171 protein-coding genes and 1 pseudogene (1 of these 172 cut by a window edge) are annotated in these 205,905 nt (G+C 59.3%); 110 read left to right on the forward strand and 62 right to left on the reverse strand.

All coding sequences use genetic code 11. From position 1 onward, the window contains the following. The 4 genes from ACWKV5_RS15950 to ACWKV5_RS15965 all read left to right on the forward strand — a co-directional run. Positions 1–548, forward strand: partial view of a LysR family transcriptional regulator gene (locus ACWKV5_RS15950; RefSeq protein WP_059182990.1) — the 3' portion only. 370 nt of this gene lie to the left of the window's left edge; 548 of the gene's 918 nt are visible here — the last part of the coding sequence; its start codon lies off the left edge, out of view; the stop codon is at positions 546–548. Between the two features lie 316 nt (positions 549–864). Then, on the forward strand, positions 865–2,118 hold the full coding sequence (gene mexE, locus ACWKV5_RS15955; RefSeq protein ID WP_059182991.1) for a multidrug efflux RND transporter periplasmic adaptor subunit MexE: 1,254 nt from the start codon (positions 865–867) through the stop codon (positions 2,116–2,118). Between the two features lie 15 nt (positions 2,119–2,133). Continuing rightward, positions 2,134–5,328: an efflux RND transporter permease subunit gene (locus tag ACWKV5_RS15960; protein ID WP_483842023.1), complete on the forward strand. Its 3,195-nt coding sequence runs from the start codon at positions 2,134–2,136 to the stop codon at positions 5,326–5,328. Continuing rightward, a complete protein-coding gene (locus ACWKV5_RS15965; protein ID WP_483842024.1) occupies positions 5,325–6,746 on the forward strand; it encodes an efflux transporter outer membrane subunit in 1,422 nt (473 codons plus the stop codon). Before ACWKV5_RS15960 ends, ACWKV5_RS15965 begins: the two co-directional genes overlap by 4 nt. Before the next feature lie 208 nt (positions 6,747–6,954). Here ACWKV5_RS15965 and ACWKV5_RS15970 read toward each other — a convergent pair whose 3' ends face one another. Genes ACWKV5_RS15970 through ACWKV5_RS15980 form a run of 3 tightly spaced genes read right to left on the reverse strand, consistent with a single transcriptional unit; the run spans position 6,955 to position 10,250 of the window. After that, a complete protein-coding gene (locus ACWKV5_RS15970) occupies positions 6,955–7,920 on the reverse strand; it encodes an HlyD family secretion protein (RefSeq protein ID WP_483842025.1) in 966 nt (321 codons plus the stop codon). 4 nt (positions 7,921–7,924) lie between these two features. Then, the gene (locus ACWKV5_RS15975; RefSeq protein WP_007949274.1) at positions 7,925–8,125 is read right to left on the reverse strand and encodes a DUF1656 domain-containing protein; all 201 of its coding nucleotides are present in this window, start codon (positions 8,123–8,125) and stop codon (positions 7,925–7,927) included. Then, positions 8,115–10,250, reverse strand: coding sequence for an FUSC family protein (locus ACWKV5_RS15980; protein WP_483842026.1), 2,136 nt, complete (start codon positions 10,248–10,250; stop codon positions 8,115–8,117). Before ACWKV5_RS15980 ends, ACWKV5_RS15975 begins: the two co-directional genes overlap by 11 nt. 184 nt (positions 10,251–10,434) lie before the next feature. Here ACWKV5_RS15980 and ACWKV5_RS15985 point away from each other — a divergent pair, with 184 nt between their 5' ends. The 3 genes from ACWKV5_RS15985 (at position 10,435) to ACWKV5_RS15995 (ending at position 14,774) form a co-directional block, all read left to right on the forward strand. Beyond that, positions 10,435–11,490, forward strand: coding sequence for a HEAT repeat domain-containing protein (locus ACWKV5_RS15985; RefSeq protein ID WP_483842027.1), 1,056 nt, complete (start codon positions 10,435–10,437; stop codon positions 11,488–11,490). Between the two features lie 114 nt (positions 11,491–11,604). Continuing rightward, entirely contained in the window at positions 11,605–13,107 is a 1,503-nt protein-coding gene (locus tag ACWKV5_RS15990; protein WP_483842028.1) for an ATPase domain-containing protein, read from the forward strand. Between the two features lie 14 nt (positions 13,108–13,121). After that, complete coding sequence (locus tag ACWKV5_RS15995) at positions 13,122–14,774, forward strand: ATP-binding protein (RefSeq protein ID WP_483842179.1); 1,653 nt, start codon at positions 13,122–13,124, stop codon at positions 14,772–14,774. Positions 14,775–14,802: 28 nt separating this feature from the next. Here the strand turns inward: ACWKV5_RS15995 and ACWKV5_RS16000 are convergent, their stop codons facing one another. From ACWKV5_RS16000 to ACWKV5_RS16020, 5 genes are all read right to left on the reverse strand, one after another. Continuing rightward, positions 14,803–15,180, reverse strand: a complete 378-nt coding sequence (locus ACWKV5_RS16000; RefSeq protein ID WP_483842029.1) for a response regulator — start codon at positions 15,178–15,180, stop codon at positions 14,803–14,805. Positions 15,181–15,257: 77 nt separating this feature from the next. After that, positions 15,258–16,439 (reverse strand): hybrid sensor histidine kinase/response regulator, encoded by a 1,182-nt coding sequence (locus ACWKV5_RS16005; protein ID WP_483842030.1) that lies wholly within the window; start codon positions 16,437–16,439, stop codon positions 15,258–15,260. Next, positions 16,433–17,026 (reverse strand): chemotaxis protein CheB, encoded by a 594-nt coding sequence (locus tag ACWKV5_RS16010; protein ID WP_483842031.1) that lies wholly within the window; start codon positions 17,024–17,026, stop codon positions 16,433–16,435. The genes ACWKV5_RS16005 and ACWKV5_RS16010 overlap by 7 nt, the downstream gene beginning before the upstream one ends. Further along, positions 17,023–17,856, reverse strand: a complete 834-nt coding sequence (locus ACWKV5_RS16015; RefSeq protein WP_483842032.1) for a CheR family methyltransferase — start codon at positions 17,854–17,856, stop codon at positions 17,023–17,025. The genes ACWKV5_RS16010 and ACWKV5_RS16015 overlap by 4 nt, the downstream gene beginning before the upstream one ends. Next, positions 17,856–21,347, reverse strand: coding sequence for a response regulator (locus ACWKV5_RS16020; RefSeq protein WP_483842033.1), 3,492 nt, complete (start codon positions 21,345–21,347; stop codon positions 17,856–17,858). Before ACWKV5_RS16020 ends, ACWKV5_RS16015 begins: the two co-directional genes overlap by 1 nt. Before the next feature lie 260 nt (positions 21,348–21,607). On the opposite strand from ACWKV5_RS16020, the gene ACWKV5_RS16025 reads away from it, so the two are divergent. The 17 genes from ACWKV5_RS16025 (at position 21,608) to ACWKV5_RS16105 (ending at position 41,625) form a co-directional block, all read left to right on the forward strand. Then, positions 21,608–21,967: a response regulator gene (locus tag ACWKV5_RS16025; protein WP_483842034.1), complete on the forward strand. Its 360-nt coding sequence runs from the start codon at positions 21,608–21,610 to the stop codon at positions 21,965–21,967. A 62-nt stretch (positions 21,968–22,029) separates the two neighbouring features. Beyond that, positions 22,030–23,325, forward strand: a complete 1,296-nt coding sequence (locus ACWKV5_RS16030; protein WP_483842035.1) for a glycosyltransferase — start codon at positions 22,030–22,032, stop codon at positions 23,323–23,325. 148 nt (positions 23,326–23,473) lie between these two features. Further along, positions 23,474–24,340, forward strand: a complete 867-nt coding sequence (locus ACWKV5_RS16035; protein ID WP_483842036.1) for a phosphatidylinositol-specific phospholipase C domain-containing protein — start codon at positions 23,474–23,476, stop codon at positions 24,338–24,340. A 127-nt stretch (positions 24,341–24,467) separates the two neighbouring features. After that, positions 24,468–25,349 (forward strand): phosphatidylinositol-specific phospholipase C domain-containing protein, encoded by an 882-nt coding sequence (locus tag ACWKV5_RS16040; RefSeq protein ID WP_483842037.1) that lies wholly within the window; start codon positions 24,468–24,470, stop codon positions 25,347–25,349. 79 nt (positions 25,350–25,428) lie between these two features. Beyond that, entirely contained in the window at positions 25,429–26,334 is a 906-nt protein-coding gene (locus tag ACWKV5_RS16045; RefSeq protein WP_483842038.1) for a helix-turn-helix domain-containing protein, read from the forward strand. A 341-nt stretch (positions 26,335–26,675) separates the two neighbouring features. Continuing rightward, complete coding sequence (locus ACWKV5_RS16050) at positions 26,676–27,986, forward strand: ABC transporter substrate-binding protein (RefSeq protein ID WP_483842039.1); 1,311 nt, start codon at positions 26,676–26,678, stop codon at positions 27,984–27,986. A gap of 179 nt (positions 27,987–28,165) precedes the next feature. Continuing rightward, complete coding sequence (locus ACWKV5_RS16055) at positions 28,166–29,092, forward strand: carbohydrate ABC transporter permease (protein ID WP_483842040.1); 927 nt, start codon at positions 28,166–28,168, stop codon at positions 29,090–29,092. Between the two features lie 10 nt (positions 29,093–29,102). After that, on the forward strand, positions 29,103–29,933 hold the full coding sequence (locus ACWKV5_RS16060) for a carbohydrate ABC transporter permease (protein ID WP_123431547.1): 831 nt from the start codon (positions 29,103–29,105) through the stop codon (positions 29,931–29,933). A 33-nt stretch (positions 29,934–29,966) separates the two neighbouring features. Next, positions 29,967–31,070 (forward strand): ABC transporter ATP-binding protein, encoded by a 1,104-nt coding sequence (locus ACWKV5_RS16065; protein ID WP_483842041.1) that lies wholly within the window; start codon positions 29,967–29,969, stop codon positions 31,068–31,070. A 15-nt stretch (positions 31,071–31,085) separates the two neighbouring features. Further along, a complete protein-coding gene (locus ACWKV5_RS16070) occupies positions 31,086–32,558 on the forward strand; it encodes a mannitol dehydrogenase family protein (protein WP_483842042.1) in 1,473 nt (490 codons plus the stop codon). 159 nt (positions 32,559–32,717) lie between these two features. Continuing rightward, complete coding sequence (gene xylB, locus ACWKV5_RS16075) at positions 32,718–34,214, forward strand: xylulokinase (protein WP_483842043.1); 1,497 nt, start codon at positions 32,718–32,720, stop codon at positions 34,212–34,214. Positions 34,215–34,227: 13 nt separating this feature from the next. Then, positions 34,228–35,178: a carbohydrate kinase family protein gene (locus tag ACWKV5_RS16080; protein ID WP_483842044.1), complete on the forward strand. Its 951-nt coding sequence runs from the start codon at positions 34,228–34,230 to the stop codon at positions 35,176–35,178. Between the two features lie 293 nt (positions 35,179–35,471). Continuing rightward, a complete protein-coding gene (gene tssI, locus ACWKV5_RS16085) occupies positions 35,472–38,966 on the forward strand; it encodes a type VI secretion system tip protein TssI/VgrG (protein WP_483842045.1) in 3,495 nt (1,164 codons plus the stop codon). Next, on the forward strand, positions 38,959–39,609 hold the full coding sequence (locus ACWKV5_RS16090; RefSeq protein WP_483842046.1) for a DUF2931 family protein: 651 nt from the start codon (positions 38,959–38,961) through the stop codon (positions 39,607–39,609). The genes tssI and ACWKV5_RS16090 overlap by 8 nt, the downstream gene beginning before the upstream one ends. A gap of 21 nt (positions 39,610–39,630) precedes the next feature. Further along, on the forward strand, positions 39,631–40,284 hold the full coding sequence (locus ACWKV5_RS16095; protein WP_483842047.1) for a DUF2931 family protein: 654 nt from the start codon (positions 39,631–39,633) through the stop codon (positions 40,282–40,284). A gap of 18 nt (positions 40,285–40,302) precedes the next feature. Continuing rightward, positions 40,303–40,956, forward strand: a complete 654-nt coding sequence (locus tag ACWKV5_RS16100) for a DUF2931 family protein (protein WP_483842048.1) — start codon at positions 40,303–40,305, stop codon at positions 40,954–40,956. Between the two features lie 18 nt (positions 40,957–40,974). Continuing rightward, positions 40,975–41,625, forward strand: coding sequence for a DUF2931 family protein (locus ACWKV5_RS16105; protein WP_483842049.1), 651 nt, complete (start codon positions 40,975–40,977; stop codon positions 41,623–41,625). 61 nt (positions 41,626–41,686) lie between these two features. On the opposite strand, the gene ACWKV5_RS16110 is transcribed toward ACWKV5_RS16105, so the two are convergent. Next, positions 41,687–41,983 carry a hypothetical protein gene (locus tag ACWKV5_RS16110; protein WP_483842050.1) on the reverse strand — a complete coding sequence of 99 codons (297 nt, stop codon included), beginning with the start codon at positions 41,981–41,983 and terminating at the stop codon, positions 41,687–41,689. 504 nt (positions 41,984–42,487) lie between these two features. Here ACWKV5_RS16110 and ACWKV5_RS16115 point away from each other — a divergent pair. Further along, positions 42,488–42,748 (forward strand): DUF2790 domain-containing protein, encoded by a 261-nt coding sequence (locus ACWKV5_RS16115; RefSeq protein WP_483842051.1) that lies wholly within the window; start codon positions 42,488–42,490, stop codon positions 42,746–42,748. Between the two features lie 90 nt (positions 42,749–42,838). Next, the gene (locus tag ACWKV5_RS16120; protein WP_483842052.1) at positions 42,839–43,234 is read left to right on the forward strand and encodes a hypothetical protein; all 396 of its coding nucleotides are present in this window, start codon (positions 42,839–42,841) and stop codon (positions 43,232–43,234) included. On the opposite strand, the gene ACWKV5_RS16125 is transcribed toward ACWKV5_RS16120, so the two are convergent. After that, complete coding sequence (locus ACWKV5_RS16125; RefSeq protein ID WP_483842053.1) at positions 43,231–43,491, reverse strand: DUF1652 domain-containing protein; 261 nt, start codon at positions 43,489–43,491, stop codon at positions 43,231–43,233. The genes ACWKV5_RS16120 and ACWKV5_RS16125 overlap by 4 nt on opposite strands. 284 nt (positions 43,492–43,775) lie before the next feature. Here ACWKV5_RS16125 and eco point away from each other — a divergent pair, with 284 nt between their 5' ends. Continuing rightward, complete coding sequence (eco, locus tag ACWKV5_RS16130; protein ID WP_483842054.1) at positions 43,776–44,258, forward strand: serine protease inhibitor ecotin; 483 nt, start codon at positions 43,776–43,778, stop codon at positions 44,256–44,258. Between the two features lie 30 nt (positions 44,259–44,288). Here the strand turns inward: eco and ilvA are convergent. The 3 genes and pseudogenes from ilvA to ACWKV5_RS16145 form a co-directional block, all read right to left on the reverse strand. After that, positions 44,289–45,284 (reverse strand): annotated as a pseudogene (ilvA, locus tag ACWKV5_RS16135) (threonine ammonia-lyase, biosynthetic); the annotation flags it as partial. 366 nt (positions 45,285–45,650) lie between these two features. Further along, positions 45,651–46,574 (reverse strand): magnesium transporter CorA family protein, encoded by a 924-nt coding sequence (locus ACWKV5_RS16140; protein WP_123431533.1) that lies wholly within the window; start codon positions 46,572–46,574, stop codon positions 45,651–45,653. A 7-nt stretch (positions 46,575–46,581) separates the two neighbouring features. Beyond that, positions 46,582–48,156, reverse strand: coding sequence for a RimK family protein (locus tag ACWKV5_RS16145; protein ID WP_483842055.1), 1,575 nt, complete (start codon positions 48,154–48,156; stop codon positions 46,582–46,584). Positions 48,157–48,248: 92 nt separating this feature from the next. Between ACWKV5_RS16145 and rimI the strand changes: the two genes are divergently transcribed. Next, positions 48,249–49,349, forward strand: a complete 1,101-nt coding sequence (gene rimI / locus ACWKV5_RS16150) for a ribosomal protein S18-alanine N-acetyltransferase (RefSeq protein ID WP_483842056.1) — start codon at positions 48,249–48,251, stop codon at positions 49,347–49,349. A gap of 54 nt (positions 49,350–49,403) precedes the next feature. Here the strand turns inward: rimI and ACWKV5_RS16155 are convergent, their stop codons facing one another. Both ACWKV5_RS16155 and ACWKV5_RS16160 read right to left on the reverse strand, forming a co-directional pair. Next, a complete protein-coding gene (locus tag ACWKV5_RS16155; protein WP_483842057.1) occupies positions 49,404–50,555 on the reverse strand; it encodes a PQQ-dependent sugar dehydrogenase in 1,152 nt (383 codons plus the stop codon). A 25-nt stretch (positions 50,556–50,580) separates the two neighbouring features. Further along, a complete protein-coding gene (locus ACWKV5_RS16160) occupies positions 50,581–50,931 on the reverse strand; it encodes a hypothetical protein (RefSeq protein WP_483842058.1) in 351 nt (116 codons plus the stop codon). Between the two features lie 189 nt (positions 50,932–51,120). Between ACWKV5_RS16160 and ku the strand changes: the two genes are divergently transcribed. Next, entirely contained in the window at positions 51,121–51,969 is an 849-nt protein-coding gene (ku, locus tag ACWKV5_RS16165) for a non-homologous end joining protein Ku (protein WP_140668720.1), read from the forward strand. Between the two features lie 120 nt (positions 51,970–52,089). Here ku and lpxO read toward each other — a convergent pair whose 3' ends face one another. Beyond that, complete coding sequence (gene lpxO / locus ACWKV5_RS16170; RefSeq protein WP_483842059.1) at positions 52,090–52,989, reverse strand: lipid A hydroxylase LpxO; 900 nt, start codon at positions 52,987–52,989, stop codon at positions 52,090–52,092. Positions 52,990–53,483: 494 nt separating this feature from the next. Between lpxO and ACWKV5_RS16175 the strand changes: the two genes are divergently transcribed. Both ACWKV5_RS16175 and ACWKV5_RS16180 read left to right on the forward strand, forming a co-directional pair. Further along, entirely contained in the window at positions 53,484–55,073 is a 1,590-nt protein-coding gene (locus ACWKV5_RS16175; RefSeq protein WP_008149954.1) for an ABC-F family ATPase, read from the forward strand. 240 nt (positions 55,074–55,313) lie between these two features. Beyond that, positions 55,314–56,501 carry an MFS transporter gene (locus ACWKV5_RS16180; protein WP_483842060.1) on the forward strand — a complete coding sequence of 396 codons (1,188 nt, stop codon included), beginning with the start codon at positions 55,314–55,316 and terminating at the stop codon, positions 56,499–56,501. Positions 56,502–56,531: 30 nt separating this feature from the next. Here ACWKV5_RS16180 and ACWKV5_RS16185 read toward each other — a convergent pair whose 3' ends face one another. Together ACWKV5_RS16185 and ACWKV5_RS16190 are read right to left on the reverse strand one after the other, a co-directional pair. Continuing rightward, positions 56,532–57,569, reverse strand: a complete 1,038-nt coding sequence (locus tag ACWKV5_RS16185) for an alpha/beta hydrolase family protein (RefSeq protein ID WP_483842061.1) — start codon at positions 57,567–57,569, stop codon at positions 56,532–56,534. Between the two features lie 249 nt (positions 57,570–57,818). Beyond that, positions 57,819–58,430, reverse strand: a complete 612-nt coding sequence (locus ACWKV5_RS16190; RefSeq protein WP_007949372.1) for an FMN-dependent NADH-azoreductase — start codon at positions 58,428–58,430, stop codon at positions 57,819–57,821. Positions 58,431–58,559: 129 nt separating this feature from the next. Between ACWKV5_RS16190 and ACWKV5_RS16195 the strand changes: the two genes are divergently transcribed. After that, a complete protein-coding gene (locus tag ACWKV5_RS16195; RefSeq protein WP_483842062.1) occupies positions 58,560–59,468 on the forward strand; it encodes a LysR substrate-binding domain-containing protein in 909 nt (302 codons plus the stop codon). Then, positions 59,465–59,824: an MmcQ/YjbR family DNA-binding protein gene (locus ACWKV5_RS16200; RefSeq protein WP_483842063.1), complete on the forward strand. Its 360-nt coding sequence runs from the start codon at positions 59,465–59,467 to the stop codon at positions 59,822–59,824. Before ACWKV5_RS16195 ends, ACWKV5_RS16200 begins: the two co-directional genes overlap by 4 nt. On the opposite strand, the gene ACWKV5_RS16205 is transcribed toward ACWKV5_RS16200, so the two are convergent. Continuing rightward, positions 59,821–60,252 carry a DUF1294 domain-containing protein gene (locus ACWKV5_RS16205; protein ID WP_483842064.1) on the reverse strand — a complete coding sequence of 144 codons (432 nt, stop codon included), beginning with the start codon at positions 60,250–60,252 and terminating at the stop codon, positions 59,821–59,823. The genes ACWKV5_RS16200 and ACWKV5_RS16205 overlap by 4 nt on opposite strands. Continuing rightward, complete coding sequence (locus tag ACWKV5_RS16210) at positions 60,249–61,079, reverse strand: undecaprenyl-diphosphate phosphatase (protein ID WP_027923530.1); 831 nt, start codon at positions 61,077–61,079, stop codon at positions 60,249–60,251. The genes ACWKV5_RS16205 and ACWKV5_RS16210 overlap by 4 nt, the downstream gene beginning before the upstream one ends. A gap of 292 nt (positions 61,080–61,371) precedes the next feature. Between ACWKV5_RS16210 and ACWKV5_RS16215 the strand changes: the two genes are divergently transcribed. From ACWKV5_RS16215 to ACWKV5_RS16255, 9 genes are all read left to right on the forward strand, one after another. Then, the gene (locus tag ACWKV5_RS16215) at positions 61,372–63,006 is read left to right on the forward strand and encodes a methyl-accepting chemotaxis protein (RefSeq protein WP_483842065.1); all 1,635 of its coding nucleotides are present in this window, start codon (positions 61,372–61,374) and stop codon (positions 63,004–63,006) included. Positions 63,007–63,254: 248 nt separating this feature from the next. Further along, positions 63,255–63,818, forward strand: coding sequence for a nicotinamide riboside transporter PnuC (gene pnuC / locus ACWKV5_RS16220; RefSeq protein WP_483842066.1), 564 nt, complete (start codon positions 63,255–63,257; stop codon positions 63,816–63,818). Continuing rightward, positions 63,815–64,339 (forward strand): AAA family ATPase, encoded by a 525-nt coding sequence (locus tag ACWKV5_RS16225; protein WP_483842180.1) that lies wholly within the window; start codon positions 63,815–63,817, stop codon positions 64,337–64,339. The genes pnuC and ACWKV5_RS16225 overlap by 4 nt, the downstream gene beginning before the upstream one ends. 356 nt (positions 64,340–64,695) lie before the next feature. After that, entirely contained in the window at positions 64,696–65,151 is a 456-nt protein-coding gene (locus ACWKV5_RS16230) for a hypothetical protein (protein ID WP_483842067.1), read from the forward strand. A gap of 1 nt (position 65,152) precedes the next feature. Beyond that, on the forward strand, positions 65,153–65,731 hold the full coding sequence (locus ACWKV5_RS16235; RefSeq protein WP_483842068.1) for an adhesin: 579 nt from the start codon (positions 65,153–65,155) through the stop codon (positions 65,729–65,731). Between the two features lie 63 nt (positions 65,732–65,794). Continuing rightward, a complete protein-coding gene (locus ACWKV5_RS16240; RefSeq protein ID WP_483842069.1) occupies positions 65,795–66,817 on the forward strand; it encodes a heme utilization protein in 1,023 nt (340 codons plus the stop codon). A gap of 64 nt (positions 66,818–66,881) precedes the next feature. After that, positions 66,882–67,562 (forward strand): C39 family peptidase, encoded by a 681-nt coding sequence (locus tag ACWKV5_RS16245; protein ID WP_483842070.1) that lies wholly within the window; start codon positions 66,882–66,884, stop codon positions 67,560–67,562. Between the two features lie 44 nt (positions 67,563–67,606). Next, a complete protein-coding gene (locus ACWKV5_RS16250) occupies positions 67,607–68,350 on the forward strand; it encodes a hypothetical protein (protein WP_483842071.1) in 744 nt (247 codons plus the stop codon). A gap of 45 nt (positions 68,351–68,395) precedes the next feature. Continuing rightward, a complete protein-coding gene (locus ACWKV5_RS16255; RefSeq protein ID WP_483842072.1) occupies positions 68,396–69,709 on the forward strand; it encodes a hypothetical protein in 1,314 nt (437 codons plus the stop codon). A 67-nt stretch (positions 69,710–69,776) separates the two neighbouring features. On the opposite strand, the gene ACWKV5_RS16260 is transcribed toward ACWKV5_RS16255, so the two are convergent. Next, on the reverse strand, positions 69,777–71,102 hold the full coding sequence (locus ACWKV5_RS16260; protein ID WP_483842073.1) for a sigma-54 dependent transcriptional regulator: 1,326 nt from the start codon (positions 71,100–71,102) through the stop codon (positions 69,777–69,779). Between the two features lie 343 nt (positions 71,103–71,445). Here ACWKV5_RS16260 and ACWKV5_RS16265 point away from each other — a divergent pair, with 343 nt between their 5' ends. From ACWKV5_RS16265 to nhaB, 3 genes are all read left to right on the forward strand, one after another. Next, positions 71,446–71,712 carry a hypothetical protein gene (locus tag ACWKV5_RS16265; RefSeq protein ID WP_483842074.1) on the forward strand — a complete coding sequence of 89 codons (267 nt, stop codon included), beginning with the start codon at positions 71,446–71,448 and terminating at the stop codon, positions 71,710–71,712. 267 nt (positions 71,713–71,979) lie between these two features. After that, on the forward strand, positions 71,980–73,269 hold the full coding sequence (locus ACWKV5_RS16270; RefSeq protein ID WP_483842075.1) for an NHL repeat-containing protein: 1,290 nt from the start codon (positions 71,980–71,982) through the stop codon (positions 73,267–73,269). A 74-nt stretch (positions 73,270–73,343) separates the two neighbouring features. Further along, positions 73,344–74,846, forward strand: a complete 1,503-nt coding sequence (gene nhaB, locus ACWKV5_RS16275; RefSeq protein ID WP_483842076.1) for a sodium/proton antiporter NhaB — start codon at positions 73,344–73,346, stop codon at positions 74,844–74,846. A gap of 108 nt (positions 74,847–74,954) precedes the next feature. Here the strand turns inward: nhaB and ACWKV5_RS16280 are convergent, their stop codons facing one another. The 3 genes from ACWKV5_RS16280 to gnd are packed head-to-tail and all read right to left on the reverse strand — an operon-like array spanning position 74,955 to position 78,282. Next, entirely contained in the window at positions 74,955–75,785 is an 831-nt protein-coding gene (locus ACWKV5_RS16280) for an HAD family hydrolase (protein ID WP_483842077.1), read from the reverse strand. Further along, positions 75,782–77,305 carry a glucose-6-phosphate dehydrogenase gene (gene zwf / locus ACWKV5_RS16285; RefSeq protein WP_483842078.1) on the reverse strand — a complete coding sequence of 508 codons (1,524 nt, stop codon included), beginning with the start codon at positions 77,303–77,305 and terminating at the stop codon, positions 75,782–75,784. Before zwf ends, ACWKV5_RS16280 begins: the two co-directional genes overlap by 4 nt. Next, positions 77,302–78,282: a phosphogluconate dehydrogenase (NAD(+)-dependent, decarboxylating) gene (gene gnd / locus ACWKV5_RS16290; RefSeq protein ID WP_483842079.1), complete on the reverse strand. Its 981-nt coding sequence runs from the start codon at positions 78,280–78,282 to the stop codon at positions 77,302–77,304. The genes zwf and gnd overlap by 4 nt, the downstream gene beginning before the upstream one ends. Before the next feature lie 273 nt (positions 78,283–78,555). Here gnd and ACWKV5_RS16295 point away from each other — a divergent pair, with 273 nt between their 5' ends. The 4 genes from ACWKV5_RS16295 (at position 78,556) to ACWKV5_RS16310 (ending at position 83,375) form a co-directional block, all read left to right on the forward strand. Next, positions 78,556–78,738, forward strand: coding sequence for a DUF6026 family protein (locus ACWKV5_RS16295; RefSeq protein ID WP_081743948.1), 183 nt, complete (start codon positions 78,556–78,558; stop codon positions 78,736–78,738). A gap of 194 nt (positions 78,739–78,932) precedes the next feature. Then, positions 78,933–80,669, forward strand: a complete 1,737-nt coding sequence (cptA, locus tag ACWKV5_RS16300) for a phosphoethanolamine transferase CptA (RefSeq protein WP_483842080.1) — start codon at positions 78,933–78,935, stop codon at positions 80,667–80,669. 168 nt (positions 80,670–80,837) lie between these two features. Further along, positions 80,838–83,072, forward strand: coding sequence for a TonB-dependent siderophore receptor (locus ACWKV5_RS16305; RefSeq protein WP_483842081.1), 2,235 nt, complete (start codon positions 80,838–80,840; stop codon positions 83,070–83,072). 93 nt (positions 83,073–83,165) lie between these two features. Further along, entirely contained in the window at positions 83,166–83,375 is a 210-nt protein-coding gene (locus tag ACWKV5_RS16310) for a hypothetical protein (protein WP_483842082.1), read from the forward strand. 69 nt (positions 83,376–83,444) lie between these two features. Here the strand turns inward: ACWKV5_RS16310 and ACWKV5_RS16315 are convergent, their stop codons facing one another. The 5 genes from ACWKV5_RS16315 to ACWKV5_RS16335 all read right to left on the reverse strand — a co-directional run bounded on the left by ACWKV5_RS16315 (position 83,445) and on the right by ACWKV5_RS16335 (position 86,893). Continuing rightward, positions 83,445–83,936 carry a GNAT family N-acetyltransferase gene (locus ACWKV5_RS16315; RefSeq protein WP_483842181.1) on the reverse strand — a complete coding sequence of 164 codons (492 nt, stop codon included), beginning with the start codon at positions 83,934–83,936 and terminating at the stop codon, positions 83,445–83,447. A gap of 102 nt (positions 83,937–84,038) precedes the next feature. Beyond that, positions 84,039–84,620, reverse strand: a complete 582-nt coding sequence (locus ACWKV5_RS16320) for a DinB family protein (RefSeq protein ID WP_483842083.1) — start codon at positions 84,618–84,620, stop codon at positions 84,039–84,041. Positions 84,621–84,637: 17 nt separating this feature from the next. Next, a complete protein-coding gene (zapE, locus tag ACWKV5_RS16325) occupies positions 84,638–85,756 on the reverse strand; it encodes a cell division protein ZapE (RefSeq protein WP_483842084.1) in 1,119 nt (372 codons plus the stop codon). Between the two features lie 26 nt (positions 85,757–85,782). Continuing rightward, entirely contained in the window at positions 85,783–86,124 is a 342-nt protein-coding gene (locus ACWKV5_RS16330; protein ID WP_483842085.1) for a nuclear transport factor 2 family protein, read from the reverse strand. 52 nt (positions 86,125–86,176) lie between these two features. Beyond that, on the reverse strand, positions 86,177–86,893 hold the full coding sequence (locus tag ACWKV5_RS16335; protein WP_483842086.1) for a helix-turn-helix transcriptional regulator: 717 nt from the start codon (positions 86,891–86,893) through the stop codon (positions 86,177–86,179). A gap of 216 nt (positions 86,894–87,109) precedes the next feature. On the opposite strand from ACWKV5_RS16335, the gene ACWKV5_RS16340 reads away from it, so the two are divergent. Beyond that, positions 87,110–88,162, forward strand: coding sequence for an aldo/keto reductase (locus ACWKV5_RS16340; RefSeq protein ID WP_483842087.1), 1,053 nt, complete (start codon positions 87,110–87,112; stop codon positions 88,160–88,162). 115 nt (positions 88,163–88,277) lie between these two features. On the opposite strand, the gene speB is transcribed toward ACWKV5_RS16340, so the two are convergent. After that, the gene (speB, locus tag ACWKV5_RS16345) at positions 88,278–89,237 is read right to left on the reverse strand and encodes an agmatinase (RefSeq protein ID WP_483842088.1); all 960 of its coding nucleotides are present in this window, start codon (positions 89,235–89,237) and stop codon (positions 88,278–88,280) included. Positions 89,238–89,254: 17 nt separating this feature from the next. Continuing rightward, entirely contained in the window at positions 89,255–90,346 is a 1,092-nt protein-coding gene (locus tag ACWKV5_RS16350; protein WP_483842089.1) for a polyamine ABC transporter substrate-binding protein, read from the reverse strand. A 101-nt stretch (positions 90,347–90,447) separates the two neighbouring features. Between ACWKV5_RS16350 and ACWKV5_RS16355 the strand changes: the two genes are divergently transcribed. From ACWKV5_RS16355 to ACWKV5_RS16365, 3 genes are all read left to right on the forward strand, one after another. After that, positions 90,448–91,341, forward strand: a complete 894-nt coding sequence (locus ACWKV5_RS16355) for a LysR family transcriptional regulator (RefSeq protein ID WP_483842090.1) — start codon at positions 90,448–90,450, stop codon at positions 91,339–91,341. Positions 91,342–91,481: 140 nt separating this feature from the next. Beyond that, the gene (locus ACWKV5_RS16360; protein WP_483842091.1) at positions 91,482–92,957 is read left to right on the forward strand and encodes a nucleobase:cation symporter-2 family protein; all 1,476 of its coding nucleotides are present in this window, start codon (positions 91,482–91,484) and stop codon (positions 92,955–92,957) included. A 55-nt stretch (positions 92,958–93,012) separates the two neighbouring features. Next, positions 93,013–93,501, forward strand: a complete 489-nt coding sequence (locus ACWKV5_RS16365) for an LEA/WHy family protein (RefSeq protein WP_483842092.1) — start codon at positions 93,013–93,015, stop codon at positions 93,499–93,501. An 11-nt stretch (positions 93,502–93,512) separates the two neighbouring features. Here the strand turns inward: ACWKV5_RS16365 and ACWKV5_RS16370 are convergent, their stop codons facing one another. Continuing rightward, a complete protein-coding gene (locus ACWKV5_RS16370) occupies positions 93,513–94,436 on the reverse strand; it encodes a carbon-nitrogen hydrolase family protein (protein ID WP_483842093.1) in 924 nt (307 codons plus the stop codon). Between the two features lie 84 nt (positions 94,437–94,520). Here ACWKV5_RS16370 and ACWKV5_RS16375 point away from each other — a divergent pair, with 84 nt between their 5' ends. Then, positions 94,521–95,429 carry a LysR family transcriptional regulator gene (locus ACWKV5_RS16375; protein WP_483842094.1) on the forward strand — a complete coding sequence of 303 codons (909 nt, stop codon included), beginning with the start codon at positions 94,521–94,523 and terminating at the stop codon, positions 95,427–95,429. 9 nt (positions 95,430–95,438) lie between these two features. On the opposite strand, the gene ACWKV5_RS16380 is transcribed toward ACWKV5_RS16375, so the two are convergent. Then, positions 95,439–95,693: a hypothetical protein gene (locus tag ACWKV5_RS16380; protein WP_109786463.1), complete on the reverse strand. Its 255-nt coding sequence runs from the start codon at positions 95,691–95,693 to the stop codon at positions 95,439–95,441. Between the two features lie 165 nt (positions 95,694–95,858). On the opposite strand from ACWKV5_RS16380, the gene ACWKV5_RS16385 reads away from it, so the two are divergent. Further along, a complete protein-coding gene (locus ACWKV5_RS16385) occupies positions 95,859–96,176 on the forward strand; it encodes an ElaB/YgaM/YqjD family protein (protein WP_483842095.1) in 318 nt (105 codons plus the stop codon). A gap of 74 nt (positions 96,177–96,250) precedes the next feature. Here the strand turns inward: ACWKV5_RS16385 and ACWKV5_RS16390 are convergent, their stop codons facing one another. Then, on the reverse strand, positions 96,251–97,288 hold the full coding sequence (locus ACWKV5_RS16390; RefSeq protein ID WP_483842096.1) for an Ldh family oxidoreductase: 1,038 nt from the start codon (positions 97,286–97,288) through the stop codon (positions 96,251–96,253). A gap of 203 nt (positions 97,289–97,491) precedes the next feature. Here ACWKV5_RS16390 and ACWKV5_RS16395 point away from each other — a divergent pair, with 203 nt between their 5' ends. Both ACWKV5_RS16395 and ACWKV5_RS16400 read left to right on the forward strand, forming a co-directional pair. After that, positions 97,492–102,345 (forward strand): dermonecrotic toxin domain-containing protein, encoded by a 4,854-nt coding sequence (locus ACWKV5_RS16395; protein WP_483842097.1) that lies wholly within the window; start codon positions 97,492–97,494, stop codon positions 102,343–102,345. Between the two features lie 95 nt (positions 102,346–102,440). Beyond that, positions 102,441–103,442, forward strand: coding sequence for a FecR family protein (locus ACWKV5_RS16400; RefSeq protein WP_483842098.1), 1,002 nt, complete (start codon positions 102,441–102,443; stop codon positions 103,440–103,442). A 56-nt stretch (positions 103,443–103,498) separates the two neighbouring features. On the opposite strand, the gene pvdQ is transcribed toward ACWKV5_RS16400, so the two are convergent. Next, positions 103,499–105,844, reverse strand: coding sequence for a bifunctional acylase PvdQ (gene pvdQ, locus ACWKV5_RS16405; RefSeq protein ID WP_483842099.1), 2,346 nt, complete (start codon positions 105,842–105,844; stop codon positions 103,499–103,501). A gap of 226 nt (positions 105,845–106,070) precedes the next feature. On the opposite strand from pvdQ, the gene ACWKV5_RS16410 reads away from it, so the two are divergent. Then, complete coding sequence (locus tag ACWKV5_RS16410; protein ID WP_483842100.1) at positions 106,071–106,469, forward strand: fe2+ zn2+ uptake regulation protein; 399 nt, start codon at positions 106,071–106,073, stop codon at positions 106,467–106,469. Here the strand turns inward: ACWKV5_RS16410 and ACWKV5_RS16415 are convergent. Further along, positions 106,459–106,647: a hypothetical protein gene (locus tag ACWKV5_RS16415; protein ID WP_427634392.1), complete on the reverse strand. Its 189-nt coding sequence runs from the start codon at positions 106,645–106,647 to the stop codon at positions 106,459–106,461. The genes ACWKV5_RS16410 and ACWKV5_RS16415 overlap by 11 nt on opposite strands. A 559-nt stretch (positions 106,648–107,206) precedes the next feature. Here ACWKV5_RS16415 and ACWKV5_RS16420 point away from each other — a divergent pair. The 5 genes from ACWKV5_RS16420 to ACWKV5_RS16440 are packed head-to-tail and all read left to right on the forward strand — an operon-like array spanning position 107,207 to position 114,294. Then, complete coding sequence (locus ACWKV5_RS16420) at positions 107,207–108,448, forward strand: MFS transporter (RefSeq protein WP_483842101.1); 1,242 nt, start codon at positions 107,207–107,209, stop codon at positions 108,446–108,448. Between the two features lie 21 nt (positions 108,449–108,469). Further along, the gene (locus ACWKV5_RS16425; protein WP_483842102.1) at positions 108,470–109,600 is read left to right on the forward strand and encodes a LuxE/PaaK family acyltransferase; all 1,131 of its coding nucleotides are present in this window, start codon (positions 108,470–108,472) and stop codon (positions 109,598–109,600) included. Between the two features lies 1 nt (position 109,601). Beyond that, positions 109,602–112,016, forward strand: coding sequence for an aldehyde dehydrogenase family protein (locus ACWKV5_RS16430; RefSeq protein ID WP_483842103.1), 2,415 nt, complete (start codon positions 109,602–109,604; stop codon positions 112,014–112,016). A 53-nt stretch (positions 112,017–112,069) separates the two neighbouring features. Next, complete coding sequence (locus ACWKV5_RS16435; RefSeq protein ID WP_483842104.1) at positions 112,070–113,359, forward strand: AMP-binding protein; 1,290 nt, start codon at positions 112,070–112,072, stop codon at positions 113,357–113,359. Further along, positions 113,359–114,294 carry a GNAT family N-acetyltransferase gene (locus ACWKV5_RS16440; protein ID WP_483842105.1) on the forward strand — a complete coding sequence of 312 codons (936 nt, stop codon included), beginning with the start codon at positions 113,359–113,361 and terminating at the stop codon, positions 114,292–114,294. Before ACWKV5_RS16435 ends, ACWKV5_RS16440 begins: the two co-directional genes overlap by 1 nt. On the opposite strand, the gene ACWKV5_RS16445 is transcribed toward ACWKV5_RS16440, so the two are convergent. Next, complete coding sequence (locus tag ACWKV5_RS16445) at positions 114,283–115,209, reverse strand: LysR family transcriptional regulator (protein WP_483842106.1); 927 nt, start codon at positions 115,207–115,209, stop codon at positions 114,283–114,285. The genes ACWKV5_RS16440 and ACWKV5_RS16445 overlap by 12 nt on opposite strands. Before the next feature lie 118 nt (positions 115,210–115,327). Here ACWKV5_RS16445 and ACWKV5_RS16450 point away from each other — a divergent pair, with 118 nt between their 5' ends. Beyond that, positions 115,328–116,323, forward strand: coding sequence for an aldo/keto reductase (locus ACWKV5_RS16450; protein ID WP_483842107.1), 996 nt, complete (start codon positions 115,328–115,330; stop codon positions 116,321–116,323). Positions 116,324–116,365: 42 nt separating this feature from the next. Here the strand turns inward: ACWKV5_RS16450 and ACWKV5_RS16455 are convergent, their stop codons facing one another. Continuing rightward, positions 116,366–116,896: a hypothetical protein gene (locus ACWKV5_RS16455; protein ID WP_483842108.1), complete on the reverse strand. Its 531-nt coding sequence runs from the start codon at positions 116,894–116,896 to the stop codon at positions 116,366–116,368. A gap of 383 nt (positions 116,897–117,279) precedes the next feature. Here ACWKV5_RS16455 and ACWKV5_RS16460 point away from each other — a divergent pair, with 383 nt between their 5' ends. The 18 genes from ACWKV5_RS16460 to ACWKV5_RS16545 all read left to right on the forward strand — a co-directional run bounded on the left by ACWKV5_RS16460 (position 117,280) and on the right by ACWKV5_RS16545 (position 140,094). Beyond that, on the forward strand, positions 117,280–119,271 hold the full coding sequence (locus ACWKV5_RS16460) for a methyl-accepting chemotaxis protein (protein ID WP_483842109.1): 1,992 nt from the start codon (positions 117,280–117,282) through the stop codon (positions 119,269–119,271). A gap of 170 nt (positions 119,272–119,441) precedes the next feature. Beyond that, positions 119,442–119,888 (forward strand): DUF411 domain-containing protein, encoded by a 447-nt coding sequence (locus ACWKV5_RS16465; RefSeq protein ID WP_483842110.1) that lies wholly within the window; start codon positions 119,442–119,444, stop codon positions 119,886–119,888. After that, on the forward strand, positions 119,888–120,322 hold the full coding sequence (locus ACWKV5_RS16470) for a YqaA family protein (protein ID WP_483842111.1): 435 nt from the start codon (positions 119,888–119,890) through the stop codon (positions 120,320–120,322). Before ACWKV5_RS16465 ends, ACWKV5_RS16470 begins: the two co-directional genes overlap by 1 nt. An 85-nt stretch (positions 120,323–120,407) precedes the next feature. After that, positions 120,408–121,433, forward strand: a complete 1,026-nt coding sequence (locus ACWKV5_RS16475; RefSeq protein ID WP_483842112.1) for an alpha/beta fold hydrolase — start codon at positions 120,408–120,410, stop codon at positions 121,431–121,433. Positions 121,434–121,446: 13 nt separating this feature from the next. Then, positions 121,447–122,400, forward strand: coding sequence for a D-2-hydroxyacid dehydrogenase family protein (locus ACWKV5_RS16480; protein ID WP_483842113.1), 954 nt, complete (start codon positions 121,447–121,449; stop codon positions 122,398–122,400). A 580-nt stretch (positions 122,401–122,980) separates the two neighbouring features. Next, positions 122,981–124,567, forward strand: a complete 1,587-nt coding sequence (gene glgA, locus ACWKV5_RS16485; RefSeq protein ID WP_483842114.1) for a glycogen synthase GlgA — start codon at positions 122,981–122,983, stop codon at positions 124,565–124,567. A gap of 13 nt (positions 124,568–124,580) precedes the next feature. Next, the gene (gene treZ, locus ACWKV5_RS16490) at positions 124,581–126,377 is read left to right on the forward strand and encodes a malto-oligosyltrehalose trehalohydrolase (RefSeq protein WP_483842115.1); all 1,797 of its coding nucleotides are present in this window, start codon (positions 124,581–124,583) and stop codon (positions 126,375–126,377) included. After that, on the forward strand, positions 126,374–128,452 hold the full coding sequence (malQ, locus tag ACWKV5_RS16495) for a 4-alpha-glucanotransferase (protein WP_483842116.1): 2,079 nt from the start codon (positions 126,374–126,376) through the stop codon (positions 128,450–128,452). Before treZ ends, malQ begins: the two co-directional genes overlap by 4 nt. Then, on the forward strand, positions 128,449–131,226 hold the full coding sequence (locus ACWKV5_RS16500; protein WP_483842117.1) for a malto-oligosyltrehalose synthase: 2,778 nt from the start codon (positions 128,449–128,451) through the stop codon (positions 131,224–131,226). Before malQ ends, ACWKV5_RS16500 begins: the two co-directional genes overlap by 4 nt. 21 nt (positions 131,227–131,247) lie before the next feature. After that, positions 131,248–131,577, forward strand: a complete 330-nt coding sequence (locus ACWKV5_RS16505; RefSeq protein ID WP_483842118.1) for a DUF2934 domain-containing protein — start codon at positions 131,248–131,250, stop codon at positions 131,575–131,577. Between the two features lie 103 nt (positions 131,578–131,680). Beyond that, complete coding sequence (gene glgX, locus ACWKV5_RS16510; protein ID WP_483842119.1) at positions 131,681–133,840, forward strand: glycogen debranching protein GlgX; 2,160 nt, start codon at positions 131,681–131,683, stop codon at positions 133,838–133,840. Position 133,841: 1 nt separating this feature from the next. Beyond that, positions 133,842–134,819 carry an acyl-CoA dehydrogenase gene (locus tag ACWKV5_RS16515; RefSeq protein WP_483842182.1) on the forward strand — a complete coding sequence of 326 codons (978 nt, stop codon included), beginning with the start codon at positions 133,842–133,844 and terminating at the stop codon, positions 134,817–134,819. Further along, a complete protein-coding gene (locus ACWKV5_RS16520) occupies positions 134,816–135,574 on the forward strand; it encodes a PIG-L deacetylase family protein (protein WP_483842120.1) in 759 nt (252 codons plus the stop codon). The genes ACWKV5_RS16515 and ACWKV5_RS16520 overlap by 4 nt, the downstream gene beginning before the upstream one ends. Then, positions 135,571–136,170: an SAM-dependent methyltransferase gene (locus tag ACWKV5_RS16525; protein ID WP_483842121.1), complete on the forward strand. Its 600-nt coding sequence runs from the start codon at positions 135,571–135,573 to the stop codon at positions 136,168–136,170. The genes ACWKV5_RS16520 and ACWKV5_RS16525 overlap by 4 nt, the downstream gene beginning before the upstream one ends. Continuing rightward, a complete protein-coding gene (locus ACWKV5_RS16530; RefSeq protein WP_483842122.1) occupies positions 136,167–136,826 on the forward strand; it encodes a glycosyltransferase family 2 protein in 660 nt (219 codons plus the stop codon). The genes ACWKV5_RS16525 and ACWKV5_RS16530 overlap by 4 nt, the downstream gene beginning before the upstream one ends. Before the next feature lie 127 nt (positions 136,827–136,953). Continuing rightward, a complete protein-coding gene (locus ACWKV5_RS16535) occupies positions 136,954–137,712 on the forward strand; it encodes a PIG-L deacetylase family protein (RefSeq protein WP_483842123.1) in 759 nt (252 codons plus the stop codon). 203 nt (positions 137,713–137,915) lie between these two features. Beyond that, positions 137,916–138,704 (forward strand): endonuclease/exonuclease/phosphatase family protein, encoded by a 789-nt coding sequence (locus ACWKV5_RS16540; protein ID WP_483842124.1) that lies wholly within the window; start codon positions 137,916–137,918, stop codon positions 138,702–138,704. Between the two features lie 316 nt (positions 138,705–139,020). Continuing rightward, positions 139,021–140,094, forward strand: a complete 1,074-nt coding sequence (locus ACWKV5_RS16545; RefSeq protein WP_483842125.1) for an autotransporter domain-containing protein — start codon at positions 139,021–139,023, stop codon at positions 140,092–140,094. A 134-nt stretch (positions 140,095–140,228) separates the two neighbouring features. On the opposite strand, the gene glgB is transcribed toward ACWKV5_RS16545, so the two are convergent. From glgB to ACWKV5_RS16560, 3 genes are all read right to left on the reverse strand, one after another. Further along, a complete protein-coding gene (gene glgB, locus ACWKV5_RS16550) occupies positions 140,229–142,460 on the reverse strand; it encodes a 1,4-alpha-glucan branching protein GlgB (RefSeq protein WP_483842126.1) in 2,232 nt (743 codons plus the stop codon). Between the two features lie 2 nt (positions 142,461–142,462). Further along, positions 142,463–145,804: a maltose alpha-D-glucosyltransferase gene (gene treS / locus ACWKV5_RS16555; protein ID WP_483842127.1), complete on the reverse strand. Its 3,342-nt coding sequence runs from the start codon at positions 145,802–145,804 to the stop codon at positions 142,463–142,465. Positions 145,805–145,961: 157 nt separating this feature from the next. Further along, entirely contained in the window at positions 145,962–147,956 is a 1,995-nt protein-coding gene (locus tag ACWKV5_RS16560) for an alpha-1,4-glucan--maltose-1-phosphate maltosyltransferase (protein WP_483842128.1), read from the reverse strand. Between the two features lie 198 nt (positions 147,957–148,154). Here ACWKV5_RS16560 and ACWKV5_RS16565 point away from each other — a divergent pair, with 198 nt between their 5' ends. After that, positions 148,155–148,319 (forward strand): hypothetical protein, encoded by a 165-nt coding sequence (locus ACWKV5_RS16565; protein WP_483842129.1) that lies wholly within the window; start codon positions 148,155–148,157, stop codon positions 148,317–148,319. 10 nt (positions 148,320–148,329) lie between these two features. On the opposite strand, the gene ACWKV5_RS16570 is transcribed toward ACWKV5_RS16565, so the two are convergent. After that, positions 148,330–148,830, reverse strand: a complete 501-nt coding sequence (locus ACWKV5_RS16570; RefSeq protein ID WP_483842130.1) for an MgtC/SapB family protein — start codon at positions 148,828–148,830, stop codon at positions 148,330–148,332. A 120-nt stretch (positions 148,831–148,950) separates the two neighbouring features. Here ACWKV5_RS16570 and ACWKV5_RS16575 point away from each other — a divergent pair, with 120 nt between their 5' ends. The 3 genes from ACWKV5_RS16575 (at position 148,951) to mapR (ending at position 152,368) form a co-directional block, all read left to right on the forward strand. Continuing rightward, complete coding sequence (locus ACWKV5_RS16575; RefSeq protein WP_483842131.1) at positions 148,951–149,184, forward strand: DUF3203 family protein; 234 nt, start codon at positions 148,951–148,953, stop codon at positions 149,182–149,184. A 194-nt stretch (positions 149,185–149,378) separates the two neighbouring features. Beyond that, positions 149,379–150,809: a cytochrome c oxidase accessory protein CcoG gene (gene ccoG / locus ACWKV5_RS16580; protein WP_483842132.1), complete on the forward strand. Its 1,431-nt coding sequence runs from the start codon at positions 149,379–149,381 to the stop codon at positions 150,807–150,809. A 149-nt stretch (positions 150,810–150,958) separates the two neighbouring features. Then, positions 150,959–152,368 carry a GntR family transcriptional regulator MpaR gene (mapR, locus tag ACWKV5_RS16585; RefSeq protein WP_483842133.1) on the forward strand — a complete coding sequence of 470 codons (1,410 nt, stop codon included), beginning with the start codon at positions 150,959–150,961 and terminating at the stop codon, positions 152,366–152,368. A gap of 132 nt (positions 152,369–152,500) precedes the next feature. Here mapR and ACWKV5_RS16590 read toward each other — a convergent pair whose 3' ends face one another. The 11 genes from ACWKV5_RS16590 to ACWKV5_RS16640 all read right to left on the reverse strand — a co-directional run bounded on the left by ACWKV5_RS16590 (position 152,501) and on the right by ACWKV5_RS16640 (position 170,608). Beyond that, on the reverse strand, positions 152,501–153,247 hold the full coding sequence (locus tag ACWKV5_RS16590) for an SDR family oxidoreductase (protein ID WP_483842134.1): 747 nt from the start codon (positions 153,245–153,247) through the stop codon (positions 152,501–152,503). Positions 153,248–153,364: 117 nt separating this feature from the next. Continuing rightward, positions 153,365–155,446, reverse strand: a complete 2,082-nt coding sequence (locus tag ACWKV5_RS16595) for a putative bifunctional diguanylate cyclase/phosphodiesterase (RefSeq protein WP_483842135.1) — start codon at positions 155,444–155,446, stop codon at positions 153,365–153,367. A 244-nt stretch (positions 155,447–155,690) separates the two neighbouring features. Continuing rightward, complete coding sequence (locus tag ACWKV5_RS16600) at positions 155,691–157,172, reverse strand: efflux transporter outer membrane subunit (protein WP_483842136.1); 1,482 nt, start codon at positions 157,170–157,172, stop codon at positions 155,691–155,693. Beyond that, positions 157,169–160,276 carry an efflux RND transporter permease subunit gene (locus ACWKV5_RS16605; protein ID WP_483842137.1) on the reverse strand — a complete coding sequence of 1,036 codons (3,108 nt, stop codon included), beginning with the start codon at positions 160,274–160,276 and terminating at the stop codon, positions 157,169–157,171. The genes ACWKV5_RS16600 and ACWKV5_RS16605 overlap by 4 nt, the downstream gene beginning before the upstream one ends. Beyond that, positions 160,273–163,377: an MdtB/MuxB family multidrug efflux RND transporter permease subunit gene (locus tag ACWKV5_RS16610; protein WP_483842138.1), complete on the reverse strand. Its 3,105-nt coding sequence runs from the start codon at positions 163,375–163,377 to the stop codon at positions 160,273–160,275. Before ACWKV5_RS16610 ends, ACWKV5_RS16605 begins: the two co-directional genes overlap by 4 nt. Then, positions 163,374–164,690 carry an MdtA/MuxA family multidrug efflux RND transporter periplasmic adaptor subunit gene (locus ACWKV5_RS16615; RefSeq protein WP_483842139.1) on the reverse strand — a complete coding sequence of 439 codons (1,317 nt, stop codon included), beginning with the start codon at positions 164,688–164,690 and terminating at the stop codon, positions 163,374–163,376. Before ACWKV5_RS16615 ends, ACWKV5_RS16610 begins: the two co-directional genes overlap by 4 nt. A gap of 179 nt (positions 164,691–164,869) precedes the next feature. Further along, positions 164,870–165,370 (reverse strand): thiol peroxidase, encoded by a 501-nt coding sequence (tpx, locus tag ACWKV5_RS16620; RefSeq protein WP_008030203.1) that lies wholly within the window; start codon positions 165,368–165,370, stop codon positions 164,870–164,872. A 152-nt stretch (positions 165,371–165,522) separates the two neighbouring features. Continuing rightward, positions 165,523–165,966, reverse strand: coding sequence for an SRPBCC family protein (locus ACWKV5_RS16625; RefSeq protein WP_483842140.1), 444 nt, complete (start codon positions 165,964–165,966; stop codon positions 165,523–165,525). 65 nt (positions 165,967–166,031) lie between these two features. After that, positions 166,032–167,576 (reverse strand): bacteriocin immunity protein, encoded by a 1,545-nt coding sequence (locus ACWKV5_RS16630; protein WP_483842141.1) that lies wholly within the window; start codon positions 167,574–167,576, stop codon positions 166,032–166,034. Between the two features lie 99 nt (positions 167,577–167,675). Next, positions 167,676–167,951 carry a bacteriocin immunity protein gene (locus ACWKV5_RS16635; RefSeq protein WP_483842142.1) on the reverse strand — a complete coding sequence of 92 codons (276 nt, stop codon included), beginning with the start codon at positions 167,949–167,951 and terminating at the stop codon, positions 167,676–167,678. Further along, positions 167,948–170,608, reverse strand: a complete 2,661-nt coding sequence (locus ACWKV5_RS16640) for an S-type pyocin domain-containing protein (RefSeq protein ID WP_483842143.1) — start codon at positions 170,606–170,608, stop codon at positions 167,948–167,950. The genes ACWKV5_RS16635 and ACWKV5_RS16640 overlap by 4 nt, the downstream gene beginning before the upstream one ends. Positions 170,609–170,832: 224 nt before the next feature. Between ACWKV5_RS16640 and ACWKV5_RS16645 the strand changes: the two genes are divergently transcribed. From ACWKV5_RS16645 to ACWKV5_RS16715, 15 genes are all read left to right on the forward strand, one after another. Then, positions 170,833–171,258 (forward strand): YciI family protein, encoded by a 426-nt coding sequence (locus tag ACWKV5_RS16645; RefSeq protein WP_483842144.1) that lies wholly within the window; start codon positions 170,833–170,835, stop codon positions 171,256–171,258. Positions 171,259–171,594: 336 nt separating this feature from the next. Continuing rightward, a complete protein-coding gene (locus ACWKV5_RS16650) occupies positions 171,595–172,377 on the forward strand; it encodes a hypothetical protein (RefSeq protein WP_483842183.1) in 783 nt (260 codons plus the stop codon). A 9-nt stretch (positions 172,378–172,386) separates the two neighbouring features. Then, positions 172,387–173,808: a DUF1254 domain-containing protein gene (locus ACWKV5_RS16655; protein ID WP_483842145.1), complete on the forward strand. Its 1,422-nt coding sequence runs from the start codon at positions 172,387–172,389 to the stop codon at positions 173,806–173,808. A 12-nt stretch (positions 173,809–173,820) separates the two neighbouring features. Then, the gene (locus ACWKV5_RS16660; RefSeq protein WP_483842146.1) at positions 173,821–174,768 is read left to right on the forward strand and encodes a SphA family protein; all 948 of its coding nucleotides are present in this window, start codon (positions 173,821–173,823) and stop codon (positions 174,766–174,768) included. 78 nt (positions 174,769–174,846) lie between these two features. Further along, positions 174,847–175,827, forward strand: a complete 981-nt coding sequence (locus tag ACWKV5_RS16665; protein ID WP_483842147.1) for an AAA family ATPase — start codon at positions 174,847–174,849, stop codon at positions 175,825–175,827. An 8-nt stretch (positions 175,828–175,835) separates the two neighbouring features. Beyond that, the gene (locus tag ACWKV5_RS16670) at positions 175,836–176,765 is read left to right on the forward strand and encodes a DUF58 domain-containing protein (protein WP_483842148.1); all 930 of its coding nucleotides are present in this window, start codon (positions 175,836–175,838) and stop codon (positions 176,763–176,765) included. Beyond that, positions 176,762–177,355, forward strand: coding sequence for a DUF4381 domain-containing protein (locus ACWKV5_RS16675; RefSeq protein WP_483842149.1), 594 nt, complete (start codon positions 176,762–176,764; stop codon positions 177,353–177,355). Before ACWKV5_RS16670 ends, ACWKV5_RS16675 begins: the two co-directional genes overlap by 4 nt. Then, entirely contained in the window at positions 177,342–178,334 is a 993-nt protein-coding gene (locus ACWKV5_RS16680; protein ID WP_483842150.1) for a vWA domain-containing protein, read from the forward strand. The genes ACWKV5_RS16675 and ACWKV5_RS16680 overlap by 14 nt, the downstream gene beginning before the upstream one ends. A 1-nt stretch (position 178,335) precedes the next feature. Beyond that, positions 178,336–179,916 (forward strand): VWA domain-containing protein, encoded by a 1,581-nt coding sequence (locus tag ACWKV5_RS16685; RefSeq protein WP_483842151.1) that lies wholly within the window; start codon positions 178,336–178,338, stop codon positions 179,914–179,916. Beyond that, positions 179,913–181,328: a BatD family protein gene (locus ACWKV5_RS16690; RefSeq protein ID WP_483842152.1), complete on the forward strand. Its 1,416-nt coding sequence runs from the start codon at positions 179,913–179,915 to the stop codon at positions 181,326–181,328. Before ACWKV5_RS16685 ends, ACWKV5_RS16690 begins: the two co-directional genes overlap by 4 nt. Then, positions 181,325–182,347, forward strand: a complete 1,023-nt coding sequence (locus tag ACWKV5_RS16695; RefSeq protein ID WP_483842153.1) for an HAD family hydrolase — start codon at positions 181,325–181,327, stop codon at positions 182,345–182,347. Before ACWKV5_RS16690 ends, ACWKV5_RS16695 begins: the two co-directional genes overlap by 4 nt. A 74-nt stretch (positions 182,348–182,421) precedes the next feature. After that, the gene (locus tag ACWKV5_RS16700; protein ID WP_483842154.1) at positions 182,422–184,011 is read left to right on the forward strand and encodes an arylsulfatase; all 1,590 of its coding nucleotides are present in this window, start codon (positions 182,422–182,424) and stop codon (positions 184,009–184,011) included. Positions 184,012–184,113: 102 nt separating this feature from the next. After that, positions 184,114–186,636, forward strand: coding sequence for a fused MFS/spermidine synthase (locus ACWKV5_RS16705; protein ID WP_483842155.1), 2,523 nt, complete (start codon positions 184,114–184,116; stop codon positions 186,634–186,636). 96 nt (positions 186,637–186,732) lie between these two features. Then, complete coding sequence (locus ACWKV5_RS16710) at positions 186,733–188,355, forward strand: J domain-containing protein (RefSeq protein WP_483842156.1); 1,623 nt, start codon at positions 186,733–186,735, stop codon at positions 188,353–188,355. Further along, positions 188,352–189,347 (forward strand): DUF3829 domain-containing protein, encoded by a 996-nt coding sequence (locus ACWKV5_RS16715; protein ID WP_483842157.1) that lies wholly within the window; start codon positions 188,352–188,354, stop codon positions 189,345–189,347. Before ACWKV5_RS16710 ends, ACWKV5_RS16715 begins: the two co-directional genes overlap by 4 nt. A gap of 121 nt (positions 189,348–189,468) precedes the next feature. Here the strand turns inward: ACWKV5_RS16715 and ACWKV5_RS16720 are convergent, their stop codons facing one another. Continuing rightward, positions 189,469–190,140, reverse strand: a complete 672-nt coding sequence (locus tag ACWKV5_RS16720; protein WP_483842158.1) for a DUF3313 domain-containing protein — start codon at positions 190,138–190,140, stop codon at positions 189,469–189,471. Between the two features lie 215 nt (positions 190,141–190,355). Between ACWKV5_RS16720 and ACWKV5_RS16725 the strand changes: the two genes are divergently transcribed. After that, positions 190,356–192,710 carry a tetratricopeptide repeat protein gene (locus ACWKV5_RS16725; protein ID WP_483842159.1) on the forward strand — a complete coding sequence of 785 codons (2,355 nt, stop codon included), beginning with the start codon at positions 190,356–190,358 and terminating at the stop codon, positions 192,708–192,710. A 162-nt stretch (positions 192,711–192,872) separates the two neighbouring features. Here ACWKV5_RS16725 and ACWKV5_RS16730 read toward each other — a convergent pair whose 3' ends face one another. The 3 genes from ACWKV5_RS16730 to ACWKV5_RS16740 all read right to left on the reverse strand — a co-directional run bounded on the left by ACWKV5_RS16730 (position 192,873) and on the right by ACWKV5_RS16740 (position 196,085). Further along, on the reverse strand, positions 192,873–193,841 hold the full coding sequence (locus ACWKV5_RS16730) for a hypothetical protein (protein ID WP_483842160.1): 969 nt from the start codon (positions 193,839–193,841) through the stop codon (positions 192,873–192,875). Between the two features lie 94 nt (positions 193,842–193,935). Beyond that, positions 193,936–194,415, reverse strand: a complete 480-nt coding sequence (locus tag ACWKV5_RS16735; protein ID WP_483842161.1) for a DUF934 domain-containing protein — start codon at positions 194,413–194,415, stop codon at positions 193,936–193,938. Further along, on the reverse strand, positions 194,412–196,085 hold the full coding sequence (locus ACWKV5_RS16740) for a nitrite/sulfite reductase (RefSeq protein WP_483842162.1): 1,674 nt from the start codon (positions 196,083–196,085) through the stop codon (positions 194,412–194,414). Before ACWKV5_RS16740 ends, ACWKV5_RS16735 begins: the two co-directional genes overlap by 4 nt. 241 nt (positions 196,086–196,326) lie before the next feature. Between ACWKV5_RS16740 and ccoN the strand changes: the two genes are divergently transcribed. Then, positions 196,327–197,754, forward strand: a complete 1,428-nt coding sequence (ccoN, locus tag ACWKV5_RS16745) for a cytochrome-c oxidase, cbb3-type subunit I (protein WP_483842163.1) — start codon at positions 196,327–196,329, stop codon at positions 197,752–197,754. Positions 197,755–197,769: 15 nt separating this feature from the next. Next, on the forward strand, positions 197,770–197,991 hold the full coding sequence (locus tag ACWKV5_RS16750; RefSeq protein WP_483842164.1) for a cbb3-type cytochrome c oxidase subunit 3: 222 nt from the start codon (positions 197,770–197,772) through the stop codon (positions 197,989–197,991). A gap of 118 nt (positions 197,992–198,109) precedes the next feature. Here ACWKV5_RS16750 and ACWKV5_RS16755 read toward each other — a convergent pair whose 3' ends face one another. Both ACWKV5_RS16755 and ACWKV5_RS16760 read right to left on the reverse strand, forming a co-directional pair. Then, a complete protein-coding gene (locus ACWKV5_RS16755; RefSeq protein WP_483842165.1) occupies positions 198,110–198,619 on the reverse strand; it encodes a hypothetical protein in 510 nt (169 codons plus the stop codon). 69 nt (positions 198,620–198,688) lie between these two features. Next, a complete protein-coding gene (locus ACWKV5_RS16760; protein WP_483842166.1) occupies positions 198,689–199,285 on the reverse strand; it encodes a helix-turn-helix domain-containing protein in 597 nt (198 codons plus the stop codon). A 77-nt stretch (positions 199,286–199,362) separates the two neighbouring features. On the opposite strand from ACWKV5_RS16760, the gene ACWKV5_RS16765 reads away from it, so the two are divergent. Then, entirely contained in the window at positions 199,363–200,055 is a 693-nt protein-coding gene (locus ACWKV5_RS16765) for an aspartate/glutamate racemase family protein (protein WP_483842167.1), read from the forward strand. A gap of 1 nt (position 200,056) precedes the next feature. On the opposite strand, the gene ACWKV5_RS16770 is transcribed toward ACWKV5_RS16765, so the two are convergent. The 3 genes from ACWKV5_RS16770 to ACWKV5_RS16780 form a co-directional block, all read right to left on the reverse strand. Further along, the gene (locus tag ACWKV5_RS16770) at positions 200,057–200,578 is read right to left on the reverse strand and encodes a GNAT family N-acetyltransferase (RefSeq protein ID WP_483842168.1); all 522 of its coding nucleotides are present in this window, start codon (positions 200,576–200,578) and stop codon (positions 200,057–200,059) included. Between the two features lie 173 nt (positions 200,579–200,751). Further along, on the reverse strand, positions 200,752–201,672 hold the full coding sequence (locus ACWKV5_RS16775; RefSeq protein WP_483842169.1) for a LysR substrate-binding domain-containing protein: 921 nt from the start codon (positions 201,670–201,672) through the stop codon (positions 200,752–200,754). An 87-nt stretch (positions 201,673–201,759) separates the two neighbouring features. Then, entirely contained in the window at positions 201,760–202,200 is a 441-nt protein-coding gene (locus ACWKV5_RS16780) for a carboxymuconolactone decarboxylase family protein (RefSeq protein WP_027923433.1), read from the reverse strand. Positions 202,201–202,406: 206 nt separating this feature from the next. Here ACWKV5_RS16780 and pdxR point away from each other — a divergent pair, with 206 nt between their 5' ends. From pdxR to ACWKV5_RS16805, 5 genes are all read left to right on the forward strand, one after another. Then, positions 202,407–203,840, forward strand: coding sequence for a MocR-like pyridoxine biosynthesis transcription factor PdxR (pdxR, locus tag ACWKV5_RS16785; protein ID WP_483842170.1), 1,434 nt, complete (start codon positions 202,407–202,409; stop codon positions 203,838–203,840). Between the two features lie 123 nt (positions 203,841–203,963). Continuing rightward, on the forward strand, positions 203,964–204,257 hold the full coding sequence (locus tag ACWKV5_RS16790) for an antibiotic biosynthesis monooxygenase family protein (RefSeq protein WP_483842171.1): 294 nt from the start codon (positions 203,964–203,966) through the stop codon (positions 204,255–204,257). Positions 204,258–204,421: 164 nt separating this feature from the next. Next, positions 204,422–204,835 carry a cupin domain-containing protein gene (locus ACWKV5_RS16795; RefSeq protein ID WP_483842172.1) on the forward strand — a complete coding sequence of 138 codons (414 nt, stop codon included), beginning with the start codon at positions 204,422–204,424 and terminating at the stop codon, positions 204,833–204,835. After that, the gene (locus ACWKV5_RS16800; RefSeq protein ID WP_483842173.1) at positions 204,835–204,993 is read left to right on the forward strand and encodes a hypothetical protein; all 159 of its coding nucleotides are present in this window, start codon (positions 204,835–204,837) and stop codon (positions 204,991–204,993) included. The genes ACWKV5_RS16795 and ACWKV5_RS16800 overlap by 1 nt, the downstream gene beginning before the upstream one ends. 71 nt (positions 204,994–205,064) lie before the next feature. Continuing rightward, the gene (locus tag ACWKV5_RS16805; protein WP_483842174.1) at positions 205,065–205,775 is read left to right on the forward strand and encodes an ATPase; all 711 of its coding nucleotides are present in this window, start codon (positions 205,065–205,067) and stop codon (positions 205,773–205,775) included. The last annotated feature ends 130 nt before the right edge of the window (positions 205,776–205,905 follow it).

The following is a 205,905-nucleotide window of genomic DNA, read 5'->3' on the forward strand; positions in this document are numbered from 1 at the left end:
CCGAATCGCCCGGGATCGTGCTGGTGGTGCGTCGCGCCAACTACATCCTCATGCCGAGCCTGCTGGCGTCGGGCGAGATTTCCATCGGCGTCAGCTACACCGCCGATCTGCCGGCCAACGCCAAGCGCAAAGTGCTGCGCCGCAGCATGCCGAAGCTATTGCGCGCCGACACCGTGCCGGGGCCGTTGAGCCTGGATGATTTCTGTGCCCGGCCGCATGCATTGGTGTCGTTCGCCGGTGACCTGAGCGGCTTTATAGATGACGAACTGGAAAAGCTCGGGCGCAAACGGCATGTCGTGCTGGCGGTGCCACAGTTCAACGGGTTGAGCACGCTCATCAGTGGGACCGACATTGTGGCGACCGTGCCGGACTACACCGCCGAAGCGTTGACCGCGGCTGGCGGAGTCCGGGCTGAAGACCCGCCGCTGCCGGTGCGCAGTTTTGAACTGCACATGGCCTGGCGCGGGTCGCAGGATAATGATCCGGGTGAGCGCTGGTTGCGGTCGCGGATTCAGATGTTCTTTGGGGATCCGGATAGTCTCGCCTGATACTGATACTGAGTTTGAGTTGAGGCTTCTGGCCTCTTCGCGAGCAGGCTCGCTCCCACATTGGAATGCATTTCCCTGTGGGAGCGAGCCTGCTCGCGAAAGCCATCACACAGTTTCAAGTCCGTCCTTTGCATTCCCTGCAACACTGAATTGTCATCAATTCAATTGATCACAGATTAGCCAAAGGTGCATGCTAGAGAGCTCGCCCGAGCCTCATATCATTCCGAATGATAGTTACCTTCGCTTCATTCGATTCGTGAGATACACCCTCGCCGCTCATCATCCGTCCATTCTCAATACATTGGCGGATGCATCCATGGAACAGTCACTCAAACATTTGCGCTTCCCATTGGCCATGTTGGCCGTACTGGTGATGAGCGCCTGCGGCAAGGCGCCGGAGTCTGCCGCGACCATGCCCGCGGCGAAGGTCAGCGTCGCCAAGGTGCTGGAACAACCGATCAACGAGTGGGACGAATTCACCGGGCGCCTTGAAGCGCCGGAAACCGTAGAAATTCGTCCACGGGTCTCTGGTCAGATTGATGACGTGGCCTTCACTGAAGGCGCATTGGTCAAGAAAGGCGACTTGCTGTTCCAGATCGACCCACGCCCGTTCCAGGCTGAGGTTCGCCGCCTCGAAGCCCTGGTTGCCCAGTCCCGCGCCAACGCCACTCGCAGTGAAAACGAAGCCCAGCGTGGCGAACGTCTTCGCACCAGCAACGCGATCTCCGCCGAACTGGCCGATTCGCGCACCAGCGCCGCTCAAGAAGCCCGCGCCGCTGTCGGAGCCCTGCAGGCGCAACTGGACCTGGCCAAACTGAATCTGAGCTTCACCCGTGTTACCGCACCCATCAGTGGTCGTGTCAGCCGTGCGGAAATCACCGCCGGTAACCTGGTGACCGCCGACACCACCCCACTGACCAGCGTCGTGTCCACCGATAAGGTCTACGCTTACTTCGACGCTGACGAACGCGTATTCCTCAAGTACACCCAACTCGCTCGCCAAGGCAAACGCGGCGCCACCACCCCGGTTTACATGGGCCTGTCCAACGAAGACGGCAACCCGCACCAGGGCGTGATGAACTTCGTCGACAACCAGGTCAATCCGAAAACCGGCACCATCCGTGGTCGTGCAGTCTTCGACAACGCCGACGGCAGCTACACCCCGGGCCTTTATGCTCGCCTGAAACTGGTCGGCAGCGGCACCTACTCCGCCGTGCTGATCAACGATGAAGCCGTCGGTACCGATCTGGGTAAAAAATTCGTACTGGTGATGGACGCCGACAACAAGACGGCCTACCGCGCCGTCGAACTGGGACCGAAGATCGAAGGTTTGCGCATCGTGCGCAACGGCCTGAACAAGGATGACACCGTCATCGTCAAGGGTCTGCAACGGGTTCGCCCAGGCTCGCCGGTTACCCCTGAAGTGATCCCGATGGCCAGCGAACAAACCCTCGCGGCCCTGGCTCAACAACGACAAGCGCTGGAAGCCAGCAACCTGCCCCAAGTCGCACCTGCCAAGGTTGCGCCGGGTGAGGTTGTGAAACTGGCTGCTGCGACTCCACGCGGTTAAGGGACAACGACTCCGATGAATTTTTCCCAATTCTTCATTTCACGGCCGATCTTCGCAGCGGTGCTGTCGCTGCTGATCCTGATCGCCGGCGCCATCTCACTGTTCCAGTTGCCAATCAGCGAATACCCGGAAGTCGTGCCGCCGACCGTTGTGGTCCGCGCCAACTTCCCGGGTGCCAACCCTAAAGTCATCGGTGAAACCGTGGCCGCTCCTTTGGAGCAAGCCATCACCGGCGTCGAGAACATGCTGTACATGTCCTCGCAGTCCACCGCTGACGGCAAGATCACCCTGACCATCACCTTCGCACTGGGCACTGACCTGGACAACGCGCAGGTGCAGGTACAGAACCGGGTAACCCGTACCGAGCCGAAACTTCCAGAAGAAGTGACGCGCATCGGTATCACCGTCGACAAGGCTTCGCCCGACCTGACCATGGTTGTGCACTTGACCTCGCCGGACAAACGCTACGACATGCTCTACCTCTCCAACTACGCCCTGCTCAACATCAAGGATGAGCTGGCGCGTCTGGGCGGTGTCGGTGATGTGCAGTTGTTCGGCATGGGCGATTATTCGCTGCGCGTCTGGCTCGATCCGAACAAGACCGCTTCACGCAACCTGACCGCCACCGACGTGGTGAGCGCGATTCGTGAGCAGAACCGTCAAGTGGCAGCCGGTGCACTGGGTGCTCCACCTGCGCCGAACGCCACCGCTTTCCAGCTGTCGGTCAACACTCAAGGTCGTCTGGTTTCTGAAGAAGAGTTCGAGAACATCATCATTCGCTCCGGCGATAACGGTGAAATCACTCGCCTGAAAGACATTGCCCGCGTTGAACTGGGTTCCAGCCAATACGCCCTGCGTTCGTTGCTGAACAACCAACCGGCGGTGGCGATCCCGATCTTCCAGCGCCCTGGTTCCAACGCGATCGAAATCTCCAACGAAGTGCGCGACAAGATGGCCGAGCTGAAGAAGAACTTCCCGGAAGGCATGGACTTCAGCATCGTCTATGACCCGACGATCTTCGTTCGCGGCTCCATCGAAGCCGTTGTTCACACCCTCTTCGAAGCACTGATTCTCGTTGTGTTGGTGGTGATTCTGTTCCTGCAAACCTGGCGCGCCTCGATCATTCCATTGGTAGCCGTGCCGGTGTCGCTGATCGGCACGTTTGCGGTGATGCACTTGTTCGGCTTCTCGCTGAACGCCCTGTCGTTGTTCGGGTTGGTACTGGCGATCGGTATCGTGGTGGACGACGCCATTGTGGTGGTGGAGAACGTTGAGAGGCACATCGAGCTGGGAGAAACGCCCGTAGAAGCCACCAAGAAAGCTATGCGAGAGGTGACCGGGCCGATCATCGCGACGGCGCTGGTGCTGTGTGCGGTATTTATCCCGGCGGCGTTCATTTCCGGACTCACCGGCCAGTTCTACAAACAGTTTGCCCTGACCATTGCCATCTCGACCGTGATCTCGGCGTTCAACTCGCTGACACTGTCCCCTGCCCTGGCCGCTGTGCTGCTCAAGAGCCACGATGCGCCGAAAGATCGCTTTACCAAAGTGCTTGATAAACTATTGGGCGGTTGGCTGTTCCGTCCGTTCAACCGGTTCTTCGAACGCGCCAGCCATGGCTATGTCGGCACCGTAGCCCGGGTTATCCGCAGCAGCGGTATTGCCCTGCTGTTGTACGCAGGCCTGATGGTGCTGACCTTCTTCGGTTTCGCGCACACCCCGACAGGTTTCGTACCCGGCCAGGACAAACAATACCTGGTGGCCTTCGCGCAACTGCCGGACGCTTCGAGCCTGGACCGTACCGAAGACGTGATCAAACGCATGTCCGACCTGGCCCTGAAACAGCCAGGCGTGGAAAGCGCCGTGGCCTTCCCGGGCCTGTCGATCAACGGCTTCACCAACAGTCCTAACGCCGGCATCGTGTTCGTGACCCTGAAGCCGTTCGACGAGCGTAAAGACCCGAGCATGTCGGCCGGTGCAATTGCCGGTGCCTTGAACGGTCAGTACGCCGGGATTCAGGAAGCTTACATGGCGATCTTCCCGCCGCCGCCAGTACAGGGTCTGGGCACCATCGGTGGTTTCCGCCTGCAGATCGAAGACAAGGGCAACCTCGGCTACGACGAGCTGTACAAAGAAACCATTAACATCATCAACAAAAGCCACAATGTGCCGGAACTGGCCGGCCTGTTCACCAGCTACACCGTGAACGTGCCGCAGGTCGATGCCGCCATCGACCGGGAAAAAGCCAAGACTCATGGCGTGGCTGTCAGTGACATCTTCGACACCCTGCAGATCTACCTGGGTTCGCTGTATGCCAACGACTTCAACCGCTTCGGTCGTACCTACCAGGTCAACGTTCAGGCTGAACAACAGTTCCGTCTTGAACCGGACCAGATCGGTCAGCTGAAAGTGCGCAACAACAAAGGCGAGATGATCCCGCTGGCGACCTTCATCAATGTCAGCGACACCTCGGGGCCGGACCGCGTGATGCACTACAACGGCTTCATCACCGCTGAAATCAACGGCGCCGCCGCCCCGGGCTACAGCTCTGGCCAGGCCGAAAAAGCCATCGAGAAACTGCTCAAGGATGAACTTCCGAACGGCATGACCTACGAATGGACCGACCTGACCTACCAGCAGATTCTGTCCGGCAACACCGCGCTGTTCGTGTTCCCGCTCTGCGTGCTGCTGGCGTTCCTGGTACTCGCGGCTCAGTACGAAAGCTGGAGCCTGCCACTGGCGGTGATCCTGATCGTACCGATGACCTTGCTGTCGGCCATTACCGGTGTGATTGCTTCGGGTGGTGACAACAACATCTTCACCCAGATCGGCTTGATCGTACTGGTGGGACTTGCGTGTAAGAACGCGATCCTGATCGTCGAGTTTGCCAAGGACAAACAGCAGGACGAAGGCATGAGCCCGCTCGCTGCGGTGCTGGAAGCTTGCCGACTGCGTCTGCGGCCGATCCTGATGACCTCCTTCGCGTTCATCATGGGTGTCGTGCCTCTGGTGTTCTCCAGCGGTGCCGGTGCCGAAATGCGTCATGCCATGGGTGTGGCGGTGTTCTCCGGGATGCTCGGGGTAACCTTCTTCGGTCTGTTGCTGACGCCGGTGTTCTACGTATTGATTCGCAACTTTGTGGAGCGCGGTGATAAGCGCAAAGCGGCCAAGGCGCTGAATCTTCAAAAGCAACTGGAGTCGCAACAATGAGCTTGAAAGCCTTTCTTCCGAGCCTGCTGGTACTGGCCCTGAGTGCCTGTGCCGTCGGCCCGGACTACAAGACCCCTGCGACTGAACCGGCCCATATCACCACCGCTACCGATGGCGCTGCCGGCCAGAAAAACTTCGACCGTTCGCACTTCGAAGGCATCTGGTGGCAGCAGTTCGAGGACCCGACCCTTAATCAGTTGGTGACTCAATCCCTGCAAGGCAACCGTGATTTGCGCGTGGCCTTCGCCCGCTGGAAAGCGGCTCGGGCGATTCGCGACGACATCAGCAATGACGCCATGCCAACCATCACCAGCCGGGCCAGCAGCGACCTGGGCAAGGGGCAAATCCCAGGCCAGACCACCAAACGGGTCAACAGCGAACGCTATGACCTGGGCCTGGACATGGCGTGGGAAATCGACCTGTTTGGCCGTATCCAGCGCAACCTGGAATCGGCCAACGCCGAACAGCAAGCCATCGAGGCCGACCTGTACCAACTGCAAGTCACCATGATTGCCGAACTGGTGGATTCCTACGGTCAGTTGCGCGGTGCCCAACTGCGCGAAAAAATCGCCCTGGCGAACCTGGAGAACCAACAGGAGTCGCGCAAGATCACCATCAGCCTGCGTGATGCCGGCGTCGGCGATCAGCTGGATGTGGAGCGCGCCGACGCGCGCCTGGCGTCCGTCGAAGCCAGCGTGCCGCAATTGCAGGCCGAACAGGTTCGGCAGAAAAACCGTATCGCCACCCTGCTGGGTGAGCGCCCGGACAAGCTGACGGTCGACTTGAGTCCCAAGAACCTGCCGGCAATCGCCAAAGCGCTGCCAATTGGTGATCCCGGTCAACTGCTGCAACGTCGTCCGGACATCCTCAGCGCCGAGCGCAAACTGGCGTCTGCCACCGCCCGTGTCGGCGTGGCCACGGCTGATTTGTTCCCACAGGTCAGCCTCAGCGGCTTCCTCGGTTTTACGGCAGGACGCGGTTCGCAAATCGGTTCCTCGGCCGCCAATGCCTGGGCACTGGGCCCAAGCATCACCTGGGCCGCGTTTGACCTGGGCAGTGTAAAGGCCCGTATTCGCGGTGCGGATGCGGATGCGGAAGGCGCGCTGGCCAGCTACGAGCAGCAAGTGCTGTTGGCACTGGAAGAGTCGGAAAACGCGTTCAGCGATTACGGCAAGCGTCAGCAACGCTTGATCTCACTGATTCGTCAGAGCGAGTCGAGCCGCGCCGCCGCCGACCTGGCCGAAATTCGCTATCGCGAAGGCGGTACCGACTTCCTCGTCCTGCTGGACGCTCAGCGCGAGCGACTGGCGGCGGAAGACACCCAGGCACAGGCCGAAACCGAGCTGTATAGCGGCATTGTCGCGATTTACAAAGCCCTTGGCGGTGGCTGGCAACCGGAGACAGTCGCCAGCAAGTAAGTTGTTAAAGAGCTCCTTTGGTTGGTCGCAACCAACCAGTTTTTTAGCCCCGCGTCTCATTCGGTCGCGGGGCTTTTTTTCGCCTGCTGATCCTGCAACCCACCACAATTCCCCTGTGGGAGCGAGCCTGCTCGCGAAGACGCCGGCACATTCAACATCAATGTCGCCAGAGACTCTGCTTTCGCGAGCAGGCTCGCTCACACATGGCTTAGTGGGTTGCCTTGTCATTGCGGTTTTCGCGGACGGTTACGGTGGCGGTTGTGCCGGCGCGCAAGAGGTTTTTGCCGGCATAGTCATCATCAATCTTTATCCGTACCGGCACCCGTTGCGCCAGTTTGACCCAGGTGTAGCTGGGGTTGATGTTGGCCAGCAAGCGGCCACCGGGCAGGTTTTCCCGGTCGGCGATTGCGAAAGCGATGCTTTGCACGGTGCCGCCAAAGCTTTCGCCGCTCATCAATTCGATGTCGACCCGGTCGCCTTCTGCGATTCGCGGCAACTTGGTCTCTTCAAAGTAACCGCTGACATAAAACGAATCGCTGTCCACCAGTGCCAACAACGGGCCGCCGGCGGTGGCGTAGTCGCCCTGACGGGTCAGCAGGTTGGTGACAAAACCGGTGACGGGCGATTCGACGCGCGTGCGTTGCAAGTCCAGTTCGGATTGGGTCAATGCCGCGATGGCCAGTTGCACGTTGGCCTCGGCCAATACCAGGATGGCCTGGTTACGCAGCAGATCGGCCTGAGCCACAGACACCTCCGTGCTGGCTTTTTCCCATTCCTCGCCAGAGACGGCCGAGCGTTCTTTCAGCGTGCGCCGGCGTTGTTCCTCGCTCTGCCGCTGTTTGAGCAACGCTTCGCTGGCCACAATCGACGCCTGCGACTGCCCGAGTGAAGCTTTCGCCACTTCCACCGAGCGTTTGGAACGATCCACTGCCAGGGTGTAGCGGGCCGGGTCGATTTCCAGCAGCAACTGGCCTTTCTCAACATGCTGGTTGTCTTGTACACCCAGTTTGACGATGCGCCCCGAGACATCGGCAGACAGCGTCACCACGTCAGCGCGAACCCGCGCATCCCGGGTCCATGGGGCCCGGGTGTAATGCTCCCAGGCAAACCAGCCAAGAATGAACGCCAGCAACACAACGACCAGTGTGGCGAGTCGGGGAAGGTATTTCTTCAAGGCATCAAGCTCCCATTACCAGAATCAGCGTCGCGCACACGCAGGCATACAATGCGCCCTCGAATAAAGCTTCATGCCAGACGAAACGCAGCACGCCGAGGCGGCGCAACCCCCAGTCCAGTGCCAGAAAAATCGGCAGCGCCAACAACAGAGCCTGGGCGATGGGCGGCAAGTACACGCCACCCAGTTCAAAATCAATGGGCAAGGGCCGGCACTCCTGTTGCGACGACGGGTTGAAAGTACTCGTGATATCGCCGCACGAACGACTCCACGATCAGCAGCGCCACGCGCATTCGGAACACCGACCACAGGTGTTCGTGAACCATCAGGTGCAAATCGTCCAGTTCGTCGCCCAGGACGCGCAATTCCCCCAGCAGCCGATCGGCGTCTGTCCCGGGCCGCCCGGCCACCCATCTTGCGCAATCGCGGACCGCAGCCAACAACCGTTGCTGTTGCTCCGAGCTCAACAAGGTATTGCCCTGCCCCTGTTGCCTGAGCTGGTTCAATGCAACGCCCAGGGCCATGCACCCGAGGCTGACCTGAAATAATTCGCCGGACTGCTTGTCGCTGGTCGCCGGCAGTAACCCCAGCATCATGGTCAGTCGATCGACCATGCGGCTTTCGAAGGCAAATTGCTGTTCATCGGTGGCCGGCGTCTTCATCAAGGCGTAGACCTGCTCAGCGTTTTCCTTGAACAGCCGGCGAATCCGCAGAACGGGCCGGAACGGGAAGATCAAGGCGAAGACGCTCAATGCCAGGACCGTTGCGCTGATATAGCCACCGGCAAATTCGAACCACTGAGACGCGGTGTTCTGCCCGATACCCACGTTCTGTGGCCCCAACAGTAGAAAGGTCGACAACCCAAGACCGATGCCTGTCCCGGTGGTCGCAGGTGCGGAGAGACCTACCGCGACCGCATACAGCAACGGCGCCAACAGCAACGCCATAAGCTCGAAATCGCTGATCATGGGCACCAGCATGAATTGATAAAGCGCCGACACAATCAACGCCAGGAATAGCCCCCTTGCATAGCTTTGCGCCGCCAGCAGCGGTCTGGGGAACGTTGCCATCAGCGAACAAAGAATCCCGACCAGCACCATCCCGGCTCGCGCTCCGTCCCAGCCGGTCTCGACCCAGATCAGCCCGGCGACCAGCAACGCAGTGAAAGCCCGGATGGCGTTCATCCCCGCCAGGGTGAAATCCAGATGCAGCGGATTCTCCTGCCCCCGGTAGACGCAGCTGGCCTGGCGTTCCTCCTGAATGGCGTCGCTCAGTTCCAGAATCTGTTCCAGTTGCTGTAACAACCGCGCCTGCTCCCAGCGCAGGGCCCACGCCAGCGAGCGCAATGTGGCCGGCATTGTTTCGGTCAGTTGTTCTGCCTTGTAAGCCTGATCATCAAATCGTTGTTGCAACGCCGAAAAATGATGACGAGCATCGGCCGACAGCGAGCGACCCTTTTCGGCCAGTTCATCCAAAAACGTAAGTTCTTCGGCGCGTAAATGTTGTATTTCCAGAGGTAGATCACCCTTCCAGCGCTCGGCCAGCAACTCACGCTGGTGGCGCAGCGCCGTCAGCCGGGACGTCAGCAACACCAGTTGGTTGCCCAGCAGTTGCACCAGGTCATCGGCGCTACGTAATCGGGGGGCATCGTAATAAAGATGCCGGCGCAATCCTTCAAGGACGCTGATTTCGCCTAACAGCTGCATTTGTCGGCGATGAAAATCGGCCTCGCTCTCTTCGGTTCGAATGACCGCCGCGGCGTGAGTCGCCAGCAACTTGATGACCTGATCGATCTTGGCGAAGTAGCTCCGGGCCACGGTCTCGGGGCGTGCGGTCAGCAGGCTGACGACGCAGACACATGCCACTGCCAGCAGCGTCTCGGTCAAGCGCGTCACCGCCAGCAGGAAGGTGCCGTCCTGATCAGGCACGGCCAATAGTGCAATCACCACCGCCGTGTATCCGCTGAGCACAAACGCCTGGGAACTGGTGTAGCGCAACAGGGTGCCACCGGCGGTGCACAGTGCCAGCCACAGCGCCAGGGTGATGATGAAAGGCAACGGCGCCTGGGGGAAGATCGCCATGATCACGACCGCCGCGACAGCGCCCAGGGTGGTGCCGATGACTTGGCCGAGACTGCGGGCCAGTGCCATGCCGCCCAACGGCTGGCTGACGATGACCACCGCCATGATCGACCACTTGGGTTGATCGAGGTCGAACAGGAAGGCCAGGTACAGGGTCAGCAACCCGGCCACAATGGTTCTCAAGGCAAACAGCAGCACACCGGGCCCGGGGTTCAGGATTGCCTTGAAGTATTGAAGCAGCGGTTGCATGGGAGCACTCTTCGATTCACCTTCAGCAAGCGTAGTCACTGCTTCAAGGCCTCGACAGGTTTCAATGTCGACGGAGCCCGTAGGCAAAATCGTCGACATCGAGCCACCTCAGGATTTGACTCACAGCCCCACCTGACCGAAGCTGACGACCTTTGCAAAAGCTTGCCAGCTCCCGGATTCCTGCATGCCCCAGTCCCGCCGCTACTTGCTCATCAGTCTCTGTGTGCTGTTTGCCCTCGTTATTGCCTGGTTGCTCCTGCGCAGCACAACGCCTGAGGTGCCCGAAGCGATCAAACGCGGTTACAGCGAAGCGTTGACCCAGGCACGCTCCGGTCAGCCGGGGGCCGCACGGGTGCTGTACCAGCAATTGGCTCGCCCTGATCTGTCGCCCAAGCGGCGCATCTGGCTGCATGCCGAACTCCCCAACTACCCTAGCCCGCTGGCGCTGAAACTGGCGGACGCGGACCTGCAACATCCTGATGAAAACGTACGAATCGCTGCGATCAAAAGCATCAGCGGCCTGGTGGCCTCCGGGCAACGCAGCCTGTTGATCGGCCCGTTGCTCGACGACAGCGTAGAAAGCGTGCGATTTGCAGCGGTCAATGCACTGCTGGGACTGTCGCCGGATGACCTGGGCCTGTATTTCGCGCCGCTGGAGCAAGCCATTGACGCCTGGGAGCTGGCCCTGAAAAGTCAGCCGCCGAGCGCGCAAAACCAATACCAACTGGCGCGCCTGCACCTGCACAACGCTGAATTGAAAGAGGCGCAGGCGGCGCTGGAGCGCACATTGCAACTGGACCCCAACAATCTGCCGGCGCTGGTGATGCAGATCGATGTGCTCGACCGGCAAGGTCAAAGCGATGCCGCCCGCCAATTGCTGGCGAAACAGCTGAAAGCGCAACCCGACTCGGCCTACCTGCAACATGCCCTGGGGCTCTGGTTGCTGCACCACGGGCAAAGTGAGTTTGCGGTGCTCGGGCTTTCCAAAGCCGTGGAGCTGGAGCCCGACAACAAGGATTATCGCTACGACCTGGCGACCACCCTGCACCTTGAACAGGAGCTGGAAGCCGCACAGAAACAGCTGCAAGAGATCGTCCAGCGCCACCCGTCCGACCGCAAGGCGCGCGTGCTGCTGATCAATTACTGGAAAGAAAGCGGACAGTTGCAGAACGTGCAGATCCTGTTGGCGCAACTGGAACAGCTCAACCCGGATGACCCCGCGTTGCAGCAAGGGCTTTAATCACCACGAAATTTCGTTGAACCGTCGGCACGGCCAAGGGTCAAGAGAAAAGGCAGTCCAAACAGGCACCTCAAGCCTGCTGTCTCGCTTCCCCTGGTCATGAGAGGGTTTTTCTTGTCTACATCAACCGAGCTGTTCAGTGCAAAAGCCGCCACCGGCATCGAAGGTCTGGATGACATCCTGGCCGGAGGCTTGTCTCGTGGACATGTATTTTTGCTGGAGGGCGAACCCGGTACCGGCAAAACCACCGTTGCTTTGCATTTCCTGTTGGCCGGCGCTCGAGCCGGCGAACGCTCGTTGTACATCACCTTGTCAGAAACCGAGCGTGAGCTGCGTCAAGGCGCGCTGTCCCACGGCTGGGAGCTGGATGAGAACATCCACATCTTCGAGCTGACCCCGCCAGAGAGCCTGCTCAACGCCGAACACCAGCAAAGCCTGCTGTACTCCTCGGACCTGGAACTGGGTGAAGCTACCAAACAGATTTTCGAAGTGGTCGAGCGGGTCAAACCGACGCGCGTGGTGCTCGACAGCCTGTCCGAAATCCGCCTGTTGGCCCAGAGCTCACTGCGTTATCGGCGGCAGATCCTGGCGATCAAACACTACTTTGTGCGTTACGACGCCACTGTGCTGTTGCTGGATGACCTGACCACCGAATCCCTCGATAAAACCGTACACAGCGTCGCGCACGGCGTAATTCGCCTCGAAGAACTCACACCGAACTATGGCGCCGAACGCCGACGCATCCGCGTGGTGAAATACCGCGGCCAGAAGTATCGCGGCGGCTTTCACGACTTCACCATCATGGGCGACGGCGTGCATGTATTCCCGCGTCTGGTTGCAGCCGAACACCGCGGTGGCTATATCCGCCAACAGTTGACCAGCGGCATCAGGGAAATGGACGCTCTGCTCGGCGGCGGTATCGAGACCGGTTCCAGCACGCTGATCCTGGGGCCGGCCGGTACTGGTAAATCGCTGATCTCGATGATCTTCGCCGCTGCCGCCGTGGCCCGTGGCGAAAAAGCCGCGCTGTTCATTTTCGATGAAGAGCTGGGGCTGCTGTTCGAACGCATGAAAAACATGGGCATCGACCTGCAGGCCCTGCAAGACACCGGCAACCTGCTGATCGAGCAAGTCGACGCAGCCGAACTGTCCCCCGGCGAGTTCTCCCACCGGGTGCGTCGCTGTGTCGATGAGCGTCAAATCAAGACCGTGGTGATCGACAGCATCAATGGCTATCAGGCCGCGATGCCCGAGGAAAACGCGCTGGTGCTGCACATGCACGAATTGCTGCTGTACCTCAATCGCCGAGGCGCCGCGACGTTCATGACGGTCGCCCAACACGGACTGGTCGGTGACATGCAAGCGCCGGTCGACATCACGTACCTGGCCGACACGGTGATTTTGTTGCGCTACTTCGAAGCCCTGGGCAAGGTTCGCCGGGCGATCTCGATCATCAAGAAACGCACCGGCAGCCATGAATCAACCATTCGCGAATACCGCATCGGCAGCCGGGGCATGACCATCGGTGAACCTTTGGATGCGTTCCAGGGTGTATTACGCGGCGTGCCGACCTATCTCGGCGCCAGCCAGCCACTGCTCCAGGACGATGTCCGGTGAGTATTGTCGAGGCGATGTCCGAGCGCGCGATCATCCTCGCGCCCTTGGGACGCGACAGCCAGATTGCGCTGATGATGCTCAACGAGGCGGGATTCGAGGGCATTGTCACCCGGGATCTGGTGGCACTGTGCGGCGAGTTGGTCAAAGGTGCCGGTCTGCTGCTGATTTCTTCGGAAGCCCTGATGGGCTGTGATCTTGACCCTCTACGGGGTCTGATCGAACAGCAACCCGCCTGGTCCGACCTGCCGATCGTCTTGCTGACCCACCACGGCGGCCCGGAGCAAAACCCGGCATCGCGACTGGGTCCGCAATTAGGCAACGTCACTTTCCTTGAGCGCCCTTTCCATCCGGTAACCTTGATCAGCCTCGTCACCACCGCATTGCGCGGCCGTCGACGACAGTACGAAGCCAGGGACCGATTGATCGATCTGAGCCAAAGTGAACTGCGCCTGCAAAACACCCTGGAAACCCTCGAACAACAAGTCGAGGAACGCACCGCACAGTTGCGCCACAACGAAGAAGCCCTCAGACAATCCCAGAAGATGGAAGCGGTCGGCCAGCTTACCGGCGGCATTGCCCACGACTTCAATAACATGCTGACCGGCATCATCGGCAGCCTTGAGTTGCTGCGCCGGCGCCTCGCAAGAGGACGCACCGAGGACCTCGACGGCTTGATCGACCTTGGCGTGACCTCGGCCAACCGCGCCGCCGGCCTGACTCATCGGCTGCTGGCGTTTTCGCGCCGTCAGTCACTCGATTCCAAACCGGTGGAAATGAACACCCTCGTGGTGTCCATGGGCGAACTGCTGCAACGCAGCATCAATGAAAGTATTCATCTGGACATGCAGTTGAGCGATGACTTGTGGGTGGCCGAGGCCGACCCCAATCAACTCGAAAGCGCCCTGCTCAACCTCGTGCTCAACGCCCGCGATGCCATGCCCGAAGGCGGCACGCTGGTGGTCAACACGTCCAATCAAAAAATCGACTCGGGGTTCGTTGCGGCCCAAGGCAATCTACTGCCCGGTGATTACGTGGTGCTGCGCGTTACCGACACCGGCTGCGGAATGCCGGAAAGCACCATCAGCCGCGCCTTTGACCCGTTCTTTACGACGAAGCCGATTGGTCAGGGCACCGGGTTGGGGTTGTCGATGATTTACGGGTTCAGCAAGCAGTCCCACGGTCACATCACGATCGACAGCGAAGTGGGTCAAGGGACGTCGGTGAGTGTGTATTTGCCGCGTTACAGTGGCGACCTGGCCGAGGAAAACCTGATCGACATCCAGCAGGCGCCTTACGCGCAGGACGGTGAAACCGTGTTGATCGTCGAAGACGACCCGGCGGTTCGCGTGCTGGTCAGTGCCGTATTGAGTGAGCTGGGTTACGCCTTCGTCGAGGCCGGAGACGCTGACAGCGCGGTGCCGATTCTCGACTCTGCACAGCGGATTGATTTATTGATCAGCGATGTCGGGCTGCCGGGAATGAACGGCCGGCAACTGGCGGAAATCGGTCGGCAGTATCGGCCTGACCTGAAAGTGCTGTTCATCACCGGTTATGCCGAACACGCGGCTGTGCGCGGAGGGTTTCTGGACCCCGGCATGCAGATGATCACCAAGCCCTTCACCTTTGACCTGCTGACGGCCAAGGTGCGGGAGATGATCAGTATCTGATGCGCCCCGAGGGCCTATGGCGAAGAGCTCAGGACAGCATTTGCTGCATGAGTTCTTGCAGTTCATCCAGGTCGAACGGTTTGTCCAGAATCGGCGCTTTTTTGGTGATAGGGCTGTCCGTCTCGCGGACTTCCTGCGCATAGCCGCTGATAAAAATCACTTTGAGTTCCGGTCGCAGTTTCACTGCGGGCTCGGCGATCTGCACGCCGGAAATCCCGCCGGGCAGGCGAAAGTCGGTGATCATCATGTCCAGGTGCGGCTTGCTCGCCAGAATTTCAAAGGCCTGCTCGCCGTTTTCGGCTTGCAGCACCCGGTAACCTTCACCCGACAAGTAAGCGGACAACACCATCAGAATCGAGGGGTCATCCTCGACAATGAGTACTACATCTTGCGCATCTTCACTCATGGGAAGCCTTTGTTCGGTCAATAGCTGCTGATACGACCGTGGGGTCGCTCAGAGGTTGCGTTTATCTGGCTCATTTCCTAAAGCGGCAGACAAACGCGAAATAGAGCGCCTTCGTTGATTTTGCTCTCGACGGCGATGGAACCGCCATGGGCGGCGATAATTTGCTCGGAAATAAACAGCCCAAGGCCCAGCCCCGCGATCACGGTCTTGGCGGAAACACGCTCGAACTGTTGAAAAATACGCTTCTGGTTTTCTTCACTGATGCCGATCCCTTGATCCTGCACCTCGACCCGCGCCTGACCGTCCTGTACGTAAACCCGCACATCAATCTGGCTTTTGCCACCATAACGCAAGGCGTTGGTGAGCAGATTTGAAATCACTTGCTCGATGCGAAATTCATCCCAGTTGCCGACCACTGGCTGCTCGGCAGTAAAGCGCGTGGAACACTCGGCGGCCTCGACTTGTGGCTTGAAGTTATCCAGCAGGTTGCTGACCAGTTGCACCAGGTCAAATCGGCTCGGACGGATCGACAGCTTGCCGGTGCGAATGCGCGACACATCGAGCATGTCTTCGATCAGGCGGATCAGGCTTTTGATCTGCCGCTCGTCACGGTCGACCATGGCGTGCATCTTGTCCAGGGTGAACGCCGAGGCGTTATCCCGGGCCAGGTGCATCTTGCGCAACTGGGTTTCGAGGATCAGGCCATTAAGCGGCGTGCGCACTTCATGGGCGACAATCGACATGAAGTCATCGCGCATGCGCACCGCTTGCTCCAGCTCCAGTTGAGTGCTCTGCAATTGCTTGAGCAACGCTTCCTGCTCGCGGCGGCTCTGCTCCAGCGCTTCAACCTGCTGCTTCATCGCTTTGCTCTGGCGATACAGGTCGACGAACACATTGACCTTGCTCTTCACCGCATGAATGTCCAACGGCTTGTGCAGGAAGTCCACCGCGCCGCTTTCGTAGCCTTTGAACGCGTAGTTCAACTCCCGGCCGGCAGCGCTGACGAACACAATCGGGATGTTTTTGGTTTTTTCCGTGCCGCGCATCAATTCGGCCAGCTCGAAGCCGTTCATGCCGGGCATCTGTACGTCGAGAATCGCCATGGCGAATTCGTGCTGCAGCAGCAACGACAAGGCTTCATCGGCGGACAAGGCTTTGTAGACCATGCGGTCTTCACGCTTGATCAGCGCTTCGAGCGCCAGCAGGTTCTCCGGCAGATCGTCGACGATCAGCAGTTTGGCTTGGATGTTACTTAGCATGCTATTCGTTCCAGCTCGACAAGCAGACGGCCGATGCCGCAGATAGGGAGAATATGGTCTGGCTCATGAATATCCAGCGCCGCCTGGGGCATGGTCGCGACCTGCGCCTCATTCGGGTCCTGCACGATGGTCATTCCACCGCGACCTTTAACGTGAGACAGACCTCGGGCGCCGTCACGATTGGCCCCGGTCAGCAATACGGCGGCCAGGGATGAACCGTAGGTATCGGCAGCGGACTCGAACAGGTAATCGATGGCGGGTCGCGAATGGTGGACGCGATCTTCCAGGCTCAACGAGAAGCTGCGGTCATGCTCCACCGACAAGTGATAACCGGGGGTGGCGAAATACAAAGTGCCGGCTTCAATCCGGGTTTTATCGCTCGCTTCCCGAACAGGCATCGAGACCCGGCGTGCAAACACTTCGGCCAACAGGCTGCGACGCTCGTCGGGCAGGTGCAACACGACAATGATCGGCAGCGCGAAGCCTTCGCGCAGAGGGCTGAGAAGCGTGAGCAACGCCTCTACGCCGCCGGCCGAAGCGCCGATCACGATGGCTTCAATTGAAGGAACAGCTGCAGCGTCGTTCATGATTTACGGTAGATCCGTTCTTGTTTGACCAGTGGCTCGAACTGGTTGCCAAAGGCCGAAAAATCCGGTGTTTCCTTACTGCCGAGCACCAGGAATCCGCGATGGCACAGGGACTCATGAAACAATCCAAACGCACGATCCTGAAGTTTTTTATTGAAATAGATCAAAACGTTACGACACGAAATTAATTGAGTCTCTGAGAAGACGCTATCCGTCGCCAGACTGTGGTCGGCGAAGGTCACGTTCTCGCAAAGGCTCTTGTCGAAAATGGCGTAGCCATAGGCCGCTGTGTAGTAATCGGCGAAAGAGCACTGGCCACCTGCCTGCTGGTAATTAGCAGTGTAGGCGCGGACATTCTCCATGGAGAAAATCCCTTGCCTGGCCTTGTCCAGCGAGCGCGGGTTGATGTCGGTGGCATAAATGATGGTGCGGTCCAGCAAGCCTTCTTCGCGCAGCAGAATCGCCATCGAATAGACCTCCTCACCGGTACTGCACCCGGCAATCCAGATCTTGATCGATGGATAGGTCTTGAGCAGCGGCACCACTTCGTTGCGGATCGCGAGGAAGTGCGAAGGGTCGCGGAACATCTCGCTGACCGGGATCGTCAGCAGTTGCAGCAACTGCATGAATGCCGTCGGGTCGTGCAGCACCTTTTCCTGCAAGGCCGAGATGGTATTGCACTCGAATTGAACCAGCGCATGATTCACCCGGCGCTTGATCGAAGCGCCGGAGTAGTCGCGAAAGTCGTAGCTGTACTTGAGGTAAATCGCCTCGATCAACAAGCGCAATTCGATGTCGCTGTTTCGCTCCACGGAATAAATGCCTTCCACTAAATGCGTTCCATCTTCGGTAACCACACACGAATCAGCGAGAACAGGCGGTCCAGGTCGATGGGCTTGGCCAGGTAATCATTGGAGCCGGCCTGCAGGCAGCGCTCCTGATCGTCCTTCATGGCCTTGGCCGTCACCGCAATGATCGGCAGCTTGCGCCAGCGCGGGTCCTTGCGGATCTCGATAGTGGCTTCGAAGCCATCCATCTCCGGCATCATCACGTCCATCAACACCAGATCGATGTCCTCGACTTCATTCAACCTTTCAATCGCTTCACGACCGTTTCGGCCGATGACCACGACTGCGCCCTTTTGCTCCAGTGCACTGGTGAGGGCGAAGATGTTGCGTACATCGTCGTCCACCAGCAGCACCTTGCGACCCTCAAAGACCTTGTCGCGGCTGCGCGCGGTCTTGAGCATCCTCTGCCGGTCATGGGACAACTTCGATTCGACTTTGTGCAGAAAAAGTGTGACCTCATCCAGCAAACGCTCAGGCGAGCGCGCGCCTTTGATAATGATCGAGCGCGAATACTTGCGCAGTTCGGTCTCTTCATCGCGGGTCAGGTTGCGCCCGGTGTAGACAATCACCGGCGGGAACGAGCAGATGTCTTCGGTGGACATGCGCTTGAGCAAGTCATTGCCGAGCATGTCCGGCAGTTTCAGGTCGATGATCATGCAATCGAAAATCGTCGTGCGCAGCAGGTCCAACGCGTCCTGAGCCAGACCTACCGCGGTGATTTCGATGTCCTCGTCGCCAATCAGCCGGGCAATGCTGTCGCGCTGCAGATCGTCGTCTTCCACCAGCAGCACGCGCTTGACCTTCTGGGTCAGCTTGGCTTCGAGGCGGGCGAACACATCCTTGAGTTCTTCGCGAGTCGTCGGCTTGACCGCGTAACCGATGGCGCCCATGTGCATGGCTGCCTCGACCCGGTCTTCAACGGAAATCACGTGAACCGGGATGTGTCGGGTTTCGGCGTGCTCTTTCAAGCGCTGCAACACGGTCAGCCCGGAGTGATCCGGAAGGCGCATATCCAGCAGAATGGCGTCGGGAATGAATTCCTTGGCCAGGTCATAGCCTTCGTCGGCCCCGTGGGCGACCAGGCACTGATAGCCCAGCTCATGCGCGAGGTCGAAAAGAATGTTCGCAAAATTCGGCTCATCCTCAACGATCAGAATGCAGCGCGTCTTGAACGGCGCCTGACCGCGGTCGTCGTTGAAACGAGGAATATCAACCGGGGCAACCAGTGGCGCCAACGCTGCCGGTGCCGCGCGGTGGCTGATTGCGACGGGTGACGCCTTCATCGGCTCGACAGGCTCGTCGCCCGGTTCGACGTATTGCTGAGGCAACACCAGCGTGAACACACTGCCCTGCCCCGGCTCACTGCTGACGCTGATCGAACCACCGAGCAACGCGGCCAGGTCCCGGGAAATCGACAAGCCCAGGCCGGTGCCGCCGTAACGGCGATTGGTGGTGCCGTCAGCCTGGCGGAACGCTTCGAAAATGCCTTCCTGCTGGTCTTCGGCGATGCCGATGCCCGAGTCGCGGATGATGAAGGCCACGCCATCATTCGGTTGCCCTGCCACGGTGAAGCTGACCGAGCCCTTCTCGGTGAATTTCACCGCGTTCGACAGCAGATTCTTGATCACCTGCTCCAGACGCTGGCGGTCGGTGAAAAGTATCTTCGGCGCACCGGGTTGCAACTCAAGGTGAAAGTCGAGGTGCTTGTCCGCCGCCATCGGCTCGAACATCCCGCGCAAGCCGTCGACCAGACGTTCGACGCTGACGTTCTCCGGACGCATCTCCAGCTTGCCGGCCTCGACCTTGGAAATGTCGAGGATGTCGTTGATCAGGTTGAGCAAGTCATTACCGGCGGAATAAATCGACTCGGCGAATTTCACCTGCTCGGCGCTGAGGTTTTCCTGAGGGTTTTCGGCGAGCAATTTGGCCAGGATCAACGAGCTGTTCAGCGGCGTGCGCAGTTCGTGAGACATGTTGGCGAGGAACTCGGATTTGTACTTGCTGGAGCGCTGCAGCTCCAGGGCACGGTCCTCAAGCTGCACCTGAGCCAGGTTCAGCTCGGTGTTCTTCTGATCCATGGCATCGCGCTGGTCTGCGAGGATCTGCGCCTGCTCGGCGAGTTGCTCGTTGGTCTGCTCGAGTTCCACCTGCTGGGTTTCCAGGTGCGCCTGGGACTCCTTGAGAATCCGTGACTGTTCTTCGAGTTCTTCGTTGGCGGTCTTGAGTTCTTCTTGCTGAACTTGCAGCTCTTCATTGAGCTGCTGGGTTTCGCCGAGCACTTCCTGCAAACGTTGGCGATAGCGCGCAGCTTCGATGGAGGTGCCGATGTTGCCGGCAATCAACTCAAGCAACTCGATGTCACGATCATTCAGCGGGCGCAGGAAGCCCAGTTCGATCACCCCGTTGACCCGGTCGTCGTCACTGGTTGGCACTACGAGCACGCTGTGCGGCAGGCCTTCGCCGAGGCCGGAACTGACCTTGAAGTAATCACTCGGAACGTGATCCAGACGAATCAGGCGAGCCTGGCTCGCGACCTGGCCGACAATGCCTTCATCGCTGTAAATCTGCTGATCGCGCTCCTCCTGCTCACGGGAGAAACCATAAGAAGCAATGCGCTTGAGGCCGCCGTGGTCTTCTCGAACATAAATGGCGGCGACGGCGGTGCCCAGGTACTGCGCGCAGAACTGCAGAATGTTGCGCCCCAGGAGATTGAGGCTCAACTGCCCCAACACTTGTTCGGCGAGTTCTGTCTGGCCATTACGCAGCCACGCCTGCTGCTCCAGGCGCCGGGCGCTGGCTTGTTGCGCCGCAAGGTTGGCGCTGTAGTTTTGCGAAAGGTTGAGCAGATCGCGACGGCCAATGTAAGCCAGCAAGGCACTGATGCCGGCGACGAACAGCAGGTACAGGGCGATGCTCCAGATCGTGGTACGGCGCACGTCATCGTTGCGCGTGGCGCGCAACTGTTGCTCCATGTCGATCACGTCTTCGAACTGCTTGCGAATTTCATCCGTCAGCCGCTTGCCACGCCCGGCCTTGACCGCGCCACGGTAATCGCCGCTGCTACGCTGCAAATCGATCATCGATTGCGCATAAGTCGCCCACTCGGTCTGCAACGCCTGCAGGCGACGCAAACGATCGGTCTGCGTCGGGTTGTCCGCAGTGAGTTCGAGTAAGGTACTGATCGCGACCGCTACTCTCGGCTTGGCTGTTTCGTAAGGTTCAAGAAAGTGGTCGTCGCCGGTCAGCAGGTAACCGCGCATGCCGGTTTCCAGATCGATGGTCAGCTTGGCCGCTTCATTGGCGTTATTGATCACCCGGTCGGTGTGCTCGACCCACTGGATTACCGACAACAGATAAGTGATCAGCGAAACAAAAAATACTGCGCTGATGACACCGACGCCCAATGGAAGGCTGACGTTGCGGCTCAGGAGTTTGCGGAATCGTTGCTCATCAACCGAAGACGCAGTGGTCATGTGGAGGCCTTGTCGAACTGTTCGAAATGATGGAGTTTGCCCCAAACAGGGCGTGTTGATCCAATTTTCTGCCACGTATCAGGGTAAATCCCCGCATTTAGCTGCGCGAGCGCGAAGGGAGCGGTTATCCTTGCGGTCTTGTACAGCTATTCTTTTTTGCACAACGCTGGGAACTTGTCGGGATCCGCCACTTACTCATGCAAGAGCCCGGTGATTTCTATCGACCGGCACCCTGAATCCAATCTTTGTGAGTAACCACTATGTCCACCGAGGCCTCCATCATTTTAGTAGTCGAAGACGATGCCATCGTGCGCATGCTGATCGTTGACGTGCTGGAGGAGCTGGAGTTCAAAGTTCTTGAGGCGGATGGCAGCGAACAGGCACTGGAATTTCTCAACGATGAAGATCAATACATCGATTTGATGATGACCGATGTCGGTCTGCCCGTGATGGACGGCCGGGAACTGGCCATCCAGGCGCGGATGCTGCGCCCTGAACTACCGATCCTGTTCGCCAGCGGTTATGCCGAAAGCATTGATGTACCTGCCGGCATGCACGTGATCGGCAAACCGTTCTCGATTGATCAGCTGCGGGACAAGGTCAAGGGCATGCTCGCCTGACTTCTTCGTACTACTTCTCAGTACTGCCCCTCTCCATTACCCGCACCAAGGAATACCCGTTAATGAGTCAGCCCCGCGCAACCAAAGTTCTGGTTATTGGTTACGTTTGGCCCGAGCCCCGCTCTTCAGCGGCCAGCGGGCATGTCATGCAAATCCTCGATACGTTCTTGCAGCAAGGTTGGGACATCACGTTCAGCAGCCCGGCCGGCACCGGTGAACACCGGGCGGACCTGACGTCGCTGGGTATCCGTGAAGTCGCCATCGAGTTGAACAACAGCAGCTTCGATGAATTCATCACTGAGTTGGTGCCGGATATCGTGCTGTTTGATCAATTCATGATCGAGGAACAATTCGGCTGGCGCGTCGAAAAACACTGCCCCGACGCGTTGCGCGTGCTCGAAACCTCGGATTTACAAAGTCTGCGTCATGCCCGGCATCAACGACTGAAAGACCGACTGAAAGACCGTGACGACGCCAATGACTTCCGCGAGTTGTTTGCCCCTGCATTGCGTGAAGAGTTCGAGTTGATGGCCGATACAGACCTGGCCAAACGCGAGATTGCCGCGCTGTATCGTTGCGACCTGAACCTGATGATCTCCGAAGTGGAAATCGAGTTGCTGGTCGAGCAGTTCAAACTACCGCGCAACTTGCTGCACTGGTGTCCGCTGATGGTCGATCCGCCCAGTGCTGCGCCAACGCCGTTTGCAGACCGGGCGCATTTTTTGAGTATCGGCAACTTTCGCCATGCGCCGAACTGGGATGCGGTGCTCTGGATGAAAACCACGCTCTGGCCATTGATTCGCGAGCAACTGCCCGCTGCACAATTGCACATCTATGGCGCTTACACGCCACCCAAGGCCACCGCGCTTCATAACCCGGCGCAGGGCTTTCATGTGATGAACTGGGCTGAAGATGCCTTGCAAGTCATGTCCGCCGCGCGGATTTGCCTGGCGCCGCTGCGGTTCGGTGCAGGGATCAAAGGCAAGATCGTTGACGCCATGCTGTGCGGCACGCCCACGGTCACGACGCCCATCGGAGCTGAAGCGATGCATGGCGAACATCTATGGCCCGGCGCAGTGACCCAAACAGCTCAGGCGTTCGCCGACAGCGCGGTTCGACTGTACAAGGATGAGGCACTTTGGACAGACGCCCAATCCCTGGGGCAGACGTTGTTGGCCGATCGTTATCGACAGTCGGAACATGGTCCGGCGCTGATCGAAAAGTTGTTGTATTGCCAAAAAAATCTGACGCAACTTAGAAGGGCTAACTTCACAGGCAGCATGTTGCGTCACCACCACCATAAAAGCACGCAGTATATGGCTCAATGGATTGAAGCGAAGAACCGCAACCCAGTGTAGAGCTTTCTCGACAATAAACATTTTGCACAACCGGGCGTATTGACCACGCCAGACAGGCTCTCTATAAATACGCAGCCGAACATCAACTCGATTAGTTTATGTTCGGCACACCTCATTCAACTCACCAACTAATGCAAGGATGCATTGAATGGACAGTATTGCTCAAAACAGCTACGCACTTAATAACTGGATGTCCGCTACGCCGGCGATTGATACATTGTCGATGAGTCAATTAACGTTGCCAGGCAGCCATAATGCGGGCAGCGACTGGAAAGCCTCATGGCCACTGATTCCGGGGGCGCACTGGCTGGCCTGCCAACACGATTCGTTCCATACCCAGTTGAAACACGGCGCTCGAGCGCTCGACATCCGTTTGATGTACGACGCCGACGCACCGGGCCTGGGGAAATTCCGCATTCATCACAATGGCTACCGCAACGACCGTACCCTGGGGCACCTTGTCACTGACGTGAGGAGTTTTCTTGTAGAGAACCCCAACGAATTCGTCATCCTCGACTTTCATGAGTTACAGGGCGATGAGTTTGATTTCGTTTACTTCAACAACATGGTGGTGCACTTTCTCGGCGCGCGCATCATCCCTACCCAAAACCGGTCCATGAGCCTGGCCCAGCTGAAAAAGATCAGTCCGCTACAGCGAATCCTGGTCGCGGCCCCTTGGCACAGAGCGCTGGATAAAAACGTGTTTTTTGAACAGATAGAACATAAATGGTCTGGCAACGGCATTACCAATACCGCCGAGCTGGAAAAGCACATTATTGATGTACTGAAATACCCACCGGGAACTTGGGCGCCTTGGTCGCTTTCCGCTACCAGTTATACAGCGCTCGGCGGCCCGGTCGATATTCACGAAAAACTTGATGCCTGGTTTGACCCAACGAAAAGCAACTGGGCGCAGCAGTGCAGCATTATTAATGTCGACTTCATTGACGAGTCCCGACTGGTTTCTTATTGCCGAATGGTCAATCTGACAAAAGCCAGTCAGCGAAAACCTTAGTTTCGATGCCATTAAATGGCTATTTTTGTGCAGGTGTTTCCGTGACTGGCAATACTGCCAGTCACTTCTACGCTGGGTCATGAAAGTCACCCCACGGATGGGGCGAATCAACGACAAGGAAACAGTCATGACCCGTAACACAACAGTCACGCTCGACAAGCAGAAATGGATGAGCACCGTGCTCGATATAGGTCGGTTGAAGCTGACCGATATTGTGTGGCCTGGCACGCACAACGCCGGGATGGACAAACAGGCGCCCAACTACGAGGTGGTAATCGGCAACTGGACAACCTGCCAGAACGACTCATTTGCCTGGCAACTGGCCAACGGCGCACGGGCATTCGATATCCGGCTCGGTTATACCGCTGGCCCTGAAGTACCGGTTTACTACTTTCATCACAACGGCTTTCAGTCCCACCGCATTCTGGATGAACTGATCGACGCGGTGACGACATTCCTCACTCAGAATCCGGAGGAGTTCATCATCTTCGACTTCCATCAATTGGGAGATGCGTCCAGGCCTTTCGATTACCAACAATTCAACGATGTGTTGATGCGACGCCTGGGGTCGCGCCTGATCCGCTCTACCGATGCATACAGCACTGTGGAACAGCTCAAGCGCGCCAGCTCCCAGCGCCGCATCGTCTTGGCGGCACAGGCGAAACCCGGACTGGACAGTGACTATTTCTGGCCGCAGATTCCTCATAAGTGGAACGGCCGCGCATTCACTGATACCGACGACCTGAAATCACACATCGAGACCACTCTCGCGGGAGCACCTTACGAGACCTTTCTGTGGTCGTTGCCAGCGACCTGCTATTCGTTGCTGGGAGGCCCGCAACACATCAAAGACCAGATCAACGACTGGTTCCACACCACCCGCGATTGGGTGACCCGATGCAGCATCATCAGCACCGATTTCTTTAATGAGTCGGATATCGTCCGCTATTGCTGGAGTGCCACCAGCATGAAGGCGGTTTACGGACACCGGTTGCATGAGCGGGCCTAAGTGAAAGTCGTTGCAGGCTGGCATCGCGGGTGCCAAAAGGGGCATGATCCGGCAGCGATAACAATAAAAGCGTCCTGACATGACCCGAACAGCCCGCGTGACAGACCCCTCCTATGAACTGATGGATGACCACAACGGGTTGTCCATCATTTACCGCCAGCACGGGTTCCCCTGCCCTTTGGTGCGCTGGCATTTTCATAAGGAATACGAACTGCACCTGATTGTCGCCAGCTCCGGCAAAGTGTTCATTGGCGACTACATCGGCAACTTCTATCCGGAGACGCTGTTCCTGACTGGCCCCAACCTGCCGCACAACTGGATCAGCCAGGTCGAGGAAGACGAAGTGGTGCCCAAGCGCGACATGCTGGTCAACTTCACCGACGAGCTGTTCGAAAGCGGCCATCAAGTGTTTGCCGAGCTCAAGACTCTTGCGCCACTGCTGGAGCGCGCGCAGTACGGCATCGAGTTCCGCTGCAAGCGCACGATCCGCCAGGCCATGACGCTGATGCAACGGATCGCCGACACCAAAGGCGTGACCCGCCTTGGGCATTTTTTCATTTTGCTGGAGCTGCTGGCGGCCTCCGACGATTTTCAATTGCTGTCAGGTGCAACGACGCCGCAACTGGCCGACGAGCACAATATCGATCGCACCAACCGCGCCGTGGACTACATCTTCGCCCACTACGCCCGGGAGCTGCCGCTCGAGGAAGTCGCCGAGCATCTGGGCATGAAGCCGACTTACTTCAGTCGCGTCTTCAAGCAGGCCACCGGGCGCTGCTTCATCGAGTTCGTCAATCGTCTGCGCATCAGCAAATCCTGTGAGTTGCTGGCCGACGGCAACAAACCGGTGACCGACGTGTGCTTCGAGTCGGGTTTCAACAATATTTCCAACTTCAACCGGCGTTTTCAGCAGCTCAAGGGCATGACGCCGTCGCACTACCGGCGGCTGGCGGTGCAGCGCCTTACTGAGCAAAATCTCGGCTAACCCACAAGATTCCTTGTGGGAGCGAGCCTGCTCGCGAAAGCGCTGCATCAGTCACTATTGATGTCGATTGGCACGACGCCTTCGCGAGCAGGCTCGCTCCCACAGGGCTGAATTGCGGTCTTAAACCTGTACGTATCCGATACCTCTCCCTCGCTGAAAAGCCCTTCCCTACGTCTACCGCTTTAAAGTCCAGTGCAAAATAGTATCGATCCAAGTGCGATGGATGATTTGTCACATCATCAATAGAGGGCTGTAATCAGTGCACATTCTTCCGGCCACGGAAGACACAAAAACAATAACTGTCCTTCTGTAACCCTTGGGTCGCAGAAAAGGAGTGCACGATGCAACCTTCTGTAAAAGCTCTGCTAGCCCTCACCTGCATGACCCTCAGCAGCGTCAGCCTCGGCGCTCAAACGCTGACCATCGCCACCGTCAACAATAGCGACATGATCCGTATGCAAAAGCTCTCGAAAACCTTCGAGGCCGAGCACCCGGACATCAAGCTCAATTGGGTGGTACTGGAAGAAAACGTCCTGCGCCAACGCCTGACCACTGACATCGCGACCCAGGGCGGACAGTTCGACGTGTTGACTATCGGCATGTACGAAGCCGCACTCTGGGGTGCCAAGGGCTGGCTGGAGCCGATGAAGGATTTGCCGGCGTCATATGCCCTCGATGACGTTTTCCCATCGGTGCGTGAAGGCCTTTCGGTCAAGGGGTCTCTGTACGCCCTGCCGTTCTACGCCGAAAGCTCGATCACCTATTACCGCACCGACCTGTTCAAGGAGGCGGGGCTGACCATGCCCGAGCGCCCGACCTGGACCCAGATCGGCGAATTCGCCAGCAAACTCACCAACAAGGATAAAGAACAGTACGGTATCTGCCTGCGCGGCAAGGCCGGCTGGGGCGAGAACATGGCACTGATCACCACCGTCGCCAACGCCTATGGCGCGCGCTGGTTTGATGAAAAGTGGCAGCCGGAATTCACCGGTCCTGAGTGGAAAAACGCCCTGAACTTCTACGTTGATACCATGAAGCAATCCGGTCCTCCGGGTGCTTCCAGCAACGGTTTCAACGAAAACCTGGCGCTGTTCAACAGCGGCAAATGCGCGATCTGGGTCGATGCCAGCGTCGCCGGCTCTTTCGTCACCGACAAAACACAAAGCAAGGTGGCCGACCACGTTGGCTTCACCTACGCCCCGCACGAAACCACCGACAAAGGTTCGGCGTGGCTCTATTCCTGGGCGCTGGCGATTCCGACCAGCTCCAAGGCCAAAGACGCCGCCAAAACGTTCAGTGCCTGGGCCACGTCCAAGGAATACGGCGCGCTGGTCGCGGAAAAAGACGGCATCGCCAACGTGCCACCCGGCACTCGCGCCTCCACCTACAGCGAGGCCTACATGAATGCCGCGCCGTTCGCCAAGGTCACGCTGGAGTCGCTCAAAGCGGCGGACCCAAGCAAGCCGACGCTCAAGCCTGTGCCTTACATCGGCATTCAGTTGGTGACCATTCCTGAGTTCCAGGGCATTGGCACCCAGGTGGGCAAGTCTTTCTCGGCGGCGTTGATAGGTCAGACCACCGTCGATCAAGCGCTGACTGCGGCTCAGCAAACCACCGAACGTGAGATGAAGCGCGCCGGTTATCCGAAGTAACTCTCGCATCCGATTCAGGGAGGGCTTTTGTGGCGAGGGAGCTTGCTCCCGCTGGGTCGCGAAGCGGCCCCAATAGCTTTGCGACTGCTGCGCAGCCGAGCGGGAGCAAGCTCCCTCGCCACACAAGCCCGCTCCCACATTTCGATCTTCGTCTGTCTGTTCCTAATCGGTTTAATGCCATGAATATTTCAACTGCCAAAGCTCACATGGACATTCCCCAACCGGTGCGTAAAAGCCGGTTGGCCAACCCCGGCTGGTTTCTGGTCAGTCCTTCGGTGGCACTGTTGCTGCTGTGGATGATCGTGCCGCTGGGCATGACCGTCTACTTCTCGACGATTCGCTACAACCTGCTCAATCCAGGTGAAAACGAGTTCATCGGGCTGGAGAACTTCACTTACTTCCTGACGGACTCCGGTTTCCTGCCCGGCGCCACCAACACCTTATTGCTGGTGGGCAGCGTGCTGCTGATCAGCGTGGTGTTCGGCGTGCTGATCAGTGCGCTGCTTGAAGCCAGTGAATTCATGGGGCGCGGCATCGTACGGGTGATGTTGATCTCGCCGTTCTTCATCATGCCCACCGTCGGTGCGTTGATCTGGAAGAACCTGATTTTCCATCCGGTGTCGGGGATTCTCGCCTACGTCTGGAAACTGTTCGGCGCGCAACCGGTGGACTGGCTGGCGCACTACCCGCTGCTGTCGATCATCATCATTGTGTCCTGGCAATGGCTGCCCTTCGCGATCCTGATCCTGATGACCGCCATGCAGTCCCTCGACCAGGAACAGAAAGAAGCCGCACGCCTCGACGGCGCCGGGCCGGTCGCCATCTTCTGGCACCTGACCTTGCCGCACCTGGCGCGGCCGATTGCGGTGGTGGTGATGATCGAAACCATCTTCCTGCTCTCGGTGTTCGCCGAAATCTTCACCACCACCAACGGCGGCCCCGGCTACGCCTCGACCAACCTCGCCTACCTGATCTACAACCAGGCGCTGGTGCAGTTCGACGTCGGCATGGCATCCGCCGGCGGCTTGATCGCGGTGGTGATTGCCAACATCGCGGCCATCGTGCTGGTGCGCATGATCGGCAAAAACCTGACAGACAAAGCCTGAGGCCTGCGCCATGACCCTTCAACAATCCCGTCGCCTGCAAAGCTTGCTGCTCGGCACGCTGGCCTGGGCCATCGCCATCCTGATTTTCTTCCCGATCTTCTGGATGGTGCTGACCAGTTTCAAAACCGAAATCGACGCCTTCGCCACACCGCCGCAGTTCATCTTCACGCCGACGCTGGAGAACTACCTGCACATCAACGAACGCAGCGATTACTTCAGCTTCGCCTGGAACTCGGTGGTGATTTCTTTCAGCGCCACGGCGTTGTGTCTGCTGATCGCCGTGCCGGCGGCCTACTCGATGGCGTTCTACGAAACCCAACGCACCAAGGGCACGCTGCTCTGGATGCTCTCCACCAAAATGCTGCCGCCGGTGGGCGTGTTGATGCCGATCTACCTGCTGGCCAAGACCTTCGGCCTGCTCGACACGCGCATCGCGCTGATCGTGATCTACACGCTGATCAACCTGCCGATTGTGGTCTGGATGATTTACACCTACTTCAAGGACATCCCCAAAGACATCCTCGAAGCCGCGCGCCTCGACGGTGCCACGCTGTGGCAGGAAATGGTCCGGGTGCTGTTGCCGATCGCCAAGGGTGGCCTGGCATCTACCGTTTTGCTGTCGCTGATCCTGTGCTGGAACGAGGCGTTCTGGTCCTTGAACCTGACCTCGTCCAAAGCCGCGCCGCTGACCGCGTTGATTGCCTCCTACTCAAGCCCTGAAGGCTTGTTCTGGGCCAAGTTGTCGGCAGTCTCGACGCTGGCCTGCGCGCCGATCCTGATCTTCGGCTGGATCAGCCAGAAACAATTGGTCCGCGGCCTGTCGTTCGGCGCCGTGAAATAGCCCTCAAAGAATAAGCACAAAAGGAGCGCCACCATGGCCAACCTGAAAATCAAGAATCTGCAAAAAGGCTTCGAAGGCTTTTCCATCATTAAAGGCATCGACCTGGAAGTGAACGACAAGGAATTCGTGGTGTTCGTCGGCCCGTCGGGTTGCGGCAAATCCACCCTGCTGCGCCTGATCGCCGGCCTGGAAGAAGTCAGCGGCGGCACCATTGAGCTCGATGGCCGCGACATCACCGAAGTCAGCCCGGCCAAGCGCGACCTGGCGATGGTGTTCCAGACCTACGCCCTGTACCCGCACATGACCGTGAAAAAGAACATGTCGTTTGCCCTCGATCTGGCGGGCGTGCCGAAAGCGGAAGTCGAGAAGAAAGTCGGCGAAGCGGCGCGCATCCTTGAGCTGGGGCCGATGCTGGAACGCAAACCGAAACAGCTGTCTGGCGGCCAGCGTCAGCGCGTGGCCATCGGCCGGGCGATTGTGCGCAACCCGAAAATCTTCCTGTTTGACGAGCCGCTGTCCAACCTCGACGCCGCCCTGCGGGTGCAGATGCGCCTGGAACTGCTGCGACTGCACAAAGAACTGCAAGCGACGATGATTTACGTGACCCACGATCAGGTCGAAGCCATGACCATGGCCGACAAAGTGGTGGTGCTCAATGGCGGCAAAATCGAACAGGTCGGCTCGCCGCTGGACCTGTATCACCAACCGGCCAACCTGTTTGTCGCGGGCTTCCTGGGCACGCCGAAAATGGGCTTCCTCAAGGGCAACGTCACCCGCATCGACAGCCAAAACTGCGAAGTACAGCTCGACGCCGGTGCTCGCATTACCCTGCCGCTGACCGGTGCCAACCTCAGCGTCGGTGGCGCGGTGACCTTGGGCATTCGTCCCGAGCATTTGGAACTGGCACAACCCGGCGACTGCACGCTGCAAGTCACCGCCGACGTCAGCGAACGCCTGGGCAGCGACACCTTCTGCCACGTTGTGACCTCCTCCGGCGAGGCCCTGACCATGCGCGTTCGTGGCGACCTCGCCAGCCGTTACGGCGAGTCCCTGAGCCTGCACCTGGACGCGGAGCACTGCCATTTATTCGATGCCGATGGTGTGGCGTTGACCCGTCCGTTGCGCGTTGCGGCCTGATATCGAGACTATGTGATGAAACTCAATAAACAGAATCTCCACCACCTCAAGCCCGAGGTGATCCTGCCCGCCTATGCCCTGAACGACACGCGCCAAGGCATCGCGCACATTGGCGTCGGTGGTTTTCACCGTGCCCATCAGGCGTATTACACCGACGCGCTGATGAACACCGGCGAAGGCCTGGATTGGGCGATTTGCGGGGTCGGCCTGCGCGCCGAAGACCGCCGCGCCCGGGACGATCTTAAAGAGCAGGACTACCTGTTCACGCTGTTCGAACTCGGCGATACCGATGACACCGAAGTCCGGGTCATCGGTGCGATTCGCGACATGCTGTTGGCAGAAGACGGCGCGGCCGCGCTGATCGACAAACTCGCCGGTCCCGAGATCCGCATCGTTTCGCTGACCATCACCGAAGGCGGTTACTGCATCGATGACAGCAACGGCGAGTTCATGGCGCACTTGCCGCAAATCCAGCACGACCTGGCGCACCCGGAGGAGCCGAAAACCGTGTTCGGTTTCCTCTGCGCCGCGCTGGCCAAACGGCGCGCTGCCGGTACCCCGGCGTTCACCTTGATGTCCTGCGATAACCTGCCGCACAACGGCGCGGTGACCCGCAAAGCACTATTGGCCTTCGCCGCGTTGCGCGATGCCGATCTGTGCGACTGGATCGACCGCAACGTGAGCTTCCCCAACGCCATGGTCGACCGCATCACGCCGATGACCAGCACCGAACATCGCCTGCAACTGGCCGACAAACATGCGGTTGACGATGCCTGGCCCGTGGTGTGCGAACCGTTTGTGCAATGGGTGCTGGAAGACAAATTCGTCAACGGTCGCCCGGCCTGGGAAAAGGTCGGCGTGCAGTTCACCGACGACGTCACGCCTTATGAAGAGATGAAGATCAAACTGCTCAATGGCAGCCATCTGGCGCTAACGTATCTTGGTTTCTTGAAGGGGTATCGCTTCGTTCACGAAACCATGAACGACCCGCTGTTCGTGCGCTACATGCGGGCTTACATGGACCTGGACGTCACGCCACAACTGTCGCCGGTGCCGGGGATTGACCTGACCGATTACAAAGACACGCTGGTTGAACGCTTCTCCAATCAGGCGATTGCCGATCAATTGGAGCGGGTGTGTTCGGATGGCTCGTCGAAATTTCCCAAGTTCACCATTCCGACGATCAACCGCTTGATTGCCGATGGTCGCGAGACCAAGCGTGCGGCGTTGGTGGTCGCGGCGTGGGCGCTGTATTTGAAGGGCGTGGATGAGAACGGTGACACCTATTCGATTCCGGACCCACGGGCGGCGTTTTGTCAGGGGCTGGTGGTGGATGATGTGTTGATTACCCAGCGGTTGCTGGCGGTCGAAGAGATTTTTGGCACCGCTATCCCGCATTCGGCCGAGTTTGTGGCGGCGTTTGAGTGGTGCTGCAACAGCTTGCGGGAGGTTGGGGTGACGCGGACGTTGGAGCGGGTGCTGGCTTAAATACTGCGGTGAACTGACCGCCGTCTTCGCGAGCAAGCCCGCTCCCACATTAGATTCTCAGTGGACACAGAGTTTGTGTTCGACAACGATCGAATGTGGGAGCGGGCTTGCTCGCGAATGGCCTTCACCGAGATCGACCTGACACACCAAGGACCTGACATGGCAAACCAACACCTATTCCTGGGCATCGACTGCGGCACCCAAGGCACCAAAGCCATCGTCCTCGACGCAGTCAGCGGCCAAGTGCTGGGCCAGGGCGCCGCCGCCCACACCCTGATCAGCGGCGCCAATGGCCGCCGCGAACAAGACACACATCAGTGGCTGGAAGCCTTCACCCTCGCCACCCGCAACGCCCTGCTCGCCGCCAACGTCGACGGCCAACACATCCTCGGCATCGGCGTCTCCGGCCAGCAACACGGCTTGGTTCTGCTCGACGATCAGGGCCAGGTCCTGCGCCCCGCCAAACTCTGGTGCGACACCGAATCAACACCCGAAAACGACCGCCTGCTGGCGCATCTCGGCGGTGAAAAGGGCTCGCTTGAACGCCTCGGTGTGGTCATCGCACCCGGCTACACCGTGTCAAAACTACTCTGGACCAAAGAACAGCACCCCGAGGTCTTTTCCCGAATCACCCGCATCCTGCTGCCCCACGACTACCTGAATTACTGGCTCACCGGTCGCAGTTGCAGCGAGTACGGCGACGCCTCCGGCACCGGTTATTTCAACGTGCGCACTCGCCAGTGGGACTTGCAACTGCTACGCGACATCGACCCCAGCGGACGCCTGCAGGCCGCCTTGCCGGAGTTGATCGACGCCCATCAAGCCGTCGGCACGATCCTGCCAAGCATCGCCGAACGTTTGGGCATCAACCCGCAAGCGCTGGTTTCAAGCGGCGGCGGCGACAACATGATGGGCGCGATCGGCACCGGCAACATCAAGCCTGGCGCGATCACCATGAGCCTCGGTTCGTCGGGCACGGTGTACGCCTATGCCGATCAACCGAAAGTCAGCGCGGATGCTTCGGTCGCGACTTTTTGCTCCTCCAGCGGTGGCTGGCTGCCGCTGATCTGCACCATGAACCTGACCAATGCGACGGGGGTCATTCGCGAGTTGTTCGACCTGGACATCCAGCAGTTCAACGATTTAGTCGCGCACGCCCCCATCGGTGCCGATGGCGTTTGCATGCTGCCGTTCCTCAACGGTGAACGCGTGCCCGCCCTGCCCCATGCCTCTGGCAGCTTGCTGGGACTGACGATGACTAACCTCTCGCAGGCCAACCTGTGCCGCGCGGTGGTGGAAGGCACGACCTTCGGTTTGCGTTATGGGCTGGACCTCCTGCGCCAGAATGGCTTACAAAGCCGCAGCATCTGCCTTATCGGCGGCGGCTCCAAGAGTTCGGTATGGCGACAGATCGTCGCCGACATCATGAATACGCCCGTGATCTGCACCGAACAAAGCGAAGCCGCCGCCCTCGGCGCGGCGATTCAGGCGGCGTGGTGCAGGTCTTGGGCAAACGGACAGGAAGACAGTCTGGCGGACTTGTGCGAGCGTTGCGTCAAACTCGACCTGGCCAGTGAAACCCTGCCGATCGCAGAGAACGTAGCGGCCTGTCAACAGGCCTACGAACGCTATCAACAGCATGTCGCAACCCTTTAAAGAGTGAACAATTATGTATCTGGTGTGTGGCGAAGCGCTGTTCGATTTCTTCAGCGAAGAAGATGCCAGCGGCCTGGCTTCAAAAGTGAATTTCAAGGCGATTGCCGGCGGCTCGCCGTTCAACGTCGCGGTCGGTTTGCGCCGCTTGGGCGTGGACTCGGCGCTGTTTGCCGGACTCTCCACCGACTACCTCGGCCGGCGTTTGCAGCAAGTGTTAAAGGACGAAGGCGTGCGCCCGGACTTCCTCGTGGACTCCGCCGCCCCAACGACATTGGCGATGGTTGCGGTGGGCGCCAACGGCTCGCCGCATTACAGCTTTCGCGGTGAAGGCTGCGCGGATCGTCAGCTGAAACCGGAACACCTGCCGGAATTGGGGCCTGAAGTGCGCGGTTTGCACGTCGGTTCGTTCTCGTTGGTGGTGCAACCGATTGCCGACACGTTGCTGGCGCTGGTGCAACGCGAAAGCGGTAAACGACTGATCAGCCTCGACCCGAATGTGCGGCTCAATCCTGAGCCGAATATCGACCTGTGGCGTTCGCGGATCGCGACGCTGGTCGAATATGCGGACTTGATCAAAGTCAGCGATGAAGATTTGAGCCTGTTGTATCCCGAGCAGGATCCGCAGCGCGTGATTGAAGGCTGGCTGCAGCATCGCTGTCAGTTGGTGTTCCTGACCCGGGGTGGCGAAGGTGCGACGGTGTTCAGCCGGGTTCATGGTTCGTGGTCGGTGCCGGCCAGTTCGGTGAAGATTGCCGACACGGTGGGGGCTGGCGATACGTTTCAGGCGGCGTTGATTACCTGGTTGACCGAGCAGCAGTTGGATTCAGTGGAAGGTGTGCAATCGCTCGGCCGTGAACAGATTGACGGGATGTTGAAGTTTGCGGTGCAGGCGGCGGCGTTGACGTGCAGCAAGACCGGGCCGGATTTGCCGTATCGGCATCAGTTGGATCTTCGCTCAAGCTGATGGCCCCTTCGCGAGCAGGCTCGCTCCCACACGGGTTTTGTGTCGTTCACAAATCCAGTGTGGGAGCGAGCCTGCTCGCGAAGGCGATATTACTCACACCGCCAATTCCAGCTATTGAGCACTTCCAAGAGCGGCACATTAAGTAGTACCCCTGTACTCACTGGCTCAAACCGTGCCACTAAGGGTTTTCCCGATCCCTCAAGCCCCCCGCACCTACGCCATTTGCGCCTTGAACGAGGCCGTTTAATCCTGCACCATCCGCCCCAGCTTATCCAAAGGACGGAATTCAAGGCATGCTGGACGCTAACGCAACCCATATTTCCCTCACGCTGGAAGGCGTTTCCGCCGACCTGCAAGTCCTCAGTTTCGTCGGCCGTGAAGCCCTCAACCAGCCGTTCTGTTTCGACATAGAACTGGTCAGCGCCCGCCCCGACCTGAAACTCGAAGAGATCCTGCACAAACCGGGCTGCCTGACCTTCGGCGCAACCGGCAAAGGCATCATCCACGGTCTGGTCTATCGCATCGAGCAAGGCGACTCGGGTAAAAAACTGACCCGCTACAGCATCAGCCTGTGCCCGCAACTGGCCTACCTGCGCCACAACCACGACCAGCAAATCTTCCAGCAGTTAAGCGTGCCGAAGATCATCGCGCAGGTCCTGGAAGCGCGCGGCATCCTCGCTGACGCCTACAGTTTCCAGCTCGGTGCGGTTTACCCGGACCGCGACTATTGCGTGCAGTACGACGAATCCGACCTGCATTTCATCCAGCGCCTGTGCGAAGAAGAAGGCATTCACTTCCACTTCCAGCACAGCGCCAGCGGCCACAAGCTGGTGTTCGGCGATGATCAGACCGTTTTCCGCAAACTCGCGCCCGTGGCCTACCAGCAAGACTCCGGCATGGCCGCCGAGAACCCGGTGATCAAGCGCTTCAACCTGCGTCTGGAAACCCGCACCAGCCGCGTCAGCCGCCGCGACTACGACTTCGAGAAGCCACGCATCCTGCCCGAAGGCGCCGCCAAGAGCGGAGTCGCCCCGGACCTCGAAGACTACGATTACCCCGGCCTCTTCCTGACTCGCGAACGCGGCAAACAACTGGCAACCCGTGCGCTGGAACGCCATCGCAGCGACTACAAACTCGCCGAAGGCAAAGGTGATGAACCGACCTTGGTCAGCGGCCACTTCATGACCCTGAGCGAACACCCGCGCGCCGAGTGGAACGACCTCTGGCTGCTGCTGGAAGTGGTTCACGAAGGCAAACAGCCGCAAGTGCTCGGCGAGAACATCACCAGCGACGTCACCCACAACAAAGACGATTTCCACCAGGGCTACCGCAACCGCTTCCTCGCCACGCCGTGGGACGCGCACTACCGCCCTGCCCTCGAACACCCGAAACCACAAGTCCTCGGCAGCCAGACCGCCATCGTCACCGGCCCGCCGGGCGAAGAAATCCATTGCGACCAGTACGGTCGCGTCAAAGTGCAATTCTTCTGGGACCGCGACGGCCAGGCCAACGACAAAACCAGCTGCTGGCTGCGCGTCGCCACTGGCTGGGCCGGCAGTGCCTACGGCGGCATCGCCATCCCGCGCGTCGGCATGGAAGTCCTCGTCACCTTCCTCGAAGGCGACCCCGACCAGCCACTGGTCACCGGCTGCCTGTACCACAAGGAAAACGTCGTCCCCTACGACCTGCCGGCGAACAAAACCCGCAGCACCTTCAAGACCCTCAGCTCACCGGGCGGCAAGGGCTACAACGAATTTCGCATCGAAGACAAAAAAGGCGCCGAACAGATCTACCTCCACGCCCAGCGCGACTGGGATGAAAACATCGAACACGACCAGAAAATCCGCATCGGCAATGAGCGGCACGACACGGTCGAGGCCAATGCCTTCAGCGAGTTCAAGGTTGAAGAACACCGCATTACCCATCTGGACCGCAAAACTGAAGCGCGGGCCGATGATCACCTGACGGTGGCGACGACCCAGCATGTGAAGGTCGGCACTGCGCAGTTTGTCGAGGCGGGTGAAGAGATTCACTACAACGCTGGCGACAAGGTGGTCGTTGAAGGCGGGATGGAACTGACGGCCAAGGCTGGCGGGAGTTTCGTCAAGGTGGATGCCGGGGGCGTGACGATAAGTGGGGCTGAGGTGAAGACCAATTCGGGTGGGGCGCCGGGTTCGGGGAGTGGGATTAAGATTCTTCCGCCGATTATTCCGGGTGCAGCAGCGGCTGCCGCAGCAGGGAAAATGCTGAGTGCTCCGCCGGTTGGCAAGTTTAATGCGGTGGCTGATTCGGAGCCTAAGGCAGCACGTCCGGCTGAGGAGGAAGAGCTGGAGGAAGAGGAAGAAGAGGTTGAGCTGGAAGATATTACGTTGCGGATTGGGATGTTCTTTGATGGTACGGGGAATAACCGCAGTAATAGTGAACGAGTGTTTGGCTGCTTTGCGCCGGATGTGAATCTGGAGGAGTCGGCTGAGGATATTCGTCAGTTCTGCGCGGCACATGGTTATGACGGCAAAGGGAGTTCGCCGGATAACAGTTACGGCAATGACACCAGTAATGTGGCAAAGCTGTACGACCTTTACAAAGATGATCAAGACAAAGCTCTACCAATTGACGCAAAAACAGCGAATTTAGCGATATATGTGGAGGGTATTGGTACCAGTAGCACCGGAGAGGATTCCCTCTACTCACAGGGCACCGGATTGGGCTCTCAGGGAGTCAGGGCTCGTGTTGAAGAAACACCTGCACTTCTTCTTGAGGCTATCCAAGCGTTTCAAGACAGCAACCCAGACAAACGTGTTGAACGGATAGAGTTTGATATTTTCGGATTCAGTCGCGGTGCAGCCGCCGCACGGGACTTTGCCAATGAAGTCCTTAAGGGTGAAAAAAGTATCCTCGCCAAAGCACTGCCTGCTGGCTCCCCAGTATTAGCCGATGGCTTTAAATGGCATGCCAAAAAAGATATAGCGATAGATTTTATAGGCATCTACGACACCGTAGCGGCAGTTGCCAACCCGTTATTGCTGGACTTCAATGGCCATAACGCCGACAACCCCGGCATTAATATTGTTTTGACTCCAGATGCAGCTAAAAAAATTGTCCATCTAGTTGCCCGAAATGAGCGGCGTTATAACTTCTCTCTGAACAGTGCGGGCGCGGCAGATATTGTCTTACCCGGCGTGCATTCCGACCTCGGCGGTGGGTATCTGCCGAAAGCGACAGAACGAGTATTGGTGAGTAAACCATGGAGCAGCAGTGTCGGAGAAAGAACCGCTTTTACAGAAACCAATAGCTATAAGCTTGCGCAGCAAGACTTGAGAAGGCTTCAGGATCAACTGGCCCAATATAACCTTCCTCTGGAAGTGCGGACGTGGGAAGTGCCGTATCGCACCACCGGCAAAGAAACCCCAACCAATATGAAACACGTTTATGCGGCGGTGAGTAGCCAGCGTGAAGTCCGCAGTGATTTGTCGTTGATATATTTGCGGATTATGCGAAAGCTGGCAGTAGAAAATGGCGTTCCTTTTGTCGAAATTGATGAGCAAGAAAAGAGACTGGCTCTGCCCGCTGAATTAATCCCGATTTCCGAAAAATTAATGGCTTACGCTTTGGGAAAGAATCCGACAACAGGCCTGAATCCCCAAGAAGAAGAACTTCTTTTTCAGCGGTATGTTCATCTGTCGGATAATTGGAATGCCGCCAAGAACCTGAACAACAGTGATCTAGACGTGGTCTTTATCAACCGCCCCAACGATGGTCCTGTGCGCACGGTGCACCCTAATGAATAATTTTTTACGCCTCGTCGCTATCACGCTGTTACTGAGTGGCTGCACATCTGCCCATAGTGGGCCATTACCTTATGACGCGTGGCGACTGGGCTTTTCCGCACCTAACTATATGGAGGTCTGGATCGAAACAGCTGATGTGATAGATATGCAGGGCAACGTCTATAGACGTGCCATGAGTGGCATCGCGGCCATGCAGACACCCCCCAATAATTCTGGAAATCCTAAAGGTTGGCCCGCAAGGCCCGGCTGGGGTAAAGGTAAGTACGTAAAGGGGGCAGATCTGCCGAAAAAAATCTATGTCCGCTGGCAATCACTGGTTGAGCCCCAAACATACAAAATGGCGATCGACATTCCCGAGTCAACCCGAGCGATCATGCAAAAAGGTGAAAAGACGTTCTGTGCTGCCGATGGAAAATGGATTACGGGTTATCGCAAGGCAATTGTGATCGGTCTGGCCCCTGGCGGCATCGCCAAAGTCTGGGTACTCGGCCCCTGCTTGACACCAATTGAAGTGACCAGAGTACAGGCCGAAGTTGATCCACGTGGACCATATGAAGGGGAATCAGGGGGGAAACACCGCCCTCTATCAGCGGTATCACAAGCTTATGTTGAAAAATTTGGTGTTCCATTTGGTTCTTGGTAGCAATAGATCCAGAGCGGTCCAATGAATAGCTATTTGAGAACTACAATTTGCGCATTTTTGCTCATTGGTTGCACATACGCCAACAGCCAGTCAATGCCTTACAAATCCTGGCGCCTGGGCTTTTCAGCGCCGAATTACATGGAAGTGTGGATTGAATCGGCTGACGTAGTCGATATCAAAGAGCAGGTTTACCCGCGAGCGATGAGTGGCACTGCTGCCATACAGACGCCTCCTAACAACACAGGCGACCCTAGAGGGTGGCCCGAAAAGCCAGGAATCGGCAAAGGTAAGAATGTAACTGGGGCGGACTTGCCGAAAAAGATTTACGTACGCTGGCAGTCTCTTGTCGAACCGCAAATTTACCAAATGGTGATCGACGTCCCCGAGACGACAAGGGCGATAATGCGCAAGGAAGAAAAAGCTTTTTGCGCATTTGATGGTAAGTGGATTACAGACTACCGCAACGCGTTGGTTATCAATTTGGCGCCAGGCGGGATAGCCAAAATGTGGGTGATGGGGTCGTGCCTGCCAGCGATAGAAGTGATCAAGGTAAAAGCCGTTATTGATCCACGCGGCCCATATGAAGGAAAGTCTGGCGGCAAGTACGACAAGCTGTCCGACCAATCCAAAGCCTACGTAGAAAAATTTGGTGTGCCCTATGATTCTTGGAAGTGACAGAGCCGTGACACTCTAATGATTAGTTATTTACGACCTACCTTCTGCGCGTTATTGCTCAGTGGCTGCGCATTCGCCAATGGCGAGTCAATGCCTTACAAAGCTTGGCGTTTGGGTTTTTCAGCGCCTAACTATATGGAAGTATGGATCGAAACAGCTGATGTGATTGATGTAAAAGGCCAAGTATACAGACGTGCCATGAGTGGCATAGCTGCGATACAGAGTCCTCCCAATAACACGGGCGACCCTAGAGGCTGGCCGGAAAAGCCGGGGCCGGGCAAAGGTAAGAGTGTAACTGGAGCAAACTTACCCAAAAAAATCTACGTCCGATGGCAATCATTGGTTGAACCTCAAACTTATAAAATGGTTATCGAGATATCCGAGTCGACCAGGGAACTTATGCGCAAGGGTGAAAAAGCCTTTTGTGCTGCTGATGGAAAATGGATAACAGGCTACCGCGAGGTATTGGTAATAAATCTGGCACCCGGAGGGATGGCTAAAGTGTGGGTAATGGGGTCGTGCCTGCCAGCGATAGAAGTGGCTAAGGTAAAAGCCGAAATTGACCCAAGAGGACCTTATGAAGGTAAGTCTGGCGGCAAGTACGACAAGCTATCCGACCAGTCCAAAGCGTACATCGAAAAGTTTGGTGTGCCCTATGATTCTTGGAAGTGACAGAGCCAAAGCAGCCTGATGGGTAATTTCTCGCGAACTACGATTTGCGCATTTCTGCTCAGTGGTTGCACATACGCCAACAGCGAGCCAATGCCTTACAAATCCTGGTACTTGGGGTTCTCGGCCCCCGCATACATGGAAGTTTGGATCGAAACCGCCGACGTGGTCGATATTCAGGATCACGTATACCCACGTGCGATGAGTGGAGTCGCCTCCATGCTAAAGCCTCCCAACAATTCTGGCGATCCGCGAGGTTGGCCGAAAAGAGCTAGCATCGGCAGCGGTAAGCATGTGACAGGGGCCGACTTGCCCAAGCAGATTTATGTCCGCTGGCAGTCGCAGGTCGAACCGCAAACCTACCTGATGGTGGTTAAAATCCCTGAGGCTACTCGGGAGATTATGCTTAAGGGTGAAAAGGTTTTCTGCGCTGCCGATGGGAAATGGATCACTGGCTATCGTCAGTCAATCGGTATAAGGCTGGTCCCCGGAGGTATTGCCAAAGTCTGGGTTGGCGGTCCATGCATGACGCCGATCGAGGTGACCACGGTAAAAGCCGTGATTGATCCGCGTGGCCCATACGAAGGTAAGTCTGGAGGTCATTACCGCCCCCTTTCCGCCGTTTCCAAAGCGTACGTCGAAAAGTTTGGTGTGCCGTATGGCTCTTGGTAATTCATGACGCAATACAAAAATCCAGCGCCTAGCAGCGCTGGATTTTTTTAAAGATCAGTCGTCAGACCGGCGCCTTCCACCCCATCATCCGCTGCTGCGCAACCGCTAACAGGTCAAACCCGTCCTGGGTCAGCAAGTAGAGCGCGTGAGTAATGTGCGGAATATCTTGAACATCGCTGTGTTTGAAACATAGGCAATGAAGCGTTTCAAGTAGCTGGGTAGAGGCTCGTACGCGCTGTAACCCGGCTTCGAATATGTCTTGGGGGTTGGCTTCGGTGTCGATCAGCAAAGGACTTGAATCGGTAACGCCGCTGTTGAGTGAGCGATAGCGATCTGGAAACGGTTTGAACGTTGGCATTGTGATTACTCGATGGTTAATAAGTAACGCCAGCACCGTGACCAAACGATGGGAGGCGGCTGTGTACAGGCTTGGTCAACCGATACCATCAAATCGGTTCGCCCGAAGGCGTCCAGCACACAGCCGCCATTGCAACACACTACGAGGACTTGGATGTCCGCAGCGCGAATGATGGCACACATATGTGTGATGGCATCAGGTGACCAAACCCGATCGCTGATTTTGCAGCGAGCCCAAACAGTAATCGCTCCCCCCATCAGGCGAAAGTCGATAAGGCGTCTAGCTCTGTAGGACCAGGCCGAAGACTCCGTACCCTTTTTCCTAACGAAACATCCGTCAGACACCGCCCTTCGCGACAGGCGGCGTTCAGGTGGGTTAACCATCGCTTAACGCCGCGGTCCAAAACTCTACTGGACCGCACGCCCTCAGACTCCTCTGATGCCCAGTGCGGCAGGTTTGACGTTGATCGTCGAACTGACTTCCGTCTGCACTGGAGATCGTCACATGAACACTCGCATGCTGCTCCTTGCCTCCGCCCTCGCCTGCACCGCGTTTGCCGGGCTTGCCCAGGCCAATGACACGTCCAAAGCCACGCCCTATCACTACGGCATGCCGCTCAATATCGGCAAAGTCGTGGCGCTGACAGAGCCGACGACCAATGAATGCAAAGTGATTACCGCCGACATGAAGTACATCGATACGTCCGGCAAGCCTGAAGAAATCAGCTACCAGAAGCTTTCTGACGTCTGCAGTTATCAAAACTGACGGAAAAGTCTGATTCGAAACCAAGCGGTTTTACTGTGAGGGTTCTGGCGTTATGCTTTAGCGCCTCCCTCACTGCCGCAAGGATTCGCTATGCAGTTGTCGTTTCGTACGTTATCGATGTTCACCGCCGCCCTGTGTCTGGTATTGGCGCTGGTCTGGGGTTTGATGCCCGACTGGCTGCTGGCGATTTGGGGCATCGAATATTCCTCGGCGACAGGCGTTGTTTCGCGGCGCATCGCGGTGGTGTTCGCGGCGTTGGGGTTGATCTTTTATTGGGTTCGAAACGAACCACCCTCCGTCATCCGCAGCGCATTAAGCAGCGGTTTTATGGTTGGTTGTTTCGGTCTGGCGGCACTGGGTTTCGGCGAATGGCTCAACGGCCATACCGGGCCGGGCATTTTGCTGGCGGTATTGGTGGAGCTGGCGCTAGGCCTGGGATTTCTTCAGACCCGGCGCCTGTCGGTGGAATTCGAAACAGCAGGTTAAAGCGCCCTCGCCCGATGCGGAGAAAAGAGCTCAGAATGTTTTCTGGTGCGCAGACCGGCGATCAATTCGTTGATTTCCCGACAGCCATTCAGCCCTTTGGCATCAATCCCGGTCACGTGCAGATCCAGCAGATCGGTCTTGTCGTCCGCGTACACTTTTATCGTCATCAATAAATCCGGGGACAGCGAGCATTGGCAACGCTTGGGCAAAAAGCTGTTTTCGATGATGTTGCGAAGTTCCAAGGCAGAAAGAAACATGGCGACCCCTCCTTTGTGAGACAGCCAATTAACAATCAACGCTGGCTCATGTGCAGTCCCGGCCAGATTAAGAACAACTGAAGCATAAAACATGCCTTGAATTTCGCCGTGCAGTTCATCGGCAAATCAATGATTTAGCCGCAAGACTTAATGAAACTACCGTGCAATTTGCATGAAGGACCCTGGAAGGCGTTGCAAATTACCGTCTGACAGCACCGGGTTTGCATTGGGGCCTGAGCGCAGTAAGAATGGCGCCACGAATTGAATACACGCAAGGAGGCATCATGGGTTCTTTGACCTTTACCACGACTGTCGGACTAATGGTTACCGGGCTGTCGACCATCGCTCACGCCGCAACACTCGAAACCATCGCCCCCTTCCCCAAGCCTGAAAGCGGTTTTACCCGCCAGGTCATTCATCTTGCCCCGCAAACGAAAGAAGACGACTTCCAGGTCGAAATCCTCGCCGGCAAAACCCTGACCGTGGACTGCAATCGCCAACGTCTAGGGGGGATGCTTGAGGAAAAAAACCTCGAGGGTTGGGGCTACCCGTTCTACCGACTGGATAAAGTCATTGGCCCGATGAGTACGCTGATGGCCTGTCCGGATGGCAAGAGCAAAAAAGACTTCGTACCGGTGGTCGGCGACGGCTTCTTGCTGCGTTACAACAGCAAGCTGCCGATCGTGCTTTACGTGCCTAAAGACATCGAAGTCCGCTATCGGATCTGGTCTGCATCGAGCAAGGTCGAGAAAGCCGTTCAGGAATAACAGCTTCCTGCCTCACGCCGGGACGCCGCTGATAGCGGCGCGCTCGGCCACGTGGCGCAGACTGTCAAAGTTGATATTGGCCCCTGAATCGATCGCCACAAACGTCTGACCAGAGGCACCGGTTTGCGCGACGTACTTCTTGATTCCGGCCACGGCCAGCGCCCCCGAGGGCTCGGTGATCGAGCGGGTATCGTCATAGATGTTCTTGATCGCAGCACACAGTTCGTCATTACTGACCGTCAACACCTCATCGACGCAAAACCGGCAGACTTCGAAGCCATAAGCGCCGATCTGCGCCACCGCCACGCCATCGGCGAACGTGCCAACGCTCGGCAGGACAACCCGTTCGTGCGCCTGTAGCGCTGCCGCCAGACACGCTGAATGTTCCGACTCGACGCCGATGATGCGCACTTCAGGTCGCAGGTATTTCACGTACGCGGCGATGCCGGCGATCAAACCTCCACCGCCCACCGGCACAAAGATCGCATCGAGCGGGCCTTGATGCTGACGCAGGATCTCCATCGCCACAGTGCCCTGCCCGGCAATCACGTCCGGGTCGTCGAAGGGCGACACAAAGGTGCGACCGGTTTGTTCAGCCAGGTTCAACGCATAGTCGAGGGCGAACGGAAAACTCTCACCGTGCAGCACCGCCTCCGCCCCGCGACTTCGAACCCCGAGCACTTTCAGTTCCGGCGTGGTCAGCGGCATGACGATGGTCGCGACAATGCCCAAGGTTTTCGCTGCCAACGCCACGCCTTGGGCATGATTGCCCGCTGACGCCGTGATCACGCCGCGGGCCTTTTGCTCATCAGTAAGTTGCACCAACTTGTTATAGGCACCGCGAATCTTGAAGGAAAAGGTCGGTTGCAAGTCCTCGCGCTTGAGCAGCACCTGATTGCCCAACGCCTCGGAAAGCGCCGGTGCCGCTTGCAACGGCGTGCGCACCGCCAGTTCATATACGGGCGCGGCGAGGATCTTTTTTACGTAATGCTCAAGCAAGGTCTGCTGGGCGAGCGTGCTGGTCATGGTCGTCTCCTGGCTGTGTTCGGGGCCCTGGAGTCAGAAAGTAAAAACCCGCCTCTAGGGCGGGTTGGGTGCTGCAGTCGTGAGCTAGCCCGCCAGATAAGGAATGGCGGTAATAATGCTTGGCTGGCAGCGCAATACGGTGGAAGTCATGGCTGGAAATTAGCCGTGGACGGATGGCAAGTCAATGGTCAATTTTCGTTGGCTTCAGTTGGGGGCTGATGAACCTTATGGTCTGTGGTTTGCCGGACCGTAAGTTGAGTTCTTGAGATTGCCTTCGCGAGCAGGCTCGCACACAGTGGATCTCCATTGGCCACAAAACTTGTGGGAGCGAGCCTGCTCGCGAAGGGGCCGGACCTGCCACCCCATTCATTTCGCCAACCGCCTGAGCCCCAACACCATCACCCCCGCCCCCAGCATCATCGCGCTCAGAAACAACGGATACGACACCCACCACGGCGTGCCGGCGGTCATCATGCTGAACTCGGACATGCCGCCAATGCTGGCAATCAGGTTCAAGGGCAGGAACACCACGTTGATCAGCGTCAGTTTGCGTAGCAGGTTGTTCATGCTGTTGTTCATCAGGTTGCCCCGGGCGTCGATCAGCCCGGAGAACACCGTGGAGTAGATTTCCGCCTGTTTGTAACACTGGTTGTTTTCGATGATCAGGTCGTCGATCAGGCTGATCGCTTCGGCGCTGAAGTGTTCCTTGGCCGCATGATTGCGCAGCCGCGTCAGGACCGCACCGTTGCTGTGAATCGCGTTGATGTAATAGATCAGGCTCTCGCTGAGGTTGAACATCTGGATCAGGTGCTGGTTCTGCATCGAGGCGTTGAATTTTTGCTGCAACTCCCGGGCAACCAGTTTGATCACCTTCAGGTGACCCAAATAGTGATGGATGTTGTTGAACAGCAGGTCGAGCAAGACATCCAGCGGCGTGTTCAACCGCTGCCGGGTGCCGAGCCCGTGCAGCGGGGAATCGTCGGTGGCGATCACCAACAACCGGTGCTCGCAAAACAACAAGCCACAGGACGACACCTCAAACGCCAGGCTGTCGGCGCCGGAATAGTTTTCCGGGCGTTTCCAGATCAGGAACAGATTGTCGGGATGAAACTCGATGCGCGACACCTCGTCCGGGTCCAGCGCCGACGCTAACGCGTGCTCATCGAGCTTGAAGTGGCTGTGCAACAGATCGCGCTCGGCGGCATCGGGGTTACTGAACAGCATCACTTCGGCGTCCAGCCGTTCGACTGATTGCAGGGCGCCGTGGGTCAGTTGAAAGCTCTTGATCATCGAGCGATCACCAGGCCTGGCCGCGACGCTTGAGCTCCAGCCGGCGCACGAACTCTTCCAGCACCAACGAATACAAATCGTCCTGCAGGTAGGCGTCTTCGATGCCGGCGTCCATGTTCGGGTTGTCGTTGACCTCGATCACCACCACCTTGTCGCCGGACTGTTTGAGGTCGACGCCATACAGCCCATCGCCAATCAGGTTCGCGGTTTTTACCGCCAGTTCCACCACGGCGCGCGGGGCCTCGTGGACCGCCAGCGTGCGGCATTCGCCGTTGATGTCCTGCCCCTTGGCCTTGTGGTTGTAGATTTGCCAGTGCCCCTTGGACATGAAGTATTGGCAGGCAAAGATCGGTTTGCGATTCAGTACGCCGATGCGCCAGTCGTACTCGGTGTAGAAGAATTCCTGCGCCAGCAACAGCACCGAGTGTTCGAACAGTTCGGCGGTGGCTTCCAGCAGCGCCTGTTGGCTTTCAACCTTGATCACGCCACGAGAGAAACAACCGTCGGGGATCTTCAGCACCAATGGAAAGCCCAAGCGCTCGCCGACCCGTTCAAAATCTTCGGGTCGCTCCTTGTAGAGAATTTCCGTGGCCGGCATGCCGAGTTGATGACTCTTGAGCAGATCGGTCAGGTAGACCTTGTTGGTACAGCGCAGGATCGACGCCGGATCGTCCATCACCACCAGCCCTTCACTCTCGGCTTTCTTGGCAAAACGGTAGGTATGGTTATCGACGCTGGTGGTCTCGCGGATCAGCAAGCCGTCGTATTCGGCAATGCGCGCGTAGTCCTTGCGCTCGATCAGTTCCACATCGATGCCCAAGGTCTTGCCGACGCGGATGAAATTATCCAGCGCCTTGGGGTTGGACGGTGGCAATGTTTCTTGGGGATCGTGGAGGATGGCCAGGTCATAACGTGCCAGACGCCGTGAACGCGGCATGCGCCAGATCTTGCGACTGAAACTGTCCAGCGAGTGGGCAAATTGATCTTCCTGGTCTTCTCGCAACTTGTGCAACGCGCCGGACTTTATGCCTTCAATGTGCCAACCGTTAGTTCGCCGAAACTCAACTAACAAGATCGGGCATGGAAAGACTTCAAATAACTGTCGCGCCAAATCCTGCAATGGTTCGATATTGGTTTTGCCGAAATACAGAGTCAGGGTAAAGCCTTCAGTGTCGCTGTAAAGATGGTGCGTGAGGGCTTTTTCCAGAGGCTTTTCCAGATCATCCAGCGACAGCCCATACAAAGATTTTTTGGTCAGTTCACTGATGGTGCGCACCGACGGAATGACCTTGTGCCCCCGCGCTTCCGCCAGCAACGAGCAGTAATAACCGTGCCCCAGGTACTTGTAGCTGCGGCACAGGTTGATCACCTGGACCCGTTTGCCTTGCCCGTTGTCGTGGGCCTTTTCGAGGTATTCCTGGGCGGTGACGATGTCTTCACTGGGAAAATAGGAGGCCCAGTCTTCCTTGCGTTCGACGATGATAATCAACTGGCTTGAAGTGCTGACTGCTTCATTTAAAAAAGTTGCCGCCGGCGAAGTTTGCTCGGATACTTCGCGCCAATGACCTTGTACCGCTGACATAGTGATTGATCCGTTGGAGAACAAGACCTTTCCTATTAAGCACGAACTTTTTCGAAAGTCCCGTTTCGTTACGCAACTTTTACGGCGGTCATATGAATCTTGTCTTTCGCTTGGCGGTAGTTGAAGACTTATCTGCGTTGTTGGCACTTGAACAGCAATGTTTCACCACGGACCGGCTCACCAGTCGCAGCTTTCAATGGATGATCACACGGGCTCACGGACAGTTGCTGGTGGCTTCGCGCGACGAGCAGTTGGTCGGGTACGCGGTGGTGTTGTTTCATCGGGGCACGTCGCTGGCCCGTCTCTATTCGATTGCGATTGCCGCCCAAGCGCGTGGCAGCGGACTGGGCAAGCAGTTGCTGCAACGTATCGAGGCCTGTGCGCTGGAACACGACTGTGCCTACGTGCGGCTGGAAGTGCGCACGGACAATCCGGCGGCGATTGCGCTTTACGAGCGCAACGGTTACCGGCGTTTCGCGCTGATTCATGACTATTACCAAGACCACGCCGATGCGTTGCGCCTGGAGAAACGCATTCTCCAGCACCGTGATTCAAGAAACATCAAAGTGCCGTACTACCCGCAGACCACCGATTTCACCTGCGGCCCGGCCTGCCTGCTGATGGCCATGGGCGCGCTGCAGAATGACCGCAAGCTGGAACGCCGCGAAGAGCTGCAACTCTGGCGCGAGGCGACGACCGTGTTCATGACCTCTGGTCACGGCGGTTGCAGCCCGCAAGGCCTGGCGTTGGCCGCATGGAATCGCGGATTTGGCGTGCGTCTGCAACTGAGCATGACGGGGCCGTTGTTTCTCGACGGGGTGCGTGATGAGCATAAAAAAGACGTCATGCGCCTGGTGCACGAAGAATTCACTGCGCAGTTGCAGGCCACCGATGTCGAGCAGGTCATCGGCGGCCCGCTGGACTTGCCACGCTTGCTCAATGACGGCGGCCAGCCGCTGGTGTTGATCAGCAGCTATCGACTGACCCGCTCCAAATCACCGCATTGGGTCATTGTCACCGATTGCGATGAGGAGTTTGTTTACCTGCATGATCCGGATGTCGACCACAGTCAGCATCGCCAGCCCATGGACTGCCAGCATCTGCCGGTGAGCCACGGGGAGTTCGAGAAAATGAGCAGTTTTGGCCGGGGCAAATTGCGGGCGGCGGTGATTCTCTCCCAGCGAGATAACTAAGCCGCGCTACCGACACTGTGGCGAGAGGGTTTGCCCCCTCGCCACAAGTAAGGGTTACTTCAGGCCAACCTTGTACAACGCGCCGTCGTCTTCATCGGTCAATACATACAAATACCCATCCGGGCCTTGCCGCACATCGCGAATTCGCGCCTTGAGCTCACCCAGCAAGCGCTCTTCGTGAACCACTTTGTCGCCATCGAACTGCAAGCGAATCAACTCCTGGCTCACCAGCGCACCGATAAACACATTGTGCTGCCAAGGCTTGAAGCGATCCCCGTCGTAGAACGCCATCCCGCTCAGACCGGGGGATTTTTCCCAGACATGGTGCGGCGCCACGGTGCCTTCTGCGGTCTTGCCCTTGGCTTCCGGGATCGGATTGCCCGAATAGTTGATGCCGTGGGTTGCCAGCGGCCAGCCGTAATTCTTGCCGCGTTCGATGATGTTCAACTCGTCGCCGCCTTGTGGCCCGTGTTCGTTCTCCCACAGAACACCCGTCCATGGATTGAGCGCCGCGCCTTGCGGGTTGCGCTGGCCATAGGACCAGATTTCCGGGCGTACGCCGGATTGACCGACAAAGGGGTTGTCGTCCGGCACCTTGCCGTCCGGGTAGATCCGCACGACTTTGCCTTGCAGCTTGTCGAGGTCCTGGGCGGTGGGCCGGACATTGTTTTCGCCGAGGGTGATGAACAGATAGCCGTCACGATCGAACACCAGACGCGAACCGAAATGGTTGCCGACAGAGAGCTTCGGCTCCTGGCGGAAGATCACTTTGAAGTCCTTGAGGGTTTTCAGGTCTTCGGACAATTGCCCTCGACCGACCGCCGTGCCGGCCTTGTCACCCGCGCCACCGCCTTCGGCATACGACAGATAAACCGTGCGGTCCTGCCGGAAGTCGGGGGACAGCACTACATCCAGCAAGCCGCCCTGCCCCTTGGCCCAGACCTTCGGCACCCCATCGATCGGGCCAGAGAGTTTGCCGTCGACGCTGACGACGCGCAGGTTGCCGGGCCGTTCGGTAACCAGCATGCCCTTGCGATCCGGCAGGAACGCGACCGACCAGGGATGTTCTAGTCCCTTGGTGATCGTGGTGACTTCGAGGGTGCCCTGCTCGCTTTCCAGTTCCTGAGTCGATGCTGCGAAGACGGGCGCGGCAGCGGTGATCAATGCGCTGGCACACAGGGTGGCCAGGAGGGTTTTACGCAACATGCACGATTCCTTTTGTCGTTCCGACTCAACGGTTGCTGGTGCCTGCATCTCGCTGAGGGGGATTGGGAATGAATTTAGGTGGGCTGGCAGGGGCCGGTTGGCTTTGCGGATAGCGGTTGCCGATGCCGCCGTTGTCCAGCGTCGGTGGGCGCGGCACCGGCATGGTGTTGGGCCCGCGAATGGCCGGGGCGCTGGATTGTGAACCTTGCATGCTGTTCGGATTGGCGCGGCGAATCGGGCTGTTGTAAGGATTGCTCGAAACCCCGGTCGGGCTTTGGGCCAGCAGCAATGATGAGGGCGGCGAAGCCTGGGCCATGCCGCTCAGCAAACCACTCAGCGCCAGCACGGTGCAGCAGCCGAGTACATATCTGTTCATGGGGCGAGCCTCTCGACGTGGATAGGGTCTTCGATAGCACGCTACGCCCGAGGTTCGGATTTGTTAACTAAAACCTCCTTCACAAGATGTAACACGAGACGACCACCCCGCCCGCCCGGGGCCCACAACCAGCTGAAACTTTTGCCTCAGGCCACGGGTCACCTGAACATCACTCGGGAGAAGACGACCATGGCACGGGCAATCTGGAAAGGCGCTATCAGTTTCGGGCTGGTGCATATCCCTGTGGCGCTGGTCTCGGCGACGTCTTCCCAAGGGGTGGATTTCGACTGGCTCGACAGCCGCAGCATGGAGCCGGTCGGGTATAAACGTGTGAACAAGGTCACCGGCAAGGAAGTCACCAAGGAGCACATCGTCAAAGGCGTGCAGTACGAAAAGGGTCGGTACGTGGTCCTCAGTGAAGAGGAAATCAAGTCGGCGCACCCGCTGTCCACGCAAACCATCGACATCTTTTCCTTCGTCGACAGTGAACAGATTCCGCTGCAAAACATCGACACGCCCTACTACCTCGCCCCGGATAAACGCGGCGGCAAGGTGTACGCGTTGTTACGCGAAACGTTGAGCAAAACCAATAAAGTCGCGCTTGCCCATGTGGTGTTGCACACACGCCAGCACTTGGCGGCGTTGATGCCGCTGGAGTCGGCGATGGTGCTGGTGATGTTGCGTTGGCCGGCGGAAGTGCGCAGCCTCGATACCCTTGAACTGGGCAGCGAAGTGACCAAACCCGAACTGGCCAAGGGTGAGCTTGATATGGCCAAGCGGCTGGTACAGGACATGAGTGCCGACTGGAAACCTGAAGACTACCGCGACAGTTTCGAAGACAAGATCATGGCGCTGGTGGAGAAAAAGGCCAATGAGGGCAAGATCGAGGATGTCGAGACCGCGACGGGTGAAGAGGAACGCAAAACGGCGGATGTGATTGATTTGACTGAGTTGCTTAAGCGTAGTTTGGGAAGTAAAGGTGCCGGGAAGGCCAAGCCGGCGGCGCAGAAAAAAGCCACGAAGACTTCGCGGGGCTGATTGAGGGTTTTGCGGTGGATGCCAGGGCCTCTTCGCGAGCAGGCTCGCTCCCACAGGTGATCGCGGTTAACTGTGGGAGCGAGCCTGCTCGCGAAGGCTCAATCCGCCACAACATATCATTCAGATCAACACAAACACCGCCAGCAACCCGCCGAAAATCGCCCACTTCTGAGCATAGTAGAGCTTGCGATTACGCTTCTTCAGCGCTTTAGCCCGCAAACGAATCTTGTAGACCTTGGTGAACAAACGGTTAATCCCCCCCGTCCTGTCACCTTCGTCATTCGGCGCACCGGCCGCCGACATCACGTAACGGCTGAACCACCCATTAAACGCCGCCGCCCAGCGGTACTTCATCGGACGCTCGACGTCACAGAACAGAATGATCCGGTTCTGTTGCGTGGTGTTCTCGGCGTAGTGAATGAACGTTTCGTCGAACATCACCGCTTCGCCGTCATGCCAGTGGTAGTTCTCGCCGTCGACATTGATGTAGCAACCGGCATCATTCGGCGTTTCCAGACCCAAGTGATAACGGTAGGAACCAGCATAAGGATCACGGTGACGAACCAATTTCGAGCCCGGCGGCAACTCGGCGAACATCGCGGCCTTGATCGAGCCGATGCCCTGGACCAGTTCTGTAGTACGCGGGCAGAGTTTCATTGCCGAAGGATGGCTGTCGCCGTACCACTTCAGGTAAAAGCGCTTCCACCCGGTCTTGAAGAACGAGTTGAAACCGACATCGTTGTATTGATCCGAGCGCTTGATCTCCCCAGCCTTCAGCAGGTTCTGGCCTTCAGCACGGATTTCTTGCCAATGCGCCTGCAACGGGCTCAGATCAGGGAAATCCGCAGGATTGAGATAAGGCTTGTTCGGGTTTTTCGAGAACAGATAAAGGAAGCAATTGAGCGGCGCCAGAAATGAAGAGTGATCACTCAACTGGCGGCCCAGCTTGTGGCGCACGCGACCGCGCAGGTGGACGAACGCAATGGAGGCTATGTAAACAAGGGCAATGGTCAGTTTCACAGAAATCGTCACACGTCATAAGTGAACAAACTGCCTTCCCGGCCAACCCATTGGCCAAGGGTCTTGAGCAGCGTCTGAAAACGAAACAGCGAACCCGATAGCGCATCCTTGAGCCTGTGCCGGTGGTCGGCATCGGGTGGAAAATCGCATTTTAGCCACTCTCTGTAACAAATAGTTAGCTTACAAATGTGAAAATCTGTCCGCTGGTACTGTCAATGCGCCCGAGCGGCCTCAACGCCCTATCGTTTAGAGAGCCAGACCAGTACAATCGCCGCCAAACATTACGCGCCCCCCTTGGTTGATGACGGGAATGAACCCCGTCTCAGCGCACTTCGACTCGGGCCAAGCGCTCCATATGCTGCTGTCCACTTATTGCCAGATGGACCTTCCGCTTCTGACCGGGATGCATTTCCCGTGGTTTGAATACCGGAAACGGGTACTGAATCGGTACTGCCGCAACCCTAGCTACTCTGAATGCTTCGCAGGAAAAACCTTTGATCTCTACAGCTAACATCACGATGCAGTTCGGCGCCAAGCCGCTATTCGAAAACGTTTCGGTCAAATTCGCCGCGGGCAACCGCTACGGCCTGATCGGCGCCAACGGTTGCGGCAAGTCGACTTTCATGAAAATCCTCGGCGACGACCTCGAGCCGTCCGGCGGCCAGGTCATGCTCGAGCCGAACGTGCGTCTGGGTAAATTGCGCCAGGACCAGTTCGCCTACGAAGAATTCACCGTGATCGATACCGTGATCATGGGTCACGAAGAGCTGTGGAAGGTCAAGGCCGAGCGCGATCGCATCTACTCGCTGCCGGAAATGACCGAAGAAGACGGCATGGCCGTGGCCGAGCTGGAAACCGAGTTCGCCGAAATGGACGGCTACACTGCCGAATCCCGTGCCGGCGAGCTGTTGCTGGGCCTGGGTATCGGCATCGAGCAACACTTTGGCCCGATGAGCGAAGTTTCCCCAGGTTGGAAACTGCGCGTATTGCTGGCTCAGGCGCTGTTCTCCGATCCTGAAGTGCTGTTGCTCGACGAACCAACCAACCACCTGGACATCAACACCATTCGCTGGCTGGAAAACATTCTGACCCAGCGCTCCAGCCTGATGATCATCATCTCTCACGACCGTCACTTCCTGAACAGCGTGTGCACCCACATGGCTGACCTGGATTACGGCGAACTGCGTCTGTTCCCGGGCAACTACGACGAGTACATGACCGTGGCGACCCAGTCCCGCGAGCAGCTGCTGTCGGACAACGCCAAGAAGAAGGCGCAGATCTCGGAACTGCAATCGTTCGTCAGCCGCTTCTCGGCCAACGCCTCGAAAGCCAAGCAGGCCACGTCTCGCGCCAAGGCGATCGACAAGATCCAGCTGGCCGAGGTCAAGCCTTCGAGCCGTGTGAGCCCGTTCATCCGTTTCGAACAAACCAAGAAGCTGCACCGTCAGGCGGTCATCGTCGAGCGCATGGCCAAAGGCTTCGACGGCAAGACCCTGTTCAAGGACTTCAGCTTCCAGGTTGAAGCTGGCGAGCGCGTGGCGATCATCGGCCCGAACGGTATCGGTAAAACCACCCTGCTGCGCACCCTGGTCAACGAACTGACCCCGGATGCCGGTACTGTGAAGTGGACCGACGCTGCTGAACTGGGCTACTACGCCCAGGACCACGCGCACGACTTCGAAGACGACTGCAACCTGTTCGACTGGATGGGCCAGTGGACTCAGGGCGGCGAGCAAATCGTTCGCGGCACCCTCGGTCGCATGCTGTTCTCCAACGACGAGATCCTCAAGTCGGTCAAGGTCATCTCCGGTGGTGAGCAAGGTCGCATGCTGTTCGGCAAGCTGATCCTGCAAAAGCCGAACGTGCTGATCATGGACGAACCGACCAACCACTTGGACATGGAATCCATCGAGGCGCTGAACCTGGCGCTGGAGAACTACCCGGGCACGCTGATCTTCGTCAGCCACGACCGTGAGTTTGTATCGTCGTTGGCGACCCGCATCATCGAGTTGAGCCCTAGTGGCGTGATCGACTTCAGCGGTACTTATGACGATTACCTGCGTAGCCAGGGTGTAGTGTTCTAAATATTGGTTTCAAGCTGCAACTGAAAGCCCTGTCCTTGTGACGGGGCTTTTTGCATTTCAGGTTCGAGGATTTTGGTGGTGCTGAGACCTTCGCGAGCAGGCTCGCTCCCACAGTTGACCGCATTCCCCTGTGCTCGCGAAGGGGCCATCAGACACAACGAATATAGTTAGCCTGCTTCCTTTTATTCGCCGCCCACGCCATGATGCAGCTCTCCCACCGCCGCCCGCGAACGAGCCCACATGTCTGCGCAGCAACAACCCCCGCAAAGCTCCCTGGCGATCACCCTGCAGATCGTCTCCATCGTTTTTTATACCTTTATTGCCTTCCTCTGCATCGGCCTGCCGATAGCGGTGTTGCCGGGTTATGTCCATGAGCAACTGGGTTTCAGCGCGATCATCGCGGGGCTGACCATTGGCTCGCAGTACCTGGCCACCCTGCTCAGCCGGCCGATGGCCGGGCGCATGTCGGACAGCATTGGCACCAAGCGGGCGATTGTCTATGGGTTGTCGGGGATTGTGCTGAGCGGCGTATTGACGCTGATTTCGACGTTGCTGCAGAGCATGCCGCTGGTGAGTCTGTTGATCCTGATCGCCGGTCGCTTGCTGCTCGGGATCGCCCAAGGCTTGATCGGCGTCGGCACCATCAGTTGGTGCATGGGCCAGATCGGGGCGGAGCACACCGCCCGCTCCATCTCCTGGAACGGCATCGCCTCTTACGGTGCAATCGCCATAGGCGCGCCGTTGGGGGTGGTGATGGTCGCCGAGTATGGTTTCGCCAGTTTGGGGATCGCGCTGTCGCTGTTGGCGCTTGCCGCGCTGCTGCTGATCCGCAACAAACCGTCGGTGCCGGTGATTCGTGGCGAGCGGCTGCCCTTTTGGGCGGTGTTCGGGCGCATCGCACCGTTTGGGGCGAGCCTGAGTCTGGCGTCCATCGGTTATGGCACGCTGACCACCTTTATTACCCTGTATTACGTCAGCCGTGGTTGGGCCGGTGCCGCGTATTGCCTCACCGTGTTCGGTGTCTGCTTTATTTTGGCGCGGCTGTTGTTCATCTCCAGCATCAGCCGTTTCGGCGGATTCACCTCGGCCATTGCCTGCATGAGCATTGAAACCGTGGGCCTGGTGCTGCTGTGGCTGGCACCTTCGACGGGTTATGCGCTGATCGGCGCGGGCCTGACCGGTTTTGGCTTGTCGCTGGTCTATCCGGCGCTGGGGGTTGAAGCGATCAAACAGGTGCCCAACTCCAGCCGCGGCGCGGGTTTGAGTGCTTATGCGGTGTTTTTTGATCTGGCACTGGCCATCGCCGGGCCATTGATGGGCGCGGTGGCGTTGAACCTGGGGTATACGTGGATTTTCTTTAGCGCGGCGTTGTTGTCGGTGACCGGATTGGCATTGACACTGCTACTCAAGCGCCGCGCAATGGCCTGACACGCCACTCCTACAGTGGGATCCGGCGAGTCACTGATCCGCGGTTTGCAGGCCTGCGCGGGTTGCGATGCCCAGGGTGCGAGAGAAGAAACGCCCGGCCTCGGAAATCATGTCGCGATGGATGCCTTCGCGGTCGACACCGTCGGCGTCGGTACACAACGCCGGCATGGCTGCGATCTGCTCTTCGTTGCACGGCGCCATGAACACGAAGTGCCCTGCCCCCGCCAGCAATTTGAAATCCGGGGCAATCGGCAATTTACGTGCGAGTGCAGCCGCGTTCTTGTCGAAGGCCACCAGTTTGTCGCCGTCGCCGCTGTACAGCAGCACCGGCACATGCACATCGGCCAAGGTGTGACGGCCGAACTTCAAACTCAACGGCGCCATCAACAGCAACGCGCGTACACGCGGGTCAGCCACGGGTTGCAGGTCGTCACGATCCACAATCAATTCACCCTTGGTGTTGCAGGCATCGCGGTCGTCCGGGCGCTCCTCGCAATACCGACGCAGACGATCCAGGTCAGGCGTGGCGCCGGACAGGATCAACGCCGTCTCACCGCCCGCCGAGTAGCCAATCACCCCGACCTGATTGGCGTTGACGAACGGCGCGAGCATGCGATCGCCGAGGGTGGCGGTAATGGCTTCGGAAATCTGGATGGGACGGCCGTAAAGGTTGCTCAACGTACCGAGGCGGCTGTGGTCTTTGGAGTTGTCGCCGGGATGGATCACCGCCACCACCACAAAACCTTTGCGCGCCAGCGAGGTGGCGAGGTCATGCAGGGCCAGCGGGGTTCCGGTGTTGCCATGGGACAGCATCAGCATCGGGAAACGGCCGATAGCCACCGGGATGTCTTCACCGGCCTCGACCGTGTAACCCTCGATTTTACTGGTGTGTTCGCGGTCACTGGAGGGATAGAACGCGATGGCGTGCATCGGTTGCAGATCGAGCGGGTCGAGAAAACTCATCTCATGGAAGCCGACGCTCCAGTGAGGATGCGGCGCAGGGGCGGCGTGCACTGAATTCAGGCTGCTGAGCAGGCAAAACAGTAACGTTGCACAAAGACGCACCATAAGGATGCCCCACCAGTTGTTACTTGACCGGAAAGCCCGTTCTCCTCGGATGATCGAGGCAGCGGCCTTGTACCAGCAATCGCGGCCACCAAGGTCGTTGCAGAACGGGAGCGTTAACCCCCTGTTGCATAACCTGGGCCACAACCTGAAACGGCCAGAAACAAAAAACTCCGTATCTGGCACTTGCGTGACCAGAATACAGAGTTTTTTGGGGTGTTGCCTGAGCAGTTTTGCGTTTTTACGCAAGCCTTACGCGGCGGCGAACAATTGCTCGCTGATTTGCGCTTGAGCGTCGCTCATGGCTTTAGTGCGCACTTCATCACCGTAGGCCAGGCCATGGGCACGGACGAACTCGATGTCGGTGATGCCGATGAAGCCGAACAGCACTTTCAAGTACTCTTCGTGAGCCACACCTGTGGCTTGACCGGCGTGCAGGCCACCGGAAGTCGAAACGATCACGACTTTCTTGCCACCGCACAGGCCTTCAGGGCCGGCTTCGGTGTAACGGAAGGTCTGACCGGCAACGGCGATGCGATCGATCCAGGCCTTGAGTTGGGTCGGGATGGTGAAGTTGTACATCGGTGCGGCAATCACCACGGCATCGGCGGCGAGGAATTCAGCCAGGGTAGTGGCGCTCAGCTCGGCTTCGTGCTGTTGGGCGGCGTTGCGCAGTTCAGCGGTAGTGCCAGCAGCAACCAGCGTCGTGGCGGAGAAATGGCTGATGGCGTCGGCGGCCAGGTCGCGGTAAGTGACCACGGCGTTCGGCTCTGCGGTTTGCCAGGCTTTGACGACTTCGCTGCTCAGCAGACGGGAAGCCGAGTTGTCACCAAGAATGCTCGAATCGATATGCAACAGTTTCATGTGGGATCTCCAGGTGAGGACCGCCACGGGGCGATCTGATGGAGTGAATCCTACAGACGAAACCAATGGCTGATTAGACCGCAACAATGCGATAGTTCGTCCCACTGATAGAACAATCGGACTGCCGTCATGCAAGACCTCAATGATCTCTACTATTTCGCCAAGGTGGTGGAAGCTGGCGGTTTTGCGGCCGCCGGGCGTTTGCTCGGGATTCCCAAGTCGCGCCTGTCACGGCGTATCGCCGAGCTGGAAGAGCGCCTCGGTGCACGTCTGCTGCAACGCACCACCCGCCAACTCAAGCTGACCGCCGTCGGCGAGCGCTACCTGCGGCACTGTCAGGCGATGCTATTGGAAGCGGAAATGGCCGATGAAGCGGTGGCCAGCATGTCCAGCGAACCGCGTGGGCGCTTGCGGGTGTCCTGCCCCGTCGGCCTCGCGCACGAGATGTTGCCCACGGTCATCGCCCGATTTCTTGAAAAATACCCGCAGGTGCAACTGGAAGTGATGCTGCTCAACCGCCGGGTCGACCTGGTGACTGAAGGCGTTGATGTCGCCTTGCGCGTGCGTGAGCTGGGCGACGAAGATCCGCTACTGGTGACCCGACGCCTGCGCCAGGCACAAATGGCCATGGTCGCCACCCCGGCGTTTTTGCACGGGCGTGAAATCAATCACCCCGAAGACCTGAAAACCTTGCCCGTGCTCGGCGCCCTTGAAGCCGATCGCATGGTGCATATCCGCCTGCTGGATCAACAGGGCAAAAGTGTCGATCTCAGCATGGAGGCGCGGCTGGGCATTGATGACTTCATCGTGCGCAAGGCCTGCACTCTGGCCGGCCAGGGTTTTACCCTGTTGCCAATGATGTATTGCGAGCCGGAGCTGGAAGACGGCTCGCTGGTGCAACTGCTGCCCGAGTGGTCATTGCCTGGCGGCTGGTTGCAAGCGGTCTACCCTCACCGGCGCGGGGTGATGCCAGCGGTTCGCGCTTGGCTCGACCATTTGATCGAAACATTCAATGCGTGTGGGGACCGATTGATATGAAGGCTGGACGTATGAGCGAAGAGGATGTCGCGCAGTTCTGTCTCGCGCTGCCGGGTGCGCGGGAAGACTATAAATGGGGCGGTGTGCGGGTGTTTTCGATTGCCGGGAATAAAATGTTCGCGCTGCAGAACCTGCGCGGCGACTCCCTTGCCTTCAAGGTCGACAAGGACCTGTTCCTGGGACATTGCGACCGGCCGGGCATCCACCCGGCTCCCTATCTGGCGAGAGCCCAGTGGATCATCATGCAAACGCCCTACCCGCTGGGCGCCGTAGAACTACAAGCCTTGTTGCAACGATCCCACCAACTGGTGGTGAGCAAGCTGCCCAAGCGCACCCAGGTGGGACTGCTGCTTTAAAACAAGGCCAGCAGGTTCGCGCCGAGAAACATCTGGTCGATCCAGAACACCTGGTGCAGCAACACAATCAGCCAGAACAGCAGCTGATAGGAGACTTTGCGGGTCTTGTGCCGAAACACTTGCTGGGCCAACAAGGCGCCAGGCCAGCCACCGGCCAGTTCGACCGCGTGCAAGACATTTTCCGGCGTGCGCCAGGCGTCGGCGCGGGCCTTGCGCTTGTCGCTCCAGTACAGGAAAAACGCCAGCACACTGACGATCCCGTACGCCGCCAGCGGAATCAGTGACACCCCGCGCAGCCAGAGCGACACCGACCCAAACAGCGGCAGCGCACACAGCGCGGCAAAAACCAGCAGTTTCAACCGTGGATGCTGGATGCGCTCTCCCCCGGACCTGCGACCGGGGTCGTGGCGCCTGCCGGCGTCACTCATGGCTTGGCCGCAGACCAGTCAACCCAGCCGAACTGCCAGGTGGCCAGAATGACCAGGCCGAACACGATCCGATACCAGGCAAACGCCGCGTAGCTGTGGCTGGCAATGAACTTGAGCAGGCCGCGAACCGCGATCATCGCGAAGATGAAGGCCGTCACGAAACCGATCGCGAACACCGGAAAATCCGCCGGCACGAACAGGTGGCGGTATTTGAAACCCGAATACACCGCCGCCGCGACCATGGTCGGCATCGCCAGGAAGAACGAGAACTCGGTAGCGGTCTTGCGCGACAGGCCAAACAGCAACCCGCCAATGATGGTCGACCCGGAACGCGATGTTCCTGGAATCATGGCCAGGCACTGGGCGAAACCGACTTTCAGCGCGTCTTGCCAGGTAATCTCGTCGACAGTTTCGGCATGCACCTGATGTTGGCGTTTCTCGGCCCACAACATAATCACACCGCCCACCACCAACGCCGTCGCAACGGTAATCGGGTTGAACAGGTAATGGTGAATCAGGTCGGAGAAAATCACCCCCAGCACCACCGCCGGCATGAAGGCGATCAGCAGGTTGGCGGTGAAACGACGCGCGCTCGGTTGCGTCGGCAAACCGGTAACCACATCGAGAATCTTGCGACGAAACTCCCACACCACCGCCAGGATTGCACCCAACTGGATAATGATATTGAACGCGATTGCCCGCTCCCCACCGAAGTTGAGCAAGTCGGCGACGATGATCTGGTGCCCGGTACTGGAAATCGGCAGAAACTCCGTCAGCCCTTCTACTACCCCAAGTATCAATGCCTGAAAGGCGGTCCAAAGATCCATCAATCCCCCAAGAAGCAATGCCCCCAGGCATGCCCCGTCAGTTTTGTTTAAACGTTCATTGCGCTGAGCGTAGTTGAAGTTCCGCGCGCACAGGATCCAGACGAAACCGTAAAAATTCCGTGAAAATCGAGCGTGATTCAGGTTTTTCCGCGCGGGGCCGAAATCCTATCAGACAAGCCTCTAAAACGCTGCCGCGGAATAGGACTTGGGTCGCATATGCCCGACCGGCAAAGCGTGGTTGGATGCTGGCAATGGTTTATGACAATAAAAAGAAAATCGGAGTAACAGCGTTATGAACAGCTTGCGCAGTGTGTCGATCAGCCGACGCTTGTGGCTCATCTTGATCGTGTCGGTGGTGATGTTGCTGACGTTGGGCGTGTTGATGCTCAAGCAGATTCACGACGACCTTTATCAGGCCAAGGCGCAGAAAACCCAGCACGTCGTACAGACCGCCAGCGGTATTCTGAATTACTACCATGACCTGGAAACGGCCGGCACCCTCACCCGCGATGCCGCGCAGAAGCAGGCACTGACCGCGGTCCGTGGACTGCGCTATGACCAGAACGACTATTTCTGGATCAACGATCTGACGCCGGTGATGATCATGCACCCGGCCAACCCCAAGCTGGACGGCCAGAACTTGTCGGCCATCCGCGACCCGGACGGCTTTGCGGTGTTTAACGAAATGGTTGCCGTGGCCAAGGCCAAGGGCGCCGGCATGGTCAACTACCGCTGGCCGAAACCGGGCGCCAGTGCCCCGGTCGAAAAGACTTCTTACGTCAAACTCTTCGAGCCTTGGGGCTGGGTGATCGGCTCGGGCGTGTACATCGATGACATGCAGGCCGAATTCAATGGCCAGGTGTGGAAGGCCACTTTCGTCGGCGTGGTGATTGCGCTGGTGATGGCGCTGTTGGTCATCCTGATTGCGCGCAGTATTGTGCGCCCGCTCCAGGACACCGTGAACGCCATGGCCAACATCGCCAGCGGTGAAAGTGACCTGACCCGCAGCCTCGATACCCACGGTCAGGACGAAGTGGCGCAACTGGCTCGGCACTTCAACGCGTTTACCACCAAGCTGCGCCTGGTGGTCACCGAGCTGCAGGTGTCCGCCAGCGCGTTGGGTCAGTCGTCCAGTGAATTGGGCAATGACGCCGCCCAGGCCCAACAACGCAGCCAGCAACAGTCCCAACAGATGGAACTGGTGGCCACGGCCATTAATGAAGTGACCTATGGCGTGCAGGATGTGGCCAAGAACGCCGAGCATGCTGCCAGCGAAATGCGCGATGCCGAATCCCAGGCGCAGCAAGGCCAGATCAACATCGACGGCAGCTTGCAACAGATAGACAAACTGTCCGGCACCATCGATCAAGCCGTAGAGGTGATACGCACCCTGGCAACGGAAAGCACGCAGATCGGCAGCGTCCTGGAGGTGATCCGCTCCATCGCCGAGCAAACCAACCTGCTCGCCCTCAACGCCGCCATTGAAGCCGCCCGGGCGGGTGAACAGGGTCGAGGATTCGCGGTGGTGGCCGATGAGGTGCGCCTGCTGGCCCAGCGCACGCAGAAGTCCACAGCAGAGATCCAGTCGATGATCGAACGCCTGCAAAGCCATTCGGAAGCCGCGGTCAAGGTCATCGGCGACAGCAGTCGCGCGTCACAACTGACCATCGAACAGGCCGGCCTGGCCGGTGCGAGCCTGAATGCAATTGGCCAGGCGTTACGCAACCTCAACGGATTGAACGCGTCGATCGCCAGCGCGACATTGCAGCAGGCCCATGTGGTGGAAGACATCAATCAGAACGTGACCCAGGCTGCGGGCTTGTCCCACAGCACTGCACTGGCGGCGCAGCAATCGAGTGTGGCCAGTGTTCGACTCAAAGACCTGAGCGAGCAGCTGAACGGCTTGCTCAAGCAATTTCGCGTTTAACAGCACACACGATAAACCCTGTGGCGAGGGAGCTTGCTCCCGCTCGACTGCGCAGCAGTCGCAAAAATCAGCTGACTGAGTTTCTCCTGTAGAAATCCGGTTGCAGTATTCGGGGCTGCTACGCAGCCCAGCGGGAGCAAGCTCCCTCGCCACAGTTGTGTTTCTGATTTCAGTCCCGTGTCGCTATCGCCCTTTCCTGCTGTCTAGGTACAATCTCGCCCCCACTTCGCTTTCCCCAAGGAACCTCCATGTCCGGGCTTGAACTGTTTGCCGCCGCCCTCGGTGTGATTGCCGTCTGGTTGACGGTCAAACAGAACCCCTGGTGCTGGCCAATCGGCCTGGTCATGGTGCTGCTGTATAGCTGGATCTTTTTTGAGGTAAAGCTGTATTCGGACATGCTCCTGCAAGTGATCTACGCCGCGCTGCAACTCTATGGCTGGTGGCAATGGACCCGCGCAGGCGAAGCGAATACCGGCCGGCAGGTCAGCCGTCTCGACAGCAGGTCAGTGGCGCTGGGCCTGGCGGTCGGCGCGCTGGGCAGTGTGCTGTTGGGCGCGGCCATGGCGCACTGGACCGATGCCGCCCAGCCGTGGCTCGACGCCGCGCTCACGGGGTTCAGCCTGGTTGCGCAGATGTGGATGGCGCAAAAACGCGTGCAATGCTGGCCGCTGTGGATCGCCGTTGATGTGATTTTTGTCGGGCTGTTCATTTACAAAGGCATGTACCTCACCTCTGCTCTCTATGCACTGTTCCTGCTGCTGGCCGTGCAAGGCTGGCGTGAATGGCGTGCCGATCCGGCATTGCGCGCATGAAGGTGCTGGTGCTCACGGGCCCCGAATCCAGTGGCAAGAGCTGGCTAGCGGCCGAGTTGCAGGGGCATTTCGGCGGTGTGCGGGTCGATGAGTACGTGCGTTGGTTCATCGAACAAAACCCTCGCGACACGTGCCTGGGTGATATTACCGAGATCGCCCGAGGCCAGTTGCAATGGGAAGATGAAGCCCGCGCCCGGCGGCCCCGTCTGTTGATTCTCGACACTCACTTGCTGAGCAATATCCTCTGGAGCCAGACCTTGTTTGGCGACTGCCCTGAATGGCTTGAACCGGCATTATTGGCTCGCGATTACGACTTGCACCTGCTGTTGTCACCGGAGCATGTCGACTGGACGGATGATGGCCAGCGCTGTCAGCCCGAATTGAGTGAACGCCTGGCATTTTTCCAGGCGACCCACACCTGGCTTGAACAGCACCGCCAACCGTTTCAGGTATTGCAGGGAAGCTGGGAAAACCGCCGGGGGCAGGCCTTTGAAGCGGTCACCCGCCTGCTGGTTTCCTGAGCCGGTTTTGGGTCGATTTCCCCAGTGATTCCCCCTGTTTTGGGGCAACAGTGTCCATCCGTGAAACACTCATCTACCCGCAAACAGGCCGTTTCAGCGCCCTTCATCATCTTGTCATGGCTCTTGTTAAGCGCTTGAAACACATCAGCGCAAACCCTTGATCTAGAGCTTTGCGTCGCGATTGTTCAGCAAAACCTTGCCGGGGCTGTCTCAGTGATGAAACAGCTGACGTATCGTCCACTTCTCACAAAAGGCTAACCTTTTGAATTAAAACAATAATTCAAAAGCGGCACAGCTTTCGCTCTCTCCTTCCCAACGCTGACTAGGGCCAGCCCACAAAAGAAGGAATTGCTGCCGTGGGGACTTTCAATAAAGGCATGACCTGCCTACTGCTGATCGGATGTGCCGCCACTTCGGTACTCAGCCTTAGTGCGAAGGCTGATGGCAATGGCGTCATCGTTCTTACACGCGACGTCCAGCCCATCCCTATCGGCCGCACCGGCGGCAAAGACCCCTACCCGACCACCGTCAATGCCAACCCATCGGCGCGCATCGTCTCGACCATGAGCAACACCGAGTTGACTGACGGTGATTTCGCCAACATTGCCAGCGGCTCGACCATCACCGGCAACATCAACCCGAACACCAACGGTGGCAGCATGCCAGGCCTCAACGTCGTGACCAATCCAAACGGCATGCCAGGCATGAGCGCCGGCCACGGCGGTGGCAGTGGTGCCGCGATTTCCGGAACCATCAATCGGGCCATGAGTTCCGGCATGGCTCCACTGACCAGAATGGCCGGAGGTCAATGACATGAATCGCAGCCTGATCTTTCTCGCGGTGTTCGCCAGTGCCAGCGCCATGGCTGACTCCGGTGTTTCAACCGTGAACAACGCCAACATCCAGGATGCCGGCGTCCAGTACAAAGGCAACTTGAACGTCAACCAGGCGGCTGGCGATCAGCAACAACAAACCAACGTTCGCGCCATCGCTATCGGCACCAATGCTTCGGCGACCACCAGCGTCCAGCAAAAAATCAATACCCCCGCCAATCCGTCAATGAACGCGACGGCCACCATCGGCGGCACCTCTTTCAGTAATGGCAACGGTGTACTGGGCGTGAACCAGAGCGCCGGGGCCAACAACCAGATGGCCAACGCTGCACGGATCAGCATCAGTGCTGGGCCGCAGAGCGTCGACGATAGCGCCCTTTCTCAACAGAACGTGGCGTTGCTTCCAAACTCAGGAGCAACTGGGTCCCAAACCGGCAGTCGCCAGGTCGTTACCAGCGACCAGGCCTTCACCGGCAGCCGAGGGATTATCCAGGTGAACCAGAGTGCCGGGGTGGGGAACCGAATGGCTAACACCCTGAGCATCCGGGTCGCTGACTGACCCAAACGCAGTGCGATTAGAAAGTACCAACACTTAACCAACTAATAAGCACGGAGAAACACCATGAAACCTACAATGGCTTTAAAACCACTGGTTTTCGCTCTGGCAGCAGTGATGGCAATCGCAGCACAAGCAGGCGGTCGTGATGATGATCACGGTCATGGCAATGGTCACGGCAATGGGCATGGCAGTCATCAGCCAAAAGGCCCAACCCTGGATCAAATTCTTTCAATTACTGCCGGCGCCGGCGCTACTGTGCTGGATGAACAGGACAGCAGTGGCAATACCGTGCTGAACCAAGGCACCAAAAATGGTGCTGCGATCGACAACTCGCTCAATGGTTCCAACGGCAACATGGGCGCCAACGTGGCAGCCGGCGACGGCAACCAACAAGACAACGCCGCGGCACTGGCTACTGCTGACGAAAGCTTCATTTTCGGTTCCGCAGTGGCAGCTTCCAGCGCCACACAAAACAACACCAACAACACCGTTGCCAACTACTCTAATACCAACACTGCTACGCTCACCAACGCAGGCAACAATGGTTCCGGCAACATTGGGATGAACGTGACCGCTGGCAACTTCAACCAACAGAAAAACAACCTGGCGATTGCTGTGTCGGGTGGCCGTGTAGCCGCAGCCGCTGCATCAGCTGACCAAAGCTCCAGTGGTCTGCAAGTGGCCAACAACGGCACTCAGACCTACAAAACCGACACCCTCAGAGGCACCTTCACTGCTGCTGGCGCATTTGTAGCAGCGGGTAAAGCGGTGTCTACACCTGCTGACGATGATCATGGCCACGGTGGCTATGGCAACGACAACAAAGGTGGCGGTCATGGCGGCGGCCATGATGATGGCAAAGTCAATTCCGACTTCGTCGCAGTGGGCGTCTTCGGTCTGGCTGGTGTAACCACTCAGCAATACCTGACTCCAGATGGCTGGAAAAACCCTGTAACCAACACTGCTGTAATGCAAAACTCGATGAACAACTTCTCCGGCAACGGCGGAGCCAACGTATCGTCTGGTGTAGGCAACCAACAAAGCAACTCGCTGTCCATCGCCGCAGGTTGCAAAGCCTGCCTGTAATCGCGATCGAAATGAAAGCCCCGGCAACGGGGCTTTTCCACAGTCCGCAAAGGCGTCATCGATCATGCGCAAGACTGCCCTTTTCGCCCTCCTCTGCCTGTCTGGCCTGACTCAGGCCGCTCAGATGCCGGTTGCCGCCCTGCCTGGCGGCGTGCTGGTCTATAAGCATGTGCAGAGTCTGCGTGAGCGCAAGTTTTCCGACATCGTCGAACAGAAAACCGACTTCAGTTGCGGTGCAGCCGCACTGGCGACGGTGTTACGCCAGGCTTATTGGCTCGACGTCGATGAGGAGCACATCATCAAAGGCATGCTGGTCAACGCTGACCAGAACCTTGTTCGTACTCAAGGTTTCTCCATGCTGGACATGAAGCGCTACATAGAAAGCATCGGCATGCGCGCCAGGGGCTACAAGATCCCACCTGAAAAGCTGGATGCTGTGACGATTCCGGTGGTGGTACTGATGGAAATTCGCGGCTACAAGCATTTCGTGGTGTTGCAGCGTGCGGACAAGCAATGGGTCTATATCGGCGACCCGGTACTTGGACACAAACGCTACTCCCATGATGACTTTGTCAAAGGTTGGAACGGCATCGTCTTCGCTATCGTAGGTCCCGGTTACGACAAAACCAATGCATTGCGCAGTCCACCGGTACCGCTGACGGCCAAGAACAAACTGGATACCTTCAACCCTGTCAGAGACGCTGAATTGATGGATTTTGGTTTCATACAGAGCGACTTCTTTTAATCGCCAAAAGATGATATTGGGGCAGGATGCTCCGGGAGCAGCAGATGAAAACTTCATACTGGCTGGCCGTTGCCTGTCTGGCAGCGAGCGCATCAGGCTATGCCAATGGATTCAAACCCATCGAAATCAAGGATCAGGAACTCGCCCAGTTGCGCGGCCGTTATGTAATGCCGGGCCGGATTATCAGCTTCGGCGTGGTTATGAGCAGTACCTGGCGCAATGCCAGCGGTGACGTCATCGGGGCGGCTTCGTCCATGCAAATCCAGGCAGCAACGATCAAACCCGAATTCTATGTATCAACCATCAAGATCGACGGCAATGGCACTACGCCTGACCAAGGCGCCGGCAGTGTGATTGGTGGAGCAGGCCTGGCGACCAGCCAGGGCGTTACCCAAAGCGTTCGAGCGGCCGGGGACGGCAACACCGCCTACAACAACGTCGCGATCGACGTGAAAGAAGCCAACCAGGCTCCGGCGCTTGTACCGGGTCAGGGACAAGCCCTGATGGCCGGGCAAACCATCACCGGCTCCAATGCCGCCGGCAGCGTCGCCGTGTCAGCCACCGGGGGTGGCATACAAATGGCTATTCAGGCCAACGGCAACCAAGGCACGGCACTGCAACAAGTCGCCCAGGGCGGATTGCTGCAGAACACCCGATTGCTGGGCAACAGCAACATGGTCAATAACCTCACCCAACTCAACGTGGTGCTCAATAATAATGGCCCGAGTGCTGGCGCATTGGACTGTAACCTGACCCAACTTAACGCCCTGCGCACCTTAGGATATTGAACTACGCTGACTCTCGATCATTGGGCTTTAAGGGACGGCTTATTCATGTATCGATCAGTATCACTGCGTGCAGTAGTTTGTTTGAGCACTCTATTTCCGGCGGCGATGTTGCAAGCAGCACCCAACGCCGATGTAGAGGCCCTGAAACAGGAACTTCTGGAGCTAAAGCAACGATACGAAGTACAACAAAAAGCCTTGGCGGTACTCGAACAACGGGTCCGCCAGGTAGAGGACCAACCCGCAGCTCCCCCACCAAAAAGACTGGCCAAGTCGCCAGCCGACATGAAGGGGAACGCGGGAACCGCGGTAGCCACAGGGACTGGCGCCGCAGCAGCATCGGGGGGAGCCGCAGGGGGCAGCGGCAGTTCTTACGGCCAATCGCTGGCTGACGACTCACAACCGGCACAAAGCGTTTCCAACCTGTACGACGAAGCCAGCGGGTTCTTCGGCGGCGGCAAATTCAGCGTCGAAACCGGGATCACTTACTCCCGATACGACACCCGCCAGCTGATCCTCAACGGCTTTCTCGCACTGGATTCGATCTTCCTTGGCAACATCAACCTCGATCGGATCAAGGCTGATACCTGGACGCTCGACCTCACCGGTCGCTACAACTTCAACAACCGCTGGCAGTTCGACCTGAACGTGCCGGTGATTTACCGCGAGTCGACTTATCAGTCGGGTGGTGGCAATCAGGGCGCGGCCAACGTCACGACAGAGGAAACCGTCACCCGAGACCCGACCATTGGCGACGTCAACTTCGGGATTGCCTACAAATTCCTCGACGAATCGGTGAACACCCCGGATGCCGTGGTCACCTTGCGGGTCAAGGCACCTACGGGCAAGGATCCGTTCGGGATCAAACTGCGTCAGACCGATGCCAACTCCAACCTGTTCGTGCCTGACACCCTGCCGACCGGTAACGGCGTATGGTCCGTCACCCCAGGTATCTCGCTGGTCAAAACCTTTGACCCGGCGGTACTGTTCGGCAGCTTGTCCTACACCCACAACTTCGAAGAATCCTTCGACGACATCAGCGCAACGGTCAACCAGAAAACCCCAGGCAAGGTGGAGATCGGCGACAGCTTCCAGATCGGCGCAGGTATTGCGTTTGCGTTGAACGAAAAGATGAGTATGTCGTTCTCGGTGTCTGACCTGGTGCAACGCAGAAGCAAGCTGAAACAGGATGGCGGAGACTGGGAATCCGTGGTCGCCAGCGATGCAAACGCCGGTTACTTCAACATCGGCATGACCATTGCGGCCACCGACAACCTGACGATCGTTCCCAACTTGTCCATCGGTATGACGGACGATGCCCCGGACTTCCAGTTCAGCCTGAAATTCCCTTACTACTTCTAACTCCTGACGAGGAATGGAAAAGGCCCGCTGCGATGCAAGTCGCAGCGGGCCTTTTCGTTACACCGCCCTAGCGGATCTGGTGCTTGTGCAGCAATCGATAAAACGTCGGGCGTGAAACCCCCAGCACTCTGGCGGCGACACTGAGGTTGTCGCTGTGCCGATTCAGTACGTCGCACAGCGCCTGGCGTTCGGCGCGCGTCTTGTAGTCCTCCAGCGTGCCCATGGGCGTGGCGAAGGCTTGCTGGCTGATCAGCCCAAGGTCCCGCGCTTCGATTTGCCGCCCTTCGGCCAACACCAGACCACGCCGTACCCGGTTGGCCAACTCGCGAACATTGCCCGGCCAGTCATGCTTGCCCATGGCAATCAGCGCGTCCTCACTGAAACTGCGTGGACGGCGCCCGGTTTCGTGGCTATAGAAGTGGGAAAAGTGGTTGGCCAGCATCGACAGATCGCCGTGGCGTTCACGCAGCGGGGCGGTCACCACCTGAAGGACGTTCAGGCGGTAGTACAAATCTTCGCGAAAGCGTTTCTTTTCGATGGCGGCCTCAAGGTCGACGTGTGTTGCCGCCAGCACCCGCACGTCCACCGGAATCGGCTGACTGCCGCCTACGCGTTCAATGTGTTTTTCCTGTAGGAAGCGCAACAGATTGGCTTGCAGTTCCAGCGGTAAATCGCCGATTTCATCAAGGAACAACGTGCCGCCATTGGCTGCCTCGATCCGCCCGACCTTGCGTTGATGAGCGCCGGTGAACGCGCCCTTCTCATGGCCAAACAACTCGGACTGGATCAGGTGTTCAGGGATCGCGCCGCAATTGATCGCCACAAAAGGTTTGTTGTGGCGCTGGGATTGTCGGTGCAGGGTGCGGGCGACCAGCTCTTTACCGGTGCCGCTTTCGCCGCGGATCAAGACCGGGGATTCGGTGGGCGCCAGTTTGCTCAACAACTTGCGCAGTTCGCGAATCGGCTTGCTGTCGCCCAGTAGTTCGTGTTCGGGCTGGTCGATGTGGATCGTGCCTTGCCCACGCAGGCGCGCCATGCCGAACGCCCGCCCCAGCGTGACCTGAACCCGGGAGACGTCAAAAGGCAAAGTGTGAAAGTCGAAAAACCATTCGCAAACGAAGTCCCCGACATTCTGCAAGCGCAGGACTTCCTGATTGAGTACGGCAATCCACTCGGTGCCGCTGCGGCTGATCAGCTCTTTGACGGCTTCCGGGCGTTCCAGGTGGAAAGGTTGCAATCGCAACAGGCCAACGTCGCAGGTTCTATCGGCGGCGTTTTCCAGAGAACAGCTATCAACATCCCAACCCACAGAGCGTAAACCCGGTAACAGGCGATGGCAGTCGTCACAGGGATCTACTACTAACAGACGTCGTAACGCGGGCGCTTCGATCATGACTGTTCCTTGGCGCCAAATTATAGGAAATATTAGTAAAAACAGTCATTTGGCGGACCTGGCTGTAACATTAGCAAGAATTTGACACAGCCTTGTATCGATTGACTATAGAGCAGCCACTTAATAAGTTATAAGCGCGACTTGGTTAGTTACCTAACGAGTTGAACCTTTCATTCAGCTTTCAAAAGAAGTCCCTGCTATTGAGTATATGAAAGAAAGTTGAAATTTCTTTTGTTTGTGTGTGACCTGACCCCCTATTGGGGGCATCAGTACAAGTAACCAGCCGAACGGTAAGCCCAACCGACGGCACGTGACTTGATTGGGCATACAGAGAGAAGACCCCATGACCGCCCCGCTCCGTTTCAACGAAGCTCTTTTGATTGCCGACAGCGCGTTCCAACCTTTCGAATGCGTCGCCTGGGCTCAACAAGACGGCAATGGTGAGCTCTGCATCACCGTCATCGACCGCACCAATACCCATATCGGCCGGACCCAAATCCCAAGCAGCGCCTACTCCGACCCCGCACAACTCGAACACCTGTTGCAGCAGGCCCGAGCCGAGTTGAGCCAGGAAGGTTATAAACTGCAATCGTGGTCCATGCCGCATTAAGGGTGTTTGCGGATTACTTCAAGGTAATCCGCCCCCCTCTTTGCCTGGCTGTTTGCGACATTAACAGCGCATTCGATACTCCAACTTCCCCGCCTCGTATTACTTGGCTGCCTTGTCAGTGGTTCGAAAAGACACTGTTCTGGCACACAGTGACCCTCCGCCTGTTAGTTATGACAGTTGTGCGATCGCTCATTCAGGGATTGAATGTTTCGCAGGCAGTTGCCCTCCCGCACCCGGGTTTCGGTCAGCTCGCAAGGAGATGCGCGCATGCCACACCAGACTGCTTTTGCCCAACCCGAATCGCGGCACATCGCTGGCGACCTCGATAAACGTTTTGCCGCCAATGGTAAAACCCAAGTGTATTTCGCGGGCAGCACGTCAAGCATCGCCAACAGCGTGGAAATAGACTCGAATGGTCGTGTGCTGGTAGCGGCCACCGTCGGCATGCGCGATGGCAATTGCTTTGGCCTGGCCCGGTTGCTGGAAGACGGCTCGGCAGACCTCGCATTCGGCCTTAACGGCAGCGTTATCGGGCAGTTCCAGCGCGGTCACGAGGCCATGGCGGGCAAAGTCCACGTGCTCGCCAACGGACACCTGCTGGTGGCCGGCCTGCACTATGAAAACGCTCACCGAACGCTGCCAGCGCTGGCGTTGTTCGATTCGCAAGGTCACCCGGTCGAACATTTCGGTGACAACGGGCGGTGCGTCGTCCGCCTGCCAGGAAACCTGTCCCTGGGCATGCGCGACCTCTGGCTGCCTCCGGGTGTTCCGGGGGCCGAAGCCTGCGACGTCCAGGTCCAGGCAGACGGCCGGATCCTGCTGCTGGCCAACCACCATTTTGAATTGGCTGATCACGTCGGCCTGCTGATACGCCTGACCCGCCAGGGAGAACTGGACACGTCCTTCAACGGCCGAGGTTTTGTCATCGTCCGGCATTTACTGATGAACTCCTGGCTCAGCTGCCTGATGGTGCAACACGACGGCCGGATCATGGTGGGGGGTTCGATCAATTTCCCTGAAGAAGCCCTGCTCGCCCGTTACCACCCCGATGGCCGCCTGGATGACACGTTCGCCGTGGATGGTTTCATGACGTTCAGGGCCGAGGAGCGCGGCGCTCAGGTCAGCCAGATCATCGAACAGGACAATGGCGACTTGCAGTGTTTTGGCAGCAGCCGCAACCCGATGCATTGCCTCGCTTTCAAAGTACACAGCAACGGCCGCCCGGACGCCCATTGCAACAGCGGCCAGCCTCAACTATTGAAAATCGGCCGCAGCGGTTGCCAATGGACAGCCGCCCGGCGTCTGGGTGACGGTCGTGTGATGGCGGTTGGCGCGACGATTGGCGGCGTCGAAGCCGATTTCCTGTTGGCCCGCTATTTACCCGGCGGTCAGCTGGACCCGGGGTTTGCCGAAGGCAGCTGCTGGGTTCGTACGCGTCTGGGCCGCAGCCTGGACACGGCCACGTCGGTGGCCGCTCAGGCAGACGGAAGAATCGTCGTCGGCGGTTATTCACTGGATGGCAACTATAAGGCCGTTGTCGTGCGATACCTCGGTTAGGCCTGCATTCCCCGCACTTGATATTCCCATCCTGTTACGGCAAGTTGCGCGCTTCTTAATACAAGGAGTAGCCGATGTCCGGTTCAATGGCCCAGGCGTTCGCGCATAACTTTCTCGGCCACTCACCTCGCTGGTACAAGGCGAGCATTCTCGGTTTCCTGATTCTCAACGCACTGGTGCTGTGGACCGTAGGTCCGGTCGTGGCCGGTTGGTTGCTGGTGCTGGAGTTCATCTTCACCCTGGCCATGGCGCTCAAGTGTTATCCGCTGATGCCCGGCGGGCTGCTGCTGATTGAAGCCCTGCTGCTGAAAATGACCACGCCGCAGGCACTGTATGACGAACTGGTGCACAACTTTCCGGTGATCCTGCTGCTGATGTTCATGGTGGCCGGCATCTATTTCATGAAAGACCTGCTGCTGTTCCTGTTTTCGCGCTTGCTGCTCGGGGTTCGCTCCAAGGCGCTGTTGGCGTTGATGTTCTGCTTCCTCTCGGCGTTCCTGTCGGCATTCCTCGATGCCTTGACCGTGACCGCGGTGATCATCAGTGCGGCCGTGGGGTTTTATTCGGTGTACCACCGCGTTGCCTCGGGCAATGATCCACGCCAGGACAGCGAGTTCAGCGATGACCAGCACTTGCCGCAACTCCACCATGAAGACCTCGAGCAGTTCCGCGCCTTCCTGCGCAGCCTGTTGATGCACGGCGCCGTGGGCACGGCATTGGGCGGTGTGTGCACGCTGGTGGGTGAGCCGCAGAACCTGCTGATCGGCCATGAAATGGGCTGGCACTTCGCCGAATTCTTTTTGAAAGTTGCCCCGGTTTCGCTGCCAGTGCTGGTCGCTGGCCTGGTGACCTGCGTGCTGCTGGAGAAATTGCGCTGGTTCGGGTACGGCACCCTTTTGCCGGATAACGTGCGCGCCGTGCTGGCCAACTATGCCGACGAAGACAACGCCGAACGCACCGCACGCCAGCGCGCCGCCCTGTTGGTGCAAGGTGCTGCCGCGTTGATCCTGATTGCAGGGCTGGCGTTTCACATTGCGGAAGTCGGCCTGATCGGGCTGATGGTGATCATCTTGATCACCGCGTTCACCGGCATCACTGACGAGCACCGGATCGGCAATGCGTTCAAGGACGCCATGCCGTTCACCGCTTTGCTGGTGGTGTTTTTTGCGGTGGTGGCGGTGATTCATGATCAGCAACTGTTCACCCCGCTGATCCAATGGGTCCTGGCGCTGCCGGCCGAGCAGCAACCGGGCATGTTGTATATCGCCAACGGCTTGCTGTCGGCCATCAGCGACAACGTGTTTGTCGCGACCATTTACATCACCGAAGTGAAACGGGCGTTCGTTGCCGGTCATATGTCCCGCGAGCACTTCGAGACGCTGGCCATTGCGATCAACACCGGGACGAACCTGCCCAGCGTGGCGACACCCAACGGCCAGGCTGCGTTTCTGTTTCTGCTGACCTCGGCGATTGCACCGCTGATTCGGCTGTCGTATGGGCGGATGGTGTGGATGGCGTTGCCGTATACGGTGGTGATGGGTGTGCTTGGGTGGTACGCCGTGAGTTTCTGGCTGTAACCCGGATCAAAGGTGGGAGCGAGCCTGCTCGCGAAAGCGGTGTGTCATTCAGAATTAATATTGACTGACACGGCCCCTTCGCGAGCAGGCTCGCTCCCACAGAGGGATCTAGGTGGGTTGGCGAGGGAGGATGTAGCGCTCGATCGCCTGGGCCGCGCCATCTTCGGTGTTTGGCCCGGTCACCAGGTCGGCCTGACGCTTTACGGCCTCTTCCGCCTGCCCCATGGCAATCGACAGCCCGGCGCGATGAAACATCGCCGGGTCATTGCCGCCATCGCCCAACGCGGCGGTCTGCTCCAGCGCAACCCCGAGGTACTCGGCCAGTGTCGCCAACGCCGCGCCCTTGTTCGCCTGCATCGCTGTCACGTCCAGGTACACCGGCTGTGAACGCGAGACTTGGGCCTGGCCTTCGACCTTGGGCAGCAATTGCGCTTCCAGCTCGATCAGCAACCCGGTGTTATTGCTGGCCGCGACGATCTTGTCGATGCGTTCCAGGTACGGTTCGAAACTCTCCACCACCACCGGCGGATACCCCAGGCCATGCTGCTCCCGGGGAACCATCGGACCCTCGGCGTCCTTCAACAGCCAGTCGCCCCCGCTGAACACCCAGACTTCAATGTCCGGCAGATCGGCGAACTGCGTCAGAGTGGTGAGCGCAGCAGTCGCTGGCAAGTAATGAGCCACCAGCAAACTGCCGTCCGGGTTGACGATCGTGCCGCCATTGAACGCCGCCGTCGGCACATCGACGCCTAACGCTTCGATCTGCTGCAACATCGCTTTGGGCGGGCGCCCCGTGGCCAGGCTGAACAACACGCCCGCCTCGCGCAACGAACGGACCGCGGCAACGGTGCGCTGGCTGAGGGTGTGATCAGGCAGCAGCAACGTGCCGTCCATGTCACTGAGCAGAAAACGGATGGGTTGTTGCGTTGCGCCGGTCATCCGAGGCCGTGCCAGACGCGACCGTCACGGGTCAGCAGTTCATCAGCATCGACCGGGCCGTCCTCGCCTGCCGCGTAAGGCTGAACCGTTGCGTCCTGCTGCCAGGCGTCGAGGAACGGCTGGACGGCGCGCCAGCCGTTCTCGATGTTGTCGGCGCGCTGGAACAGCGTCTGGTCGCCGGTCAGGCAGTCATAGATCAGCGTTTCGTAGCCGGTGGACGGCTGCATTTCAAAGAAATCCTTGTAGGCAAAACCCAGCTCGATATTGGCCATCTTCAACGCCGGGCCGGGCCGTTTGGCCAACAGGTCGAACCACATGCCTTCGTTGGGCTGGATCTGGATCCGCAGGTAGGTCGGTTGCAACTCGTCGACCTCGGTGTCGCGGAACTGCGCATACGGCGCCGGTTTGAAGCAGATCACAATCTCGGTATCGCGCACGCTCATGCGTTTGCCGGTGCGCAAGTAAAACGGCACGCCGACCCAACGCCAGTTGTCGATCATGACTTTGAGCGCCACGTAGGTTTCGGTCGTGCTGTCGGGTGCCACGTTGTTTTCCTGGCGATAACCGGGCAGCGGGTTGCCGTCGACTTCGCCGGCGGCATATTGCCCGCGGACCGAGTTGGCCCGAGCCTCTTCGGTGGACCAGGGGCGAATGGCCCCCACTACCTTGGCCTTCTCGCCACGCACCGCATCGGCGCCAAACGCGGCCGGCGGCTCCATTGCCACCATCGCCAGCAACTGGAACAGGTGATTGGGCACCATGTCCCGCAGGGCGCCGGTGTGTTCATAAAAACTGCCACGGGTTTCGACGCCGACGGTTTCGGCGGCGGTAATCTGCACGTGGTCGATGTAATGGTTGTTCCAGAAGGCTTCGAACAGACTGTTGGAAAACCGGCTGATCAAAATGTTTTGCACGGTCTCCTTGCCCAGGTAGTGATCGATCCGGTAGATCTGGTTTTCCGTCATCACCTTGAGCAAACACGCATTCAAGGCTTCGGCGGTTTGCAGGTCGGAGCCGAACGGTTTCTCGATGACCACCCTTCGGAACGATTCAGGCGTTTCTTGCAGCAAACCCGCCGCGCCGAGCCGACGCACCACTTCGCTGAAGAAACGTGGCGCGGTCGCCAGGTAGAAGACCGCGTTGCCCGTGCCGCTGTCGGCGATTTTTGCCGCCAGCGCTTGATAAGTGCTGTCGTCCAGGAAGTCGCCCTGGACGTAGCTGATGCCTTGGGCCAGTTTGGCCCACACCTGCGGATCAAGGGCTTGATCGCCCTTGCCGACCTTGGCGGCCACTTCGGTTCGAATGAAGTCTTCGAGCTTGCGGGCAAAGGCATCGTCAGTGATGGCGTTGTGGTCAACGCCGATGATCCGCAATCCATCCCCCAGCAGACCGTCGCGACTCAGGTTGTACAGCGCCGGCATCAGCAGGCGCTTGACCAGGTCACCGTGGGCACCGAACAGGAACAGCGTGGTCGGTGGTGCGGGTTCTGCCTTGGATTTATTGCGGATCAGACGGGTCATTTTTTCGAAGTCTCCACGTGGCCGCCGAAGCCGAAGCGCTGGGCAGAGAGAATCTTGTCGCCAAAGGTGCCTTGACCGCGCGAACGGTAGCGCGAGAACAGCGAGTTCGACAGTACCGGTACCGGCACCGATTGCTCCATGGCGGCTTCGATGGTCCAGCGACCTTCACCGCTGTCAGCCACCGAGCCGGAATAGCCGTCGAGTTTCGGATCACTGGCCAGTGCGTCGGCGGTCAGGTCGAGCAGCCAGGACGAGACCACGCTGCCACGACGCCAGACTTCGGCGATATCAGCAACGTTCAGGTCAAAGCGCTGGTCTTCCGGCAGGTTAGTGCTGGCCTTGGTCTTGAGGATGTCGAAACCTTCGGCGAAGGCCTGCATCATTCCGTATTCGATGCCGTTGTGAATCATCTTCACAAAATGCCCCGAACCTGCAGGGCCGGCGTGGATGTAGCCACGTTCGGCGCGATCGTCATCGGACTTGCGGTCCTTGGTGCGCGGGATGTCACCCATGCCTGGTGCCAGGCTGGCGAACAGCGGGTCAAGGCGTTGAACCTCTTCGGCATCGCCGCCAATCATCATGCAATAGCCGCGCTCCAGGCCCCACACGCCGCCGGAGGTGCCGACGTCGATGTAGTGCAGGCCTTTTTCCGACAAGGTCTTGGCCCGGCGAATGTCGTCCTTATAGAAGGTGTTGCCGCCGTCGATGATGGTATCGCCGGCTTCGAGCAAGGTGCTCAGGGTCTCGATGGTGTCTTCGGTCGGTGCGCCGGCCGGCAGCATGACCCAGACCGCTCGCGGTTTGGCCAGGCCGGCGACCAGGGCCGGCAAGTCTGCGACGCCCGTGGCGCCCTCGGCAGACAGGGTATCGATGAAGGCGGTATTGCGGTCGTAAACGACAGTGGTATGCCCATTGAGCATCAGGCGCCGCGCAATATTGCCGCCCATGCGGCCCAGTCCAATGATCCCGAGTTGCATGTGCTGATGCTCCCTACTACAAATAATGTGTGTCAAAGGTTATAGCCCAACGTGAGTCATGGGGTTTAGTCCAGAGCGTTGGCACATAGTTTCCGGGCATTGTGCCCGATCCTGATTGATAACGTCGGTAATCGCGCCGAAGACACAACGACCGTGAAAAATAAAAAAGTTCCCTTGTGAGGCAAAAGAAATCAAAATCAGCGCCGATAGTAGATCAGCACCCGCTTGCAAGGGGCGGATCTACAGTTGAGTCAACCATTTGCGAGGTGAGCAATGGGCACAGTACACGCAGCACGGCCAGCACAGACCCTTTACGTTACGATTCGTCGGGATGAATTGCGTCAATTGAAAGAAGAGCGCGACCTCTTGAAGCAGGAACTCGCGCAACTGCGCCAACTGACTCAAGGCACTCAATCGCCCTCCTTGCCCGTTACCCAACGCGCACCTCACGCCTGATCTTTCAGGTGAATCGGAGACAGCCTGGCGCTGTTTCCGACCTCGTTTTGCCCCCGCGATCTCCGACGTTTCACAAATTTTTCACAAATACTGACTGATAATTCCGTTCATTATGGCCGCCCGGTTCTCGTGTGGTTTCCGTTCGTCGGCAAGGGATGGCACGACGGTCGAAGTGATTTTGGCTGGAGCGTTGAATGGCATTGCTTAAACGCAGCACTACGTCTGCGAAAGGTTTCGATTGGGCAGGATTTCTCTGGTTATTCCTGTTCTTCTGGTATTTCTCCGGCATTACCCAATTACTCATTCAACTGACGGGCACCTCGGGTTTTACCGGGTTCCGCCAGGCGTTTGTGATGAGCGCCATCTGGCTTGCGCCGATGCTGTTGTTCCCTAAACAGACGCGCGTGATGGCGGCGGTGATCGGCGTCGTGCTGTGGGCCTGCTCGATGGCCAGCCTGGGTTACTTCTTTATCTACCAGCAGGAGTTTTCCCAGAGCGTCATCTTCATCATGTTCGAGTCGAACATCTCTGAAGCTGGCGAGTACATGACCCAGTATTTCGCCTGGTGGATGGTCGCGGCGTTCCTCGCCCACACGCTGTTCGCCTATTTCCTGTGGACTCGCTTGCGCCCGGTCGTATTGCCGCGCTGGCAGGCGCTGGTCGCCGCGACCGCCATTGTCGTCGCCGTGGTCGGTTACCCGCTGGTCAAACAGACCGCGCGCACCGGCAGTTTCGCTGAAGGTTTCGAGAAATTCGAAACCCGCATCGAGCCTGCCGTGCCTTGGCAGATGGCCGTGGCTTATCACCGCTATCTGGAAACCCTGGCGGGCATGCAGGACATGCTGCACAGCGCGAGCAAGATTCCACCGCTGAAAAACCTGACGGACACCATGGCCAACCAGCCGGCGACCCTGGTGCTGGTGATCGGCGAGTCCACCAACCGTCAGCGCATGAGCCTCTACGGCTACCCGCGTGAAACCACGCCGGAACTGGACAAGCTCAAGGATCAACTGACGGTCTTCGACAACGTCATCACCCCGCGCCCTTACACCATCGAGGCGTTGCAACAGGTGCTGACCTTCGCGGACGAAGAAAACCCGGACCTTTACCTGTCCACGCCGTCGCTGGTCAGCATGATGAAACAGGCGGGCTACAAGACGTTCTGGATCACCAACCAGCAGACCATGACCAAGCGCAACACCATGCTGACGACCTTCTCCGAACAGGCCGACGAGCAGGTGTACCTGAACAACAACCGTAACCAGAACGCCGCCCAGTACGATGGCGACGTGATCGAGCCGTTCAACAAGGCACTGGCCGATGCCGCGCCGCGCAAGTTGATCGTTGTGCATTTGCTCGGCACACACATGAGCTACCAGTACCGCTACCCGCCGACATTCGACAAGTTCACTGACCGTAAAGGCGTGCCGGACGGCGTGCGCGACGACCAGGTGCCGACGTACAACAGCTATGACAACGCAGTCCTGTACAACGACTTCGTGGTATCGAGCCTGATCAAGGACTACGCCAAGTCCGATCCGAACGGCTTCCTGCTGTACCTCTCCGACCACGGCGAAGACGTGTTCGACTCCGTCGGCCACACCACCCTCGGCCGTAACGAGAACAAGCCGACCGCGCCGATGTACACCATCCCGTTCATGGCCTGGGCTTCGCCAAAATGGCGTGAAAACCATGACTGGAGCTTCGCCGCGGACCTGAGCCGGCCTTACAGCAGCTCGCAGCTGATTCACACCTGGGCTGACCTCGCCGGTTTGAGCTTTGATGAACTGGACCGCAGCAAGAGTCTGGTCAGCCCAAGCTTCAAGCCGCGCCCATTGCTGATCGGCAACCCTTATGAGCGCCAGGTGCGCCCACTGATCGACTTCAGCCTGATGAAGCCGAAAGTTGATCCGAAAGTCGTTCAACAGTAGATCCATTCAGGGGCCGATTCCGGCCCCTTTTGTTGTGCCCTGCGCAAGACATCTCCTCTCGGAAACATCTTAAAACGAGATTAATTCTCGTTTGTCGCTAAATCCCCTCTCCTCTCTTCGTCTTTGAACAAACGGAAATTTTCCATTGACGACAAGGAGTCGGCTGCGATGTTCGCGCCTATCACCCGTTCCATGACTTTGACCTTCGGCCTGTGCAGTGCCGCACTCAGCCCCGATGTGCTAGCCGAGACTGATCCCGACAAACAGCCCGCCACCCTTGAACTGGCCGCCACCAGCGTGTCCGCCGACAGCCTGGGCAGCACCACCGAAAACACCGAGTCCTACACCACCGGCGCCATGAGCACTGCGACGCGCCTGAACCTGTCGATCAAGGACACCCCGCAATCGGTGTCCGTGGTCACCCGCCAGCAAATGAACGATTTCAAACTCGACACGCTGTCCGAAGCCATGAGCCAGACCACCGGCATCGTGGTCCAGCACAACGATTCGGATCGGGTCAGCTATTCGTCCCGTGGTTATCCGATCACAAATTTCCAGATCGACGGGATGCTCAATACCTTCAGCTACATGAAGTCGGATTCGGACACCATCATCTACGATCGCATCGAAGTGGTTCGCGGCGCGACCGGCCTGACCACGGGTGCCGGTGATCCGTCGGCGACGATCAACATGGTGCGCAAACGACCGACCGCGCAATGGGAAGCGCAGAGCGGGGTCAGCGCTGGCAGCTATGACGATTACTACAGTTACGTGGACGTCGGCGGACCGCTGGCCTTCGATGGCCGCTTGCGCGGGCGCGGCGTGCTGGCGTATCGCGACAGCCATTCCTACCGCGACAAGTACCAACTGCAACGGGAAGTCGGCTACGGCATTCTTGAAGCCGACCTGACCGACGACACCCTGCTGGCAGTGGGTTACGACTATCAGGACAAACAGGTACAAGGCACCTCCTGGGGCACAGTCCCGTACTGGAACGCAGACGGCAGCAAGGCCAATCTGGGCCGCTCCACCAACATGGCCACGCCGTGGAGTTCCTGGCCACTGAAGGACAAGACAGCGTTCGCCACGCTGGAGCAGCAACTCGGCGCGGGATGGCACTTCAAGGCGGCCTACACCCATCGCGAGAGTGACACCGACGGTAAGATTTACTATGCCGGCGGCGGTTTCCCCGAGGCGGATCGCAGCGGCATGGTCGCCAACGTCAGCCACATGATCGGCACGCAAAAGATGGACGTGTATGACTTCAACGTGGCCGGTCCGTATTCGTTGTTCGGGCGCGAGCACGAAATGATGATTGGCTATGGCGAGTCGCAACGCAGCGAGGAAAATCCTTACACGGTGGATGGCGCACGGCCGTCGGATTACGAGAATGTCCCCGACTGGAAATACATGGGCGGCATTCCGAAATTCCCCGACACCGTCACCAGCTTGCAAGGTGCTGATGAAAGCACCCGACAAAAGGCCGGTTACCTGGCCACGCGCCTGCCCCTGGCCGACGACCTGCACGCAGTACTGGGCAGTCGCTATGGCACGTGGGAAATCTCGAAAAAGTCCAACAGTTACGACAACAACCTGCAACTGACCGGCGTCGAAACCACCCGCCAGCAGCACAACGACATGTGGACGCCCTACGCCGGCCTCCTCTACGACATCACGCCCGAGTACACCGCCTACGTCAGCTACACCGACATCTTCAAGCCACAAGACGCCCGCGACAGTAACCGCAAGTACCTCGAACCGGTGGTGGGCAGCAACTATGAACTGGGGCTCAAGGGCAGCCTGCTGGAAGAACGCCTCAATCTCGCCACGGCACTGTTCTGGAGCAAGCAAGACAACGTTGCCGAACTTGATGACTCGGTGCCGCCGGACCCGGTCACCGGTGAGGAGTTTTTCAAATCGGGCGGCAAAGGCAACAAGGTCCAGGGCTTTGAAGCCGAAGTCTCCGGCGAGGTCATGGCAGGCTGGAACATGACGGCCGGTTACACCTACACCCACTCGGTCAATGGTGAAAAGCAACGCACCAACACGCCGCAACCGCTGAACATGCTGCGGCTGTCCACAGCGTACCGCCTGCCCGGCGAGTGGCAGGCCCTGACCGTCGGTGGCGCGGTGAACTGGCAAAGCGACGTCTACCGCGCGGCCAGGCGCCCGGTCGGACGTGGCACCGATGGCGAGGTGATCACCGCCAGCGCGAACATCCGCCAGGAGGCCTACAGCGTGGTGAAGTTGATGTCGCGGTATGAATTCGACCGGCACCTCTCGGCATCGCTGAACGTCGATAACCTGTTCGACACCAAGTATTACGACAACGTCGGGTTCTATAACGGCGTGTTTTGGGGCGACCCGCGTACCGTTACATTGAGCCTGGACTGGAAGCTCTAGCGTGCTCATTCCCATTTGACGGAATCGGCAGATAATGTCCCTGCGACATTGCTTCATGGACGAAAGGCCCTGAACCCGTAATGGGAGGCACCCATGAAATATACGACCCTGATCGTTGCTGGCCTGATGATGTTCGGCTCAGTCTCTGCCTTTGCAGAATACGGCTCCGAACGCATGCGGTATTACTACGAGACGTTGCATCTCGCCCAGCAAAAGGCAAATGGCTTCGAGATCAAAAATATTGAACTGCGTGTTCCAAGCGATCAAACCGCACAAGTGACCCAAAACTACAAACCGAAGTAATCGAAGCCAGCCGGGCGTCCTGATGGACGCCCTTTTTTATGCCTGATCCACAGCGCGCAAGTGCCCCGGTTAAAGGTTCTTGGTCCAGAACAGCATGCGGCCATAGGCCGGGTCGAACATGCCGGCGGCAAACCCGAACTTGCCATAAGACGCCTGTGCGACCGCATTGCCCTCGAGGACTTCCAGGGTGATCTTGCAGCAACCGCGCTGACGGGCAATGTCTTCAACCTTTTGCAGCATCTTCTGGCTCAGCCCCATACCGCGAAACTGTGGCACCACGCAAACATCGTGCACGTTGACCAGTGGTCGGCAGGCAAAGGTCGAGAAACCTTCGAAGCAATTGACCAGACCCGCCGGCGCGCCATCGACAAACGCCAACACACTGAACGCGTGGGGACGCTTGGCCAGCTCTCCCGGCAATTGCTGCAGAATATCTTCGGGCAATGCCTGCCCGCCGCCCATCGGGTCCTGGGCATAGGCATTGAGCACCACGCCAATTGCCTCGGCGTGCACCGGGTTGGTGTAGCTGGCCTGAAGCACCAGAAAATCTGCGGATTCCATTTCCATCGTTGCTATCCCGTCGAGTTGTCCCGGCGCGTCACTCGCGCCGCAAAGTCGAAGGACATTAGCCTGAGTCGCCATCGCCGACAACCTGATCCTGCCTCAAACACCCCAGATCAGCGTCTCGGTCCAGCCCAACTCGGCAAAATCTGCCGCGCGCAAACCCGACTCGCCAGAGCAGAAAAACTCATCCAGCTGCGGCGGTGCGACCGAGGTGCCGCTGAGCATGGCATGGACCTGGCCGCGGTGATGAAGCTGGTGTTCGAACAAATGGGACAGCAGACGCAAACGGCTGTCATGTTGTGGCGTGTCCCGGGCGATGGTGACAATTCGCCCAAGGTCGGCATCGCGCAATTGCTCGCAGTAGGCGATCAACCGATTGTCCACCAGCGATTGCTCGCGCTTGAGGTCTGCGCCGACGCTGAACGGCTCGTCATCCTTGAAAAAAACGTAGCAATCGGGGTGCGGATCATCACCGCGCAACTCGCGCTCCAGTGCGTCCACGTAGAACCAGTCGCAGGTCAGGATGTGATTGAGGGTGGCAACGAGGCTGGGGAAGAAACTGACTCGCGGGGCCGCCAGCTCGGCTGGGGTCAACTGGTTCCAGGCCTTGGCGAGCCGGTAATTGGCCCAGGCGTTTTGATAAGCCATGGTCAGCAAATGGTGAGACAGAGGCTGATTCATGTTCGCGGCTCCCTAAATCAGGCTTCAGCAAAGCGTTGCAGCTGCATTTCCTTCAAACGGCTTAACGTGCGGCGGAACGGGAATTCCAGATAACCCTCGGTGTACAAGGCCTCCATCGGCACCTGCGCTTCGAGGTACAGCGGCACTTTGCGGTCGTAACACTCGTCCACCAGCGCGATGAAACGCCGTACGCCATCGTCGTGTACCGACAGTTGCGGCAGCTCGCGGTCTCCCGCTACGACGTGCTCGGCGGCGTCTTCGGTGCCTCGAGCGATGCGCCCTTCGCGTTTTTGCGCGCTGAGGTTCGGCACCTCACTCAACAGAATAGCGCTGTAGGTGTCGCACAGGGCCATGAAGTCCATGGCCGAAAAAGGTTGCTCGCACAGGTCGGCATAACGGCACCACAGCACGCCGGCGCTGGCCTGCAGGACATTGACGTGACGGTAGCCGACGGTCACCGGGTCGCTGGACACGGACTGGCCCACGGTCAGGGCCTTGAACACGTCGCCCAGTGCATCGGGATGCGCGGCATCGCTCACCCAATAGCGCTGCAACGCGGTACCCGGATGCAGGCGATGGTCTTCGCCACCCTCCACCGCGATCACCTGCATGTGCCGCTTGATCGCCTCGATCGCGGGCATGAAGCGGTCGCGATTGAAGCCCTCGGCGTAGAGCTGATCCGGTGGCAGGTTGGAAGTACACACCACCACCACGCCTTGCTCGAACATCACCTGAAACAAGCGCCCGAGAATGATTGCGTCACCGATATCGTTGACGAACAACTCGTCGAAACACAGGACGCGCACTTCCTCACTCAACTCCCGAGCCAACGCCTTCAAGGGGTCGGCGGTGCCGGTCAGTTGAAACGAGCGCTGGTGCACCCAGCCCATGAAGTGGTGGAAATGCTGACGCCGGGCCGGCACGCGCAGGGTTTGATAGAACTGATCCATCAACCAGGTCTTGCCCCGCCCGACCGGTCCCCACAGGTAAACGCCGGTGACCGGCGTTCGCCCTTCATGCAAGGCCTCGTGGCATTTTTGCAGCGCCCACACGGCGTGCTCCTGAGCTTCGTCCTGGACGAAGCCCTTGGTTTCAATGGCGTGTTGCCAGGCGCTTAACGGAGAGTCGAGATTCATGCGCGGGAGTATGCCATGCCCTCGGCTCAGAGCGAGATGTCCAGGCGGGCGATCTTGCCTTGTTCGTTGAGGCGGAACATGTAGCGCAGTTCCAGCGGGCTGCCGGGAAAGGTGCCGGAGATCAGGTTGTGCACCAGCACCTTGCCGGTGCGCTGTTGAACATCCAGCACCTCGACCCGGGGCTGATAGCGCTGTGCGGTGTCTTCCATCCATTGGGCGATTGCGCGGGTGCCAATCTGGTGCTGGCCTTCATCGAACACATTGGCATCCTCGGCGAAAAAACTGGCGACCCTGGAGGTGTCGCGAGCATTGGCAGCGGCAATGTAGGCGGCAATGGCGGGGGCCAGTGAAGAGGCGGGACTGGACATGGTTGCGGCTCCTTGTTTATTGATTCTGCAACCATGCTATGACAAGCCTGTGTCAATTCTTGTCAGGAGTGAAACGCCCCGCTTCATCCAGTTGCATCTGTTTGCGCCAGACCCGTAACAAGTCGCTGCGCCGCCCCGGATAACGCTCACCCTGCTCATTGGCGGCCAAAATCCGGTCGGTGCGGAAAGTGCGATAGGCACTGCGCAATTCGCACCAGGCGACAACTATCCGCACCTCGTTGAGAAAGCCCAGCGCCAATGGCCAGATCAGCCGCTGGCTGGGCACCTTGTTGGCGTCTGCGTAGTCTATGCTCAACCTGGACTGGTCGCGGATGGCTTGGCGAATCACGCTCAAAGGCACCACATTTTCCGGATAACCATAACCGGGCGGCCCCGGCAGCACTGTCGGGTTGCGCAACGCGTCCTGGGCTTCAGGGGCCAACACGGCGGCAATCTTGGCCAAAGCGTTGGTTGCCGCTTTGCTCAACACTTCGTCGCCGCGCTGATCGACGTAGCGCAACCCCAAGACGATGGCTTCGGTCTCGTCGGCATTGAGCATCAAGGGCGGCAGAAACAGACCGCTGCGCAGCACATAACCAACCCCCGCTTCACCGAAGATCGGTGCGCCGAGCGCGGTCAGTTCGGCGATGTCGCGGTACAGCGTGCGCTCGGAAATCTCCAGTTCAGTGGCAAGCGTTGCGGCCGTCACCGGACGACTCTTGCCCCGCAGCACTTGCAACAATGTGAGTAAACGAGTGGTACGCGACACGATGGGCCGGTCCTGTCTGAAAAAGTTGTCGGAGCTTAGTTGTCGGAGCTTAGCAGAGGCCCCTGTCAGAAAGTGGCAGCAGCGAAGGGTCCGGTGGTCGCCTGTTTTGCCACTTCAGAAAAAGCGGATTGACGGCATAGATTATCGGCATCATATTTAATACATGTTGCTAGACATCTATATTCAATTTCGGCGTCTTTTCTCAGGAGTCACTCCATGCATTACAAAGTGTTCGGCCGCAAAACCGGCTTGCGGGTTTCGGAACTGGCGCTGGGCGCCGGCAATTTCGGCACGGGTTGGGGACATGGCGCCGAGCGTGACGAAGCCAAGCGTATTTTCGATGGCTACCTGGAGGCCGGTGGTAATTTCATCGACACCGCCAACGGTTATCAGGCCGGTCAGTCGGAAGTCATGCTCAGCGAATTTATCGCGACAGAGCGCGATCGCCTGGTCATCGCCACCAAGTACACCTTGGGGACGACGCCGTCCGCGAGCATTTCTCACACCGGTAACAACCGCAAAAACATGGTTCGCGCCGTGGAAGAAAGCCTGACCCGGCTCAAGACCGATCACCTTGACCTGTTCTGGGCGCACATGAGCGATGGCGTGACGCCAATGGAAGAAATCCTGCGCGGCTTCGATGATCTGGTGCGCGCCGGCAAGATCCATTACGCGGGGCTGTCGAACTTCCCCGCGTGGCGTATCGCCCGTGCCGACCTGTTGGCCGAGGTGCGTGGTTTTTCGCCGATTGCAGCGCTTCAAGTGGAATACAGCCTGGCTGAACGCACTGCCGAACGTGAACAACTGCCGATGGCCGAAGCCTTGGGCCTGGCCGCGACATTATGGTCGCCATTGGGTGGCGGCTTTCTCACTGGCAAGTACCGCTCCAACGATGGCGACAATCGCGCGTCCAAACTCGGCATGTTGATTCATGCGGAAAAAGGCGCCCGGGAAACCGCCATTCTTGACACGTTGCTCGCCGTTGCAGCCGAACTGGAGGCGAGCGCGACGCACGTAGCCATTGCCTGGTTGCGGGCAAAAGCCCAGCGCTCGACCACCGCGCTGATTCCGATTCTGGGCTCGCGCACCCGTGAGCAACTGGATGCGACGCTGGGGGCACTGAACGTGCAACTGAGCGCGGATCAATTGTCGCGACTCGATGGCGCCAGCGATGTGGGCAAAGGCGTGCCGCACGAAACGCTTGCTGGCTCTTTCTCACGGTTTAGCGGTGACCAGACCCTCGACCAGCCGATCATTCCCGTCGCCTGACACCTATCAAAACTGTGGGAGCGAGCCTGCTCGCGAAGGCGGACTGACATTCAACATCAATATTGAATGTGATGGCCTCTTCGCGAGCAGGCTCGCTCCTACAGGTTTACGGTGTTTACCGATCGACCTTGTGGCGGGCGGCATAGAGGCACAGCATTTCCATGGCCAAGGTCGCCGCCGCCAGTGAGGTGATGTCCGCGTGGTCATAGGCCGGCGCGACTTCCACCACGTCCATGCCCACCAGATTGATCCCGCGCAACCCACCCAGAATCTCCAGCGCCTGCACGGTGCTCAAGCCCCCGCAAACCGGTGTCCCGGTGCCGGGTGCAAAAGCCGGGTCGAGGCAATCGATGTCGAACGTCAGGTAAACCGGGTTATCCCCTACCCTCGCCCGGATCGCTTCGACAATCGCCTCGCAACCCTGGCGATGCACCTGCCGCGCATCCAGCACCTGGAAACCCTGGTGATCGTCATTGGTGGTGCGCAAACCGATTTGCACCGAACGCGACGGATCCACCAGCCCTTCCTTCGCCGCGTGCCAGAACATGGTGCCGTGGTCGACCCGCTTGCCCCCTTCGTCCGGCCAGGTGTCGCTGTGGGCGTCAAAATGGATCAGCGACAACGCTCCATGTTTACGCGCATGAGCCTTGAGCAGCGGATAGGTAATAAAGTGGTCGCCGCCGAAGGTCAGCATCGCGCTGCCGCTGTTCAGGATGTGCTCGGCATGGGCTTCGATGCTTTCCGGAATCGTGTGCGGCGAACCGTAATCGAAGTCGCAATCGCCATAGTCGATTACGGCCAAATGATCGAACGGATCAAACGTCCACGGCCAGTGGCGTTCCCAGGCAATGCCGGTGGACGCGGCGCGAATCCCCCGTGGCCCGAAACGTGCGCCGGGACGGTTGCTGGTGGCGGTGTCGAACGGCACACCGCTGACCGCGACATCAACACCGCGCAAGTCGCGGCTGTAGCGACGGCGCATGAAACTGGTGATACCGGCGTAGGTACTTTCGGCGGCAGTCCCGTAGAGGCTGTCGCGGGTCATGGCCTGATCGTTTTGCATCGGGACGTCCATGGTGATCTCCTTTTTAATTATTGGCGGCTACGGAAGGTGGTCCACAGGCGCGTGCGCGAACGCAGGTCCTTGAGGCTCATGCTTTGGTCGGCGTACAGGCGTGCGCGCATGTCGGGCAGTGGAAAGATGTCCGGGTCGGTGCGCACGGCTTCATCCACCAGCGGGGTTGCCGCCTGGTTGGCCGTTGCGAAAAACAACGTGTTGGTCAGCGCCGCTACGGATTCGGGACGCAACATGAACTCGATGAAGGCCCGGGCTTCTTCGGGGTGCGGCGCGTCCTTGGGGATCGCCAGGTTGTCCTGCCAGACCAGCGTGCCTTCCTTGGGAATCCGGTAGGCAACCTCAAACGGCTTGTTGGCCTTGCGCGCCTGATCAGCGGCCATGCTCGCGTCACCGTTGTAGGTCAGCGCCAGGCACACGCTGCCATTGGCCAGATCGTTGATCTGCCGGCCGGTGGCGACGTACAGCACATTCGGCTGCAACTGATGCAACATGGCCTCGGCGGCTGTCAGATCAGCCTTGTCGGTGCTGTAGGGATCTTTACCCAGATAGTGCAGCGCCAGGCCAATCACTTCCTGCGGCGAATCGAGAATCGCGATGCCGCAGTCTTTCAGTTTGCTGGCGTATTCCGGTTTGAACAGCAGGTCGAGGCTGTTGAGCGGCACATTCGGCAGACGTTTCTGCACCGCTTCGACGTTCATCCCCAAACCCAGCGTGCCCCAGGTATACGGCACGCCATAGCGATTGCCTGGATCGACGGCAGCCAGTTTTTCCAACAGGTCCGGATCGAGATTGGCGTAACCCTTGAGTCCCTCGTGGGAAATTTCCTTCAGCGCACCCGCCGCGAGACCACGGGCGAGCACGCTGGACGACGGCACCACCACGTCATATCCGCTGCCGCCCGTCAGCAGTTTGGTTTCCAGCACTTCCGAAGAGTCGAACGTGTCGTAGCGCACGTGAATCCCGGTTTCCTTTTCGAACGCCTGCAAGGTTTCGGGCGCCACGTAGTCGGCCCAACTGTAGAGGTTGACGGTCTTTTCCTGCGCCTGAGCCGAAACCGCCATGGCGAGGAACAACGCGGGGAAACACAGCTTGAACATGGGAGCCATGACGAACACCTGACCAGAGGAAGTGGTTGCAGGTTGCGCGCTCGGTTACATTGACGAAATATCAAGTTTATTAACCTGACTTTATGGCGGAGTAATGTTTGATGCTCGGGCAACTTCACGACCTCGACCTGCAACTGCTGCGCCTGTTTGTTCGCGTGGTCGAGTGCGGCGGCTTCAGCGCGGCCCAGGGTGAGTTGGGCCTGAGCCAGTCCAGCATCAGCCAGCAAATGGCCAAGCTGGAAACCCGGCTCGGTTATCGCCTGTGCAGTCGCGGCAAGGGCGGATTCAAGATCACGCCCAAGGGCGAGCAGCTGTTGACCGCGACGCGCGGACTGTTTGAGTCCATCGAAGCATTTCGACATCAATCCAACGGTGTGGCGGGCAGATTGATTGGCGAAGTACGCCTTGGTTTGTCCGAAGCCCTTGATCAATCGGTGCTGCAACAGGTGGCGGACGCGATCCGGCGTTTTCGCGAACGGGACGAGTCAGTGCGCATCGAACTCATCAGTGCCATGCCCGGTGAAATGGAACGCTTGCTGCTGCAACAACGGCTGGACCTGGCCATCGGGTATTTCTCCCAGGTGCAAAACGCGTTTGACTATCGTGAGCTGTTCACTGAAACCCAGCACCTGTATTGCGCCCCCGGTCACCCATTGTTCACCGACGACACGCCGAACGACGAAGCGCTGCAAGCCTGCGACCGGGTCGATCACCCTTACCGTTTCCTGCGCAGTGACGAGCCGTTCCAGGGCAAATTATGTTCGGCGCGCTCGGAGCAGGTCGAGGGCACCCTCGCCTTCATTCTGTCTGGCAAGCATGTCGGCTACTTGCCCAATCACTTTGCCCGCAGCTGGGAAGACAAAGGCTTGTTACGTGCCGTGCGTGAGGGCGAGATGAGTTTTGAGGTGGCGTTTCATTTGGCGCGGCATCGCGCTCAGGTGCCGGGGGATGCGCAGAAAGCGTTTGAAGAGGATCTGCTCGCGGCATTCGCCTGAAGTCAAATGTGGCGAGGGGGCTTGCCCCCTCGCCACAGGTCTGTATACATGACCGCTGTATCGTTTGCCCTGGCTGCCCACTGCTGGCATCCTGCGCCTCCATTTTCTGACCCGGCCCGCCGTTTGGCTTGCAACCCACCATGACCGCCTCTGAAAAAGCCCCCGTTTTGCGCAACAACGACCTGATTTACGGCCTCAACGACCGCCCTCACCTGACCGCCACCGTCTTCGCCGCCCTGCAGCATGTATTGGCGAGTTTTGTCGGCATCATCACCCCGACCCTGATCATGGGCGGCGCCCTCGGCCTGCAAAGCGAAATACCGTACCTGATCAGCATGGCGTTGTTCGTTTCCGGCCTGGGCACCTTTGTTCAAGCCCGGCGCTTTGGCCCGGTCGGCTCTGGTTTGCTGTGTCTGCAAGGCACCAGTTTTTCGTTCATCAGTGTGATTCTCAGCGCCGGGTTCATGGTCAAGGCTCGGGGTGGCGGCACCGATGAAATCCTCTCGACGATCTTTGGCGTGTGCTTTTTTGCGGCGTTTATTGAAGTCGCGTTGAGCCAGTTCATCGGCAAACTGCGGATGCTGATCACCCCGGTGGTCACCGGCACGATCATCACGTTAATGGGCTTGTCGCTGATCAAAGTCGCCATGACCGACATCGCCGGCGGCTTCGGTGCGGCGGACCTCGGCGCGGCCAGTCATCTGGCGCTGGCGGCGTTGGTGCTCGGCACGATTGTGCTGCTGAACCGGGTCGACGTGCCCTTTCTGCGTCTCGGGGCCATCGTCATCGGCCTGACCCTGGGTTATGTCGTGGCCTGGCTGATGGGCGACGTCAATTTCGCCAGCCTGCCCGAAGTCCCGCTGATGAGCGTGCCGGTCCCGTTCAAGTACGGTTTCAACTTCGACTGGGTCGCGTTTGTGCCGATCGCGGTGATTTTCCTCGTGTCGCCACTGGAAGCGGCTGGCGACCTGACCGCCAACTCGATGATTTCCCGGCAACCGGTCAAAGGCCCGATCTACATTCGCCGAATCAAATCCGGCCTGCTCGCCGACGGCCTCAACTCCGCCATGGCGGCCGTGTTCAACAGCATGCCGATGGTCACGTTTGCGCAGAACAACGGCGTGATCCAGCTCACCGGCGTGGCCAGTCGCTACGTGGCGTTCTTCATCGCCGGTCTGCTGGTGCTGCTGGGGTTGTTCCCGATGATCGGCGCGGTGCTGCAACTGATGCCAAAACCGGTGCTTGGCGGCGCCGAACTGGTGATGTTCGGCACCGTGGCGGTGGCCGGGATCAAGATCCTCGCCGAAGCCGGCCTGCATCGACGCAACATGCTGATCGTGGCGATTTCCCTCGGCCTGGGCCTGGGCGTCGCGGCGGTGCCTGAGGTGTTGCGCGAATTGCCGCTGGCGCTGCACAACATTTTCGAATCGCCGATTACCGTCGGGGCGTTGTGCGCTATCGTGCTGAACATCTTCCTGCCGGAGGAGTTCATGGCGCTGGAAGAAGACGATTTCGATCCGGAAGCCTCGATCCTGCAGGTCATGGAAAACCCCGATGTGCCGGCCAAGGCTGAACCCGCAACGCCTGGGGCTGTCGCACAGTTGAACCGTCCGTAAGGCTTAAAGGCTGAGCCTTGAGCGGTTCAGCCCTTTTCTTTTCGAGAGTCTTTTCATGCGCAGCGTCCACGCCGTCCTGCTTTCTGTACTTTTACTGTCGTTGAGCGCCTGCGCCCTGTTTCCGAATCGTGATCCGTTGAACATCAATGTGGTCGGCATCGAGCCGCTGCAAAGCCAGGGCATGGAAATTCGTTTTGCGGTGAAAATCCGCGTGCAGAACCCAAATGACAGCTCCATCGACTACAACGGCGTGGCGCTGGACCTGGAGGTCAATGGACAGCCGCTGGCTTCAGGGGTGAGCGATCAGTCGGGATCGATTGCGCGCTTCTCTGAAACAGTGCTGACGGTGCCGGTCAGCGTTTCGGCATTTTCGGTACTGCGCCAAACCCTTGGCCTGAGCCAGACGCAATCGCTGAATGATTTGCCGTATGTGCTGCGCGGCAAACTGGCTGGCGGGTTGTTTGGCACGATGCGTTTCACCGATACCGGCAAACTCAGCCTGCCGGGAGCGATCGCAGTCCCTAGGCAGCCCCCGCAATCATAATCACCACAGGGTTATGTGTTGAAGCGGACGCCGGGTTTGGCGCGTTCATCCACCGTCAGCTCAAACACATCCGGCCGCGCATAGTGCCCGACCACGTCGTAGTCATACCGCGCACGAATCAAATCGTCCGTGTCGATTTCCGCCGTAAGCAGCCCCACGCCATCGCGCAACGGCCCGGCCAGAATGTCACCCATCGGCCCGACAATCACACTGCCCCCCGCAATCAACGGCCGCTCCGCCGGCCAATTGGCAATCTCCACACCCAAGGCCTGCGGTGAGTCCTGGACCTGGCAGGCGCTGACCACAAAGCAGCGTCCTTCGTGGGCGATGTGACGCATGCTGACCTGCCACATCTCGCGCTCGTCCACGGTCGGCGCACACCAAACTTCAATGCCCTTGGCGTACATCGCCGTGCGCAACAGCGGCATCATGTTTTCCCAGCAAATCACCGCGCCGATCCGCCCGACCTGGCTGTCGATCACCGGCAACGTCGAGCCATCGCCCTTGCCCCAGATCAACCGCTCGGTGCCGGTGGGCATCAGCTTGCGGTGCTTGGCGATCAAACCGGCCTGCGGGTCGAAAACAAGCGCCGTGCAATGCAGCGTACTGCCAGCGCGCTCGATGACGCCGATCACCAGGTTGGCCCCGGTACGCGCCGACAACCCGGCCAGGGCTTGCGTCTCGGCGCCTGGCACATCGATGGCATTGGCGAAATATCGGGCAAACGCTTCACGCCCCTCCGGCAGGCGATAACCCAGTTGCGTGCCAAACCCTTCGCCCTTGGGGTAACCGCCGAGTAACGCTTCGGGCATCACTACTAATTGGGCGCCGGATTCGGTTATGGCGTTTTCCCAGGACAGAATCTGTTCCAGGGTGTCGGCCTTGCCACCGGGCAAGGCGCCGATTTGCAGCGCGGCAACGATTGACTTGGGCATCGCGGTGACTCCATTGGCATCAGGTATTGCTCATTCTCCGGCGCCACGGGATCATGAATAAAGCCCGATTCACTGCTGAATGATATGAACACTATGAATATCGCCACCGTCGACCTCAACCTGCTCAAAGTCTTCGAAGCCCTGCATGAAGAGTCCAGCGCCAGCCGTGCGGCCCTGCGCCTGGGTGTAACGCAATCGGCGGTCAGTGCCGCGTTGCGCAGGCTGCGCGAAGTGTATGGCGATCAGCTGTTCGTGCGCACCGGCCGTGGACTGGCACCGACGCTGAAGGCCAATCAATTGAAAACGGTGGTCAGCGATGCACTGAACAAATGCCGCCAGAGCCTGGCGATGGTCGATCCGGCGGCTCATCAGTACGACGGCCGCTCAGTGTCGGTGGGCATGTCGGACGATTTCGAGATCGCCTACGGCCGGCAATTGATCGAAGAAATTGCGCGGACTGCACCGAAGTTGCGGCTGATCTTCCGGCAAACCCACAGCCAGATCGTCGCCCACGCCTTGATGGAGCGCAGCATTGATCTGGCGATTACCGCCGGCGGATTTGCCGAGCGTTTGCTCAGCCGTCAGGTGTTGGGAGAAGGCGGATACCTGTGCCTGGTGGATCGCGCCAGCCTGGCCGAAGGCCAACAAACCATCAGCCTTGAAGCGTTCGTCGCTCGCGAGCACATTTTGGTGTCTTCAGGCGGATTTATCGGCATCACCGATGAAGGATTGGCGGCGTTGGGGCTGAGTCGTCGGGTGTGTGCGTCGACTACCCACTTTGCCGCGCTGCCGTATCTGCTCAAGGGCAGTCAGGCGGTGGCGACCATTCCGGCGCATGCCGCGCAAAGCATCGCGACGCTCAGTGGACTGGCGTTGCTGCCCTGCCCTCTGGACTTGCCGCGATACCCGATCGAATTGGGCTGGCGTACCAGCACCCAACTCGACCCGGTGGTGTTGAAAGTGCGCGAGGCGATTGTTGCGTGTTTCGCCTGAAGGCCGGTCTTACTTGTTGGCCGCCATGAGGCGATTGACTTCACTGCGCACCATGTTGGCGTATTCCGGCGGCGACATCGCGTCGAGTTCGGCGCGGACCCATTCAGCCCACTTGCCTTTGCGCTTGGCGCGCTCGCCGAACAATCGCGCGGCCTCACCCTTGGATTTGCCCAGGTTGCTTTGCCAGAGGTCGAACAGACGGGATTTTTCATCTTCCAGCGCCGCGCGCTCGGCGAGGGGTTTGTCGGCCAGATTGAAGCTCATGGGAATTTCCTGCTGCGTAAAATAGGCGACATCTTACACTGTAGGACGAAATGTCCGACTCAGGAATTTTCTGCCCGGCAGGGTCGACGGGAAAATCCACTGCAACTTTTTCACCCGCGCCAGACTCCATTGTTCACTGCCTACTTACCTGCAAGGAGTACCTCAATGGCTCGGAAAACCGCTGCACAAGTCGCCGAAGACCAAATCAAGGATCTGGCATTCAGCGAGCTGACCACGCTGATTGAAGAATCGGAAAAACTGCTGAACAGCAGCGCCGCCCTGGTCGGCGAGGAAGCAGAAACCCTGCGTGAGCAAATCGCCTTGAAACTCCAGCAGGCACGGGACTCGGTCAACAGCGTGCGTGACCGGACAAAACCCGCCGTCGAAGCCACCGAAACCTACATCGGCGGTCATCCATGGCAAACCGTGGCCATCTCTGCCGGTTTCGGTCTGGTGGTCGGGTTGTTGCTGGGTCGGCGTTAAGCCTCCCCCGCTTCGCACAGCAAAAAGGCGAGCCATTTGGCTCGCCTTTTTCATGCCTGCTACAAGGTGGCTGATTACTGCGCGAGAGCCCGCAAGTTCGCCAGAGTCTCGGCGTCCAGCGCAATGCCTTGAGTAGCGGACTTGGCCCGTTGCGAATGGCGCCGATCACCCGGCAAACGCTTGAGCCCCACGCCGTGCATCTGCCGCACCAGCTCCTGACTGCGCTCGGCAAAGTTTTGCCCGGCGGCCTTGCTTGGGTCGATGACGATCAACAGTTGACCGGTCCATGGGGTTTTCGCGCCCGGATGGTTCGACCAGTCAAACTCAAAGGAAAAGTTGCCGCCGGTCAGCGCCGCCGCCAACAGTTCCACCATCATCGACAAGGCGGAACCCTTGTGCCCGCCAAACGGCAGCAGTGCACCGCCTTCGAGAATCGCTTTCGGGTCCTGCGTCGGCTGGCCAAGGCTGTCCACGCCCATGCCTGCCGGCAAGCGTTCGCCCTTGCGAGCCGCGATCTGCACATCGCCATGGGCAATGGCGCTGGTAGCCAGGTCAAAGACAATCGGCTCGCCATCCGCGCGCGGGGCGGCGAACGCGATCGGGTTGGTGCCGAACAACGGACGATCAGCGCCGTGCGGCACCACGCAGGTCATGCTGTTGACCACGCTCAGCGCCACCAGCCCTTCGTAGGCAAAGGGCTCGACGTCCGGCCACAAAGCGGCGAAATGGTGCGAGTTGCGAATCGCCAGCACCGCGATGCCGGCGCTGCGCGCCTTTTCCACCAACAGGGAACGTGCGGCCGCCAGGGCGGGCTGGGCGAAACCATTGCCAGCGTCGACCCGGACGAACCCTGAGGCCACGTCTTCGACCACCGGCACAGCCTGGCCATTGACCCAGCCGCTGTTCAGCGTCGAGACATAACCGGGAACGCGGAACACGCCATGGCTGTGAGCGCCGTCGCGCTCGGCGCCGGCACAGTTGAGGGCCAGGGTTCTGGCGACGTCGGCAGAGGTGCCATGACGCAGGAAAATCTGTTCGAGCAATTGAACGAGCGCGTCGAAATCGAGCGTTTGGGTGTTCGAACTGACGGCCATTTCGGGCGATGCGGTCATCTGAAGCTCCAGTTTTATTATTGAGTACGGGCAACAGGGTGAAACAAGGTTGCAGGGCAACCCAAAAGAGTCGCCGATTAAGCGCTGCTCTACCGGCGTCCTGTCAAGCCTGAGCCACCCGATCGGCTCAAGCAATATGTACCGCACGCCAGCCTTCTGATGACCGTACCGTTTTTCCTCCACCCCATACATCGAGGAAAACCATGACCGATCCCTCAACGCCCTATTTTTTCGACGAGGCAGAACGCGCCTCCAATCTGCGGCAGCCCGGTGCCCGGGAAAAAGCCCTGAGCTTTACCCTTGCCGACCTGAAATGGTTAAAGAACGTGTATCTGGCGACCGAAGTCGCCCGCACCGCGCAAAAAGAACCGATGTACGTTTACCTGCTGCTACTGAACAGTCCAGGCACGCCGGATATTCCATTGGCCGGCGCGTTTGCCATGAGCCGCCCGGACGATGGCGAGGTCACGCTTTACACACCATGGAAAGGCTTGATCAAGTTTGCTGACATGGACGATCTCAAAAGCAAACTCAAGGAATGGCTGGCGTCGGACACGGGCAAACAGGAGTTGTTGCGCTTTCTCTCTATCGAACAACGCAACGCGCTATCCGCCACCGCGACACCTGACCTGTCCACAACAGAAATCGCCGGTGCAGTGTTCCAGGATCAGCAAACCCGGCTTGAACACAATCAGGCGCTGAATATCAGCACGATGATGGGCGAACTGCTCAAGATGCCGACGTTGCAATCAATGCTGGATGACTCGCTGAAAAACGCATTGCACAAGCCGTTTCCCGGTTTGGACCAGCGCCTGACTCGACTGAAGAGTTTTGTCAGGACGGCGTCCCCCTTCAACGAAGGTGAATACCATCACACAATTGCCGAGCGCTCACTCAGTGATGCCCTCCTCCACTTTTACCTGGCCAACGAGTGGCCCGTGGGCGACTCCAGAGTGTTCGCCCACCCAGGGCACGGTGTGAGCAGCGACGCCGATAACCTCGCCTGGGAAAGCGCGGTAAAAGAGATCGCCCAAAGCTTCACACCGCACTTGCACAGCCAGCTCGACGTGTTCTGGAACACGGATATGAGTATTGGACGGTCACGCCGGGCGTTTTTCAGCGAGGGCTTGCGCGATACGTTTCACCTCAAGCTTCTACTTCAGCGCCAGGACGGCACGTTAACGACGCAGGAATACCTGCAACTGAAGAAAGTCAGCAGCGCCTCAACCGACGCTTCGTTGCGCGTCGAAAAAGTGCGGGTCACCGCCCCCTTCAAGCACTACGCGGAACTGGCGTCGGCGCTGATAATTGGCGCCGCCGATACGCTGGGTTTTTTGTACACCCCGTCTCGCGGCATCGAAGCCACCGACACGCTGTCCGCAGTGAAGACAATCGTGCTGCAAATGCTCAAAAGCGAAGGGCATGAGGACACGTTGCTCAACTTCATGTCGCTGGAGGAACGCAGTACCTTTCTGGCCTTGGCGCCCGATGAGTGCTTGATTGAAGGCCGCTCCGTCACCGGGCCGGTATTTGAAGAAGTCATTGCCAGCATCCTCGGCAAGCAACGGGACAACCTCAGTCATGCCTTGAGCCGTTACCGTGAAAGCGAAGGCACGTTGTCCCCTCATGCCTTGATTGATAACGCGCTGGATGTCCGTGGTCTGCTTGACGACCGGCTGCTGGCTTGCGATGCCGCCGGCCGCTGGAGTACTCGGGTTGACCTGCGCTGGAGTGCGCAACCGGTGACCGTACGTGCCGATTCGGCCAAGGAAGGTCTGCTGCGCCTTGATTCGGTTAAACAGGCGCTCGATCAACTCCTGGACACACACCCGGCCATTCCCCCAGGGCTGCGCACCCTTGCCCAGGCACAAAGCCTGGTCAGTTCATCGGTGGCGAACCTGCAATCGAGTTTCACCCACACCCTGTCAACGGCATTGCGCACAGAACTGAAGCTGCGCACGGTCACACGGACCCTGGGGGCGACGGAACAGGCCATCATCAAAACCGTGCTCGACAGCCCGATTCACTTGCAACGAGCCGCGCTGAACGGTTTCTTGCCGGGCGTATTTTCCCTGGCGCTGCAGCCAAGCGGACTTACAGACCCGTTACAACTGGCCAGTTGTTTTGTAGTGACTGAACGAGGAGGCCTGGACCCGAAGCATTCGGGCAAGACCATCTTGTGGACGCCGGCCTTGGGATTTGAGGCCTTCGAGTCACTGTCACGATTACGCGCCGCGCTGGATCATCGCCTGAAGGACCACACGTTGCGTTTAACACTGCTGGAGAACCTCGGCCGTAGCGAGCGATTACCCGACAGAAGTTACACGTTGGCGGCGCTGCAACAGATCCACGGGCATTTTCTCGATCACCTTCAAAAGCCCTATGTCCAGCTCGACCAGACATGCATCACTCGCGCATTGGCCACGCCACTCCCCACCGCGCCACTGGCCGACCTGCTGAACCTGGTGGCGTTACGGCAGCCGCTGACAGGATTACGCCGAGCGACGGACATTGCCTTGTCCCTGACGACTCAACAAAAACTTCCGACATGGTTGGCCAACGCCTCGATTAAAGACCTGGTGCTGCACGGGGAACTGCTGCAGCAATACCTCGATAACGTCAAAGACGACGAGGACTACCTGACGGGCCTGCGGTCTCTGCACCGGACGGCTCACGTGGAACTGGGAAAACAACTCAAGGCAGGCACCTTCGACATCGACCCGGACAAGGTGCTGATCCTGCTCAGCGCGCGCCCAACGGCACCGCCCAGTGTGCAAACCCTCACCGATTTCGCATTGACGCCTTTCAAGGCGCTGGACCAGGCCCGATTCACACTGGAATCGCTTGATAGCACCGTGATTCCCGATGAGATGGACGAACGCTACATCAAAGACCTGATACGAAACCTGAAAACAGGCGAGCAACAGCAAAAAATACTGAGTGAGGCCCTTGCCGATACCCCGGCCAATACAGCCCGCCGCAAACGCTTCTACCGACAATTGCCCTGGCAACTGATGCATTACGCCCACACCGAAAAATTGCAGGAACGCCTGAGCGAAACCGGGTTTGATCTGGTCCGGCAAATCATGGACATGCCGGACGCCATCGCTCGCGCGGCAGTCGACGGTGCCCACGCCCTCATTCGCCCGCTTGAGTTCCTGGGAATCAAACCGGCACAGGCCATCAAGGTTGTGGGGGTTTACCTGATCGGCTCGGCCACGGATAGCACGGCGCCCCAAGTCCTGGTCGCGCCACACAGCCCGCATCACGGGGTCAAGGAATATGCAAGCGAAGCGCAACTGCTGGCAGAGTTGAAAACGCGAGGGCCGCTGCTCGACTGGATTCTCACCCACCTGCCGCAGCCCGACCGGACTCTGCTGGAGCAGCGGATGGCCATCCCTCTCAACCGCGGCACACGAGCTACATCTGCGTCGTCCGGGAATCACGCCAGCGAGGTGACACTGGCGTCCAATCCGATCAGGGGGCACCTGTTCAGCCAGCTGTTCAATGACAACGCGGCGCTGTTGGGTCGATTGCTCGGTTGTCAGTCCGACGACAAAAGACACACGGAATGGGCGACCATCAAGCACGTGCTGGGCGAAGATCTGCACCAGGCCCTGTCGTTTTTCATGGGAAAACTCACCTACCCCATAACGGTTTGGCGCAGTTATCGTGACATCAAGCAATCCGCTGAAGACCTGCAGACGCATAAGTGGGGAGCGGCGATAGGGGCATTCATCAGCGGCATTGCTCAACTGGCAACGTTACGGCAATCGCTGGGGAATCAGACTCCAGTGCCTTCAACGCCCCTGGCGCCTGTGCCGGCAGCACCCGCCCGCCGATTCAACTGGCATGACGTCGACATCACCGCTGCCGAACGCACGCAGGTTAGCCGCCATGAAGGCGTCGATGTCGATCTGGGTTCACTGACACCAGACTCGTCGCTTGGGCTCTATACCCATCCAAAAACCCGAAAACTGTACGCCCCCATCGAAGGAAAAGTGTATCCCGTTGCCAGGCATGGCACTCGCTGGCGCATTGCAGCCCCCCAAAACCGTGGTCCGGTTCTGCGCCAGAACCTGGCGAAACAATGGAGCCTGGACCGGGAAATTCAACCGCCCCACTTCAGCCTCTTAAACCGGTTGGATACCGCTATGGCGGTATGGGGAGGCATGAACATCGACGCCAGTGGAATGCCACGGATCCGACAACTTTTTCCGCACAAGGCCCGTCAGATCGACGAAGCGCTGGACCAGGCAACCACCTATGCCTGGAACAGTTTCCGAAACCTGCAATTGCTCAAGACTTCCGACGGCACACAAACCCCGGTGCATCGGCTCGTTGCCGACTTTATGGGCGTATCGCAAGTACTGCCCACGCATGTGGAGCTGCTTGAAAAAGTCGTGACTGCGATTTTATCGGCCTTGCTGGACCCAACTCTCAGAAAACCTGATTCCAATCGTTTTGTGATCGGCAGGTTGATTGCAGGCGCGGAGCATACATTCGCCTTCATCGTTCCCAGCGATGCCAAGAAAAAAATCCACCTTGCCGAAAAGTTCTTCGCATCCACCTTCGACCACTACCGCCAGTACCTTAGCGATGCGCAATTCCCTATAGGCGCCCATAGCCGAGCGATGACGATTATTCATGAGCTTGGACACATCGCGTGTAACGCCGAAGACATTTCCTACCTCGACCCCGGCCGCCCATTCACTGATCTGTTCAACACGTCAAACCCGGTGGCCAATGTCCTCAAAAACGAGTTGTCGACGATACAAAGCACCGCACTTTCGCTACAGACGCCCTATACCCAACTATTCATGGCGTTGGACCCTGATACCGGCGAATGGCAGGAATTGGGCCATTCCATTCATGAGGACACTGAACGAGTGAAAGATCGTGTTTTGGAGTTGACTGGCGCAGAAAACCTGAGCGGGGCCCGCCACACCTTCAAGAAAGACCCGCTGATCAGGCTGAAAGTACAGCTGGGTAACGCCGACAGCATCGCTTGGCTCATTGGTCATCTGGGACGACAACTCCACGTCAGCACGCCCTGAACTGAAAAAAACGCGGATTTGATGGTTAATTGCCATGACGACTGTTCTCGCAGACTTGCTCGCAAGGTTAGAATGCCGGAAATCAGGATGAGTCAATGACCGACAACTCTCTATCGCCAGACGACTATGACGCGATCACCGATGCCGCCGCGCATTGGTGCATGCGCTTGCATGCCGTCGACTGCACGGCTGAAGAACGGGTAGCGTTCGAACGATGGCATGACGCCAATCCGCTGCATGCATTCGAATATGAGGCCATGCTGGAGATCTGGGAGGTTGCCGGGGATCTGCCGCGTCCTGAAGCCGTCAAGCACGGTCCGCGCCTCAAATCCGCTACGCCTTGGCGCAGTGTCGGTATTGCCGCCGCGGTGTGCGCCCTGGCGTTGCCGTTGGCGGCGTACAGTGGATGGAGCATGGGTTGGTTGCCCAACTCATACCAACACTTTGAAGCCAGTGATACGGTCCGTCAGGTCACCCTGAGCGACGGCAGCCAGGTTGAACTGAATCTTGGCAGTGAGCTGACGTTCGGCAACTATAAGGATCAGCGGCGGGTGACGCTGAAAAAAGGCGAAGCTTTCTTCAGCGTCAGCCATGACACGACTCACCCTTTTGTCGTCAAGGCCGCCAGTGGCAGGATCCGCGTCACCGGGACCCGATTCAACGTCTGGATGTATGAGGACCAGGTCCGCGTGAACCTGATTGAAGGGTCGGTGCTGGTCACCAGCAACGACGACCTCCCCGGCGATGGTCTACGTCTCGGTCCGGCCATGCAGGCGCGCTTTAAACAGGGCGACTACGCGCCACAAATCAGTCAGACCTACACCAACGATAATTCGCTGGCCTGGCGCAGTGGCAAACTGGTGCTTGATAACCTGGCACTCACCGATGCCCTGCCGTTGATCAATCGTTACCTGAGCAAACCGGTGATGGTGGCCGATCACAGCACCGGCCAGATCCGTCTCGGTGGTATCTACAACATCAAGGAACTCAACAACCTGGTGGCGTCCTTGCCCAAAGTGCTGCCGGTTTACCTGACCCGCAACAAGGACGGCAATCCGGTCCTCAACTCCATTCCGCTACAAACCCCGAAAAGCTGAAGGCCGCGACCCTTGTGGGGTGCGGCCTTCGTTTGTTGCTCCAGGTACCTTTGCTGTTATTGCGCAGCCACTGTGCCGGCTTTTCCATCCTGCTCGCGAATCGTCTGCGCCTGGTAGTGCGGGTCTGACGTGATCTGCTGCTCGGTAAACGGCAGCACACTCAACTGCTTCTTCGAAAACGCCAGCGTCTGGTCCCGCGCATACTTCGAGCCCGGATCGCTGGACAACGAGAACGCCAGCAAACCCTGAGCGTGCGGCCCCTTGTCATCGAAAGTCACTACCTGCAGGTAGCTCGTGCCGCTGACCACTTCAAGTTTGCCGTCTGTTCTCGGCACGCTTTGAATGGCGTTGTAGATGCCCAAGGAGCCGGGGCCGCCATGGATCGGCGTTTGCTGGCCGCCGCTGCTGACCACCTGAACATCACCCCAACGTGCGTCGGACTTCAATCCCTGGGCTTTCACCTGTTCAACCGAAGCGAGCATGGCCTCGCGAAGCGCCTTGGCGACATCCGCCCGGTCAATGGCCAGGCCTCGCGGAGTGTCTTGCGGACTTTCGGGATGAAATGCCACACGCCAGATATCGGGATTTTGCTGCAAGGGTTCCATGACATTCTGGAAGTGGACAAAACCCAGCCCGCTGTCCAGATTCGCACGGCGGTCCCACGCCTTTAGGCTGGCACACAACGGCTTCAGTGCCGCAGCATCGTCACCCAGGTCACCGGCACAGAATTGCAGTAGATCCGGCATCACCTGCGCGGCCAGGTACACCTGATCGTCCATCACCATCCGTTGCAAATCCGCCGCCGTCAAAGGTCCGGCCTTGTTCAGCGTGGCCAATCGATCCAGTGCAAAGCGCGAACGCAAGCCCAACGGCTGGCCTTCCTGGCTGATCAGCGGCGAGAACCCGGTGAGCGGTTGCGCCGGGTTGGCCATCCAGGCTGAATCATTGGAGTGCTGCACAAAATCCTTGCGCGACAACTGCGGCAGTTTGGCGGATGCATAAATGCCTTTTTGCGCCGCTTGCGGGTCAATGTCCCAGGCGCAGGCACTGTTGGAGCCGTCGAGCATGATCATTTGCAACCCGGCCCGTGGATCGCTGCACTTGGCCAGTTTCTCGGCGCTCACGTTTGGCACCACCGACAAGTTCATGTACAGCGTTAGCCCCTGGTCATCCACGGCCAGGGTGTTGACCCACGGGATGCCTTGAAGGGTGTGCACCGAGGCTTGCAAATCCTTGAGACTGGTTGCCTGGTTCATCGCATACCACTGCTGCAAGACCCGGTCGTTATCCAGGTTGGCGTCGCGCAGGCTGTACGCGTACTCAGCGTCCCAATCGAGTTTTCCGGGCCATTGCACGACCGGGCCAAACTCCGAGCTGTACACCACGTGCTCGACCTGTGTGGTCTGACCATCAGGTTGCTTCACCTTCACCGTCAGGGTTTGTTTGTGCAGTGGTTTGGACTTGCCGTCCAGCAGGTAGCGGGTCGGATCCTTCGGATCAAGCTGCAATCGATACAGCGTGAAATGTTTGGACGAATCCACGGTGTGGGTCCAGGCCAGGTGCTGGTTGAATCCGATATTGATCATCGGTAATCCCGGCAGCGCAGCGCCCATCACATCCAGTTTGCCGGGAATCGTCAGGTGCATCTGATAGAAGCGCATTCCGCCAACCCATGGGAAATGCGGATTGGCCAGCAACATCCCGCGACCGTTGAACGAGCGTTCGCTACCGACGGCCACGGCATTACTGCCGCGATCCAAAGCAAACCGCTGCATTCTCGAGTCAGCCACCTGGAATGACCGCGGCTCAGCAGGGACCTGCGCGACGGCTTTGGGCGGTGTAGCGCCGGCCAGCGCTTCGGCGAACTGCCCTATTCCGCCTTCGACCAACAGTCGACGGGTCAGCTTGACCAGATCCTGGGCGGTAATCTCTCGTACCCACGCCCCCTGACACTGCGTCGGCAAACCCTGAGCACGGTGTTCTGCCAGCGAACGGTTGTAGCCGCTGACATATCCATCAATGAGTTGCTGCACTTCGGGCGTTTGCGCCTGCCAGAAACCGGCGACGGCTTCAGGAGTATTCAACCAGGTGAAAAACAGGTCGCTGACCAGATTCTCGCGCTCTTCGACGGTCAGCTGTTGCGGACCGAAGTAGCGTGAACGCTCACCATTGACGGTGACAATTTCGTTGGCCAGCAAACACAGATTGTCCTGAGCGTAGGCGTACCCGATGCCATAACCGAGCCCCCGCTCATTGTCGGCACGAATGTGCGGCACGCCGAAACTGGTGCGGCGAATGTCAGCGCTCGCCTGTTCTGGCTGACTGCGGGCGTTTGCCGCAAGACTCAGCGTCACTAACAAACCCGCAAGGCTTAGCCTGGTTAACTGCCTGGAAATAATCACACTCGCTCCTGATCGAAAAGACAAACACCCCGCCTTTCTCAAGAACGAAACAAAAAACAAAAATTTAGGCTCGCAAAGCCATTCCAAATGGCCTTCTCACATGCTGCTCACATGCTGCCGACAAATTTTCTACATTTGGGCCTTCATTATTTGTCGTGCTCGTTCGTCTAAATGACTGAAGAGCCCCCTTCACATTTTCTGGCCGGCTCGGAAAAGGAGTTTTTGCATGTACAACTCGCAACTGCCAATGGACGGTAGCAATGCACCAACGGGCCCTGCCATGGGCTCCGGTGTTTTCGAGCGCGGCGAGCGCAATGGCAATGAGCGCATCCGATTGCTGCTCAAGAGCTTTGGCCTGCGCACCAGCCTGATTCGCCTCAAAGTCATTGATGCCTTGCTGGTCGCCGCCGAAAGCGAACGCAGCCTCGGCGTGCGCGGCGTGCACAGCCACTTGCTGGACCTGGATATTCCGTTGTCCTTTCTCAGCGTGCGGGAAGTGTTGAAACGCTTGTGCAGCGAAGGCGTGATCACGCTCAATCCGGACAAAAGCTACAGCCTGCATCCGCACGCCGTAGCCATGCTCCATCGCGATTCATCCGTTCAGGATGCGTCGCTCAAGGCTTGACCTTGCGACGCATCACGCCGTTGATCACCACCACGATCACCGCCACGCCAATAGCGATGTACTGAAACAGCTTCTCGCTGATGACACCTTCGTTTTGCAGATACGAAAGGCCGAACATGATCCCCAGCACGACCAGGGAGATCAGAATCGAGTATTTCAAACGTTGCGATTGAGTCATTGCGAGTTCCTGAACCTGAAAATGTATCCGCTTTGTATCCGAACGCATGCCAATCCCCTACCTTTCTGCGGGGATGGCGCGCTGAAAACGGGGTCTCATGTTACAGCCGATGAAGAGATTTGGCTTCATAGCGGCGTTAACCATGAGGATTTCGAAATGTTTCGTCGAATCACACAGCTGATTCCCCTGATCGCAATTTTGGCCTTGAGTGGCTGCATTATTTTCCCCCACGGCGGTTGGCATGGGGACCACCACTACGACCGTGGCGGGCCCGGCTATTACGAGCATCGATAACTTTTTATGGGCACGAGCTCTATACATTATTTACTTTAGCTCGTAGGAAAAATCTCATAACCCCTTAACTAATGCCCGCCCTGTTGCGGGCATTTTCGCACACGCTTATTCACTCCTCCCACCCTTCAATACACGCCGAAACATCATGCAAGACACTGAAACTTAAAGTCTCAATCGTTCATTAGGGCTTCCCCTGCCCGATGAATATTCTTATCGCGAAACAACAAAGCCCGTCATTCAACTTGCAACGAAAAACAGGAAACCCATGGACAGGCCTTTGATAAACATAAGCCCGTATCATTTACTTGGCTTTTGCTTCGCAATAACACTATTCGAACTACTGACCTACATGGCCAGCGACATGATCATGCCCGCCATGTTGACCGTCACTCATGACTTGAATGCCAGCGCGCAACATATCCCTTTCGCTTTCAACCTGTATCTGGCGGGGGGCGTTCTTTTGCAATGGCTTATCGGGCCACTGTCCGATCACTTCGGCCGCCGCAAAATGTTACTCATCGGTTGCGCACTATTTGCCCTCGCCTGCGCTGCTGCATTCAGTGCGCAAAGCATTTATGCGTTCAATGGATTACGCCTGATACAGGGCATGGGATTGGGGTTTGTAATCGCCGTCAGCTACCCGGAATTGCAAGAAATATTCTGCGAAGCGGACGCAGTAAAAATCATGGCACTGCTGGGAAATGTCGCCCTGCTTTCTCCCCTGCTCGGCCCGCTGTTGGGCAGCCTGTTGCTGGAGTGGCTGACCTGGAGGGAACTGTTTTTATTGCTGGGCATGAGCGGCTTGCTGGTCTGGCTGGCACTTTACGTGTACATGCCGGAAACCGTGGGCACGTTGCGCCACGACGGCCAACGCCTGATGGCCGTACCGTTTGAATGGGGCGGCACTGTACGCCGTTATGCCGCACTGCTCGGTAATCCGCGATTACTCAGTGCCACTGTCGCGCTGGGCATCATGAGTTTGCCCTTGATTGCCTGGATCGGGCTGTCGCCGCTGTTGCTGATGCATAATCTGGGGCTGTCGTCGCTTATGTACGGCCTGTGGCAAATCCCGGTGTTTGCTGCAGTCATTCTTGGCAATCTGATACTCAATCGATTGATCGCCAAGACCGAGATTCCCCAACTGATTCGATACGCACTGTGGCCGCTGTGCGGCGGGCTCGTCGCATTGGTCATCCTCAGTGCCTACGGCGTCTCGACGCCCTTGCTGATCAGCTGCCTTGGGCTTTACGCCGTCGGCCTTGGCATGAGCAATGCCGCACTCTACCGCCTCGCGTTGTTTACAAGCGACGACAGCAAAGGACTGGTCTCGGCCATGATCGGCATGATCTCGATCGTTGTCATGGGGGCCGGCGGCTCAATTCTCGCGGCAGTCGGCGCCGGTAATAGCCATGAATCCTTTGCCCTGATGGCGGGCATCGCAGGGCTCCTATGCCTGTTGCCCTTGCGGTTTTTTCTACGCCGCAACGCTGTCGCACTTCCCGTCTGATCCCCAAGCACAGGTTTACTGATGATCCAGTTACCCCATACCGATGCGCTTTGCGCATTAACGAAACCCTATTGCCTGGATTCAGTGCCAGACGGTCTGTTTGATCGGGCGATGAGCGAAATCAGCCTGTTGCATTGCCAACACACGCCGGGCTATGAGCGCTGGCTCAAGGCGAATGGCATTGATACCAAGGCGTTGGAGTCGATGAATGACTGGTCAAGACTGCCGCCGATTTTTGCCAACTACTTCAAGCGCCATTTATTGCTGGGTTCTTTGGGAGAGGACGCGCTCGAGCTGACTTCATCAGGCACCAGCGGCCAAAAAAGTCGCATGCGTTATGACACGCGCAGCATGGCCGCCGCCCAAGGCATGGTGAACCACATTTTCCGGCACTACGGCTGGGACACTCCAGGCAGTCCCTGCAACTACTTGCTGCTGAGCTATGAACCCGAAGCAGCCATTACCCTTGGGACTGCTTTCACCGATCAGTTCTTGTGCAGCTATGCGCCGGTCAATCGAGTGGTTTACGGATTGCGCCTGACTGGCAATGGGCACGCGTTCGACCCGTTCGGGGTTGTCCGCGCATTGCGGGAATTTGCCGAAGAAGGCTTGCCCGTACGCATTCTCGGATTTCCGGCGTTCCTTTCCCAAACGCTGCAACACATGGAAGACACCGGCCTGGCGGACCTCAAACTGCCGGCCGAGTCATTGGTGATTCTCGGGGGCGGCTGGAAAACCCAGGCGGCGCAGGAAATTCCTCTGTCCCGGTTGTATCAACGGATCAACCGCCAACTGGGTATCGACCTGACTCGCTGTCGGGATGGTTACGGCGCCGTAGAGCACGCCGTGCCTTACGTCCAATGTGCTCACCAGCATTTTCATGTGCCGGTTTATTCGAAGGTTTTCGTGCGCAATCCCGCCGACTTCAGCGTCCAGCCCTATGGCAAACGCGGCTTGCTGGAATTCGTGTCGCCGTACATTTCTTCAAGTCCGGCGCATGCCGTGGTGATGGGCGATCTGGCGACACTGCACCCCGGCGCAAACTGCGGGTGCGGCCTGGCAACCGACTGGTTTGAACTGCATGGACGCGCCGGAACCACCGCCAGCCGAAGCTGTGCAATGGCCGCGTCCGAACTGATTGGAGAGGCATGACATGTACTTGATCAATGGCCAACTGCGTGACGTTGTCACCCTTGAGGCAACCCTTGAGCGGCTGCACCAGCAACTGCCGCGGCTGCTTGATTCGCCGATCGACAGCGATACCGTGATCGAAACCGCCACTCGTTTTGCCCTGCAATTGCAGGCACGCACAGTTGATTTACCCCTCGACGACGAGCAACGCCAAGGGCTGATCGACTTCTGCCAGCGCAGTGCCCTCAGCACAAAACTTGAGCGTGAACTGGGCGTGCAACCGCGCTCGCTGAGGCGTATCGATTACCAACAAGCAAGCTTTGAAAGCTGGCATCCGCTGGGGCTGGTGGTGCATGTGACGCCGGGCAACGCGCCGTTGCTGGCGTTCTGCGCCATCGTCGAGAGCCTGCTGGCCGGCAATATCAACTGGCTCCGCCCCAGCTCCAGCGATGATGGATTGACCGCCCGGTTACTGGCGGCGCTGGTGCGGTGTGACACCAGCGACAGGATGGCGGATTACGTGGCGGTGCTGCCGGTCAGCACGGCACAGATCCCTCAACTCTGTACCCACGCCGACGGCGTGTCGGCCTGGGGTGGCGAGGCGTCCCTCAAAGCCATTCGCCAGCACCTCCGCGCCGGGTGTCGCTGGATCGATTGGGGGCACAGAATCAGTTTCGCTTACTTGTCGCCAGACGCGGCCACTGCATCAGCGCTGGATATCCTGGTGGATGAGGTATGCAGCCTGGATCAACAGGCCTGTTCCAGCCCGCAATGGCTGTTGGTCGACAGTGACGATCCGGTGGTTTTGCTGGGGCTGGGGCAGCAACTGGTTGAAGCGTTCGAACGCCGCGCTCCGCAGTGGCCGGCCCTGGTGCCAACTGACCAGGAAGCCTCGGAAATCACCACACGCTGCGCCATGGCACGACTGGATCTGTGCTTTGCAAACAAGACCGGCCAGGTCTGGAACGGCTCAGGTTGGCGGATCATCTGGGAGCATGATCAAACACTGGCCCCATCGCCCCTGTTCCGCACGCTGATGCTTAAACCCGTGCCGCACCACGTGATCGCCGAGACGCTGCTGCCGTGGCGTAACGTGCTGCAGAGTTGCGCGCTGATCTGCTCGCCCGCACAAACGCCACAGCTGGTACGTACGTTGGTCAACGCGGGGGTCACGCGCATTGCGCCCTGCGGGTCCATTCATGACGGTTACGCCGGCGAGCCGCATGACGGTGTCTACGCGTTGTCGCGCCTGAGTCGCCGCCTCTCGGTGAGCTTGCCACCCGAAACAGCGACTGGCCGGGCAACACTCGACACGCCACCACCAGCCCCCCCTTTAAACCAAACGCCGATCATGGATAAAAGCGCGTTCACGGCCCAGCCCATCAGTACTGCGGCTCAGCTGTATTTTCGTTCGGGGGGCAGCAGTGGCACACCGGCTTTGGCCGGGTACAGCTATCGCGACTTCGAGCGGCAAATGCGCGCGGCCGCCGACGGTATGTTTGCCGCCGGCCTCGACCCGACAACGGACCGGGTGATGAACCTGTTTTACGGCGGCGGCTTGTACGGCGGGTTTTCCAGTTTTACCAAGGTCCTTGAGCAGATGGAGGTGACCCATTTCCCGATGGGGGCACCGCCCAATGACGACTTCAGCGAAATAGCGCAAATGATCGCGGACCACCGCATTACCGTGCTGATCGGCATGCCGAGCACCTTGCACCGCCTGTTTTTCAACGAACAGGAACGCCTTCGCACATACGGCGGCATCAACAAAGTGTTTCTCGGCGGTGAACACCCGGCAGAGGCCAGCCTGCGCCTGATAGAAAGCTGTGGGGTGTTGCAGATTCGCTCGGCGATTTATGGCTCGGTCGATGCCGGCCCGTTGGGGCATGCCTGCGCAGTGACGGCCAATGGGGTGTTTCATTTGATGTGCGACACCCAGCATCTGGAAATCGTGGAGCTCGAACAGGACGTACCGGTTCAGGCCGATGAAGTCGGACGATTATTGTTTACATCCCGAGCGCGGCAAGGCCAGGACGTGCGTCGGTATGACGTAGGCGATACCGGTCGCTGGGTGCCCGAGCCCTGCCCCTGCGGGCTTGAATCACCGCGGTTCGAATTGCTTCAGCGCCACGGCAAGCTGTTGCGGGTAGGCACAGAGTTCATTTCGCCATCAGCGCTGCAGGACAGTGTCGGCAAACCGATTCAAATTCAGCTGGACCATGCACCAAACGGAATGGAACGGCTGCGGGTTCTAGTTGATTCAGACAGTGGCAACGTTCGCCAGTCGTTATTGACCGATGAAGCCTTGTCGAACGCGGTGAACAATTGTTTTTTAACAATAGAAGTTCACGAATGTGCAGAATCGGATTTCACAAGAAATAAACACAGCGGCAAAACACCCTTGGTTATTGATAACCGAATACAAATAGATCGCTGATTAGCAACACCCTGTCTTTTAACCGTAGACACGCCTGATCAAAAGAGAACCCCGTGAATTCCACTTATTCGCTTGAACAACTCGTGCCTTTCATAAGGCAACACTCGAACTTCTACCGCAAACACCTGCAACACTTGCCCGCGCGAGAAGTCGCCTTGAATGAACTGCCATTCATAAATGTGGAGGAATACTGGGCAGACAGTCACGACTTGAATCATTGGCCGGTGCTGACGGGAAGAGTCGACGACGGCTTGGTGTTTAAAACCGGCGGTTCGACCAGCCACGGCAAACTTAGTGTCTATACCTCCAATGAATGGCAGACATTGGTAAACACCTTCGCACAGAGTATTTCCTCTCAGCTGAAGGACGGCGACCGGGTCGCCAATCTGTTTTTTTCCGGTGACCTTTACGCCAGCTTCGTGTTCTTCCACGACTCACTGGCGCACGTCACACACTCCATATGCGAGTTTCCCTTCACGGGCAACGTCGACATGGACGTACTGGCCGATGCCGTTGATCAGCATCGGATCAACGTACTGGCCGGCGTACCAGCCCAGTTTTTGCAATTTGCCGCCTACCTGAATCGGCATCAACGGGTGCTATGCGGGGTCGATACGTTGCTGTACGGCGGCGAAAGCCTGTTCCCCGCGCAAATCGCCATTCTCAAGACTGTGCTCCCCAATGCGCGCATCGCCTCCGCCGGCTACGCCAGCGTCGATGCCGGCCTGATCGGGGCCAGTAGCCGTGACTGTGCCTTGGGAGAGCATCGGACGTTTGAACCCCACACACTGCTGGAAATTGTCGATGAGCTCACCGGCGAAGTCATAGAAGAGTGTGACCGTACCGGTTTGCTGGTGGTCACCAATCTCACGCGTCGGCTCATGCCGCTGTTGCGTTATCCCGTGGGTGACCGTGCTTGCTGGCGTGAGCCAAGCGCCACGCCGATGCGAAAATTCGCGCTCAAGGGGCGCAGTGCCCACAGTCAACGGGTTCGGGTAGGGACATTGTCGTTGCTGATCGATGAAATCCTGTTGATCGTGCAGCGCGTCGCTGGCAGCGATCAATGGCAGCTGGTAATCGAGCAAGAGGGTGTCAAAGACCTCGTAACGGTGAAGTGGGTGCCCGCCACCCCGTCCACCGATACTGCCCTCATTGGCAGCGCACTGCATGAAGCGTTGGCCGCCCACTATCCCGGCATCGGGCAACTGAACAATCAGGGGTTGCTGGAATTGCGCGTGGTGCCCTGCGCGATCACCGATTTGAACCTGCACCCGCGCTCTGGCAAACAGATGCGCGTCCTGGACCAGCGCATGTATGACTCGCCGTCAACGGAGCGTACGTGATGTCGACACTTCTTTATCGTCGTTTCCAGCCGGATGATGCGCCCGCTGTCAGCCAGTTGTTTCGCCAGATCTACGCAGAGGATTACCCTCGCCCGGACGTCTATCTGCCGAGCATGATCAGTCAGCACAATGCCGACGGGCGATGGTTCTCGATGCTGGCGGTCGATGGCGAACGTGTTCTGGGGCACGCCGCGTTATGCCGCGACTCGCTGCCGGACACCCCTGAGCTGGCCCTGAGCGTGGTCCACCCCGCTGCACGAGGGCAACGTATCGCGACTCACTTGGGTCGGGAATTGCTGTTGCAGTCGGATGCGCAACGGGACAAAAACGTCGTGATCAAACAAGTCACGCACCATCTCCACACGCAACGCATGGCCCACAGCCTTGGCTTTCACAGCACGGGTTTGCTTCCCGACTACGCGCCGTCCCCGCTTACCAGGCCACTGGCGGAAACCATGGTGATCGGTTGTTATCTTGCGTTGGGGCACACACGCCCGTTGCCCGACATTCAATGGCCTGACAGTTGCCGCGGGCTCATGCAACGCTTGTGTAATGTGTTCGGGACTTATCGGGCCACGACGTCGCCAGCACCGATGCCGTTGCAAATCAGGCAACACCACCAGCGCTACATCGTCGTCATTCAGCGTTTGAACGACGCATTGCTGGACCAGCTCCGGCGGCTGCCCGGCCATTGGCTCATTTCAGCCAAAATCGAGCTGTCACGCCACTTTGCCGAGGACCTGCACCGTTTGACGAATCTGGGTTTCACCTTCAGCGGATTGATGCCCGTCCTTCACAGCAACGGTTGGTTTGCGCTGTTTCACCGAGGGGCGCAGCCGCGTCACCTCGCCCTGCATTGCCCGGACATGCAACAGTTACACGATAATTTGCAGCGTGACGTCAGCGCGCTGGACAACACCTGTTCAGCCGCTTGACCCCTTCCTGTAAATGTTGAGACCCGGCTGCGCGCAAAGCTCCACCAGCCAGTCGACAAACACCCTCACCCGCCGGGACAACTGGCGGTGAGGCGGATACAGTGCCGTCAGCGGCATCACCGGTGGCGGCACGTCCGCGAGCACTTCACACAAACGTCCTTCCTCGAGCTGGCGGGCAACGTGGTAATACGGGGTCTGAATCAGTCCATATCCCGCCTCACAGGCAGCGAGGTAACCGTCGGCACTGTTGACCGCCACCTGTTTGGGCAAATCCATGAGTTGAACGTCGTCATCAACCTGGAATTCCAGCCCAAAACGCTTCCCGGTCGTGCCAGAGAAATACTCAACCATCCGGTGCCCTTCAAGGTCTGCCAGACACTGAGGGCTCCCATGACGTTGCAAGTAGTCAGGGCTGGCGCAGGTGACCTGATCCAGCATGACCAGCGGCCGCGCCACCAAGGACTCATCCAGCGCGGAGCCGCCGCGCAACACGCAGTCGACGCCTTCGCGGATCAGATCGACGGGACGGTCATTCAGACCGAGCTCCAGTTCGATCAAGGGATAACGACGGGTGAACGCCGGCAACGCCGGGATCACGATCAAGCGCCCGATCCCTGCCGGCATGTCCACCCGCAGCAACCCTTTGGGGTTGTGTCGAGCGGCGGAAAACACCGCTTCAGTCTCCTCCAGGTCCGCCAACAGCCGCACACAACGCGGGTAATAGGCCGCGCCGTCGAGTGTCAGGCTGATCTGTCGCGTGGTGCGTTGCAGCAGTTGCACCCCGAGATGCGCTTCAAGCTGCTTGATCAAAACAGTGACCGACGCGCGGGGCAATTGCAGGCTGTCTGCCGCTTTGGCGAACCCGCCCAGCTCGACGATTCGGGTAAACACGCGCATGGCGTTAAAACGGTCCATTGTTCTGGCGGCCCTGATGACTATTTAGAAAATACGAACAGTGATAGCAGTTTTAGCCGGTTTATCTTGTTTCTGTCGAGGTCGACACTGTGCACTCACACCACAGGGAGTTGATTTCATGCAAACACGTCAATTGGGCAAAAACGGCCCTCAGGTTTCCGCCATCGGCCTGGGCTGCATGGGCATGACCGATTTCTACACCACTGGCGTAGACACCCGCGAGGCCATTGCTACCCTGCATCGCGCACTCGAACTCGGGATCAACCTGCTCGACACCGCCGATATGTACGGCCCGCACACCAACGAAGAGTTGATCGGCAAAGCCATTGCCGGCAAACGCGACCAGGTGTTTCTGGCGAGCAAGTTCGGCATTGTCCGTGACCCGTCCAACCCCACCGCACGGGGTGTCAATGGCCGACCGGACTACATTCGCGCCTCCATCGACGGCACACTCAAGCGTCTCGGCGTTGAAACCCTGGATTTGTATTACCAGCACCGGATCGATCCGCAGGTAGCCATCGAAGAAACCGTCGGCGCCATGGCCGAGCTGGTGAAGACCGGCAAGGTGCGTTACCTGGGCTTGAGCGAGGCGTCGGTCGCCACTCTGGAACGAGCGCACAAGGTCCACCCCATCAGCGCGCTGCAAAGTGAGTATTCGTTGTGGAGCCGCGATCAAGAGGCAAACGGCTGCCTGGCCGCGTGTCAGCGACTGGGCGTGGCGTTTGTGCCTTACAGCCCGCTGGGACGTGGCTTTCTAACGGGAGCACTGAAAAGCCCGGACGACTTTGCGGCGGATGATTACCGTCGTTTCAGCCCGCGTTTTCAAGGGGAGAACTTTGCGAAGAATCTGCTGCTGGTGCAGCAAGTACAGGCACTGGCCGCAGAAAAAGACGTGTCGGCAGGTCAGTTGGCGTTGGCCTGGGTGCTGGCGCAAGGTGACTACCTGATCCCGATCCCTGGAACCAAACAGCGCAAATACCTGGAAGAAAACGTCGCGGCGCTGGAGGTGAAACTCAGCGCAGATGAATTGAAAGCGCTGGAAGCGATATTCCCCGCCAATGCCACCGCAGGCATGCGTTACCCCGAGGAAGTCATGAAGTTGCTCGACCGCTAGCAACGGTGCCCGGCCCGCTCAACTGAGCGGGCCGGCAACCTTTCACGCCTTGGAGTTGACACCCTTGTCCGTCGGGACCGTAGTGCCATTGCCCTTGCCGTAAGTGGCCAGGTTTTGCAGGACGTAGATGGCTGTCTTGTATTCCGGGATCAGGCCAATCGCATATTTATCGCCCTTGATGCTGTTGTTCTGGATGGTGTCCAGTTGTGTGGCAAAGTACTCCAGCGCATTGAACTTCGCATCCGGGTCATTCTGTACCCCGAACCGGTCGAACTTGTCCCCGGCGTTCATCAGCGTCATCGACGTAATATCGGAAATCAGACCTTTGCCGCGTAAAAACGCACTGAGATTTCCCAGTTGTTTGGACGATACATTTTCCGGGTCGAAGCCTTTAACGTTCCTGAATATTTTCTGCTCATCCATTCTCGCCGCGTTCAGCGCGTTTGGATTCGAGCCCACCAGCGCAAGCATTTGCTTGACCCTGGCGCTGTGCGTCACGGGCTTGCCGCCGCCTGTGTCCTGCACCAGCAGACCGGCCTTCGGCGTCCACCCTCCTGCATAGCCGATAGTCATGACTGAGCTTCCGACTGCGTGACCATATTCAGTTCCTTCTTGAGCGGGTTTAGAGCGGGCGAGTATCGGCTCTGGCAACTGGCCACTCCAACAACTATTTTCGGCTTTTTACAATTTACGTACATTTCAGATACAAACTAGCAAGTGCCCGCCTTTATTGGTCTAGACAAACTTTTCCGGATTGGTCTAGACAACTAACAGGGTTCTTCGTACATCTCGGTTAGTTTATTTGTATCCGTTTCGATACCTGACGCCTTTCCCACTGATGCCCGTTCTTGGACGATCGTGCCTAAAGCTATCCCTGCGCAAGCCGATAGCCCGATGAAGCACCGATGCCCCCTCCAAACCTAATAATAAAAGTGCTGCACACAAGGACCGGCCCCATGCCCACATTCCGTTCGATCCAGGCTCGCTACACGCTGTTTCTGGTCCTGTTTATCCTGTTGCTGTTCGTGCTGACGGTGGTCGGCATCAGCCAGCTGGTCGCGCCTAAGCTGCGCCATACCGAAGAACAGGTGGCCCTCAACCGCATCGCCGACGTCGCCCGGCAAATCCAGGGTGAACTGAACAAGGTTCAGGCCCAGCAACGCAGCATTACCCAAACCATTCCGTTGCTCGACAGCGCCGGCATCGACACGGTGTTGCCTGGCCTGGTGGATCAGTACGGTGAATTGAAAGTCTTCGGCGGCGGGATCTGGCCGTTGCCCGGCCAACGTGAAGCCGGGCGCAACAAATTCAGCACCTTCTGGCACCGCGACGCCTCGGGCAAACTGGCAGTCAACACGTTCTGGAACAGCGACGCTGCGCCGAACTACTACGACCAGGCCTGGTACAAGGGCGGCATGCAAACGCCACGTGGCCAATGTGCCTGGGCGGCGGCTTATAAAGATGACGCCAGTGCCGAGCCTCGCACCAACTGCGCCATGGCTATTCAGAAAAATGGCGTGGCGTACGGCGTGTCAACCATCGACGTGACGCTGGGCTTCTTCAATGACTTGATCGCGCAAAAGGAAAAGGACCTTGGCGCCGAGATGTTGATCGTCGAAGCCGACGGCAAGATCATCAGCAACAGTTCGCGCATCAGCGGGCCCATCGTCCTGAAAAACATCAGTGAACTGGCGAGCAACTCACCGTTCGCCAGCCAGGTGAAAGCCGGCCTGCAAAACCGTGACCAGTCGCAGCGCGTCGAATTCGACAACAACGGCGAAGACAGCACGTTCTTCATGCGCCCCATCGAAGGCTCGCCGTGGTTCCTCGCCACCGCCCTGCCGAGCAAACTGATCACCGCCCAGCGCGACGACGTGCTCAGCACTCTGAGCCTGCTGCAAATTCCGATGGTGATCCTGCTGGCAATGCTGCAGATCTACGCGATCCGCCAACTGGTCCAGCGCCTGAAAATCCTCAAGACCAATATCGACGCGCTGTCGACCGGCGACGCCGACCTGACCAAACGCATCATCATTCGTGCCGAAGACGAACTGGGCGCCATCGGCCACTCGGTCAACGCGTTTCTTGTCTACTTGCAAAACATGATCGGTGAAGTGACCCAGGCCACCGGCGCCATGGCCTCGATCCTGGACAACCTGCAACGCACCTCGGCCCACACCAGTCAGATCCTGGTGCGCCACGCCTCGGAAACCGATCAGACCGTCACCGCCATTACCGAGATGAGTTCGACCGCTGAAAGTGTCGCGCAAAATGCCGCCGAGACAGCGGCCTTCACCAAGCGCGCCAACGAGAACGCCGACCGTTCGCGGGTGGTGGTGGGCGAAGCGTCGAGCAGCGTGGTTGCGTTGATCGAGGAAGTGGCGAGCGCCACCCACAAAGTCGAAAGCATGCAGCAGGACGCCCAACGCATCACCGAGATTCTCGGGGTGATTGGCGCCATCGCCGGGCAAACCAACTTGCTTGCATTGAACGCAGCCATCGAAGCGGCCCGGGCCGGTGAACAAGGCCGAGGCTTTGCGGTGGTCGCCGATGAAGTCCGCGCCCTCGCCGGCCGCACTCAGGCCAGCACCTCGGAAATCAATGAAATGCTCACGCGCCTGACCCAAGGCGTCAGTTCCTCGGTCGCGGCAATGGAAAACACCCAGGCCAGTTGCCAGTCCGCCGCCGACGCGACAGCACGGGTCAACTCCGGCCTGGATGAAATGGCCGGTTCCGTCAGCCACATCAACGGCCTGAGCACTCAAATCGCAACCGCCGCCTCGCAGCAAAGTGCGGTGACCGAAGAGATCAACCGCAGCATGGTGCAGATCCGCCACATGGTGGATGAACTGGTGAAAAGCGGTCAGGCCAGCGAACTGAATACCCGGCAACTGGTGGACGCCAATGCGCGCGTCAGTTCGATCATGGGGCGGTTCAAGGTTCGTTGAGAACCTGAACCCTGGGGCAAAACCTGTGGGAGCGAGCAAGCTCGCTCCCACAGGGTTCTGCGTAGGCTGCGTTGTGTTTGCATCACTTGGAAACAATCTCGTCGCTCATCCGTGGCTAAACTGGTCAAAATGCCTCTTTTTTTGACCGTCACCCGAGTCGAGACTTTCCCATGCGAACCCCTCTGCGTCTGGCCGCCCTGAGCGTGCTTTTTATTTCCTCCCTCGCTCACGCCGCCGACCTGATCCCCATCGAAGTGCACCGCGACGCCAATTGCGGCTGCTGCAAAAAATGGATCAGCCACCTCGAAGCCAACGGTTTCAAGGTTGAAGACCACGTCGAATCCAACATGAGCGAATTCAAGCAACAGCACGGTGTGCCACCGCGTCTGGCGTCGTGCCATACCGCGCTGATCAATGGCAAGTTCGTCGAAGGCCATGTACCGGCAGACCAGGTGCTGGCACTGAGCAAGCGTGACGACCTGCTGGGCGTTGCCGCTCCCGGCATGCCCATGGGCTCGCCCGGGATGGAAATGGATGGCATGAGCGATGCCTATCAAGTGATCGGCCTGAAAAAGGACGGCAGTGATGTCGTGGTGGCGGACTACCCCGCCCATTGATGTCCGGCGCTTACCTCGGGCTGTTTCTCGCCGCGTTCGGTGCCGCGACGTTGCTGCCGCTGCAGTCTGAAGCGGTGCTGGTGGGGTTGTTGCTCAGCGACAAATACTGGCTTTGGTCGCTGCTGGCCGTCGCAACGCTGGGCAACGTACTCGGTTCGCTGGTGAACTGGTGGTTGGGACGCGGTATCGAACGGTTTCGCGACCGACGCTGGTTTCCGGTCAGCCCTCGTCATCTGGCAAACGCCCGAGAGCACTATCAGCGCTACGGCCATTGGTCTTTGCTGCTGAGCTGGGTGCCGATCATCGGTGACCCGCTGACGCTGGTGGCCGGCGTCATGCGTGAACCCTTGGGGCGATTCCTGCTGATTGTGACCCTGGCCAAGGCCGCCCGTTATGGCGTACTGGCCCTGGCCACGCTGGGCTGGATGGGTTGAACGATCGTGCGCGGCGATTGCCTGTGTTTAATGTCGCCCTAATCCGGCCGATCCAGCATCGGCGGGTTTTCTTTGGAGTTCACCCATGCCCCTCGCCCTCTCCCGCTGGCTGCCCAGCCTGTTGCTGACCGCCGCACTGCCCCTTGTCGCCCACGCCGACGGGCCGGAATATGGCCCTGAATTGCAGGGCTTCGATTACCCCTACACCGTCAAGCATTTCGCCTTTGAGTCCCAGGGCAAATCCTTGCAAATGGGTTACATGGACGTCGCCGCCCATGGCAAGGCCAATGGCCGCAGCGTGGTGCTGATGCATGGCAAGAACTTCTGCGGAGCGACCTGGGACAGTTCGATCAAGGTCCTCAGCGAGGCAGGCTACCGGGTCATCGCCCCGGACCAGATCGGTTTCTGCACCTCGAGCAAACCCGACAATTATCAGTACAGCTTCCAGCAACTGGCGACCAACACCCAGCAACTGCTCAAGGCCCTCGGCATTCAGAAGGCCAGCGTCCTCGGTCACTCCACCGGCGGCATGCTCGCCACCCGCTATGCGCTGCAATACCCCGAACAGGTCGAGCAACTGGCGCTGGTCAATCCCATTGGCCTGGAAGACTGGAAAGCCCTCGGCGTGCCCTACCGCACCGTCGATCAATGGTACGCGCGCGAGCTCAAACTCAACGCCGACGGCATCCGCACCTATGAGCGCAACACCTATTACGGTGGCCGCTGGAAGCCGGAGTTCGATCGTTGGGTCGACATGCTCGCCGGCCTGAACAAAGGCCCGGGGCATACGCAAGTCGCGTGGAACTCGGCGCTGATCTACGACATGATCTTCACTCAACCGGTGTATTACGAATTCAAAGACCTGAAGATGCCGACGCTGTTGTTGATCGGCACCTCCGACACCACGGCCATCGGCAGTGACATCGCCACGCCCGAGGTCAAGGCGAAGCTCGGTCACTACGACGTGCTCGGCAAGGACGTGGCAAAACTGATTCCACAGTCGACCCTGGTTGAATTCCCCGGCATGGGCCACGCGCCGCAGATGGAAGAACCGGCGCAATTCCACAAGGCCTTGCTCGACTGGCTGAACAAAACCAACCCCGTTCATTGATGAGGTAAGGCTGATGGCGGTGCAGATTGCGGTGATCGATGACTGGCAGGACGTCGCGCGCGACGTGGTGGACTGGTCGGTGCTGGACAGCGTTGGCGAGGTGAGTTTTGTCCACGACTACCCGGCCGACAATGAAACCCTGGCCGAGCGTCTGGGGGCCTTCGAGGTGATTTGCGTGATGCGCGAACGCACCCGGTTCGATGAGGACCTGCTGCGTCGGTTGCCCAGACTCAAACTGCTGGTGACCGGCGGCATGCGCAATGCGGCGCTGGATTTGAAAGCGGCGGCTGCGTTGGGGATTCAGGTTTGCGGCACCGACAGCTACAAACACGCCGCGCCGGAACTGACCTGGGCGCTGATCATGGCCGCCACCCGCAACCTCGTCGCCGAAGCCAACGCCTTGCGCGCAGGTCTTTGGCAGCAAGGTCTGGGTGGCGACCTGCACGGCAAGACCCTGGCCATCCTCGGGCTTGGCAGCATCGGCAAGCGCGTCGCTCAATTCGGGCAAGTGTTCGGCATGCGGGTGATTGCCTGGAGCGAGAACCTGACACCTGAAGCGTCTGCTGAAGTCGGCGTGACCTATGTCAGCAAGCAGGAATTATTTGAACAGGCCGACGTGCTGTCGGTGCATCTGGTGCTCAGCGACCGCAGCCGTGGCTTGGTCGACGCCCAGGCGCTGGACTGGATGAAACCCACGGCACTGCTGGTCAATACCGCCCGTGGACCGATTGTGGATGAGGCGGCGCTGATCAAGGCGTTGCAGAAAAATCGCCTGGCCGGGGCGGCACTGGATGTGTTTGAAGTGGAGCCGTTGCCTGAACATCATCCGTTCCGGACGCTGGAAAATGTGCTGGCGACGCCGCATGTCGGCTATGTGAGTCGGCAAAACTATCAGATGTTCTTTTCGCAGATGATCGAAGATGTTCAAGCGTGGGCGGCGGGTAACCCGACCCGGGTTTTCACTTAAGACCGAGTTATCGTTCTTCGCGAGCAGGCTCGCTCCCACATTGGTCCTGAGTACACCGGAGATCTAATGTGGGAGCGAGCCTGCTCGCGAAGGGGCCATCAAATACACCACATCAACCTGAACCAAACGCACCGCAACAGTGCAACCACACCTCCCCACCCGCCCATTTTCGTGACTTGCCAGTCCCGTTTTGACCCACCCCCAAAAATAAACCTGCACTTCGTCGGTGCGTTTCCCCCTGCGCGCGCGGTTCTTTTACCCTCTTGAAACTGATTGTCGAACAATTTCACCAGATGACCCGCCCCGCTCTAGGATCTGGCCTAGACTCATTTTCGCGAGGTAAAACCGGTCGGTCATCTGGCTGTAAAAAACTCGAAACTTTCAGTCCTGGCCATGGGTCAGGTTAAAGGTAGGGCCAACGCGACTGGTGCATTCCTTGCAACGGCCCCTCCAACCCATCTGCTTCACCGCATTGGGCAGCATTTGCCACGATGCGTGCGCGTTTGCGTCCGGCCACAGGAATTGGCCACCACCGTTTGTGCCAGACCTAAGCATTAGATCAACACCACGGGAGATTCATATGATAAGTGCGGCTTTAGATATTCAGGGAGAACGTGCTCATCAGCAGGTCGGCGAATCGAGCGCCGTCAATGCACCGAGCGCGCAATCCATCAGCGTCCCGGGAACCAAGACGCTGGCACCGGCTGCCAGTCAGAATCCGAATAGAAAGAAAGTGTTGTTCGTGACCTCCGAAATTGCCGACCTGGTCAAGACCGGCGGCCTGGGCGACGTCTCCGCCGCCCTGCCACGGGCCATGTCGCACCTGCACGATGTGCGGGTGCTGATTCCCGGATACCCGCAAGTGCTGCACAGCGAGAACCCGATCCACATCATTGGTGAACTGGGTGGGCACGCCGCACTGCCGCCCTGCAAAATCGGGCGCATGGACATGCCCGACGGTCTGGTCATTTACGTGTTGATCTGCCCTGAACTCTACGAGCGCGAAGGTTCGCCCTACGGCGCCAACAATGGCCGCGACTGGCCAGACAACCACATTCGTTTCGCCCGCCTGGGCCTCGCCGCCGCCGATATCGCCGCCAATCTCGCGCAAATTCACTGGTGCCCGGATCTGGTGCACGCCCATGACTGGCCTGCTGGCCTGGCGCCGGCGTACATGCACTGGCGTGGGCAGCGCACCCCGACGTTGTTCACCATCCATAACCTGGCCTATCAAGGCGTGACCAGCCTCGGCTCCTGCCCTGAATTGGGGATTCCCGCGCACGCCCTGCAACAGGAAGGCATGGAGTTCTACGGCAAGATGTCGTTCCTCAAGGCCGGCATGGCCTATTCGAGCCACATCACCACGGTCAGCGCCACCTACGCCCAGGAAATCACTACGCCGGCCTTCGGCTGTGGTCTGGACGGTTTTCTCGCCGCCAAGACCCAGCAAGGCCTGCTTAGCGGCATCCCCAACGGTATTGATGAAAGCTGGGACGCCGCGACTGATACACACCTGTTCCGCCCGTTCAGCATTGGCGACTGGGACGGCAAGGCAGTGAATGCCGCGCACGTACGCGAATTGTTCGGCCTGGCCGATTCCGAAGGTCCGCTGTTTGCCGTGGTTTCGCGCCTGGTTTATCAGAAAGGCCTGGACCTGACCGAAGCAGTCTCCGAGTACATCGTCAAATCCGGCGGCCAGATTGCAATCATCGGCCGTGGCGAACCGGAAGAAGAACAAGCCATGCGTGAACTGGCCCTGCGCTTCCCGGGGCAGATCGGCGTGCGCATCGGCTTCAACGAAACCGACGCCCGCCGCATGTTCGCCGGCAGCGATTTCCTGCTGATGCCTTCGCGCTACGAACCCTGCGGCCTGAGCCAGATGTACGCCCAGCGCTTCGGCTCGTTGCCAGTCGCCCGCAACACCGGCGGTCTGGCCGACACCATTGAAAACGGCGTGACCGGTTTCCTCTTCGATGAATCCACCGTCGAGAGTTATCAGGAAGCCCTGAGCCGTGCGTTCAAGGTGTTCGCCTTCCCCGATCTGTTGCATGCCATGCGGTGCCGGGCCATGGCCGCGCCGTTCAACTGGTGCAAGGCGGTGGAACCGTACGCCGAACTCTACGAACAACTTGTGGCCAAGGCCTTGGGTAAATCAGGCCGACAGTAAGAGGTTTTCAACGATGCCGTTACGGACCCTTGAGACCTGGCCCCACGGCGCAATCATGCTGGACGCAGAGCACACGCGTTTTGCGTTGTGGGCGCCGGATGCGTTTTACGTCAGTGTCGAACTGGAAAATGGACAATCCTTGCCGCTGTTGCCCCAGGCTAACGGCTGGTTCGTGATCAAGACTCGCTGCCCCGCGGGCACCCGCTACCGTTTCAACATCGATGGCGAGCTGGAGGTCCCGGACCCGGCCTCCCGCGCGCAGGCCGGCGACATCGGCAGCCACAGCGTGGTGGTCGATCCGCTGGCTTATCGATGGCAACACAACACCTGGCAGGGCCGGCCATGGAACGAGGCGATCATCTACGAGCTGCACGTCGGTGTGCTCGGCGGTTTCAGTGCTGTCGAACAACACTTGTCGCGCCTGGTCGAGCTGGGCATCACTGCGATTGAGCTGATGCCGCTTGCGCAATTCCCCGGTGAGCGCAATTGGGGCTACGACGGCGTCTTGCCTTACGCGCCCCAGGCGTCCTATGGCTCGCCGGAACAACTCAAACACCTGATCGACACCGCCCACGGCCTCGGCCTGGCGGTGATTCTCGACGTGGTCTACAACCACTTCGGCCCGGACGGCAATTACCTGCACCACTACGCCAAGGGTTTTTTCCGCGAAGACAAGCACACCCCTTGGGGCGCGGCCATTGATTTCCGTCAGCGTGAAGTGCGGGACTTCTTCATCGACAACGCGTTGATGTGGTTGCTGGAGTATCGCTTCGACGGCTTGCGCCTGGACGCGGTGCACGCCATTGAAAGCCCGGACTTCCTTGAAGAGCTGGCGCAGCGCGTTCGCCAGCAAACCGAACCCTCGCGCCATGTGTGGCTGATGGTGGAAAACGAACACAACGAGGCGAGCCTGCTGGAAAAAGGTTTCGATGCGCAGTGGAACGATGACGGCCACAACGCCCTGCATGTGCTGCTGACCGGTGAAACCGACGCCTACTACGCCGATTACGCCGAGCAGCCCACCGAACAACTGGCCCGCTGCCTGAGCCAGGGCTTTGTGTTTCAGGGCCATCTCAACCGTCATGGCACGCCGCGAGGTGAACCCAGTGGTCACTTGCCGCCGACCGCCTTCGTGCTGTTCCTGCAAAACCATGACCAGATCGGCAACCGGGCGTTAGGTGAACGGCTGCACCAACTGACTCCCTCCGATGCGCTCTACGCGGCCACCGCACTGCTGCTGTTGTCGCCGATGATCCCGCTGATGTTCATGGGTGACGAATTCGCCGCGCAGGCGCCGTTTCTGTTTTTCACCAGCCACCACGGTGAACTCGCAGAACTGGTGCGCGAGGGTCGCCGCAACGAGTTTGCGGCGTTCAGCGCCTTTGCCGACCCGCACAAACGTGCACAGATTCCAGATCCGAATGCGTCCAAGACCTTCGAAGCGTCGCAACCCAAACTGGGGGCCAGCGCACTGCCGACCATTCACGATCTGTATCGCCGCCTGTTACAGCTGCGCCATCAGCACCTCATCCCTCGCCTGCCCGGCACCCAGGCATTGGGCGCCGACGTGCTCGGCCACGCTGCAGTGACGGCGCGCTGGCGGCTGGGCGATGGCAGCGAGCTGCGCATTGACCTGAACCTCAGCGACACGCCAGTGGTCCACACCCCACAGGCCGACACAATTTTGCTGTTCGAACACCCGCCCCACTCGGCCGGCCTGTTGCACGAGGGCAAACTCGCCCCGTATTGCGCGCTAGTCAGTCTCACGGCCGCAGCCCCTTTGCTACCCCCGGATGGAGAGCGCCTATGAGCGATGCGCAACTTGAAATACTGGCCAGCCGCGCAGGCCTGGCCGTCGACTGGATCGACGCCAATGGCCGCCCGCAAAAAGTCGGTCCGTCGGTGCTGCGCGCCGTGCTCACCGGCCTCGGCCACCCGGCCGGCAGTGCCCAGGAAATCGACGCGAGCCTGCTGGAACTGCAAGCCGTCCAGCAGACTCACCGCCTGCCACCGCTGTTGACGATCGATGTCGGTGCCGGCCTCGATCTGGCGCGTTACTTTGAGCCCGAAACCCCGTGCGACATTCACCTCGAAGACGGCTCGAAGATGTACCTGAAGCTCGATGCACACGCCGTGCTCCCGGGGCTGATTCCGGTCGGCTACCAGCACGTCAGCATCGACGGACAATCCTTCACCCTGGCGGTGGCGCCCGAGCGCTGCTACAGCGTTGGCGACGCGGTCGACAATCCGATCCCGCGCGCCTGGGGCCTGAGCGTGCAGCTGTACTCCCTGCGACGTGCCGGCGATGGCGGTTTCGGCGATACCCAGGCGCTGGAAGACCTCGCACGCGTGGCAGGTGAACGCGGCGCCGAGGCGTTGGCGATCAGTCCGCTGCACGCCATGTTCGGCAGCGACACGCAGCGCTACAGCCCTTACTCGCCCTCCAGCCGATTGTTTCTCAACAGCCTGTACGCCGCACCCGGTGCGATCCTCGGCGAGCGGGCGATGCGCGCGGCGATTGACGCCACCGGGCTGACCGCCGAACTGCAAGCGCTTGAAGAACGCCCGCTGATTGACTGGCCCGTGGCTGCCCGAGCCAAACACCGCATCTTGAAAGCGCTGTACGAGGGTTTTGTCCACGGTGAACATCCCTTGCACGAAGACTTCAGCAGCTTCCGCCATGCTTCGGGAGAAGCGCTGGAAAATCATTGCCGCTTCGAAGCCCTGCAAGAGACCCGCGCCGCCAAAGGCGAGAGCCTCGACTGGCGCGAGTGGCCCGAGCAATGGCGCGACCCGCGCAGCGCCGCCCTGGCAGAATTCGCTGAAGAGAACGCTGCACGTATCGGTTTCTTCGCCTTCTGCCAATGGCTGATCACCCGTTGCCTGGAGCGCGCGCAAACCGCCGCCCGCAGTGCCGGGATGAGCATCGGCCTGATCGCCGACCTCGCCGTGGGCGCTGACGGCGGTGGCAGTCAGGCCTGGAGCCGCCAGGATGAATTACTTGCCTCGCTGACGGTGGGTGCGCCGCCAGACATCCTCAACCGGACCGGCCAAGGCTGGGGCATCTCTGCGTTTTCGCCCGAAGGCCTGGTGCGCAACGGCTTCCGTGCGTTTATCGAAATGCTCCGGGCCAATTTCGCCCACGCCGGCGGTTTGCGCATCGACCACATCATGGGCCTGCAACGCTTGTGGGTGATTCCCAACGGCGCGCTTCCCCGCGATGGCGCCTACCTGTACTACCCGGTCGACGATCTGCTGCGCTTGCTAACCCTCGAATCTCACCGTCATCAGGCGATTGTGTTGGGCGAAGACCTCGGCACCGTGCCGGATGGCCTGCGGGAAAAACTCAGCGCACGCTCGATCCTCGGCATGCGTGTGCTGCTGTTCGAACAGGACAACGCCCACTTCAAACCGATCCTCGACTGGCCGGACAACGCGCTGGCGACCACCAGCACCCATGACCTGCCGACACTCAATGGCTGGTGGCACGGCCGCGACATCGACTGGAACGCCCGGCTCGGCCTGACCGACGCCAGCGGCGAGATCGAGTGGCGCCAACACCGCGAGCGCGAACGCGAAGGCCTGCGACGGGTGTTGAGCCAGGACCCGCAGAACTTTCGCGAGGAGTCCCACGAAACTGATCAAGTGCTCGACGCCAGCGTGCGTTTCCTCGGGCATACCCGCGCGCCATTGGTGCTGCTGCCGCTCGAAGATGCCTTGGGCATCGAACAGCAAGCCAACCTGCCCGGCACCATCGACACCCATCCCAACTGGTCACGACGCTTGCCCGGCGACAGCGAAGCCCTGCTCGATGACCCGGACGCGGCCCGACGCCTCGAACTGCTCGCCTGCGCGCGGCTTCAGGCGGGCGAGCGTGACCAATGACGGCATCGAATATCCAACCGCTGCGGGCGACCCTGCGGCTGCAATTTCATAAAGGTTTCACCCTCGATCAAGCGGTGCCGCTGGTGCCGTATTTCGCGCAATTAGGCATCAGCCACGTCTATGCCTCGCCGCTGCTGGCCGCCCGCGCCGGTTCGATGCATGGCTATGACGTGGTGGACCCGACCACCGTCAATCCCGAACTGGGTGGCGAAGCCGCGCTGCGACGTCTGGTCAGCGCCCTGCGCGAACAGCGGATGGGGCTGATCCTCGACATCGTCTCCAACCACATGGCCGTCGGTGGCGCGGATAACCCGTGGTGGCTGGACTTGCTGGAATGGGGGCGCCTAAGCCCGTTCGGTGAATTTTTCGACATCCAATGGCATTCGCCAGACCCGTTGATGGAAGGTCAGTTGTTGCTGCCGTTCCTCGGCAGCGACTACGGCATCGCCTTGCAGGACGGCACCCTGCCCCTGCGCTTCGATGCGCAGTACGGCAGCTTTTATGTGCAGCATTACGACCACCGTTTCCCGATCTGCCCGATGAACTACGGCGAGCTGCTACCCACCGAGGTCGAACCGCTGAAGTCGCTGGCGGAGCGCTTCACCACCTTGAGTTACCAGACCGACGCGCACCGCCTCGCGGTGCCGCTGAAAGCCGAACTGCGTGAACTCGCCAGCGATCCGGTGCTGCTCAAGTCCATCGAACAGCACCTCAGCGCTTACGACTCGCTGACACCCGAAGGCTTCCAGCGCCTGCATAACCTGCTCGAGCGCCAGAGTTATCGTCTGGCCAGTTGGCGCACCGCAGCGGATGACATCAACTGGCGGCGTTTTTTCGATATCAATGAACTGGGTGGTTTGCGCGTCGAACGGCCCGCCGTGTTCGAAGCCACTCACGCGAAAATCTTCGAATTGGTAGCTGAAGGGCTGGTGGACGGTCTGCGCATCGACCACATCGACGGCCTCGCTGATCCCCGTGGCTACTGCCGCAAACTGCGACGCCGGGTCGATAGCCTGTCACCGGGGCGGCACTTGCCGATCTACGTCGAGAAGATCCTCGGCGAAGGCGAAACCCTGCACCGCGACTGGTCGGTGGACGGCACCACCGGTTATGAATTCATGAACCAGTTGTCGCTGTTGCAGCATGATCCGCAAGGCGCACACACCCTGGGCGAGCTCTGGCAGCGTTTCAGCGAACGGCCGGCCGACTTCCAGCAGGAAGCGCAACTGGCGCGGCAGCAGATCCTCAACGGCTCGCTGGCCGGTGATTTCGAAAGCGTTGCCCAGGCCTTGCTGCAAGTGGCCCGCGACGACCTGATGACCCGCGACCTGACCCTCGGTGCGATCCGCCGGGCGTTGCAGGAATTGATCGTGCACTTCCCGGTATACCGGACCTATATCAGTCCTCGTGGCCGCTCCGCTGAAGACGACGTTTTTTTCCAGCAGGCCATGAACGGTGCGCGGCAAACCTTGAGCGAAGCCGATTGGCCGGTGCTCGATTGCCTGGCCGGCTGGCTTGGCGGCGAGCCGTGGCGCAAGCGCCCGGTAGGTCGTCAGCGCAAGATCCTCAAGCATGCTTGCGTACGCTTTCAGCAACTGACGTCACCGGCCGCCGCCAAAGCCGTCGAAGACACCGCGTTCTATCGTTCAGCCGTGTTGCTCTCGCGCAATGACGTGGGCTTCAGTACCGAACAGTTCAGCGCCCCGGTGTCGGACTTCCATGCGGTCTGCGCCCAGCGTCTGGCCGAGTTCCCGGACAACCTGCTGGCCACGGCCACCCACGACCACAAACGCGGCGAAGACACTCGCGCACGCCTCGCGGTGTTGAGCGAACGCAGCGCCTGGTACGCCGAGCAAGTCCCGCTCTGGCGCACGCTTGCCCGACCATTGCGCGACGACGACCACATGCCGTCGGCGGGCGATGAGTTGATCCTGTATCAGGCGATCCTCGGCAGCTGGCCGTTGACCCTGCACATTGACAATCAACCGGCGCAGGCGGACTACGCCAAACGCCTCTGGCAGTGGCAACAAAAAGCCCTGCGCGAAGCCAAATTGCAAAGTAGCTGGAGCGCGCCGAACGAACCGTACGAACAGGCGATGCAAGCGTTTATCGAGCGGCTGTTTCTGGCCCCCGAAGGTGAGCTGTTGCGCGCAGCCCTCGGTAAAGCGGCGCAGGCCATTGCGCCTTCCGGCGCTATCAACGGCTTGGCGCAAACCTTGCTGCGAATGACCGTGCCGGGGGTGCCGGACCTCTATCAGGGCAACGACTTCTGGGATTTCAGCCTGGTCGATCCGGACAACCGCCGGCCGGTGGATTACGCCAGTCGTGAACGAGCCCTTCAAGCGACACCGCAGGTGCCCGAGCTGTTGTCGAACTGGCGTGACGGGCGCATCAAGCAGACGCTGATTGCCGAGGTGCTGAAACTGCGCGCCGAGCATGCCGAGCTGTTTTCCCGAGGGCGCTATCAGGCCCTTGAAGTGGTCGGCAGTCAGGCGCATCGGGTGCTGGCATTTGCCCGCGTGCTGGAAGGAAAACGCGCCATCGTGATCGTCCCTATTCGCTGCGCCGAACTGCTGAAAAACAGTGCCCAACCACAGATTGATGCGCCGCTGTGGGGCGATACACGGGTGAAATTACCGTTCGCCTCCTCCGATGAAAATCTGAAGGGACTTTTTTCCAGCGTCGCAGTCACAAAAAACAGGGAGCTGAACATCAGCGCCGCGCTGGGGGTTGTCCCGGTCAATCTCTTTATCCAACTCTTTACCCAAGCTTGAGTTCAGTTCAGGAGCATTGCGATGAGTACCGACGATAAACGCGTTCGCGAATTTGCCTATCAGATCTGGGAATCTGAAGGGAAACCCGAGGGTCAGGAAGCCCGCCACTGGGAGATGGCGCACAAGCTGGCCGAAGCGGAAGCCCTGGCGCCGAAAAAATCACCGAAAGCCACTGGCAGCAAAACCGCTGCCAAGCCTGGGGCAGCCAAGACCAATGGCGCACTGGACGGCAAAGCCAGCGACGCCAAATCGAAGGCCAAGGTCAAACCCGTAGCGGCGAAAGTGATCCCGCCGGGTGAGAAAGCCGTCGAGAGGAAGCCTCGCGTGGCGAAGAAACCACCGATCACCTGACGCGCCAACCGAATTGTGCTGATCGAAAACGTGGCGAGTTCGCTCGCCACTGAGGGCGCCTTCGCCCTCGAAAAACACCCGATTCTTTCTTGCAGGAGCATTTATGACCACGCCAAAAAAATCCGCGCCAGAACCTCACGCCGAGGCATCGCGAATCCGAGAAGGCTTGCCCTTCCCGCTGGGCGCAACCTGGGATGGTCTGGGGGTCAACTTTGCCTTGTTTTCCGCCAATGCCACTCGAGTCGAACTGTGCATCTTCGACGACGCCGGCGAAGTGGAACTGGAACGGATCGAACTGCCCGAATACACCGACGAGATCTACCACGGCTACTTGCCTGACGCCCATCCGGGGCTGATCTACGGTTATCGCGTCTACGGCCCCTACGACCCGGCCAACGGTCACCGTTTCAACCCGAACAAATTGCTGATCGACCCTTACGCCAAACAATTGGTCGGCCAGTTGAAATGGTCCGAAGCGCTGTTCGGCTACACCATCGGCCACCCCGACGCCGACCTCAGTTTCGATGAACGCGACAGCGCGCCTTTCGTGCCCAAATGCAAAGTCATCGACCCGGCGCACACCTGGGGCCACGACCATCGCGTCAGCGTGCCGTGGGACAAAACCATCATTTACGAAACCCACGTGCGCGGCATCAGCATGCGTCACCCTTCCGTCCCCGAGAACGTGCGCGGCACCTTCGCCGGGTTGATGGTCGATGACGTGCTGGAACACATCCGCAAACTCGGGGTGTCGTCGGTTGAGTTGCTGCCGATCCACGCGTTCGTCAATGACCAGCACTTGCTGCACAAGGGCATGACCAATTATTGGGGCTACAACAGCATCGCCTTTTTTGCCCCGGACCCGCGTTATCTGGCCAGCGGCAAGATTGCCGAGTTCAAGGAAATGGTTGCGCACCTGCACGAAGCCAACCTGGAAGTGATCCTCGACGTGGTCTATAACCACACCGCCGAGGGCAACGAACAGGGGCCGACCCTGTCCATGCGCGGCATCGACAACGCCTCGTACTACCGCTTGATGCCCGACGACAAACGCTTCTACATCAACGATTCCGGGACCGGCAACACCCTGGACCTTAGCCATCCGTGCGTCCTGCAAATGGTCACTGACTCCTTGCGCTACTGGGCGACGGAAATGCACGTCGACGGTTTCCGCTTTGACCTGGCGACCATTCTCGGCCGCTACCACGACGGTTTCGATGAGCGTCACAGCTTCCTCGTGGCCTGCCGGCAGGACCCGGTGCTGCGCCAGGTGAAGATGATTGCCGAGCCATGGGATTGCGGTCCCGGTGGTTATCAGGTCGGCAACTTCCCGCCGGGTTGGGTGGAATGGAACGACAAGTTCCGCGACACCGTGCGCGCGTTCTGGAAAGGTGACGACGGCCAACTCGCCGATTTCGCCAGCCGCATGACCGCCTCCGGTGAGATGTTCAACCAGCGCGGCCGGCGTCCTTATGCCTCGTTGAATTTCATCACCGCCCACGACGGTTTCACCCTCAACGACCTGGTGTCGTACAACGACAAGCACAACGAAGCCAACGACGAGAACAATCAGGACGGCAGCAATAACAACCTGTCGTGGAACCACGGCGTCGAAGGCCCCACCGACGATCCCGAGATCAACGAATTGCGCCAGCGGCAAATGCGCAACTTCTTTGCCACGCTGTTGCTGTCCCAAGGCACGCCGATGCTGGTGGCCGGCGACGAATTCGCCCGCACTCAAGAAGGCAACAACAACGCCTATTGCCAGGACAGCGAGATCGGCTGGGTCAACTGGGACTTCAGTGAGGACGGCAAGGCCCTGCTCAAGTTCGTCAAACGCCTGATCAAGTTGCGCCTGGCGTACCCGATCCTGCGTCGCGGACGCTTCCTGGTGGGCAATTACAACGAAGACATCGGGGTCAAGGACGTGACCTGGCTCGCGCCGGACGGCAGTGAAATGTCCCAGGAGCAATGGAATGAGGCCCACGGTCGTTGCCTCGGTATCTTGCTCGATGGCCGCGCCCAAGAAACCGGGATCCGCCGTAAGGGTGCCGACGCGACGTTGTTGCTGGTGGTAAACGCGCACCACGACATCGTCAATTTCACCTTGCCGGAAGTGCCGGACGGCGGGTTCTGGACTTGCATGATCGACACCAATCAACCGTCGATTCGCGGGCAGGAACGCTTTGAAATCGGCCACGAATATTCGGTGACCGGCCGTTCGCTGCTGCTGTTCGAATTGCAGCATGAGGAAGAAGAGTGAAATGGACCTTCAGGCGTTTCTGGCTCGCCAACCCGCGGATTACGCTGACACTCAGGCGTTAGGTCGTTGCCTGCGGGCGCTGGTGGAAGCGGGTTTGGATCAGCTGCCCCTGCCGGGCAGTGGCCGGACGCTGGAGCGTTTTCAGCGATTGGCCGAGGTCGGCGGGCATGATCTGGGGTTGTGCAAACTGTACGAAGGCCACACCGATGCACTGGCAATCATCGCGCAACTCGGTGGCGAGCCCACACCCGGCAGCACCTGGGGCATGTGGGCCGCCGAGCCGCCGAATGCGCGGGTGCGGGTCAGTCAGCAAGGTTTGAAGGGGCGCAAAGCCTGGTGCTCGGGTGCAGCGGTATTGAGCCATGCCTTGCTTACCGCGTGGGATGAAAACGACTGTCAGCAATTGGTCGCGGTGGCACTGGATCAACCCCGCGTCAGCGTGACGGATCAAGGCTGGCAAGCCGTCGGCATGGGCGCCACCGGCAGCGTCGAAGTGCTGTTCGATAATGCTGAAGCTCGCCTCATTGGCCAACCCGGCGACTACTTGCAACGGCCGGGTTTCTGGCAAGGCGGAATCGGCATTGCCGCCTGTTGGTACGGCGCCGCACACAGCCTCGCCGAACGCCTGCGCACTCACTGCGCGCAACGCGAAGAACCCCATGCCCTCGCCCACCTCGGCGCGGTCGACAGCGCTCTTTTCGCCGCCGCACAGGTGTTGCGCGCCAGCGCAATGAGCATCGATGCCTCGCCGCTGGAAAACGCCGAATTGCTCGCTCGCCGTGCCCGGGCGGTGGTCGAACAGGCCGCTGAACTAGTGATCCTCCACGTCGGCCACGCCCTCGGCGCCGGGCCTTATTGCAAGGACCGGCAGTTCGCCCGGCTGATCGCCGACCTGCCGGTATTCCTGCGTCAAAGTCATGCCGAGCGGGACCTCGCCGCGCTCGGTAAACAAGCTATTGAAGGGACATGGACGTTATGAAAACCAACCCCATCGTCGGCCAGGGCACGCCCCTGCACCTGTGGCAAACCTCCCGCCATCTGGCGCAACTGCCGGTGATCGACATCCTCAGCCTGGTACCCGAAGGCGCCCGCGCGGTGATCATCGCGCCGCACCCGGATGACGAAGTGCTGGGCTGCGGTGGTTTCCTGCAGGTGCTTGCGGCGGCGGGTCGGGCGCTGCAATTGATTTCAGTCACCGATGGCAGCGCCAGTCATCCCGGTTCGACACGCTGGCCGGTGGAGCGTCTGAGCGCCGTGCGCCCGCAAGAATCGGCTGAAGCGTTGCGCCGCCTCGGTTTGCCGCTGCACCAGTTGAAATGGCTTCGCGGCGGTTTCAGTGACAGCCAGGTTGCCGCGCGCGAATCCGAGTTGAGCGCGTTCATCGAACAGCATCTGCGCCCCAACGACGTGGTGTTCACCACGTGGCGCGAAGACGGCCATTGCGATCATGAAGCCGTCGGGCGAGCCAGTGCCACTGCCGCCAGCCGCGTCGGTGCAACCCTGCATGAACTGCCCGTGTGGACCTGGCACTGGGCAACGCCGGAAGACGCGTTCGTGCCGTGGCACCGGGCACGCAAAATTCTCCTGACGCCGCCGCTGATCGCACGCAAGCGCCATGCGATTCACGCTTTCGCCAGCCAGTTGGAAGGAGACCCGCACATCGGCTTGCCGCCCGTGTTGGCGCCCTATGTGCTGGACCGCCTGTTGCAGCCGTTCGAGGTGGTGTTTCTATGAGTGTCGACGATCGTTATTTCGACGGTTTGTTTGCCGGTAACGATGATCCGTGGGCGTTTCGTCAACGCTGGTACGAGCAGCGCAAACGCGCCATCACCCTCGCCGCCCTGCCGCGCCCGCATTACCGCGCGATCTTTGAGCCCGGCTGCGCCAATGGTGAACTGAGCTTTGAACTGGCCAGCCGTTGCGATCGCCTGCTGTGCTGCGACACCGCCGCCGCAGCCGTTGTGTTGGCGCGCACCCGCCTCGGCCCGTTTGATCATGCCGAAGTGCGCCACTCACGCTTGCCTGCGGATTGGCCGGAAGAAAAATTCGACCTGATCGTGCTCAGTGAAATCGGTTACTACCTCGATGCCGAAGACTTGAAACGCCTGATCCAACGGGCCGAACAGTCACTCACCGCCGACGGCCAACTGCTGGCCTGTCACTGGCGCCCGCCCATCGACGGCTGCCCCTTGAACGCGCGCCAAGTGCATGACTTGCTTCACGAACACCTTCCGCTGGCGCGTCTGGTGTTGCATCAGGAAGCGGATTTCCTGCTGGAGCTATGGAGCCGCGAACCGCGCTCCGTGGCCTCACTTGAGGGCTTGCGATGATTGGCATTCTGATCCCCGCGCATAACGAAGAAGACTTGCTCGCCGACTGCCTGCAAGCCGCCCTGTGCGCCGCGCAACATGAGTTGCTGCGCGGTGAAAGCGTCGCAGTGCTGGTGGTGCTCGACAGTTGCACCGACCGATCTGGGGAGATTGTCCAGCGCTACCCGGTCCACAGCCTGAGCATCGAGGCCCGCAACGTCGGCCAGGCACGCGCAGTCGGGGCAAGTTTTCTGCTGGCATTGGGGGTGCGCTGGATCTCCTGCTCCGACGCCGACAGTCGTGTCGCGCAGGACTGGCTGGTGGCGCAGTTGTCGCTGGATGCGGACGCGGTGTGCGGCACGGTCACGGTCGATGCGTGGCACGAATCATTCGATGAGTCGGCGCAGATTCGCTATCACCAGCATTACCAGGCACGCGACGGCCACCGGCACATTCACGGCGCCAACCTGGGCATCAGTGCCGACGCCTATCGGCGCGCCGGCGGATTCGAACCGCTGACCTGTCATGAAGACGTGCAACTGGTGCGACAACTGGAGCGCTGCGGCGCAAAAATTGCCTGGAGTCATCGCCCGCAAGTGCTCACCAGCGCCCGTCTGGACAGTCGCGCGCGGGGTGGTTTCGGCGACTACTTACACGATCTGGCACAGATCGATTAAAAAAAAACCGGCTTAGTCGGAACCGTTGCGCGACGAATAGGATTACTTGAGCAATACTCAGCACGCGACAATCCAGGGTACGGAGAAGTCGCACATTGCTATCAAACAGAACAAGGACGTAGCCCCGATGAAATCCGTCTCCATCATCGACAGCAGCCAGCCAGCACAAATCTGGAACAGCGCGCTGCAACTGGACAACATCCCCGTCATCAACACCCAGACCCTGGTTCCCCCCGGCGCACGCGCCGTGGTGATCGCGCCGCATCCCGGCGATGAAGTGGTCACCTGTGGCGGCCTGCTGCAGTTGCTCTCGACCCTCGGTCATCCCCTGCAATTGATTTCGGTCACCGATGGCAGTGCCACTCAACCCGGTTCGCAGCAATGGTCCGAGAAACGCCTGAGCGTGTTTCGCGGCCAGGAAAGCGTCGAAGCGTTGCGCCGGCTCGGCTTGCCGATGCACAGCCTGAAATGGATTCGGGGTGGCTTCACTGATTTCGTCCTCGCTGAACACGAGACGCAACTGACCCGGTTCATCGCCCGCTACCTGCGTCCCGGTGACGTGGTGTTCAGCACCTGGCGCGAAGACGGTACACCCGACCACGACGCCGTCGGCCGTGCCAGCGCCGCGGCGGCGAGCATGGTCGGTGCGACATTCCATGAACTGCCAATATGGGCCTGGCACTGGCCGGCTCGCGATCAGGCGCTGATGCCTTGGCACCGGGCCCGCAAAGTCCGCCTCGACACCTGGACCGTCGCGCGCAAAAGCCACGCCACCCACGCCTACGCCAGCCAGCTCGACGGCGAACCGGCCTTGGGCATTGCACCGCTGCTTCCCCGGGTGATCCTGGACCGCATGCGCTTGCCCTATGAAATCGTCTTCATCTGAATCCAACACAATCCAATGTGGGAGCGAGCCTGCTCGCGAAAGCGGTGTGTCAGTCGACAAGTATTTTGACTGACACACCGCTTTCGCGAGCAGGCTCGCTCCCACAGTTGTTCGGTGGTGAACACACTTTCGCTGATTGCCACTGAACTGCCTGCCGCCGCATCAGTCGCATGCATAAGCAGCCAACATTCAGAGGAGCCAACGTGACCAGCGATTCCGAGCAGCGGGCCACCCTCAAGCCGTCCCCGGCGATTCATCGCCTGAGGGTGCTCACGGTCAATACTCACAAGGGCTTCACCGCCCTCAACCGGCGTTTCATCCTCCCGGAGTTGCGCGAGGCGGTGCGCAGTACGTCGGCGGATCTTGTGTTCCTGCAAGAAGTGGTCGGCGAACACGATCGGCACTCTTCCCGTTATTACAACTGGCCGCAGACCTCCCAATACGAATTCCTCGCCGACAGCATGTGGAGCGATTTCGCCTATGGCCGCAATGCGGTTTACCCCGACGGCCACCACGGCAATGCCCTGCTGTCGAAATACCCGATCCGCGAATTTCGCAACCTTGATGTATCGATCACCGGCCCCGAAAGGCGCGGGTTATTGCACTGCGTGTTGGAGGTGCCGGGGCACGCTGAAGTGCATGCGATTTGCGTACACCTGAGCCTGCTGGAAAGTCATCGTCAGTTGCAATTGCAGCTCCTCTGCCAACTGCTCGAATCCCTGCCCGACGATGCCCCGGTGATCATTGCCGGTGATTTCAACGACTGGCAGCTGCAAGGCAATGCCGCCCTCGCCCGTCGCGACTACCTGCACGAAGCGTTCGAACGCCATAACGGGCGACCGGCGAAAACCTATCCCGCGCGTTTTCCGTTGCTGCGCCTGGACCGGATTTACCTGCGTAACGCCAGCAGCCATGAACCGCGAATCCTCGGCAATAAACCCTGGACGCACCTGTCGGATCACCTGCCGCTGGCGGTGGAGGTACACCTCTAGCAACCGAGTAGAAGCTCTGATTCGCAGTTTTTTTGACGTTTTATCGAACAAACAAGCGCTTAGATCTGCGCCGTAAATCAGTCACTTGCAGCACCTAAAATACCCATACCATTTATCGGCCATTTTCTTGACGCGCTGTCAACGGTCTTCTTAGCTACACCTTACTACCCCCGAAGTACCATCAGGGGGCAACCCCCTCAGACACCCGCCAATCCGGGCGCCCAGCGGCTTGCCCTCAATCCATTCGGCCGCCCCTCATTCGGGGTAGGAGAGACGCCACAGCGAGATACCGCATGCGATTGCAAGGTAGACCCCCATGAAGACTTCATTCACCCAACAAGAGATAAAAGTCACTTTTTGCACTGTCTCGAGCTCTATCCTGCTGTGCTCGACCCTCGAAACCCAGGCGGCACCCGCGGAGGAAGAAACCCTTCCATGGTATCGCCAGGATGTACCGGTTCTCACCTTGCCAACCTCGCACCTCACCTCGTTCTATCCCGGCGTCTTCGGCTCCGCGTCCGATAGTCGAAGTTCACGTCTGACCATCGAAGACGAAGCCCCCTCGACCTGGGATCAGGTCTACGGCAAGCCATCGCGGCAGGCGCAGACCGACTTTCTGTCACAGGGTTCTTCGATCCCGGGCAGCACTGAATTCAAAGGGCCGGCGATCCTCACCCTGCAGAGCGGCAGTGGCCATACCCAGCAGGTCGGACTGATCGGCGGCACCACCCGGTTACAAGGCAACAGCAACGGCTTGTTGACCAGTCCAGCCCTGGCCGACCCCGACAACGACACCCTCAACCTTCAAGGCCAGAGCCTCGGTGCATATTGGAGCTTGACGGGCCCACAAGGCTGGCACGTGGATTTGACCGCCAGCGGCGGCCGGGTCAACGGCTTCAGCCGAAATGACCAGGGCGCACGGCAGGCAACGGAAGGCAGTGCGATGACGTTGTCGGTGGAAGGCGGCTTTCCGATTGGCCTGAGCGAGAACTGGGTAGTCGAACCCCAAGCGCAGTTGATCAATCAACGCATCACACTGGATACGCCGTATGCCGGCTCAGGGAACGCGTCATCCAGCGACCTGACGTCCTGGAGCGGCCGGGTCGGTGCGCGATTGAAAGGTAGTTACGACATCAATGGCCTGGGCGTCGAACCCTACGTGCGGACCAACTTGTGGCACACCGTGTACACCGGCAATACCGTGACCCTCGACCAGGTCGACAAGATCAGCAGCAGCCGCAATTCATCGACGGTTGAGGTGGGGTTGGGGTTGGTGGCGAGGGTTACGCCGGCGGTGAGTTTGTACGTCAGTGCGGATTACAGCAGTGACGTGGATGACAATGATTTGAACGGGTTGATCGGGAGTCTGGGGGTGCGGATGCGGTGGTGAGCGACAGGCATCAAGAGAGGCTTTGTCAGCGCTGACGCCTTCGCGAGCAGGCTCGCTCCCACAGTGGTTTTGCATACGACACAAATCCAGTGTGGGAGCGAGCCTGCTCGCGAAGGGAGCGACTCGGTGTCAGATCAGCCCTCAGGCCGCAAGATCAACACCGCCAGCGGCGGCAAATTCAACACCAGCGACAATGCCTGCCCATGGCTCGGCTCCTCTTCGGTAAACACCCCGCCACTGTTGCCATAGTTGGAACCGGCATACATCGCCGCATCACTGTTGATCACCTCGGTCCAGCGCCCGGCAAACGGTACGCCGACGCGATAACCCTCACGCGGCACCGGGGTAAAGTTGGCCACCACCAGCACCGGTCGGCCCTCCTTGCTCCAGCGCAGCCACGCGTAGACGCTGTTGATCGCATCGTCGCCGATCAGCCACTGGAAGCCTTGCGGCGCATCGTCCTGCTCATGCAGCGCCGGCTCTTCGCGGTACAGCCGATTGAGGTCGCCGACCAGTTTCTGCACCCCTTTGTGTTCGGGGTATTGCAGCAAATACCAGTCGAGTTGCTGATCGTGGTTCCACTCGCGCCACTGGCCGAATTCGCAGCCCATGAACAACAGCTTCTTGCCCGGGTGCGTCCACATGAAGCTCAAGTAGGCGCGTAGGTTGGCAAACTTCTGCCAGCGGTCGCCGGGCATTTTGTCGATCAGCGAATGCTTGCCGTGAACCACTTCATCGTGGGATATCGGCAAGATGAAACGCTCGGACCAGGCATACACCAGGCCAAAACTAAGTTCGTTATGGTGATGGGCGCGGTACACCGGGTCCTGCTGGATGTAATGCAGCGAATCGTGCATCCAGCCCATGTTCCATTTATAGGCAAAGCCCAGGCCGCCCTGTTGCGTGCTTTGGCTGACACCCGGCCACGCGGTGGATTCTTCGGCGATGACCAGCGCACCCGGCGCTTCCAGCGCGACCACGTCGTTGAGGTGGCGCAAGAAGTCGATGGCTTCGAGGTTTTCCCGACCGCCATGGCGGTTCGGCACCCATTCGCCAGCCTTGCGCGAATAGTCGCGATAAAGCATCGAGGCGACCGCATCGACACGCAGGCCATCGACGTGAAAATGCTTGAGCCAGTGCAGCCCGGAAGCCAGCATGTAACCGTGCACTTCGGTGCGGCCGAGGTTGTAGATCAGCGTGTCCCAGTCCTGATGAAAACCTTCCTGCGGGTTGCCGTATTCATACAACGCTGTGCCGTCGAATTGCGCCAGGCCGTGGGTATCGGTCGGAAAATGCGCCGGTACCCAATCGAGAATCACGCCGATTTCCGCCTGGTGGCAGGCGTTGACGAAAGCGGCAAAGTCATCCGGAGAACCGTAACGGGCGCTGGGGGCGAATTGCGACAGCAGTTGATAACCCCACGAGCCGCCGAATGGATGCTCCATGATCGGCATCAGCTCGATATGGGTGAACCCCAAGTCCTTCACATAAGGAATCAGCCGCTCACCCAACTCGTGCCAGGTGTACTGGCGGGCGACTTCGCCCAGATCGTCGAGCTCACACTGCCAGGAGCCGGCATGCAGTTCGTAGATCGACAGCGGCGCCGTCGCTCGCTGACGCTCAGCACGCGACTCCATCCACGCCTGATCCTGCCAGTCGATGTTCAGCGGCGAGGCGACTTTCGAGGCCGTGTCTGGCGGCAAGGTAGTGGCCAGTGCCATCGGGTCAGCCTTGAGCGGCAATATGCCGTGGCTGCCGAGGATTTCGTATTTGTACGCCTCACCCGCTCGCAGGCGCGGGATGAACAACTCCCAGACCCCGGTCGGATGGCGCAGACGCATGGGATGGCGGCGACCGTCCCAGTTGTTGAAATCACCCACCACCGACACGCGCTTGGCGTTGGGCGCCCACACGGCGAAACGCACGCCGTCGACACCGTCAACCGTCTGCAACTGCGCGCCGAGGCAACTGCTCAGGTCGCGGTGATTGCCTTCGGCGAACAGGTACAAATCCATCTCGCCGAGCAATGGGCCGAAGCTGTAGGGGTCTTCACTGACTTGCTCGCCGCCGGCCCAACGGGTGCGCAGCAGGTACGCCTGGGCCCGATCGAAATGCCCGACAAACAGCCCCGGTGTCTGGGTGGCCTCAAGGTTGCCGAGTTCTTCCCCGGAGTCCCTGGCCAACACTTGCACGCTCAAGGCGTCCGGCAGATAGGCACGAATGAATTGCCCACCGGCGCCATCGCCATGGGGGCCGAGAATTGCAAAGGGGTCGTGATGTTCGGCGCGTACCAGCGCGTCGATGTCCCGCGATCTGGGCAGTAATGCCTCTTTAGCGTGACCCTGTTCCTTGTTCGAGAAACTCATGACTACTCTCCACCAAGATCGGAAAAGGGTTTAAGCCCACTCAATAATCCATACAAGCCGTGCAACGGCACCGGCAGCCAAGTGGGTCGATTTTCGGCCTCATACGCCACTTCATAGGCCGCCTTCTCCAGACCGAACAACGCCAGCGCGGCGTCCTCGCCTTCCGGATCTTGCCACGCATGAGCAAGACTAGCTGCCGCCAGCCGATAAGCGTCGACAAATGCCTGTTTCGCTTCAATCAGGTAACGCTCGGCGACCCGTTGGCGCGCCCCCTGAGCTTCGGCCGTGTTGTCGACGTTGTGCACATTGATCGTCATCGCAGCGGCGTAATCGAACGAACGCAACACACCGCTGACGTCTTTGTACGGACTGTGCTTGCCGCGTCGCTCACGCAACGGCCGCGCCGGCTCACCCTCGAAGTCGATCAGGTAGGCATCGCCCTTGATCACCAGCACCTGACCCAGGTGCAAGTCGCCGTGGACGCGGATGCGCAAGCCACCGACGGCTTTCTTGCCCAGTTCCTGAACATGGCTGAGGATGGCTTTTTTCTCGTCCAGTAAACGACTGACCAAAGCCTGATCCGCCGGGTTCAGTTGATTTTGATGCTGCTTGAGCAACTTGAGCGCGTGTTCCAGCTGCGCCGCCACGTCCTTGGCCGAGGCCAGCGCCTCTTTCGAAGTAGTCACCTGCGGCGCGAAGTCCTTGTCTTTGGTCGGGGCCGCCAGGACCTGGTGCATTTCTCCCAGGCGCTGGCCGAGCATGCCGGCGAAATCCTTCAGCTCACCGAGGGCGTTGTAGTGCTGTTCCTGCTCGGAGATCGCGTCAGCCAACTCATCACGCAGCGCGCGTTCAAGGTTGTTTTGGGTCCATTCCCAGGCATCGCCCTGATTGCTCAGATAACCCTGGGCGATCATCAACAAGGTGTCCTCGCCGTGTTCGTCGCGGCGCACCACCGAGCCCAGCAGTGGCGAGATGTTCTGGAACCCGGCATTGGTCAGGTACGCGCTCATTTCCAGTTCCGGGTGCACGCCCGAGGCGAGTTTGCGGATCAGTTTGAGCACCAGGCTGTTGCCGATCACCACCGAACTGTTGGATTGCTCGGCCGAGAGATAGCGTATGGGCGACTCTTGCGTCAGCCCGAGTTTCGCCAGTTCCGCGGTCGGTTCAAAGCGGATGTCACCCTCGCTCGACGACAACACCGTGTCGTTCTGCATGCCATGCAACACGGCATGGATAAAGGGTTCGAGGCTGAAGGCGTCGGTAATCAAACCCACCTGACGCCCACGTCGCACCCGCGACAATGCCAGCTGTTGAGGCAGTGCGGCGCCGACCTGATCTTCGGGAATAAAACCGAATGGCAACTGGTAGCGGTGGGTCTGGCCGGCGCTGGAGACTTCGATTTCGCTCAGCAGCACCGGGTGCAACGGATCGCCGAAGCGCACGCCATAGGCCAGGTTGACCTGTTCGATGGCTGCGTCCTTGCCGGCAAACCAGCGGCGGTTCTGTAGCCAGCTCGGCAGAATGCCTTGCTCCAGCGTGCCGCGCGACGGCGTTTCGAGCAGTTCTTCCATGCGTTTCTTCAACACCAGCGTGGTGAAGTCCGGCAGGCTTTGCGCCGGTTCCACGTGCCAGCTCGGCATCTGGTTTTCCGCCGCGAGCCCGAACCAATAGAAACCGTACGGCGCCAGGGTCAGGAGGAAATTCAATTGGCCAATCGGCGGGAACGCGTTACCGCCGAGCATCTCCACTGGCACCATGCCGACGTACGCCGACAGGTCGAGTTCCGCCGCCTGGGCACTGCGCGAGACGTTGGCCACGCAGAGGATGATTTCGTGCTTGCCATCCTCGCCGGTGAATTCACGGGTGTAGGCCAGAATCCGCCGGTTGCTCGGCGAAAGCATTTTCAGCGTACCGCGCCCGAAAGCCTTGGACTGTTTGCGCACGGCGAGCATGCGTCGGGTCCAGTTGAGCAGCGAATGCGGATCGCCGGCCTGGGTTTCGACGTTGACCGACAGGTAGCCGTATTGCGGGTCCATGATCGGTGGCAACACCAGGCTCGCCGGGTCGGCGCGGGAGAACCCGCCGTTACGGTCAATCGACCACTGCATCGGAGTGCGCACGCCATCGCGGTCGCCGAGGTAGATGTTGTCGCCCATGCCGATTTCATCGCCGTAATACAGGGTCGGCGTGCCGGGCATCGACAGCAGCAGGCTGTTAAGCAGCTCCACGCGACGACGATCTCGCTCTACCAATGGCGCCAGACGACGGCGGATGCCCAGATTGATCCGCGCCCGACGGTCGGCTGCGTAGTAATTCCACAGGTAGTCGCGCTCCTTGTCGGTGACCATTTCCAGGGTCAGCTCATCGTGGTTGCGCAGGAAAATCGCCCACTGACAGTTGGCCGGGATCTCCGGGGTCTGGCGCAGGATGTCGGTAATCGGGAAGCGATCTTCCTGAGCCAGCGCCATGTACATGCGCGGCATCAACGGAAAATGAAAGGCCATGTGGCATTCGTCGCCATTCAAACCTTGGGCGTCGGTGTCGCCGAAGTACAGTTGCGTGTCCTCCGGCCATTGATTGGCCTCGGCCAGCAGCATGCGGTCCGGGTAGTTGGCATCGATCTCGGCGCGGATCTGCTTGAGGACGTCGTGGGTCTCGGGGAGGTTTTCGTTGTTGGTGCCGTCCCGTTCGATCAGGTACGGAATGGCGTCCAGGCGCAGGCCGTCGATGCCCATGTCGAGCCAATAGCGCATTACCGAGAGCACGGCTTTCATGACTTGCGGGTTATCGAAATTCAGGTCCGGCTGGTGGGAGTAGAAACGGTGCCAGAAGTATTGGCCGGCGACCGGGTCCCAGGTCCAGTTGGATTTCTCGGTGTCGAGAAAGATGATGCGGGTGCCGTCGTACTTGTGGTCGTCATCGGACCAGACGTAGAAGTCCCGCGCCGCCGAGCCGGGTTTGGCCTTGCGGGCGCGCTGGAACCAGGCGTGCTGATCCGAGGTGTGGTTGATGACCAGTTCGGTAATCACCCGCAAGCCACGTTCATGGGCTTCGGAGATGAAACGCTTGGCATCGGCCATCGTGCCGTAGTCGGCGTGGACACCCCGGTACTCGGCGATGTCGTAGCCATCATCGCGGCGTGGCGAGGGGTAGAACGGCAACAGCCAGATGGTGTTGACGCCCAGGTCGGCGATGTAGTCGAGTTTGGCGATCAGGCCGGGAAAGTCGCCGATCCCGTCGTTGTTGGAGTCGAAAAATGATTTGACGTGAACCTGGTAGATCACCGCGTCCTTGTACCAGAGCGGGTCCTTGATGAAGGTGGCTGCCTTGGGTTTCTTCGCCATTTGAAACTCCTGTTGAAATCGAAAAAGCCGCTGAGCCCAAACACAATGATTACCTGTGGGAGCGAGCCTGCTCGCGAAGAGGCCGGTACATCCGATCCATCTTTGGCGATTGGCTCACCACTTTCGCGAGCAGGCTCGCTCCCACAGGTTCTGCGTGTTAGGTAGTTATTCGCCAGATGCCGAACGGCTGATACGCCGGGTCGATGCGCATGAACTGGTACTTGCCATACCAGGTCCAGCGATGCCCGTTCATCAAGTCTTCGCCCTGGGTGATGGCGTCGTCGGGCAAACCCATTTCCCACAGCGGCAATTCAAAATTGGCTTCCTGAACGTTATGCGGATCGAGACTCACCGCCACCAGAATGAAATTGCTGCGGTCCGCACTGCGCTTGCCGAAATACAGAATGTTGTCGTTCCACGCGTTGTAGACCTTCAGGCCAAGGTGCGTATGCAGCGCCGGGTTCTGCCGGCGGATGCGGTTGAGCTGCGCGATCTCGGCAATGATGTTGCCCGGCGCATTGAAGTCCCGTGGACGAATCTCGTACTTCTCGGAGTCGAGGTATTCCTCTTTGCCCGGGATCGGTGCTGATTCACACAACTCGAAACCCGAATACATGCCCCACAGCCCAGAGCCCATGGTCGCCAGCGCCGCACGGATCAAAAAACCGGCGCGCCCGGACTCATGCAGGAAGGCCGGATTGATGTCCGGTGTATTGACGAAGAAGTTCGGCCGGTAACATTCACGCCACGGCGATTCGTTCAGCTCGGTGAAGTACGTCGCCAGCTCATGCTTGGTGTTGCGCCAGGTGAAATAGGTGTAGCTCTGCGAATAACCGACCTTGCCCAGCCGCGCCATCATTGCCGGCGTGGTAAAGGCTTCCGCGAGGAAGATCACTTCGGGGTACAACGCGCGCACATCGGCGATCAGCCATTGCCAGAATGGCAGCGGTTTGGTGTGCGGGTTGTCGACGCGAAAGATCTTCACGCCCTCCTCGACCCAGCCGACCACGATGTCGCGCAGTTCGACCCACAGGCTTGGAATCGCCTCGGTCGCATAGAAGTCGACGTTGACGATGTCCTGGTATTTTTTCGGCGGGTTCTCGGCGTATTTGATCGTGCCGTCCGGCCGCCAGTTGAACCAGCCCGGGTGCTGCTGCAGCCATGGGTGGTCCTGGGAACACTGAATCGCAAAGTCGAGGGCGATTTCCAGTCCGTAGTCCGCCGCCGTGGCGACCAGTCGGCGGAAGTCCTCGCGGGTGCCCAGCTCTGAATGAATCGCCTCGTGCCCGCCCTCTTCGCTGCCAATCGCATAGGGGCTGCCGGGGTCGTCGGGACCGGCCGTCAGGGAATTGTTCGGGCCTTTGCGGAAACTGCGGCCGATCGGGTGGATCGGCGGAAAGTACAGAACGTCGAAGCCCATGTCCTGAATCATCGGCAGCCGCGAGTGCACATCATTGAAGGTGCCGTGACGGGCCGGATCGTCGGTGATCGAGCGCGGAAACAACTCATACCAACTGGCGAACTGCGCCAGCTCCCGTTCGACATCCAGCGGGTACTCGGGGCTGAGGCTTACATAGGCACGATGATCGGCCTGGGCCATCAGCTCGGCGCTACGCTGGTGCAGAAACAGCGCCACCTGCTCGTTTTCGAGCAGACCGGACAATTCGTGGTGCATCGCCGCCAGTTGTTCGCTCAACACGCCCTCGCTGCGCTCGGCCGCCTTCAGCACCTGAGTACGGCCTTCCTGCAACTCCAGGCTGACCGGGACTCGCGCCGCGTGTTTCTTCTCCAGCTCGTAGCAGAAGCTGGCGAACTGATCGATCCAGGCTTCGATGCAGAACAGATAGCGGCCCTGACGCTCGATGCGGAACTGGCCTTGCCAGCCGTTATTGCCCAGGTCCGCCATGACTGCGCTTTGCCAGACTTCGTCGCCTTCGGCACGCCAGCGCACTCGCACGGCCAGCTTGTCGTGACCGTCGGCAAACACTTTGCTGGTCACCACCACGTCCTGGCCGACCACGGCCTTGACGGCGAACTGTCCGCCATCAAGGCTCGGCTGGGTATTTTCAATGGCGATTCGCGGCAGTAATAAAGCCTGCGACAGCGGCATATGCGGGTTGTAGTTCAGCTCTGTCGGTTTTTCAGCAGTCATCGAGCATCTCTCCTTTACGCCCCATGGACGCTCTTGTAGCGGGTGTTCCCTGATTTGATTCACTTAGGTTGGGAGCCACCGTCGGCGATAAAAGTTCAGAGGGAATTGCCCTGGCGTTTTGCGGGGAATCAATTCCCGCGTCAGGAGGTCAATCCACTTAAGCACGACTTACGCCATGTGCCACTGGAGGCTTGAACAATGAGTATTCCAATCCCTGCCGAAACGCCTGACCCGAACATCGACAGCCCGGTCATTCCACCGACTGAGCCGCAACCCGTGCCTGAGCAGGACCCGCCCGGCACTCAACCGCCACCTCGGGAAGAACCACCGAGCACCATGCCGCCGGTGATTGTGCGGCCCTGATCATGACAATTTACGGGGTGCGGTCGTTGTCGATCAGGCGCACGATCCGCGGCATCACGCTGAAAATCGCCAACGCCAGCAACGTACTGAACACCGCCGTCGCCTCGCGCCCCAGGCCGGCCGACACGCCGATGGCGGCGGTCATCCACAACCCGGCGGCGGTGGTCAGGCCTTTGACCTGGGCTTCGTCGCCCTCGGTGTTTTTCAGGATAGTCCCGGCGCCGAGAAACCCGATCCCGGCAATGACGCCCTGCACCACCCGGCTCATCGCATCGGCCTGAGCGCCGGACATCTGCGGTACCAGCACAAACAGCGCCGCTCCCAGCGCCACCAGCATGTGGGTTCGCACCCCGGCGGCCTTGCCCTTGTGCTCACGCTCGAAACCGAGAATCCCGCCCAGTAACGCCGCTATCAGCAGGCGCACGGTAATTCGCGTCAATTGCGATGCATCACCGATGTCGGCGAACTCCGCTTGCAGCGTCACCCAAACTTCATGCCACCAGGCGTTCATGCTGTGATCCTTGTGCGGTTGTCAGAGGATGGACCGCGCCGACCATTAATCGGTTGCACCGAACGATGGCCGGCGAATGCGCCCTAACGGTTAAGTACCCGCAGAAAAAAGGACACCACCATGACCGTGCGCATCGAAAACGAGACTTGCTTCTTCACCACCGAAAACGGCGAGGAAATTCGCCTGTGCCCCGACGTCACCATTGTCACCGACTCGGAAAAATCCATGTCAGCAGTGGACCTTGCCGGCCAGCGTATCTACATCACCGAAGCAGAAGCCGATGCATTGACCGTAGCAGGCGCGGTGGATGGTCGCCGGCATTTGAAGGCCACGGACAGTGATTCGGTAATTTGATGACGCCGATCAACAACCGCGGCGCAGGCTTGAGATAGGCGGCTGCGTCGCGCCGGGGCTGGTGCTTCAAGTTGTCGCACATAGCGGATTAGCGCTCATCTGATCCGCTTTTTATTGCAATACCTGAGTCTGTTATGCAAACAGATCGACGCTCATAGTGCGCTGGCCTGATGGAGGCTGATGAGCGACAGACCATGAGCGATAGAATCCCCGTCCGATTAGTTGAAAGCACCGCTGCGGTACAGACTTTTGAGCCTTCGCGTCCAAAGATGAAGGCCAAGTCCAGCGACAACCTGATCCACACCCGAAGCTTCACAGGCCTGTTCCGCACCTTGCGTTTGAGCGGAGCGGGATTTCTGTTTTTGCTGTTCTTCGGCACGGTGTGGCTGAATTGGGGCGACCGCCAGGCGGTGCTCTGGGACCTTTCCGAAAGTAAATTCCACATCTTCGGCGCGACCTTCTGGCCGCAGGACTTCATCCTGCTGTCGGCGCTGTTGATCATCGCCGCGTTCGGTCTGTTTGCGATCACCGTGTTCGCAGGCAGAGTCTGGTGCGGTTACACCTGCCCGCAGAGCTCCTGGACCTGGATCTTCATGTGGTGCGAGAAAATCACCGAAGGCGAACGCAACCAGCGCATCAAGCTGCAAGCCGCGCCGTGGGGCTTGAACAAACTGCTGCGCCGCTCCACCAAGCACACGCTGTGGCTGGCGATCAGCCTGCTCACCGGGCTGACCTTCGTCGGCTATTTCACCCCGATCCGGCCATTGGCCGAAGAGCTGCTGACCTGGCAAATGGGCGGTGTCAGCCTGTTCTGGGTGCTGTTCTTCACCGGCTCCACGTACATCAACGCCGGCTGGCTGCGTGAAGCGGTGTGCATGCACATGTGCCCGTATGCGCGGTTCCAGAGCGTGATGTTCGACAAAGACACCCTGACCATTTCCTATGATGCGGCCCGTGGTGAGAACCGTGGCCCGCGCAAGCGTGAAGTGCAACCGGCCGAGGTCGGTCTGGGTGATTGCATCGACTGTCAGCTGTGCGTGCAGGTCTGCCCGACCGGCATAGACATCCGTGACGGCTTGCAGATGGAGTGCATCGGCTGCGCCGCGTGCATCGACGCCTGCGACTCGATCATGGACAAAATGGGCTATGCCCGTGGGCTGATCAGCTACACCTCGGAGCATGAGTTGCAGGGGGGCAAGACGCACCTGCTGCGGCCACGGCTGATTGGTTACACAGCGGTGCTGTTGGTGATGATCGGCGCCCTCGCCCTCGCGCTGGTGGAGCGGCCGATGGTGTCGCTGGACGTGAGCAAGGACCGTGGGTTGTTCCGTGAAAACAGTCAGGGGCAGATCGAAAACATCTACAGCCTCAAGGTCATTAATAAAACCCAGCTGCGCCAGGACTATCGTTTGAGTCTGGTGGAGGGCGACGGCTTCCAGTTGCAAGGCAAGACGCAACTGAGCCTGGCGCCGGGCGAGATTGTCGATGTGCCGGTATCGGTGGCGATGACCACGGAACGGCCGAGCAGCAGTTCGCAGACGATCATCTTCAAGATTGAAGACAGCGATGAGCCGGGCATTTATAGCGAAGCGAAAAGCCGGTTTGTTGCGCCGATGAACCGTTGATCCCTTAGACTGCGGTGCCCTGTGGCGAGGGAGCTTGCTCCCGCTCGGCTGCGCAGCAGTCATAAAATTTTGGGGGCGCTGCGCACCCCAGCGGGAGCAAGCTCCCTCGCCACAACAGCTGATTGAACTCATTCGATTGCGGGATGCTGATGAAACGCTACGAAAAATTCGCCGACGACATCGCTGAACTGATCCGCTCCGGTGTCCTCGGCCCCGGCCAGCGCGTGCCGTCGGTGCGCTACGCCAGCCAGACCTACGGGGTGAGCCCGTCCACGGTGTTCCAGGCCTACTACTTGCTCGAACGCCGCGGCCTGATCCGCGCCCGCCCGCGCTCCGGCTACTTCGTCAACGTCCACGCACCGAGCCCGTTTTCGGAGCCGGTGATCAGCAGCCAGGTCAACGAGTCCACCGAAGTCGACGTCAGCGAACTGGTGTTCTCGGTGCTCGACTCGATCAAGGACCCAAACACCGTCCCGTTCGGTTCAGCCTTCCCCAGCCCGACCCTGTTCCCGCTGCAGCGCCTGTCGCGCTCGCTGGCCAGTGCCTCCCGAGAGATGGACCCGCGCATGGTCGTCACCGACATGTCGCCGGGCAACCCGCAATTGCGTCGGCAAATCGCCCTGCGCTACATGGTTGGCGGGCTGATGCTGCCGATGGAAGAGCTGCTGATCACCAACGGCGCCCTCGAAGCCTTGAACCTGTGCCTGCAAGCGGTCACGGAACCCGGCGACCTGGTGGCCATTGAAGCGCCCGCGTTCTACGCCTGCCTGCAAATACTCGAACGGCTGAAACTCAAGGCTGTGGAAATCCCGGTGCATCCGCGCGATGGCATTGACCTGGGAGTGCTCGCCCAGACGCTGGAACGCCATCCGATCAAGGTCTGCTGGTGCATGACCAGTTTCCAGAACCCGATGGGCGCGACCATGCCCGAGGCGAAAAAGCAGGAACTGGTGGAGTTGCTGCGCCGCCATCAGGTGCCGTTGATCGAGGACGATGTCTACGCCGAGCTGTATTACGGACAACAGGCGCCAAAACCGGCCAAGGCGTTTGATACCGAAGGGTTGGTGATGCACTGCGGCTCGTTCGCCAAAAGCCTGGCCCCCGGCTATCGCATCGGTTGGGTGGCGGCCGGGCGTTATGCGCAGAAGATCGAACGCTTAAAACTCATGACCTCACTTTGCGCGTCGATGCCGGCACAAGCGGCCATCGCCGATTACCTGCAACACGGTGGTTACGACCGGCATTTGCGTAAATTGCGTTATGCACTGGAAGAACAGCAAAGCGCCATGCTTGCCGCCATCGCCCGCTACTTCCCGGCCCAGACCCGCGTCAGTCAGCCGGCTGGCGGCTATTTTCTGTGGCTGGAATTGCCGGCGCAGATGGATTCTTTGAAGTTGTTCCAGATGGCGTTGGCGCAAGGCATCAGCATCGCACCGGGGCCGATCTTTTCGCCGACGCAACGGTTTCGCAATTGCATTCGGCTGAATTATGGCAGCCCGTGGACCGAGGATTCGGAGAAGGCGATGGAGACGTTGGGGCGGATTGTGCGGTCGTTCTGAGCGATTGTTGTTGTCTGGACTGCCGCCTTCGCGAGCAGGCTCGCTCCCACGGTGGATCTTCAGTGTCCACAAAACCTGTGGGAGCGAGCCTGCTCGCGAAGAGGCCAGTACAGGCAATACAAATGCTATGAATTAACGCCCGCCACCAAGATCAACAAAAGTCCCGGTCGCATAAGAAGCCTTGTCCGACAGCAACCACACAATCGCCTCCGCCACTTCATCCGGCCTGCCACCCCGAGCCATCGGAATCGCCGACTCAAGCTTGCTGACCCGGTCCGGATCGCCGCTCAGTGCATGGAAATCAGTGAAGATAAACCCCGGCCGCACGGCGTTGACGCGAATGCCCTCACCCGCCACTTCCTTGGACAAACCAATGGTGAAGCTGTCCAGCGCACCTTTTGATGCGGCGTAATCCACGTACTCGTTGGGCGAGCCCAAACGCGAGGCCACCGACGACACGTTGACGATGCTGCCGCCCTGCCCGCCGTGTTTGGGCGACATGCGCAAAATCGCGTGCTTGGCGCAGAGGATCGGCGCCAGCACGTTGGTCTTGAGAATCTTGAGAATGCGGAACTCGGACATTTCGTCGACCCGGGACTTGTGCCCGACGGTCCCGGCGTTGTTCACCAGTGCCGTGACCCGGCCCAGTTCGGTGTCCACGCGGTGGAACATGGAGATCACTTCATCTTCGATGCTGACATCGGCGCGCACCGCAATGGCTTGGGCGCCCAGTGCGCGGACTTGCTCCAGCACACTTTGCGCGGCGGACTCGTCAGACTGGTAGTTGATACAGATCCGATAGCCCTGTTTGGCAGCCAGCAAGGCGGTGGCGGCACCAATGCCGCGGCCGCCACCGGTGATGACGATGACTTTGTCCATGTAAGCGTTCTCCCAATCCTACGTAAGCAGTCGGGGTCAAGAATAACCGCCCTTGCCGGCTTTTGCATGGGCTCACATCAACAGATACCACCCATCTGTTGCACACCTGTGAAGATCTCAGGCGGTGGTGAGTTGTTCTGCGCGCAGGATGTCGACCATGAAACGATCGGCCGGCAACGGGTGTCCGAGCAGATATCCCTGCAATGAATCACATCCCAGTTTGGTCAGGAAGTCTTGCTGCACGCCGGTTTCAACCCCTTCAGCGACGATTCGCAAGCCCAGCGCCTGACCGAGCGCGACGATGGCCGAGACAATGGCGGCGTCGTCGCTGTCGTGCTCCAGATCACGGACGAAACCGCGGTCGATCTTCAACTCATTGGCCGGCAGGCGCTTGAGGTACATCAGGCTCGAATAACCCGTCCCGAAGTCATCAATGGACAGGTCGACGCCCATGGCCGAGAGTTCCTGCAACACCGTCATGCTCGCATCGGCATCGCTCATGGCGGTGGTTTCGGTGATTTCCAGGGTCAGGCTATTGGCCGGCAGCCGATGGGTACTCAGGGCCTTGGCCACGCTCTGAACCAGGCCGGCGTGGCAGAACTGCAACGCCGACAGGTTCACCGCGATCCGCCAGTCGGTGTAGCCCAGCACATACCATTCGCGCATCTGGCGGCAGGCTTCGTTGAGCACCCACTCGCCGATCGGAATGATCAGCCCGGTTTTTTCCGCCAGATCGATAAACGTGTCCGGCAGGATCATGCCCCGCGTCGGATGCTCCCAACGCAGCAGTGCTTCGGCGCCCACCGGCCGGCCATTGATCGCGTCGAACTTGGGCTGGTAATAGAGGCTGAACTGTTTCTGTTCCAGCGCATTGCGCAGATCCTGCAGCAATTGCAGCTGCTTGCGCGCGTTGCTGTTCATCGAGGCGTCGAAGAAGCTGTAGCCGTTTTTCCCGGCACCCTTGGCGTGATACATCGCGGCGTCAGCGTTCATCAGCAGGTCTTGGGCGGTCTGTCCATTGCCTGGGTACAGCGCGATGCCGACGCTGGCGGAAATCTGCAAGTCATGTTCGGCCACCCGGAACGTACGAGCAATCAAACCGACCTGGCGCGCCGCCAGGCTCAGCGCATCATCCGGCTCGGCGAGTCGCACCAGCAGCACAAATTCATCACCACCGATGCGGGCCAATGTGTCCTGGCTGCGCAAATCTTCCCGCAGGCGCAGGCCGACTTCACGCAGCAACTGATCGCCCATGTGGTGGCCAAAGGCATCATTGACCGGTTTGAAACCGTCCAGATCGATGAACATCAGCGCAAAACAACCGCCCTGCTCCTTGACCTTGGACATCGCCTGTTCGATGCGATCGGCCAGCAATACGCGATTGGGCAAACCGGTCAGGGGGTCGTGCAAGGCCAGTTGCGTCAGTTCGCGGTTGGCTTCGGTCAGCGAGCGTGCGAGGTCAGCGGTGCGTGCTTCCAGACGTGCATCCAGCACCGACGTCAGCAAGGCAATGCTCAGCACCGCCAGCGTGGTAATCAGCACCAGATTGTCCAGGCCCTTGCCGTTCAAGCCGCTGACGGCCGCCCCACAGAAACTGCCGTCCGGGAAACGCGCTGCCGCCATGCCGGTGTAGTGCATGCCAACAATCGCGATGCCCATGATGATCGCCGCACCACCGCGGATCAGGCCGACATAGGGTGTGTGCTGACGCAGACGGAAGGCGATCCAGAGTGCCGCGCCTGAAGCGCCCACGGCGATCAGCAGCGAGGTGCCAAACAGAGTCGGGTCGTAATCGATGCCCGGCTGCATGCGCATGGCGGCCATGCCGGTGTAGTGCATCGCACTGATCCCGGCACCCATCACCAGCGCGCCAAACGCCAGTTGCCAGGCCGGCAACTTCGGCTGACTGACAAGCCACAGGGCAAATCCGCAAGAGAGGACGGCGGTCAGCAGCGACAGGAAGGTGATCGTGAGGTCGTAACCCAGGTCAATCGGCAAATTAAACGCGAGCATCCCGATGAAGTGCATCGACCACACGCCAATACCCATGGCAAAAGCACCGCCCGCCGTCCACAAATGCACCGCCCGGCCTTTGGCCGTGGCAATTCGCCCGGTCAGGTCGAGCGCGGTATAGGACGCGAGAATCGCCACACAGAGCGAAATGATAACCAGGGTGGGTGAATAGCTACCGATCAGCATGAGACATCTCGCGAGCGCCCGCCGTAGAGCATTCTTACTCGGGGGGCAAATGCGGGCGATTGTACTGATTGCGTAAAAGAACGCACTGACAAAATAAGCAAATGGCCATCAACCCGATGAAACGCTTGTTTGATGCCAAATGGGATCGGTACGCCGTGACACTAAACCTGTGGCGAGGGAGCTTGCTCCCACGCCACAGGTAACCCGACCAGCCGTACCAACCCCTTCACCACAAAGAATGGTGTTATTGGTTTTCGCTGACCTGCAACGCCCCGTCCCAACCGCCGCCCAGCGCAGCGATCAATTGCACACTGGCAATCAACCGGCTCTGCAAAAGATCCAGCACGCTGCGTTCGTTGTTCAACGCCGTAGCTTGAACCACCACCACATCCAGATAAGCAATCAAACCGGCCTTGTACTGATTCTGGGTCAGGCGCAACGAGATACGCGCTGCCTCCAGTGCTTCCTGGCGCACGCCGGCTTCTTGCTCCAGCACCTTGAGCTGTACCAGGTAGTTTTCCACTTCGCGGAAGCCATCGAGCACGGTCTGGCGGTACTTGGCCACGGTCTCGTCGTAAGCCGCTTCGCTGCGATCGACTTCTGCCGAGCGCTGGCCACCGTCAAACAAGGTCATCGCCAGTTGCGGGCCGACCGACCAGAAACGGTTGGGCACGCTGATCCAGTTGGAATAGGTGCTGCTGCTATACCCGCCGTTCAGGCTCAGGGTGAAATCCGGGTAGTACGCGGCCTTGGCCACGCCGATGTTGGCGTTGGCTGCCATCACCGAGCGCTCGGCGGAGGCAATGTCCGGACGCCGTTCCAGCAATTGCGAAGGCAGGCCCACCGGCACTTCAGGCAAGGTCGGGATGGCGGTGGTTTCTGCCAGGCTGAATTCGGCCGGAGGCAGCCCGATCAACACGGCAATGGCGTTCTCGAACTGGGCACGCTGCCAGATCAGGTCAACCATGTCGGCCTGGGTGCTTTTGAGTTGAGTTTGCGCCTGCGCCACCGCGTCCCGCCCGGAAACACCGGCGCGGTATTGGTTTTCAGTCATGGTCAGTGAACGCTGATAGGCCTCGACCGTCGCTTCCAGCAAGCGCTTCTGTTCGTCGATCACCCGCAATTGCAGGTAGTTCTGCACCAACTCGGACTGCTGGCTCAGGCGCATCGCGGCCAGGTCGGCAAAACTTGCCTGGGCATTGGCGGTATCGGCTTCAAGGCCCCGGCGCAGCTTGCCCCACACGTCCGCTTCCCAACTGACGCCGGCCTGGGCCGTGTACGTGTCACGAATGCCGCTTGAAGAACTGGTCAGGCTCGAATTGCTGCTGCCGGTGCCCTGGCTCGAGCGGTTTTTGCCGACGGTCAAATCCACTGTCGGAAAAAACGCCCCGCGCGCACTGCGCACCAAGGCCTGGGCCTGGCGGTATTGGGCCTCGGACTGGGCCACCGTCTGGTTGGAGCGGTTGAGTTGCTCGATCAGACCGTTGAGCTGCCGATCGCCATACAACTCCCACCAGGCGCCACGCGCCAGAGAGTCGCTTGGACTGGCCTGACGCCAGCCTGCCGCTTCCTTGTACTGCACCGGCGCAGCCGCTGGCGGGCGCTGATAGTCCGGGCCGACAGCACAAGCGCTGAGCATCGCCACGCACAGCGCCAGGCTCAGCAGGCGCGAGCCTCGGGCGGCGGCCAGCGGGGCGGCCAGATTGATAAGCGAACGGTCAGTCATAGCGGAGTTTCCAGAGCAGCATCGGTACGCACCCCACGCCATTTATTGAAGCGATGGCGCAGTTTGTCGAGATAGAGGTAAACCACCGGGGTGGTGTAAAGGGTCAACACCTGGCTGAAGATCAGCCCGCCGATGATGGTCAGGCCCAGTGGCTGGCGCATTTCCGCGCCTTCGGCCCGGCTCAGCAGCAACGGCACGGCACCGAGGATCGCCGCCAGCGTGGTCATCAGGATCGGGCGCAAACGTTGCAGACAGGCACTGCGAATCGACTCCAACGGTGCCAGGCCTTGATGGCGCTCGAGTTGCAGCGCGAGGTCGATCATCAGAATGGCGTTTTTCTTCACCACGCCGATCAGCAGAAACAGTCCCAACAACGAGATCAGGCTGAACTCGCCGCCCAGTGCATAGATCGAGAGCAACGCGCCGACCCCGGCTGACGGCAAGGTCGACAGAATGGTCAGCGGATGGATGTAGCTTTCATACAGCACACCCAACACCAGATAAACCGCCACCAGCGCGCCGAGAATCATCCACGGCTGGCTCTTTTGGGTGGCGGCGAACGCATCGGCGGTGCCGGCCATTTTCGCGATCACGTCTTCAGGCAAACCGACCTTGGCAATCGCCCGTTCGATGGCAGCGGTGCCCTGCTCCACCGTCACGCCCTCAGCCATGTCGAACGACAGGCTTTCGGAGGCGAACTGGCCTTCGTGGCTGACCCGATCGTCTTCCAGGCTGTTTTCGTAGTGAGCGATGGTCGACAACGGAATCCGCGCGCCATCGGCGGTGATCACCTGCACTTGCTTGAGCGTCACCGGGTCCTGGGCGTATTTCGGATCGACTTCCATCACCACCTGATACTGGTTGAGGCTGTCGTAGATCGTCGATATCTGCCGCTGGCTGTAGGCGTTGTTCAGTACGGCCGTGACCATGCTCATGTCGACACCCAGGCGCTTGGCCTGATCGCGATCGACAATCAGCGTGACCTGCCGCGCACCACGACCCTCCCGAGCGTCAATTGCCGTCAACTCAGGCAACGCCTTAAGCGCAGTGACGACTTTCGGGTACCACTCGCGTAATGCGCCCAGATCCCCGCTTTGCAGGATGTAGGAGTACTGCGACGAGGTCTGTTCGCGGCCACCACCAAATTGCAGGTCCTGGTCCGCCATCAGCATCAACTGTGCGCCGGGGACCTTGGGCATTTCCTTGCGCAGGCGCTCGATGACTTTCTGCGCGGAAATGCTGCGTTCCTTGATCGGTTTGAGTCGCACGATCATGACAGCGTTGTTGGTGCCGTTCGTGCCGCCGATGAACCCCGCGACGCTTTCCACCGCGTCGTCCTTGAGCACGGCACGCCGGAAGGTTTCCATCTTCGGCTGCATCACATTGAACGAAAGGCCGTCGTCACCGCGCACGAAACCAATCAGCTGGCCGGTGTCTTGCTGCGGAAGAAACGTTTTAGGAACAACCACATACAGCGCAATGTTAATGCCGATTGTCACTAATAAACTGAGCAAAGTCAGTCGACGGTGACGCAATACCCAGTCGAGGCTGGTCGCGTATTTGCCGACCATCCATTCGTTGGCGCGCTGGCTCCAGCGCTGTAAACGGTTTTCCTGACCCGGCGTGTGCGGCTTCAGCCAACGGGCACAGAGCATCGGCGTCAGGGTCAGCGAGACCACCAGCGACACCACGATGGACGCGGCCAGGGTGATGGAAAACTCGCGGAACAGGCTTTCGATGATCCCGCCCATGAACAGGATCGAAAGGAACACCGCCACCAGCGAGACGTTCATCGACAGCAAGGTAAACCCGACTTCCTGTGCACCGAGGTACGCGGCCTTCATCGGCGGCACGCCTTCGTCGATGTGCCGGGAGATGTTCTCCAGCACCACGATGGCATCGTCGACCACTAGCCCGGTGGCGAGGATCAGCGCCATCAGCGACAGGTTGTTCAGCGAGAATCCGTAGAGGTACATCACCGCAAACGTGCCGACCAGCGACACCGGCACCGCCAGCGTCGGGATCAGCGAGGCCCGGAAGTTACCGAGGAACAGGAACACCACCAGAATCACCAGCGTGACGGCAATCAGCAGGGTCATTTCCGCTTCATGCAGGGTCGCCTTGATCACCGGTGACCGGTCCATCGCCAGGTTCAGCTTGACGCTGGCCGGCAGCACAGCCTGCAACGCCGGCAGCTGCGCCTTGATTTCATTGACCGTCTCGATGATGTTGGCACCGGCCTGACGGTTGATCACCAGAAGCACCGCCGCGTCGTCGTTGAAGAAACCGCTGTTGTAGCGGTCCTCGACGCCATCGCTGACCTTAGCCACATCCTTGAGGCGCAGGGCTGCGCCGCCGTTGTAGTGGATGATCAGCGACTCGTAATCCTTGGCTTTTTCCAGTTGATCGTTGGCCTGGACCTGCCACAACCGCTCGCCATCTTCGACCGAGCCCTTGGGCCGGCGCACGTTGGCATTAGCAATGGTGTTGCGCACATCGTCGAGGGCCACGCCGTACTGGTTGAGGGCTTGCGGTTCGAGCTCGATACGCACCGCCGGCAACGAACTGCCGCCGATCTGCACTTCGCCCACGCCCTGCACCTGCGACAGGCTCTGGGACAGGATGGTCGAGGCCAAATCGTAAAGCTGACCCTTTTCCAGCACATCCGACGTCAGCGACAGCACCATGATCGGCGCTTGGGACGGGTTGACCTTCTTGTAGGTCGGCATGCTGCGCATCCCGCTCGGCAGCAGGTTGCGCGAGGCGTTGATCGCCGCTTGCACTTCCCGCGCTGCGCCGTTGATGTCGCGGTCGAGGTCAAACTGCAGGATCACCCGGGTCGAGCCCTGGCTGGAACGACTGCTCATGGTGTTGACCCCGGCGATGGCGCCGAAGGATCGCTCCAGCGGCGTGGCCACGGTCGAGGCCATGACCTCGGGGCTCGCGCCGGGCAGGCTGGCCTGCACCACGATCACCGGGAAATCCATCTGCGGCAACGGCGATACCGGCAACAGGCCGAAACTTACGCCGCCCAGGAGCATGATCGCCAGGCTCAGCAACATCGTTGCGACCGGGCGCTTGATGAACGGTCCGGACAGGTTCATGGCTGTTCTACCGCTTCCACGGCGTCAGACTTGTGGCCCCAGCGCCGGCCGAGTCGGTCGAAGTACAAATAGATGACAGGCGTGGTGAACAAGGTCAGCACCTGGCTCACCAGCAACCCGCCGACCATCACCAGCCCCAGTGGCTGACGCAATTCCGCGCCGGAACCGGTGGCCAGCATCAGCGGCACCGCACCAAACAACGCCGCCAGCGTGGTCATCAGAATCGGCCGGAAGCGCAGCAACGCGGCTTGATAGATCGCGGTTTCCGGGTCCATGCCCTGATTGCGTTCTGCGTCGAGGGCGAAGTCGATCATCATGATCGCGTTCTTTTTCACGATACCGATCAGCAAAATGATGCCGATGATCGCGATCATGCCGAGATCGTTGCCACTCAGGATCAACGCCAACAAGGCGCCTACTGCTGCAGACGGCAAGGTCGAGAGAATGGTGATCGGGTGGATATAGCTCTCGTACAGCACGCCGAGCACGATGTACATGGTCACCACCGCCGCCAGAATCAGCAGCAAGGTACTCGACAACGACGCCTGGAACGCCTCGGCCGCACCCTGGAACTGGGTCTGCACGCCAATTGGCATGCCGATGTCTTTCTGCACCTGATCGATGATCTCGACCGCATGCCCCAGCGCCACACCCGGCGCCAGGTTGAACGACATCATCACCGCCGGGAACTGGCCGATGTGAGTAATGGCCAGTTGCGCCTGGCGCTCTTCGATGTGCGCCAGGCTGGACAGGCGAACCTGCCCGCCGTCGGTGGTTTTCACGTGAATCTGGTTCAGCGCATCCGGACCGATTTTCTCCCCGGATTGCGATTGCAGCACCACGCGGTACTGGCTGGCCTGGGTGTAGATGGTCGAAATCTGCCGCTGACCGAAGGCATCGTAAAGCGCATCGGTAATGTTCGACACTGACACCCCGACCCGGGAAGCGGCATCGCGGTCGATCACCAGATAGACCTGCAAACCCTTGTCCTGCAAGTCGCTGGCAACGTCGGTCAGTTCTGGACGATGGGACAATGCATCGACCAGGCGGCCGCTCCACAAGGTGAGCAATTCCGAGTCCGGTGACGACATGCTGAATTGGTATTGCGTGCGGCTGACACGGTCTTCGATGGTCAGGTCCTGCACCGGCTGCATGAATAGACGAATGCCGACCAGTTTGTCCAGTTCCGGTTGCAGGCGAGCAATGACCTCGGTCGCGCTGAGGTCACGGTTGCTGTGGGACTTGAGGTTGATCAGCAGGCGACCACTGTTGAGTGTGGAGTTGTCACCGTCGACACCGATGTAGGACGACAGGCTTTCCACCGCCGGGTCGGCGAGGATTACCTTGGCCAGCTCTTGCTGGCGTTCGCTCATCGCGGCGAAGGAAATCGACTGCGGCGCCTCGGAAATGCCCTGGATCACCCCGGTGTCCTGCACCGGGAAGAAGCCCTTGGGCACCACCATGTAGAGGAACACGGTCAACGCCAGCGTGCCGATGGCCACCAGCAAGGTCAGCGGCTGGTGCTTGAGCACCCACTGCAATTTGCGCCCGTAGGCCGCGATCATCCAGTCGATTGTCGCGCCGCTAGCCCGGTAGAAACGCCCCTGCTCTTCTTCCTTCGGTTCACGCTTGAGCAACCGCGCGCACATCATCGGCGTCAGGGTCAGGGACACCACAAGCGAAATCAGGATCGCTACCGCCAGCGTAATCGCAAACTCACGGAACAAACGTCCGACCACGTCGGCCATGAACAGCAGCGGGATCAATACCGCGATCAGCGACAGGGTCAGGGAAATCAGGGTGAAACCGATCTGCTTCGCGCCCTTGAGCGCGGCATTCAGGGGGCTGTCCCCTTCTTCGATAAACCTGGAAATGTTCTCCAGCATCACGATCGCATCGTCCACCACAAAACCGGTGGCGATGGTCAGGGCCATCAGGGTCAGGTTATTCACCGAAAACCCGGCGAGGTACATCACGCCGAACGTACCAATCAACGACAACGGCACGGCAATCGATGGAATGATCGTCGCACTGGCACGGCGCAGAAACAGGAATGTCACCATCACCACCAAGGCAATGGCGATCAGCAACTCGTGCTGCACATCCTTGACCGAGGCGCGGATGGTCTGGGTGCGGTCGGTCAGTACCGTGACGTCGAGGCCAGCCGGCAGATTGTCGGTAATGCTCGGGAGCAAGGCCTTGATACGGTCGACCACCTCGATCACGTTGGCACCCGGCTGGCGCTGGATGTTCAGCAGCACTGCCTGGTTTTCATTGGCCCATGCCGCCAGGCGTTCGTTTTCCGCGCCGTCGACGATTTCTGCCACGTCCTTGAGCCGCAACGGCGCGCCGTTGGCATAGGCCAGGATCAGGTTGGCGTAGTCCTTGGGCGACGTCAGTTGATCGTTGGCATCCAGCATCGACACCCGGGTCGGGCCGTCGAAGTTGCCCTTGGGCTGGTTGACGTTGGAAGCACCGATCAGCGTGCGCACGTCCGAGAGGTTCAGACCGTTCGCCGCCAGGGCCTCGGGGTTGACCTTGATCCGCACCGCCTGGCGCTGGCCACCGGCAATACTGACCATGCCGACACCGCTGATCTGGGCGATTTTCTGCGCCATGCGCGTGTCGACCAGGTCATTGAGCTTGGGCAACAACATGGTTTTGGAGGTAATGGCCAGGGTCAGCACCGGGGTGTCCGCCGGGTTGACCTTGTTGTACACCGGCGGTGCAGGCAGGTCCTTGGGCAGCAAATTGGTCGCCGCGTTGATCGCGGCTTGTACCTGCTGTTCGGCGACGTCCATGTTGATGTCGAGGCTGAACCGCAAGGTCAGCACCGACGCGCCGCCCGAACTGGTCGACGCCATCTGGGTCAGGCCGGGCATTTGCCCGAACTGGCGCTCCAGTGGCGCGGTAACCGCGCTGGTCATGACATCCGGGCTGGCGCCGGGATAGAGCGTCATCACGCGGATCGTCGGGTAATCGACCTGGGGCAACGCTGACACCGGCAGCAACCGGTAGGCGATCAAACCGGCCAATACAATGGCCAGCATGCTCAGGGTCGTGGCGACCGGACGGAGGATGAACAGCCGCGAGATGTTCATGCGCCGCCCTTTTTCGCCTTGTCGGCAGCGGCCGGCTCAGTGGCGTTCGCCGCCGACTTGCCTTGCAGGTGCCCGGTCGGGGTAGTCGGTACGTCGTCGGGGTTATTGACCACTTCGACTTCGCTGCCTTCCTTCAAGCGGTCGGTGCCCTCCAGTACCACACGATCGCCGGGCGCCAGGCCTTCGGTGATCACCGTATTCGTGCCATCGCTGGCGCCGACTTTCAACTGACGGATAGTGACCTTCTTGTCGCCGTCCAGCGCATAGGCGAAGGTGCCGTTGGTGCCGAACTGAATCGCAGCCGACGGTGCGAGCACCACACCCTTGAGGGTGTCGGCCAGCAAGTGGACGTTGACGAACTGATTAGGGAACAGGGTTTGATCGCGGTTCTCGTAGCGCGCCTTGAATTTCAGGGTGCCGGTGGTGGTGTCGATCTGGTTGTCCAGGCTCTGCAAGACGCCGGTGGCCTGCAGTTTGGTGTCGCTACGGTCCCAGGCTTCGGCGGGCAGTTTGGCGCCAGTGCGATAGCGGGCCAATACCACATCAAGGTTGTTTTCCGGCAAGGTGAAGGCGACGCTGATCGGTTGGGTCTGGGTGATGATCGCCAGCGCCGTGGTGTCGTTGGCGGCGACCAGGTTGCCGACGTCGAGCTGACGCAAACCGACACGCCCGGTAATCGGCGCGCGGATCCTGGTGAATTCGAGATTGAGCTTGGCGTCGTTGACCGCAGCCTGATTGGTCTTGACGGTGCCCAGGTACTGACCGACCAAAGCTTCTGCGGTGTCCAGGGTTTGCTTGGCGATACTGTCTTCCTTGAACAGCCCGCGATAACGCTCGACATCGACCTGAGCGTTTTTCAGTTGTGCCTGGTTCTGCAGCAACGTGCCTTCGGCCTGGAGCAAGGCATTCTGGTACGGACGTGGGTCGATTTCAGCCAGCAAATCGCCAGCCTTGACCATTTGCCCTTCCTCGAACGCCACCTTGGTCAACTCGCCGCCCACACGGCTGCGCACGTTGATGGTGTTCAGCGCGGTAACGGTGCCCAACGCCTTGTAGTACAGCGGGAAGTCACCCTTGACCGCAGGCGCCACGCGCACAGGCACCGGACCGGTTGCCCCGCCGAAACCCGGGCGCATTCCCCCCGACCTGCCGGTATGACCGGCCACGGCTTTCTGCCCTGCGCCCTCCTTGTGAGCAGCACCGGTGGGCCAGAATTTCCAGCACACGCCAGCGATGACCAACAGGACAAGCAGGCCGAACAGCCAGCGACGAGGACTACGGGAAGCGGAGGATTGCATTGAATGATCAACCATTGGGCGCGTGGGCTTGTTTTACATGAGGCTGAACGATAAGCACTGGCGGGTATTAAGCAAAGCGGCTTTACCGGCAATTTACCTTCGGCTTACGTAACAGGATGTTTGGGCAAGACACTGAATCACAAATGAAAACGGCCTGGACAGGGCCAGGCCGTTAACAATTGTAATGACGTCGCTTATTTCAGAACGGCGAGTGCTGCTTCGTAGTTCGGTTCTTCAGCGATTTCCTTGACCAGTTCGCTGTGCAGCACGTTGTCGTTTTCATCCAGAACCACGACCGCACGGGCGGTCAGGCCTTTGAGCGGGCCGTCAGCGATGGCAACACCGTAGTTCTCGATGAACTCGGCACCGCGCAGGGTCGACAGGTTTTGCACGTTCTCCAGGCCTTCGGCGCCGCAGAAGCGTGCCTGGGCGAACGGCAGGTCAGCGGAGATGCACAGCACAACAGTGTTGGCGACATCATTGGCCTGGGCGTTGAACTTGCGAACCGAAGTAGCGCAGGTCGGGGTGTCGACGCTTGGGAAAATGTTCAGCACTTTGCGCTTGCCGGCGAAGCTCGCCAGGGTCACGTCGGACAGATTGCCGGCAACCAGGGAAAAGGCTGGCGCCTTGGAACCGGCTTGTGGCAGTTGGCCGTTGACTTGAACCGGGTTGCCTTTAAGAGTGACTTGAGCCATGAACGGAGTCCTTCTGAACGTTGATGTGGAGAATTTTGAAGAGGCCGAAGTTAACCACGAAATGGTCCGACGACCTATGCCCAGATACAAATTGTGAAGTGTTGCCCACTGAATTGGATACAACGCTCACAAGCAATACAAGAACCGTCACATCAAGCCAGCAACCGCAACATGTTGCGATGCCGGGCTGCGAAGATTCGGCGCATGTAGCCATTGACCAGCAACCACTCCAAGACTGCGCCGCCAATCGCCGCATAAGTGACACGGTCGGAGTACAGAGTACCGCCCTCCCCAGCCGTCACTCGATGCTCATGACGAAAGGCAGCCAGTGGTCCCTCGACCATTTCATCGATGAAATGATGGTCACCCACTTCACGGATCATCACGGTCCAGTTCGTTGGAATGGCATTGAACATCCAGTGTCGAAAACGGAACTGGCGCCCGGCTTCGATGCGCAGGTTACTCAAGTCGATATCACTCAGCAGCGTGACTCGCTCCGGGAAGATCTTCGGGAAATTGAGGCCTTCCAGACAGAAGTCGAGTACAAACTCCGGCGTGCGGTTGGGGATCAGGGTGGTCAATTCCAAAACTGGCATAGAGGGCAACATTCCTTTGTCGGGCCGAATGGCAGATTAGTAGCAGGTCGTGAACGAAAGTCGTGTCAGGGCGTGATTTCTGCAATCGCTATCTCGGGATACTCACGTTTATCCCTGAACATGACGTAGAGCGGGTCCAGCCCTGAATTGCTCGGGAAAACTACGACATAGTCATCGAACTGAACCGTTTCAATATCGTCGATCACATCGAGTACTGGCACAGGTGCCGACAAGAGGAATCCCAACTTGCTCTCGGGGGCAGGTACCAAGCCGGCGGGGGTATCTGATACGCCCGGCGAAACCCATCTAACGGCCACCGGTACTGCTGCGTCTGTGGAGAAGCAAAAGGCATTCAGACGATCATCCCAAATAGCCTCGCGTACCGGCACTTTCGTTCCATTGGTCGGCCTCAGGGCTATCTGTAATAGCGTCTGTATCTGTTTTAATCCGCGAGACAGGGTGCCGGGTGGAACGGAGTCACTACCGCTGTTCATTCTGAAGCGCATGTCGATCCCGGCTTGAGACTTCGCCAGACCTTGCCAGTCCTGTCCTTCCATAGGGTGAAGTTCGGCCAAGGGTACACTCAACCCATACATCTCGGTTTCGGCACGACTGACAAACTCAAATCGCAGGATCGCTGCATATTCACCTGTATGAGTCTCGGCTTCATTCGTGAGCTGCCACGTGAACTCCGCCATCGCCGAACGTATGGATTTTTGCAGAGCCACCCAATGGGTTTCCAGAGGCTGCGACAAGGCACCGTTAAGCAAAATGCTGGGGCGCACCTTGGCAAAGGCGAGGCAGGCAACAAGCAGACCGGGCGCTTGGGTCGGGCCAACCCCCTCTTTATGGCGCTGACGGACAAGTTGAGCCTGTGCAAGGACCAGCAATGCTTCAGCCTGAACTTGCAAGCGCAGCAGACGCTGGTTGATCGCGATCAAATGCCCTGCGTACCGCTCATGGGTGGCGCTGATCTGTTGCGCGATACTTTGCCACTGTGCCTGCTCTGAGCGAGCATCAGTCATATCGCGCAGGGCGGCGTTCTTGGTGAACTCGACGCTCGATTTCCAGTATCCATACTGGTGCGCAGCCTTACGCGCCTCGTACTCGGCCACCTCCAGCGCTCGGAGACTCGCCTCGCGCTCGATGGTTTTCACTTCATCGACCTGCTGGTCATGCAGGTGCTTGATTCGTTGTTCAAGTAGGCCGAGAGCGGTTTCGATCACTTGTTCGGATGCCGCCAGTTCCGTGACGATTCTTTGAACGCCAGCCAGGCTGAGGAGCGCTCGTTGCTGCGCCATCTGCGCGGGATTCAGCGGGACGTACGGCATGGGCGCGCTCACGAGTGCACTCTGCCCCTTGAACGCAGGGACGCCATGTTGTTGCCACCATTCCTTGACGTGACCGACGACCCCTTCGGGGGAATTCGGGTTGTACTCATCTTTTGAGTAAAACAGCAGGTCAGCACCCTCAGGATGACCAACGATACGGTCAAAGTGATTGATCAGTTGATCATGACCTCGCTTGCGCATATCAACGGCCCAAATCCTGTTTACCAAGGTTTGAAATTCCGGTTCGGTGTAATCCTTGAGTGCTGCTTTAAGTTCCATCCTTGGTTTTCCTTGTGTCTATGACACTTAACAACTGTCGGGCAATGGCATCTGCTCATGGATTATGAGCAGATGATTTCTACGCATTCAGGGATTGCTTCACTCTGGTTTAAAGCCGGGTTTGTTGTTGAGTGCGCGCCATTCTTTGACTTCTTTCAAGATGGCTTCGGGGCTGTCTTCCCGGCCTTCTTTTGGGTAGAAGATGACGTCTGAGCGGTCTGGGTGTTCGGTGATAACCTCAAAATGTACCAACAAACTATCCAGATAAGCCTCTAACGCGTCTCCCTCCAAATCATCCGGAAAATGATAGAACCCTTTTAAAAAGGTCAAAAACTCCGCTTCCGTATAGTCTTCCAATTTCTGTTTAAAGATCATTCCGACTTCCCCCCCCTGTGCAATTGAATGTGCCGCTTGGGCGTCATCACCAAAAGGTTATCCATCCCATACACTTCTCCGCCGTTTGCAATCTCAACTTCGTGATGAAGCTCAAACGTTTTGCGACCTCCAACCTGATCAGCGTCCAATGGATAGGGAGAAAGGCCTGCTCGCATTCTGGCTAAGTTGTGAGTACCAAACTGTTTGCTCAATACCATATCCGCCGCAACAACCCTCCAAAATGCCCGCCGGAACCCATGAAAATTACTGAATGCCTTTCCTCGCAACTGATCAGCAATATGGGAAGGAATAGGCGCACCCACTCCCCTCGCATCATCCCCAAGCCAGACCGCTGAGGCATCAGCCCCCAAACCTGTTGCAACCCCCGGATCATCCCGCCGATCAAGAAACAGAACATCCGACGAAGGCAGTTCCATATCCGCCGGATACCCAGGGATATTGGCACCGATCAGCCCTTCGTCAACAGCCGGAAACGTCTCGTTTTGGGGTAGGACCGGGATGGTTGGAGTGCCGGGATAAACCACCGGAACAGTCGGTATGAAGGGTGAAGTTGTAGGACCGAGGCTTTCGGCGCCTGGCGGCACGAGCGGTGTCCATGTGCCAACACCTACAGGTCGAATTGGCCAGGGTAGAACCGCAGGCGTGATACCCAGCCGCCCTTGGGTGCTTTGCGGCGTGGTAATGCTGATTGTGTCTAGGTTGAAGGGGTTTTCACCAAGCTCAACGAGCTCCTGGTATCGCAGTTCGAATTCACGCCGTTCACCGACCCAGGTGCTTTTCGGCGCGTAGGGCGCGAAGCCTTGTTCGATACGCTTTTTATTCACCTCATCAAATTCTGCGACCAGCGCCGGCGACTCGCCAACCGTTCGCCACAGCGCTTCATCAAAAGCCCCGAACGTGTTGAATTCACGGCCTCGGAACTGGTCGCCTATCTGTACCGGAATAGCCGCCCCGTTCGCCCGGCTAGTGGTTTTCCACCAGTCAGCACCGGCCGGCTCGCCGATACCGGTGACGACACCAGACCCCATGACGGGTAAGCCGAATGTGAAGTAAGTCGGCGCAAGGCCCGGCACGCAGACAATGCAATCCTGAATGCGTAAATCGACACCTTCCGGGATGCCCTGAACCTGCGGCGTAATCACCGCCAACCCGGCATGATGGGTCGTAGCAGCCAGAGCGGGCACGTCCGGCGTAAATTGCAGGTACCTGATGGGTGACCCGGGGATTTCTGCGCTATAGATTCCCGTCAGCGGATCGAGTACTGCATTGACGACCGGCACATGGGCGTCAATCTCGCCTCCTGTGCTCACGGCAATGATCGCGGTGCCCTCCAGCACCGTTTCTGCCTTGAACCGATAGGCTACTTCAACCGACCCGCCCGCCTCTGCGATCGATTGCAACGCACGATTGTCAGAAAGACCCAGCGCTTGCGCCGGCACACCAACCGAATGAAACAGGCGCCTGCGTTGCTCGGGAGTCAATTCGCCATTACCCAACGTCGGCGAGTAGACCATCGCGGTGATAAACACCGGGCCTGTCCTGACTGCAATGCGGGCAAAGTCGACAAGGTGCCTGCCTGCAACCCTGAATGCGGCTTCAATCCCCGCCGCTACGTCTGGAGCAACGAGCACACCTGCTCGGGTCAAAAACATTCCACCAGCGGCGGTTGCCGCCGCAGGCACAGTCAGCGTGTTGGCCAGCCTGCCCCGTTCAACCCGCCGGTCTTCATCGGACCGTTGCTTGAACCGCACTCGCGCGTCACGCTGCTCGGCGTACTGCCGATTTCGCTCCCACAGGGCTTCCCGTTCACGCCAGACAACGGTCTGCTCGGCATGATGTCTGGCCAACGCATGGGATTTGTCCGTAAGCGTGTTTATTTGCGCTGACAGAAGCCGGGCTTCGTGGGCTGCGTTGTAGGTGTTTTCCCAGATTTGGTGCCCTTCATTCAGGGCTGGGCCAAACTCCCCCAGTCGTGCCAGGTAATCGCTGGAAGTGCGTGTGGTTGGATCGTGTCCATCGAAGGAACGGGCAATTGCATTCTTTGCATTGAGTTCTGCAGTCTTACGGGCGATGAGCCCGTCGATTTGGCTTTTTTCCCTGGTAATGGTGTAAAGCTGCCATCGCTCGCTTTGGTCGATGTCGGGTGGTCGCCGCGCACCAGAGATTTCATGCTCAAGGACTTGCGCGAGTTGTGCAGCCTTGGCCGAAAAGCTGCGGTCAACGTCGACTCTGATGGCGTCATGGCGCTGCGCCAAAGCACCAAGAAACTGATTCAGGGCATGGATGCGCGCCTGTTCTTGAGCCTGCGCTGCGGCGGCCTGTGCCTGTGCCGCCTCTGCTTGAGCTTGAGCTTGAGCTTGAGCTTGAGCTTGGGCTTGGGCTTGGGCTTGGGCTTGGGCTTGAGCTTGAGCTTGGGCTTGGCCGTCAGCATCAACGCGCTCTTTTTCCTGCGCCTGACGATGAGCTTCCAGGGCTCGCTTACGCGCCTTACGCTTTTTCTTGCTGGTGCTACCGAACCCGCCTGAAACCCCGCCGCCACCAAATCCCCCACCGGAGCCTCCACCACTTGACGCTGGTGGCCCCGACCTGATGACGACACTCCCTGACGATCCATCGTTATGTATTTGCTGTGCCATACAGTCACTCCTTGTCTGTAGGGCACAGCTTGTCGATGGCACCGTGGTTGGGTGCGGTACATAGTTATGGCGCTGGATTTATTTCGAATGCGATCTCAGCTGTCGGCAGCTCCCGGGATGCGGCTGCGTGAAGATGGGTGGTGTTTTTTTTTGCGACGCTGTCGATTCAGGATTCGGTCATTCGACTAGACAGTGAATCCCCCACCTCCACCGGAGATAACACCATGCGATTCATGATCATCATCAAAGCCAGCCAGGATTCCGAAGACGGGGTGATGCCCACCGAAGAACTGCTGACCGCCATGGGCAACTACAACGAAGAACTGGTCAAAGCCGGCATCATGCTAGAAGGCGAAGGCCTGCACCCCAGCAGCAAAGGTGCGCGTGTACGTTTTTCGGGTGAGAAACGCACCGTCATCGACGGCCCGTTCGCCGAAACCAAGGAGCTGATCGCTGGCTACTGGATCTGGCAGGTGAAGTCGAAACAGGAAGCCATCGACTGGGTCAAGCGATGCCCGAACCCGATGCCGGGCACCGACGCCGAGATCGAGATTCGCCAGATATTCGAGGCCGAGGATTTTGGTGCCGAGTTCACCCCGGAGCTGCGCGAGCAGGAAGAGCGGATTCGTGCGGAGGCGAAAAAACGCTGAGCATCACTCACTGTAGGAGCGAGCCTGCTCGCGATAGCGGTTTGCCTGACACACCGCCATTGCGAGCAAGCTCGCTCCCACAGGATTACCGGCTCGACCAAGGAACAGGTTTGCCAGATAACCCCATGATTCGTATTAACTTTTTAGTACAACAAAATCAGCAGATTTTGCACACAATCCGAAGGAAAAAATTCCTTGGATTGGCTAAGTTGTGGTTAGCTGCTAGCTTCTGAACTTTCCTACAGGCTTGATCGGAAAGGGATTACGCAGCAACGGCCGGAAAGTGCCGAGTAGACCTATGAGCCACCAGGGAACCGGGGAATCATGTTAGCCACTATGGAAAAAAACGCTGTGTTGCTGATGGCGGCATGGTTTGCGCCTGTCGTTTGTGCGTTCGCCGATAACGCCGACGTGGCTAACAAAAGTAACAACCCGTTGAGTCTGGCCCCTGGCGCCAACCTTCAGGATTACTACACCCCCAAGCTCTACGACACCGACGTCCACACCAACGATGCCTTGCTGCGCGGCACCTTGCCGATGGCACCGAATGACTTTATCGGCGTGCCGCAACTGCTGCGCGCCACTCTGCCGATCAGCACCCGCCCCGACCCGCACAGCGGCTACAGCACCGGCATCGGCGACCTGAACCTGTTCGACATCTTCATCCTCAAGACCGACGGCGTGCAGCTGGGCATCGGCCCGCAAATCACCGCGCCAACCGCTGAACAGGACGAATTGGGCACTGGCAAGTGGCAGGCAGGCCTGGCGGCCGTGGCCATTGACTCATCACCTCGTGGCCTGCTGGGCGCTCTGGTGCAGTACCAGAGTTCTTTCGCCGGCGACCACGACCGCGCCCATGTCGAAACCGCAACCATGCAGCCCTTTCTCATGCACAACCTGGAAAAGGGCTGGTACCTGCGTTCGACCGGCACCTGGACGTTCGACCTGAAAAACAACACCCATTACATCCCGATCGGTTTCGGTGGCGGCAAGGTGTGGAAATCCGGGACTAATATTCTTAACGCATTCATCGAGCCGCAGTGGACAGTTGAACGCAAAGGCGACGGCGTGCCGCAGTTCACTCTGTTCGCCGGGATCAACGTTACATTCGGTAAATAAGGACTACTTATGCACGTTGCAGTTCGCGCGGCCGGTTTCAGCCTGATGACCATGTTCGTCAGCTGCGGCGTTGGCGCCCAGGATAGCTTCACTGCCACGCCTGAAGAAGCCCGAGGCATTGCCAAGGAAGCCTACCTGTACGGCTTCCCGGTGGTGGAGATGTACAAGACCCTCTACACCCAGGCCATCGACAAGAAGAGCCCGAACTTCAAGGCACCGCTGAACCAGATTGGCAACACTGCCAAGGCATTCACCGCCAAAGACACCGCCTTCGTCACGCCCAACGCCGACACGCCCTATTCGTTTGTCTGGATGGACCTGCGCGCCGAACCCATAGTGCTGACCCTGCCGCCTATCGAGGAACACCGTTATTACTCGGTGCAATTGATTGACGCGTACACGCAGAACTTTGCCTACCTGGGCACCCGCAGCACCGGCAACAACGGCGGCCATTTCATGATCGCCGGGCCGAACTGGCAAGGTCAGCAACCGGTGGAAATGGACCGGTTGGTGCGCAGCGAAAGCAACATCGCCTACGCGCTGTATCGCACACAGTTGTTCGATGAAAAGGACCTGGCCAAGGTCAAGCAGATCCAGAAAGGCTACAAGGTCGAAACCCTGAGCCACTACGTCAAACAGAAGGCACCGGCGGCAGCAGCAAAGATTGACTGGCCAAAACCGCTGCCGACCATGAGCGACACCCCGGACCTGTTCCGATATCTGAACTTCATGCTGTCGTTCGCCCCGGCGCAGGACGCGGAAAAAGACCTGCTCGCGCGCTTTGCCAAGATCGGCATTCAAGCCGGCAAGCCATTCAATCTGCATGACCTCAGCGCTGAACAACGCCAGGCGCTGGAAGACGGCATCAGCGACGCCAAAGCCGAGTTCGCCCAGTTCAAGAAGGACAAGGTCGACACTCACCAGGTCACCAGCGGCGACTTCTTTGGCACGCGTGATCACCTTAACGGCAACTACCTGTACCGCTACGCTGGCGCCAACATGGGGATCTTCGGCAACTCGGCCGAAGAAGCGGATTACATCGGCTACTTCGTCGACAAGGACGGCCAGCCGGTCGATGCCTCGAAGCACGATTACACCCTGCACTTCGACAAAGGCGCCCTGCCCCCGGCCGATGCCTTCTGGTCGCTGACGATGTACGACGGCAAGAACAAGTTGCTGGTGGCCAACCCGTTGAATCGCTACCTGATCAACTCACGGATGCTGCCCGATCTCACGCTCGACGCCGACGGCGGCCTGACCCTGTACGTGCAGAACAAAGCCCCGGCCAAAGCATTGCAAAACAACTGGCTGCCAGCGCCGAAAGGCCCGTTCTACGGAATCTTGCGCTTGTACCTGCCAAAACCGGAAGTCACCAGCGGTCAGTGGCAAATGCCGCTGCTGACGCCGGTCAATTCACAACAAAAACAGTAAGCGGAGTCAGTCATGGTCAGGCCTTTTGTAGTACGTCCTTTACTGGCGCTGTGCGTCATTGGCGCAAGCCCGTTGACGCTGGCAGCCGAGGGCGGTGTCGGGCGGCCGATTACCGGGCAACAGGTATTTTCCAACGCCGGGATCGTCCCGCCGGAGGCCGGCTGGGTGATGTCCCTGACCAGCATCTGGTACGACGGCGACTTGAAGGGCAAAGCGCAAGTACCGATCGCCGGCGCCCTGAGTACCGGGCTGGACATGAAAGTGTCCTACACCATGGCCAACTTCACGCATATCTGGGACACCGGCAAAGGGCGCTGGAACTACGCCTCGGCCATCGGCGTGCCAGTGCAATACACCGACGTCACCGCCAGTGTCACCGGCCCCCGTGGCAGAACCCTGGGCAACGAGGACACCGGGACCCAGTTCGCCGACATGCTTGTGACGCCGATTGCGGCGGGTTACCACATCGACGAGGTCAACCACCTCTCGTTCTCGCTGCCGATCTATGTGCCGACCGGTGCCTACAACGATGACCGCCTGGCTAACCCTGGCCAGAACAATTACACCTTCATGCCCACCGTCGCCTTCACCCACCTGGACGGCAAGGGTGGCGAGTTCACACTGTCCAGCGCGCTGGAGTTCTACACCGAGAATGACGCCACCGATTACCGCAACGGCAACATCTTCACCCTCGATGCACTGTGGACCCACGGTTTCGGCAACGGCTGGAATGCCGGTATCGCCGCAGGCTACATCCAGCAGGTGACTGATGACTCGGGAAGTGGCGCTACCAGCGGCTTTCGCGGCCGCTCGGTCGGTGCTGGCCCGGCCGTTGGCTGGGCTGGCAAGTTCAACGATGCCCAGGCCAGCGTCAGCGCCCGTTGGGTACCGGAGTTCGATACCAAAAACCGGCCAGAAGGCAATGGCATCAGCGTCAACCTGACATTAGCGTTTTTCTAAGGAGTGACCAGGGATGGCCACCGATTCCAGACTCATTCCCGTCATTCCAACATTCATGTTCCGAATCAAGGACCCGTCATGACTGCACTCAACGACCTCAACGCCCTGCAAGCCAGCATCGCCGAAAGCGTCCTGGGCCAGGATCAGGTGATCCGGCAGATTCTGCTCGGGCTGCTGGCCAACGGGCATTTGCTGCTGGAGAGCTTGCCGGGACTGGCCAAGACCCGCACGGTCAAGGCGCTGGCCAAACACCTGGACGCGAAGATGAGTCGCATCCAGTTCACCCCTGACCTGCTGCCGTCGGACATCACCGGCGCCGAGGTCTTGCACCAGGTCGACGGCAAGAACGAGATCCAGTTCCAGCCCGGCCCGTTGTTCGGCAACCTGATCCTGGCGGACGAAATCAACCGTGCCCCGGCCAAGGTCCAGGCGGCGTTGCTGGAAGCCATGGAAGAGCGGCAAATTACCGTGGCCGGCAACAGCCATGTACTGCCGGAACTGTTCATCGTGGTCGCCACGCAGAACCCGATTGAACAAGAAGGCACCTATCCCCTGCCCGAAGCGCAGATGGACCGGTTCCTGATGAAAGTCCTGCTCGACTACCCGAGTGCAGAAAACGAGAGCCAGGTGTTGCGCCTGCTGCGTGAGGAAGAATTTGCGCTGGGTGCCAAAACGGCACAGGTCCAGGGCTTCTCACTGTCTCAGGAAGTGATCTTCGCCGCGCGCCGTAAAGTCAGCGCGGTTCACGTGTCCCCGGCCATCGACCGCTACCTGATCGACCTGATCAATGCCACTCGCCACCCGGCCGATTACGACGCCGATCTGGGCCGCTGGATCGCCATCGGCGCCAGCCCTCGCGGCGGCATCGGTCTGGACCGTTGCGCCCGCGCCGATGCCTGGTTGCAGGGGCAGGATTTCGTTTCGCCGGACAACGTGCGCGCCGTGGTCCATCCGGTGCTGCGTCATCGTTTGCAACTGAGTTACGACGCGGTGGCTGACGGCGTGACGGCGGATCAGGTGCTTGATCGTCTGCTCGACAAGGTTGCGATTCCGGCCTGAGGTAGAACATGAAAAGCACCGACGGCCTGGTCTATGTCTCGCTCGCGCAACTGATGGCGCTGGAGTTCAAGGCCCGTGACTTGAGTTTTCTGGCGCGGCAACCGCAAGGCAGCATCCTCGCCGGCAACCATGCTTCGCGGCTGCGCGGGCGTGGGCTGAATTTCGACGAATTGCGCCGCTACCAACCGGGGGACGACTTGCGTCACCTCGACTGGCGCGCTTCGCTGCGCACCGGCAAACCGGTGGTGCGCACCTTTACCGAAGAGCGCGATCGCCCGGCACTGATTCTGGTGGACCAGCGCATGTCGATGTTCTTCGGCTCGCAGCGCAGTTTCAAATCGGCCATTGCCGCTGAACTGGGCGCACTGGCGGCGTGGATCACGTTTAACGCCGGTGATCGGGTTGGCGGGCTGGTGTTCAACGATTCACGCATCGACAGCATTGCTCCGCTGCGCAGCCGCAAACGGATCGAAGCGTTGTGCAGCCGGATTGCCGAGCAGAACCAGCAACTGAACGCCGCCAACCCCGACGCGGAAGGCGAAGACCAACTGGACAAGGTGTTACAGCATTGCCTGGCGGTGGCCGGGCATGACCATTTGATCTGCATCGTCAGCGACTTTGCCGGCGCCGGCGAACGTACCTTGCAATTGATGCGGCAATTGGCGACGCACAACGATGTCATCGCCATGCAGGTGTATGACCCTTTGGCGCTGAACCTGCCGAAAAACGGGCGCTTGCTAGTCACTCAAGGCCAGTTGCAGGTGGAACTGGCGGTCGAGCAGCGCAGCGTGCATCAGCCGCTGGGGGATTTCCTCAGTGGGCGGCTCAAGGATGTCGCGACATTGCTGCGTCGCAGCCAGGTGCCGTTGATGATGTTCAGCACCGCGACCGACGCGCAGGAACAACTGCGGGCAGAACTCGGCAGGGGGCGGCGATGAACCCGAACATTCCGAGCATCGATCAACTCAAGGAAATTGCCCTGCCGGCGCCGGTCAGCTATGCGCCGCAGACGTGGGGTTGGTGGGTGTTGCTGGGGGTGCTGGTGGTGGCTGTTGTATTGGTCAGTGCGCGGCGGTATTGGCAGTGGCGACGGGATCGATATCGGCGGGAGGCGTTGGTGCGATTGGCTGAGTTGCAGGCCAGCGACAATCAGCTCAAAGCATTGCGCGAACTCCCCGAACTGCTCAAACGTGTCGCCCTCTCGATGCCCTCCCCTTGGAATAAAAAACCTGTGGGAGCGAGCCTGCTCGCGAAGGCGGCCGATCAGTCGATACCCATGGTGACTGTGAAGACCCCTTCGCGAGCAGGCTCGCTCCCACAGGGGACAGTTGGTGCGCTTGGAGGGGAGGACTGGCAGGCCTTTTTGGTGCAGCACAGTGCATCGCCGCTACCCGCCGACTTCAGCCAGCAACTGGCGCAGTTGGCGTATGCCCCTGATTCAACCCTGCTCGCATTGCCAACCGAGCAACGCGAGTACCTGTTCAACACCTGCAAACTCTGGGTGGAGCATCATCATGTGGCAGCTTGATTACCCCTGGTTGCTGATCCTGCTGCCATTACCGTGGTTCGGCTATCGCTTCCTGCCCGATTACCGCGAGGCCCGCAGCGCCGTGCGCGTGCCGTTTTTCGGTGCCATGAGCCGCGCGATCGGTCAGGCACCGAGTCAGGCCGGCACACGCAATAACCGCTGGCAGCTCGCCTTGAACCTGATGGTCTGGGCGCTGGTGCTGCTGGCCGCCGCGCGTCCGGTGTTCGTCGAAAAACCCATCGAACGCCAGCAACCGGTGCGCGACCTGATGCTCGCCATCGACATCTCCCAGTCGATGGAAACCACCGATTTCACCGACGCCAATGGCCAGAAAATCAATCGTCTGGCGGCCGTCAAAGAAGTCGTGCATGGCTTTATCGACAAGCGTAAGGATGATCGCCTGGGGCTGATCGTGTTCGGCAGCGGCGCCTATCCGCAGGCGCCATTGACCCTGGACCACGCCAGCCTGTCGCTGTTGCTCGACGACACCGGCATCGGCATGGCCGGCCCCAACACCGCCATTGGCGATGCGATCGGCCTGAGTCTGAAACTGCTCGACCAAGCCCACGAACAAGAGAAAGTGCTGATCCTGCTGACCGACGGCAATGACACCAGCAGCGCCATCACCCCGGACCACGCCGCAGAAATGGCCGCCGCCAAAGGCGTAGTGATCCACACCATCGGCATCGGCGACCCGACGGCCGAAGGCGAAGCCAAGGTCAACCTGCAAGGTTTGCAACAGATCGCCAAGGCCACCGGTGGCCAGTTCTTCCGCGCCGAGGACCGAACCGCGCTGGATCGGGTCTACAGCACCCTCGACAAGCTGACCCCGCACCAGGTGAAAACCCTCAGCCATCAGCCGAAAAAGGACCTGTTCTGGTGGCCGCTCGGCGCCGCCATCGGGCTGCTGGCGTTGTATCACCTGGGCGCCCTGCTCCGCCCCCACCTGACACTCGCGCGTCAGCGGCAGGAGGCTTGAAATGGAGATCAACCTCAACGACTTCCATTTCCTGCGTCCGCTCTGGCTGTTGCTCGTGCCATTCGCCGCCTTGCTGCCGCTGCTCTGGCGCCGCAGCCGCGACTGGCAACGACGCTTGCGCAGCAACATTGCCGAGCACTTGCTGCCGCACCTGCTGATCACCCCGCAGGATCAACAACGCTTGCGACCGGTGCATCTGGTCTGCGCCGTGTTGATGCTGGGCGCTGTCGCGGCCGCCGGCCCGACCTGGGAGCAGGATCGCCCGGACTTCCTGGAAAACCGTGCGCCGCTGATCATCGCCCTCGACCTGTCGCCGTCCATGGACGCCAGCGACGTACCGCCGAGTCGACTGGAAGCGGCCAAGCACAAACTGCACGACCTGATCCACCGTCGCGCCGGTGCGCGCAACGCGCTGATCGCCTACGCCGGCAGCGCGCACCTGGTGTTGCCGCCCACCGATGATCCGGCTTTGCTGGAGACGTTCATTCAGGCCCTGAGCACCGACCTGATTGCCAAGCACGGCAAAAACGTCGGTGCAGTGATAGAGCAAGCCAAACGCCTGCTCGCCGCCGAGAAAACCCCGGGCACGCTGCTGCTGATCACCGACGGCGCCGACACTTCGCAACTCGCCGGGCTCGACAAGCAACTCGACGGCAGCGCGCTGCAAGTGCTGATCCTCGCCGTCGGCAGCGAGGATGGCGGCATCATTCATGACGCCAGCGGCCAGCCGCGCACCGACAGCAACGGTCGCCCGGTGCTCGGCAGTTTTGATCAGGCGGCGCTCAAGCAACTGGCATCCGCCGTGGACGCGCCGCTGGGCAGCCTGACGCTGAACAATGACGATCTCGACTGGGTGGAACTGCACGCCGAGCAGCACTTCCAGAGTGCCAGCGACGAACAGCGCGAACTGCACTGGAAAGACGCCGGTTACTGGCTGTGCTGGCCGTTGCTGCTACTCGCGTTTTTCAGCGTGCGCAAAGGCTGGAGTCTGAACTGGATGGCCGGTGTATTGCTGACACTGGGCGTTGGTTTCCAGCCGACCAGTGCCGAGGCCAACGCCCTGACCGACGCCTTCTTCACCCCTGATCAGCAAGGCCGCTGGGCCTTTGAGCACGAGCACTTCCCACAGGCCGCTGCGCGCTTCGTCGATCCATACTGGAAAGGCATCGCCGCCTATAACGCGGCGGACTTCGATCTGGCACTGGCCAGCTTCGCCCGACTGGAAACACCGCAGGCGTATTTCTACCTGGGCAACATTTACGTGCGCCGCTTCAAATTTGATCAGGCGATTGCCGCGTACACCCAGGCGCTGAAGTTGCAGCCGCAATTCCCCGAGGCCACGGCCAATCTGGCCTTGGCGATTGCGTTGCAGAAGGACACCGAAAGTGCCGAGCAGAACGCACCCGAGGTCAAGCCGGACGAAATCAAGATGGACAAGGCACCGGGCAAGGGCCAGAGCAAACCGGTGCAAACCGAACAGGCGGCTTCGGATGAGCAGTGGTTGCAGAACTTGAGCACTTCGCCGGCGAAGTTCCTGAAGCAGAAATTCAGTTTGCAGGACCAAGCGGGGGCCAGACCATGAACCGAGTCGTGGCCTTCGCGAGCAGGCTCGCTCCCACAGGGGATCTTCAGCGCACACGAATCAACTGTCGGAGCGAGCCTGCTCGCGAAGGCGTCCGAACAGTCACTACCAAACTCACAGGCCTGTTCCTCTGCCTGCTCACCACCGCCACCCTGGCCGCCGAACCCGACCTCCGCGTGCAGACCCACCTGCAACCCAATGACTCAGTCATGGTGGGCGGCATTCTGGAGCTGCAACTCGACGTCCTCACCGACAGCTGGTTTACCGACGCGCCAACCCTGCCTGACCTCAAGCTGCCGGGCGCACTGGTCCTGCCGCCCGACGGCCACGCCGAGCACATCAATCAGACACTCGACGGCAAATCGTTCAACGGCATGCGCTACACCTACCGGATCACCCCGAATCTGGCCCAGGGTTTCGACATCCCGCCGCTGACCGTGCAGGCCACGCCAGGCCAGGCCAGTGCCCCGTTGAGCGCGCAAAGCCAGCCACTGCACTTCACCGCTGCGCAACCGCCGGGGTTCAAGCCCGGTGAGCTAGTGTTGGTAGCGCAAGGCTTGCGTCTCACACAGAAAGTCATCCACTCGGCGACGCCGCTGAAAGTGGGCGACAGCATCACCCGTCAGTTGACCTTGCAGGCCGACAACGCCATGGCCATGTCCCTGCCAGCACCAGCGCTCGGCGATATCAGTGGCTTGAGCCGTTACCCGAAAAACCCGCAAATCAGCAATCTGGACGACGGCCGAGGCAACTTCAACGGCGGCCAGCGCATTGACACTGTGACGTACCGCATCGACACCGAAGGCCGTTACAACCTGCCTGCCATCGACCTGACCTGGTGGGACGCCAGCAGCCAGAAAACCCGCACCGCGCAAGTCCCGGCGGTGAGCTTCGAGGCTGCGGCCAACAGCGCTTATAAACCGGTGTTCTCAATCACCGAAGACCTGAAAAAACTCGGCCAGCAAAGTAGCGTGCACCTTTCCGGACACTGGCTGGCGATCCTGGCGTTGCTGTTGGTGGCGATTTTGGCCGGATGGTTCGCCCGTCCCTTCGTGTATCGCGCGTGCCTCGCCGCCAAAGCCCGGCGTCAGGCACGGCACGCGGCATGGCTGGAATCTGCCGACTACGCCTGGCGGCAGATTCCGCGGCAAATCGATGGCAAACCGGCTCAGTTGAGTGCGTTGTACCTGTGGCTCAAGCGCAGCCACCTGGGCCTGAAATTGAGCACGCTCAGCCCTCGACTGCAAGACCTGCTGCGCGCCTGCTACGGCCCTGCGCCAACCGAAGATCAGGCATTGCGGCAACTCAAGGATTCGTTGTCTACGCTGCATAGTCAGGCCCGACAACAGCAGGCCTTGCCCGCCTCGGCATTACGGCCGTTAAACCCTGTTCACCAAAAGGATTTCCCATGACGAACCCGGTATCGATCTGCCATCGCTTCGGGCTGACCCTGCTCTTCGCGCTGGCCCTGCCGTTGCTTGCGCAAGCCGCCGAACCACTGCCCTCGTGGAACGACGGCCCGTCGAAGAAACACATCATCGAGTTCGTCCAGGCCGTCACCGACCAATCCAGCAAAGACTTCGTCAAACCCGAAGACCGCATCGCCGTGTTCGACAATGACGGCACCTTGTGGAGCGAGCAGCCAATGTACTTCGAGTTGCTGTTTGCCCTCGAAGAGGTCAAGCGCACCGCACCGCAACACCCGGAATGGAAAACCACCCAGCCGTTCAAGGCCGTACTGGAAAACGATCACAAGGCGCTGGCCGCCTCCGGCATGGGCGGCATCCTGAAAATCTTCGGCGCGACCCACACCGGGATGACCACCGAAGCCTTCGATGACTACGCCAAGACCTGGCTGAGCCAGGCCAAGCACCCGAAAACCGGCAAGCTGTACACCGAGATGGTGTTCCAGCCGATGCTGGAAATGCTCGACTACTTGCGCGAACAGAACTTCAAAACCTACATCGTCTCTGGCGGTGACACGGCCTTCATGCGCGCCTTTGCCGAGAAGGTCTACGGCATCCCGCCGGAGCAGGTGATCGGCACCACATTTGTCACAGCCTTCCAGTACAAGGACGGCAAGACCTCGATCCTGCGCACCCCGAAACTGGCCCACAACGACGACGGCCCGGGCAAACCGGAAAGTATCGACGCGGTCATCGGCAAGCGGCCGATCCTCGCCTTCGGCAACTCCGACGGCGATTTGCAGATGCTGCAATGGACCGCCGCAGGGCCGGGCAAACGATTCATGGGGCTGGTGCATCACACCGATGCCAAACGCGAATGGGCCTACGACCGCAAGTCCGACATCGGACGGCTGGACAAGGCCCTCGACGAAGCAAAAACACGTGACTGGACGGTCGTGGACATGGCCGCCGAATGGCGCCGAATCTATCCCTACGACGCCGCCACTCCCGAGCAAGTGAAGTAAAAAAAGCGTAACGCAGGACCGCAATAAACGTTTGTCGCATTAGGCGACGCAAGTGAGTAAAAGGAGCAGGTCAGATGACTCGCATACACAAATGGCTACCGAAGCTCGCCCTCGTGGCGGCCTCGGTCATGGCGATTTCGGCAACCGCCGGGGCCGCTGAAAAACCCAACATTCTGGTGATCTTCGGCGATGACATCGGCCAGACCAACATCAGTGCCTATTCGATGGGCGTGGTCGGGTACAAGACGCCGAACATCGACCGGATTGCCAAAGAAGGCATGATGTTCACCGACTACTATGCGGAGAACAGCTGCACGGCCGGACGCTCGTCGTTTATCACTGGCCAGACGCCGCTGCGTACCGGGCTGTCGAAAGTCGGCGCGCCAGGTGCCTCGGTCGGTCTGCAAAAGCGCGATATCACCATCGCCCAGGCACTTAAGTCCCAGGGTTATGCGACCGGCCAGTTCGGCAAGAACCACTTGGGCGACAAGGATGAATACCTGCCGACCAACCACGGTTTCGACGAGTTCTTCGGCAACCTGTACCACCTCAACGCCGAAGAAGAGCCTGAGCGTCCGTACTGGCCCAAAGACGACCCTGAGTTCGTCAAGGCCAACTCCCCGCGCGGCGTGATCCACAGCTTCGCTGACGGCAAGATCGAAGACACCGGCGCCTTGACCACCAAGCGCATGGAAACCATCGACGACGAAACCACCGCCGCCGCTCAGGCATTCATCGAGAAACAGGCCAAGGCGGACAAACCGTTCTTTGTCTGGATGAACACCACCCGCATGCACTTGTTCACCCACGTACGCGAATCGATGAAGGGCCAGAGCGGCATGCCCGGCAACGAATATGCGGACGGCATGCTGGAACACGACGGCGACGTCGGCAAACTGCTGAAGACCCTCGACGACCTGAAAATCGCCGACAACACCATCGTCGTCTACACCACCGACAACGGCCCGAACCAGTTCTCTTGGCCGGACGCGGCGACCACGCCGTTCCGTAACGAGAAGAACTCCAACTGGGAAGGTGCTTACCGCGTACCGGCGATGATTCGCTGGCCGGGCAAGGTCAAGGCCGGTGAAGTGTCCAACGAGATGTTCTCGGGCATGGACTGGTTCCCGACCCTGCTGGCGGCGGCTGGCGATACCGGTGTGAAAGACAAGCTGCTGAAGGGCTGGGCACCGGTTTCCGGTGGCGCCAACTTCAAAGTGCACCTGGACGGCTACAACCAACTGCCTTACCTGACGGGTCAACAGCCTAAAGGCGAGCGCAAGGAGTTCTACTACTTCAACGACGACGGCGTGCTGGTGTCGATGCGGTGGGATAACTGGAAAGCCGTGTTCTGCGAGCAACGCGCACCAGGCGGTTTCAAGGTCTGGAGCGAACCATTCGTGTGCCTGCGCGTACCGAAAATCTTCAACCTGCGCATGGACCCGTATGAACGCGCCGACATCGTTTCCGATCAGTATTACGACTGGACCACCAAAAACGTTTACCTGGTCGCACAAGCGGTGACCAAGTCTGCGCAATTCCTGCAGACCTTCATCGAGTACCCGCCAAGCCAGAAACCGGCCAGCTTCAGTGTTGACCAGATCCGTGCTGCGGTAGATGCGAAGATCGCTGAAAAAATGAAAGCTGCACAGCCTGCACAGTAAGATCGCGTGACCGCCGCTCGCCTTCACCGGCGAGCGGACTTATTTTCAGCATGAGGCCAGCAAGGTCACAGGCTTTATTGAATCGGAACAAGGCAACCCGCAATGTCCTCACGTGTCGCCAGCAAGTCGTCGACCCTACCTGCCCCGCACACCGTCGCGTCCCCGGCCCTGTTGATTCCCGCCCTGCTGCTGTTCGTCTCCGGCGCCGCCGCGCTGGTGTACCAGGTGCTGTGGATCAAGCAGTTGTCGCTGGTGGTGGGCGTCGAGGTGTATGCGATCACCACGGGCATCAGCGCGTTTTTTGCCGGGCTGGCCCTGGGTGGATTGCTGTTCGGCCGCTGGGCTGATCGCTTGCAGCAACCGGTTCTGCTGTACGCGGGGCTGGAAGTATTGGTGGCGGTGCTGGGCGTCGGTGCGACCTTTGCGATGAGCATGGCGGCCAGTCCATTCGCCTGGCTGGAACAGCATATCGGACTCGCCGCATGGGTCTTGCCGTTTGCGCTGGTGGGCATTCCTGCGCTGTTAATGGGGGGCACGCTGCCGGTACTGGTTCGCTCTTTGGCCAGTGACCCGCAATACCTGGGCAAGGCTGGCGGCCAACTTTATGCCGCCAACACCGCCGGCGCGATTGCCGGGACCCTCCTCGCGGCCTTCGTGCTGATCGCCACCCTCGGCGTGCGCGGCAGTGCCTTGGCCGCCGCAATGCTGAACCTGTTGGCCGCCGCTGGTGCGCTGTGGTTTCAACGCCATCGCCCGGCGCCGCTAGAGGCCCCGGTCAAACACCACGTGGCCAAAGCGCCGGATCGCCTGGCGCTGTGGCTGTATTCCATCGCGGGTGGTGTGGCGCTGGGCTACGAAGTGGTCTGGTCGCAATCCATCGTGCAATTCATGAGCACCCGCACCTATGCGTTTGCCGTAGTGCTGGCGACCTACCTCACCGGCTTGTTCCTCGGCAGCGCCCTGCTGGCTCGTCGGGTTGATCGCATTCGTGATCCCTGGGGCGTGTTTGGCTTGCTGATTGCCGGCGCCGGCCTGATCGCGTTGCTGGAAGTGGCCTTTCTCGGGCGCTGGCTGGTGTATGTGCAATCCCAGGCCGAAATCGCCGTGTTGGCCATGGGCGCCAGCGAGTTGATGGGCATGAGCGCACGGTTCGCCGTGGCGGCGCTGAGCATCGTGTTCGTTCCGACCGTGTTGCTGGGCGCGGCGTTTCCGCTGGCGCTGCGCCTGAGCGTGGGCCATGACCACGTCGGCAAGGATGTCGGGGCCGTTGTTGCGTTCAACACGCTGGGCGGGATTGTCGGCGTGATGCTCTGCGGGTTCCTGCTGATCCCGCTGCTGGGACTGGTGCACACCCTGGGTCTGCTGGCGATTGTCGCTGCCGGGATCGGTTATTTCGCGGTACGTAAAGGGCATCACGTCAAGAAAGGCCGGCGTCAGGCTGTGGTCGCCCTCGGCCTGTTGTCGGTGGTCGTGGCGGTGTTCACACCGGTCGACAAACTCGCCAGCCTGCTGCCCGGTGCCCGCAACGGTACGTTGGCGTTTTACGAAGAAGGCCGCGGTGGCACGGTGGCCGTGGTCACACAGGGCAAGGGGCCGAAGACCTTCCAACGCCTGTATATCCAGGGCGTGTCCAACACCGGCGATGCCATGCCATCGCTGCGTTACATGCGGATTCAGGCGCTGTTGCCACTGCTGATCCACAACGGCGAACCGCGCTCGGCGCTGGTGATCGGTTTTGGCACCGGCATCACCGCTGGCGCCCTGACCCGCTATCCGGGGCTGGAACATCGCGTGGTCGCCGAGTTGTTGCCGTCGGTGGTCAAAGCCGCACCGTTGTTCAAAGGCAACTTCAATGCCGCCGCCGACCCGACGGTGGATGTGCGCTTGCGCGACGGCCGCCAGGAACTGCTGCGCAGCCCGCAGAATTACGACTTGATCACCCTCGAACCGCCACCACCCTCCGCCGCCGGCGTGGTGAATCTGTATTCGCGGGATTTCTACCAACTGGCCGCCAGCCGTCTGGAGAAGAAAGGCCTGGTCGCGCAATGGCTGCCGTTGCCGACCCAGAACATTGATGATTCGCGCTCGCTGGTGCGCAGCTTCCTCGACGTTTTCCCCTACGCCACGCTGTGGACCAGCGAGTTCCACGAGATGCTGCTGGTGGGCTCTCTGGAACCTGTCGAACTGGACGCGGCGAAGATCAGCCAACGGTTCCAGCAGGAATCCGTGCGCAGCACGATGCAAGATGTGGGCGTCGGTTCAGCCGCGGCATTGCTTGCCACGTGGGTGACCGACCGCGCCGGGCTGGAACGGTTTGCCGCCGATGCGCTGCCGGTGACCGATGATCAGCCACGGATCGAATACGCTCCGTGGGTACGCGCCAAGGAAATCAGCCGCGTGCTGCCGGCCCTGCTGGATTTGCGTCAGCCGATACCGTTATTGAATGCCGACGATGGCTTCATCGAACGCATGAACGCCCATCAGCAGCGCCTGATGCAGTTCTATCGGGCGAGTCTGCACGCGTATGACGGTGATCGGGATGCCTGGGCCAGGGATATTCGTGAAGTGATGATGGGTGATGGGGGTAATCCGTATTACCGCTGGTTTGTCGGCGACGGCACGTAAGCCCCGAAGACATTTCGACGCGAAACAGGTAGGGTGCGCAGAATCATATAGCCATCACTGTATCGCGTCGCGGGATTTCATGGAGCTGCACCCCCAATGAGTTGCTGGACCGTCCTGGGCCTGTCGGCCGACGCCGACACGCGCACCATCAAACGCCAATACGCCGCCCTGCTCAAACAGACGCGCCCGGATGAAGACCCCGAGGGATTTCAGCGCCTGCGCGAGGCTTATGAACACGCGCTGAATGCCAAGGAATGGGAACAGTTCAGTGAGCAGGACCCGCGTGAAGAAGCGTCGTGGGACCTGACCGATCTGTCCGGGACACAAATCGACGTGCTGCAACAGGTCACGCGTTCGCTCAACGGCGTCAGCCTCGGTGAGTTGCAGCAACGCCATGCCCTGGCCCTCCAACACGGCGCGCTGGATGTCATGGAAGACGAGGTGCTGCGTCATTGCGTCGAGCATCCCGACACATCCAAAGCCCTGTTGGAATGGGCGATCGAGACGTTCCACTGGTTCAGCGCCTGGCAACGTCTGGAACTCGACGAGGAGCAGATCGAGCAGCTGTTGGCGCAGCAGCGTCAAGGCATCACGCATTATTTGCGCGAGGCACTTGAACGAGAAGACGCCGAAGTTTTTTTGCAAACCTATGCTCAGTGTTTCAGCCATCAATGGCTCAAGGGCGAGCACCATCGCCAGTGGTTTAACGACCTGCTGAGCCAGTTATTGCTGGACAGCCGTTTCTGGTCATCGACGATTTTTGAAGCGGTTTCAACCGGGCAAGGCTGGCATGCCGGGCCCGCCAGCCCCTGTCCGAAAGCCGAATGGCAGCGCCTGATGGACCGTCACGAAGCGCCGATCTTCCTCGCAACGCAAAAAAACCTGGCCACACAACCGACCGCCACCCCCGAGCATCGCGCCGCTCACCTGCTGCTGGCGCCGGGCAGTTTCAGTCAACGCCGGGCGTTCGCCCGACGCCTGCGCGAAGAGGATTGGGCGCAGTGCCGTCAGCTGAGCTCAGCGTTGTACGCCAACCTCCCAAAAATCTGCGAAGCCATGCCCGGCGGCACGCCGTTCTTCTGGCGCGAATGGGAACACACCGTCGACAGCTGGCCGATCTACCTGGGCATCGTTCTCGCGTGCTTGATCGGTAGCTTTGTTCTATACGCCCCCGATGGCGAACGCCTCGGAAGCTTGATCGGCGTCGCGGTGTTCTGGTCAGTCATTTTTTCAGCCGGCGGCTGGGTACTGCACTGGCTGATGCATCAGTTGGCGCATCGTGTGTGGTTGCTGGATGATCGACTCAGTGCGTACCTGTTGCCCGGGTTTAACCCGCCACCGTTTGGCGTACTGCGTGACCTGTTGCCTTGCACCGTAATGGCTGCGGGCATTGGCAAGGTATATGGCCTGATCGGCAGTGGCGTTTACGTCGCCACGCTGGTGGGTGTGGGTCTGATGCGCCGGTACGATGGCACACTGCGCGTCTCTTGGCAGCCCTCCAGTCCCTGGATCAAACGCAGCCTTGCAGGTGCAGGTATTTTGTTGCTGGTGACGTTGTTGGGTGTGTTCAAAGTGATTTCCAGTCAAGGCACGGTCAATCGCAATCAGGGCCTGCAACCATGGACAGAACGCTTGTGCAGCCGCATGCCGGCCAGTGCCAGCGAATGCGCCGCACCGGCCACGATGGAACAGTGGTACGGCAAGGAGGCCGAACGATGACTCGGGAATGGTTGTTCCCTGTGGGGATATTCTGGGGCGTGATTACCCTGGGGATGATCGGGTCCGGAAAGCCCCTGACCCTGTTCGACCTGTGGCTGGACAAGCATGATGCGCCCGTCACTGCGCAAGCCAATGCCTTGAGCCCGATCATCAACTGCATCAATCGGATCGACGTGCAATGGCACCTCGCGTACGAGCGTTACACGTCACCGCCGCAACTCGGGGAACCCGTTCAGAACTGGATGGCCAACCAACGTGATTTCGACGATGGCGTTGCCACTACCGTGAACGAGGCACAAAGGGATGTCTGTTCGCCGAAAATCAGCGAGAGACTCTCGATCCTCGGCTACGAAACGTCGCTGGTGACGCTGACAGACGACTACGTGCAGGCGCTGGAACGCGTGACGCCTCTCACGCTGAAAATCCGTTTTTACCAGCAACCGGTTTTCTCACAGCCCACCTATGAATTACCGCCCGAATTCGCCGTGCAGTTTCAGCCCAGGGCTGACGCCTACCTTTTGGCCTCCGCGGTGTTGAGACACCGCGTCGAAACGCTGGACCTTGAACAGCGACGCGAGCAGCTGAAATTGATCGAAGCGCGCCATGGCAAAGACATTCATTGGTACCTGCTGGATTACATGATTCAGGCCAAGGACACACTGAACGTGGTCACTGAGGGGGTCAAAAACCGCAATCTTTCCCCACAGGCGCTGGCCTTGACCACCGCAGAGCTGCAACGGGCCTGGGATTACCGCCAGCAATTCGACCATGCAGAGTTACCCGAAACGAGAAAACGCAACGAAGTACCGCGCTACCTCTGGGGCCACATCACCGGGCCTGCCCAGAAGTACCTCGATGCCTTGAATACCTTGCACAAAGACTGGCAGGACAAGGCAGAACCTCTGCGATTGAGCGATGACTTTCATGCTGTGACCCGTGGGTATGATTCGCTGGTCAGCCATTACAACCGGATGGCGCGTGTGGATTACTGAGGAATGTGGCGGCTGTCAGGCCGCCTTCGCGAGCAGGCTCGCTCCCACACTGGAGCTGTGGACACCAAAAACCCCCTGTAGGAGTGAGCCTGCTCGCGAAGAGGCCATCAGCCACAGCACATTATTTGGATTTGATCTTCAAATACGACTGATTCAAATCCGACGCCCAGCCATCCATCACGCCTTTGACATCGTCCGCCTTCATCACCTGCGCATCGTTTTCCAGCGGCTTGCCGGTGCCCTTGCGCACGACCTGGGCGATGACTTTATTGCTGCCGCCATCAAGGAACGCTGCTTCGGTGGCGAGATCGGTTTCCTGATCACGAATACCGCTGGCGGTGCTCACGGCTGCGGCAACCAACGCAATCGGGATCACTTCGTAAGGTTTCAAACCTTCGGTCTTGCTGCTGACCGCAGTAATGGCGGCACGCACCACGATCACACCCGGCCCAGGGCCGGCGGCCAATGGCAGCGACTTGGCCATTTCACGCTTCAGCGCCTGGTCGTAATAACCGGTGATCCCGCTCAGCGTGGCCTGGGGGATTTTTACCGTAGGCTGGGGTGCCGGATAGAGCTGGGTCGGTTCGATATAGACGCTGGTGAACTTGCTGATATCCAGCGCAGGATCGACCCAGCGCATCACCGTCGCGCCGGACGGCGACTTGGCTTCCTGGAGCTGGCTGTAATCCTTGAGGAACCCGGAATACTGCTCCGGCTCGACGACCTTGCTCGCACACCCTGTCACCGCGATTGTGGCGATGCACAACGTGCTCATCATTAACGCAAGCTTCATGCTTGAACTCCTGTTTTTAAGGGCGACCACCCTAGTGCAAAGGCGGTTGGAGTCATAGGCATTTCGCGATAAAAAACTCAAAAAAAACACACATTTCATCTAACGCTGCGAACTCTCTCGCAACGGTCATTTGACAGACGCCCGGCATCCAGCAAAGCTGCACCCAGCTTGATCGCGCGCCTCAAGGCAAACGCACCTGGACTACGGAAGTCGCAATGCCGAAACATAAAAATAAAGCAACAAACCCCAACCCTGATTCGCCACCGAACCTGATTAATCGCTACCTCTTTCCCGTGACCATCGGTGCACTGCTGTTGGCGGTCATCGGCATCGGCTGGTTTCTGCTCAGCAGCACGCCGGCACCGCTGAAACCCGCTGCCGTCGCTGGCCCTGTCGCGCAACCGGCCAAACCGCAACCGGTCGCGCTGGCCCCGGCGAAGATGGTCGATGAGCAACAATGCCAGGGCTGCCACAGCGAACAGGTCAAGGACTGGAAAGGCTCCCATCACCAATTGGCGATGCAGGCAGCCAATGCCGAGACGATGCTGGGCGACTTCAATAACGTCACCTTCAAAGCGGAAAACGAGACCACTGTTTTTTCGCGCAAGGACGACGGCTTCTGGGTCAACACGCCAGGTATCGATGGCAAGAACGCCGATTTCAAAGTGGCCTATACCTTCGGCATCGCGCCGTTGCAGCAGTACTTGATCGAGGTTGGCGAAGGTCGCTTGCAACCCTTGGGCGTGGCCTGGGATACCGAAAAGCACCGCTGGTTCCACCTCTATCCGGGCCAGGGGGTGAATTTCAAGAACCCGCTGCACTGGAGCAAACCGAGCCAGAACGCCAACTTCATGTGCGTCGAATGCCATACCACCGGCTTCAAACGCAATTTCGATGCGGCGAAAAACACCTTCGACAGCCAATGGAACAGCCTCGGCGTCGGCTGCCAGGCCTGCCACGGCCCGGCCTCCAATCACCTGGAATGGACGGCGAAAAAAGGTGATTTGATTCATGCCGGTTTTGCCGTCGACCTCAAGGACAAGAACGCAACGGTCGAGATCGAAACCTGCGCCCGCTGCCATTCACGCCGTGCACCGCTGAGCGATGGCTACACCGTCGGCAAACGCCTGATGGATGACTACCTGCCGAGCCCCCTGACTCGCGAGTTGTATGCGCTGGACGGCAAGATCAAGGACGAGGTGTTTGAACACGGCTCTTTTGCCCAAAGCAAAATGTTCGACAAGGGCGTGCGCTGCAGCAACTGCCACAACCCGCACAGCACCGAACTCAAGGCGCCGGGCAACGGCGTTTGCCTGCAATGCCACAACACCGCGGGTAAAACGCCGGTGGAAGGCGTCGACGGCAAAGGCCTGCAGGCAAAAAACTACGATTCCATCGAGCACACCCGCCACACCATGGGCCAGCCCGGTTCGCAGTGCGTGGATTGCCACATGCCCGGCAAGTTCTACATGGGCAATGACTTGCGGCATGACCACAGTTTCAGCGTTCCCAACCCTGAGCGGGCGAAAAAACTCGGCACCCCGGATGCCTGCCTCACCTGTCACTTGGGCAAGGACGGCGACAAAGTCACCGAACAATTCAAACTGTGGAACAGCGCACCGACCGCACAGGCTCCGCGTTACGACGAAAGCCTGTGGCTGATTCGCAACGGCCAGCCCGGCGCGGCGCAAGCCTTGTATGAGCAACTGCAACGCAGCAACTTGCCGGCGATTCAGCGGGCCACCCTGCTCGCCGAATTGCCGCTGTACCCGAGTGAACAGGCGTTGAAACTGGCCACCAAGGACCTGAGCAATCCCGCGCCACAGGTGCGTGAAAGTGCGGTGCGCGCGATCAGCGCGTTCCTGCCGCCACCTGAGCGGGCGCCGCTGTTGACGCCGTTGCTGACAGACCCGGTGATGGCCGTGCGCATTGCCGCAGCCCGGGACCTGCTGGGTGCCGCTCGCAATGGTTTGGGCGCTGCCCAGGCGAACTGGAACGTGGCGATTGCCGAGTACGAAGCGGCACAGAAGAGCCTGCTGGAACGCGCTGAAGCCAACCTCAACCTGGCGATGCTCTACCAGGCGAGCGGCCGTAACGACCAGGTCGAAGCCTACCTGGGCACGGCGCTCAAGCGCGATCCGGATTTCTACCCGGCGCTGGTGACGCTGGTGCAATGGCTGGAAGCCAATGGCCGTCGCCAGGAGGCGCAAGCGCTGATGGCTCAAGGGCTAAAAGACCACCCGGATGCCGCGTTGTTGCAGCACACCCAGGGCTTGTCGCTGGTGCGCGCGGGCAAGTCGGATCAGGCCATGTCGGCGCTGCGCAAAGCCGCACAACTGGAACCGCAGAACGCGCAATACGGCTACGTACTGGCCGTGGCGTTGCATGACAAGGGCAAGGTTGAAGAGGCCTGCGAAGTGCTGGAACGTTTGCTCAAAGTACAACCGGCCAACCGCAATGCGCGGCTGTCGTTGATCCAGTACTACCTGGACAACGGCCAGGAACCGAAAGCTCAGGTGCTGTTGCAGGGCTGGAAGAAAATGAACATGGGAGATCCGGCGTTGAAATAAATGACCGGCTCCCAATAACTGGAAGCCGAACACTTTGTGGCGAGGGAGCTTGCTCCCGCTCGGCTGCGCAGCAGTCGCTGCTTTCAGGGCCGCTTCGCGCCCCAACGGGAGCAAGCTCCCTCGCCACAGGTTATTTGCCAGTCCTTGCAGACCGCCCTCGTCCTACCACGAAGAACCACTCTTCAACGCCAACTCCCGCCGACTGTTGGCCCGCATCGCCTTGATCAGCGACACCGTGCCCACCAGCAAAATCACTCCCGCAAACAAAAAGTCGATTTTGTACAACTGGAAGTCATTCAGCGGCCCCACCAGCAACACCCGAATCGCCCCGATACAGACCAGCGTCGCCAGAAAGTCGATGCCCGGTTCATCGCGATAAAACACATGCAGCAACGGCAGGCCGATCACCAGCAGCAACATCAAGACGATCATCTTGAACGAGCCCTTGCGCTCGACACTGAACGCACACTCATTGGCGGCATAAGGCTTGTAGTCTTCCTCACGCGCCAGCGAGTTTTTCTCGTTGATGTATTCCGCGCGGTTGTACTTCTGGATCGGCGTGAAGGTGTTCGACATCTCCATGCTGGTGGTGATGTGCTTGAACTTGAGGTCGATACGATCGTTACCCTTGAGGTAATACAGCACCGGTTTATAGCCGTAGCGGTAGGTGTCGAACGGGAAGTCCGCCGCCCGCCCCTGCACGCCAATGGGGCGGGGGTCGAGTTCGGCATAAGCGCTCTTGTTCAGCGATGACAGGTTACGCGTCAGTGGCTGGACCTTGACCTGTTCAAGGAAGACCGGCGTGACGCCGTACGACCATTGCAAGGGCTCCAGACGCAGGCGCAGCTCGTTGCGGGCCAGGTCGTAGCGGTTGAACGTGCGTTCGGAAACCACTATCGCGCCGCTGAGCATGAACTCGCCGCGCAGGTTGTTGGTGATCCGCAGGGTCAGTTGATCCTTGCCCATCGCTGCGCCATCGCTGGCCGGTGGTGTGCCGCACCAGGCCGTGCTGTCGAAGGCGCCACCCAACAGCCCGTCGCGGTTGTCCTTGAACACATAACCGTAACAGGCCCACAGGGCCAGCATCAGCAGTAGCGATATCAACCCTAAAATCTTTTTACCCGCACTCACACCCGACTCCTTTCTTCACTTGCTCCCTGAAAGTCGCGAACTCTACCAAAATGCCATCATTGCCCCAAGCTATAACACACCCTGTAGCAGCAATTCAGCGTCGTCTGAACAACGGTCGTGGCTCAATCACCGAGCGACCGTACAACACGCTCATCCCCGCCAACCCTTTCAACGCATCCTCGGCCGATTTGTCTTCGCGCACCGCAAAGCTGTCAAAGCCGCATTGGCGCATGTGGCTGAGTTGATCGCGCAGCACATCACCGACTGCGCGCAGTTCGCCGGTCCAGCCCAGGCGAGTGCGCAGCAGGTACGCCTGGCTGTAACCGCGACCGTCTCGAAAGTTCGGAAAATCCAGGGCGATCAACGGCAGTATTGGCATCCACGGCTTGAGGCTTTCCACTTCATCGTCGGGCCCAAGCCACACAGCATGCCCGAAGGGATTTTTCAGCCAGCGGCTCAACGGCAAAATCAGCGAACCCGCAGGCAAATCGTCCTCCGGGTTTCTGACCAGCCACCACGGATCGTCAGCCACAATTCGCGCCACACCCTCCTCCAGTCGCAGCAGATTGTTCATGCCGATTCCTCCAGCACTTTTGGATACACCTGCTCCTTGAACGGCTCCAGTCCAATGCGTTGCAAGGTATCGACGAACAGTTCTTCGCTCTCGCGGTAGCTGACAAAGGTGTGAACGATGCGCTCGATGACCTCAGGCACTTCGGATGCACTGAAGGACGGGCCGATGACCTTGCCCAGTGCGCTGTTCTTGCCCTGGCTGCCGCCGAGGGTGATCTGATACCACTCGCTGCCGTTTTTATCGACGCCCAGAATGCCGATGTTGCCGATGTGGTGGTGACCGCAGGCATTCATGCAACCCGAGATGTTCAGGCTGATGTCGCCCAGGTCGTGAAGGTAATCCAGGTCCTCGAAACGCGCCTGGATGGCGTGGGTGATCGGGATCGATTTAGCGTTGGCCAGCGCACAGAAATCGCCACCGGGGCAGGCAATGATGTCGGTGAGCAAACCGATGTTGGCGCAGCCCAGCCCCTGCTCATCCGCCAGGCACCACAGCGCGTAGAGATCAGCCTTGGGCACGTCCGGCAGCACGATGTTCTGTTCATGGGCGATGCGAATCTCGCCAAAACCAAACCGCTCGGACCACTCGGCCACCGCCGTCATTTGCGCGTCCGTCACGTCACCCGGCGGCGAGGCGATGCCGGGTTTGGTCGACAGCACCACACTGGTGTAACCCGCGACCTTGTGCGGCTGAACGTTGCGCGAGACCCAACGGGCGAAGGCCGGGTTGTCCGCCATGCGCGTGCCAAACGCGAGGTCGACGTCAGACAGCGAGCGATAATCCGGCGGCACAAAGGCATTGGCGACCCGCTCATATTCAGCCTCGGTCAACTGCGCCGGACCGTCCTTGAGGTGCTGCCACTCCTCCTCCACTTCCTTGGCAAAAGCTTCGATCCCCAGGGCTTTGACCAGGATCTTGATTCGCGCCTTGTACTTGTTGTCCCGTCGACCGTAGCGGTTGTAGACCCGCAACACCGCCTCGACATAGGACAACAAATGCTGCCACGGCAAGCCTTCGCGAATCTGCACGCCAAGGATCGGCGTGCGCCCCAGGCCGCCACCGACGATTACCCGCAACAGCATCTGCCCATCGTCATCGCGATAAAGGTACAGGCCGATGTCATGCATCATGATCGCTGCCCGGTCCTGCTCCGCCGAGCAGATGGCGATCTTGAACTTGCGGGGCAGGTACAGGAATTCCGGGTTGATGGTCGACCACTGCCGCAGGATTTCGGCGAGGGGACGCGGGTCCAGCAGTTCGTCCGCCGCGACACCGGCAAACGCTTCGGTGGTGATGTTGCGCACGCAGTTGCCGGACGTCTGGATCGCGTGCATTTCGACCTCGGCCAGGCGTTCGAGGATGTCCGGCACCTGGGCCAGTTCGATCCAGTTGAACTGCATGTTCTGCCGCGTGGTGAAGTGGCCGTAGCCGCGGTCGTAATCGCGGGCGATGCTCGCCAGCGTGCGCAGTTGCGTCGCGCTCAACGTGCCATACGGAATCGCCACGCGCAGCATGTAGGCATGTTTTTGCAGGTAGAGACCGTTCTGCAAACGCAACGGCAGAAACTCCTCTTCACTCAACTCACCGGCCATGAAGCGTTCGACCTGATCGCGAAACTGCGCAACCCGTTCGAAGACCAGGGCCCGGTCATAGTCATCGTACTGATACATGTGGCGTCCTCATCAGGGTGGATCGGGCTCTGCGGTCGATTACCGTTTGTGAGGGGGACTATGAACCTGCGGCGCAGCGCGTTACAGATTCACCTGAGCGCTAAAAAACCGTATCAGGCAGTGGTAGATGGCCGCGGGGTTGCCTCATATCTGATCCGCATAAATGAAGTTTTCCTGAGTCTGTTTTGTTTTCGACGGGGTTTCTACAGTGCAAGACTTTGCAACCGTGGAAGCATTGACCATGAGCACAGCAACATTCGGACAGGCCTATAACTACAAGGTCGTCCGCCAATTCATCGTGGCAACCATTGTCTGGGGTGTCGTGGGGATGGCGATGGGGGTGTGGATCGCCTCGCAACTGGTGTGGCCCGAGATGAACCTCGACCTGCCGTGGACCACCTTCGGCCGCTTGCGTCCGCTGCACACCAGCCTGGTGATTTTCGGTTTTGCCGGCAGCGCGCAGTTCGCCGCCAGTTACTACGCGGTGCAGCGCACCTGCCAGGTGCGGCTGTACTCCGACACCCTCGCCGCGTTCACGTTTTGGGGCTGGCAATCGGTGATCGTGGTCATGCTGGTCACCCTGCCGCTGGGCTACACCACCACCAAGGAATACGCCGAGATCGAATTCAGCGGCGCGGTGTGGATGACCGTGGTCTGGGTCGCTTACGCCATCGTGTTCTTCACCACCGTGGTGCAGCGCAAGACCAAGCACATTTACGTCGGCAACTGGTTTTTCGGCGCGTTCATCGTGGTGATCGCCATGCTGCACGTGGTCAACCACCTGTCGATCCCGGTGGGCTGGTTCAAGTCCTATCCGGTGTATTCCGGGGCGACCGACGCCATGGTGCAGTGGTGGTACGGCCACAACGCGGTGGGCTTTTTCCTGACCACCGGGTTCCTCGGGATGATGTACTACTTCGTGCCGAAACAGGTCGGACGGCCGGTGTATTCCTATCGCCTGTCCATTGTGCATTTCTGGGCACTGATCACCCTGTACATCTGGGCCGGCCCACACCACTTGCACTACACCGCGCTGCCCGACTGGGCGCAGTCGCTGGGCATGGCGATGTCGCTGATCCTGCTGGCGCCGAGCTGGGGCGGGATGATCAACGGCATGATGACGCTCTCGGGCGCCTGGCATAAATTGCGCACCGACCCGATCCTGCGCTTCCTCGTGTTGTCCCTGGCCTTCTACGGCATGTCGACCTTCGAAGGGCCGATGATGGCGATCAAGACGGTCAACGCCCTCTCCCACTACACCGACTGGACCATCGGCCACGTCCACGCCGGGGCACTCGGTTGGGTGGCGATGATTACCTTCGGCGCGGTCTACCACATGGTGCCGAAAGTCTTTGGCCGTGAGCAGATGCACAGCATCGGCCTGATCAACGCGCACTTCTGGCTGGCGACCATCGGCACCGTGCTGTACATCGCCTCGATGTGGGTCAACGGCATCACCCAAGGCCTGATGTGGCGCGCGATCAACGACGACGGCACGCTGACGTATTCCTTCGTCGAAGCCTTGCAGGCCAGCCATCCGGGGTATGTGGTGCGCTTTACCGGCGGCGTGTTCTTCCTCAGCGGCATGCTGTTGATGGCCTACAACACCTGGCGCACAGTGCGCGTTGCGGACGTGACGATGGCTGAACGCGAAGCGCAGATTGCCTGAGGCAAGGAGCCCGAAATGTTTGAAGTGCTATTGAATGTGATGGCGGTGCTGGGGCTTTGGCTCGGGGTTGAGTATTGCCTGAAGCGGGAGACAACGCAGAGCCTGGAGGATGCCAGTCTGATTCCGTTTGCCAATGATCCCGAGGTGGCGCGGCGGGTGGAATTGGCCACCGGGAAGAAGGTGAAGGCAGTCGCACCCGAAGAGACAAAGCCTGGCTGGGGCAACCTAAAAATCTAACCCACCCCCTAACCAATGTGGGAGCGGGCTTGCTCGCGAATGCGGTGTATCAGTCACCATTAATGTTGAATGACACACCGCATTCGCGAGCAAGCCCGCTCCTACAAGGGGTTTTGGGTCAGTCCGGGAGGACCTGGCCGCGATCACGCGGGATCAGGCTCTGCAACTGCTGCGCCAGGAAGTTCGCATCAAACGCAAACGTGTCCGGGTCTTTCAAACCATTGGTCTTGCGCCACTGCCAACTGGTCGACGGCGGCAGGCACACCAACGAAACGCTGCCATAGCGCGCAGCCGTCAGCCCCATCACCGCCAGGGAAATCTGACCGCCAGTGCCCATCACGTCCGGCACGAACTCCACCGGTTTGCCGGCAATGACAATGGACAGTTTCTCGGTCTTGAACGGCGACGTCTCCACCGGCACGCTCGGCCCCGAAGCCACATACGCCTCGCGGCTCACTTCCAGCAGGTGCGGCGCCTGGACCGGTTCCAGCCACTGCTGGATCTGATCGAACAGCCCACCGATACGCGTCGCCCAAAGCGCCGATTGCGACTCGAACGTCTGCTTTTTGTGCGCTTCGCTTTCTGCGTAGTGGCGAAGCATTTCGCCCAGTTGTTGTACGTCGTCCATTGCGGTGTTCCTTTGTTGGAGCGGTGCTGCGGACATTGAGCATGGCAGATGCAGGCCGCCGACGTACGACTAAAAGCGCGAGCGGTATTGGCTGGGAGTCATGGCCAGGTGTTTGCGAAAAATGCTGCCCATGTGCGACTGATGGGCGAAACCGCTGTCCAGGGCGATGCTGGCCAACGGCAGGTCCGTGTGTTCGATCATCCGTCGGGCGGCTTGCAGGCGCACCTCAACGAGATACGCATGCGGTGTCAGGCCCATGACCCGGGTGAAGTCGCGCAGAAAACGCAGCTCGTTGTGCCCGTAAGTGGCGGCCAATTGGTCCAGCGTCAGCGGTTCATGGAACTGTTCGGCGATCTGATCCAGCACCGGGGCGAACGCTTTGGCGTCAGGTCCGTGTTGCGTCCTCACAGGCGCCTGGTCAATCAGGCCCAGGGCTGTTTGTTCTAGCGCCATCAGATCAGGTTGAGGGGTGAGCAACAGGCGTCGGATCTCACGCGCCAACGTCAGCGCCCGTCGATCACCGGCTGACTCAACACGCTGGCTGACGGCTGGCAGCATCTCATCCGCAAACTGCTCATCCAGACGCAGCAACAGGTATTCGCCACCGTTCGCCGATTCGGAAAACACCTCGACACCCACCGGCGTGAACGCCAGCACACCGGGCATGTGAAATTTCCTGATAGATGACCGTCAAGATCCACGGGATACTCTCGCTAGGTTAGCCATTTCACAGGGAGCACCGCATGCGCACCATCGGCCTTATCGGCGGCATGAGCTGGGAGTCCAGCGCCGAATACTATCGCCTCATCAACCAGCAGGTTCGTGACCGGCTCGGGCCGTTGCGTTCGGCGCAGTTGCTAATGTACAGCGTCGACTTCGGGCCTGTCGAACAGGCCCAGCATGCCGGGCGCTGGGACGATGCGGCGGCGATTCTGGTGGATGCGGCGCGGCGGCTCGAAGCCGGCGGCGCCGAGTGTGTGGTGCTGTGTACCAACACCATGCACAAGGTGGCCGGGCAGATTCAAGCCGCGATCACGGTTCCGTTCCTGCACATCGCCGACCCGACCGGTCAGGCAGCCGTCGATGCCGGTGCGCTGAAGGTCGGGTTGCTCGGGACCGCGTTCACCATGGAGCAGGATTTTCTCAAGGATCGCCTGAGCGCGATGGGTTTGACGGTACTGGTGCCCGAAGCCGAGGAACGCAACGCCGTGCACCGGATCATCTACGACGAGTTGTGCGTCGGGGTGATCAGCGAAACGTCGCGCAAGGTTTATCAGCAGGTGATCGAATCGCTGACCCGGCGCGGCGCCCAGGCGATCATCCTCGGTTGCACGGAGATCGGCATGCTGATCAAACCCGAGCACAGCGCCCTGCCCCTGCTCGACACCACCGAACTGCATGCGCAGGCGGCGGTGGCGTTTGCACTGGGCGACTGAGTCAATCGGCGTTGGGCATGCGACGCAGACGCGCCATGCTCAAGGTGTCGACCAGTCGGCCGTCACGCACGGCGTAGTCACGGAACAGGCCTTCGGTCTCGAAACCGAACTTTCGGTACAGACCGATGGCCGCTTCGTTGTCGGCGTACACCGAAAGCTCGACCCGTCGCAGGTTCATCCAGTTGTCGGCGATGTCCAGCACCGCCGCCAACAGCGTCGAACCCACGCCTTTGCCTTGCCAAGCCACCGCGACGCCCATGCCGATACTGCCGGCATGGCTGCGGCGGATCCGCGAGAACTGTTCCAGGCCAATGTTGCCGATGACCGTGCCCTGATGCAGCGCGACCAGTTTCACCAGGCGCTCGTTATCCGAGGCCAGGCGTTGGCGCCAGATCTCGGTGGATTGAAACGGCATTTGCAGGACCTGACGGGTAATCGCCGGATCGTTGTAGAGCGCGGTGACGCCGTCGATGTGGGCTTCGCTGAAACGTTCGAGGGTGATGACCGGTTCGGTGACGGGCATGGGTGATTCATCCTTGATGCAGACATGGCCGCTTACGATACAACGCATTCTTTCGGCATGGCGAGAACCAATGTGGGAGCGAGCCTGCTCGCGAAGGCGGCGGCACATGCAGTATTGATGTGACTGATCCACCGCTTTCGCGAGCAGGCTCGCTCCCACATTTTTGATCGTTGTTAACCTTCGAACCACTCCCGGCGTTCGTTGAAGGTGTTGTGGATCAGTTCGACGATCATCTGCACGTCGGCCTGACCTTGGGTGTCGGCATTCACCGCCATCCACACCTGACGCTGCATCGGCTGTTCGAACAGTTCAGGCAACGCAATCAAACCGCGGTCGAATTGACTGATGTAGCGTGGCAGCAACCCGATACAGGCACTGCAGCGGATCATCTCCAGCATCAGTTCGTAGGAATGCAACTGCACCACGCCGGCCAGACGCTGATCTACCACGCTGTTCCACGGCCGAAAACTCTCGACCTGACGGTCATGCTGCCACTGCACAAGCATGAAGTCGGCCAGATCATCGAGGCTGTCTGGCCGCGCCGCGACCCGTGAATAGCGTTTGGCGATGTGCGGCAGGTACTCCAGACGCGCCAGTCGCTGCGGCTCGCTGACCGCAAAACTCGGCCCCGGCAGCGGCGAATCCGTACCGGCCAGCCACAGCACCACATCGGCGCTGATCGCTTGCAGGCTCAGTTCACTGTCGAGGGTGATGATGTCCAGTCGCACGCTGGCGTTGCGGCGCAACAAGGCGACCAGATCACGGCCGAGAATGTCATGCAGGATCGACTCGGCCACCGCCAGGCGAATCAACGGTTGTTCGATCACCGGCGCATCGCGCTCATGGGCCAGCGCGATCAGCTGCGCCTGAAGCGCCAAGCCTTCACGACTCAGGGCCAGGCCATTGTCCTGGTGATTGAACAGCGAACACTGCAATTGCGACTCAAGCTGCGCCAAGTGTTTGCGTAGCTGCGTGGATTTGATATTGAGGCTGCGGGCGGCCTGCATGAAGCACCCGCAACGGGCGCTCACCCGGAAGGATTGCGCCAGCACCGGGTCGATGCCGGCAGCATAGGTGGATTCCATCAATGACATCTGTGACTCCCTGTCGATCGATCCTTGAAAACCTCATCCTGCGCAGCGTTTATGAACCTGATGTGACACCGGACGCGGATAATCGATTCAGCCGCCAGGGGTTTGCCGAAAACTCACCGCCAGGCGATTCCAGCTGTTGATGGTGGTCACGGCAATCGTCAAATCGACCAGCTCCGCTTCGCTGAATTGCTCCCTCGCCAGTGCAAAAACGTCATCCGGCACATGGCTCTCAGAGAGCAGCGTCACCGCTTCGGTCCAGGCCAGCGCCGCCCGCTCCCGAGGGTTGAAGAAGCCGCTGTCGCGCCACACAACGATTGAATACAAGCGCCGATCGGTCTCGCCCAGGCGCCGTGCGTCCACCGAGTGCATGTCGGTGCAGAAGGCGCAGCCGTTGAGCTGCGAGGCGCGGATCTTGATCAGGTGCAGCAACGCAGGCTCGATACTGAGGTTGCTGGTCAAGGCTTCCATGGCAATCATCGCTTTCATCGCTTTGGGCGACGCGCTGTAGTAATCCAGGCGGGAACTCATGGGGCGACCTCGTGACGCGATGATGTGTATTTCACGGTAGCCGTCGAGGCCGCGGCGCGACAGATCCAATTCTGCGAAATAACCGTGGACCACTCGGCGCCAGTCCAATCCCGGGTTTTTCACCTGCGCAACTTCTGCACGGCCGCGCATGCGGGTAATCTGGCGCGACGCACACGCGCCTCAACCGCTGCAGGAGCCCCGCCGGTATGGAACTTCATGTTGTCATCAACGGCCGCAAGGACCTGACGGGCCAGTTGTACAACCAGTTGCGCAGCGCCATCGAATCCGGGCGCCTCGCCGCCGGGACACAGCTGCCGCCCAGCCGCTTGCTGGCCGAACAGCTGGGGATTTCGCGCAAGACCATTTCCGACACCTACGCGCAGTTGACCTACGAAAACTACCTGACCGGGGTGATCGGCAAAGGCACTTACGTGAATGCGCGGCCCTCGAAAATCGTCCGCAAACAGAGCCATTCCGAGCTGGCGAGTTTTGAGGTCATCGAATCGTGGCGCAAGCTGCCGGTGTTCCTGCGGCATCCGACGCTGGAAGGCTCGTTGCGTTATGACTTCATTGGCGGCGCCACCAGCAAGGGCCAGTTCCCGCAGGATGACTGGCGTCGCTGCACCTCCCATGCCTTGCGCCAGATCGCCGGCTCCAAGGGCTTCTACAGCCTGCCCGAGGGCCTGCCGGCGCTACGCAACGCCATCGCCCGGCACATCGCGTTCTCGCGCGGGGTCAATTGCCAGGACGAAGACGTGGTGGTGTGCAATGGCGCACAACAGGCGCTGGACCTGATTTCCCGGGTGATCACGCGGCCCGGCAGCATCGTCGCCATGGAAGACCCCGGTTACCCGCCGGCACGCCTGTTGTTTGGTTCGCACGGTGCCACGGTAATCGGTGTGCCGGTGGACGCAGAAGGCATTCAGGTCGACAAAATTCCCCTCGGCACGCGGCTGATCTACGTCACACCGTCCCATCAGTTCCCGCTCGGCCTGCCGATGAGCCAGGAACGCCGGGTGGCGCTGCTGGAACGCGCTTATGAACTGGGCGCGATCATCATCGAGGACGATTACGACAGCGAATTTCGCTACGAAGGTCGCCCAACCGATTCGCTGCAAAGCATGGATGAGCGCGGGATCGTCGCGTACGTCGGGACCTTCTCGAAAACCTTGCTGCCGGAATTGCGGCTCGGCTATGCGATTTTGCCGCCGGCGATTCTCGAAGCGGTGATCCGCGCCAAGCAACTCACCGACCTGCACACGTCGACGATGCCGCAGTGGGCATTGGCCAAATTCATCGCCGAAGGCTGCCTGCTCAAGCATATCCGCCGCTGCCACACGATCTATGCCGGGCGTCGCGAACGCATCCTGGCGCGCATGGCGGGAGATCTGTCGCCGTGGTTCGAGCCAGTGCCGACCACGGCCGGGTTCCACATGGTGGTGATGTGCAAACTGCCTATCGATCTGGCCCTGGTGATTGAACTGGCGAAAAAGGTCGAAGTCGGGCTCTATTCGATCGAGGCCTTTTACTTTCAGCAAGCGCCACAGGACGGGCTTTTGCTGGGTTTTGGTGCCATTGACACGCTGGACATAGACACCGCCCTGGATCGTCTGCGCGACATTTTGCAGCAGGTGGCCTGACGGATTGGTCTGGGCCTTTACCGGGCGATTGGCTATTGGCGGTCCGGCGTTGCAGGCCTATCCTGCCTAAGCGTTATCCCTCAATGAGCAGGATTCGTCCGGCCTGATTCAGGAGTGTGGGCAATGTCCAACGAAGTGATCAATACCGTACAGGTACAAGCCGCCGCCGGCCGCTCGGATGAACTGGGCAAGCAACTGCAAAAGATTGTCGAAACCCTGCGCGAACTACCGGGCTGCGACTCCTATATGGTCGACCGCTGCCCCGAGGACACCAACCGCTGGACCGTCAGCTCGCGCTGGCAATCGGAAGCGGCGATGCACTCGCATTTCAACTGCCCGGAAGTCCAGGGCTTTATCGGCCTGATTGACAATCAACTGGCGAACGCCGTGGATTTCAACAGCTTCCCGATCCGCTAGAACACCCTGTAGCAGCTATCCCTGTGCCGAGCGAGCTCGCTCGCCACAGGGGCTCATCGATTGGACTGGATTGGTCCCCTCACCTTCGCGAATATTGGCTGTTTGATTGGCCCACCCTGCGGACTATCGTTGTTGCTGACGATAACCACCGCAGGTAATGAACCATGAAAGCTTTGCGTTTCCTTGCTGCCCCGCTCGCTGTCCTCGCCCTGACCGCTTCAGTCAGCGCGCTCGCCCACGAAGGCCCTTCAGAAAAGGTCACGGTGCTGCAGGACGAATTGCTGAAAAACGTCCCCGGCAAAAAAGCCATGATGATCGAAGTCGACTACAAGCCTGGCCAATCCTCGATTGCCCATAAGCATGAAGGCACGGCCATGGCGTACGTGATTTCCGGCTCGATCACTTCTCAGGTGAAGGGTGAAAAAGCGATCACCTACAAGGCCGGCCAATACTGGTACGAGCCGGCAGGATCGGAACATCTGGTCTCGAAAAACGCCAGCGCCACTAAGCCCGCCAAATTGTTGGTGTTCATGGTGTTGTCGCCTGATGAGAAAGTGTTGATCCCATTGGAAAACTGATGGCTGAACGTACAGCTATAAATAAAAAGGCCCAAACTTCGATTTCGGGCCTTTTTATTTCTGGAAGCAATCAAACGCCCCTGTTTAAACCAAATAAAACTATTGGCCTGCCTATAAGCCCACTTATTGGTTATTTAATTCAGCAAAGACAGGTTTAGTCTGGAATCACCGCCGGGCAATACCGGCACTTAAACTTCACGACTTCAAGTTGTTTCACGGGAGTAACACCATGAAACTTGCGCTTGTCAGTACCTTGACGATGACGGTTGTTTTAACAGGCTGCTCGATCCCCACCGCCCCAACTGCGGTCTCTTCGCTGGACGGCATCTTTACCGCGCCTGTTGGCCGCAGCAACGCCACGAGCATTCCTAATGGCCATGACGTGTCGTTGGGCATCATCTACAGCCAAAACACCCAGACCAATCGCGCCTACCTGCAGGATTACCAGGCCAACGCAGGCACCGGTTTCGGCCAGAGTTTGTTGGTCCAGCCGATTCATGACGCCTTCGTCGCCACTTCCAAGCCTGACCTGGCCGTGGATTGGGTCAAGGCCTCGTTGCAGCGCCAGTTCGGCTCGGTCACGGTGTACCCGGACATGCAAAGCCTCAAGGCGGCGAAACCGGACGTGGTGGCGATTGTCGACAGTCGCAGCCAGTTGATGACCTCGCGCAGTTCGGATTTAGCGGCGGATGTCAGCGCAGACTTTTACGACTCTAATCTCAACTATATTGGCACTGCACAAGGGCATGACGCGAAAGCGCTGACGCCTCTTTGGGCGGACTTTAAGCCTAGTTCAGAGATAGTGGCGGATATTAACGAGCAGCAGAACGTGCAAGTTAGGGCACTGCAGAAGTTTGACCAGTCGCTCAGTAATTTATTGACCAGCTCGACAGATAAAGTGTCGATGCTGGATAGTAATTCGGGCCGGAAGTTGTATTGAGGCTTAAGGCCCCTTCGCGAGCAGGCTCGCTCCCACAGGGGTACGCGGTCAACTGTGGGAGATTCTATGGTTGAGGGGAAGCCCTCAACTGGTTTTCGATTGGTATTCGCTCTGCCCGTTCAGCAGGGCG

The organism is Pseudomonas oplopanacis (assembly GCF_057128725.1).

Excerpts from the sequence above, each read along its gene's own strand:
- ACWKV5_RS16415 (WP_427634392.1), bottom strand. The coding sequence starts at position 106,647 with ATGACTCAATCGCAACGTTTGAAATACTCGATTCTGATCTCCCTGGTC.
- ACWKV5_RS16010 (WP_483842031.1), bottom strand. The coding sequence starts at position 17,026 with ATGAACGACGCTGCAGCTGTTCCTTCAATTGAAGCCATCGTGATCGGC.
- ACWKV5_RS16185 (WP_483842061.1), bottom strand. The coding sequence starts at position 57,569 with ATGGTGCGTCTTTGTGCAACGTTACTGTTTTGCCTGCTCAGCAGCCTG.
- ACWKV5_RS16400 (WP_483842098.1), top strand. The coding sequence starts at position 102,441 with ATGACCGACAACTCTCTATCGCCAGACGACTATGACGCGATCACCGAT.
- ACWKV5_RS16700 (WP_483842154.1), top strand. The coding sequence starts at position 182,422 with ATGACTCGCATACACAAATGGCTACCGAAGCTCGCCCTCGTGGCGGCC.
- ACWKV5_RS16200 (WP_483842063.1), top strand. The coding sequence starts at position 59,465 with ATGAAGGCTGGACGTATGAGCGAAGAGGATGTCGCGCAGTTCTGTCTC.
- ACWKV5_RS15995 (WP_483842179.1), top strand. The coding sequence starts at position 13,122 with ATGTCCGAGCGCGCGATCATCCTCGCGCCCTTGGGACGCGACAGCCAG.
- ACWKV5_RS16735 (WP_483842161.1), bottom strand. The coding sequence starts at position 194,415 with ATGAACAATCTGCTGCGACTGGAGGAGGGTGTGGCGCGAATTGTGGCT.
- ACWKV5_RS16375 (WP_483842094.1), top strand. The coding sequence starts at position 94,521 with ATGAACACTATGAATATCGCCACCGTCGACCTCAACCTGCTCAAAGTC.
- ACWKV5_RS15960 (WP_483842023.1), top strand. The coding sequence starts at position 2,134 with ATGAATTTTTCCCAATTCTTCATTTCACGGCCGATCTTCGCAGCGGTG.
- pnuC (WP_483842066.1), top strand. The coding sequence starts at position 63,255 with ATGTCCGGGCTTGAACTGTTTGCCGCCGCCCTCGGTGTGATTGCCGTC.
- ACWKV5_RS16060 (WP_123431547.1), top strand. The coding sequence starts at position 29,103 with ATGACCCTTCAACAATCCCGTCGCCTGCAAAGCTTGCTGCTCGGCACG.
- ACWKV5_RS16670 (WP_483842148.1), top strand. The coding sequence starts at position 175,836 with ATGAAAAGCACCGACGGCCTGGTCTATGTCTCGCTCGCGCAACTGATG.
- ACWKV5_RS16280 (WP_483842077.1), bottom strand. The coding sequence starts at position 75,785 with ATGACCGGCGCAACGCAACAACCCATCCGTTTTCTGCTCAGTGACATG.
- ACWKV5_RS16605 (WP_483842137.1), bottom strand. The coding sequence starts at position 160,276 with ATGAACCTGTCCGGACCGTTCATCAAGCGCCCGGTCGCAACGATGTTG.
- ACWKV5_RS16525 (WP_483842121.1), top strand. The coding sequence starts at position 135,571 with ATGAGTGTCGACGATCGTTATTTCGACGGTTTGTTTGCCGGTAACGAT.
- ACWKV5_RS16385 (WP_483842095.1), top strand. The coding sequence starts at position 95,859 with ATGGCTCGGAAAACCGCTGCACAAGTCGCCGAAGACCAAATCAAGGAT.
- ACWKV5_RS16100 (WP_483842048.1), top strand. The coding sequence starts at position 40,303 with ATGATTAGTTATTTACGACCTACCTTCTGCGCGTTATTGCTCAGTGGC.
- ACWKV5_RS16145 (WP_483842055.1), bottom strand. The coding sequence starts at position 48,156 with ATGTCAGCGGTACAAGGTCATTGGCGCGAAGTATCCGAGCAAACTTCG.
- ccoN (WP_483842163.1), top strand. The coding sequence starts at position 196,327 with ATGAGCACAGCAACATTCGGACAGGCCTATAACTACAAGGTCGTCCGC.
- ACWKV5_RS16690 (WP_483842152.1), top strand. The coding sequence starts at position 179,913 with ATGAACCGAGTCGTGGCCTTCGCGAGCAGGCTCGCTCCCACAGGGGAT.
- ACWKV5_RS16025 (WP_483842034.1), top strand. The coding sequence starts at position 21,608 with ATGTCCACCGAGGCCTCCATCATTTTAGTAGTCGAAGACGATGCCATC.
- ACWKV5_RS16520 (WP_483842120.1), top strand. The coding sequence starts at position 134,816 with ATGAAAACCAACCCCATCGTCGGCCAGGGCACGCCCCTGCACCTGTGG.
- ACWKV5_RS16610 (WP_483842138.1), bottom strand. The coding sequence starts at position 163,377 with ATGAACATCTCGCGGCTGTTCATCCTCCGTCCGGTCGCCACGACCCTG.
- ACWKV5_RS16330 (WP_483842085.1), bottom strand. The coding sequence starts at position 86,124 with ATGTCCAGTCCCGCCTCTTCACTGGCCCCCGCCATTGCCGCCTACATT.
- ACWKV5_RS16125 (WP_483842053.1), bottom strand. The coding sequence starts at position 43,491 with ATGTTTCTTTCTGCCTTGGAACTTCGCAACATCATCGAAAACAGCTTT.
- eco (WP_483842054.1), top strand. The coding sequence starts at position 43,776 with ATGGGTTCTTTGACCTTTACCACGACTGTCGGACTAATGGTTACCGGG.
- ACWKV5_RS16380 (WP_109786463.1), bottom strand. The coding sequence starts at position 95,693 with ATGAGCTTCAATCTGGCCGACAAACCCCTCGCCGAGCGCGCGGCGCTG.
- pdxR (WP_483842170.1), top strand. The coding sequence starts at position 202,407 with ATGGAACTTCATGTTGTCATCAACGGCCGCAAGGACCTGACGGGCCAG.
- mapR (WP_483842133.1), top strand. The coding sequence starts at position 150,959 with ATGAAACGCTACGAAAAATTCGCCGACGACATCGCTGAACTGATCCGC.
- tssI (WP_483842045.1), top strand. The coding sequence starts at position 35,472 with ATGCTGGACGCTAACGCAACCCATATTTCCCTCACGCTGGAAGGCGTT.
- ACWKV5_RS16420 (WP_483842101.1), top strand. The coding sequence starts at position 107,207 with ATGGACAGGCCTTTGATAAACATAAGCCCGTATCATTTACTTGGCTTT.
- ACWKV5_RS16270 (WP_483842075.1), top strand. The coding sequence starts at position 71,980 with ATGCCACACCAGACTGCTTTTGCCCAACCCGAATCGCGGCACATCGCT.
- ACWKV5_RS16235 (WP_483842068.1), top strand. The coding sequence starts at position 65,153 with ATGAATCGCAGCCTGATCTTTCTCGCGGTGTTCGCCAGTGCCAGCGCC.
- gnd (WP_483842079.1), bottom strand. The coding sequence starts at position 78,282 with ATGCAACTCGGGATCATTGGACTGGGCCGCATGGGCGGCAATATTGCG.
- ACWKV5_RS16105 (WP_483842049.1), top strand. The coding sequence starts at position 40,975 with ATGGGTAATTTCTCGCGAACTACGATTTGCGCATTTCTGCTCAGTGGT.
- ACWKV5_RS16720 (WP_483842158.1), bottom strand. The coding sequence starts at position 190,140 with ATGAAGCTTGCGTTAATGATGAGCACGTTGTGCATCGCCACAATCGCG.
- ACWKV5_RS16355 (WP_483842090.1), top strand. The coding sequence starts at position 90,448 with ATGCTCGGGCAACTTCACGACCTCGACCTGCAACTGCTGCGCCTGTTT.
- ACWKV5_RS16115 (WP_483842051.1), top strand. The coding sequence starts at position 42,488 with ATGAACACTCGCATGCTGCTCCTTGCCTCCGCCCTCGCCTGCACCGCG.
- ACWKV5_RS16005 (WP_483842030.1), bottom strand. The coding sequence starts at position 16,439 with ATGCTAAGTAACATCCAAGCCAAACTGCTGATCGTCGACGATCTGCCG.
- ACWKV5_RS16160 (WP_483842058.1), bottom strand. The coding sequence starts at position 50,931 with ATGAACAGATATGTACTCGGCTGCTGCACCGTGCTGGCGCTGAGTGGT.
- ACWKV5_RS16715 (WP_483842157.1), top strand. The coding sequence starts at position 188,352 with ATGACTCGGGAATGGTTGTTCCCTGTGGGGATATTCTGGGGCGTGATT.
- ACWKV5_RS15965 (WP_483842024.1), top strand. The coding sequence starts at position 5,325 with ATGAGCTTGAAAGCCTTTCTTCCGAGCCTGCTGGTACTGGCCCTGAGT.
- ACWKV5_RS16770 (WP_483842168.1), bottom strand. The coding sequence starts at position 200,578 with ATGCCCGTCACCGAACCGGTCATCACCCTCGAACGTTTCAGCGAAGCC.
- ACWKV5_RS16070 (WP_483842042.1), top strand. The coding sequence starts at position 31,086 with ATGAAACTCAATAAACAGAATCTCCACCACCTCAAGCCCGAGGTGATC.
- ACWKV5_RS16635 (WP_483842142.1), bottom strand. The coding sequence starts at position 167,951 with ATGATCTTTAAACAGAAATTGGAAGACTATACGGAAGCGGAGTTTTTG.
- ACWKV5_RS16370 (WP_483842093.1), bottom strand. The coding sequence starts at position 94,436 with ATGCCCAAGTCAATCGTTGCCGCGCTGCAAATCGGCGCCTTGCCCGGT.
- ACWKV5_RS16500 (WP_483842117.1), top strand. The coding sequence starts at position 128,449 with ATGACGGCATCGAATATCCAACCGCTGCGGGCGACCCTGCGGCTGCAA.
- ACWKV5_RS16440 (WP_483842105.1), top strand. The coding sequence starts at position 113,359 with ATGTCGACACTTCTTTATCGTCGTTTCCAGCCGGATGATGCGCCCGCT.
- glgB (WP_483842126.1), bottom strand. The coding sequence starts at position 142,460 with ATGAGTTTCTCGAACAAGGAACAGGGTCACGCTAAAGAGGCATTACTG.
- ACWKV5_RS16755 (WP_483842165.1), bottom strand. The coding sequence starts at position 198,619 with ATGGACGACGTACAACAACTGGGCGAAATGCTTCGCCACTACGCAGAA.
- ACWKV5_RS16195 (WP_483842062.1), top strand. The coding sequence starts at position 58,560 with ATGCAAGACCTCAATGATCTCTACTATTTCGCCAAGGTGGTGGAAGCT.
- ACWKV5_RS16505 (WP_483842118.1), top strand. The coding sequence starts at position 131,248 with ATGAGTACCGACGATAAACGCGTTCGCGAATTTGCCTATCAGATCTGG.
- ACWKV5_RS16570 (WP_483842130.1), bottom strand. The coding sequence starts at position 148,830 with ATGAACGCCTGGTGGCATGAAGTTTGGGTGACGCTGCAAGCGGAGTTC.
- ACWKV5_RS16305 (WP_483842081.1), top strand. The coding sequence starts at position 80,838 with ATGTTCGCGCCTATCACCCGTTCCATGACTTTGACCTTCGGCCTGTGC.
- ACWKV5_RS16455 (WP_483842108.1), bottom strand. The coding sequence starts at position 116,896 with ATGACTATCGGCTATGCAGGAGGGTGGACGCCGAAGGCCGGTCTGCTG.
- ACWKV5_RS16255 (WP_483842072.1), top strand. The coding sequence starts at position 68,396 with ATGTATCGATCAGTATCACTGCGTGCAGTAGTTTGTTTGAGCACTCTA.
- ACWKV5_RS16805 (WP_483842174.1), top strand. The coding sequence starts at position 205,065 with ATGAAACTTGCGCTTGTCAGTACCTTGACGATGACGGTTGTTTTAACA.
- ACWKV5_RS16410 (WP_483842100.1), top strand. The coding sequence starts at position 106,071 with ATGTACAACTCGCAACTGCCAATGGACGGTAGCAATGCACCAACGGGC.
- ACWKV5_RS16595 (WP_483842135.1), bottom strand. The coding sequence starts at position 155,446 with ATGCTGATCGGTAGCTATTCACCCACCCTGGTTATCATTTCGCTCTGT.
- ACWKV5_RS16050 (WP_483842039.1), top strand. The coding sequence starts at position 26,676 with ATGCAACCTTCTGTAAAAGCTCTGCTAGCCCTCACCTGCATGACCCTC.
- ACWKV5_RS16110 (WP_483842050.1), bottom strand. The coding sequence starts at position 41,983 with ATGCCAACGTTCAAACCGTTTCCAGATCGCTATCGCTCACTCAACAGC.
- ACWKV5_RS16530 (WP_483842122.1), top strand. The coding sequence starts at position 136,167 with ATGATTGGCATTCTGATCCCCGCGCATAACGAAGAAGACTTGCTCGCC.
- ACWKV5_RS16775 (WP_483842169.1), bottom strand. The coding sequence starts at position 201,672 with ATGTCATTGATGGAATCCACCTATGCTGCCGGCATCGACCCGGTGCTG.
- ACWKV5_RS16545 (WP_483842125.1), top strand. The coding sequence starts at position 139,021 with ATGAAGACTTCATTCACCCAACAAGAGATAAAAGTCACTTTTTGCACT.
- ACWKV5_RS16800 (WP_483842173.1), top strand. The coding sequence starts at position 204,835 with ATGGCTGAACGTACAGCTATAAATAAAAAGGCCCAAACTTCGATTTCG.
- ACWKV5_RS16320 (WP_483842083.1), bottom strand. The coding sequence starts at position 84,620 with ATGAATCAGCCTCTGTCTCACCATTTGCTGACCATGGCTTATCAAAAC.
- ACWKV5_RS16215 (WP_483842065.1), top strand. The coding sequence starts at position 61,372 with ATGAACAGCTTGCGCAGTGTGTCGATCAGCCGACGCTTGTGGCTCATC.
- ACWKV5_RS16475 (WP_483842112.1), top strand. The coding sequence starts at position 120,408 with ATGCCCCTCGCCCTCTCCCGCTGGCTGCCCAGCCTGTTGCTGACCGCC.
- ACWKV5_RS16790 (WP_483842171.1), top strand. The coding sequence starts at position 203,964 with ATGTCCAACGAAGTGATCAATACCGTACAGGTACAAGCCGCCGCCGGC.
- rimI (WP_483842056.1), top strand. The coding sequence starts at position 48,249 with ATGAATCTTGTCTTTCGCTTGGCGGTAGTTGAAGACTTATCTGCGTTG.
- ACWKV5_RS16090 (WP_483842046.1), top strand. The coding sequence starts at position 38,959 with ATGAATAATTTTTTACGCCTCGTCGCTATCACGCTGTTACTGAGTGGC.
- ACWKV5_RS16675 (WP_483842149.1), top strand. The coding sequence starts at position 176,762 with ATGAACCCGAACATTCCGAGCATCGATCAACTCAAGGAAATTGCCCTG.
- ACWKV5_RS16645 (WP_483842144.1), top strand. The coding sequence starts at position 170,833 with ATGCGATTCATGATCATCATCAAAGCCAGCCAGGATTCCGAAGACGGG.
- ACWKV5_RS16760 (WP_483842166.1), bottom strand. The coding sequence starts at position 199,285 with ATGCCCGGTGTGCTGGCGTTCACGCCGGTGGGTGTCGAGGTGTTTTCC.
- ACWKV5_RS16390 (WP_483842096.1), bottom strand. The coding sequence starts at position 97,288 with ATGACCGCATCGCCCGAAATGGCCGTCAGTTCGAACACCCAAACGCTC.
- ACWKV5_RS16080 (WP_483842044.1), top strand. The coding sequence starts at position 34,228 with ATGTATCTGGTGTGTGGCGAAGCGCTGTTCGATTTCTTCAGCGAAGAA.
- ACWKV5_RS16055 (WP_483842040.1), top strand. The coding sequence starts at position 28,166 with ATGAATATTTCAACTGCCAAAGCTCACATGGACATTCCCCAACCGGTG.
- ccoG (WP_483842132.1), top strand. The coding sequence starts at position 149,379 with ATGAGCGATAGAATCCCCGTCCGATTAGTTGAAAGCACCGCTGCGGTA.
- ACWKV5_RS16310 (WP_483842082.1), top strand. The coding sequence starts at position 83,166 with ATGAAATATACGACCCTGATCGTTGCTGGCCTGATGATGTTCGGCTCA.
- ACWKV5_RS16155 (WP_483842057.1), bottom strand. The coding sequence starts at position 50,555 with ATGTTGCGTAAAACCCTCCTGGCCACCCTGTGTGCCAGCGCATTGATC.
- ACWKV5_RS16795 (WP_483842172.1), top strand. The coding sequence starts at position 204,422 with ATGAAAGCTTTGCGTTTCCTTGCTGCCCCGCTCGCTGTCCTCGCCCTG.
- ACWKV5_RS16245 (WP_483842070.1), top strand. The coding sequence starts at position 66,882 with ATGCGCAAGACTGCCCTTTTCGCCCTCCTCTGCCTGTCTGGCCTGACT.
- ACWKV5_RS16765 (WP_483842167.1), top strand. The coding sequence starts at position 199,363 with ATGCGCACCATCGGCCTTATCGGCGGCATGAGCTGGGAGTCCAGCGCC.
- ku (WP_140668720.1), top strand. The coding sequence starts at position 51,121 with ATGGCACGGGCAATCTGGAAAGGCGCTATCAGTTTCGGGCTGGTGCAT.
- ACWKV5_RS16460 (WP_483842109.1), top strand. The coding sequence starts at position 117,280 with ATGCCCACATTCCGTTCGATCCAGGCTCGCTACACGCTGTTTCTGGTC.
- ACWKV5_RS16395 (WP_483842097.1), top strand. The coding sequence starts at position 97,492 with ATGACCGATCCCTCAACGCCCTATTTTTTCGACGAGGCAGAACGCGCC.
- ACWKV5_RS16340 (WP_483842087.1), top strand. The coding sequence starts at position 87,110 with ATGCATTACAAAGTGTTCGGCCGCAAAACCGGCTTGCGGGTTTCGGAA.
- ACWKV5_RS16065 (WP_483842041.1), top strand. The coding sequence starts at position 29,967 with ATGGCCAACCTGAAAATCAAGAATCTGCAAAAAGGCTTCGAAGGCTTT.
- glgA (WP_483842114.1), top strand. The coding sequence starts at position 122,981 with ATGATAAGTGCGGCTTTAGATATTCAGGGAGAACGTGCTCATCAGCAG.
- ACWKV5_RS16095 (WP_483842047.1), top strand. The coding sequence starts at position 39,631 with ATGAATAGCTATTTGAGAACTACAATTTGCGCATTTTTGCTCATTGGT.
- ACWKV5_RS16725 (WP_483842159.1), top strand. The coding sequence starts at position 190,356 with ATGCCGAAACATAAAAATAAAGCAACAAACCCCAACCCTGATTCGCCA.
- ACWKV5_RS16750 (WP_483842164.1), top strand. The coding sequence starts at position 197,770 with ATGTTTGAAGTGCTATTGAATGTGATGGCGGTGCTGGGGCTTTGGCTC.
- zwf (WP_483842078.1), bottom strand. The coding sequence starts at position 77,305 with ATGACCCGTCTGATCCGCAATAAATCCAAGGCAGAACCCGCACCACCG.
- ACWKV5_RS16535 (WP_483842123.1), top strand. The coding sequence starts at position 136,954 with ATGAAATCCGTCTCCATCATCGACAGCAGCCAGCCAGCACAAATCTGG.
- ACWKV5_RS16425 (WP_483842102.1), top strand. The coding sequence starts at position 108,470 with ATGATCCAGTTACCCCATACCGATGCGCTTTGCGCATTAACGAAACCC.
- ACWKV5_RS16035 (WP_483842036.1), top strand. The coding sequence starts at position 23,474 with ATGGACAGTATTGCTCAAAACAGCTACGCACTTAATAACTGGATGTCC.
- ACWKV5_RS16045 (WP_483842038.1), top strand. The coding sequence starts at position 25,429 with ATGACCCGAACAGCCCGCGTGACAGACCCCTCCTATGAACTGATGGAT.
- ACWKV5_RS16660 (WP_483842146.1), top strand. The coding sequence starts at position 173,821 with ATGGTCAGGCCTTTTGTAGTACGTCCTTTACTGGCGCTGTGCGTCATT.
- ACWKV5_RS16360 (WP_483842091.1), top strand. The coding sequence starts at position 91,482 with ATGACCGCCTCTGAAAAAGCCCCCGTTTTGCGCAACAACGACCTGATT.
- ACWKV5_RS16250 (WP_483842071.1), top strand. The coding sequence starts at position 67,607 with ATGAAAACTTCATACTGGCTGGCCGTTGCCTGTCTGGCAGCGAGCGCA.
- ACWKV5_RS16140 (WP_123431533.1), bottom strand. The coding sequence starts at position 46,574 with ATGATCAAGAGCTTTCAACTGACCCACGGCGCCCTGCAATCAGTCGAA.
- ACWKV5_RS16210 (WP_027923530.1), bottom strand. The coding sequence starts at position 61,079 with ATGGATCTTTGGACCGCCTTTCAGGCATTGATACTTGGGGTAGTAGAA.
- ACWKV5_RS16740 (WP_483842162.1), bottom strand. The coding sequence starts at position 196,085 with ATGTATCAGTACGATGACTATGACCGGGCCCTGGTCTTCGAACGGGTT.
- ACWKV5_RS16365 (WP_483842092.1), top strand. The coding sequence starts at position 93,013 with ATGCGCAGCGTCCACGCCGTCCTGCTTTCTGTACTTTTACTGTCGTTG.
- ACWKV5_RS16655 (WP_483842145.1), top strand. The coding sequence starts at position 172,387 with ATGCACGTTGCAGTTCGCGCGGCCGGTTTCAGCCTGATGACCATGTTC.
- ACWKV5_RS16705 (WP_483842155.1), top strand. The coding sequence starts at position 184,114 with ATGTCCTCACGTGTCGCCAGCAAGTCGTCGACCCTACCTGCCCCGCAC.
- ACWKV5_RS16650 (WP_483842183.1), top strand. The coding sequence starts at position 171,595 with ATGGAAAAAAACGCTGTGTTGCTGATGGCGGCATGGTTTGCGCCTGTC.
- zapE (WP_483842084.1), bottom strand. The coding sequence starts at position 85,756 with ATGAATCTCGACTCTCCGTTAAGCGCCTGGCAACACGCCATTGAAACC.
- ACWKV5_RS16575 (WP_483842131.1), top strand. The coding sequence starts at position 148,951 with ATGACCGTGCGCATCGAAAACGAGACTTGCTTCTTCACCACCGAAAAC.
- ACWKV5_RS16315 (WP_483842181.1), bottom strand. The coding sequence starts at position 83,936 with ATGGAATCCGCAGATTTTCTGGTGCTTCAGGCCAGCTACACCAACCCG.
- ACWKV5_RS16680 (WP_483842150.1), top strand. The coding sequence starts at position 177,342 with ATGTGGCAGCTTGATTACCCCTGGTTGCTGATCCTGCTGCCATTACCG.
- ACWKV5_RS16205 (WP_483842064.1), bottom strand. The coding sequence starts at position 60,252 with ATGAGTGACGCCGGCAGGCGCCACGACCCCGGTCGCAGGTCCGGGGGA.
- ACWKV5_RS16560 (WP_483842128.1), bottom strand. The coding sequence starts at position 147,956 with ATGACTGCTGAAAAACCGACAGAGCTGAACTACAACCCGCATATGCCG.
- ACWKV5_RS16450 (WP_483842107.1), top strand. The coding sequence starts at position 115,328 with ATGCAAACACGTCAATTGGGCAAAAACGGCCCTCAGGTTTCCGCCATC.
- ACWKV5_RS16030 (WP_483842035.1), top strand. The coding sequence starts at position 22,030 with ATGAGTCAGCCCCGCGCAACCAAAGTTCTGGTTATTGGTTACGTTTGG.
- treZ (WP_483842115.1), top strand. The coding sequence starts at position 124,581 with ATGCCGTTACGGACCCTTGAGACCTGGCCCCACGGCGCAATCATGCTG.
- ACWKV5_RS16600 (WP_483842136.1), bottom strand. The coding sequence starts at position 157,172 with ATGACTGACCGTTCGCTTATCAATCTGGCCGCCCCGCTGGCCGCCGCC.
- ACWKV5_RS16180 (WP_483842060.1), top strand. The coding sequence starts at position 55,314 with ATGTCTGCGCAGCAACAACCCCCGCAAAGCTCCCTGGCGATCACCCTG.
- ACWKV5_RS16515 (WP_483842182.1), top strand. The coding sequence starts at position 133,842 with ATGGACCTTCAGGCGTTTCTGGCTCGCCAACCCGCGGATTACGCTGAC.
- ACWKV5_RS16695 (WP_483842153.1), top strand. The coding sequence starts at position 181,325 with ATGACGAACCCGGTATCGATCTGCCATCGCTTCGGGCTGACCCTGCTC.
- ACWKV5_RS16625 (WP_483842140.1), bottom strand. The coding sequence starts at position 165,966 with ATGCCAGTTTTGGAATTGACCACCCTGATCCCCAACCGCACGCCGGAG.
- ACWKV5_RS16295 (WP_081743948.1), top strand. The coding sequence starts at position 78,556 with ATGGGCACAGTACACGCAGCACGGCCAGCACAGACCCTTTACGTTACG.
- ACWKV5_RS16470 (WP_483842111.1), top strand. The coding sequence starts at position 119,888 with ATGTCCGGCGCTTACCTCGGGCTGTTTCTCGCCGCGTTCGGTGCCGCG.
- ACWKV5_RS16615 (WP_483842139.1), bottom strand. The coding sequence starts at position 164,690 with ATGGTTGATCATTCAATGCAATCCTCCGCTTCCCGTAGTCCTCGTCGC.
- ACWKV5_RS16240 (WP_483842069.1), top strand. The coding sequence starts at position 65,795 with ATGAAACCTACAATGGCTTTAAAACCACTGGTTTTCGCTCTGGCAGCA.
- ACWKV5_RS16665 (WP_483842147.1), top strand. The coding sequence starts at position 174,847 with ATGACTGCACTCAACGACCTCAACGCCCTGCAAGCCAGCATCGCCGAA.
- cptA (WP_483842080.1), top strand. The coding sequence starts at position 78,933 with ATGGCATTGCTTAAACGCAGCACTACGTCTGCGAAAGGTTTCGATTGG.
- ACWKV5_RS16685 (WP_483842151.1), top strand. The coding sequence starts at position 178,336 with ATGGAGATCAACCTCAACGACTTCCATTTCCTGCGTCCGCTCTGGCTG.
- ACWKV5_RS16465 (WP_483842110.1), top strand. The coding sequence starts at position 119,442 with ATGCGAACCCCTCTGCGTCTGGCCGCCCTGAGCGTGCTTTTTATTTCC.
- malQ (WP_483842116.1), top strand. The coding sequence starts at position 126,374 with ATGAGCGATGCGCAACTTGAAATACTGGCCAGCCGCGCAGGCCTGGCC.
- treS (WP_483842127.1), bottom strand. The coding sequence starts at position 145,804 with ATGGCGAAGAAACCCAAGGCAGCCACCTTCATCAAGGACCCGCTCTGG.
- speB (WP_483842088.1), bottom strand. The coding sequence starts at position 89,237 with ATGGACGTCCCGATGCAAAACGATCAGGCCATGACCCGCGACAGCCTC.
- glgX (WP_483842119.1), top strand. The coding sequence starts at position 131,681 with ATGACCACGCCAAAAAAATCCGCGCCAGAACCTCACGCCGAGGCATCG.
- ACWKV5_RS15980 (WP_483842026.1), bottom strand. The coding sequence starts at position 10,250 with ATGCAACCGCTGCTTCAATACTTCAAGGCAATCCTGAACCCCGGGCCC.
- ACWKV5_RS16000 (WP_483842029.1), bottom strand. The coding sequence starts at position 15,180 with ATGAGTGAAGATGCGCAAGATGTAGTACTCATTGTCGAGGATGACCCC.
- ACWKV5_RS16040 (WP_483842037.1), top strand. The coding sequence starts at position 24,468 with ATGACCCGTAACACAACAGTCACGCTCGACAAGCAGAAATGGATGAGC.
- ACWKV5_RS16780 (WP_027923433.1), bottom strand. The coding sequence starts at position 202,200 with ATGAGTTCCCGCCTGGATTACTACAGCGCGTCGCCCAAAGCGATGAAA.
- ACWKV5_RS16430 (WP_483842103.1), top strand. The coding sequence starts at position 109,602 with ATGTACTTGATCAATGGCCAACTGCGTGACGTTGTCACCCTTGAGGCA.
- ACWKV5_RS16265 (WP_483842074.1), top strand. The coding sequence starts at position 71,446 with ATGACCGCCCCGCTCCGTTTCAACGAAGCTCTTTTGATTGCCGACAGC.
- ACWKV5_RS16020 (WP_483842033.1), bottom strand. The coding sequence starts at position 21,347 with ATGACCACTGCGTCTTCGGTTGATGAGCAACGATTCCGCAAACTCCTG.
- mexE (WP_059182991.1), top strand. The coding sequence starts at position 865 with ATGGAACAGTCACTCAAACATTTGCGCTTCCCATTGGCCATGTTGGCC.
- ACWKV5_RS16480 (WP_483842113.1), top strand. The coding sequence starts at position 121,447 with ATGGCGGTGCAGATTGCGGTGATCGATGACTGGCAGGACGTCGCGCGC.
- ACWKV5_RS15985 (WP_483842027.1), top strand. The coding sequence starts at position 10,435 with ATGCCCCAGTCCCGCCGCTACTTGCTCATCAGTCTCTGTGTGCTGTTT.
- tpx (WP_008030203.1), bottom strand. The coding sequence starts at position 165,370 with ATGGCTCAAGTCACTCTTAAAGGCAACCCGGTTCAAGTCAACGGCCAA.
- ACWKV5_RS16565 (WP_483842129.1), top strand. The coding sequence starts at position 148,155 with ATGAGTATTCCAATCCCTGCCGAAACGCCTGACCCGAACATCGACAGC.
- xylB (WP_483842043.1), top strand. The coding sequence starts at position 32,718 with ATGGCAAACCAACACCTATTCCTGGGCATCGACTGCGGCACCCAAGGC.
- ACWKV5_RS16630 (WP_483842141.1), bottom strand. The coding sequence starts at position 167,576 with ATGGAACTTAAAGCAGCACTCAAGGATTACACCGAACCGGAATTTCAA.
- ACWKV5_RS16190 (WP_007949372.1), bottom strand. The coding sequence starts at position 58,430 with ATGAAACTGTTGCATATCGATTCGAGCATTCTTGGTGACAACTCGGCT.
- ACWKV5_RS16225 (WP_483842180.1), top strand. The coding sequence starts at position 63,815 with ATGAAGGTGCTGGTGCTCACGGGCCCCGAATCCAGTGGCAAGAGCTGG.
- ACWKV5_RS16445 (WP_483842106.1), bottom strand. The coding sequence starts at position 115,209 with ATGGACCGTTTTAACGCCATGCGCGTGTTTACCCGAATCGTCGAGCTG.
- ACWKV5_RS16640 (WP_483842143.1), bottom strand. The coding sequence starts at position 170,608 with ATGGCACAGCAAATACATAACGATGGATCGTCAGGGAGTGTCGTCATC.
- ACWKV5_RS16260 (WP_483842073.1), bottom strand. The coding sequence starts at position 71,102 with ATGATCGAAGCGCCCGCGTTACGACGTCTGTTAGTAGTAGATCCCTGT.
- nhaB (WP_483842076.1), top strand. The coding sequence starts at position 73,344 with ATGTCCGGTTCAATGGCCCAGGCGTTCGCGCATAACTTTCTCGGCCAC.
- ACWKV5_RS16590 (WP_483842134.1), bottom strand. The coding sequence starts at position 153,247 with ATGGACAAAGTCATCGTCATCACCGGTGGCGGCCGCGGCATTGGTGCC.
- ACWKV5_RS16120 (WP_483842052.1), top strand. The coding sequence starts at position 42,839 with ATGCAGTTGTCGTTTCGTACGTTATCGATGTTCACCGCCGCCCTGTGT.
- ACWKV5_RS16710 (WP_483842156.1), top strand. The coding sequence starts at position 186,733 with ATGAGTTGCTGGACCGTCCTGGGCCTGTCGGCCGACGCCGACACGCGC.
- ACWKV5_RS16350 (WP_483842089.1), bottom strand. The coding sequence starts at position 90,346 with ATGGCTCCCATGTTCAAGCTGTGTTTCCCCGCGTTGTTCCTCGCCATG.